Below are 221,880 nucleotides of genomic sequence, written 5' to 3'. Positions count from 1 at the left end.
GTTGCCGGGTTTTCACGCTCCCAGCCCTTTTGTCTGCCATATTCGGAAAACATTCTTGGGTTCGGGAAGTACCGCCAGCCGGTAATGCACTGGTTCATAATCTCGTTGATTTCCCGGATTTCCCATTGCTTCGGCTCGTCAAAGGTGTGGTTCAAGGCTTCCTTGTAAAGCTGCTTGGAACAGACCATGCTCCCGGTGTACTTATCAAGATACGCCTGTATCATTCCGGCTTTGGTGTCCTCCGGCATAAAATCCCGCTGGTGTTCTTTGAGATACCGCTGCATGGTGGGGCTGAAAGCCAGCTTGAACCTGCCGCTTCGGTAAATCTCCATAGCTTCTGCCCACATCTGCTCGATATAGGCTCTGGAAGCGGCTTCGTCCTCCAAAATGTGAACCTCCGCCTGCTCCGGGTACACCATGACCGGGATAAAGCGGCGGTTGCCGGAACGGTCAAGGGGCAGGAAGTCAAGGGCATTGGAAGTGCCGCCAAACACGCACTGACGGAGACGGTCTGCCGGGTGGGTTTCATAGGGTATCTTGTAAACCTCTTTCTGCCGGCTTAAAAACGACTTGATTTCCTCAATGCTCTTGGCGTTGGCGGTTGCCATCATTTCCGACATTTCAATAATCCAATGACCTTGCAGCTTGCGGTACACATTGTCATCGTCCAGCTTCCGCAAATCATCGGAGAACCACTCGTCCCGGACTGCCAGCAGACGGAAGAAAGTGGACTTGCCAGCCCCCTGACCGCCTACCAGACAGAGCATGATTTCAAACTTGCACCCCGGCTGAAAGGCTCGTGAGATAGCGCCCATCAGAAACAGCTTCAACGCTTCATAGGTGTAATCATCTGCGTCAGCCCCCAGAAAGTGCCGCAGGCAGAAGCGGATTCGTTCCTTTCCGTCCCACACAAGGGAACTTAAATAATCCCGGATGGGATGATACTTGTTTTCATTCGCCACAATTCCGATGGCGTTATCAATCTTTTTCTCATTGGTAAGCCCGTAGGTTTCTTCCAGATAGAGAAGCAGATACTTCATGTCCGTATCGTTTAAGGCGGTGCTTTCCCTGTGGAAGCCGATGGGCTTTATGATGTCCTTGCGGTCGGTCAGGATGTTGTATGCGATAGCTCCGGAAAGCAGCGGATCACGCTGGAATACGGTCAGGCAGTTCCGTATGCTCTGACGGACACCGCCTTTCTCGGTGGTTTCCAGCCCCGCCTTGATTTCCTCAACGCTCTGGGGCGGCTGCATGGCGTTCATGGTGTTTTTTAGTTCCTGCTGCGTCTGTGGCGGCAAGCTCTGCCATTCGCTGTTCAAGCTGTATCACATCCTTTCCGTAGTCCGTAATCAAAGCCGCTTTTTCCTCTGTTTCCCCGAACAGCAGCACATCCAGCTGATATTCCACATGGGCTTGCTTCTGTAAGGCTTCCACAAACCGGGGATGAAAGGCTTCCTCCGGGGAGTGTGGGGCGTAGTCCGTTCTCCATGCCATAAGCAAGTGGAGATAATCGGCAAGAATACGGAAGCAGCGGTTCTTTGCTTCCTGAAACTGTTCCTCCGGGGATTTCTGCCGGGGCTTGGGCTTTTTTACCTTTCCCGGCGGCTTCCAGTCCTCATAAGAAAGCCCGAAGTCATTTGCCAGTTGTACGGCGGCTTCTTTCTTTCCCAGCCCATACAGGGCGGCGACAAAATCAATCACATCCCCATCCGCACCGCAGCCGAAGCAGTGGTAACGCCGATCCAGCTTCATGCTTGGGGTTTTATCATTATGGAACGGGCAGCAAGCCATCCCGTTCCGACCTACATGGATTCCATAATGCTCCGCAGCCTGTCTTGTTGTGACGGACTGCTTCACAGCTTCAAATACATTCAAATCTATCCCTCCTTGAAAAAAAGAAAAGCACCTGACATTCTCTGATTGAAAATGGCAAGTGCCTGTTAAAGTTCCATATCCTGTTGTCTGTGTTTCGTCTGTGCCTGGGCTGTTCTTTGTGCTTTTTTCTCGTCTGCCTTATCCTGCAAGACTTCTTTGATGGGCTGCTTCTTGGGCGGCTCTTTGCTTTCCTCTGTGCCGGGTGTGGCTTTCCGTACCCAGTAGCGGATGTCCCGCAGCTTCTTCAAATCCTCCTGTACCTCGGTCAGTGGTACTTTCAGCTCTGCGATTTCGCTGAGAAGCGTTTCCTGCTCCTGTTGCAACTCATTTTTCGTTTTATCCTTATCGTCCGGGTGCTTGGCAAGGTAGTCAACGGCTTTCTCATACCGGGCAACCTCCGGGTGTTCCTGTTTGAATTTCTCCTTTGTTTTCTTAAAAAATATCTTCTGGTACTTCTCATAGACAGCCTTACATTCCTTGCAGTCTGTCCGGCTGGCAAGAATCCCGTCAATCACTTTGCTCCGGGCTTCCTTTGGCTTCATCTGATTGCGGTAATCTGCGGCTGATTTCCCGGAAGATTCCAGAAACGCTTCTAAGTCCTCCACAGTGGAAAGCCCCTTTTGCCGGAGATAGTACAGGGCTTCGCTGACTGCCTTTAAGTCTTTGGAAGTCCCCCGGTTCTGCCCAGCCCTCGTCCAGTCCTTCCGTTCTTCCTTTCGTATCTCCATATATTTCATCAGCAGATTGGGAAGAAGTGTCGCTTCCTCCGCCTCCTTTTGTGCAAGCAGTTCCTTCCGTTTTTCTCCCAGCTCGGTAATCCAGCCTTTGAGGTTGTGGATGAGCTGCCGGATGGACTGCATTAAACTGTTGGCGGCTTTGATTTCCCGGTTCAGGTTGCCGATATTCGTCTGGATTCCACGCTTTTCCATCTGCCGGACAGCAGCCCCCTCATGGACAGTGGGGACTATATCAAGCCCCTGTCTGGCATAGGAACGCAAGTCCACACGCTCCGGGCGGTTATTGGCTTCCAGATAGCGGTTCTGGATAACCTCCCATTCATGCCGCCAGATTTCACAATACTTCTGGTCGTTCCAGTCCACCGTATTCTCCTTATGGCTTTTCCACCTGCCGGACGGCAGCTTTATCCGTTCCCCGTTTTCATCAATGTCATAAACCTTGCGGCTCTTGGGAAGCCATTTCCCATGTTCGTCCATTGCCCGCATGGTCAGCAGGACATGGGCGTGGGGATTGTGTCCCGGCGGGTGGGGGTCATGGATGGCAAAGTCAACAATCATCCCTTTGGAAACAAACTGCTGTTCACAAAACTCCCGGACAAGGACAGCATACTGGTCGGGCGGTATCTCTTTGGGGATGGTAAGCACCCACCGCCTTGCAAGCTGGGAGTTCCATTGCTTCTCCACCGCTTCGGCGGCGTTCCATAGGGTATTGCGGTCTGCATACTCCGGTGGGGCATTTGCCGGAAACAGGATTTCATTGTGGACGATACCACGCTTTTCCGAGTAGTGCTTCACTTGCTGGTCGTATTCACAGAACAGCTTTTCGCCGCTTTGGTAAGCAGCGGCGGCAACCGCAGACTGCAGTTGGCTTCGCTGCACAATAGAAATTTCGTTGTGTGGACAGGGCATTTCGTGTCCCTCCTTTCCTTGATTTATGGATGGGATGGCGTTTTACCACCTCATTTTGGGCAGAAAAAAAGCAGGCAACCTTTTTCAGATTTCCTGCTTGGTGTGCCGCTTTGTGGGCGGCGGATATTTAGTTGTAAAAGTTCGGGAGCAAGTTGACCCGATGTGTGAGTGGCAAACTTGAAGTTGTCAGTCCTTCTTGTTCTTTTCAATAGCACTAATGGTGCAAGCAAAACCTGTAATCATTGAAAGTAGTATTGCTCCACCCATTGCTTCGTTCATTCCAGCACCAAAGAAAAAACCGACCACCGCCGCAATTACCATAAGAATGATTGAAATCATTACTCTCATAATATATACCTCCATAACTTAGAATTTTCTACTCTTATCAATAACCCCAAGTCATCAGATTCCATTCTCCACCTTCACTCCGTGCAAGCCACCATGACCAAGTGTATTCTTCGTTAGCCTCCCATGCACCGCCACCTTTTTTCGGCGAACGAAAACTGCTTTCAAATGCAATACATTGCGTAAAGGCTTCTTTATTATCATCCGTTCTTAAATCGTTCATCCATTCAATGTTATCTGCATTGTTGCATTCTTCATCCGGCATATAAGAAAGGCTATGCAATTCACAGCCCTCAAACGAAGCGAACTGCTTTTTTATAATCTCAATGGCAGAATCTATTTCTTCTTTTGAATAAACGGAAGATGCTCCATAATCAATTTCCACTTTTGATGTATCACCGTTCTTTCCGCATCCGGCAAAGAGAAGAACCAGCACAATGCAAAGCGTTACGGTTATAATCTTTTTCATAGTGAATACCTCCAACTTCCGATTTCTCATTGACTTCATTATACTTTATTCGACCCTCAAAGTACAGAGAGATTTTGTAAAACTTGTCGCCTGGGAACAGCTTGCAACGCAAGGTGTCCCCAGATGGCAAGTCCACAAAAGGGTAGCTGGTGGTAGCCAGCGCAGGGGAAGCGTAGCGTCCCCTGTATGATTTGGAGCAGACCATGACTGCGGAAAATCACAGCCCTCCGGCGAGGAGCCTTCGGAGAACGCAATGCACCAACTTCTGGGTGGTGTATAATTGCGCCCTTAGTAAACTAAGGGGTTTCCGGCTTCTCCCGTTCCAGCAGTTTTTTCAATAGTTCCTGCGTGTCCTGCCTGTGAAAAATGAGTTTCAACAACAGCATGACATCATCATCTGTCAGGCGTTCCGGCTCTTGCAGAAAACTTTCCAGCATACCGCCACGGGTACAGAGCCGGTGCGTTCGTTCCTTTCGGGTAAGCTGCTTTAACTGGTACTGCAATGCCTTTTCATCATTGATGGCTTTCCGCAGTTTCTTTTCGCTTTTCTCCAGCTCCCAGTTGAGTTTTTCCAGCTTTGAGGTCTCAGGCAAGGGCAGCGTCCTCCTTTCCCGGTATCAGCACATAAATCCGGTTTGGTTCTCCCACACCCTGACGCACCCGCATGATAAGCCCAGCGGTTTCCAGTTCATTCAGAGAACGCTTGACCGTCATGGAGCTGCGGGACAGGACTGCGGCAATGGCTGTGACAGGGAAGCAGACAAACAGGATTCCGTTTTCGTCCTCCTGCCCTTTGGATAGCATAGCGTCCAGCATCCGGCAGTACATGACCTTTGCGGTGCTGCTGACTGGAAATCCTGTCAACGCTATGGGAAATGGCATACACGGCGGCAATGGTGTGTCTATCGTCATAAATTCAAAATTCATTCGGTGTGTTCCTCCTTTTTCTTTGCTCGTTTGGATAAATAACGGGGGCAGTCAACCACAACCGCCCGGAAACTCTGCCTGCACCCATGCTGGCATTTCCGGCATAATTCGTTGTAAGTGACACGCCCCCGGTCATTGAGGTAAAAGGAAAGCTCATGCTTCCTCTTTTTGCTCATTCTCGGCATATTGCGCTTCCTCCCGTTTTTGTGTATGGTTTCGGGGCGATTTTCGGCAAAATTACGGTCATAGAGCCGCTTAAAATCTCCCGAAGTATCAGTGATAGGGTAGACTATCCCCCTATCAGATTGTCGTGTTTCGGTATCATTTCGGTGTCAGTTCGCCAGTTCTCCCCGGTGTCGTTCCTCCCCTGAATCTCACAGCGGCGTATCGCTCCCTTTGGTATGCTCGTTTCGGTCAGGGTTCCTCCACATCCCTGCCAAAAGTCATGGCACTACATCGCCGGGGAAGCATATCCCACACAGGCTGGTCATTCGATTGGAATAATCCATCGATGAACTACCTGTATCATAGAACATTTTTGTGCCCTATGCCGTATGTCCACAAAGTAGGAATTAGGGGTAAAAATCAGAAATTTCCACGATTGCGGAATTGATATGATATAATCAATTCAACGGTTATAAATGTTGTCAGAAGGGGGAACTGCTTCAATGAACGGAGCTACTACAATACAGGAACGGCTAAAAGATTTACGATTAAACAAAAGATTAAAACTGGAAGAACTGGCAGAGCAAACAGGTATTTCAAAATCAGCTCTTGGAAGTTATGAAAAAGATGACTATAAGGAAATCAATCATGGCAACCTTATCCTGCTGGCAGATTTTTATGGGGTGTCCCTCGATTATCTCTTTTGCCGGACAGAGAACATGGTTGAGATCAACACGCCATTAAGGGAACTGCATTTGAGTGATGAAATGGTGGCACTTCTGAAAAGCGGAAGGATTAACAACCGTCTGCTCTGCGAACTTGCCACCCATAAGGACTTTATCAAGTTTCTTGCGGATATTGAGATTTATGTGGATGGGATTGCCACCATGCAGATTCAGAATCTCAACGCCCTTGTCGATACCGTCCGGCATGAAATCATTGAACGGTATCGCCCCGGCGAAGATGACCCGCATTTGAAGGTGCTGCAAGCTGCCCATATCAGTGATGATGAATATTTCAGTCACATGGTACGGGATGACCTCAATCTCATTATCCGGGATATTCGGGAAGCTCACAAAAAGGACAGTGAAAGTGCGCCCCAGACCACCGTTGCCGATGAACTGAAAGAAAATCTGGAAGCGGTCGAAAATTTCAAGGGCAGCCGGGATGAAAAGCTCGTTGTACTTTACTGCAAACAGCTCGGCATCAACTATAAAAATCTGTCAGACGAAGAATTTCGCTGGCTGATTCGGATTCTCAAAAAGTCAAAGAAAATGGGAACGCCTATCAGCCAGAGGAAAAAACGATAAAGAAAAACCGCTGTTGCATGGTTTGTTAGCTTCCATGTAGCAGCGGTTTGTGCTGTGGTTATTCAGTTGATATTGTATAACTCCCTTTTCGGAAAAGTGTTCCCGCTGTTCATTTCCCAAATTTTAGTGTATATTCATACATTTTTTAATTTTTCGAGCAATTTGAGCAACTGTATCTTGGATTTTGCCTACTGAATATTGAGAAAATTTAGGCTGAGAATTGAAAAAGGCTATCCCTTTATTGAGACAGCCTTTTGAATTTAATTTAACTTATCTATCGTTTATTCTCTCATTCAGATTCTTCTCTGTATTCAAAGACGAACCACTTTTCATTCATATAAATTTCTATTGTATCGTCTGCTCCATACTGATAACCAAATCCACTTCCAAAATTAGACTGATTATCTTCTGTTGGTATTTCAGTTCCATCGACAGTTGATGTTATTTCTCCATCCATAGTGCCACAACGTGCATCCATGATGCTTTCTCTCCCTGTATCGTAGTATAATTTACCATCTATTCTTACCATAGGTATTCTATCCCACATGGCATTTGCTTCTGTCTGTTCTATCACGGTAATTTTATAAACCTCTCCTAATTGTGCAGGATATGATTCCATTATTTCTCCGTTATAGCTAATTTCTACGAAATCTCCAATTTGCAATTCAAGGTTCTCTTCGTTTGATATATAAAACTTATCTGCTGAATCAAGTTCCAAAGAACCATCTACCGGTTTTACTATTATTGAATCATGATTCGTTTCAATTACCGATGCCTGAAATGTTACCATTAGCGGTCTATTATCTGCCGAAGCAAGCATTTCAGTTATACAATTACCTAAAGCAGGCGTTGGTTTATAAATTCCTTGATATGGCTGTTCTACATATTCGATTCCTTTATCTACATAGTAAAAAAGAGTAGTTCCTGCCTCCCCATCACAATTTATATTGATCGTAATAGAATCTTTGTTGACCGGTGCATCATTGATTGATTGCTGACTGGTTGTTTCCATATCCATTAGCATAGATAAAAATTCATCAATAAACTCCGTAGCTTCACCTTCTGTGTTAGGTGATATAGCATATTTGTCACCGTCAGAGACACCAATCGATACAATATCCTCTCTGGCTGGCAATCTAATAGGATTCCCCTGTTCTTTTCTTCCACATGCACATAACATAATTGAAACAAAGTAGCAAAGACAAACCATACTGCATAATTTCTTTTTCATGGTCATAATCCTCCCCAAAATATATTTCGTATTATACGTTATCTAAGTGTATATTTCAATGTGTGGGAAATAGCCAGAACGTGTTTTTATGCATTGTGAATGCATGTTTATAGGCTCGTTTTCAGTGGGTACACAATTCCGAAAAGGGAGTTGTATAAAGCGATAAACTGTAAGCTATCAATCGCCACTTAGGCGTGTTTTCCCAATAACAATGTAAAACAACGGTATCATTATAATCATTGCTGCTATGATATGTACATATATGAAACTTTGTGTTCCTGTAACAAGAAACAAACTTGTTATTGTATAATTCCATAACCAATGAAATCCTGTGGGCATCCAAATACTCTTTGTAGTGTAAAACATTTCATTGGCAAATATTCCATATAGAAAAGGAAAAATAAACATTACCAGAACAGAAATATTATCGGTATTAAAAATATGTGGTAGTGTAAAAATAAGTGCAGCTATTACGCAACTCAAATACTTATTTTTACATTTTTGCAGCAACAGCCCAAAAATAATTCCTCTAAAAATAACTTCTTCAATAAAGGACACGAAAAAGTAAAATATGAATTTCCCTTTATGATTCATCAACAGTGATAAAAAATCAGTATCTTGAAGAATTATATTTGATTTGACTGATGAATAAACTATAAACAATACAATGATTGGCATTATAGCTCCAATTGCAAAATTCAGAAAATCTATTTTTCTAAAATATAACCCTATGCTTTTTAACATAACGCACCTTTTAACCTCTGATTTGTCATAATCCTGACACCATACTATTATGAATAAATTATCTCATGCAAAACAATTTCTTCTGCCCGATTGTGGATATTATTGCACCGCCGCACCCATTCCATTTGACGGGTACACTTTAATTCCTCGGTTACGCCCTCGGCAATTTTCATCTGCTCCATGATAGTGTCTAACCGTTCCTGTGCCTGTTCGTTCAGGTCTGCAAGATATGTCCACAATTCTCCGGTCAGTATCAATGTGTTCAATCTGGCTGGGTGGACTTCTCTTAAATATTCCCGGTGCATCCGTCCATACTTTCCGATGGGGCGGCGTTCTTCCGGCAGCTTCAAGTCTGGGATGTAGTAATCTCCAACAAGGATATAATCAATTCCGTTTTCCGTTATTCTTGGTTTCAATTCGCTCATGTTTTAATCTCCTCATTCTGGCTCATTTTTTTGCAAGTCTGGCTCTCCAGAAATATTGGTAAATCTTTGGTAAATTTGAGACTGAAGCACAAAAAACGCTTAAAAACGGGGCTTATGAGACGATATGAGACTTTTCATCATGCCCGGTAAATCCTGCCGTGGCAAATAAAAAGCACTTTTATCATAGTTTTATTTCTCCTTGTTCATCTTGCGTATTATCTTCCTCTATTATACAAATTTTATGAAAAGATCCAGGCATAGCTGCATTTTCTAAATATCAAACATATTTACCTGTTCCATTCTGAAATCTGACAGTACCAGTCTCTTTATCTCTTCTCCTTTCACATGTGCAGTCTCTACCCGCTGCACTCCATTCCGGATGCTGGATTCGAGAAGCTTCACCACATAAATATTATCAAACCGATTATAGATAGAATCTCCGCCAAGTCCGGAGAGACAAATCAACTGCGTATTTGTCTTCTTTGCCATCTCAATCAGCGGCTTCAAAAGATGCTCTGCATTCGTTTGGGCAAATGGATTGTCCATAATCAGCACCTTTCCATCTTCTCCCGATGTAAAGAGAGCTGTCTCATCCCGCCTCATATAACTGAGTAAACAGGTCAGAATAATAAATGCTGACAAAAATCCCTCTCCACCGGAATTGGCTGAAACCTCTGACCAGGAAATTGGAACTTCACGTTCTGCCTCGATCTTATAAAGCTTGATTTTTACGTTCTGAATACCAACAATTTCATCATACAGATTTCTGACTGTGATTATTTTTCCCAGATATTCTGTCAGATTTTCGTTCTTTTCAATAGTCGCAATTCCCATATTGATAACATTTTCAAAATAATCATGAAGCTTCAAACGGAAATGTGCTTTCTCAATTTCCCATTCAGGCACCTGAATCCGAAGCATTTTCAAATTTCTGCCTCGAACTGTAATAGTTGAATTTTTATCGATGATACTGATATTGGCATTGATCTGTTCTACATATTCTAAGAACATCATTTCCAGATTTTTCTGTTCATCAGCAATATGAGCAAGATCGATTTTCAATTTCTCCAGCTGATTTTCATATGCAAGTGAATTCATCTCAAACTGCTTCAAAAGACTTTCCGGTTGGTCAAGCTGAGACAGAAGGCTATCAAATGTCTTCCTAAAATAATCATCTGCATATTCTTTTCTGGAGGCAATTGTACGAATCAAATCCGACAAGCTTATCCTGTAATCTCTCAATATTTTGGAAAGTTCTGACATTCTTCTGTGCATATCCTTCTGATAGTTCTGAATAACCTCAAGTTCTCCATTTTGAATATCCACAGGAACCACTTTTTCTGACAGCGCTGCTTCATCTTCTGCGCTTATTGTTTCATCTGCATACTCAGCTACCGAAATAGCCTGTGCAGATAATTTTGCATTTCGATTCTGCAATTGCTCTAACTCCTTTTGGAGTACATGGAAATCATGATTTTTGAAATTCTGACGTTTTTCAAATTCCGTATCTACAATTGCTGTTTTCGCAATGGGCTGCTCAAACCCGGTCTGTTTTTTCAGATTATCTGTATGAAACAGAATACTGGTTTCACAGGAGCCAAGTTGCTTTTCCAGCTCTGCCTGTGTCTGATTAGCATGATTCCAGTTTTTTTCTGCCTGTTTCAGCTGACCCTTCCAATTATTATACTGTTCTTCGGAATAAACCAGGTTTTTGTATTCTTCTTCCGAAATCTGATCTCCATTGTTCCTCCGATTCAGATCATCCTTCTTCTTTTCAATCATCTCCTGAAGCCATTGCTGTTCATTTTTTAATTCCTGCATATTTTTTGAAATTTCTTCTGTCAATGCACGATATTGCGCTTCTAGCCTAGAGGCATCTATTTCTAAAAGGTGTTTAAAATTATCCGAAGGTGAAATTTTTTCATAGCTAGCATACTCTGCCGCCTTGCTTCTAAACTTCTTTATCTGTTCCTGATATTCCTTCATCTGATTCTTCAGTACTGCTTTCTGTTCACGCAGACTGCTCAGTAAAATGACCAACTGATTTTGCTTCTCCGTCAGTTCTTCCCGCTCCTTTTCCAGACGAATAAGACTTGCTTTATCAATCTCGTACGCTTCATACTTTTTATAAAATTTTTCAAACTGATGCTCTCTTGATTCCATCCGGGAAATTGTCTGCTTCACTGCCTCTAGCAGCTTTTCCAGCTGTTTTTTTCTTCCTCCAGGTGGCCCTGCTCCTGCCGAATTTCGGAGATCCGTTTTTCTACCTGCTGTTTTTCTTCTTTTTGTTCAGCAAGCTGTTCTTCTGCCTTTTGGTATCCTTCACTGCTGAATGTCTGCTGTGCAATACATGTTTTATATCCGCGGTAAATATTCAGATCCTGTTCTTTATCGCCCGCTGTTTTCTGTAAAGCATTGATATCTTCTTGAATTTTTTCCAATATTCGCTTCAATTCCTCACGATCAAGGAGGTGCTTATTGAACATCACATAAAAATGAACATTTCCATAAGTCGCAAACCTTCCATCTGTATGCTCCTGTATTGATTCCAGATCTTCTTTCACGATAATGGGAATGGGAAAGCTAGTGTAAAGCGCTTCCTCGTTTTTACAGAAGCATTCAAATACATTTCTTTCCATCAAAATTGCATAGGGTAAAAATGGATTCTTCTTGACAAGTGCCTCATTTTCCTGAGGGGTTCTTCCGTTTTTAGCGATCCATTCCATACCATATACGATATCAATTCCATTCTGCTTCATATAGGATCTGATATTTTCAGGAAGCTCTAAGGTTCTTCCTTCTTTTAGCTGACGGAGCAGTTTTTCCTGCGCAGATATCTCCTGAAGCAGTTTGCTCCTGCCAATATCCAGTTCCCGAATCTTGCCGTCCAGCTGAACCAGAAGCAGTTCCTTTTTGTCGATGCTATTTTCATCCATTTCAACATACTTCATAATCCTCAGGCGTTCATTCTTCTGATGCTCCAGATTAACAAGGACATCCTTCGTCCCCTTTATCTGATACATGATATCATGAATCCTCACATTCTTCTCGGAAAGCTCCTGCACAAGCTTTTTCAGTGACAGCTCCACATTATCAAGCTTCAGAGCGGATTTGGCAAGGTGATTTTTCTGTTCCTGCAGCTCTGCCGACATCTCTTTTTTCTGGACATCCAGGAAACCATCTTCATAGAATCCAAGAATATTTCTGCTTAAATGCGCATGAAAATCCTTATTAAAGCTTTCCTCTGTCTCATCAAAGCTTTCGACTTTGTTTTTTAATCGGCCAATCTTCTCAATCAAAAACCGTAATTGCTGTTCATTCTTTGTCTGCGCATCAAGATGTGCTCGTTCTTCATGAACAGCTGCTTCATACTTGCTTTCCTGCTCTGACCTTATAAGACTTAATTCCTTTACCTTCTCTGTGTAAAGAGTATTCAGCTGATGACCGAGAGCTTCAATCTTTTCTCTTGAAATCTCTGTCCTCTGCACAAGCTTCTTGATTTTCTCATCTACGCCTGCTTTTCTCTCCTCGAAATTCTGCAGCTCCTGATACAGGCGGTTCAGATCACAGGCGGTCAGCTTTTTTTGCAGACTTCTTTTTACCCCAAACAGGCGAATTACTTCCAGTTCCTGATCCTTGCGCTTCGTCAGCAGCTCTGCTCTTATATCTTCCTGCTGATAAATCAAATAAGACAGCTGTTCATAGATAATCTGATTCTGTTCTATTCTTATCTGCTCCAGCTTTTCCTGATCGGTTCGGATTTCCTCCTCCAGTCTCTTCACTTCGTTTTGGAGCGCCTTCGCATAAAGAATCATCTCCTGCCGAAGAGCTTCTGCCTCCTGATTCGTTTGAACGTACCTGTCGATGCCTAGCTTTAGTGGTTTCATTTCTTCAAAATATCGTTCAATCAATCCCTTTCGCTGAATTTTCGATTGGTTACTCCGATATTGCTCGATGAACTGAAGGGTTAGCTTTCTGAACTTATCAATCTTGTTTTCTTCCTGATTCAGTTTTTCCTCTATGGGACGCAAAAACCATTTTTCCACCAATCCTTTTTCATCTTTGGCATTCAGAAACAGCTCCGAAAGTCCGGATTCCTTCTGATTCACTTTGCGAATAATGCTCTCCCATTCTTTATTGTTGATTTGATACTGGCGAAGCGTTGTGAAATATTGTTGTCTTCCATACTGACTTGTCATATCATATAACCGGAAATCTCCCGCTTCCTTTTTACTGATATCCTGCAATAGATTTTTGCACTCACTGAAGCCTCTCAATATCTTTTTATTGCCGTCCTGTCTGATAATTGGAAGATTGTCAAGGTCATACTTACATGCTTCAGAATAGCTGCCGGTAAATGTATATATTTCTAGTTCCTCGGTATCATTGTCTTCTTTTTGATTTTTCCGAACCATCATCCCGGCTAAAAAACGCTCTGAACCATTGTCTAACTGCCACTCTGTCATAAGAAATGTCGGTCGATTCGTCGTGAAATAGCTTTTAAACGGTCGGTCTGCGAAATCGCGATACGTCCGATTGACAAAGAGACTGATAATCATCTGCACCAACACACTTTTCCCACCGCCGTTTCTGAGAGAGATAAGGGTATTCTGACCGCCCAAGTCAAAGGTTTCATCATCAATTTTAATGGTATTATTGTTATAATTCAGATTTAAAATGCGAATCCTTGATAGCTTACTCATTTGTTGCCCCCAGTGCCTCCATGATTCTTGTGTAATTTTCTTTATTAAGAATCTTATATTCCATAATGTTATCCAACTTCGCCGTCGTCTTGATCATCTCATCCTCCGGAATAAATAGGATTAGACCTTGCCGCTCCATAAAATTACAGATAATGCTTACATAACCCTCCTTTGTATATTTTGACCGACTGCTTGTCTCTGTGCTTCTCAGGGATTCGTATGCCTCGCTCATACTTTTATAATCCAGAATATTTTCATACATTTCACTGTGAAGAGTTGTATTTTCTATCTCCCGCTCCTGTTCCAAAGCAGAGCCTGCTTTCAACCGTTCCGATATAATATTCTGCAATTCTCCCAGCTTCAGAAATTCCCTTGATTTGCTGGTGCTTCCCTGACCGTCATAAAACTCTACCATCAGTGTAAGAATCACAAACTGTGCCAGATAATAATCTCTGTCTGTCGCACCGGATTTACACAATTCCTTCTTTAAATCTGCCTTGGTAAACCCCAGATATTTATTATCAATATCCGGCATCAGATAGATACATGTTCCATAACGTTCGATTCTGCAATCAGCAATCTCTGCCTGGTTCTTAACCAGATTCATAACATCTTCATGCTCTACATAAGCGCGATACAGCTCTTTTGCCCCTGTATCCAGATCGCTCAGCGCACCATGGCACAATAGGTAATAAAATATTTTTTGACTATATGTAATAGCTTCTGCTTCGTATGCCATTTCTTATCTCTCCTCGAATCGAAATCCAATATTTGAACATTTAAAATTTCTTTTATTCCCGGATTCACTCATTATATTTTGAAAAAGTACATGCTCACTGTCTTCCATTGGAAATATGCAGATTTTTCCGATTTTTCGGAATCTCTTATTTTCCATCAGACTGAGCAGCTTTTCATTTAACACAAATCCCTCGGAAGCATCCACTAAATAATTTGTCTGTTCTTTCTGAAGCTCCGAAATGTCAATCGTTCCTGCGGTCAAAAATTCAATGATTACTTCTCGGAAAATTTCTGCTGTTGGAAACAGCCTCTGCCAGGCTTCCTTGTCACAGCCCTCACTTAAATCCTGCAGCGTAAATGTACCATTTTCCAACAGATACTCTAGAAGTACACCTATACAGTCTTCATATTTCTTCATACGTTCCAGTCTGCGTTGTTCTTTTTCCCGGTTATACGCATCTTCATCAAAATCCAGCTCTACAGCTTCATCATCTACACTAAATTTTTGCAGCTTTTTTTGATATTCCAGCATTTTCTCTGGATTAAAAATCTTATGAACCCGACTAACAAACAACGGATTAAATACTCTGTCAATATTTTTCAACAAAGCTGCATCCTTCAAAATCACATCATAGATATCACTCCGGAACGGAAATCTCTGCACTAAAGTCATGTTGGAGTAATTTTCCAGCTCTTCATCATATAGTTTTTTCAGATCAAAATGCTGTCCAAGAATCCGTTGATGCTCATCCAATGTTCCGGTAAGATATCTCCCAATAGTACGAAGATTGTTGAGGTTGTCCTTTTCCTTTGCTGTAAATTCTTCCGCATTCATCTGTTTTTCGTCAAATTCGATAATCTTTTCGTCAATAAACTGGCGATGAAGACGAAATTTTTCTCTGGTTTCCATTACGGCGCTAATATTATCTTCCACTAGCTGCCCGTATTCCTCCACTGAATACGATAATGCATTTCTTCGCACAGACAGGATTGCGTCTTCAATTTTCTGGCTCTGCTTTCGCAGCTGCCCGAAAATATTTTTAATATCGTCCACTGCTCGGTTATAATCTGCTTTTTCCAGATGCAGCTTAAACAGCATCTCGTGAATGGAAAGCTTCAGATTATTTTCCAGCTCCATAGTGCCAAGCATCATATTGTACCCCTCGTCTGTCAAATGATAAGAAGTTCTCCGAACTCCATTTTCCAGATAAACGACCTTATTATCAATGTACCGGATATTGATATCTTTATATGTCCGGCTTTCATAATCAAATGCTTTGAAATACATAGATGAACCGCTATTTCCAAGAATATCCTCTACCATAAATCTGGCAAAGCTCGTGCTTTCTTCAAAGCTTAATCTTCGTGCATAATATTCGTAGCTGACATCCTCTACAAATGCCGCAATTTCGTTCATCGTACAGTTTTCTTCTCTGAGAGAGTACTCCATGATGAAAAGAAGCAGCGTAAATAGCATATTCATCTGTTCATCTCTATTCTCCACACCATAGTCTTTCCACAGCTTTTTGTCAAAGCTGTTGCTGCAAAGTACCGAATAGCGTCCAACGCATTTCATACGCTGCTCAAAATTTTTCAAAAAATCCTTTTCAATCATCCTTCATCACCAGTCATGCTCATTCAAAATTTCCTGTGGGATATATTTTCCCATTTTCAGGATTTTACAAATTTGATCTTTACGCATATCTTTAAACGCATCTAAGAATAAAGTTCCTATGTTGGCATTTTGCTTTTCCTTCATATTCGGAAGATTAGAGAGTCCGATCTGCATAGCTTTATCCAGCATAGCCGTATAGGCTTCTTCAAAAATATAAATGATTGCAGATGTGCTTTCAACCAGACGTTCGTAAATCAGAATTCCCTCATAATCAAGGTCGCCAAAATAGAATAGCTTATTATCGCCCATAAAATAAGTTTCTGCACCATTCATATAATCTGCAAATGTCTTCCAGATGCCTTTCCCGGCTCCATAGATTACGGTACCAAATTCTTTTCCGAGAATATGATTACATCCCGTGTTCATATATCGTCGAATATCAAAAAAGGTATCTTTATTCTCTATAATCAAAATGTTCTGGGGAGCTTGTTTGGAATAGGAATAATAAGAAAGCGGTTCCGATGTTTCGTAAAATGCCAGCTTATCTGCATCAATAGCGACGCGTTTGCAAAATTCAAGACCGCCTTCCCTCTGGAAATATTTTTCTCTATGGAAGATTTCAAAGCTACGCTCATTCATCGTTTCCTTAATTTTCAACAGATTTGAATGATTTTTCAAATAATTACTTAAAAGCTGTAGATTATGCTTATCTGCTTCATAGCGCTCCGGGTGCTTCCTGTAATAAGAAGTATTGATTAACGGATGATACTTGTATTTCAGCTCTTCATAAACATCTGTATAATCCGTTTCTTCTTCATACCTCCAAAAGCTAATCGGCAAAGCGGGCGTTCTTCCGTTGCTTTTCGCAGTTTTCATTGGTTCCAGCGCTTTATTTTTAATAAGTTCCATAACATAGGCATAAAGCTGCTGATACTCCATATCAGAATGTTGACTCATAATATCCTTCAGCTGTATCTTTTGTCTCTTCATCTATCTGCGTGCTCCTTTTATATAAAACATAATCAATCTGCCCACACGACCGTTGCCGTCCTGAAATGGATGAATCCGCTCAAATTTCACATGGAGGTCCAGAATATCCATCAGCGTAATCGGTGCCTCTTTTCTTTTATTGGTACGCCCCGGTTTTTCTGCGTTTTTCGGAATATTCCATGTCTTACCGGTAACTGAAAGATATCGCATCTATGCTCCTTCGCCATAAAATCCATCAAAAACCACGTTAATCTGTGATATAGTATACCATGTCATCGGTAAAAGTATCAACGTATTTCGGGTTTGGTTATTTTGTTTTTGCCGTCGCAGGAAATGCTGCTCGTTTTGTGCAGCTATTTGCGTTTATTTCTTAAAATTTAATAAATTTTACGCAAATCAGATGCAATTTGCTAAGATGTCTGATAAGATGAAGCTATCCGAAGGGAAGTTCGGGCAAGTAAAAGGAAAACGTATTGCGTAAGGAGGTATGACAGATGAAGAAAAAATTTGTTGTAGTTGGGGCAATGGCAGGCACGCTTATTTTCACACAAAGTGCCCTTGCGGCAGGGCTTGCGGTTACGCCGTCCAAAAACACGCTTTCCGTGCAGTCAGGAGAGGGCGTGCAGACGGTGGAGGCTGTCCCTGCGTATCTGTATCAGGATAATAATTATTTTATGCTGCGCGATTTGGGGAAAATCCTCGGCTATCGTGTCGATTGGAACGAAGCGAAAAAGCAGGCTTCTCTGACAAAGGAAAGTGCTGCGCAGGATTTGCAGCATCTGAGTGCGGCAAAGCAGGCAAAAGCCGTAAAGCAAAGCAAGCAGACCATTCTCGTTGGCGCAACGGAATACGAAAACATGAATTGCCTGAATATTGACGGTTATAATTATTTTAAGCTGCGCGATTTGGTCGAGATTATGGACTTCACCTGTGGATGGGACAGTGAAAAGAATCGGATTCAGCTTTCCACAGGCGAGCAGAATGACGAGGGAGTCAGCATATCCGTAAAGGATTTTCTGGTTGAAGGGGCGAAGCAGAAGGTGATTGAGGAGGATGTGCCTTATATCCCCGGCACAAAGGATTATGCAGCACTGGAGGCCTATATGCAGAAGAATGTAGATCAGGACTTCAAAGCATCTGATTTCATCATCACAGAAGCAGAGGAGGGCAGCAATACGCCTAATCTCATCACACTGGATATGCGTCTGAATGTAAATGGCGTTATGACAAAGAATTTCGGCTATCGGGTTCTCTGTATCAATAAAAAAGCAGCGCTGATTACCTTTATCGGGGAAAAGAATCCCGATTTTGATATCACAAAGGCAGGCGTGCAGAAGCTTTCCGATGCGGATGCAAAGCAGATGGCATTAGATATGGATAAAAACAGCTACAAGGCAGAGAAGCAGACGGTTTCCCGCTATTTCGATATGCAGGAGCTGAAGCAGAAATGCGAGGTAGAAACGACCTATATTGACAATGGGGGCGCAACCTTCGTAACGGCGCACGCCTTTGATGCAGAATAACAGCTGATACTTTTATTATAGAAGAAATACAAACAGGAACAGCAAAGCAGAATCAGCCTTGATGTTCCTGTTTTTCGTTGGCAATAAGATACAGATGTGCTATAATATTCACATTAAATGTAGCTTTTTGGGGGATTTTGAATACCTCAAGGGCAGAGAGGACGAAGCGAAAATGAAGGATGCACATGCTTCTGAGAGATTGCTGTTGCAGGGTCGGAAAAAACGATGTGAGGCTTTACAGCGTCAGGCAGAATTCGCGGCAGAGCTTGAGATACAAAAGACAGAACGACAGGAGAGGATCGCCTTATGAGACGAAGAAAGCTGCTGATTGCAGACGATTCTGAAATGAACCGCGCAATTCTTGCAAATGTACTGGATCAGGAATTTGAAGTTATTGAAGCAACAAATGGGCAGGAAGTCATCATTGCGTTGCAGAGCTATGGCACGCAGATTTCCGCATTGCTGCTGGATATTGTGATGCCTGAGATGGACGGATTTGAGGTTCTGGAGGAAATGAACCGCAGACATTGGATTGAGGATATCCCCACCATCATGATTTCCGCGGAAACCAGTAATACCTACATCGACCGTGCATTTGAACTGGGTGCATCGGACTATATCAGCCGTCCCTTTGTACCCGGCATCGTTCGCCGTCGTATCATCAATACAATCCTGCTGCATACCAAAAAGCATCAGCTGATGGATGTGGTTGCGGATTGGTTTTTCCGCAGAGAAAAAAGCAACGAGGTTATGATATCAATTCTGGGCTATGCCTTGGGGCTGCGCTGCGGAGAAAAGGGGATGCACATGTCCGGCGTAAGCCGTGTGACGGGGCTTTTGCTGCACTGTCTGATGAAGCGGACGAACCGCTATGCGCTGAATCCGGATGATATAGATGTGATTTGCATGGCGGCAAGCCTGCATGATATCGGGAAGCTGCTGATTCCGGAGGAAATTCTGACAAAGCCCGGCAAGCTGACCGCAGAGGAATTTGCCATTGTGAAACGGCATACGGTGATTGGTGCGGAGATTATTTCGGGAATGTCTGTGTATCAGAATGAAAAACTGGTGAAATACGCCACGATGATCTGTCGCTGGCACCATGAGCGTTGGGATGGCAAGGGCTATCCGGACGGGTTGGCAGGGGATAATATTCCCATTGCGGCACAGGTGGTTTCCGTTGCGGATGCTTATGATGCGCTGACGAATGAGCGCAGCTATAAAGAAGCCTTTTCGCATGATACGGCACTTGCTATGATGCATAACGGCGAATGTGGCAGTCTGAATCCGCTCCTGCTTGAATGTATGGATGAGCTTTCGGAGACCCTGCGGCATGGCGTGGAGAAAAAGCCTGTGGGACAGAGCGCGGAGCAGGTATATGAAACGGTGGAGGAGCTTTACAGTGGACAGGATGTCATTGCGGCGCGCATGACAAAGCAGCTGGAGGAGGCAAACACAAAAGCAGAATTTTTCGCAAATCTCAGCGAAGAGCTGTGGTTTGAATATACGGCACAGCCTTCCTCTCTGCATCTTTCCAAGGGTGCGGTAGAGCAGACGGGACTGCCGGATGTGATTGTTGACCCGATGGAAAATGAAGCCTTTCTTTCCGTTTTCGGGAAAAAGACGCTTGCGCTGCTTACCGAGAAATTACAGGAGCTGCCGACTGACCGGACACAGATGGAGTTTATGGCACAGATTACGCTAAACGGAAAGCCGAGTCAATGTCAGACTGCCATTCTGGTTTCGGGCAAGAAGGACAGCGAGGGACATTATAGCTCTCTGCTCGGAAAAATTGTAGATATTGATGAAAACTATAAGAGAATACAGATGTATGATGCCGAAGCAGCGAAGCCTGCTTTGCAGAAGCAGGTGCTGTTGCCCATTCTGGCGAGTGGAGAAAGTGTGATTCGGATTGCGGAGAAGCAGGTTGGCCCTGTGCTGCAGGGATATCGGACGATGTTTGAAACGGTTCGGCTGGTGGACCCTGAAATCTGTATGCAGGTTTCTACAACAAAGGAGAGTCATTCTGTGCAGAAGAATGAGGATTGCTTTGCCCTTTGGGGGAAATCGCGCCGCTGTGAGCGCTGCATTTCGCAGGATGCCATCCGTATGGGGAAGATACAGACGAAGGTGGAGCCGATTGGCAATGATGTCTATTATGTATTTGCAATGCCAATCGAGATAGACGGAATGTCCTATTCTCTGGAATGTGTGAACCCGATTCGCTCGGAGGATATCAACGGCATAGAAAGCGAGCACGTTCTGAATCAGCTGCTTGTGCGGAACAGGCAGGTTTATGTGGATTCTGCAACAAGAGTATATAATCGCCGGTATTACGATGAACGGGTGCGTAACCTGAGCGGAGAATATGCGCTGGCGATGATTGATATTGATAATTTCAAGAAAATCAATGATCGCTTCGGGCATACCGCGGGGGATGCGGCGTTGTATTATGTGGCGCAAACAATTCGTTCCATGCTGCGCAGCAACGATGCACTGATTCGCTACGGTGGAGATGAGTTTTTCCTGCTGTTTGATAATATGCCGGAGCAGATTCTGGAACGAAAGCTGGGGGAGCTCTGCCGAGCGGTGCGCAAGATTGAGGTTGCGCAGTATCCGGAGCTGAAGCTGACCATCAGTATTGGCGGTGCGTATGCTTCGGGGCGGATTTCGGATTTGATTCAGAAGGCAGATGCCGCCTTATATGAGGCGAAGAAAGAAAAGAATCGCGCGGTGATTTTTTAAGGAGGGGTATTTATGACGGTAAATGAATTTTATCAGAAGGTTGATGGAGACTATACAGATGCAATCAATCGCCTGCAAAGTGATGTGCTGATTCGGAAATTCCTGAAAATGCTGCCGGGTGACAACAGCATGACGCTTCTGGCAGAGGCAGTGGAAAAATCCGAGGTGGAGCAGGCATTTCGTGCGGTGCATACGCTGAAGGGAATGGCACTGAACCTAAGCCTTTCTGCTCTGGCGGAGGTTTGTTCCGCGATGACGGAGCTGCTGCGCGGCAAGGAGGCGCTTCCTGCGGAAACAGGGCAGTATTATGATGCCGTAAGAAGGGAATACGAAAGAGTACGCGAGGCGTTGGAAGAATTGGAGTAAGCGGCGGCGGTTTGAATGAAAAGAAAAGATGTGATTCTTTTGACTTCCTCCCGGAGACTGTGGTAAAATAAGATATTATGGATAGAACAAATTTTGTGCAAGGAGGAAGCGTATGTCTCAGGACAAACAGAAACACATTCGGAATTTTTGCATTGTGGCGCATATTGACCACGGCAAATCCACATTGGCAGACAGACTGATTCAGAAAACAGGTCTTTTAACAGATAGAGAAATGCAGGAGCAGGTTTTGGATAACATGGATCTGGAGCGTGAAAGAGGAATCACCATCAAATCGCAGGCGGTTCGTCTGATTTACCGCGCGCAGGATGGGGAGGAATATCAGTTTAACCTGATTGATACACCCGGACATGTCGATTTCAACTATGAGGTATCCCGTTCCCTTGCGGCGTGCGAGGGTGCGGTGCTGATTGTGGATGCGGCGCAGGGTATTGAAGCGCAGACACTGGCAAATGTTTATCTGGCGTTGGATAATAATCTGGAAATTCTTCCGGTTATCAATAAAATTGACCTGCCCAGCGCAAACCCGAAATGGGCAAAGCAGGAAATTGAGGATATCATCGGGATTCCTGCGGAGGATGCCCCTGAAATTTCTGCGAAAAACGGCATCAATATCGAGGAGGTTCTGGAACGCATTATTACAGATATTCCCGCGCCCGCGGGGGATGTCAATGCACCGCTGAAGGCATTGGTGTTCGACTCTGTATATGACCAGTACCGCGGCGTTATCGTTCTGATGCGTGTGTTTGACGGCTCGATTCGTAAGGGCAGCAGAGTCAAAATGATGGCAACAGGGAAGGAATTTGATGTTGTTGAGGTTGGCATTTTCGGCCCCGGGCGTTTCCTGCCTGTGGATGAGCTGAGTGCCGGCATGGTTGGCTATTTTACGGCAAGCATCAAAACGGTATCCGATACACGCGTGGGCGATACGGTTACATTGGCGGAAAACCCGACCGCAGAGGCACTGCCCGGCTATAAGAAGGTAAACCCGATGGTTTACTGCGGCATTTTCCCTGTGGATGGGGCAAAATATCCCGATTTGCGCGATGCACTGGAGAAGCTGCAGCTCAATGATGCGGCGCTGTTCTTTGAGCCGGAAACCTCTGTTGCGTTAGGCTTTGGGTTTCGCTGCGGCTTCCTTGGACTGCTGCATTTGGAAATTATTCAGGAAAGACTGGAAAGAGAATATAATCTGGACTTGGTAACAACTGCCCCCAGTGTTATTTATAAGGTATACCTGACGGATGGGACGAGCTTTGATTTATCCAACCCGAGCAATATGCCCGATCCTGCCAGAATCGAGAAGATGGAGGAGCCGATTGTGAAGGCGGAAATCATGCTCCCGAAGGATTATGTCGGCCCGATTATGGAGCTTTGCCAGCAGCGGCGCGGCGAATACATCAGTATGGAATATCTGGATTCCTCCCGTGTGATGCTGACATACCACATGCCGTTAAACGAAATTATTTACGATTTCTTCGATGTGCTGAAATCCAGAAGCCGCGGCTATGCGTCCTTCGATTACAGCCTGCTGGGCTATCAGGAAAGCGAGCTGGTGAAGCTGGATATTTTGGTAAACAGGGAGCCTGTGGATGCGCTGTCCTTTATTGTGCATAAGGATTCTGCAACGGAGCGTGGCAGAAAAATGTGTGAAAAGCTGAAAAAGGAAATTCCCAGACATCTGTTTGAAATTCCGATTCAGGCAGCAATCGGCAGCAAGATTATCGCCAGAGAAACCATCAGCGCAATGCGTAAGGATGTTCTGGCAAAATGCTATGGCGGTGATATTTCCCGTAAGAAAAAGCTGCTTGAAAAGCAGAAGGAAGGGAAAAAGCGTATGCGCCAGATTGGCAGCGTAGAGGTGCCGCAGAAGGCATTTATGTCTGTACTGAAGCTGGATGAAGAATAAAAGAAAAAGGGTGTGATAAATTTTATCACACCCTTTTTGCGTCCTATTTGAATTTCCATTGATATTTTTCCAAATCGACCCTTCCGTTGACTACCTCAATGCCATCCGCCTGCAAAAGCTTTTCCTGTGCAGCTTCTCCGCCGAAGGCAAAGGAACCGGAAAGCTCCCCCTTGGCATTGACAACACGATAGCAGGGGATATTTGCAGGGTCCGGGTTTTTATGCAGGGCATTGCCGACCGCGCGCGCCATGTTCGGGTCACCTGCCAGCGCCGCAATCATCCCATAGGTTGCGACACAGCCTTTGGGGATTTTTTTGACCGCCTCGTAGATGCGCTTGGTGGGGCTATCCGCAATCAAATCGTAGCTTTCGGCAATCATGCGTTTGATATCCTGCGTGGGAATGGTGCCGTCCAGAATAATCGTATTCCAGTGCATTTTGTTTTGATGATAGCCCGCAACCACGGCAGGATAGGTGTTCCGCCAGAAATCACGCCATTCGGGTGCTACCTTTACATTTAGATTGAGATATCCCCCTCGGTCGTAAATCCAGAGAAAGGTCTTTTTGCTTCCCTTGATGCGCACCAACTGCCAGTTTTGGTCGCGAAAGGGTCGTTCTGTGTATACATCCGCAAAGGATAGGGCATAGGCTAATACCTCCTCGCGTGCTGTCATGCAGCTTCACCTCCGATTGCTTTGCCTTTATTGTACTTCTGATAGTTTATTTAAAAGCGTTTTTCCAGCTTCATCAGCCGTCCACGGATATGAACATCCTCCATCTCCTTGCCGACGAAGATTTTCATTTCATACGCGGGGTTTTCAGGCTGGAGAACAATCGCATTTTCCTTTTTTATCACGCGCTTGAGGGTGGCATCGTCCCCATTGACGGAAACGACGGCGATATCACCGCTGTCCACGTTGCTTTGTTTGCGGATGAGCAGAAAATCTCCTTCGTGGATACCGATATTTGTCATACTATCCCCCTTGGCACGCAGCCAGAAATATTCCTCGCCGCTGTTTAAATCCTCCAAGGGTGTTTCGATATAGCCCTCAATATTATCCTCTGCCAGAAGGGGCATGCCGCAGTTGACCACGCCAACAATGGGTATTGGCTTTGTCGGACGAGGGGTATAGGGGATGGCGTCCTGCGGCAGATGGTTTCTGTCCTCCAGAAGGGCAGATTTTTCCACACCGAAATACGCCGCCATCCGCTCGATTTTATCAATGCGGGGATAGGTTTTTCCGTTTACCCAGTCGCTGAGGGTAGTGTATTTTACGCCAAGTGCTTCGCAAAGCTCGGTTCTTGTTTTTTGCTTCTGTTCCATGAGATAGCGGATATTTTTCGCCAGTATGGTTTTACTGTTGTCCATAAAATCACCTTCCTATTTTTATTATACGGTTAAATCGTAGAAATGCAATACATTTTGGAAAATTACGAAAAAACCGTTGACAGATACGGTGAAACCGTAGTATGATTGTGTCAGACAAAGGAGCAACTTATTTTTTTAAAGCATAATTACGAATAAACCGTAATGCGAAAGGGGTATGAGATGAAGGAAAGAAGAATGTGGAAAAATACATGGCTGAAGGAGCTTGCAGGTAAGTATGGATTGGAAAAGGGAAAGTCTATTATTGTTGAGGAGCGTTCTCTTTTGAAGGATTATACATATATTACACGGGAAATTCGTCATGGCGTGGTGCTGGAATTATATCCCCACCATTTTTACTGTCAGATGGAAAATGGCAGAAGGGAATCCTTCCGTTATAATGAATTTCTGGGGCATGAAGCAAGGCTTGTCCATCTGAAGGAGGAGCAACAAAAAAGCGTCCAAGCTTGGACGCTTTTTTTATTGCGGAAGGAATCGGGAAGCAAGGGCGCATTGCTTCGCTCTGTCCCAAGTGGAATCCTGAGTTTGCTTTAGTTAAAATAATGTATTTACATCCAGCTCTTTTTCAATCATGCCTGCCTGATACATAAAATCAGCGGTGCGCTGGAAGCCCTCCTTATCCGCAGCAGTAATCTCTGTGGAGAAGTCATAATACTGTGCCATTTCCTTTACGGCATCCACATCCAAATCCAGCTCCGCTGCTGCCATTTCGTAGGCTTCCTGTTCATGGTTCTGCATAAAGTCTGCGATTTCTGCCTGTGCGGATTGCAGCTTTTCGATGATTTCGGGGTGCGCTTCATAGAATTTATTTGTGACTGCTACTGCAATGATGGCGTTAATCAAGCCCTCGCCGTCGGTAATTAGGTGATAGCCCTGCTGCTGTGTCTGATATGCGGCTGCACCTGCCAGCAATGCCACATCCACACTGCCGCCTTCCAGACCTGCCTTTGCTTCGGGAATGCCCATATTCACGAAGTTTACATCATCCACTGTCATATCCGCGGTTGCAAGATATGCCGCCAAGAGTTCATGCAGATTTGTGCCGACAGGGCCTGCAATGGTTTTGCCGCGCAAATCCGCAGGGGAGCTGATGCTTTCATCCTTGGAATACATGCAGAATGCCTTGGGAGAGCGGCTATACATGTTCAGCACCTTGATATCTGCATCATTTGCGGCAGAAAGAATGACAGAGGTTGCGCCAACGGCATACAGCACCTGCACATCTCCGGCTGCCAGTGCCTGTGTCTGGTCTGCGCCGGAGGTGATTTCTGCATATTTCACTTCGATGCCGTCATCCGCAAAGGCTTTTGTGAAAATGCCTTCCTCCTTTTCCACGATAGAGGGCAGGTTCAGGGGAGAGGTGACATAGGTGAAGGTCAGCGAATCGAGAGAGGATGTATCCTCTGCGGTGCCGCAGCCTGTCAGCGCCGTCATAGCCAGAACGGCTGCCATTGCCATGCCAATCAATCTTTTTTTCATTTGTAATACCTCCTAAATTTTTAAATGATAAAATGCTTATTTTAACTGCCGAAAGACAGTTTTTTTATAAATGAAGCTGTGCGAGAATTTCCCGTTTCAGTTCAATCAGTTCCTTGGATAATAAATCGCGATTTTCGCAATCCGTATCCAAAAGGAATTCCTTTTTGATGCATCCATCCTCAATAAAGGCAATTTTATGCCCCAGAAGCAGGGCCTCATCAATGCTGTGGGTGACGAATAAAATTCCTGTATTTTGACTTTTTTGCAGGCGAATCAGCTCCTTCTGCAGCTGCGTGCGCGTGAAATGATCCAATGCGGCAAAGGGCTCATCCATCAGAAGGAAGGAGGGCGCATACGCCAAAGCACGCGCGATGGCGGTTCTTTGCTGCATTCCGCCCGAAAGCTGATGGGGATAGGCCATCTGAAAGCCATCCAGACCAACCGTTTCCAGCAGGGCTTGGATTTTTCCTGTATCATAGGAGTGCTTTTTCAGTCCGAAAATAGTATTATCCCACACAGTCAGCCAAGGCATGAGCCGCGGCTCCTGAAACACAAAGGCGGTTTTATGCGTGACCGCAAAGAGAATTTCTCCGCTGTTTGGCTTCTCTAAATCTCCCACTAAGCGGAGCAGGGTGGTTTTGCCGCAGCCGCTTTTCCCAAGAAGGACGGTGATGCTGTTTTCGGGAATCTGCAAGCAGATATCCTTTAAAACGGGGAACGTTCGCCCGTCCACGGTGTATGCCTTCTGTATATGCTTTAATTCAATTCCAGCCATTTTCACCATTCCCCTTAAATAATTTTTTCAGCAAAAAGCCGAAGCATTTATCGGTTGCCAGACCGACAAGCCCAACCACAAAAATGCCGACAATCACCTTATCGGTGCGGCTCAGCTGCTGCGCGAACAGAATCAAATGCCCGATACCGCTGGAGGCTGCAATCATTTCTGCCGCAATGATGGCACGCCAGCTATAGCCCATGCCGATGCGCATCCCAACGAGAATATCGGCGGAGGCGTAGGGCAGGAGGATATAGCGGAATTTTTCAAATTTTGTGTAGCCGAAGGCATCCCCAACCTCCAATAGCCTTTGGTCACAGCCCGTAAAGCCTTTTACGATGTTCAGATACATCGGAAAGAAGGAGGCCAGCACGATAATAACGGTTTTTGTGGTTTCCCCGATGCCGCACCAGAGAATCAGAAGCGGAATCAGACTCAGCGGCGGCACATTGCGGAAAAACTGCACGATGGCGTTATAATATTTTTCTGCGGCAGGCAGGAGCGCACGGAACATCCCCAGCAGAAACGCAAGCAGAAAAGCGATGCCGAAGCCCTTTAGAATACGGATAAAGGAAATCAGCACATCCCGAAGCAATTCTCCGGAGAAAAGCATGCGCAGAAAGCTGTCGAACACCTTTTGTGGTGGCGGCAGAAGGTAGGGGCTGAATACCTCTGCGCGGCAAAGCAGAAGCCAGACCGCAAGCAGAAGGAGGATGCCGAGAAACGGCGCAAATGCCGAATGTATTTTTTTCATATAATACTCCTATAAAAAATGAGTCTGCGCAAAAGCGCAGACTCATAAAAAGGAAAATCCCTTTGCTTTTATGATTTTTGTCTGAACGCCTTTTCATGCAGGTGTTGCCCTTTATGGTCAGTACGTTTTGGCGAAATTATTTATATTCGCCGGAAATTTTTGTGATATTTCCGTTTTTATCCAGTGTGAGAACAAGGTCGAGCTTGTCACCGGATTCCAGCCAGTCAATCAGCTTCGTAAGTGTTTTTACGCCGGAAGCATTGGTGATGCTTACCTTGATGTTATCTGTATCATCCTCATCAAAATCATAGCTGAAGGTATTATTGCTGTATTTGCCTTCAATTTTGATGTAGTTCTTGCCAAGCTTGGAAAGCTCCCCCTTTGCCTGTGTTACCTTACCTGTGATTTTTGTAACCTCATCATTTTTAACGGTAGCGGAAACATTCATGGTCTTTTTGTCCTTATAGGCATTATAGAAATCTTCCCATGTTTTAATCTTATCGGAGCCATCGGTGATGGAGATATCGACATCATCTACATCATCAATATCATAGGTCTTGCTGCCAATTTTTACCGTACCGGTGTCCTTGCTTTCCTTATAGGTAACGCTTGCAACATTGCCGTCCGCATCATCCTTGCTGTCACTGTCGGAGGTGGTTGCTGTAATTTTAGTAACGTAATCCTTTTTATTCAGTGTCAGTGTAACGGTAATGGTGCTATCCCCATCATCGTACAGATTATACAGATCTTTGTAGTCTTTTGTTTTGTTGTCAATCTTTACGGTAACATCATCTGTATCATCGATGTAATATTTTGTGGTTTTATTTTTCAGCTGAATATAGCCTGTTTTGTCGGACTTATCATAATTCACCTTAGAAACCTTGTCCTTTATGGAATCACTGCTGCTTTCCTTTGTGCTGCCTGTGATTTTTGTCAGATTTCCCTTGTTGTCAAGGGTAACCTCAACCTCAATGGTTGTTTTGTCATCCTCTGCCTTTGTGAATAGGTCGTACAATTCCTTCAGGCTATAGCTCTTTTTGTCGATACGGATATCTACATCGTCCTTGTCGGTAAAGGAGTAGGTGCTGTCCTTATCAATCGTGATAGAGCCTTCTTTATCCGTTTTATTATATCTCACCTTTGTCAGGCTGCCTTTGGTTTTTTTGGTTTCCTTATAGGTTGCCTCCAGCTTGGTGATGTGCAGGTTGCTGTCGAGCGTCAGGGTAACATCAATGGAGGTGCCTGCCTTATATAGCTTTACGACATCGCTCATGGTGGCAGAAGAACCGTTCAGTGTGATGGTTGTGCCGCCGGAGGCCAGCATGTAGTAGGCTGCGCTGTCCTTCAGATTAACATAGAAATTTGTCATGGTCGCAATCGTACCCTTCTGTGTGGAGGTGGTCGGGTTGGTGGGTGTTGTCGGAGTTGTGGGTGTGGTAGGTGTGGTTGCCTTTTCCAGTACACCGTACAGATTTGTGACCAGAACTGCGGTTTCTGTGCGGTTCAGTGTCTGCTTGGGGTTGAATTTATTGGAATCGTCCCCATTGACTACGCCTACCCTTTTCAGCAGGGCAACATAGGGCTTTGCTTCTGTGGAAATGCTGCTGTTGTCCTTGAAGGTAGTTGTGGTTTCGTTTGCTGTGTAGGAAGAAACCCCCTTTGTTAAGGCGCGCCCAAGGATGGTTGCTGCCTGTTCTCTTGTGGCAGGCAGATTAGAACCGTTTTTCATGAAGCCGCCCAGGTTAGAGGTAGCCAGAATCCCGTTTTCCAAGCAGTAGGAAACGGCAGGATATGCCCAGCTCTGGATGCCGTAAGCATTCATAATGGGAGTCCATTTCTGGGTTACGCTGTCATCCGCCTTTGCCTTGCCTGTCTGCATCAGCAGCTTATACGCCAGCTGGCAGGATTCGGACAGAGAAACAGAATCTCTGGGGCGGAAATAGGTTTTGCCGTTTCTGGTTTCCCCAACAACCAGACCCAGGCTTGCCGCCTTATTGATGGATGCTTCGGCACCCGCCCAAGGAACCTGATTCATATCGGCAAAGGTTGCCGCATAAACAGAAAGTGGTTGACATGCCAGCATTGCCGCCAGAGCCAAGGCTACAGTATGTTTTGTCTTTTTCATAGAGAATACCCTCCTTTTCTTTTCATCAATAGTAAGATTATAACAAATTTTTTCCTGCTATAGCAACAGTATACAACAAAATTACAGGCTTTTGTAAAAATCAGTCAAATTTAAAAAACTCTTAAGAATTTCGCCGTCTGCATACTTCAGAGGGGAAAAGCATAGAGTATCCATAAGAATATCTGGGAGGAATGGGCGGATGAAGAATTGGAAGGGAGTATTGACGATACTGCTGATGTCTGTGCTATCGCTTGGGTTCAGCCTGTCTGCTTTTGCGGCGGAAACGGATGCATTGCAGCTGAAAAGTAAAAGTGCGGTGCTGATGGACGCAGGCACGGGAACGGTTTTGTATGAAAAAAACAGTCACGAGGCAATGCCGCCTGCCAGCGTGACAAAGGTGATGACATTGCTGTTGATTTACGAAGCGGAGGCGGCAGGACAGTTTGGATGGGAGGAAACGGTGCAGGTGAGCGAGCATGCGGCGAGTATGGGTGGCTCGCAGGTTTTTCTGGAGCCGGGCGAAACGCAGACAGCCGCAGAGCTGACGAAATGTATCGCAATTGCATCTGCGAATGATGCGGCAGTTGCCATGGCGGAGTTTGTGGCAGGTAGTGAGGAGGCCTTTGTGGAGCGGATGAACAGGAAGGCAGAGGAATTGGGGATGCAGGAAACGCATTTTGTCAATGCCTGCGGACTGGATGTGGACGGACACGAAACCAGTGCGTATGATATTGCGCTGATGAGTCGGGAGCTGATGACGAAATTCCCGGAGGTGCAGAAATATACGACCACATGGCAGGATACCATCATACATAAAACGCGCAAGGGGGAGTCCGAATTTGGCTTAACGAATACGAATAAGCTGATCAAATGGTACGAGGGTGCAACGGGGCTGAAAACAGGCTCTACGGGCAAGGCACTTTATTGTCTTTCCGGGACGGCGGAGCGCAACGGGCTGCACCTGATTGGCGTTGTGATGGCGGCACCGGATTTCAAGCTGCGCTTTCAGGAAACCATGAAGCTTCTGGATTATGGCTTTGCCAATTATAGCGCGGAAAAGGGACTGCCCGCAGGGAAGGAAATGGGGCGTATTCCTGTGACAAAGGGCATGAAGGACAGCGTTTCGGCTGTGGTGCAGGAGGAGATTTCTATTCTTCTGAAAAAGGATATCGGCGGTGAATGGGAAACGAAAGCGGAGCTTTTGCCTGCTATGGATGCGCCGGTTGCGGCAGGGGAGAAGGTCGGTGAATTGATTTATTTGCTGCATGGGAAGGAGGTCGGCAGGACGGATTTGATTACGGCAGAGGCTGTTGAAAAAGCAAATATCAATACTATGCTGCAAAGAATGTTAAGACAATGGTTTTAGGGGCGGAAGGCGCAGAAAAGGAACTCCTGTCGGAGCAGAATTCGTATGATGCAACGTCGGGTTTTTCGTTGAAAATTAAAAAATTTCCCAATCAACGATTTCGGCAGTATTGTCGCCTCCTGTATGTTTCTGGTGCTTTTGGGCGGTATATCGCTTTTGGGTTTCGGAGAAAGTAAGGTTGGAACAAAAAATTGTTCCAAAAAATATGGTTGGGAGAGGAGAAGATGCAGCAGAAAATAAGAAAAATTTTTTTATCAGTATTGCCTTTTTTTGCGGTTTTCATTCCGATTCTGTTAGGCGTACCACAGTCTGCACAGGCGTTGGAGCGGCGGAGGCTGATTCCTGTCGGCAGAACGGTGGGCGTAACGATGGATACAGAAGGGCTTCTGGTTTTGGAAACAGGCAGCGTAGTCGGAGCGGATAACGAAAGCCATGAACCCAGCAAGGGACTTCTGAAAGCAGGAGACCGCATTTTGCAGGCAAACGGCGAGAAGCAGGAGAATAAGGAAGCATTTATGAAAACCATTCAGCAGAGTGAGGGGAAACCGATTTGTCTGCGTCTGGAGCGAAACGGCAGGCAGAAGGAGGTGAAGATTACACCGGTTCTAAGCAATACCGCGCAGACCTATCAGATTGGCGCATGGATTCGGGACAGCATCCAAGGCATCGGCACAGTGACGTATTATGACGCGGAAAACGGTACCTTCGGCGCATTGGGACATGGTGTGTATGATGTGGATACGGATGACCTGATGGTGATTCATGGCGGCTCTGTGGTAGATACCACCCTGACGGAAATTGTGAAGGGGGAAAAGGGTGCTGCCGGTGAATTGATTGGGCAGGTAGAGATGCAAGAGAAGCTTGCCGCAATCGAGAAAAATACGGAAACGGGCATTTATGGCAAGGCGGCGGCAGGCGTTTTTGCAGGTGAAAGCTATCCTGTTGCTACAAAGGCAGAGGTAAAAAAGGGCGCGGCTGTGCTGCTTTCCGATTTGGAGGGCAAGGACGTGCAGGCGTATGCCATAGAAATCGAAAGTCTGGAGAAGAATGGCGGAAGGCAGCATAAGGATATGAATATCCGCATTATGGATGAACGGCTGCTTGCGCTGACAGGCGGCATTGTGCAGGGCATGAGCGGTTCACCGATTTTGCAGGATGGAAAGCTTGTGGGAGCAGTGACGCATGTGACTTTGGCAGACCCGACGAAGGGCTACGGCATTTTCATGGAAAATATGGCAGCATAAATTCTGAGAGATACGCATGGCAGGAATGTCGTGCGTATTTTTCAATTTTTATTTACATATTCCCTTTTTGTGCTTTCTGCTTTATAATTAAAGAAAAAACGGATTTGTGTCTAATTGAAGGAAAGGGGTTTTTTCGATGAAGAATTTAAGAAGGATGTTGGCTTGCGGACTTCTGCTTTCACAGCTTTTCTGTGGGCAGGCATGGGCGGCGGAAGTGCATACACCCTGCTATCGGAACAGCGTGGATACGGAAAACAGTGATTTTGACAAGGGAGAATGGAAATATAGATTTACGGCGGATTCCGGGCAGGAGACTGTGCTGACGGATGGAGAAAAGCATACATTTCTCATCATCAATGGCGGTCTGTCTGCAGAGCATATCATCATTGAAAACGGACGTGCCTTCATGGAGCTTGGGGCGTTGTGCGATGCACTGGGTCTGCAAAGGGAAGAAGTGAAGGATACGGCACTTTCCGGCAAGACAATCTGCGTGGAAAACGAGATTTATGTTCCGGTGCGCGCTTTTGCGACACAGCTTGGTGCGACTGTAACCTATGGTATGCAGGAAGTGATGCCGATGGGGAATCCCTGCATCAATCTGGATAACTGCGCGCAGAAAATCACAAAGGAAGCAGCAGTGCAGAATGTAAAGGAAAAATTGCAGCTTTATGATCCGATGTTCCGGAAAAGCGAGAGCTATCAGAAGCTAACACCGTATGTGGGCGAAATGCAGACAGAATTTCAGAAGCTGCAATGCGTGGATGAAACCGCAAGCTTTTGGGTTATCAAAGGTGTGCGTCTGTTCCTTGTGGATAAAGCAACGGGAGAGATTTATTATAAGCTGGGAGAAAGCGGCACGGGAAGCGGCTCTTATATTGAAACAATTGGAAAATTAGAGGAAACGTATGAGAATCTGTTTGAAAATATGTTGCTTTGTGGCTAAGATTTACTTCTGTTGGTGGAAAGGCTGCTCTTACCTTAGGTTAAAATAAACTGAAGTAGAACATATAAATAAATTTAGTTTTATGTCTAAATGAAAAGTGAATAGAGAGTTGCTTCCATTTGGGATGGAGGTGAAGAGGATGTCCTTTCGACAGAAAAGATATATGTAGAGGAATTGGGTGTTTCATACCAAAAGACAGGTAGATTCGATTTATCGGGGTGCTCTATTTTAAAAAGTCAGACAGCCGCAAAGGATTTGAATTTAACTATAGAAAATGCATGGCAGAAGGTTGTAGATGTAATTTGTATTTCAAAAACTATGGGGACAACGGTAACAGAGAATTACTTTAGTGTTTCGCCTGCGTTAATGGAATTGTTGAGCATTCAAGTAACAATACAGAGTGAGAATGCACTCTTATTGGGTACGGAAAAAGTCAGTATTGAGTTGAAAAATGCAAATACGGTGCGTAATTTTGTACCTGTTTTTGCAAATAAAACGGATTTACAGCTTTATACACAAGATGGGAAATTGATTGAGGGTGAGGTATTTCCAGCCTTTTTGTGTATAGATAATCAGCTTTATATTAGTGCAGATGCATTAGCAAAAAGCATGAGTATGGAGCACACTTTAGATGGATATGGTTATGGGGATGGAGTTTTTAGAAAAAAATAGAATAAAACAAAAGCTTGTTGTAGGAGGAGGATTTTTCGAATTGCGGAATGGTGATTAGGATATCTATGAAAACAATCTAATAATATCATACAAGAACCAAGATGCAGTGGAGGCGTATACGAAAGCGAAAGCGGCGATTATGCAATTGCAGAAATGGGATGATATGTCTGCGGAAAGGGGGGGTATTTGTGAAAGCGTGATGGGATGTTTTTTTGATATTGTGAATTGGATGTTAATAGCAAGAGACACGGTTTATCCCGTGGGAAGAAATAGGAATTGAACTTAGGCGGACAGAAATGTCCGCTTTTTTCGTTATGCTCCCGTGGGTTATTGGTTGCTTTTGCCATACAAGTTTGAAATAGCCATAACTTGGGGTGAGACCTATCAGAAATGAACCGGTCAGCCGATGTCTTTGGCAGCCACCAAGAATCCTCCTGCTTTAGCTGTGTGGAGTGTCAAAGCTTGTAACAAAATATATACCGGCTACCGTTTGTGCGTTTTTGTACTGATTCGACTAACAAGAAAACAAGGACGTTCATCAAAAAGAAAGAGCGTCCTTGTATTTTTGTTTGCCGTTTTTCAGTTAATTTTATAAGTTTTTTTGCGTGTTACAGATATTTCATCATAACCCGAAGCAAAACATTCATATCGATAGGCTTAGCAACATGGTCATTCATGCCTGCCTCCAGTGCGGCCTGCCGATCCTCAGAAAAAGCATTCGCCGTCATTGCAAGAATGGGAATTTCCGCTTTTTTCCGATCTTCCATCTGTCTGATTTTTTTCGTTGTCTCATAGCCGTTTAGAATCGGCATTTGCACATCCATCAGAATCAAGTCATAATAGCCATCCTCTGCGTGACTGAGCATATCCACACACGCTTGGCCATTTGCGGCGTGCTCCACAAGAAAGCCTGCCCCCTTTAAAAGCTCTAATGCAATTTCCGCATTCAGTGCATTATCCTCGGCAAGCAAAATGCGGCGGGGCTTTTCTTTTGAGAGAGAGGGCTTCTTGGTTTCTTGCTTTCCATAAACATCCTTTTTTTCTGCAATATAAAAAGGAAGGGTTATTGTGATTTTTGTGCCGATGTTTTGCTTGCTTTCCACTTGAATCGTTCCTTCCATCAGCTCAATAATGGATTTTACGATAGGCAGCCCAAGCCCTGTACCCAGAACCTCATTTTTTGCAGAGGTTTCCTCTCTGGAAAATTCCTCAAAGATATGGGAAAGAAACTCCTCGCTCATGCCAATGCCTGTATCCGTGCAAGTGAAAACATACTGCGCCTGTTTATCATCGGATGCCGCCTCATTGAGCGATATATGGATGGTATGTCCGCTTGGCGTATATTTGATTGCGTTGCTCACGATGTTTAATTGGATTTCCTGCAATCTTGTTTTATCGCAAATGGCATACTTATGTCGGATATGGATTTCTTCGGAATAATGAAGTCCCTTCTTTTGAATATCCGATTCAAAAACAGTATACAAAGAGTGGAACAGTGCCTCCATATCCTCGGCCTCTAATCGCAGGGTGGCTGTTCCGCTTTCGATGCGGGCAATCTCCAAAACCTGATTGATGATTGTCATTAGGAGGTTACCGGAGGATTGCAGCTTTTTCAAATACACAGAGGCCTTTTTTTCATCCTGTAAATGCTTTTCCAAAAGGTCGGAAAAACCGATGATTGCATTCATTGGCGTGCGGATATCGTGGCTCATGTGAAAAAGAAATTTCGTTTTTGCCTCATTCGCAAGTCTTGCCTGTTCGGTTGCCTTTTGCAGCTCATCGATATACTGCTTTTCCCGATATTTTTTGCTGTAAAGCTGATAAAAAATAGTAGCAGTCATTATGGAGAGAATCAACGAAAAAATGCCTGCAATTACCCACCAGACAGTCGGAATCCATCCGGCAGTCGGGGCAATATTCACATACCAAGTATCATTGGGAATCCCACATTCAACGGTAAGGCAATTTTGGGGCATATCTTTTTGGCTCTGTGCCAAAGTGATTTTTTCGCCTGTTTGGCTGTTTTTTGCCCATATTTCATAGCAATAGGAGGCATCGCTTAAGCGCTCCAAGCCGATTTTATCAATAAACTCATCCCAGTCGATTACCATGATAACGAAGCCCCAGAAGGTGCGGTTGCCAGAAGCATCGGTTTGATAGACCGGATCGAAAAGCAATGCACCGTAGCCGCCCTGTTTTAATGCATAAGGGCCGCCGATGGTATACCCCTTGGTTTGCTTTGCCCGCTGTGCGTCATAATTTCGTTCATGCTCCGTCAGAATATTCATGCCCAGAACCGTTTCATTTTCCTGCTTGGGATAAATTTCCGTTATGATTCCCTGCGGTGCCAGCTCGTACGCTTTGATAATGTTGTTATGATTCGGAATCAGCTGCGCAAGCTTGGAAAAGGTATTTTCATTCAGCTCATAGCCTGAGTTAATCATGTTTTCCAAGAAATCGGAAAGAGCTACATATTGAACAAGGTGTGCGTTGATGCGTTTTACTGTGCTTTGTGCCGTATAGGTTGCACTCATTTTCATTTCTTTTTCCGTATAATTAAAAAAAGCTTGGCTGAGAAGGAGCGCAGTCAAGAAAGCAAAGATTCCGACAAACAGGCAGTATATTTTGGCTCTTTTTACGGCGGTGCTGCATTTATCCATTTCGGGGTACTCCTTTTAGAATAGTATTTTTACGAGATAAATAATCATATTTTCGATGATAGAAACTCATTTACCAAAATATACCATAACATAAATTTTATGAACACGTCAACAGATGGATAAATGAAAATGACACGGTAGAATACTGAAAAAATCTGTCGAAATGTGTCTGTGTTTGTCAAAAATAAATAATTGTTGTGAAAGGTTTGAATATGAATTTAGGAGCTTTTCAGGATTGTTCTAAATTGAGCTATATATTGTTAATGAAGATAATTTTAAAGATTGTATTTTGGAAGATTATTGGTATAATTTAAAATTGATTTGTATGCGGCTTTTAGGTGCTACGCACCCAAGCAGGCAACTTATACAAAGAATTTTTTCATGGTTTTATGGAAAGAGAGGTTTTAGAAAGTGAGGAAAAGAATAGTATCATGTGCAATGGCATTTCTGATGGTCTTTACACTTATGCCATGCTCTGCCTTTGCAGGGGAGGCTTCTGCGGAAGGACAGGCGGAAAGCCTTGAGGCAGAAAGACCTGCGGAGGATGACGCATTTGGAGAAGGCGGATTGGATGAGGCGTTTTTCGCCGAGGATGCGGATTCTCTGATTGGCACACTGGAGGCGGATGAAGAAAGTGCGGCATTTGCGGTTTCTGCTGTTACAGGGATTTACCTTGACCAGACGCATGGTAATGATGCAAATGATGGGCTGACAGAGTCTACGGCGGTAAGGACACTTGAGAAGGCAAATGAGCTTGCGAATGCAAATGGTACAAGGGATATCTTTCTTGCAAGTGTGTATCAGGTTACAGGAACAGAAAACTGGGACCTTGGCGGAAAAACAATCCATCGGTATAAACTTGGCGGCTATATGATTGAATTGAAGGATGCGTCTGCATCTTTGACACTCAAAGATGTTGTGATTGATGGTGCGGAGTATTCTGTGGCTGCTGAAAATGCTGCGGAAACCGATTCTATTATTAAGGCTGCAAGTGGTGGTACCATTGAGCTGAAAAGCGGAGCCATCTTGGAAAACAATAAAGCGGCTCAGTTTGGTTCCGGCATTTTGGCGATCAATGGTGTCGAGATAACAATGGAGGACGGAGCTGTCATTCGTAATAACACAAATAGGAACTATGAATTGGGCGGCGGCATTTTGCTTGGCAATGGCAGTACCTTTACCATGAACGGCGGCGAAATTAGCGGAAATACAGCAAATGGTGGCGGCGGCGTTGCAATCATTGGCTCAACTATGGTCATGAATGGTGGCAAAATTTCAAACAACAGTACCTATAAAACAACCGGACAAGGCAGCTATGGTGCAGGGGTTTATGTTGCCGACTATGCCAATGCAAGTGGCGGCGATATATTGTTTAAGCCTAAACCTGCTTCCTTTGAAATGAACGGCGGCAAAATTACCGGGAATAAGGCACTTGACTATGGCGGCGGTGTGCTTACCTTTCCACAGCAAAGCAAAAAAATTACAATCAATATTAAAAACGGCGAAATTTCCGAAAATCAGGTGACGGAAGGCAGTGGCGGTGCAATCGCAGCATTCTTCGGCGTAACCGAGCTGAACATTACCGGTGGCACGCTGAAAAAAAACAGTGCTAAGAATTACGGCGGCGGTGTTTTTCTGTATGACGCAACGAATGCAACAATTTCCAAGGGCATGATTTCTGAGAACAAGGCTTATAAGGGCGGCGGTGTATGCTTATACTATAACTCTGCTGCGAAACAGACCGGCGGTTCCATTGAAAACAATGTTGCAAATGCAGGCGGCGGTGTTTGTGGCGGCACCTATACCATGACAGGCGGTGTCATCAAGGATAATAACAATTCTCTGACCGAGGAAGCACGGCGTTCGACCAGAGGTGACGGTGTTTATGTAGGAACTGCCTTCAATCTGGGGGGTGCTGCAGAAATCAGCACGAATAACGATGTTTATTTAGAAAAAGGCGCAAGGGAAGCAAAAGAAGGGCGCTATATCAATGTGATTTCTCCTTATACAGGTGCAAGCACTGCGAAACCAATTCAAATCCACAGTGAAGATGTAACGGTGGAAGGAGCGGAAATCGGTACACAGCTTGTTCGGTATACAGCCGTTGCGGGCGGCGAAGCTGCGGCGGCACAGGCGGATGCAAACGGTATTTTCGTACCAAGCTGGAAAATGCAGAAGGGCTTGGTTATTGGGCAGAGCAAAGCGGCAGGAAAGACGGACTGGATGACCTATGTGCCATCTATCAGGATTCAGTATCAGTGGGTTAGCACAGATAACCCCTCTGATGTGACACCACCTGCGGATGATTATATCCGTACCGGTACAGCCTATACAGCAAAGGCACAGGAGGCAACCCATCAGGGATATAGCTTCAAAGGCTGGTTTACGGATGATGCATGCACACTTAGCTATACAGATGGTACTGTGTTGAGTACAGATACGATTCTTTACGGCAAGTGGGAAAAAATCGCAACACCGCCTTCTTCCGGTGGCGGCGGTTCTCATGTGACAAAATATTATATTTTGCATTATGAATCTAATGGCGGCACAAAATACGAGGATGAAAAATATAAAAAAAATACAGTTGTCATACTCGATAAGATTCCCAAAAGAGTTGGATATACCTTTACGGGTTGGTATGCGGATAAAGAGCTGACGGATAAAATCACAAGCGTAAAAATGACAAGTGATAAAACCGTTTATGCAGGCTGGCAGGCAACAGATGTTCCAAATTACTTAAATAATGAAAATCATTTTGCGTATATCGTTGGCTACGAGGATGGAACAGTCAGACCGAATGCGAATATCAGTAGGGCCGAGGTTGCGGCAATCTTCTTCCGTCTTTTGAAGGATGATGTGCGGGATGATAACCTCACAGCAAATAGCGTTTTTACAGATGTTGCGTTTGGAAAATGGTATAACAAATCTATTTCCACGATGGCGAAAATCGGCATTGTAAAGGGACGTACAGCAAATGCCTTTGCGCCGAATGCGCCCATCACAAGAGCGGAATTTGCGGCAATTTGTTCTCGTTTCGACCGAAGCAATGTCGAGATAAAGAGTGATTTTAACGATATCTCCGGACATTGGGCGGAAAAGGAAATCAGACGTGCGGCCTCTCTGGGCTGGATTAAGGGCTATGCAGACGGCTCCTTTAAGCCGGACCAAAACATCACAAGAGCCGAGGCGGCATCCATGATTAACCGTATGCTGCATAGATTGCCTGAAACGGCGGATGATTTGCTGGATGGCATGATTCAATGGCCGGATAATCAGCCGAGCGATTGGTATTACATCAATATGCAGGAGGCAACAAATAGCCATGACTTTAAGCAGAAAGGCGAAATCAATGAGTATTGGACAAAGCTGACAGAGAATCCGAATTGGGATAGATATAAATAATATTTCGACATAATAGCAAATAGCCAATCAGCAAACAAGGACGTTCAGTGAAAATGAGCTCCCTTTCGGGTTGAGAAGTGAAATGATAAAATCACTGGATACTTGGAAGGGAGCATTGTTACAATGCAAAATATCGAGGAGGTACAATAAATGGAAAAGCTACCGCTCATTGACTACTTAGCGCAGAAAGCCCGTTGCACTTATATTAGTGATTTACGAAAATTAAAAAGGACAACAAAATTTGATTTGATTGATGCAGTATAGCAGATACCGGAAGAAGTCTATTCTATGGATGATTGGAATGAGGCTTTGATGTATATGAGTAATCGTGAAGCACGGTATTCCTCATTCACTGCTAAAGAAGAAATTCTTGAATTTTTGAAATATGATGTAGAGACTGATTGAAAAACATATACCGACTCCCAATCGTTAGGCTTAAAAGAAAGATTGGGAAGTCGGTATTTTATTGTGCAAAAAACTTGGTTTTTCGGGTAAGAAGAAGCGTGCATCTTATTCACGCAATCAATAAATATTATGACGGATGTTGCAATATTTCGGTGTAAAAAATGTATACATAAAGACAATGTTCGTTGTAATTTTTGTAATATAGTGGTATACTATGTTAAAATTAGGATAACGGAGGTGTGTGTGATGTACCGAATTGCTATGGAAAAGCTATTAAAATGGAAACAAAGTAAACGTCGTAAGCCTTTGATTATTGAAGGGGCTCGTCAGGTTGGCAAGACATGGCTAATGAAAGAGTTTGGTAAGCAGGCTTATGCGGATACTGTATATATCAACTTTGATTCTAATTCAAGAATGGCAGAGCTATTTGCCTCCGATTTGGATACGAAACGCTTAATTATGGGGATAGAGTTGTATGTCGGACGAAAAATCAACTCAGAAAACTGTTTACTGATTTTTGATGAAGTGCAGGAGGTGCCAAGAGCGCTATCATCTCTTAAGTATTTTTATGAAAATGCACCACAGTATCATATTATATGTGCAGGCTCATTGCTCGGCATTGCCCTACATCAAGGCACATCGTTTCCTGTTGGCAAGGTTGATTTTTTAAAGCTCTATCCGCTTTCCTTCAAGGAGTTTTTAATGGCAACCGATAAAGAGCAATTTGCTGAATTGCTTGAGAATCTGGACTTTGAAATGATTACAAGCTTTAAGCAAACTTATATTGATGCATTGAAGCAGTATTATTTTATCGGCGGTATGCCAGAGGCGGTACAAAGCTTTGTAGAAAATAAGGACTTTAATGAGGTTCGATATATTCAAAAGAGAATTCTGGAGGCTTATGAACAGGATTTCTCAAAGCATGCTCCCAACGAAATTGTTCCGAGATTGCGTATGTTATGGAACAGCATCCCGTCTCAGCTGGCGAAAGAAAACAAAAAATTTATTTATGGGCTGGTACGAGAAGGGGCTCGTGCAAAGGAATATGAAACAGCAATGCTGTGGCTTAGCGACTGTGGTCTGATCCATAAGGTTAGCCGTGTCAATGCAGTGGGCATTCCTTTGCGTGCGTATGAGGATTTGAAGGCATTTAAACTCTTTGTAGTAGATGTAGGGCTTCTTAGCTGTATGGTTGGGCTTCGGCAGAAAACCTTACTGGATGGGAATGACCTTTTTGTAGAGTTCAAGGGAGCCCTTACAGAGCAATATGTTTGTCAGCAGCTTAAAAATATGGAGGATTTAGAGATTTGTTACTACACGAATGATAGGGGATCTTGTGAAGTTGACTTTGTTGTTGATACAGGCGAGCGGATTGTTCCTGTTGAAGTAAAGGCAGAGGTAAATCTTAGAGCCAAGAGCCTGAAAACGTATTATGAAAAGTTTTCACCGGAGGTTTCTGTGCGTACATCCATGGCGGACTATAAAAAAGAAGGGTGGCTTCTGAATTTGCCGCTATATGCGATAGATCAAATTGTGCGATTCTAAATCATAAGGTGTTAGGGTATTGTGATTAGCAGAAATATGATATATACTGCATTAGGAGTAAAATTCAATATATTCAGATTTTTCCCGGTGTCATTGAGAATGGCATCGGGATTTTTCTATTTCCGGATATTTCCAAAAGATTTTTCGGTGTTCGCCTTGTCAATAGCAGCTTGATATGCTATAACAAAAAGAGAACAAACATTCGTTATAGTAAAGAATATATGTTTGCTTTTGGGGGTGGGTGTATGGAAAGAACGTATTTATGCTGTGATTTAAAAAGCTACTATGCTTCTGTCGAGTGCATTGACCGAGGGCTTGATCCGATGGCAATCAATCTTGTGGTGGCTGATGCGGCACGCACGGATAAAACGATTTGCCTTGCGGTATCGCCTGCCTTAAAGTCCTTTGGCCTATCCGGCAGACCGAGGCTGTTTGAGGTCAAGCAGAGAGTGCGTGACATTAACTACGAAAGGCGGATGAGGCTTCCGTCAAAGGCGTTTTGGGATAAGTCCTGTGATTTGCGGGAGCTACAGAACGATCCAACCTTGGAGCTGGACTATATCATTGCTCCGCCCAGAATGAGACGGTACATGGAGGTGAGTGCGAAGATACACGGTATTTTTCTAAAGTATTTTTCGGCAGAGGATATTCATGTTTACAGCATTGACGAGGTCTTTGTCGATTTAACCGCATATCTTCCGTTTTATCGGCTTTCGGCGCACGCACTGGCGGAAAGGGTGGTAAATGCGGTGTTTCAAACAACAGGAATCACAGCCACAGTTGGCATTGGCACAAATCTGTATCTGGCGAAGATTGCTATGGATATTCTGGCGAAAAAAATGCCCGCAGATGAGAAGGGGATGCGGATTGCGGAGCTGGATGAAATGTCATACCGCTATGAAATGTGGGCGCATGAGCCAATTCAGGATTTTTGGCGTGTGGGCAGAGGCTACACGAAAAAGCTTCATGCCGCAGGCTTATACACCATGGGGGATATCGCAAGATATTCCCTCAGCAAAAGAGGAGAGGATAAGCTATATCAGCTTTTTGGCATCAATGCAGAGCTATTGATTGATCATGCGTGGGGCTGGGAGCCGTGTGCGATTGCGGATGTAAAGTCCTATCAGCCGAGGAGCAACAGCATAAGCTCCGGACAAGTGCTGCAATCTCCCTATACGGCAGAAAAAGCGAAAATCATTGTGCGGGAAATGGTGGATCGGCTTGTGCTTGATTTGGTAAATAAGGGGGTTGTCACAAATCAGTTTGTGCTGACGATTGGATATGATAAGGAAAGTCTGACGAACCCAGAGGTAAGATATACGGGAGAGGTGGTGCGGGATGCTTACGGCAGGGAAATACCGAAGCACGCACATGGCACAGCGAATCTGGAGGGATATAGCAGCTCTTCCAAGGAAATTGTAGAGGCGGTGCTGCAGCTATATGACCGCATTGTGAATCAAGAGCTTCTTGTGCGAAGGGTAACGATTGCGGCGTGTCATGTGATTGCTCAGGATGCAGTGAAGAAGGAGCCGAAGCAGCTGGATTTATTTACGGATGCCGAAGAATCGGAAAAACAGAGGAAAAAGGCGGAGGCACGCCGAAAAGAAAAGCAGCTGCAAAAAGCCATTTTGCAGATTCAAAAGAAATACGGAAAAAACGCAGTATTAAAAGGAACAAATCTCTTGGAAGGTGCAACCATGAAGGAACGGAACAACCAAGTGGGCGGCCATCAAGCATAATGGGAGGGGAAAAACAATGAATGACAATAGGTATGAGGACATTATCCATCTGCCGCATCATCAATCGGATTGCAGGCCGAAAATGTCGGTGCGAGATAGAGCGGCGCAGTTTGCACCCTTTGCGGCATTGGTCGGTTATGAGCAGATGGTACAGGAGACAGAGGGTGTTCTTTTGGCGGATAGACGGAGAATGCTGTCGGAGGATGAAAAGAGCGGTTTAGACCGAAAAATGCAGATATTGCAGGAACAGATAGGTGTTCATCCGGAAATAGAAGTAACCTATTTCACTGAAAATGAAATGGGCGGTGCTTATGCGGTCTATGCCGGTAGGGTAAGGCGGATTGAGGATGTTCCCACAGCCATTGTGTTTATGAATGGCAAGCGGATATGGGTAGGGGATATTGCTTGTATCGAGAGTGAGATTTTTGAGCGATATGAGCTTTGATTGGGATACGCAGTGTTTTATGATGTGTGGAGGCAACAAATAAGGTGTTATTTATTATGAATTGGGCAAGAATCAATAAGCGTTGACATAGTAAATTTCCTGTGATACTCTAAAGGAGAAAGATGATTAGGTATCGAGGCGTTTGACCGAGATAAATGGTTTAAGGATAGGAAAACGTTATTATTTTTGTGTCTAAAAGGCATAAATGTAATAGCGCTTTTTTTATTGTATTTTTTCATAGCAGGATGGACTTCAGATATTTCAAGAGCTGTGTATTTACGTTGGAAGGATTATGATTTCGCAGGAGAGTATCATTGATAAGAAAGGAGAGGGAAAAGGTAATGTATCGACATCCCTTATACCCCTTTACGCTGGCGGATGTGGATTATCTGCATCAGATGGAGCAGACAATGGCAGAGGATAGAACATTTGATACTGTTTGTGTAAATCCGGAGGATTTAAAATAGAACAAATGTTTGGAAATTTTCTGTGTTCGCTACACAACACCTTTAATTTGTGTTATAATTTCCGTGTAAAAGATATACAAGTGATACGGCTGTTTTGTATGTTATGATGTGGTATCTTGTATTATTTCGTTGTGAAAAAATGAGTGAGTGACCGAAATTCGAAGTTGCCTAAAATCAGAGCAAATTCGGAATATGTCACGGCTCAAGAATTCGAATTTTTTGTGTGGTATGATGCTATTTTCATGCTCATCGGGAGGAGGAAAAATGGAGAACAAATTTAAGGTGGTATCGAAATATAAACCGACCGGTGATCAGCCGCAGGCGATTGAAAAAATTGCGGAGGGCTTTCAGAAGGGCTTGAAATTCCAGACCTTGCTGGGGGTAACAGGCTCGGGCAAAACCTTTACGATGGCAAATATCATTGAGAAAATCCAGAAGCCGACCTTGGTCATTGCGCACAATAAAACCCTTGCGGCACAGCTTTATAACGAGCTGAAGGAGTTTTTCCCCGAAAATGCGGTAGAGTATTTCGTCAGCTATTATGATTATTATCAGCCCGAGGCGTATGTACCAAGTACGGATACCTATATCGAAAAGGATTCCTCTGTCAATGATGAAATTGATAAGCTGCGCCATTCCGCCACGGCGGCGCTGGTGGAGCGAGAGGATGTTATTGTTGTTGCCAGCGTTTCTTGTATTTATGGCTTGGGTGACCCTGAGGAATACTACGGCATGATGCTTTCCCTGCGCCCCGGCATGGAGAAGGACAGGGATGAAGTCCTGCGCGCTCTGGTGGAAATGCAGTATGACCGCAATGATCTGAATTTTGAACGAGGTACGTTTCGTGTCCGTGGGGATGTGGTCGAAATTTTCCCGATCGGCTCCTCGGAGCATGCCATTCGTGTGGAATTTTTCGGGGATGAAATCGACCGCATTACGGAAATAGATGTGCTGACAGGCGAAATCATCGGGACAAGAAACCATATCTCGATTTTCCCTGCCTCTCATTATGTCACCGCGCCCGAAAAAATGCAGTTGGCCATTCAGCGGATTGAAAAGGAGCTGGAGGAGCGCTTGGCGGAGCTCAAACGAGAGGACAAGCTTCTGGAAGCGCAGCGATTGGAGCAGCGCACGAATTATGATTTGGAAATGCTCAGAGAAATGGGCTTCTGTACGGGCATCGAAAACTATTCCCGTCATCTTTCTCTGCGCGAAGCAGGCAGCACGCCCTTTACGCTGATTGATTTCTTTCCGGAGGATTTTCTTATCATTGCGGATGAATCCCATGTTTCTATTCCGCAGATTCGAGCCATGTATGAGGGAGACCGTTCCCGAAAAACAACTTTGGTGGACTTTGGCTTCCGCCTGCCCTCCGCATTGGATAACCGTCCGCTCAAATTTGCGGAATTTGAAAGCAAAATCAATCAAATGCTATTCGTTTCCGCAACCCCCTCTGTTTATGAAAAGGAGCATTCTCAGCAGACGGCAGAGCAGATTATTCGTCCGACAGGCTTGTTGGACCCCGAAATTTCCGTTCGCCCGATTCATGGGCAGATTGATGATTTGCTTGCCGAGGTCAGAAGAACCACAGAGACAGGGGATAAGGTTCTTGTCACAACCCTGACGAAAAAAATGGCAGAACGCCTGACGGATTACCTGCGTGAAGCAGGGGTGCGCGTGCGCTATCTCCATTCGGATATTGATACATTGGAGCGTCTGGAAATCATTCGTGATCTGCGTATGGATGTGTTTGATGTGCTGGTCGGCATCAACCTTTTGCGTGAGGGTCTGGATATCCCCGAGGTCAGTCTGGTTGCCATTCTGGATGCAGATAAGGAGGGCTTCCTGCGTTCCGAAACCTCGCTGATTCAGACCATTGGGCGTGCGGCAAGAAATGCCAAGGGGCGCGTCATTATGTATGCCGATGTCATGACAGAAAGCATGGATAGGGCGATTACGGAAACCAACCGCCGCCGCTGCCTTCAGCAGGCGTATAATGAGGAGCATGGCATCATTCCGCAGACCATTCAGAAAAAGGTGCATGATGTCATCCAGATTACGAAGGCCGCAACGGAGAAGCAGAAATTCGGTCTGGAAAAGGACCCCGAATCCATGAGCGAAAAGGAATTGAAGCAGCTGATTGCAAAGCTGGATAAGGAAATGAAGCATGCCGCACTGGAATTGCAGTTTGAACGTGCGGCAGAGCTGAGAGATAAAATTTTGGAAATCAAGAAATTATTGTAAGAACTTGGGCAATCCTCTGAAAAGGGATATCCCAAGAAAAGGAGATGCTATGAAGGATAAGATTGTAATAAAGGGTGCGAGAGCGCATAATCTGAAAAATGTTGACCTCACCATCCCCAGAGATCGGCTGGTTGTCTTTACGGGGGTGAGCGGCAGCGGCAAAAGCTCTCTTGCTTTCGATACGATATATGCAGAGGGACAAAGACGCTATGTGGAGTCGCTCTCCTCCTATGCAAGGCAGTTTTTGGGGCAGATGGAAAAGCCGGATGTAGACCTCATCGAGGGGCTTTCTCCTGCCATCTCCATTGACCAGAAAACAACGAGCCATAACCCCCGTTCCACTGTCGGTACGGTAACGGAGATTTATGATTATCTGCGTCTGCTCTACGCAAGAATCGGGATTCCCCATTGCCCGAAATGCGGCAAGGAAATCAAAAAACAAACCATCGACCAGATTGTAGACCGCATTATGGAGCTGCCCGAGCGGACGAAGCTACAACTGCTGGCACCCGTGGTGCGCGGCAGAAAGGGCGAGCATGTCAAGCTGCTGGAGGATGCAAAAAAGAGCGGCTATGTGCGTGTGCGCGTGGATGGAATTTTGTATGACCTTTCCGAAAAAATCGAATTGGAAAAAAATAAAAAGCATAACATAGAAATCGTGGTAGACCGTCTGATGGTAAAGGAAGGCATGCAGATGCGTCTGACCGAATCCATCGAAACGGCATCGGCACTCAGCGGCGGTCTCCTGATTGTGGATGTAAATCAGGGAGAGGATGAGCTGCTGTTCAGCCAGAGCTTTTCCTGCCCCGACTGCGGCGTGGATTTGATGGAAATTGAACCGCGCATGTTCTCCTTCAATAATCCAAGCGGGGCCTGCCCGACCTGTACGGGTCTGGGGATGCAGATGAAGTTTGATGAACAGCTGATTGTGCCGAATGAGGAGCTCAGCATCATGCAGGGCGCAATTACCGCCCCCGGCTATAATTCCGTCAATGCGAAGGGGAGCATGAGTAAGGTTCTCTTTGATGCACTGGCGGCGAAATACGGCTTTTCTCTGGAAACGCCATTTAAGGATTTGCCTCGAAAAATCAAGGATATTATTTTCTATGGCGCGAAGGAAAAGCTGCGCATTACCTACAGCAATGTGCGTGGCACAGGCACCTATGATTATGCCTTTGAAGGGGTCATCAATACTCTCCGGCGCAGATATAACGAAACCTCCGAAGCCATGCGCGCGGAATTTGAGGAATATATGACGAATATCGAGTGTCCCGATTGCCATGGGAAACGCCTGCGTCCGGAGGTGCTTGCCATTACTGTCAACGGGAAGAATATTTCCGAGGTGACGGAGCTTTCTATTGGCAAAATGCAGGAATTCTTCCAAAGCCTGACGCTGACGGAACGGGAAAATATGATTGCGGAACGTATTCTGAAGGAAATCCACGCCAGAGTCGGCTTTTTGATTGATGTCGGTCTGGAATATCTGACGCTTTCCAGAACGGCAGGCACGCTTTCCGGTGGGGAATCGCAGCGTATCCGTCTGGCAACGCAGATTGGTTCCGGTCTGGTCGGCGTAGTTTATATTCTGGATGAACCGAGTATCGGTTTGCATCAGCGGGATAATGATAAGCTGCTTGCAACATTAAAGCACCTGCGTGATATCGGCAACTCTCTGATTGTGGTGGAGCATGACGAGGATACCATGCGCGCGGCGGATTTTGTTGTGGATATCGGCCCCGGTGCAGGGCGCGGCGGCGGTGAAATCGTTGCGGCAGGTAGTGTAGAGGAAATTATGGCAGTGGAGCGCTCCGTAACGGGTGCATATCTCAGCGGACGCAAAAAAATCGAAGTGCCAAAGGAACGCAGACCCTTCGTACAAGACCATAAATTAGTCATCAGGGGCGCGGCAGAAAATAATCTGAAAAACATCGATGTGGAAATTCCGCTTGGTGTGTTTACCTGCGTGACGGGTGTCAGCGGCAGCGGCAAAAGCTCTCTCATCAATGAAATTCTGTATAAGCGTCTGGCGAAGGAGCTGAACAGAGCCAAAACCAGAGCCGGCAGGCATGAGGAAATGCTTGGGCTGGAGAAGCTGGATAAGGTCATCAATATTGACCAGTCCCCCATCGGGCGCACACCCAGAAGCAACCCTGCAACCTATACCGGTCTGTTTGACATGATTCGGGATGTGTTCGCGCAGACAACAGAGGCGAAGGTCAGAGGGTATCAGAAGGGCAGATTCAGCTTTAATGTAAAAGGCGGCAGATGTGAAGCGTGCAGCGGGGATGGTATCGTCAAGATTGAAATGCACTTTCTGCCTGATATTTATGTGCCCTGTGAGGTCTGCCATGGCAAACGCTATAACCGCGAAACCCTAGAGGTAAAATATAAAGGGAAAACCATTTCCGATGTACTGGATATGACGGTCGAGGAAGCATTGCAGTTCTTTGAAAATATTCCCCGTATCAAAAATAAGCTGCAAACCTTATATGATGTCGGTCTTTCCTATGTGCAGCTGGGGCAGTCCTCCACAACGCTTTCTGGCGGTGAAGCGCAGCGCGTGAAGCTGGCAACGGAGCTGAGCCGCAAAAGCACAGGCAAAACGGTCTATATTTTGGATGAGCCCACAACGGGACTGCATACGGCGGATGTGCATAAGCTGGTACAGATTCTGCAAAGGCTGACCGAGGGCGGTAATACGGTTATCGTCATTGAGCATAATCTGGATGTGATTAAAACGGCGGATTATATCATCGACCTTGGCCCTGAGGGCGGCGATGGCGGCGGCACAATCGTTGCAGTCGGCACCCCCGAAGAAATCTGTCGGGTACCTGCTTCCTATACGGGAAAATATCTGAAGCCGCTGCTTGATGCAAAAGTCGAAACAAGCCGAAATCCTGATTTCGACTGAGCATAAGCATAAGCGTATATAGGTTCTTATTGACATTTTGTGAAAAACTAAGTACCATAAGAATAATGAGTATTATGTAATTTTTGGAGGAAGCTATGGCAAAAGAAAAAGGACCGGTAGCAGACTTTGTGCAGACGAGAAAGCGTATCAACGATTATTTCGGCTGCGAGGGGGATTTCTTCATTCATCCGCTGCTCGATTTTGAATGGGCAGTCAGAGAGGATGAGGATTTTACCTTCCTTTGCTATTGGACAACTGAGGGGAAAAAGATAGATGCCGTTGTAGTGAAAAAAAGCGGTACACCTATGATTTACAAAACGAAGGACTACACCATGGTAGTCGCCATCGACTGCGTGAAGATCGGCTTTATCTTCCGCAACGGAAAAAATCAGACACAGCAGTGAAAACGGGATGTGGATTTTTTGGCAGGTCTGAACGGCTGTCTATCTGCATAAACTGATTTATTGAAAGGATCATTGCTAAGGGAAAATCTTTGGCAAAGCAAAGGGGAGAAAGAGATGCAAATGGAAGGATTGCCGGAAAACAATACTGTTCTGATTGCCGGTAAGATCGTAAAAGGCTGTGTCTTTAGTCATGAGGTATATGGCGAAGGTTTCTATACATTTCAGATTTCTTCTGAACGCCTCAGTGATAAGGAGGATATCCTGCCTGTCACCGTTTCCGAACGGCTGATAGATATGAATTTATTGCAGGTAGGAACAAAAGTTGATATTATTGGACAGTTAAGGAGCTACAATAACTACAACAGTAAAAAAAATCGTCTGGTGCTGACCATCTTCGCGAGGGAGATTTCCCTGCCGGAGGAGGAAGAAGGAAAGAATATCAATCAGGTTTATCTGAATGGTTTTATCTGTAAGCCCCCGATTTACCGTAAAACGCCTTTTGGAAGAGAAATATCCGATATTCTGGTAGCGGTCAACCGTGCCTATAATAAATCGGATTATATTCCCTGCATTGCATGGGGCAGAAATGCCAGATATATCGCAAATCTGGAGGTGGGTGCCAATATCCATATCTGGGGCAGAATGCAAAGCAGAATCTATCAGAAACGCATTGGCGAGGAGGTAGAAGAAAGAGTCGCTTATGAAGTTTCTGTTGCAAAAATCGAGCTGCCGCATAAGGCGGAGCACGAAGCGGAAGAAAAAGGCGCGGACGAGATGGTCTGAAGCAAGAAAAACAGGAGTGAAGATAACGTGAGACAAGGTCAGATTTCAATTTATTATGGTATGGGGAAGGGGAAAACAGCCGTAGCCGTTGGGCGTGGCATGCGCGCCATCGGCGAGGAACAGCGTGTTGTTATGATTCAATTCTTGGATTATCATAACAGCAAGGAAATTGCACTGCTGAAGAAGCTGGAGCCTGATTTCCGTATTTTCCGCTTCGAGAAGGATCGTGCGGCAGAGGATGTGCAGGGGGCTGAAAATGATGAAGCACTGCACAAGGAAATATTCAACGAAATCCGCAATGCGTTTAATTTCGCAAAGAAAATCGTGGATACGGGTGAATGTGAAATGCTTCTGCTGGATGGAATTCTGGAATGTGTGGAAAAAGGATATCTACAGGAATCTGATTTGCATGAGATTATTGGAAAGCGCCCCGATTTTATGGATATCATCCTGACGGGGACGATTCTTCCTGCAGGCATTGCAGAGGAAGCAGAAAATATCTATCAGCTTGTAGCGGAAAAGGAAAAAGAATAAAAAAGAAAAAGAAAAAGAATAAAAAAGAAAATCCTCTGAGATTCTATCTCAGAGGATTTTTTGTGCTTATTGCAGAACTTCCTTCATAGTGTATAGACCGGCAGGCTTGCCTGCCAGGAATTTTGCCGCCTTCACTGCGCCAACGGCGAAAACCTCGCGAGAGGTTGCGCGATGGGTCAGCTCAATGACTTCATCTCTGCCGGCAAAAATGACATCATGCTCGCCGACGATATTGCCGCCGCGCACTGCATGAATCCCGATTTCGGTTTTTTCTCTTTTTTCACGCACCTGAGAACGATCATACACATAATGATACCGTTCCTCCATTGCCTGATTGATAGCATCTGCCAGAGCCATTGCGGTGCCGCTGGGGGCATCAATCTTTTGGTTATGGTGCTTTTCCACGATTTCAATATCGAAGCCGCTTTCTGCCAGAATGACTGCCGCACGCTGCACCAAATCCAGCAACAGATTTACGCCAACAGACATATTCGCGGATTTCAGAATCGCAACCTCCTTGCTTGTTTCCTGCATCAGCGCGGTGGTTTCCTCGGATAATGCTGTGGTGCAGAGCACAACAGGGATTTTTTTTGCCTTGGAAAATGCCAGAAGGGCAGGAACTGCCTTTGCTGTGGAGAAGTCAATGATGACATCCCCTGCAACATCGCAGGCTTCGCAGTTGGGGAATACAGGGAAATCCAACGCAGGGGTGGTGGGGTCTATGCCTGCCACAACCTGACAATCCGGTTCGTTTTTTACTAATTCGGCTACAACGTGACCCATTTTGCCACCGCAGCCATGAATGATTACATTTACCATTTTTTACACTCCTTTTTTTCGTGAGGCTCTGCCTCACACTCCGCCAAGGGACTCAAAGCATCTTTCCTTCGGGAAGACGGCTGTGCCGCCGCCTTGTTCTTGGCGGTGCTCATACCCCTTGACTCCCCTTCGCAACACCATGTATATGGTGTTGCAGTATCGGGTTCCAAGGGGATGATCCCCTTGGTGGGAGTTTGAGGGCAAAGCCCTCAAAAAACATCCCCTCAAGAAAAGTAAGTCCTTAAATCAGACCGTAGTTCTTCAGTGCGGTTCTCAATGTTTCCAGATTCTTGGGCTCCATCTCGCACAGAGGTGCTACACAAGGCCCAACCGCATAGCCCATTTCATTCAGCGCAGTCTTTACGGGGATGGGGTTTACTTCGCAGAACAGTGCGGAAATCAATTCAATCGCATCCAGCTGCAGCTTTGTAGCCGCCTTTGTATCCCCATTCAGATAATGCATAACCATGTCGTGTGTCTGCTTGGGTGCTACGTTGGACAGAACGGAGATAACGCCCTTGCCGCCCAGAGACAAAACAGGCAGAATCTGGTCATCATTGCCGCTGTAAATATCGAAATCGGGGCCAACCAGAGCCGCAATTTCAGCCACCTGAGACAGATTGCCGCTTGCTTCCTTCACTGCAACGATGTTCTTTACCTTTGCCAGCTCCGCAACTGTCTTGGGTGCAATGTTGCAACCGGTTCTGCCGGGTACATTGTAAAGAATGATGGGAATATTGATGCTGTTTGCAACTGCTGTGTAGTGCAGAATCAGCCCCTTCTGTGTTGCCTTGTTGTAGTAGGGGGTTACCAGCAGAACGGCATCAGCGCCTGCCTTTTCGCAGCCCTGTGCCAGTGCGATACAGTGTGCGGTATCATTGCTGCCTGCACCTGCGATAACGGGAACACGACCTGCTGCAGCCTCTTTTGCGAAGCGGATACATTCAATCTGTACCTCATCGGACATGGTAGATGCTTCCCCTGTTGTGCCACAGATAATCAGCGCGTCTGTATCATTTGCAATCTGAAATTCAATCAGTTCCTTCATTTTATCAAAGTTTACGCTGCCGTCAGCGTGCATGGGTGTTACGAGAGCTACGCCTGCGCCTGTGAAAATAGACATATGTATGGCCTCCTTCAAATATTGAACTCTTTTTTATATAATATGAATGACTTATTCGTTCATTGCCTTTATGATTTCTTCCGCAATCTGTACTGCATTTGTTGCCGCACCCTTACGAATGTTGTCAGCGACAACCCAAAGATTTACGCCGTTTTCTACGCTTTCATCGCGGCGGATACGTCCGATGAATACCTCGTCCTTGCCTGCTGCGGTAACAGCCATAGGGTATTCGTTGTGTGCGCTGTCATTCTGCACAACAACACCGGGTGCATTTTTCAGAACCTCAATCAGTTCATCCAGATCGAAGGGCTTTTCAAATTCCACGTTGATGGATTCGCTGTGAGAATCGAAAACAGGTACACGAACCGTTGTTGCCGTCACGCGCATAGCATCGTTATGCAGAATCTTTCTGGTTTCGTTTACCATTTTCATTTCTTCCTTTGTATAGCCGTTATCAAGGAAGGAATCAATGTGGGGCAGGCAGTTGCTTGCAATGGGGTGAGGAAATTTCTTGGGAGCCTTGCCCTTCATGCCGTTTTCCAAATCCTTCCAGCCTGCAACACCTGCGCCGGATACTGCCTGATAGGTGGAATAAACCACACGTTTGATTTTATACTTATCATCCAAGGGCTTCAGTGCAACCATTGCCTGAATGGTGGAGCAGTTGGGGTTGGCAATGATGTTTTTGTGCCAGCTGATATCCTCAGGGTTTACCTCGGGAACAATCAGGGGAACCGCGGGATCCATTCTCCACTGGGAGCTGTTGTCGATGACGATGCAGCCATGAGCGGCTGCGATGGGTGCGAATTTTTCGCTTGTGCCGCCGCCTGCGGAGAACAGTGCGATATCAATGGGCTTATCAAAGGAATGCTCATTCAGCTCTTCCACAACATAGTCCTTGCCATTGAATTTCAACGTGGAGCCTGCGGAACGGGCAGATGCCATAACATAGAAGTTTTCGATGGGCAGCTGTCTTTCCTCCAGAACCTTCAGGAAAGTTCTGCCTACCATGCCTGTTGCGCCGACTACGGCGAGATTGATTTTCTTCATTTTAAAATCCTTCTTTCTTTTGCGTTAATGTTTTCGATGATAAAAGGTCGATGGGCTGTGCTTTGGAATAGTTTTTCTTGCTATAAACAAAAACAGCCGACGCACGCGCCGACCTCCAAGGAAACTGTGGTATCCTTGAATGCCGCAGTTTGATTGTTCTTTGTAGCGCTCCATTGGGTTTTCCAATGACAGTCGTACAGATATTAGCTGCACAACCAGAAGGGGAAAGATAAGGCTTATCCCTTCTTCGGCGTTTTCCCCTTTCTGCGGGCTTCCTCTATCCCTTATGACATTTGCCCGGATACTCTTGAAAAACGCACCTCTACTTTAGAAAAATATGTATTTGTTTCATAGTCTAACACCAGATAGGTATTCTGTCAAATAAATTTACGAAAAAATATTGTATTTTTTAAAGAGTCATTCGTCTGCGCACAAAATACATGTTTTGGCGGAAAATGTGCATACTGAGTGGAAGGAAAAGGACAGAAAGGGTGATTTGATTGCGAAAAAAGAAGGAACTGACCGAGGCGGAAAAGCGTGATTTGGCGATGAAATACGAGGTTGCCGAGGAGCTGGGGCTTCTGGAGAAGGTGGAGCGGTGCGGTTGGAGGGGGCTGACATCGAGAGAAAGCGGACGCATCGGCGGCATTATGGGGACAAGAAAAACGGCGGAGCGAAAGCGGACAGAAGCGGACAAAGCGGACAGAGTGGACACCTAAAAGGACAGGCAGTGGACAGGGGAGCGGACAGGGGTATGGACAGCAGAAAGACATTTCCTGTCTATAAGGATTCCTGCTTGCATTTAAAAACGGATAGAGCTATAATATAAAGTTGTGAACGAATATCTCTCTGTAGAAGGGCATGGAGGAGGGCTTTATGAGCGCATACGAAACCTTTGCATCGGTATATGATCTTTTTATGGAACAAGTGGAATATGACGAATGGCTCGACCACATCCATGCGGTTTGGAAAAAATACGGCATCACGCCGAAAACGATTCTGGATTTAGGCTGCGGGACAGGCAGTATTCTGCTTCCTCTGGCGCAGGAGGGCTTCGATGTGATTGGCGTTGACCTTTCCCCCGAAATGCTGACAGAGGCAGACCACAAGGCGATGGAGGCGGGTGTTTCGGTGCGGCTTGCCTGTCAGGATATGACGGAGCTGGATCTGGGCGAGCAGGCAGATTGTATTCTGAGCCTTTGCGACTGCATGAATTATTTGATTGAAGACGGGCAGTTGGAGAGTGCCTTCCAAAGCATTGCCGCTCACATGAAAAAGGAGAGCCTCTTTTTATTTGATATGAATACGGAATATAAATTTCGAGAGGTGCTGGGGCAGAGGGCGTTTGGCTCGGCAGAGGAAGCAGCGGCGTATATCTGGGAGAATGATTACGACGAGGAAGAAAAAATCAATGAATATTATGTAAGCTTTTTTATTGAGCAGGAAAACGGATTATATGAGCGTGTGGAGGAATACCACTACGAAAGAGCCTATACAACAGAGGAAGTGGCACAGGCCTTGCAGGCGGCAGGGATGGAGCTGCTGGAGGTTACGGATGGCTATAGCTTTGCAAAGCCGCATGAGAAAAGTGAGCGCTTGCTGTTTGCGGCTCGATTGAAATAAAGAACAACCGGAGGAAAAAACATGAGTGATTATATTGTAAGAGCGACGGCGGGTAACGGCAGTATTCGTGCTTTTGCCGCAACAACGAGGGATTTGGTGCAGCATGCAAGAGAGATTCATCATACCTCTCCCGTTGCATCTGCGGCACTGGGCAGAATGTTGACGGCGGCAGCGATGATGGGCAGTATGCTGAAGGGCGAAAAGGATATTGTAACCCTGCAGATTCGCGGCGAGGGCCCCTTGCAGGGGCTTGTGGTAACGAGCGACAGCCATGCGAGAGTGAAGGGCTATGTATTCAACCCCAATGTGGAAATTCCGGATTTATATCCCGGCAAGCTGAATGTCGGCGGCGCAATCGGCAATGGCTACATGAGCGTGATTAAGGATATCGGCATGAGAGAGCCTTATGCCGGACGGATTGAGCTGGTGACAGGGGAAATCGCAGATGACCTGACCTATTATTTCGCACAGTCTGAGCAGACCCCCTCCGCGGTTGGTCTGGGGGTTCTGGTGGAAACGGATACCTCTATCCGCAGAGCCGGCGGCTTTATCATTCAGCTGCTTCCCGATGCAACGGATGAAATGATTGAGAAGCTGGAAAAGAAGCTGGCAACACTTCCTTATGTTTCGGATTTACTGGATATGGGGAAAACACCGGAGGATATTTTGCAGATGATTCTGGGAGATATGGAGCTGAAAATCATGGATACCGTTCCGACGGAATTTTACTGCAACTGCACACGAGAGCGTGTGGAAAAGGCACTCATCAGCATTGGCAGAGAGGAACTGGAAAAAATCATCAGAGAGGACAAGAAGGCAAACCTGCACTGTCATTTCTGCGGCAAGGAATACGATTTTACGGAAGAAGAACTGAAAAAGCTTCTGGAAGATGCGAAATGAGAGAGTAAGCAAGAACGAAAGAGCCAAAGGAGGCGTTCCTTTTGAAAAGGGATTTTGCGGTGGCTGTGAAGGCTGTCATTATAAAAGAGAATAAAGCACTGGTGCTTTGCCGTTCCAAGCATGAAATGGAGTGCAGCTATATGAACAGCCATCAGAAATGGGATCTGCCGGGAGGCGGACTGCATTTCTTTGAGAAGGCAGAGGAGGGACTGCGCAGAGAAATCCGCGAGGAAACGGACTTACATGTTTCCATCGGACCGCCGTTGTCCTTATTTGATGCCATCAAGCACCACATCCACCTTTGTATTTTTACATACGCCTGCACATGGACGGGGGGCGAGGTAAGGATCAGCCCTGAGCATGAGGCCTTCTTCTGGATGACAGAGGAGGAAATGGAAGAAAGCGAATTGCCCCACTGGATGAAGCGCGACATTCGTGTGGCATTTGCATCTCTGCGGAAAAAGCAGGAGGGATAAACCTTTCGGAGTACGGAATCTATTCAATTTATTGAATGGATTCTGTACTCTTTTTTAATTTGTTGAATTTGCATAAAGGAATGACTAAGGAGAGGAGAAAAACGCGTAAAAACAGGAAACAGCTGTTTCAAATGAATAATATTTCACTTAAAAAAGTTTTGTTCAGTGGAAAAAATATTTTCCTAATGGGAAACTGACAAAAATTAGCTGCAAAAAACTGTTTGTTTTATACAAAACATCAAGGGGAGGAGAGGGAAAAACAATCTGCAAAAATTGGAATACAAATAAATTGCATGCGAAAGACCGTTCGCAAACCTTGAAAAATAAAGAGATTTGCTTTTTCGACGAAAGGACTATGATGTATTTTTAACAAACATATCCGAGAAAGAAAAAGGTTTGAGAATTGGACAGAAAATGTAAGAGGATTGACAGATTCATAAAAATCCCGTATTATTTACGGTAAGGATGTGTTTCATATTTCATATATCCTTGGAATTTTCTTGAAAATTCATGAAAATTTCAACCATACCTTCGGAAACCGAAGGGGAAGGAACGAGTGGGACAGGGACGAATCTCTATTTAAATTAGAAAATAATACTGTTATATCTTTAACAAGAAAATTTTAACGGGAGTTTTAAAGTACCTGTGCAATTTGTTCAATAAAAAAATACAGCAAGTGAGGTGAGTATTGTGGCTTATGAGATCCTGAAAAGCATTGTAGAGGCGGAAGCGCGTGCTGTGGAAATCAAAAAGCAGGCTGTTGCACAGGCTGAAGAAAGGAAGGTCGATGCACTGAAGCAGCAGGAAATCCTGCTGGAGGAGGCAAAACTGCAAGGGGCAAAGGAAATGCACCAAGCCGTAGAAAACGCTGTAGCGGAGAGCCAGGAGGCAATCCAAAAGATTTTAAAGGAAGCGGAGGAGGCTTGTTCTCAGATCAGAGAGCAGGCAGCGCAAAGGAAGGAAGAAGCCGTTCTGGCGGTAATCGGAAAGGTTGTGGGAGAATATGGCAGTTGTTGAGATGCGAAAGCTTACTGTCATTGGTTTGAACAGCAGCCGGACACCCTTCATCCATGAGCTGATGCACCTTGGGGTTGTGGAAATCGACTCGAACGAGGGTGCAATTAACGATGAGGAATGGATGCCCGACATTTTCCGAACCAGTAACAGTGCCGATGTTTCGCGTCTGGAGGCGGATATCAGCCGTGTAAGCACTGCATTGGAGGCCATTGGGAAGTATGATACTGCAAAGAAGCCGCTGTTCCCCTCAAGAATAAAGCTGGACAGAGGCGATTTTGCGAAGCTGATGGATTCCATTAAAACGGAAACGGAGCTGAATGTGGATAAGGCTGTCGAGACCTATAAGGATATTGCCGACAGGCGGACAGAAATCAACCGGCTGCGTGGACTGATTGCAGGGCTGAAGCCTTGGGAAACGCTGGATATTCCGCTGGAAATGAATGAAACGGAGCATGCTCTGGTGCAGCTTGGCGCAGCACCCGTAAAGACCGATACGGTGCAGATGACGGCAGATGTGCAGGCGGCAGCGCCTTCTGTGATCGTACAGGAGGTCAGCAAGGATAAGCAGCAGAAGTATTATGCGTTCATTTGTTTGAAGGAAGAAAAGGAGCAGCTGCTTGAGGCACTGCGTCCATACAACTTCTCGGCAGTCACGCTGGCAGACCAGAAGGGGACTGCAACAGAAGCGATGCATCGCTATGAAAAAGAAATTGAAAAAAATGAAAAAAATATTGCGGAAGACGAAGAAATACTGAAAAAGCTAGTGGCTTACAGAGAGCATATCGAATTTCTGTATGACAGCCTGATGATGCGCAGAGACAGAGCAAGGGTTGTCGGGGATATGGTCAGCACGGAAATGGTATTCTATTTCGACGGCTGGATGCCGGCAAAGGCGCAGCCTGAGGTAGAAGCACTGTTAAAGGAATATGAATTCTACTATAATATTGAAGAGCCTGACCCCGATGATGAGAGCGTGCCTGTTCTGCTGCAGAACAATTCCATCGTGACCCCCTTTGAGGCGGTTACGGGGATGTACAGCCTGCCGGGGCGGCATGATATCGACCCTACGGCAATTCTGGCACCCTTCTATTTCCTGTTCTTCGGGCTGATGCTCAGTGATGCTGCCTATGGGCTCATCCTGACAACTCTATGTGCAATCATTCTAAAGAAATACAAGCCGGAGGGCACGACCCACCGCATGATTAAGATGTTTATGTTCTGTGGTTTGTCTACCTTTATGTGGGGCGCATTATTCGGCGGCTGGTTCGGAAACTTCTTTACCGTGGCGGCAAAGACCTTTTTCGGGAAGGAGTTTGTTATCAAGCCTTTGTGGTTTGACCCTCTGAGCGAGCCTATGCGGCTTTTGGTGGTGTCTCTGATTTTGGGGGCCATTCACCTGTTTGTCGGCATGGGGGTTCAGGCCTACATGGATATTAAGGATGGTCGTCCGTTGGATGCACTGTTTGATATCGGCTTATGGTATCTGCTGCTGATTGGCATTGTTCTGTTTGCATTCGGCGGAAAGCTGGGCGCAGGAGCAGTCGGCATCGGCAAGATTATGGCAATCATCGGTGCGGTTGGTATTCTGCTGACAGGCGGCAGAAAGAAAAAAGGCATTTTCGGCAAGCTGACAGGCGGACTTGGCAGCCTTTACGGCATCACAAGCTATCTGTCTGATGTGCTTTCCTATTCCAGATTGCTGGCGTTGGGGCTTGCAACAGGCGTTGTTGCACAGGTATTCAACACACTGGGCTCTCTGGCAGGCGGCGGCATCGCGGGCTCTATCCTGCTGATTGTGGTATTCGCCTTTGGTACGGTATTCAATATTGCAATTAACGCGCTGGGTGCTTTCGTTCATTCGTGCAGATTGCAGTATGTTGAATTTTTCGGTAAATTCTATACGGGCGGCGGAAGACCTTTCGCTCCATTTGAAAGAAAAACAAAATATATCAAGATTCTCAAGGAGGGTAATGACAATGTTAAATAATTTATTAAGCGGTGAATTTTTGGCATTAGGCGGCGCGGCTCTGGCATCTTTGTTTGCCGGCATCGGCAGCGCCAAGGGTGTTGGTATTGCCGGTGAAGCGGCGGCAGGGGTTGTTTCTGAGGACCCCAATAAATTCGGTCAGGTTCTGTTGCTGCAGGCTCTGCCCGGTACACAGGGTATCTATGGTCTGCTGATTGCCTTTATCGTAATGGTTAAGGTTGGACTTCTGGGTGGCGACGGCATGATGGAGCTGACAGTGGTGCAGGGTGCTGAAATTTTTGCGGCATGTCTGCCTATTGCATTCGTAGGTCTGATTTCCGGTATCTCTCAGGGTAAGGCAGCCGCAGCAGGCGTTATGCTGGTAGGGAAAAGACCCAGCGAGCTGGCAAAGGGTATGCTGTTTGCAGCGATGGTAGAAACATACGCCGTTCTGGCTCTGTTGGTTTCCTTCCTGATGCTCAACAGCATCCAGCTGTAATCAATAAAACGGAAAAGGAGGAGTAACTCCTATGAATGATGGTAAGATTATCATTGATAAAATCATTGCGGAGGCAGAAGAAGTAGCAAAGGCATCCCTCGCCAAGGGGCAGAAGGAGGCAGATGCTGTTCTGAAGGCCGCACAGGAAAAGGTGAATAAGGAGCTGGACGTATTCGACAGAAACGCACAGGCGGAGGCGGAAAAGGCTGCCGCAAAGGAGATTTCCGGCGCACAGATGCAGGCGAAAAAAGCCATTCTGGAAACGAAGCAGGAAATTCTTGCGGAAACGATTGCGGAGGCGGAAAAAAGACTGCTTTCTCTGGATGATGCGGCATATGCGAAGGTCATCGGCGGTATGCTGAAAAAGCTTGACCGTTCTCTGGGGACGGAAATTCTGGTTTCCAAGAAGGATGCGGCAAGACTGGCGGACGTTGTGAAGGAAAACGAATTTACCCTTTCCGCGCAGACGGCGGACATCAGCGGCGGTTTTATCGTGAAAAACGGAGATATTGAATATAACTATTCTTTTGAATCAATTATTACAGTAGAAAAAGAAGAAATCCAGCAAATCGCAGCAAAAATTTTGTTTTAAGGAGGGGTAGAAAATGGCAAAAGAACGAATTTACCCTTTCGCCGTAGCCAGCGTGCGCTCCATGGAAAATAAGCTGCTGACAAAGCAAAAGCTGCTGCAGATGGCAGAGGCTAAGGATGCAGAGGAAGCACTGCGCTTCTTGCAGGATAGTGATTACGGGAAAACGCAGATTGGGGATGTGCATGAATTTGAGACCATGATTCAGGCGAATCTGGAGGAAGCATATCAGGCAATGGGTAAGCTGATTCCCAATGAGGTTTTCATGGATATTTTCCGATTCAAAAACGATTATCACAATGTGAAGGTGCTCATCAAGGAGGAAATTTCCAAGGTAAACGGCAGGAAATTCCTGATTCAGGGCGGTTCGATTCCCGTAGAGGATTTACGGAAATTCTTCCGTGAAAGAAACTATATGGAAATGCCCTGCATTGATGAGAAGGCTGTGGAAGAAGCCATTGAGCTTTATGCAAAGACAAAGAACGGACGATACATCGATACGACTTTGGATCGAGCATGCTTTCGTGTGATGAGTGATGCGGCAGAAAAGCTTGGTATTCCTTATGTTGCAACCTATGTGCGAAAGCTGGCAGATATCACGAATCTGAAAACGCTGTACCGCATTTATACACTGAAGCGGACGGAGCAGGAGCTGACAGAAAGCCTGGTGCCCGGCGGCGAAATCAGCGCGGAAGCATTGCTGCATGCCTTTAAGAGCGACAACGCAGCGGCGGCATTGAAGGAAACGGGCTATGGCAGACTTTGCGACAGCATGGAGCTTGGCTTTACTGCCTTTGAAAAGGCCTGCGATGATTACCTGACGGAATATGTGAAGGAGGCAAAATATAAAACCTTGACACCCGAACCCGTTGCGGCTTATATCCTTGCGAAGGAAACAGAGGCAAAATGCGTGCGGATTATTATGACCTGCAAGCTGCATAATATTGATGCAGAAACAATTAAAGAAAGGGTGAGAGAAGCGTATGTCTAAGGTTGGTATCATTGGCGACAAAGACACCGTTATGGGCTTCCTTGCTCTTGGGATTGATATTTTCCCTGCCTATTCCGCGGAGGAAATCAAGAAAACAATCCATAAGCTGGCAGAAAAGGAATATGCGATTATTTACATCACAGAGGAAGCCAGCCTGAAGGCAAAGGAAAGCCTTGCAAAATATAAGGATATGGAATTGCCCGCTATTATTGTGATCCCCGGTATCGGCGGCAGCATGGGGCTGGGCATGAATGAGGTGCGTGAATCGGCAAAGCGTGCCATCGGCGCAGATATATTGTTTAGCGAATAATGAATGATTGTAGGTGAATGAAGATATGAAAACAGGCACGATCGTAAAGGTATCCGGTCCACTGGTCATTGCGGAGGGCATGAGAGATGCCAATATGTTTGACGTGGTTCGTGTATCTGATAAGCATTTGATTGGTGAAATCATCGAAATGCACGGAGATAAGGCCTCTATTCAGGTTTATGAGGAAACGGCAGGGCTTGGCCCCGGAGAAGAGGTTGTATCCGTTGGGATGCCTATGAGCGTAGAGCTTGGCCCCGGGCTGATTTCTACCATCTATGACGGTATCCAGCGTCCATTGGAAAAAATGTACGAGGTGGGCGGCACAAACATCCGCAGAGGTGTTGAGGTGCCCTCTTTGGACAGAGAAAAGAAATGGAAATTTGAACCCACAAAGCAGCCCGGCGATGCAGTGGTTGCAGGGGATGAAATCGGTTTTGTGCAGGAAACGGCTGTGGTGCAGTGTAAAATCATGGTTCCCTATGGTTTGAAGGGCGTTATTAAGGAAATCTTTATCGGCGATTTCACCATTGAGGAAACCGTTTGTATCATCACAGATGAAAAGGGCAACGACGTGAACGTAACCATGATGCAGAAATGGCCCGTACGTCGGGAAAGACCCTATAAGAAAAAGGAATCTCCCGATGCGCCTCTGATTACAGGGCAGCGTGTCATTGATACATTCTTCCCTATTACAAAGGGCGGCGTTGCGGCAATCCCCGGCCCCTTTGGTTCCGGTAAAACAGTAACACAGCATCAGCTTGCAAAATGGGCGGATGCGGATATTGTTGTTTACATCGGCTGCGGCGAGCGTGGAAATGAAATGACAGACGTACTGAACGAGTTCCCTGAGTTGAAGGACCCCCGTACAGGAGAATCTCTGATGCAGAGAACCGTTCTGATTGCAAATACTTCCGATATGCCCGTTGCGGCGCGTGAAGCATCTATTTATACAGGGATTACGATTGCGGAATTCTTCCGTGATATGGGCTACAGCGTTGCGCTGATGGCAGACTCCACCTCTCGTTGGGCAGAGGCGCTGCGTGAAATGTCCGGCCGTCTGGAGGAAATGCCCGGTGAAGAAGGCTACCCCGCTTATCTGGGTTCCCGTCTGGCACAGTTCTATGAACGTGCAGGGCGCGTAGTCTGCCTGGGCAATGATGACAGAATCGGCACACTGACGGCTATCGGTGCGGTATCTCCTCCCGGCGGTGATATTTCCGAGCCTGTATCACAGGCAACACTGCGTATTGTAAAGGTATTCTGGGGATTGGATTCCTCTCTGGCATATAAGCGTCACTTCCCTGCGATTAACTGGCTGACAAGCTACTCTCTGTATCAGGCAAAGGTTGACGCATGGGCGGATGAAAACGTAGAGCCGAACTTCTCTGCGCAGAGAACAGAGGCAATGCGTCTGTTGCAGACAGAGGCAGAGCTGAACGAAATCGTACAGCTGGTCGGCGTGGATGCACTGAGCCACGGGGACAGATTGATTCTGGAAACGGCACGCTCCATTCGTGAGGACTTCCTGCATCAGAACTCCTTCCATGAGGTGGATACCTACACCTCCCTGCATAAGCAGTATCGTATGATGAAGCTGATTCTGACCTTCTATAAAGAGGCAAATGAAGCAATTAAGCAGGGCGTTACGATTCAGAAGCTGACAAAAATGGATGTGATCGAGCGTATCGGCCGTGCAAAATATGTGGAAGAAATGAACGTAGATAAGAGCTACGATGAAATTGAAAGAGAAATCAAAACAGAGGTAGCAGAGCTGATCAGAAAGGGGGCAGATGAATTATGATAAAGGAATATCGTTCGATTCAGGAAGTAGCCGGCCCTCTGATGGTGGTTTCCGGTGTAGAAGGCGTTACCTATGATGAGCTGGGCGAAATCGAGCTGGCAAACGGCGAGATCAGAAAATGCAAGGTTCTGGAGGTAAACGGCGATACGGCTCTGGTACAGCTGTTTGAAAGTGCAACAGGTATCAACCTGGCGGAAAGCAAGGTTCGTTTCCTTGGCAAAAGCTTGGACTTTGGTGTTTCCCCTGATATTCTGGGGCGTGTATTTGATGGTATGGGCAACCCCATTGACGGTGGCCCGGCTATCATTCCCGAAAAAAGACTGGACATCAACGGTGCACCCATCAACCCTGCGGCGCGTGAATATCCTGCGGAATTTATCCAGACAGGTGTATCCGCGATTGACGGGCTGAATACACTGGTTCGTGGGCAGAAGCTGCCTATCTTCTCTGCATCCGGTTTGCCGCACGCAAATTTGGCGGTTCAGATTGCAAGACAGGCAAAGGTTCGTGGTACGGATTCTAAATTTGCGGTAGTTTTCGCGGCAATCGGTATCACCTTTGAGGATGCGGAGTTCTTTATCAATGACTTCAAGCAGACAGGTGCGATTGACCGTTCTGTTGTCTTTGTAAACCTTGCAAATGACCCTGCGGTAGAGCGTATCTGTACGCCTAAAATGGCACTGACCGCAGCGGAATATCTGGCATTTGAGCAGGATATGCACGTTCTGGTTATTCTGACGGATATTACAAACTATGCAGAGGCGCTGCGTGAGGTTTCTGCGGCGAAGAAGGAGGTTCCCGGTCGTCGTGGGTATCCCGGCTATCTGTATACAGACCTTGCGACGATGTATGAACGTGCAGGCAGAATGAAGGGGCATCCCGGCTCTATCACAATGATTCCCATTCTGACCATGCCGGAGGAGGATAAGACACACCCCATCCCCGACTTGACGGGCTATATTACAGAGGGACAGATTATTCTGAGCCGTGAGCTGGATAAAAAGGGCATTAAGCCTCCCATTAACGTACTGCCTTCCCTGTCCCGTCTGAAGGATAAAGGTATCGGTAAGGGCAAGACGAGAGAGGATCATGCGGATACGATGAACCAGCTGTTTGCGGCATATTCTCGTGGTAAAGATGCGAAGGAGCTGATGGCAATTCTGGGCGAATCCGCTTTGTCCGAGGTTGACCTGATTTATGCAAAATTTGCGGATGAATTTGAGAAGAGATATGTTTCTCAGGGCTTCCAGACAGACAGAACCATTGAGCAGACACTGGAAACAGGATGGGATTTGCTGCGTATGCTGCCGAGAAGTGAATTGAAGCGTATTCGTGACGAATATCTGGAAAAATATTTGAACAGCGGGGAGTGATGAAGTGTGGCTAGATTGAATGTCAACCCCACCCGTATGGAAATGACCCGTCTGAAGGGACAGCTGAAAACTGCAACCAGAGGGCATAAGCTGCTGAAGGATAAGCTGGATGAGCTGATGAAGCAGTTCATGGAAATTGTGCGGGAAAATAAGCGTTTGAGAGAGGAAGCAGAGACTGCACTGGAAAATGCTTATAAAAACTTCATCATTGCCAGAGCAGTTCTCAGTGAGGCGAGCTTAGGGGAAGCGCTGATGATTCCCCAGCAGTCTGTATCCGTAAAGGTTACGAAAAAAAATATTATGAGTGTAAACGTACCTGTGTTTGACTTCCAGAAGGAGGGCGGCGGTGACGGGAATATTTTCCCTTACGGCATGGCGTTTACCTCGGGTGAGCTGGATAGTGCGATGCTTTCCTTCTCCGATGCGATGGAGCCTTTGCTCCGTCTGGCGGAAAGCGAAAAAACGGCACAGCTTCTGGCACAGGAAATTGAACGTACCCGCCGCCGTGTAAATGCACTGGAAAATGTTATGATTCCAAATTATCAGGAAACAATTAAATATATCACAATGAAATTGGAAGAAAACGAACGTGCAAACACAACGCGGCTGATGAAGGTAAAGGATATGGTTGCGAAAAAAGCAATCGAAACAAAAAGAAAGCAGGAGGCAGCAGCCTTCGGAGAATAAGAAAAAAGGCATCCTAAAATTTGGGGTGCCTTTTTTGTATGCGGATTTGCACGCTCTTTTCTTTTTTGCATAAGCTGGCAGAAGGGAAAGGAGCGTGGCAGGATGAGAATGAGTCTTTGCATGATTGTGTGGCAGGAGGAAAAAGCACTGGCGCGGTGCTTGGAAGGCATAGCGGATGCGGTAGAGGAAATCGTCATTGTGGATATGGGTTCTACGGACAGAACAAAGGAGATTGCACGGCAATTTACGGATAAAATTTATGATTTTCCTTGGATGGATGATTTTGCGGCGGCAAGGAATTTTGCGTTTTCCAAGGGGACGGGAGAGTATCTGCTGTGGATGGATGCGGAGGATATTCTGCCATCAGGGGAGAAGGAAAAGCTGCTTGCTTTGAAGGCGGATTTGCGGGAAAATCCCTGTGATATGGTAATGATGCTTTTTGATAGGGGCGTTGACGAGGGCGGACGGACGAAATTTTCCTGCTACAGAGAGCGACTGGTGCGCCGTTGTCCGCAGGCGCGGTGGCAGGGGCGTGCAAATGAGAGGATTCCGCCCTTCGGAAGCGTGCGGTATGAGGAAATTCATTTTATGCGGCGGAAGGAAAAGCAGAAATATTCTGACTGCAGTCTGCGGATTTATAAAAAAATGCTTGCGGAGGGGGAGAAGCTGAGCGCGCGGGAATGGTTTTATTACGGACGGGAATTATTTGCACATGAAAAACAGGAGCAGGCGGCAGAGGTGCTTCGTGCGTTTCTGGAAAATCCGGAGGGAGGGGCGGAAAATAAAGCAGAGGCGGTGCAGATGCTGGCGCATTGTTTGCAGGCGGCGGGAAAAGAGGAGGAAGGAATTTCGTTGCTTTTGGAGGGTTTGCAATTTGCGCCGCCGACAGGGGAGCATTGCTGTGAAATCGGGGAATATTTTTATGAAAAAGGGCGGTGGGAGCAGGCAATTTTCTGGTATGAAAATGCGCTGCATGCAGAAAGACGCACGGAGCAGGGGGCGTTTGTGCAGGAGGAATGCTATGGATTTCTGCCCTGTATTCGGCTTTGTGTCTGCTATGGCAGGCTGGGGGAATGGGAGATGGCGAAGATGTATAATGAAATGGCAGGGGTATTCCGACCGGAGGATGCATCGGTGCGGCAGAATCGGGAGTATCTTGCGAAAAGAGCATAAAAAAAGCAGCCGCAAGGAAGATTACGACTGCAAGCATGTGAAAGTACCCGGAGGAAGAAGGAAGGAAATCTCATCATGAGCCGTATGGTGAGATTTGTATATGATGGAAGTTTTCTCTTTTAGGGTACAAGGTCATTGTAACACATCCAAAAAGAAATGTGAAATTGATAGATTTAAAGATTTCTATTAAAAAAAGTAATAAGGGGGCTTACTTTCAACCCAGATAATTTCACTTTTTGTAGTATTCCCGCAGGAGCTTATAAAAGGCGGACATCTGTGGGGTGACTGCTTTCTGCTCATGACGGAGCACCTGCAGCCATACGGTGAAATCCAGTTCCGGCACATTAAGGGTACACAACTCACCTTTTTTAACGGCATCCTCAACGAGATAAGAGGCGAGCAGGGCAATGCCGCAATCCAGCTTTGCCAGCTCCATGGCGGCGATGGGATTCCAGAGATCAAACCGCGGCTTGATGAGGTAGGCGAGGGTGTTTTTGGTGTACTCATTGGACATATCGGAGAAATAGAACTGCTGATTTGTGATAATCACATCATTTTCCGCGATTTCCGCCAGAGTGACTACGGGCTTTTTCGTCAGAGGGCGAGTGGGGGCAGCCACAAAGACATAATGCGCTTCTTTCAGGATGGTTTTGATGAAATTTTTTGTCCTTCGCTGATCATGGACAACGAAGGCAAGATCGACCTCATTCTGGGAAAGCATGCGCTCCGCGAAAAAAACATTATCGGCTGTTTTTACGATGATATCTACCTTGGGGTGCGCGCAGTGATATTCCCGCAGGATATCGGGGAGGACAGCGGTAAAGGGGGAATCGAGACAGGCAAGGCGCAGTGTTCCCTGCAGCTCCTGCTCCTCGCCGCCGATGGCAGCCGCCTGCTGGGTCAGAGCGATAATCTGCTGTGCATAGGCTTCCAGCTCATGCCCTTTTTCCGTGACGTAGATTTTTTTGCCGATGCGGTCGAACAGCTGCACGCCGATTTCTTCCTCCAGCTGCTGAATCTGTACGGTAACTGTGGACTGGGAATAGGTCAGCTGCTCCGCTGCCTTGGAAAAACTGCCTGTTTCAATGATTTTCAGAAATGTGATTAAATTTCGTACTTCCATAAAAATCCCTCTTTCTCTTTCGTATGTGAGGCTCCTTCAAAATTGGTTTTATGATAGCACAAAAATTTTTGGATGTAAATTAAAATCAGAGGAAGATTGGAAAAAAACAGGTATAAAAAACGACCGCGATTTCGCGGTCGTTTATAGATTTCGACTTAAATTTACAGCAGTGCAACACCTGCTGCCTTACAGGTATCAATGGTTTCCTGATCCCAGATGGAGGACTGCACCTCGCCGATATGCGCCTTGCCAAGAAGCAGCATGCACAGTCTGGATTGACCGATACCGCCGCCGATGGTGCAGGGCAGCTTGCCTTCCAGAAGCATTCTATGGTAGGGCAGGTTTCTGCGGTTATCACAGCCTGCCTTTCTCAGCTGTTCATCCAGAGCGGCTGCATCAACACGGATACCCATGGAGGAAATTTCCAGAGCGTTATCCAGAACAGCGTTATAGAACAGCAGGTCGCCGTTTAACTGCCAGTCATCATAATCCGGAGAACGGCTGTCATGGGGCTCGCCGGAACGCAGCTTATCGCCAATCTGCATGATGAATACGGTTTTATGCTCCTTGACAATGGCATTTTCTCTTTCCTTGGGGGTCAGGTCGGGGTATTTATCTTCCAGCTCCTGAGAGGTGATAAAGGTTACCTCGCGGCACAGCTCGGTTGTGATACGGGGGTATTTTTTCTTTACGACTTCGAGTGTATCACAGATTGCAAGAACGATGCCCTGCACAGTGAATTTCAGCTCTTCGACATTTCTCTTTTCGGGAGTGATAACTCTTTCCCAATCCCACTGGTCTACATAAATAGAGTGCAGGTTATCCAGGGTTTCATCTCTGCGGATGGCGTTCATATTGGTATACAGACCCTTGCCGGGGCGGAAATCATAACGATACAGTGCCATGCGTTTCCACTTTGCCAGAGAATGAACAACCTCTGCGGTTGTGCCTGTTGCGGGAATTTCAAAGCTTACGGGGCGTTCTACGCCGCTGAGATTATCGTTCAGACCTGTATGGGGGTCAACGAACAGAGGGGCGGAAACACGTTTCAGATTCAGTGTCTGTCCCAGATGTTCTTCAAAAGCGTGGTGGATCACGCCGATGGCATTCTGTGTTTCATATAAGGTTAGTTCGGAATGATAGCCTTCCGGAATATATGTTTTGCTCATGCAAGCACCTCTTTTCTGCTGTTTCTCATATTTTTTCATAAAATATCATTGATAAAAGCTTATCCATACCATTTAGGATAACACAGAAGCAGATTTTGTCAAGGGAAGTTTCCATCAGAAAAACGGATAGGGGGTATAGGAAAAGGCTTGACAAAGAACTCCTACAGTTGTATGATATAGAAAAAGCAAATCATACATTTGTAGGAGATTGGAGGGAGACACATGGCGGAGCTGATGCGATTGCCGGATACGGAGCTTGAAATTATGAAGGTGATTTGGGAAAACGGAGCAACGCTTTCTACCTCAGAAATAAAGGCGAGTCTGGAGGAACAACGCCCCTGGAATGTTTCTGCCTTGCAGACCTTGCTGAACCGTTTGATTGACCGTGGCTTTCTGGAAAGCTATAAGGAAGGGAAGAACCGATTTTATACCCCGCTGGTGGCGGAGAAGGAGTATCTGGCGGTGGAAAATAAGGCATTTCTGGAAAAGGTGAATAACCATTCTGTGACGAAGCTGGTGGCAAGCCTATATGACAGCCATTCCATTACCGAGGAGGATTTAGATGAACTGGCGGCATTCATTCGCTCGAAAACGGGAGGTGCATAAAAATGGAGAAAATTTTTCAGACAATCTGGGAAATGAGCCTGTTTGCCGTTCCTGTGATTCTGATTCTGGCAATTTGCTCAAATCTTCTGGGGAAACGCTATGGGGCAAGATGGCGGTATCTGGTGTGGCTTGTGGTGGCGATACGGCTTTGCGTGCCGATACAGCTGAGCCTGCCGGGGCGAATGGAGATAATGCAGGTACAGGTGCCTTCGGTGCAGAGCAGCACACGAGAGGTACTGGCGCAGAGAACACCGGATTATTTTGTGCAGAGGGATACGGCAGAGCCGACAGAGCCGGCAACGCCGATTGCCCCTGCGGAGCAGACACAGGAGGAAAGCGCGGAAAAGAGGGATGCCTTTGATTTCCTTCTTGCATATCCTTATGTGCTGTGGCTTGGCGGCGTGCTTGGGTTTTTGGCTTGGCAGGGATGGAAATATTATGATTTCCGGAGAATGTTGAAGCGGAGCAGGAGAAACATTTTGGATGCGTCTGTTCTGGATACCTATTACGGTCTTTGCAGAGAAATGGGACTGCAAAAACGACCTGCGATTTATTTCTGTGAGGCATTGCCCAGTCCGCTTTGTGTCGGGCTTTTCAGAACGGCGGTGTATCTGAATTCCGAGGAGAGAGAGCCTGCGGAAATGCGGCTGATTCTGAAGCATGAGCTGACGCACTGCAAGAGAAAAGACCTTTGGTTTAAGGGGATTTTGCTGTTGGCAAGGGCATTGCATTTTTTCAATCCCTTTGTGCATTGGATGGCACGCCTTGCGGAAAAGGATATGGAGCTTTCCTGCGACCTTGTGGTGATGGCGGACTGCGGCATGGCGGAGCGCGAGGCATACAGCATGGCAATCCTGCGGACAGTGCGCGAGGCGAAAAGCAAAAATATGCAGATGAGTACGGCTTTTTCGGGCGGAAAGGAGGAATTGAAGATGCGGTTTGAAAATATTTTCGATATGACGCAGAAAAAGCGCGGCATTGCTTTATTCCTTGCGGCAGCGTTGGTGGTCTGCGGCGGTACGGCGTTTGTCGGCTGTGCGGAAAGCGAAACGACGGAAAAGACACTTTCTGGTACGGTTTACGGAGACTACACAGAGGAAACAGTGCATGAGCTTTATGGCGCGAAGCTGCAATATATCGGCGACCATATCGGCGTTGGAAAAATTCTGGGGTTACTGCCACTGCCCGAAGGGGTGACGAATGACAGCGAGGGAATTGAACTTTATACAGACAAGGAGCCTTACGGCGTGAGAAGGCATCTGCAATGGCAAAGCAACGAGGAAACCGCGTATACCGTTGGCGGGGAAAGCTATACGGATGACCGCTGGATGCAGATTCAGGGGATGATTTTCCTTGTACTGGTGGAGAATGCGGGAGATTATAATCTTTCTCTGCACCATGCGGATGCGGCGGACGGACAGGTGGTAACCTCCTTTAGCTTTGACAGAGAGCAGGCGAAGAAATACTTCGGGGAGCAGGATTTGCGTGATTTTGCGAGCGACGAGGGAACCTTCCGTAATTTTGTGCTGACAATCAACCGGTATTTCTATGAAGGGATTTCGACACCCGAACAGATTCTTGCACTGTCTCAGATGGATGCTGCGGCGGCACAGGAACGGATGCAGGAGATGGCCTCCGGAGATTTTCTCGAAGAAACGAAGGAAGATCAAAGCCTATCCTATCAGATGATTCTGGCGGACAGTCTGGCAAGTGAGATTGCGGCGCAGAAGCTGACCTCCTCCAATCCTGCGGATTACCTGAAATGCACACAGTATGATGAGCTGGTCAAGCTGGGAGAGCCTGCGCTCAGAGCGTTTCTTTCCGAATTTGCGGAGGGAAGTATCAGGGATGACTTAGAGGGCTACATCAAGACGAGTGCATGTCAGGATATTCTGGGCGAGCACAGAGATAAGGATGTTCTGCCGACACCGACGGAATGGTATCGGAATTATACTGCAACGGATTCGACGTATTGTGCGTTCTTTACCTATGGCGATACGGATACAACGCTTTATACGGAGGATTTGGCGAAGAAATATTCCATGGGCGGCGCGGATCAATACAGCGTTGTGGCGGCAGGAAAGGATGAACGCCTGCGTGCGGTTTATACGGCGTTGAGTGACAGATTTAACAAATACAGCAACGCCGGATATACCACAACGATTTATGCACCGCTGATTGAGGGAATAAAGGAAAACGGAAATAGGATGCAGGTGTTTGCGGTGATTTTCGATTCCAGCTACACCATGAGCCGTACGAAGAAGGGCTATGCGCTCTTTGAGCGGGGCGGTTCTGTGGTGCCGAGCAGACTGGATTTTGAAAAGCGGAATGGCAAATGGATTCTGACGGACTGGACACAGGCGGAGGACGGCAGCTATTATGCGGATTCCATCAAGAAGATGTGCGACGGAGACAATGCACTGGCGAAAAAGATGATTTCCTATGATAGCGATGCCTGTCAGATGCTGCTGTGGCAGAATATGATTTATTATATGAAGGCAAATTATGGCGGAATGGAGCTGCCGATTTATTTCGATTCCTATATGGACGAGGAGAATATCAAAAAAATCAGTAAATTTATTGACATTACGCCAACCTATGACGAATAAAGAATTTTTGAACCCCTGCGAAGGCAGGGGTTTTAGGGTGTCGACTTTGTCGACACCCTAAGTCGAAATCAGGATTTCGACTTGCTAAGACAGAAGAATAAACAGACGAGTTCCATCAGCTTAAAAGCCTCGAAACTCGCTGTTTTCCTCGTCGGAAATGAATTCCGACTGCGGATTCCATTTGGGAAACGGATTTGTTTTCCAAGCCCTTCCGCTGCCTCAAAACTACTTTGTCTACAGTCTGGAACCCCTGCGAAAGCAGGGGTTTTTCGCTGTCTGCAAAAGAATTGGCATATTCCTGTTTGATTTTCCATAAATTGCATTGTATGGATACAGTTGCGAAAGAAACGGAGGAAAAGGCATGGAAACATTCAATATTTATCAGGACATTGCGGAGCGGACAGGCGGAGACATTTATATCGGTGTGGTGGGACCTGTGCGAACAGGGAAATCGACCTTTATCAAGCGGTTTATGGATTTGCTGGTGCTGCCGCACATTGCAAACACCTACACGAGGGAGCGGGCGAAGGACGAACTGCCGCAATCGGCAAGCGGAAGGACAATCATGACGACAGAGCCGAAATTTGTGCCGAATGAAGCGGTGGAAATTTCCTTGGGGGACAATGCGGATGTGCGCGTGCGGATGATTGACTGCGTGGGATATCTGGTGCCGGGGGCAGAGGGCGACATGGACGGGGACAGCCCCAGAATGGTACATACGCCATGGGCGGAGAATGCGATGCCCTTTCGCGAAGCGGCGGAGCTGGGGACGAAAAAGGTCATTACCGACCATTCCACCATAGGGATGGTGGTGACAACGGACGGGAGCGTGACCGAACTGCCGCGGGAAAATTATGAGGAGGCAGAGGAACGGGTGGTTGCGGAGTTGCAGGAATTGGGCAAGCCGTTTCTGATTCTGCTGAACACCGCCGCACCCTACAGCGACAGCACAGAGAGCCTGCGGAGCGAGCTGGAGAAAAAATACGGCGTGCCTGTGTTGGCGGTCAATGCGGCGCAGCTGAAGGCGGAGGACATTCGGAGGATTTTGGAGCGGATGCTGTATCAGTTCCCATTGCGCGAGCTGCGCTTCTTTTTCCCCGGATGGGTGGAAACGCTGGAGCAGGGACATTGGCTGAAGCAGGGCTTGACGGATGCGCTGAAGGGCGTGATGGCGCAGGTGGAGAAGCTTGCGGATGTGGAGCAGGCAATCGGGGCGCTTGGGGAAACGGATTTTCTGAAAAAGGCATATACCGACCGAATTTTGCCGGGAGAGGGCGCGGCGGAGATTGCGCTTAATTTTGCGGATGGGTTATTCTATCAGATTCTGAGCGAAACGGTGGAGAGGCCGATTGAAAATGACTATGCGCTTATTTCTACGATAAAAATGCTTTCGGAAACGAAGCAGGAATATGACAAGATTGCGACGGCGCTGAACGATGTGCGGCGGAAGGGCTACGGTGTGGTGACACCGGTGTTTGAGGAAATTACGCTGGAGAAGCCTGAGGTATTTAAGCAGGGAAGCCGCTATGGCATTAAGCTGCGCGCAAAGGGAGAATCCATTCATTTAATCAAGGCAGACGTAGAAACGGAGGTTTCGCCAATCATCGGGAACGAGGAGCAGTCGCGGGAGTTTATCGACCGACTGATTGCGGATTACGAATCGGAGCCGGAGAAAATCTGGGATTTGAACATTTTTGGGCGGACGCTGAGCTCTATGGTCAGTGACGGGATGCAGAATAAAATTTATCGGATGCCGGAGGATGCACAGATGAAGCTGCAGGAGACGCTGCAAAAGATTGTGAACGAGGGCAGCGGCGGATTGATTTGTATTATTTTGTAAAGAATAAGTCGAAATCAGGATTTCGACTTGTTTGGACAGAAGAATAAACAGACGAGTTCCATCGGCTAAAAAGCCTTGAAACTCGCTGTTTTCCTCGCCGGAAATGAATTCCGACTGCGGATACTATTCGGGAAAATACTTACCGCCCAAGAAGGGGCGGCAGGCGAAGCCTGCTTTGCGTAGCAAAGTAATGAACAGTTCGTTTCCCAAGCCCTTCCGCTGCCTCAAAATTACTTTGTCTACAGTCTGAAGCTGGAGAATTTTTCCTCAGCTTTTTGATTGTTTATAGAATTTTAAAGGTTGTTTCATCTTCCCGTATGGAATGGGGTTTATTTTCCATTTTTCTGATTTTGATGCGTTTGAGGGAATTCATGAATTTCAGCAGGAAGCGGATGCGGCTTTCAAAGCCCTGCACCTCTGCGATAACCTCCCCATTTTCGGCATTTTTTACCCAGCCGGTCAGCTCCAGTCTTTCTGCCATCTGCGCCAGCTCGATGCGAAAGCCGACCTTTTGTACACGTCCGTGGAAGGTGATATGGCGGCGGACAAAGCGGTTTTCTTCAAAATCGGGCAATCGGACGCGATTCACCTGATGGCAGATATAAGTATTTCTTGCGGATTTTAATGCTTCAATGGGTTTCATGCAATCACCACCTATTTGTTTTTCTGTTTATACATTATAACAAAGAAGGAACGCATTTGCCAGCCGTCTTTTGAAAAGATTTTTCTTAGAGTTCGATTAGGGAGGTTTACCTTTTCTTTTTTTTGTATTATAATCAAAATTACTTATGGTATTATGCCCGCAATATGGGGCGAGTGAAGAAAAGGAACAGGGGGATTCCCATGAAAAAAGGTTCCTCAGGGAATAGAAAAAAAAGAAGACCGCCCAGACCGGAGGCACCTGTGAACCGTTATCCCACAAGGGACAATGTCTACAATCTGCAAAGAGAACGGCAGAGACGACAGGCGCAGGCGGAGAGACAGGCACGCGAATGGCAGCAGGCGCAGATGGGCTATGCGCAGACACCGCATCCTGCAAAGAGGAAGAAGCACAGGCAGAGAAGAAGAGGCAGCCACATGATGATGCCTTTGCTTGTATTTGCAATCATTGCGCTGTATCTGGTGGGGCAGATTGGCAGCCTTGCGATAAAGGGCTCTGATATTGATGTGGAAACGGTGGCATACGGCACGATTGATACGCCTGAGGTTTATACGGGGCTGATCCTTCGGGAGGAATATGTGGTGGACAGCACCAGAGACGGACAGCCGTATTATCAGTATTCGCAGGGGGACTATGTGCCGAAGGGCGCAGTGGTCTGCACGGTAAAGGATACGGATTCAACGGATGCGCTGGAAAGCAAGCTGAACCAGATTGATAAGGATATTCTGAAAAGTCAGAAGGCAAGAACGGATTTATCTGCCTTTTCGGAGGATATTTCCCGTTTGGAGGATAACGTGAGCCGGACGGTGGATGCCTATGCAGGGCGTTCCATGCGGTCGAGCCTTTCCTATATGTATACGCTGAAAAGCCAAGTGACCTCCTTTATGGATCAGAGAAACGAAATCTGGCTGACAGAGAATGTGGACAGCCTTTCACAGCTGACAGAGGAAAGAAATGTGTACGAGCAGCAGCTGGCGCAGAACCAAAGTGCGCTGACGGCATCGGAGGCAGGTGTGCTTTGTCTGAGCTATGACGGGATGGAGAAAAAGCTGACACCCGACAAGGCGGAGCAGGTAACGGAAAAGCAGATCGGGGATGCAAAGACACAGTATATCTCCAAGGCGAAAAGCGTTGCCAAGGGCGATCCGCTCTTTAAGATTATTACGGATAACAAGTGGTATGTGGTTGCATATCTGCCGAACAACGCCGTAGCAGGCTGGGAGGCAGGCAAAACAAGCCGTACCCTGAATATGATGACGGAGGAAGAAACCTACAAAATCAGCGCAGATGTGGAAAGCCTCACCGCAGGAGATAAGCAGACAAAGGTTGTTTTCTCAAGCTATGAGCACATGGAGGACTTCATGGAAAGCCGCACGATTTCCTTCAGCTTAGAGGGGACTGTGACAGAGGGTCTGAAGATTCCCAATGATGCGATTGTGGAAAAATCCCTGCTGAAAATCCCCAGAAGCTGTCTGACGGAAAGCATGGGCAATACGGGTGTTTTGCTTGTGAAGGGAAGCAGCACGAAATTTACCGACATTACCGCTGTGACGAGCGATGAGGATGCGGTTTACATTGAATTGGAGGACAGCGGACTGAAAACAGGCGACGTTGTGCTGCAGGGTACAGGCGAGGATGCCGCACAGGTAACGCTTTCCGAGCTGCTGCCGCACGCAGGGGTTTATGTGGCAAACAGCTCCATCGCGAAGTTTGTTGTAATTGATGTTGTGGAACAGAATCAGGAATACGCCATCGTGCAGGCAGGCAGCACAACGGGGCTGCAGCCATACGATACGATTGTTTCCGATGCAAAAAATATCAAGGAGGGCGACAGCGTTTTTTAAGCGTCCGGATGGATAAAGAGATAGAAAGAAGGCAGAAATATGAGCGTAGTTGAAAATATTCAGAATGTGAGAGCAAAAATTGCGGCAGCCGCAGAAAAAAGCGGCAGAACGGCGGAGGACGTACTTCTGTTGGCAGTCAGCAAGACAAAGCCTGTGGAGCTGATTGGCGAGGCGGTGCAGGCAGGGTGTCTTTCTCTGGGCGAAAACAAGGTGCAGGAAATCATGGAAAAATATGAGCCGATGATGGAATATGCGCCGGAGGGAGAGAGAATCCACTGGCACTTAATTGGGCATTTGCAGACAAACAAGGTGAAATATATCATTGATAAGGTGGATATGATTCATTCTGTGGAAAGCCTGAAGCTGGCGGAGGAAATTGAAAAGCGCGCGGCACAGAAGGATATTGTGATGGATATTCTGATTGAGGTGAACATGGCAGCGGAGGAAAGCAAATTCGGCGTGAAGCCGGAGGATACCGAAGCGCTGCTCAGAGAGATTGCGAAAATGCAGCATATTCGCGTGCGTGGGCTGATGACGGTTGCGCCTTTTGTTGAAAATCAGGAGGAAAACAGAGAAGTTTTTCGTCAAATGAGAGAATTACTGGTTGACATGAACGGGAAAAAAATTGATAATATAAAGATGGATACCTTATCCATGGGGATGACGGGCGATTACGAGGTTGCCATCGAAGAGGGTGCGACCATTGTCCGCGTGGGCACAGGTATTTTCGGAGAAAGATATTATCCCAACAAAGGATGAGCAATAGAAACAGCTTAGGAGGAACGTATTGTGGCGAAGATTTTTGACAGAATGAAAGACTTAATGTTTGGCGAATATGAAGACGATGATGATTACTATGAGGATGATTACGATACAGCGGCACCTGCCCCTGCACCCGTAAGAGAGAATTATGGTCTGCGTGACGCAAGAGAGACGGAATACAGCGCACCTGCGCCCCGTAAGGCGGCTCCGAAGAACGCGGCAAATCCCCAGATTTACAGCGTGAACACAAGCGTACAGATGCAGGTAGTTATCATCAAGCCTGAATGTTACGAGGATGCACAGGAAATCTGTGACCAGATTAAAACCAAACGTCCTGTTGTAGTCAATCTGGAAAAGGTGGAATACCCCATTGCGCAGCGCATTATGGACTTTTTGAGCGGCACCTGCTATTCTCTGGAGGGCTCCATTCAGCGCGTAGCCAATAATATTTTTATTATTGCGCCAGAAAATGTGGATATTTCCGGTGATTTTAAAGAAGAATTAAAAACAAAAGGCGTTCTGCTCCCTTGGATGAATGGGACAAATGCCAGATAAAGGTGGTTTTGCGGATTGAATAGTATACAGGCATTGCTGATTAGTGCGATTGGTGTATTTTTCTATGTATTGGAAATTCTCATCTTCGTGCGTATCCTGTTTTCCTGGCTGCCCTTCGGCGTTGGCTATAACAGCAGCATTGGGCGTTTGCTGTATCAGCTGACAGAGCCGATTCTGGGGCCTGTGAGAAATATGGTAGATAAATCCCCGCTCGGCGGCGGCATGGGGCTTGATTTTTCCCCTATTTTTGCGTTAATCCTGATGAGATTGGTGCAGACCCTTCTGGTTGCAGCCATTCGGATGTTCTGATGCCATGGACAGACAGGCATTATTGAAAAGCGTACCGGAGGGCGAGGAGCGGCTGCTGTTTGCAAAGGCGCTGGATCAGGCGATTTTTGCGATGAAGCGCAGAGAGCCTGCGTTCACGGATTTCATGGATCGGGCAAAATGTGCAAGATTTCGGGAACGGCTGCAGGGACTTCGGGAGCTGGAGATTACGCTTTTCGGCGGAACGGAGGACTGCGAGCGGCAGATGATGGGCTTTTTTACAGAACCGCTTGCGGCAGAGGAATTCCCGATTAAAATTGTAAAAATCAGAAGAAAAAGTAAAAAATTCGGACAGACGGATCTGAGCCACAGAGATTATCTCGGCTCCCTCCTTGGGCTGGGCATTGACCGCGGCAAGGTGGGCGATATTCTGGTGGCGGAGGATACGGCGGTCTGCTTTGTGGCGGAGGAAATTTCGCCATACATAACGGCTGTGCTGGAGCAGGTTTCCAGAACCGCGGTAGTGGCGGAGGAAACGGAGCAGGCGGAGGACATTCCCCAAAGGCAGACGGAGGCAAGACGCTTAACGGTGGCATCCATGCGGCTAGATGCGGTGGCAAGTGAGGCATTTCATCTGGCAAGAGGGAAAACGCAGACGCTCATCCATGCGGAAAAGGCACAGGTGAACTGGAATATTGTAACAAGCACATCCCATCTGTTAAAGGAAGGGGATTTGGTGAGCCTGCGCGGCTTCGGGCGGTTTCGCGTGAAGGAAATCGGCGGCAGAACCAAAAAAGACAGAATCGGATTGGAAATTGAAAAATATGTATAAGGAGGTTTTTTCGTGATCACACCGAACGATATCGCAACCAAGGACTTTAAGAAGGTAGCTGTAGGCTATTCCCCCGAAGAAGTAGATACCTTTTTGGATGACATCTATGAGGACTATGAGAAGCTGTATAAGGAAAGCCAGAAGGAAAAATCAAAGACAGAGGCTGTGGCTGAGGATACCGACCGGTTGAAGCATCTCGAAAAATCCATTGAACGTACATTAAGCCTTGCGGAGGCGGCTGCGGAGGAAACAAAGGCGGCGGCAAAAGCAGATGGCGATGCCATCATCAACAGTGCGAAGCAGCAGGCAGAGGATATTCTGGCATCCGCAAGAACAAAGGCGTATGAGCTGGAACAGAAGATTTCCGGACTGGAAAGCCGTTACGAACTGATGAAAACAAGAATCAAGCTGCTGCTTTATGCAGAAATCGAGCTGCTGGACAAGGGCGAGGTTCTGGCAGAAAAAGAAGCAAAGGCACAGGAAACAAAATAAAAAACAGACAAGCTGCGGCGGGGTCTTCTTGCCGTGGCTCGTTTTGTATAATGCAAAAATCTTCCGAAAGGGTGATTGAATATGATACCGATTTTGATAACGATACTACTGATTTTATTAGACCAGGGGACAAAGCTCTGGGCATTGGGAAGCCTGAAGCCGATTCACAGCATGACGGTGGTGGACGGCTTTCTGGATTTGACGTTTGTGGAAAACAGAGGGGTTGCCTTCGGGATGCTCTCCGGGCAGAGGTGGCTGATTTTGGTGCTGACAGGCGTAATCGCCGGTGCGCTGATTTATTTTTACCGCACACTGCCGAAAAAGAAGGCATATCTTCCCCTGCGCGCGGCACTTTTATTGGTGCTTTCGGGCGCGGTCGGCAATATTATTGACCGCGTATGCCGCGGCTATGTGGTGGATTTTTTTGAATTCACCTTCTTTGACTGGCCTGTGTTTAATGTGGCAGATATTTATGTTGTCGCAGGGGTCATCCTGATGGTGCTTCTGATTGTATTTGTGCTGAAGGATGAGGATTTGGATTTGAAGAAGAAAAAGGATGAATGAAATGGAATATTTTACCTTTGGGGCGGAGCAGGAGGACGTTGGGACAAGAATTGACGTTTTTCTTGCGGATGCCATGGAAAATCTTTCGCGCAGCGGCGTGCAGAAGCTGATTGAGGAAGGACATATCACGCTGAACGGCGGAAGGACAAAAGCAAATTATAAGCTGCGGGAGAGGGACATCATTGATGTAGAGGTGCCTGAGGTGAAGGAGGTTGAAATTCTGCCGGAGGATATCCCGCTGGATATTTTATATGAGGATGCGGATGTCATCGTGGTGAATAAGCCACAGGGGATGGTGGTGCATCCGGCTCCCGGACATACGAGCGGCACATTGGTCAATGCGCTGATGTTTCACTGCGGAGACGAGCTGAGCGGCATTAACGGGGAGAAACGCCCCGGAATCGTGCATCGCATTGATAAGGATACCTCCGGGGTGCTGATGGTTGCGAAAAACGATATGGCGCATCAGTCTCTGGCGGCACAGCTTGCAGAGCACAGCATTACGAGAAAATATAATGCGGTGGTCTACAACGGCTTTACGGAGGACGAGGGGACGGTGGACGAGCCTATCGGCAGAAATCCACAGGACAGAAAGAAAATGGCGGTGACGCAGAAGCACAGCCGCCATGCGGTGACGCATTACCGCGTGATCGAAAGAATGGAGAAATTTACGCTGATTGAGGCGCAGCTGGAAACGGGACGGACACACCAGATTCGCGTACACATGACCTATATCGGGCATCCGCTTCTGGGTGACATGGTATACGGCCCGAAGAAGCAGCCGATTCACTTAGAGGGACAGGCACTGCATGCCCGTGTGCTGGGCTTTATTCACCCGCGCACAGGGGAATATCTGGAATTTGAGGCACCTTTGCCGCCTTATTTTGAAGCATTACTGGAACGACTGCGGAAATAAGTAGGAGGGAGTAACATGCCGCTGCATAAGAAGGATTTTTTCGGCTTACGGGGAATGTCTGCGGATGATATCCGCTATATTCTTGGGACTGCCGAAACGATGAAATATATTTTGAACCAGAAGGATAAGAAAACACCGCATTTGCAGGGAAAATCTGTTATCATGCTTTTTTATGAGCAGAGTGCCAGAGCGAAGCTGGCGTATGAGCTTGCGGCGCAGTACCTCAGCGCAAATGTGATTGATATGACAAATACGGTACATTCCATTGAGAAGGAAAGCTTGCAGGATATCGGACAGCTGATGGATCAGATGGGGGCGGATTTTATTATTCTGCGTCATTCCATGGCAGGCGCGCCGAGGCTGCTGGCAAGCTGTGTGGAGGCTTCTGTCATCAATGCGGGGGATGGCTTTAATGAAAACCCCGGACAGTCTCTGCTTGACCTTCTGACGATTCGGGAGCAAAAGGGCGGCTTTGAGGGGCTGAAGGTTGCCATCATTGGGGATTTGCTGCATAGCCGCGTTTCCAAAAGCAACATCTGGGGTCTGACGAAGCTGGGCGCGGAGGTCTGCGTTTCGGGGCCGCCGACGCTGATGCTGCCTGCCATCGAGAATTTCGGGGTGGAGGTATATTATGATGCCAGAGAGGCGGTCAATAATGCGGATGTTATCCTGACAACACGCATGCGGATGGAGAAGCAGGATAAGAAATCCCTGCCTTCGCTGGATGAATATAAACGCCTGTTCCGTATTGATGAAAATCTTTTGCGCTATGCAAAGAAGGATGCCATTGTGATGCATCCCGGCCCGATTCAGAGGGGGATTGAGATTTCCTCCGGAGTGATTGACAGCAAGCAGTGTATCATCAATGACCAAATCGGGAACTCTGTTGCGGTGCGTATGGCAATGTTCTATATCCTTTCTCAGGTGGGAGGTGCGTTCAGATGAAGACAGTTCTGAAAAATTGCAGAGTGCTTGGAACAACCCATGATAAGGATATGCTCCATGATATTTATGTGGAGAATGGGATCATTGAAAAAATCGGTCTGAATCTTGAGGTTGAGGGGGCGAAGCAGATTGATGTCGGCGGACATACGGTGATGTCCGGATTGATTGACATGCACTGCAACATCTGCGACCCCGGACATGAATATATCGAGGATATCGCAACGGCTTCCCGTGCGGCACTGCGCGGCGGCTTTACAACGATTACCTGCGAACCGAATACAGACCCTGTCATTGATAATAAAACGGTTGTGGAATATATTGTTTCCAAATCGAAGGAAAAATCTCTGGTAAATATTTATCCCTACGGCAGCATGTCTATCGGCTGTAAGGGACAGGAGATTGCGGAAATCGGGGAAATGTACGATGCAGGGATTGTCGGTATTTCCGATGGGGATGAATTTACGGATTCTGCCGCATTTCTGAGAAATGTGATGATTTATACGAAGATGTTTGATTTGCCCGTGCTGACACATTGCGAGGATCGGTCGCTTTCGGGCGTGGGTGTCATGAATGAGGGCTATACGGCGGCATGCCTTGGACTGACGGGGATGCCGCGAGAGGCGGAGGAAGTGATTGTTGCAAGAAATCTGAACCTTGCGGAGCGGACGGGCGTGCATCTGCATTTATCGCACATCAGCACGAAGGGCTCTGTGCAGCTGATTCGTGAGGCGAAGGGCAGAGGGGTTCCTGTGACCTGCGAAACATGCCCACATTATTTTATTCTGACGGAGGACGCCATCGGGGATTATGATACATTTGCGAAGGTGAATCCGCCGCTCAGGGCAAAGGAGGATGTTTACGCCATTATTGAGGGAATTATGGATGGGACGATTGATGTTATCGCATCGGGTCACAGCCCTACAAATATGACAGAAAAGGAACGGGAATTTGATGTTGCGGCGTATGGCATTTCTGCACTGGAAACGGCACTTTCTCTGAGCTATACGCATCTGGTGGAGACGGGATATATTACGGTGGAGCATCTGATTCGGCTGATGTCCGCGAAGCCGGCGGAGATTTTGAAATTATATAATAAGGGAAGCCTGGCAGAGGGAAAGGATGCCGATATTATCGTGGTAGATTTTCTGGAAACCCACCGCATTGACCCGGAGCATTTTGCATCCAAGGCGAAATTTTCTCCCTTTGCGGCGGAGGAGGTGCGCGGCAAGGTGCTTTATACCATGGTTGGCGGCAGACTGCTGACCTAAATGAATAAATGAGGTGTAAATGAATGTATTTGAAACGATTGGATTTACAGGGTTTCAAATCCTTTCCCGAAAAAGTGAAGCTGGAATTTAACCCGGGGGTGACGGCGGTTGTCGGCCCGAACGGGAGCGGCAAGAGCAATGTTTCCGATGCGGTGCGTTGGGTGCTTGGGGAGCAGAGAGCCAGAAGTCTGCGCGGCGATAAGATGGAGGATATTATATTCGCCGGAACGGAGAACAGAAAGCCCCTTGGCTTTGCTGAGGTTTCCATTCTGATTGATAATCAGGATGGCAGACTGCCTTTGGCATACAGCGAGGTGCAGGTGACGCGGCGTGTGTTTCGCTCGGGTGAGAGCGAATACCGCATTAACGGAACGGCGTGCCGCCTAAAGGATATTCAGGAATTATTTATGGATACGGGCGTGGGCCGAGAGGGCTATTCCATCATCGGACAGGGACGTATTGATGAAATTCTGAGTGCAAAGGGAGAGGAACGCCGCCGGATTTTTGAGGAAGCGGCAGGCATTGTAAAATATAAAACAAGGAAAAACGAAGCGGTCAATAAGCTGGAAAAGGAACAGCAGAATCTGCTGCGTGTGGATGATATCATCAGCGAATTAGAGGTGCAGGTGGAGCCGCTGGAGAAGCAGAGCGAGAAGGCGAGGGAATACCTTCGTCTGAAGGAGCGGCTGAAGCAGGCGGAAATGACTGCCTTTTGCAGGGATGCGGCGCGGATTGCAAAAGAAACGGAAATGCTTTTGCAGGCGGAGGAGACTGCGGCGGAGCAGCTTGCACAAAGCCTTGCCGAAAGCGACCGGGAAAAGACGCAGGCAGCTTCCTTCCGAGAGAAAAATGAGGAACTGGATGCCCTTTTGCAGCAGCAGAATGGCAAAATGACAGAGTTGCGCGCGGAACTGGAAAAGACAGAGGGCGAGATTCGCCTGCGCGAGGAGCAGCGTGCCAATGACGAGGCAAACCGCAGCCGTATTGCCGGAGAAATGGCGGAAAAGGCGAAAAAGCAGACGGAAAATGAAGCGGAGCAGGAGCTTTGCCGCAGCAAAATGGCAGGACTGAAGCTGGAAATGGACGCAAGACAGGAGGAACTGGATGCCTTGCAGGAAGAATATGCATCCCTGAGCACTGTGCTGAGTCAGGATGAAACGAAGGTGGAGTCCTTTAAGGATGAAATTTTTGAGCAGATTCGGATTGGCACCGAGGCGAAGGGGGAAATCTCCAAGCGGGAGGCCATGCAGGAGCAATTTCTTGCCAGAAAGGCACAGCTTCTGGGCGAAAAGGAGCATACGGAAAGCAGACTGCATCAATTTGCGGTGCATTTGCAGGCATTGGAGAAGCAGGAGAATGACCGAAAGGAGCAGATTCGCTATCTGGAGCAGGAGCTGACTGCCTTGGAGCAGGACAAAAGGCATGCGCTGCAGGAAAAGCAGAAGGCGGAGACAAGCCTTTCCGTACAGGAAAGACGCGGCTCTGAGCTGCAATCGAGATTAACACTGCTTTCTGAAATGGAACGGGAGCATGAGGGCTATTACAACAGCGTAAAAAGCCTGCTGAACTTGCCGGATGCGCAGGAAAGAGGCATCTGCGGCGCGGTCGGACAGCTTTTGAAGGTGGAGGAGACCTACGAAACTGCCATTGAAGCGGCGTTAGGCGGCGCATTACAGAACATCGTTACCGAAACAGAGGAGGATGCAAGGGATGCCATTGGCTATCTGAAAAGGCGGAATCTCGGCAGGGCAACCTTCCTGCCCGTGACCGCCATCAAGGGCAGACCACTTGAGGGCAGACAGGCGATTCTGGCGGAGGTTGGTGTGATTGGTACGGCGTATGAGCTGGTTTCGTTTGAGGAAAAATTCAGACAGCTTGCAATGTATCTCTTAGGGCGGATTCTGGTTGTGGAAAATCTGGACAAAGCGGTACAGCTGGCGAAAAAGTATCGCCATCAGTATAAGCTGGTTACGCTGGAAGGGGACATTTTGAACCCCGGCGGCGCAATGACGGGCGGCTCACAGCAGAAAAAGGCACTGCATGTTTTCGGCAGGAGCAGAGAAATCCGCAGCCTGCAGGAGGCTTTGCAGACGGCAAACCGAACCATTGCGGAGATGCGCGACAGGCTTGCGCTTGCAAATGAGGATTTGCAGGAGATTGAGCAGGAAACGGTTGAGAAAAAAATGGAGCTGCAAAGAGTTATGGTGACGCAAAGCAGTGACAGCGGCGAAAAGGAAAAAACACTGGCGGAGAAGCAGGAGGCTGCCGAAAAGCTTTCCCTTCTGGAGCTGGAGGAAAAGCAGCTGACGGAGCAGACGGAAAATGCCGAGAAGGAAATTGCGGCACTGCGCGAAAGGGCGGCTTCCTCGGAAACGGCAATGGAAGCGGCAAATGCACAGCTGACTGCCTTTCAGGACAGCCTGACGGGCGGCAAGGAAGAAAAGGACATGCTGATGGAGGAGATTACGCGGAAGAAAATTGCGCTTTCTTCCATCGGGCAGAATGTATACAGCATGGAGGAAAAGCTGCTGCGCTTGCAGGAGGAACAGAAAGCCCTCCGGACAGAGCAGAAAAAAGCAGAGGAGCAGGCGGCACTGTATGAAAAAAATACGGGTCTGCGGCTGGAGCAGCAGGAAACCCTGCAGCAGAGGGCGGCGGAGCTGGAGCAGCAGGCGGAGACCCTGCAAAGCCGACTGAATGAAACGGCGGCAGAGAAGCAGGAGACTGCGGAAAAAGCCGCAAAAGCCGAGGAAACGGCGGCAGAATGGAAGGAAACGGCAAACAAGCTGGAGAATGAGCAGCTGCGCATTTTGGCGAAAAAGGAAAAGCTGGAAGAGGAAAAGCAGCGCATTACCGCCCAGATGTGGGAGGAATACGAAATGACGCTGCGGATGGCGCAGGAATATACGGCAGGACTGCCACAGGAGCAGGAGCAGCTTTCCGTGAAGGAATGGAAAGGGAAAATCCGCGCACTGGGGGATGTGAATGTCGGTGCGATTGAGCAGTACAAGGAAGTGAAGGAGCGGTTTGAATTTCTGACGGCGCAGAGAGAGGATATTCTTGCGGCGGAGGAAAAGCTGCGGCAGATCATTGCGGAGCTTTCGATTTTGATGGAGCAGCAGTTCCGCGAGCAGTTCAAGGTGATTTCCGAGAATTTCAGCGAGGTATTCCGCGAAATGTTTGGCGGCGGCAGGGCACAGCTCAGACTGACCGATGCGGCGCATGTTCTGGAATCCCCGATTGAGATTGTGGCACAGCCGCCCGGGAAAAATTTGCAGAACATGCAGCTGCTTTCCGGCGGGGAGCGCGCATTGACCGCGATTGCAATTTTATTTTCCATTCTGAAAATGAAGCCCTCTCCCTTTTGTATTTTGGACGAGATTGAGGCGGCGTTGGACGATGCGAATGTCAGCAGATATGCACAGTATCTGAAAAAATTTGCAGAGGAAACGCAGTTTATTGTCATTACCCACAGAAAGGGCACGATGGAGCATGCAGATGTGCTTTATGGCGTGACGATGCAGGAGAAGGGCATTTCCAAATTGATTTCCGTTGACTTTTCGGAGGCGGAAAAAAGTATTACAGCGTAAGGATGAAAAGGAGACCGAATATGGGTTTATTTGATTTTTTTAAGAAGAAAGCCACGGAGGAGCAGCCGCAGACAGAGGAACAGCAGGAAGGCGTTCTGGAGCTGGATGGCGTGGAAGTGGAAACGGACGCGCAGGAGGCGGATATTGTTCTGGATGTGGAGGATGGTCAGGATATGAACCGGGCTGTCCATGCAGTGATGGATGAGGAGGAAATCCAGATTGACCGCGCAGGAGAGGATATTCTGTATCGGGAGGAGGCAGAAGAAGCGCCTGCGGAAGCGGAAATCGAGATTACCTTCGAGGACGCGGACGGAGAGGAAATCCTGACGGCAGAGGATGCGGCGGAGGCCGAAGCAGTTCTGGATGAGCTGACAGAGATTGCAGGAGAAATTCTTGCGGAAAAGCCCCTTGCGGAGGATGAGGTTATCGTTGCGACAGAGGACGGCGAGATTTTTACGGCGGACAATGATGCGGACGGCAGGGCCTTTGTAGAGGAGCTGGCGGACGAGGTTGCAGAAGAGCTGAATCAGGAGGAACCGACAGAGGAAGCACAGGAAACACCTGCGGAGGAAAGCGCGGAGGAGGAAAAGCCTGCGAAGATGGGCTTTTTTGCAAAGCTGAAGGCAGGTCTGGATAAGACAAGAAAGAACATCCTTGGCGGTGTGGATGGCGTTCTGGGCGCGTTTACGAAGATTGACGAGGATCTGTTTGAGGAACTGGAGGAAGCGCTCATCATGGCAGATATGGGCGTGCAGACGACAATGGATATCGTGGAAAACCTGCGAAAAAGGGTTAAGAGAGAGCATGCGACCGACCCTGCGGTAATCAAGGATATGCTGATTGATGAGATTACGGCGATTTTGCAGGAGGGTGCGCAGGAGGACGAAAATCTGCCCTCTCCTTCCGTTCTGCTGGTCATTGGTGTGAATGGTGTCGGCAAGACAACGACCATCGGCAAGCTGGCGCATAATTTCAAGGAGGACGGGAAATCCGTACTTCTGGCGGCGGCGGATACCTTCCGTGCGGCGGCAATCGACCAGCTGGAAATCTGGGGGGAACGTTCCGAGATTCCTGTGATCAAGCATGAGGAAAATTCTGACCCTGCGGCGGTGGTATATGACGCAGTGCATGAGGCAAGAAAGCAGAATACCGACCTTTTAATCTGCGATACGGCAGGGCGTTTGCACAACAAGAAAAATCTGATGGAGGAATTGAAGAAGATTGCGCGTGTCATCGAGAGAGAATACCCTGCGGCACACAGAGAGGTATATTTGGTGCTGGATGCCACAACGGGACAGAACGCACTGCAGCAGGCAAAGTTGTTTCAGGAAGTGACGGATATCACGGGAATTGTGCTGACAAAGCTGGACGGCACAGCCAAGGGCGGCATTGTGGTTGCAATTAAGAGCGAATTACAGATCCCTGTACGCTATATTGGGGTCGGGGAAGGGATTCACGATTTGCAGAAATTTGATGCGGCTGAATTTGCAGGCGCATTGTTCGGAAGGGAGGCATAAGAGATGGCGGAGGAAAAGAAAATCGAAAATGCCGTTTATGAATATGATGTATTAGAGGAAAGAACGGAACGCCGTCCGGCGGCAGTGACCCCCTATGAACGGGAAATCTGTCAGCACATGGAGGGGCTGTTTCCGCATCGTGTGACGAGAGTGTATCGGGAGATAGATTCCGAATTTCTGAGTGTGAATGTTTTCGTGATGAAAGCACCCACGAAGAAGGATTTTCATGTGCTGTATACCACAGGGATGAGCGCGATGCCGATGAAGCTGCCGCAGGAATTTCTGCCGAAATATAAGGATTTGGAGCGCGCGGAGCTGCTGCTTTTTCTGCCGGCGGAATGGGATATTCTGACAGGATACGAAACAGATGCGGATGTGCCTGACCGCCTTTGGTGGCCTGTACGGCTGATGAAATATCTGGCAAGATTTCCGCACGAATTCAAGACATGGCTGGGCTGGGGGCATACGCTGCCGAATTCAGCCGATTGTGTGCCGTATGACGAAAGTACGAAGCTTTGCGGCGCGATGCTCGGAGCATTGCAGGAAAATATCAGCATGTTCCGTACGGAGGATGATACGCAGATTAACATGTACTGCGTGATTCCGCTGTATAAAGAGGAAATGGAGTACCAGAAAACTGCGGGGACAGAGGCGTTGATGCAGAAGCTTTCTGCACTGAATGGGTATGGGATGATTGTATTTCCGGACAGACCGAATGTCTGTGCAGAGGAAGAATAAAAGAAAAAGGCGTATGGAAAGATTTGAACCGAGCTGTTTTGTGCTGTCTGCACAAAATGACTCGGTTCAAAGTTTCTGTACGCCTTTTAAATATAGACTGTTTTTATCACCGGTGTGATTTAGATGTCATTCTTTGCGGTATGCCACAGGCTTCTGTGCTGCCTTCTGGATGGTATTTTTTAATTCGTAATCCTCATATTTCAGGTCGGGAATTGCCTTCATGCGGTTTTGCCGTTCAACCAGAAATTCCATATACAGCAGTAAATCCGCCTTACTATCCTCTTCCAGCAGGGTGTAATATCGACGAAATTCGTTGAACGCAGCGGTTTCGTCATCAATCACATAGGGATAGCGGATATCATTGACACCCAAAAGATAATCCATAGAGACATTGAAGATGGAGGCAATTTTTTTTAAATCGGAAATAGAGGGTTGGTTTCGACCGGATTCATAGTTTGCAATCGCTGTATAGCCATAGTTGAGCATTTCGCCTAACTTGACCTGTGTCAGCTTTTTTTCTTTTCTCAATGCTTTCAAGCGGTCTTTAAATTCCATGTCATACACCTCTTCTTTTATTTGAATTTTTACAGACAAAGCCGAAAAAGTTTACGCTTTTGGTCGGTTTTGGAAATGTATAAAGTATCCCCCAAATAACAATATTTATTATACGGATAAATTTTCACGGGGAAAAGGCTGAACCACAGATGCAATGAAAATCTTGATAAAAATTTGCGATGCGTGAAGTTGAGTGTTTTTTATCAAAAAAGCAAAAAATTTTTATTTTTTTGGAAAAATGTGAAGAAATTTATTGACATATATCAGAAATGGTGCTATATTCAAATCACATAAAACATATAAAGATACTATGATATATAAAGAGATTGAGAGGAGTATTCTTATGCCGACAAAATATTATTTTGATAACGCAGCAACAACACCCGTAAGGGAGGAGGTATTGCAGGAGATTCTTCCTTACTTCAGAGAATATTACGGCAATGCATCCAGCATTTACAGCATTGCAAAGGAAAGTAAAAAGGCGCTGGAGGCAGCAAGGGCAAAGGTAGCGGCTGCGATTGGTGCGACACCCGATGAAATTTATTTCACAGCAGGCGGTTCTGAAAGCGACAATATGGCACTGCGTGGCGTGGTAAACGCAAGCAAGAAAGAGAAAAAACATATTATTACAACAAAAATTGAACATCATGCGATTCTGCATACCGCAGAATTTCTGGAAACAAAGGGTGTGGATGTGACTTATCTGAACGTAGACGAATTCGGGAAGATTTCTTTGGAGGAGCTGGAAAATGCCATCCGTCCCGAAACCGTTCTGATTTCCGTTATGTTTGCGAATAACGAAATCGGTACGATTCAGCCTATCGCAGAAATTGCTGAAATCGCGAAAAAGCACGGCGTTCTGTTCCACACAGATGCGGTACAGGCTGTTGGTCATGTGCCTATTGATGTAGAAAAGCTGCATGTTGATTTGCTGTCCATGAGTGGGCATAAGCTGGGCGCACCGAAGGGCATCGGCGCGATTTATATCCGCAAGGGGACAAGGATTTCTCCGCTGATTTTCGGCGGCGCACAGGAAAAGAAGCTGCGTGCGGGTACAGAAAATATTGCAGGTATCGTTGGTCTGGGCAAGGCTGCGGAGCTGGCAGTGGCTGAAATGGAGGAAACAACAAAGAAGCTGACTGCACTGCGGGATAAGCTGATTCATGGGATTCTGGAAAGCATTCCCGATAGCCGCCTGAACGGACATCCGACAGATCGTCTGCCCGGCAACTGCAACATTTCCTTCTCCTATATTGAAGGCGAATCTCTGCTGCTGCTGCTGGATGCACTGGGCATTGCGGCTTCCAGTGGTTCTGCGTGCACATCCGGCTCTCTGGACCCTTCTCATGTGCTGATGGCGATTGGTCTGCCTCATGAGATTGCACATGGCTCTCTGAGACTGACAATAGACAGAGAAAACACGGAGGAACAGGTAGACTTTATTCTGGAAAAGCTGCCCGGTCTGGTACAGCGGCTGAGAGATATGTCTCCCGTTTATCCTGGCAAAAAGGCTTGATAGAAGAAAAACAGACGTTTACTTTAGACATTCATATAAATTGGAACACCAAGGAGGAACTTTGAAATGGAATATAGCGAAAAGGTAATGGATCATTTTATGAACCCAAGAAATGTAGGCGAAATTGAAAACGCAAGCGGCGTTGGACAGGTCGGCAATATGAAATGCGGCGATATCATGAAGGTATATTTGCAAATTGAGGATGGCAAAATCGTTGATGCAAAATTCAAAACCTTTGGCTGTGGTGCCGCAGTTGCGACAAGCTCCATGGCGACAGAGCTGGTAAAGGGCAAGAGTATTCAGGAAGCATTGGAGGTAACCAATAAAGCAGTCATGGAAGCGTTGGACGGTCTGCCTCCCGTAAAGGTACACTGTTCCTGTCTGGCAGAGGAGGCGCTGCGTGCCGCTCTGTGGGATTATGCACAGAAGAACAATATTGTCATTGATGGACTGGAGCCTCCCGTAAATGACATTGACGAAAGACATCATCAGGCTGAATGATAGAAGCACCAAAGAAAAAGGAAACGAAACAGAACACAGAAGATAAAACTCATAAAAACTCAGAAATTTTCAAAAAACTCTCAAAAACTCATTTTATTACACCCCTCTAAACTAATAAAAAATCCCTTTCCGAAAGGAAGGGGATTTTTTATGCAGAAATTTTTTATTTCAAAAGGGATTCATAGCACTGCAGGACAGCTGAGAGACCTTCTTCAAAGGTGCCGTTATTTTCTGCGATGGCTTCTGCCGCCGCGGTATAAAGGGGCAGGCGTTCCTGATAAAGCTTCTGTGCCGCCGCCTGATCGGGGGCAAGGGGTCTGCCGTTGCCCGTCTGGAGCAGGTCTGCATCGCGTTTCAGCCAGATGAGTCTGCCGTTGCGCTTAAGGTATTCGACATTCAGGGGGTTTTTGATGATGCCGCCGCCTGTGGCAATGACGAGGTTATTCCGGGAAGAAACCTCATGGATGACCTTTGTTTCGATTTCGCGGAAGGCGGGCTCTCCTTCCTTTGCGAAGAATTCGGCAATGGGCATTTTGATGCGCTCGATAATCAAATCATCGGTATCGACAAAGCCTTTGCCCAGCTTTTCTGCCGCCCTTTTGCCAATCGTGCTTTTGCCGCCGCCGCTCATGCCAACCAGAACAAGATTGGAGCGTTCCTTTAAGAGGGGCGTATTGATTTCGGCAATGCGGGCATCCTCCAGATGGGTATCCAGAAAGATTTCTACGGCATATTTTGCCTGTGCAACGAGCATTTCCAGACCGCCTGCGGCACGAATCCCACGCTTTTCCGCCTCCAGAACAAGCTGGGTACGCAGGGGGTTATAGACAACATCCGCAACGCCTTCGAGCGCGGTGAAGCGGTCTAAATCAATGGGGCAGTCATCGGAGTTCGGATACATTCCGACAGGAGTGGTATTCACGATGATTTTTGCATCGGCATGATTTTTATAACATTCTGCATAGGTGACGGTTTCCGGATATTCCTTATAATATACGGTGATAATTTCGGATGCACCCAATTCTTCCAGAACGGCAATGACAGCCTTGGACGCGCCGCCCTTACCCAGAACCAATGCTTTTTTACCGGCAACATCAATACCGTTTTTCTGGAGCAGATAACGGAAACCGTAAAAATCCGTATTATAGCCGCAAAGCCTGCCGTTTCTGTTGACAACCGTATTGACTGCGCCGATTTTCTGCGCGCGGCTATCTACCTCATCCAGATAAGGGATAACCGTTTCCTTATAGGGAATGGTTACATTTAAGGCAGAAAACTGCTTTTCTCGCAGGAAAGCATCCAATTCATCTCTTGTTAAGGGAATCAGATCATAGGTATAATCCGCCAGCTGTTCATGAATGATTTTAGAAAAGCTGTGTCCCAGCTTTTCTCCGATTAGTCCGTATCTCATCAGAAAGTCACCTCGTATCTTTTGTATTTTCTATGGAACAATAGTTTCTCTCTATCTTAATGCAAATAAAGGATTTATGCAATCTCTTTTGCAAAAGAAAAGATTAAAGTTTTTGTAATATTTTTCATTGTATTTTTGTGGTACAATATAAAATAAAAACCAAATGGGAAAACAAAGGAATCAGGTGAAAAAATGAATCGATTTTTGAAAAAAATATGTACCGGCATTTTATGCGGTGTGCTTGGCGTGGTAAGCATCGGGGCGCAGGAGGCCTTTGCGGCAGATGCGAAGGAGATGCGTGCTGTCTGGATTTCAACGGTATACAGTGCGGACTATCCTTCTACAACGAATAATGCAGAAACGCAGAAGAATGAATTTATTCAGAAGCTGGAGCAGGCGCAGGCGTTGGGCTTGAATACGGTTGTGGTGCAGGTGCGCCCGAAGGGGGATGCGCTGTATCAGTCCGATCTGAATCCATGGAGCGCTGTGCTGACAGGAGCGCAGGGGACAAATCCCGGCTATGACCCGATGGCGTTCATGATTGCGGAAGCACACAAGCGCGGCATGGAATTTCACGCATGGATGAACCCTTATCGCATTACGACATCCGGAACGGATGTATCCGCACTTTCTGCGGACAACATGGCAAGAAAGCATCCGGACTGGATTCTGACCTACAACGGGGCAATGTATTATGACCCTGCGAATGAGGAGGTACAGCAGTATATCTGCGATACGGTAAAAGAGGTTGTGGAAAAATATGATGTGGATGCCATCCATTTTGATGATTATTTCTATCCTTCCAATTATCCCCTGCCTGAGGGCGAAACAAGGGAAGGCGCAGTGGCGCAGGAGCGCCGCGACAATGTGGATACGTTAATCAAAAAGGTATATCAGACGATTAAAAATACAAAAGCCTCTGTGGAATTCGGCATCAGCCCGATGGGAATCTGGAAAAACAGCACCTCTGACGAGGCGGGCTCCGCAACACGCGGCTCCGAAGGCTATTATACGGTTTACGGAGATGCGAAAAAATGGGTAGAAAAAGGCTGGGTAGATTACATTACACCGCAGATTTACTGGGAGCAGGGCAATGCCTATGCCGATTATGAGACACTGGTGAAATGGTGGAGCGACGTGGTCGAGGGGACTGACGTAAAGCTTTATATCGGACAGGGGATTTACAAGGATTCCGTTGCGAAGGAGATTGCACAGGAAATGCAGGTCAATGAAAAGTACAACGTGGACGGCAGTATGTTCTTCAGTCTGCGGGATTTGCTGAACAACAGACAGGGCTGTGCGGATGCGGTGAAGGCATATTATCAGACAGCGACAAAACCGACAGAGCCAACAACACCGACAGAACCGACCACCCCGACCGAACCGGAAGCACCTGTTACGATTGAAAAGAAATATGCCTACGCAGGCAGGGCAAAGGTAACGGTGAACGGCAAGGCGGTGGATTTCCAGACATACACGATTGACGATTATACCTATTTTAAGCTGCGCGATGTTGCAGGTGCGGTAAATGGGACAGCGAAGCAGTTTCAGACCTACTGGGACGAAAGCAAGCAGGCGATTGAGCTGTTCCGTGGTGTGCCGTATTCCTCCTCTGTGAGCGGCGCGGCAGGCAGATATGGCGATACCTATGGCACAACCTCTACTGCAAAGCTATACTGCGATGGGGAAAGAAAGAGTGTGAGTGCCTATACCATCAACGATTATACCTATTATAAGCTGCGCGATCTGGCGAAGCTGCTGGATATGGGCGTGACATGGGAGGAAAGCTCGGCTACCATCGGCATCAACACCGCAAAAAGCTATTAGTAAGCCAGTGACGGGTCGGAAGGAGAAAGAGATGTCCCTTTTTAAGAAATTGCAGGAAAAGAGAACGGCGGAGCGTGTGCGAAAATCCGAAAGGATGCAGGGCTTTACCATGCAGGCGGAATTGAGCGCGACCATCGTCAGTGTAAGGCTGTTGGACGGCACGGAAGCGGAAACGAGATTTCTAGTGGAATATGCCAACGGCGAGAAGAAGGAGGAAGCTGTTAAGAATGACAGTGAAAGATTTCAGGAGCTGAGCATGTATTTGGGCTAAAGGGAATTTCTTGCACGGCTTCGGAGCGCTGCGAGGGAATTTTCTGAAAAAGCCTTGCAAACAAAGGAAAGAAGTGGTATAGTAATACAAAGTAATGATTATAAACGTTGGTGAAAAGAGTGGGTAGAACAACCCGCTCTTTGTTATTGTAGGGGGAAAGCCCTAATCAGATTTTTGTAAGACGGAAAAAGAAAAACGAAAAAGAGGTGTAAAAATGGCGAAACCAAACAATACAGAAGCAAAGGTGCTGCCCATTCTGGAGCCGATTATTGCAGAAAAGGGGCTGGAACTGGTGGATTTGGAATTTGTAAAGGAAGGCGTAAACTGGTATCTGCGTGTTTATATTGATAAGGACAGCGGCGTAAATATTGATGACTGTGAAGCGGTCAGCCGTGCGCTTGAGGTGAAGCTGGATGAAAAAGATCCCATCGAGCAGGCCTATATTTTGGAGGTAAGCTCTCCCGGTATCGACAGACCGCTGAAAAAGGATGCGGATTTTGTGAAATATCAGGGAGAAATCATTGATGTGAAGCTGTATAAGGCGCAGGACGGCAGCAAGCAGTATCAGGGCAGGCTGCTGGGATTGGAAGACGGCGTGCTTTCCATCGAGGAGGAAAACGGAAACGTAGTGAAATTTGAGCAGAAGGATACCGCCAGCGTGAGATTGGCAGTTATTTTTTAAGCTAAGGGAGGAATTTGGAAAATGGACAGTAAAGAATTTTTGGATGCGCTGAATCTGGTTGCAAAGGAAAAGGGTATTGATAAGGAAGTTGTATTTGAGGCAATCGAGGCATCCCTGGTTTCTGCATGCAAGAAAAACTTCGGCACAAGCCAGAATATTAAGGTGGTTATCGACAGAGAATCCGGCAATGTTGCCTGCTATGCGCAGAAAACCGTTGCAAGCCCTGTGGAAGATCCGCAGCTGGAAATCTCTCTGGAAATGGCAAGAGTGCTGAACCCCAACTATGTGGTTGGCGATGTGGTGGATCTGGAGGTAACACCGAAGGACTTCGGCAGAATTTCCGCACAGACCGCAAAGCAGGTGGTGGTACAGAAATTCCGCGAGGCAGAAAGAGAAATTCTCTTTAACCAGTACATTACAAAGGAAAGAGAGGTTGTAACTGCCATCGTACAGAGAAAGGAACGCAGAAATGTTATCGTGCAGATGGGCAAGATTGATGCGATTCTTTCCGCAAACGAACAGATTCCCGGCGAACAGTATAACTTTATGGATCGCATTAAGGTGTATGTACTGGAGGTAAAGCAGACCACAAAGGGCCCTCAGATTTTTGTTTCCAGAACACATCCTGAGTTGGTAAAGCGTCTGTTTGAACAGGAGGTGCCCGAAGTACATGACGGTACAGTGGAAATCAAGAGCATTGCAAGAGAAGCCGGAAGCAGAACAAAGATTGCCGTTTATTCCAAGAATGAAAACGTGGATGCACTGGGTGCCTGTGTTGGGCAGAATGGCTACCGTGTCAATGTAATCGTAAGCGAGCTGGGCGGCGAAAAGATTGATGTGATCAACTGGAGCGAGGACCCCAAGGAATTTATTGCGGCGGCACTCAGCCCCTCTAAGGTTCTGGAGGTTGCGCTGAACGAAGCAGAGCAGAGCGCGAAAATCGTAGTGCCCGACCATCAGCTTTCTCTGGCAATCGGCAAGGAAGGGCAGAATGCAAGACTTTCCGCAAAGCTGACAGGCTGGAGAATCGATATCAAGAGTGAAACACAGGCAAGAGAAACAAACTTCTTAGCAGAAGACCCCGTAACGGAAGAAGCGGCGGAGGAAACAACGGCAGAAGAAACAGTAGATGAGGCTGTAGAAGAAGCAGCAGAGGAAGATGTAACAGCGACAGAGGAAACGGCAGAAGGCGAAGCAGAAGCGTAAGAGGGAGGAGAGTATATGAAGCAAAGAAAAGTACCTCTCAGAAAATGTACCGGCTGTCAGGAAATGAAAAATAAAAAGGAACTGATTCGCATTGTACGAAATGATGCAGGCGAATTTGCCTTAGACCGTACGGGAAAGCTGCCCGGACGCGGTGCATATATCTGTCCCAATGCGGAATGTCTGGCGAAGGCGCAGAAATCCAAGGGGCTGGAGCGCTCCTTTAAGGTGGCTGTGCCGAAGGAAGTGTATGAGCAGCTGCTTCAAGAATTGGAGAAACAGACCAATGAATAAATTTTTTTCCCTTCTGGGGCTTTGCAAGCGGGCGGGAAAGCTTGTTGCAGGCGAGGTGGCCGCAGAACAGGCGGTGCGCAAAAAACAGGCATTTCTGCTCATTTTAGCGCAGGATGCATCGAAGAATACAAAAAAGAAATTTACAAATTCCGCAGTGTATTATGAACTGCCCTTGGCAGAAATCGGAACCAAGGAAGAACTGGGCAGAGCCATTGGCGCAGAAATGCGCTCCATTATTGCGATTACAGAAAAGGGCTTTGCAAAAAAACTGAAAGAGCTTGCGGATGATAATATAGAGAATAGAACGAAGGTCGGTGAAGGCTGATTTTCGAGAAAGACGAGGTGTTGTGGAATGTCCAAAATCAGAATTTATGAACTGGCAAAGCAGCTTGGCGTTGCCAATAAAGACTTAGTAGCAAAAATCAACAGCATCGGCATTGAAGCAAAAAGCCACATGGCAATGCTGACAGAGGAAGAAGCCGCAAAGGTGACGGCGTTATATCAGCCGAAGAAGGAGGAACCCAAAAAGGATGCACCGAAAAAGGATGCACCCAAGCAGAACCAGCCCAAGCAGAATCAGCCGAAGCAGGATGGGCAGAAAAAGGAAAATGACCGCAGACAGGACGGCAACAGACCTGCACAGAAAAAGGACAACAGAAACGAAGGCAGAAGCAACGAAAACAGAAACGAAAGCAAGCAGGGAAAGGGCAATAATAATAACAATAATAATAATAACAAGCAGGGCGGTCAGAATAACAAGGGCGCACAGCAGCAGGGCAAGAAGGACAACAATAAAGGCAAGGACAAAAAAGACAAAAAGGGCAACAAGAACGGTCAGAAGGTAAGAGAAAACCCCATGGAGCGCAGAAGACGTGAAATGGAGGAGGAAGCAGCGCTGATGGCAGAGCTGGCGGCACTGGAGGCGGAGGAAGCAAACGCAGATCCCGTTATCAAATATATTCCCGAAAGCATTACCGTAAAGGATCTGGCTGAGGTTCTGGGCAAAAAAGGCTCCGATCTGGTTATGAATCTGATGAAAAAGGGCAAAATGCTTGCCATCAATGCAACATTGGATTTTGATACCGCGGCTTCCATCGCAGAGGAATACAACGTGATTCTGGAGCAGGAGGAAGAAAAGGATATCATGGAGGAAGCCTTTGGCGCAGAGGAGGAAGAGGATGAATCCAAGCTGGAGGAAAGACCGCCCGTTGTTGTTGTAATGGGGCATGTTGACCACGGCAAAACCTCTCTGCTGGATGCCATCCGTCATTCCAGCGTAACAAAGGGCGAAGCAGGCGGCATTACACAGCATATCGGTGCATATACCGTTCAGATTGACGGCAAGCCCATTACCTTCCTGGATACACCCGGTCACGAGGCATTTACGGCAATGCGTATGCGCGGCGCGCAGATTACAGATATCGCGATTCTGGTTGTTGCGGCGGATGACGGTGTAATGCCCCAGACAGTAGAAGCAATCAACCATGCGAAGGCAGCAGGCGTTGAAATTATCGTTGCCATCAACAAGATGGATAAGCCCTCCGCAAACCCCGACCGCGTAAAGCAGGAACTGACAGAATACGGTCTTCTGGCAGAGGACTGGGGCGGCACAACCGTTTGCGTTCCTGTATCTGCACACACGAAGGAAGGCATTGATAACCTGCTGGAAATGATTATTCTGACAGCAGAAATGAAGGAGCTGAAGGCAAACCCCAACAAGAAGGCAAGAGGTGCTATCATCGAAGCACAGCTGGATAAGGGGCGCGGCCCTGTTGCAACCGTACTGGTACAGAGCGGCACCCTGCGTGTGGGCGATCCTGTGGTTGCAGGCCCTGCATACGGGAGAATCAGAGCGATGACAGATGATAAGGGCAGACGCGTGAAATCCGCAGGCCCCTCCACTCCTGTTGAGATTCTGGGGCTTTCTGAGGTTCCTGCGGCAGGTGACAGCTTCTATGTAGCGGCAAACGAAAAGCAGGCAAGACAGCTTGCGGAAAGCGTTATCGCAAAGAACAGAGAAACACTGATTAGCCAGACACCCCAGAAGGTATCTCTGGATGACCTGTTCAACCAGATTCAGAGTGGTAACATGAAGGAGCTGGGGATTATTGTAAAGGCGGACGTACAGGGCTCTGTAGAGGCAGTGCGTCAGTCTTTGGAAAAGCTGACAAACGAGGAGGTACGCGTGCGCGTGATCCATGGCGGCGTTGGTGCGGTTACGGAAAGCGACGTGCTTCTGGCATCCGCATCCAATGCGATTATTATCGGCTTCAACGTGCGTCCTGAGCCTGCGGCAAAGGCATTTGCGGATGAGGAAAAGGTGGATATCCGTCTGTATCGTGTTATCTATAACGCAATCGAGGATATTCAGGCTGCCATGAAGGGTATGCTTGACCCCATTTACGAAGAAAAGGTTCTGGGTCATGCAGAGGTACGCCAGATCTTTAAGGCATCCGGCGTTGGTACGATTGCCGGCAGCTATGTAAAGGATGGTAAATTCGTGCGAAATTGTCAGGTTCGTATCGTGCGTGACGGTATCGTTGTGTATGAAGGCGATCTGGAAAGCCTGAGACGCTTCAAGGATGACGTAAAAGAGGTTGCAGCAGGCTATGAATGTGGTCTGGTGTTCAAGAAATTCAATGACGTGAAGGAGGGCGACTGGATCGAAGCCTTCACTATGGTAGAGGTACCTCGCTAATTTTGAAATAAAAGGTGAGAGATTATGAAAACAAATAACAGACTTTCTCGCATCAATGACGAGATTATGAAGGAGCTTTCCCAGATTATCCGGGCAGAGCTGAAGGACCCTCGCATTGGTGTGATGACAAGCGTGATCCGTGTGGAAACGACGCAGGATTTGAAATACTGCAAGGTTTATGTTTCTGTACTGGGTGACGAAAAGGATAAGGAAAATGTAATGAAGGGGCTGCAGAACGCAGGCGGCTTTATTCGCCGACTGATTGCGCAGAGAATTAACCTGCGCTATACCCCTGAGCTGCGCTTTAAGCTGGACGAATCCGCAGAATATGCCATCCACATGGATGAATTGTTCAGCAAAATTGATAAGGAACGCAAGGAAAGAGATGCAGAATGAAAAAAGCAAACAACTCTTTTGATGAAATCATGGAATGGGTTCTGTCGGCGGAAACGATTGCGCTGGCAGGACACACCAACCCCGATGGGGATGCCATCGGCGCATGTCTGGCACTCGGCGGCGCACTGGAAAAGGCAGGGAAGCAGGTGCAGGTCATTCTGGAAAAATATGCGGATAAATATCAGCTGATTCCGAATGGACATCTGGTCTGTGCGGCAGAGGATGCAAGGCTTCCTGAGCTGTTTCTCGTACTGGACTGCGGTGACGAGGGACGCTTGGGGGATGCGGCGGAAATTTTCCAAAAAGCAGCGAAGAAAATCAATATTGACCACCACGAAAGCAACACCTATTTCGCAGAGCTGAATTATGTGGCGGCGAAGGCCTCCTCGACCAGTGAGATTGTGTTTCAGCTTTTGGAAAACAGACTGCCCATGACGGCGGCAGAGGCGGCTGGGCTTTATGCCGGACTGATTTATGACACAGGCGGCTTCCGTCATTCCTCTACATCCCCTGAAACCATGCAGATTGCAGGGGCCCTAATGGGGTACGGGATTCCCTTTACGGAGATTTATAACCGCTTTTTCGACAGCCGCAGCTTTTCGGAATTAAAGCTGATGGGCAGAGCCCTGAGCAATGCAGAGCTGCTGTTTGGCGGCGATGTGGTCTGCTCTCAGATTACGGCGGCGGAGATTGCGGAGCTGGGCGGCAGCAGTAAGGAGCTGGATGCCATCATCAATTATCTGAAGGGCGTATTGGGCGCAAAGGTGGCCTGCTTCTTCTACGAAAAGACGGAAACGGATGTAAAGGGCAGTTTCCGCGGCAATGACGGCTATGATGTATGCGCATTGGCGCAGAAATTCGGTGGCGGCGGTCATGTGAAGGCGGCAGGCTGTACCATTTCCGCACCCATTGCCAAAGCCAAGGAAATGGTTCTGGCAGAGGTGGAAAAAATGCTGTAAAAAAGAATTTAAGGAGGTACTGTTTTTTGGACGGTATTTTCAATATTTACAAAGAAAAGGGATTCACCTCCCATGATGTGGTTGCGATTGTTCGCAGAACCATTCACATGAAAAAGGTGGGGCATACCGGCACGCTTGACCCCGATGCGGAGGGCGTTCTGCCGGTTTGCGTGGGCAAGGCAACCAAGCTTTCGGATGTCATTATGGATGGCAGAAAAAGCTACCGCGCCATGCTCCGCTTAGGCGTGACCACAACGACGGAGGACGCTTCGGGCGAGGTTCTGGAGACAAAGGCGGTTGTGTTTGATGAGGGAAAAATCCGCGCGGCTGTGGCAGCCTTTATCGGCAGACTGGAGCAGGTGCCGCCGATGTATTCCGCAGTGAAGGTGAATGGGAAAAAGCTGTATGAGCTTGCCAGAGAGGGCAAGGAGATTGCACGAAAGGCGCGCACCATTGAGGTGTATGATATTCGGATTCGCAGATTTCTGCCGCCAGACAGAGTGGAGATGGACATTGACTGTTCGAAGGGGACATATATCCGCACGCTTTGCGCCGATATCGGCAAGGCACTGGGCTGTGGCGGACACATGGCGGAATTGCTGCGGACAGCAACAGGCAGCTTTTCTCTGGAAAACGCCATAAAGCTGGATGATTTGAAGGCACTGGCGGAGCAGGAGAGAGCAGAGGAGGCACTGCTGACGATGCAGGAGGCGCTCAGAGACTTTCCTGTGATAAAAATTGCGGAAGGCTCAACCAAGCTGCTCTATAACGGCGGAAAAATACAGGAAAAATATTTTACAAAGCAGCCGAAGGCATTGCAGGAGGATGAAATCGCAGCGGTTTACGATTTTGAGAATCACCTTGTTGGACTGTATACGCTGAAAAAAGAAGAAACGAATTTTTACATCAAACCGTTTAAAATGCTGGTATAAAGCAAGGATTTTTATACTTGTAAAAGGAGTAAAAAAATGGAACATATTACTGACACGCGAATTGAGCAGAGCGAGCCGACGGCTGTGACTCTGGGGAACTTTGATGGTCTGCATCAGGGGCATCGTTCGCTGATCAATCTGACAAAACAATTTGCGGAGGAGGAGGGGCTGAAAAGCGTGGTATTTACCTTCTCTCCCCACCCGATGTTTGTCTTTCAAAGAAAAGAAGATTTTGCCTTAATCGTTGACCCTTCGGAAAAGAAATTCCAGATGGAGCAGATGGGCATTGATATTTATATTGAATATCCCTTTGATATGAACTTTGCGGCGATGGACCCTGAGGACTTTGCAGTGAAGCTGATTTTTGAAAAGCTGAAATGCCAGGTGCTGGTGGTCGGGGAGGATTACCGCTTTGGCAAGGGCGCGGCAGGCAATTATGAAATGCTGAAGCGCCTTGGTGCAGAACGCGGCATTAAGGTTATCGGTGTGCCGAAGGTGCTGCATGGGGATGAGAGAGTCAGCTCCTCCCGTATCCGCAGATGCCTTCTGGAAAAGAATCTGGAAGAAGCAAACCAGATGCTGACGGTGCCTTATTTTATCCTTGGTACAGTAAAGGAAGGGAAAAAGCTGGGCAGAACCATCGGCTTCCCTACGGTAAATATCGAGGCGCATCCGCTCAAGCTGTTCCCGCCCAATGGGGTCTATGCAACAAAAACCTTATATAAGGGGAAATATTATTACGGTGTGACAAATATCGGCAAAAACCCTACCGTAAACGGCACAGTGAAGATTGTGGAAACGTATTTACTGGATTTCAATGAAATGATTTACGGCGAACAGCTACAGACATTTTTCTATAAATTCCTGCGCAGTGAACAGAAATTTCCCAGTGTGGAGGAGCTGCAAAGGCAAATTGCGATCAATGCGGAGCAGGCGAGAGCCTATTTTCACTCTGCGGAGTATGCACATTGGAGAAGCGAGCAGGAAAAATAAAGGCGTGAAAATCGAAAAAAAGCCTGCTTTTCTTGGGAAACTTGCGTAATTTCCTTGAATTTTCCTTGCAAAGATGGGCTTCGTATGGTAAGATACTAATGTTGTAAAACCGAGACTCAGTTTCCGGACACTCCGACCATTACTTAGTCTTTGGGGATACAGAAATAAAAAAACATAAGGTTTTTAAGGAGGAAAACAACAATGGCAGCAACAATCAACAAACAGGAAATCATCGCAAAATATGGCAGAACACCTAACGACACAGGTTCTCCCGAAGTTCAGATCGCACTGCTGACAGCAAGAATCTCTCTGCTGACAGACCACCTGAAAATGCACAAGAAGGATCACCACTCCAGACGTGGTCTGCTGAAAATGGTTGGTCAGAGAAGAGGTCTGCTGAACTACCTGAAGGAAATCGATATCGAAAGATACCGTGCAATCATTGCAGAACTGGGTCTGAGAAAGTAATTTACAGATGACAGAAAAAGGGAGGAGCCAATCCTCCCTTTCTTTTTAAAAAGCAAGAAACGAGTAGGAGGCACTATAGATTTCCAACTTTTTTTGCAAGAAGGGACAGGCTTGCAGGCGAAGTTGAAGATCTATGGTGCGAAAAAACGACATTCAAGAAAAGGAGAATGATTATGTTTAGAAGCTATTCCATGGAACTGGCAGGCAGAACACTGACAGCTGAAATCGGCAGAGTGGCAGAGCAGGCAAACGGCGCATGCCTGATGCGTTACGGCGATACAACCGTTCTGGTAACGGCAACTGCATCCGATAAGCCCAGAGAAGGGATTGATTTCTTCCCTTTGAGCATTGATTACGAAGAAAGACTGTATTCCGTTGGTAAAATTCCCGGCGGCTTTATCAAAAGAGAGGGCAGACCCTCCGAAAAGGCGGTTCTGACAGCAAGATGTATCGACAGACCTCTGCGTCCGCTGTTCCCCAAGGATTACAGAAATGACGTTGCTATCGTTGCAACCGTTATGTCCGTAGATCAGGACTGCGCACCTGAGGTGCTGGCAATGATTGGTGCTTCTCTTGCGCTGAATATTTCTGATATTCCCTTTACAGATCCCGTATCCTCTGTGAATATCGGCTACTGTGACGGCGCACTGGTGGTAAATCCCACTGCGGCACAGAGAGAAACAACCAGACTGAATCTGACCGTTTCCTCCAAGGAGGATAAGGTTATGATGATTGAAGCAGGCGCGGATGAAATTCCCGACGCACTGATGATGGAGGCCATTCATCTGGCATTTGATACCAACCTGCAGGTTGTGAAATTCATTCAGGAAATCACAGCAAAAGAGGGTAAGGAAAAAGCGCCCTACACAGAATATGTAATTCCCGAAGACGCATATCAGCTGGTAACCGGCTTTATCACAGACGCAAGAATGGAGGATGCCGTTTTTGCGGAGCTGAAGCAGGACAGAGATGCAAAGATTAAGGCACTGACCGAGGAGGTTACAGAAACCCTGACAGAGCAGCTGACAGCAATGGTTGGCGAAGAAACGGATATCGACGCACTGATTGGCGATATTATTTATAAATTCCAGAAAATGACGGTAAGAAGAATGATTCTGAGAGACCACAAGCGCCCCGACGGTCGTGGCATTGAAGAAATCAGAAAGCTGTCCGCAGAGGTAGACGTTCTGCCTCGTGTGCATGGCTCCGCGCTGTTCTCCAGAGGACAGACACAGGCATTGACCGTAACCACATTGGGGGCAATCAGCGAAGGACAGAGATTGGATGGTCTGGATACAAACGAAACAGGCAAGAGATACATCCATCACTATAACTTCCCCGGCTTCTCCGTAGGCGAAGCAAAAACCTCCAGAGGTCCCGGCAGACGTGAAATCGGGCATGGCGCACTGGGCGAAAGAGCATTGCTGCCCGTTATCCCCAGTGAGGAGGAATTCCCTTATGCAATCCGTCTGGTTTCCGATATTTTAAGCTCCAACGGTTCTACCTCTCAGGCATCCATCTGCGGCTCTACACTGTCCCTGATGGCGGCAGGTGTTCCCATCAAACGCCCTGTTGCAGGTATTTCCGTAGGTCTGGTAACAGGCGAAAACGATGATGATTTCATCGAAATCACAGATATTCAGGGCGTTGAGGACTTCTTCGGCGATATGGACTTTAAGGTTGCGGGCACAAGCGAGGGTATCACAGCCATCCAGATGGATATGAAGATTCATGGCTTGACCTTCCCGATGATTGAGCAGGCATTTGCGCAGACAGGCAGAGCAAGAGATTACATTCTGAATGAGGTTATGCTGAAGGCAATCGCAGAGCCAAGAAAAGAGCTTTCTCCTTATGCACCGAAGATTGCACAGATGCAGATTGATGTGGAAAAAATTGCTGAGGTTATCGGCGCAAGAGGTAAGGTTATCAAGAAGATTGTGGAGGAATCCGGCTGTGAAATTGATACAGAGGATGACGGCACCATCTACATCAAGGGCATTGATCCCGCAGGCATCCAGATGGCAAAGGATATGATTACCGCAATCGTTTCTGATCCCGAACCCGGCACGATTTATCAGGGGACTATCACAAGACTGATGACCTTCGGCGCATTTGTTGAAATCGCACCCGGCAAGGAAGGGTTGATTCATATTTCCAAGATTTCCAACAAGCGTGTGGCAAAGGTTGAGGACGTTCTGGCTGTTGGCGATAAGGTTTCCGTGAAGCTGATGGAAATTGACAAGCAGGGCAGACTGAACTTCTCCATGAAGGATGCCATGGAAGCAGAAGAAAACAAATAAGATTTTGAAAATAAAATAGCAGTAAAACGCAGGCAGGGGCTGTTTGCAGGTGTAAGCCTGTAAACCTCCTGCCTTTTTGTCAGGCGCAGAGAGAAATTTTATCGGAAAGAGGATGGAAAAGACTGCATAAAAACAGAAATTTTTCTCATGATAGAAACAGAAAGCTGATTTAGGAGAGATGGTATGGTTACAATCAGAACACTGGACAACGGCATAAGGGTCGCACTGGAATCCATTTCCTATGTCCGCAGCATTTCCTTCGGGATTTGGGTGAAAAACGGCTCCCGAAATGAACTGCCGCAGGAAAACGGCGTGTCGCATTATATTGAGCATATGATGTTCAAGGGGACGAAAAGCCGCACGGCAAGGCAGATTGCGGAGGAAATGGATGCGCTCGGCGGGCAGATTAACGCATATACCACGAAGGAATATACCTGCTATCATACCCGTGTGCTGGATAAGCATATTGACCGCGCACTGGATGTGATGAGTGATATGCTGCTGCATCCCTTGATTGCACAGGAGGAGGTGCAGAAGGAGCGCAATGTCATTACAGAGGAAATTTATATGTACGACGATGCGCCGGAGGAGCTGGTGCATGATGCCTTGCAGGATGCCATCTGGCGTGATACCTCCCTGGGGATGCCGATTCTGGGGACGGAGGAAACAATTGCTGCCTTTGATGCGGATTTCATTCGGGCGTATTATGAACGGAATTATCATCAGGAAAATATCGTGCTTTCTGTGGCAGGAAATTTCGAGGAGAAGGAAATGCTTGGGAAGCTGAATGAAAAGCTGGGCGGATGGAAACGGGAAACGCCCTTTGTGCAGCATGATACCCATGCGGCGTATCAGATTTCCTGTGTGGAGAAGGAAAAGGATATTGAGCAGGTGCATGTCTGCCTTGCTTTTCCCGGACTGACCAGAGAGCATCCGCAGAAATATGCACTGGCAATTTTCAATACGCTTTTCGGCGGCGGCATGAGTTCGCGCCTGTTTCAGAAAATTCGAGAGGAAAACGGGCTGACCTATTCCATCTACAGCTATACGACTGCCTTTGCGGATACGGGTGTTTTCACGATTTGCGCGAGCATGAACCCTAATCAGACGGAGCGGGTGTTTGAGCTGATTGCAGAGGAGCTAAAGGAGGTGACAGCGGAAGCCTTCCCGGAACAGCTGATTGCGGTGACGAAGGAGCAGATGATTTCCAATTTTATCATCGGGACGGAAAGCACGCTGAACCGTATGACGGCGGCAGGGGCCTCTCTGCTTTTGCGCGGAGAGGTGCAGGAAACAGAGGAAGTGATTGCAAAAATCGAGGCAGTGACGGCGGCAGATGTGCTTGCGACGGCGAGAGCAGTGCTCGACACTGAGAAAATTAGCTATTCCGCAGTGGGCAACCTGAAGGGGAATGATTTCGGCGCACTGGTGGAAAAGTTTTTTAAATAAAAAAGGCACTCCTTAGAAATACTATAGATACGGATTTATCCCGAATTTTTTGTATTAAGGAGGAATTATCATGAAAGCAACAAATATGATTGCGCTGACCTTAGTGGTTATCGGTGCGCTGAACTGGGGATTGATTGGATTTTTCGGCTTCGATTTGGTGACAACCCTTTTCCACGGCGGTCTGTTTTGGGTGGCAAGAGTGATTTTTGCTCTGGTGGGGCTGGCAGGTCTGTGGTGCCTGACGCTGTATCATAATGTTGGGCAGGAGCCACAGATCAAAATGACAAAGCAATAAAAGCAACAAAGGAAAAAGCGGGCGTTTTTGCCCGCGTTACATACAAAAGGGAAAGAAGAAAAGGAGTGAAGGAATATGCGTTTTACAAAAATGCAGGGCTGCGGGAATGACTATATTTACATAAACTGTTTTGCAGAAAAGGTGGAGAATCCCGAAAAGCTGGCAATTGCCATGAGTGAGCGCCATTTTGGGGTTGGCTCGGACGGATTGGTTCTGATTATGCCTTCCGAGGCTGCGGATTTTCGCATGAGAATGTTTAATCTGGATGGCTCGGAGGGGAAAATGTGCGGCAACGCTTCTCGTTGTGTCGGCAAATATGTTTACGAAAGAGGACTGACGGAGAAAACAACGGTGGCACTGGAAACATTGGGCGGCATCAAGATTTTGCAGCTGCATGTAAAGGATGGCATTGTGGAAAGCGTAACTGTGGATATGGGTGAGCCTGTGCTGGAGGCGGCAGAAATTCCCGTTCTGAGTGACAAGCATCCTGTTATCGGTGAAACAGTGGAAATTCTGGATCGGAAATTTGATTTTACCTGCGTTTCCATGGGAAATCCTCATGCGGTTACCTTTGTGGAAAACGTAATGGAATACCCCATTGAGAAATACGGCAGAGTATCCGAATTCCATCCCATTTTCCCCGACAGGGTGAATACGGAATTTGTGGAAATCGTGGATGACAGCCATGTGAAAATGCGTGTCTGGGAGCGCGGCAGCGGCGAAACATGGGCATGCGGCACAGGGGCGAGCGCAACGGCGGTAGCCTGCGTGCTGAACGGCAAAACAGACAGAAAAGTAGATGTAGAATTGATTGGCGGCACATTGACCATTGAATGGAATGCAGAGGACAACCATGTTTATATGACGGGACCTGCGGAATTTTCCTTCGATGGGGAATGGCTGCGGGAGGTATAAGATGGCGAAGGAGTTACACGAGCTGAATGAGCTTGAGGAGAGAGTCATTCTGGTTGCGGTGGAGATGGACGAGAGAAGCAGCCGCTCTGCAATGGATACGGACGCGTGTCTGGATGAGCTGGAGGAGCTGGTAAAAACGGCAGGAGGGACGGCGGTGGCACGCTCTGTGCAGAAAAGGGAAAGGATTCACCCCGGACATTACCTTGGCACAGGGAAAATTGAGGAGCTGAAGGCGATGCTTTTGGCGTATGATGCAACAGGGATTGTCTGCGATGATGAGCTTTCTCCCGCACAGCTGCGGAATCTGGAGCAGATGCTCGGTACAAAGGTGATGGACAGAACGATTGTGATTCTGGATATTTTTGCGGCAAGAGCCTTATCTGGCGAAGGGAAGATTCAGGTGGAGCTGGCACAGCTGAAATATCGCCTTTCCCGACTGACAGGAATGGGTGCATCCATGTCCCGTCTGGGCGGCGGCATTGGGACAAGGGGCCCCGGGGAAAAGAAGCTGGAAACAGACAGACGCTACATCAAGGAGCGAATTGCAGAGCTGAATAAGGATGCGCAGGAAATCCGCACACACAGAGAGCTGCTTCGCGCGCAGAGAAGCAAAAAGGGGACACCTGTGATTTCTCTGGTGGGCTATACTAACGCGGGGAAATCCACGATTCTGAACCGACTTTCCGATGCAGGCGTTCTGGCGGAGGATAAGCTTTTTGCAACATTGGATACAACCACAAGAAAAATTGAACTGCCGGGCGGCTCGGAGGTTTTTCTGACGGATACGGTAGGCTTTATCCAGAAGCTGCCGCATCATCTGGTGCAGGCGTTCCGTGCAACACTGGAGGAATTGCAGTATGCAGATATTCTGCTGCATGTTGTAGATGCTTCGGATGCAAACCGGGCGGAGCATATCGAGGTGGTATATGATACGCTGCGGTCGCTTGGGTGTGAGGATACTCCTGTGATTACGGTCTTTAATAAGATGGACAGAGAGGTGGAGCTGCCCTTGCCGATGGATACCATGGCGAGAGATATCGTGCAGGTTTCTGCACAGAATGGGGACGGCATGGATGTGCTTTTGGAGCGGGTGGAAAAGCTGCTGCAAAGCTTCCGCAAATCCATTACGGCGCTTGTGCCTTACACAGAGGGCAGCTTAATCGGGTGGATTCACGGCAGATGCGAAATTATCCGCGAGGAACACACAGGCGAGGGTGTTCTGCTGGAGGTTTATGTGGATGAGGAATCTGCCAACAGACTGGAAAAATTTAAAGTGAATGAATAATAGAAACGGCTCCGTACAAAATGTACGGAGTTTTTTCTTTTTTTAGAATAGATTAAGAAAATTGTAAGAAAAGGGGTATTTTTTTGTAACAACTCTATGGTACTATAAATTTATATTAAAATTCGATTAAAAGGATAGGAAAATCCTTTGAGAGGGGAGGAATGTCCGTGACGGAAAACATCATTCGTATCCGAAATGTGACGAAGGTATTTCAGATGGGGAGTGAGTCCATTCATGCGGTGGATAATGTATCGCTGAATATCCATAAGGAGGAGGTCTGCTGTCTGTTCGGGAAATCCGGTTCGGGCAAATCAACACTGCTGAACTTGATTGCAGGGCTGGAAAAGCCGACAGAAGGAAGGATTTTGTTTCACAATAAGCACATCGAACGGATGAATGAGGATCAGCTTGCTGATTTCCGCAGACAGTATGTCGGGTTTGTGTTTCAGTCCTATCATTTACTGCCGACATTGACAGCACTGGAAAATGTGACTTTGCCTCTGATTTTCAAGGGTGTTTCCGTAAAGGAGCGAAATGAGCAGGCAATGGAGATGCTTGAGGCGGTCGGTCTGGCGGACAGAGCAAATCACAAGCCGTTTGAGATGAGCGGCGGTCAGCAGCAGCGCGTCAGCATTGCAAGAGCATTTGTTAACCGCCCGCCTGTGGTGTTTGCGGATGAGCCGACAGGCAATCTGGATACAAAAACAACCTATGAGATGATGGATTTGATTACGGGTATGGCACAGAAAAACCATCAGACACTTGTCATTGTTACCCACGATCAGGAGCTGGCAGAATATGCAGATCGCATCGTGGTGCTACAGGATGGAAAGATTGAGAAGATTCAGAAACGGATACGGGAAAAAAAGGAGAATGTGTATGAATAAGAAATGGCTGCGACGCATACTGGCAATGGCAATGGTGTTTTCTCTTGCAGCAGGCTCGTGGGTAACGGGCTATGCGGATGACGGGGAAGGGAATATCGTCATCAGTGGTGACGGTGTATATGAAGTAGAGGCAGGAAAAACAACGAAAATCGAATTACAGGTGAAAAACAAAGGAACGGGGACGGCGGAAAATGTGAACCTTCAGCCGAGAGTGTCTTCGGGCGTTGCGCCGTTTCGCGTAAAGATGCAGGGCAACGGCGACCTTGGCGACATGGGCGCAAATGCCTATAAAAAGGTGACATTGCAGGTAACGGTGGATGGGGATGTGCAGGAGCGCAGCTACAGCCTGCCCATCGAATATACCTACAGCAGCCGCGGCGGCAGTGCAAGAAGCGGCTCTATGACGATTTATTTGAAAATGAAGGGCTTTGATTTAGAGCCGGGGTTTGCGTTCCGGGATATGAAGCTTTCCCCTGAGGATATGAGTCCGGGCAGCAGTGCAAGACTGAGCGGACGGCTGATGAATACGGGCGGACAGGATATGTATCAGGTGGAGCTTTCTCTGGATAACCTGACAACCGAAGGCATCAGCCTGACGGGTGGCTTTAACAGCAAGATGGTTTCCAAGATTCCCATTGGCGGCAGCACTGCCTTTCAGTTCCCTCTGGTTGCGGCGGCGGATATGGCGGCAGGGAATTATCCCGTTGCGATTAAGCTGAAATATCGCGACCAGTTCGGTAAAAATTACGAAAAGACGAATCAGTTTTATGTGAATGTCGGCGGTGTGGCAGGCAGAAAGGCGATTCTGGAAATTCGGAACATGCAGGAGCCGGGTGGTACTTACGGCGTGAATCAGAACTTCACGGTTTCCTTTGATCTGAAGAATACAGGTGCGGTTGCGGCGAAGGATATCGTGGTAACAGCGGAGGGCGTGGACAGCGCAGCGGTAGTTCCGAAATCCGCAAGCATGAAGAATATTCAGTCTTTGGCTCCGGGAAGCAGCGCAAGTCTGAGCTTTACTTTTGCGGGTACATCGCAGTCTGCGACACAGAATCAGGCGATTCAGTTTACGGTGGAATACACTTCCGGCGGTACGGCAAAAACAACCTTCAAGCAGTACGCAGGGGTAAATATCAGCAATCCCAGCAAGGAGGGCGAGGAAAACACCAGTAAGCCGAAAATCATCGTAAGCAATTATAGCTGCGATCCGCTGATTGTGATGGCAGGGCAGGAATTTGATTTGAATTTGACCTTGATGAATACGCATAAGCAAAAGGCGGTCAAGAATATCAAAATGTATTTGACCTTGGCAGAGGAAACATCTTCCGAGACGCAAAAATCGGGGAATATCTTTACCCCTGTGAACAGCAGCAATACCTTCTATTTTGATTCCATTCGCCCGAAGGGAACCGTCAATAAGGCACTGCGGCTGTATGTTGTGCCGGAGGCACAGCCGAAAACCTATACCCTGACGGTCAATTTTGAATATGAGGATGCCAAGGGGACGGAATATACCGCAACAGAGCTTTTGGGTATCAATGTGAAGCAGGTTACAGAGCTGCAGATTGACGATTTTACCATTCCCGAAACAGTGGAGCAGGGGATGCCCGTAACGGTTGGCTTCAACTACTACAACACAGGGAAGGTTACCCTGAACAACGTGATGATTAAGGTTGAGGGGGATGTGGACTGCCAGAATAAGAATACTTACGTTGGCAACATGGAATCCGGCAGCAGTGATTATTTTGAAACGACATTTACGCCTTACGAGACGGGCGAGGTGCCTGTCAGCATTGTGATTACATACGAGGACCCGAGCGGCGAGACAGTCGAACAGCGCAGGGATATGATTATGCAGGTGACAGAGCCTGCAATGCCAGATGATACGGAAAATCCGGATGCAAGTGCGCCCATGGATAAGAAGCATATTGCGATTGGGCTTGGGCTTCTGGTGATTCTGGCAGGGGCATTGGCGTTCTTTGTGAAAAATCAGAAGGAGCCGCCGAAAAGCACAGCTGAAAGCGTGAGCAGTGCAGAGGATTTGGAGGATGATTTCGAGGAGGACGATTTTGTAGAGGAAGTGACAGAGGTAATCCACGAGGACGATAAAGAGGGGATGTCCTTATGAACAGACGAGACATGATTGATATGGCACTGCGCAACCTCTGGAAGCGAAGGCTGCGGACGGCGCTGACGGTGCTTGGCGTTGTAATCGGGACGGCTTCTATCGTGGTTATGGTTTCTATTGGTATCGGCATGAATAAGGGCTTTGCCAGTCAACTGGAAAACTGGGGCAGCCTGCAGGTGATTGATGTTTATCCCAGTGGCGGTATGGAATATGACAAAGAAACAGATTCCATGAAGCAGACAAAAAAGCAGGATGAGCTGAACGCAAAGGCGGTTGAGAACTTTCGGCAGATGGAGCATGTGCAGGCGGTTTCGCCCGTGCTTGAGGATTATCTTTACCTGACAGCAGGAAAATACATGGCGGATGCAAGCTTTATCGGCATTGAGCCGGGGGCAATGACCGCCTTGGGCTATCAGGTAGAGGATGGACGTGCCTTATCGGAGGAGGACAGCAAGGCCATTGTGATTGGCGGCGGGGTGGAATTTTATAACCCGAAGCTGAGCTGGGAAATGCGCAATGCCTCCGAGCCGCCGCAGGTGGATGTGCTGAATGAAAAGCTTGGTGTGACATGGGATTGGAGTTACGGCACACGGGACGCAGACAAAACCATTAAGCCTGTGAAGGTGGATGCGGTTGGGAAGATGTCTGCCGACGGGAATAACGGCTGGACGGTCATCATGCCGATTCGAGAGCTGGAGAAGATACAGAAGGAAAAGCAGGCATGGGAGCAAAAGCAAAATGGCGGAAGCAGCAACGGCAATCGCCAAAAGTCCAAGGAATATCAGCGTGTGATGGTAAAGGTGGACGAAATGGAGCATGTGCAGCAGGTGCAGCAGAAAATCAAGGACATGGGCTTTCGTGCCACCAGCCTGACGGATGAATTGGAGGCCATGAAGGAAACCACCCGTATGCTGCGCTTGGTTCTTGGGGCAATCGGCGCGATTTCCATGGTGGTTGCGGCAATCAGCATTACGAATACCATGGTTATGGCAATTTATGAACGCACGAAGGAAATCGGTATCATGAAGGTTATCGGGGCATCTTTGAAGGATATCAAGGGACTCTTCCTGACCGAGGCGGCTTTTATCGGCTTTTCGGGCGGTATTATTGGGATTATCGTCAGCTATGGAGCTTCGTTTCTGGTCAATTTCGTTGCACAGCGACAGGGAAGCACCATGCAGTCGGCAATTCCCATCTGGCTTGCTTTGGGCGGCGTTGCCTTTTCTACGGCGGTAGGCGTAATTGCCGGATATCTGCCTGCGAAGCGTGCAATGAAGCTGAGTGCATTGATGGCAATTAAAACAGAATAAAAAACCTTTTTGGCTGACCTTTCGGATATACCTAAGGTCAGCCTTTTGCTTTTGGCAGAAACTTTTCTGATAGTTTCCCTTTTTCTGCGAAAGCTAAGAGAAATCGGGCAGAAAGGAGAAGCGGAATGCTTGTGGAGCTGGCGAGTACACCTGTTGCGGCAGGGTTATTTTTCCTTTATATCAAGGATAAATATGAAAAGGAGCCTTGGAAAATGCTGTTTCTGGGTGTTCTATTCGGGCTGTATACAGCGGCGGTGGTATATGCCCTCGGCAGCTTTTTAGAGGAACGGTTTCCGCATGAGGAAACACCGTTTTACACGGCTTTTTTCAGCTCGGCGGGGGTGGAGGAGGCTGTGAAGTTTCTGTTTCTGTTTTTTCTCATCTGGGGCAACCGCAACTTCAATGAGCCGCTTGACGGGATTGTATACGGCGTATTTGTTTCGCTCGGCTTTGCCTGGGCGGAGAATGTGATTTATGTGACGCACCCGATTCTTGGCGGCTATGAAACGGCACTTGAGAGGGCGCTGCTTTCCGTGCCCGGACATGGGCTGTTCGGTGTCCGGATGGGATATTATTTTGCGCTGGGGAAATACCGCAATCGGAAAAGATATCTGCCGCTTGCCTTTTTCAGTCCTTATCTTGCCCATGCATTGTATAATTATTTTCTGCTGAAAAGGGAACCTGTCTTTTGGTTATTTTTTTCGGTTTTAGAGGTGCGGCTCTGGGTTTTCGGGTTAAAAAGAATCAAAGAGCTGCAAAATTGCTCGCCGTTTCGGGAAAAAGTATCAAAAGAGTCTTAGCGGAGGGAGAGAATCTTTTGGAAATACCTTGAAAAAGGATAAAAAACAGGATATACTATAACCAGTGCAAAAACTGAATAGGCGGGAGGAAAAACGATGATAGAAGCAGTCAGCTGCGGTGGCGTTGTGATATACAAGTGGAAGATCCTTCTGCTGTATAAAAATCAGAATGGCAGATATATGGGCTGGGTTCTTCCCAAGGGAACTGTGGAGGAAGGCGAAACCTATCGGCAGACGGCTTTGCGCGAGGTAAAGGAAGAAAGCGGGGCAAATGGCGAGATTATCAAATATGTCGGCAAGACCCAATATACCTTTAAGGGCAGTGAGGATACTGTAAATAAAACGGTACATTGGTATTTGATGAGTGCCAATTCCTTTTACTGCAAACCGCAGAGTGAGGAATATTTTGCCGATGCCGGTTTCTATAAATTCCATGAGGCTTATCATCTGCTGAAGTTTAACGATGAACGCCAGATCTTGAAAAAAGCGTACTATGAATATAGTGAAATGCGCAAAAACAAAGAGTTTCTGAGAAGAAAATTCGGTGAAAGCAAATCATAAAAGGCAAAAGGAGAGATGCGATTATGAAAAAATATTTTGAAGCTACACCCAACCTTGACGGTTTGAAGGAAAAAATTATCGTTCTGAAAGACGGAGAGGATAGAAAGACACTCATTGCTGTAATCGCACTGGTAGCAGCTGTGCTGATTGCGGTAACGGCAGGTGTGGTTTATCTTCTGAAAACAAGAATGGATGACGAATACGAAGAAGATTGGGATTATGACTGGGATGATCTGGATGATGAATTCTGTGAGGATGACGAATGCTGCTGCACAGATAAGGATGTAGATGATTCCGTAAAAGTAGAACAGGCGTAAGAAAATCAAGAGGGTATGGTAAAATTTTGCTGTCACCCTCTTTTTTTGAGGCAAATGGGACATAAAATGAACTTGTGGGATAAAAGATAGCCAAATAAGGTGTGTGAAGAAAAATGGAACATAAATTGCAACTGATTAAAAAAATCGCGCCGGATTTGACAGAGGAAATGATCAAGCGGTATCGTGTTCTGAAAACGGTCAGACTGCTGCAGCCCTGCGGCAGGCGGCTTGTGGTGCTTTCTCTTGGCATGACGGAGCGGACGGTGCGCAGCGAGATTGAACGGTTGAGTGCGCAGGCACTGGTTCATATTTCTAAAATCGGCATGAGCCTGACGGAAGAGGGCATGGAGGTTCTGGAGGGACTGGAGACGATTTTTTCTGCCTTGACGGGGCTTTCCATTCTGGAGGAACGGTTGACGGATGCCCTTGGGGCGCAGAAGGTCTTTATTGCGCAGGGAGACAGCGACAGCAGCGAGCGTGCCAAGAAGGAAATGGGGCAGCTTGCGGCGCGCGTGCTTTCTGAAAATACAACAGAGGATTTGCGGATTGCCATTGCAGGCGGCTCTGCCATGGCGGAGCTGGTGCAGGCGGCACCGGAATCCGCTGTGCCGATGGCGAAGATGGTACTGCCGGCGCGTGGGAGCATCGGGCGCAGATTGGAGCTGCAGGCGGATACCCTTGCGGCAAGACTGGCGGAAAAGCTGCAGGCGGATTATCGTTTGCTGCACCTGCCGGATAATTTAAGCCCAAGAGTGCTGGAGGAAATGAAAAAGGACCCTGATATTTCCGAAACCATTGCGGAAATGGAGCAGGCGAATATCCTGCTTCTGGGCGTAGGGAATGCTTTGGAGCTTGCGGAAAAACGCCGCTTGGATGAAGCTGTTCGCAAACAGCTGGAAAAGGACAATGCCGTTGCCGAGGCGTGCGGCTATTATTTTGACGGCGCAGGCAAGGTGGTCTATGAAACCCGTTCAATCGGGATTGATTTTAATGATATTGATAAAATGGACTGCATTATCTTAGTGGCAGGCGGCAAAAAGAAGGCAGAAAGCCTGCTTGCAGTCAGCCATAGCATCCCTAACGGCATTTTTGTGACGGATGAAGGTGCAGCTTTGGAAATGTTAAGGCTTGCGGGAAAGTAAATCTTATCGTATAATAGCTTTTGAGGGACGTTTTTTGTCCCAATTAAAGAGCAATTACTTTCATAATAGAGGGAAGATTCGGGAAAACTGAATAAGCAGTTTTGTCGGCAGAAGCACCGACAGCCGTATCGGATAAAGAAAGGAGCAGGACAGATGCTGAATAAGAAAACAGTGGATGATCTTAAGGTAACAGGAAAACGCGTATTGGTAAGATGTGACTTTAACGTACCCCTTAAGGACGGCGTGATTACGGACGAAAACAGAATTACAGCGGCTTTGCCGACCATCAAAAAGCTGATTGACGAGGGCGCAAGGGTAATTCTCTGCTCACACATGGGCAAGCCTAAGGGCGAGGTAAAGCCTGAACTTTCTTTGGCTCCCGTAGCAAAAAGACTTTCCGAATTACTGGGCAAGGAGGTTGTTTTCGCAAAGGATGACAATGTAGTCGGTGAAAATGCAAAGGCGGCGGTTGCAGCAATGCAGAACGGCGATGTTGTGCTTCTGGAAAACACCCGTTACAGAAAGGAAGAAACAAAGAACGAAGAAAATTTCAGCAAGGAGCTGGCTTCTCTGGCAGATGTTTTTGTAAATGATGCCTTTGGCACAAGCCACAGAGCGCACTGCTCCACAGTTGGCGTAACCAAATTCGTGCAGGAATCCGCAGTGGGCTATCTGATGGAAAAGGAAATCGCATTCCTCGGCAATGCCGTAAATAACCCCGAAAGACCCTTTGTGGCAATTCTGGGCGGCTCCAAGGTTTCCGATAAAATCAACGTAATCAATAACCTTCTGGAAAAGGTAGATACACTGATTATCGGCGGCGGCATGGCATATACCTTCGCGGCGGCAAAGGGCGGCAAGGTTGGTAATTCCCTGCTGGAGGAGGATAAGATTCCCTATGCACTGGAAATGATGAAAAAGGCAGAGGAAAAGGGCGTGAAATTCTTAACTCCCGTGGATACGGTGATTGCAAAGGAATTTAAGAATGACACAGAATATAAAACCGTACCGACAGGAGAAATTCCTGATGGATGGATGGGTCTGGATATCGGTGAGGAAACCAGAAAGCAGTTTGCGGATGCCATCAAGGGCGCAAAAACCGTTGTATGGAACGGGCCTATGGGCGTATTTGAATTTGAAAATTTTGCAAAGGGCACAAAGGCAGTTGCAGAAGCAATGGCCTCTATCGATGCAACCACAATCATCGGCGGCGGTGATTCTGCGGCGGCAGTTAATCAGCTGGGCTATGGCGATAAAATGACACATATTTCCACAGGTGGCGGTGCATCTCTGGAATTTTTGGAGGGCAAGGAGCTGCCCGGCGTTGTTGCGGTGGATGATAAATAAGAATTTGTAATAGAATTTGTAAGAAGTAAGAGAGTGTAAGGAAAATGAAGAGAAGAAAAGCAATCGCGGCTGTGCTTGCGGCAGTGCTTTCGCTTGTTTCGGCTTCTGCGGCGTATGCAGAGGAGCTTTCGGAGCAGGAAGCGGCGGAGGTTTTGGAGCAGGAACCGACAGAGCAGGAGACAGCAGAGCCTCCGCAGGAGGATGCAGCAGAACAGCTATCTTATGGAAAGGTTGTTGATGCGGCGGAGGATGCAGAGTCGCTGGAGGGGGAATATATCCCCGTCCTGATGTATCACCACTTTGCAATTCGCAATATGGGAGTTGGCAACGGCGTTGTGACAACCACAAAGGAATTGGAGGATCATCTGCACTATTTCCAATCGCAGGGCTATAGAATCATTTCCTTAGAGGAACTGGACAGCCTGCTTACGGCAACGGAAAGGGATACCCATGCGGAAGGTCTTGGACTTGATTTGGGAAAGAAATATCTCTGTATTACCATGGATGACGGCTATTTCAGCAATTATGATCTGGCATATCCGCTGTTCAAAAAATATCGTGTGCCTGCGTCTGTGTTTGCAGTGACGGATTATGTGACGAATCGGATTGGTATCCAGAAATTCACATGGAATCAGGCGGCAACAATGGAAAAATCGGGTTATATGAAGGTTTACAGCCATACGGCAGACCATCAGCCTGTTGTGGCAGGGGAGGAAGAGGCGTTCCTTGATTCCATGCGCAGAAGCGAGGAAACGCTGACCGAAAACCTCGGCACAAAGCATGTGAAGGCAATGGCTTACCCCAATGGGCGTTATACAGAGGCGGCACAGCAGCTTCTGGATGAGGATGGCTATGTGCTGCAGTTTACCGTGGAAAACAGCGTGATTACAAGAAAGACCAAAAGAGATGCAATTCCGCGTATCACGATTGAATCCGGCATGAGCGGTGAGGACGTGGTGCGGAAGATTGAATTAACTGCAGAAAATACATTTGCTGCGGAAGGAGAAGGAAACGAGACATGAGGAAAAAAATCGTTGCAGGCAACTGGAAAATGAATAAAACACCGAAGGAAGCGGCAGAGTTCTGTAAGCTGATGAAGGAAAAGGTCGTTTCCGATGCGGTTGAGGTTGTATTCTGTGTGCCTTTTGTGGATTTATATCCCGTTCTGGAGGAATTGAAGGGTACAGGCATCGGCGTTGGTGCGGAAAATATGCACTTTGCGGAAAGCGGCGCATATACCGGCGAGGTTTCTGCACAAATGCTGAAGGAAATGGGCGTTGGCTATGTCATTCTGGGACATTCCGAGCGCAGACAGTATTTCGGCGAAACAGATGAAATGGTCAATCAGAAGGTGAAAAAAGCTCTGGAAACAGGTATTGTGCCGATTCTTTGCTGCGGCGAAACATTGGAGCAGAGAGAAGCAGGCATTACGATTGAATGGGTACGCATCCAGATAAAGTGCGCTTTGGCAGGCGTTTCTGCCGAGGATGCAAAGAAGGTTGTTGTTGCCTATGAGCCTATTTGGGCAATCGGCACGGGCAAAACCGCAACCTCTGCACAGGCACAGGAGGTCTGCCATGCAATTCGTACCGTTCTGGCAGAGCTGTACGGCAAGGAAGTTGCGGACGAAATTCGTATCCAGTACGGCGGCAGTGTCAACAGCAAAAATGCGGCAGAGCTGTTCGCAATGGAGGATATTGACGGCGGTCTGGTCGGCGGCGCAAGCCTGAAAGAGGAATTTGTTTCTATCGTACACTATTAAAGCATTTCCTGTGCAAGCAGGCTCACCATCATACCCCTTGGGGTTCGGGGAAAGGATTCCTCGAAGAATGGAGGAAAAAATGGAGAAAAAAACAACAGTTTTGATGATTTTGGATGGCTTCGGTCTGAATGATAAAGCAGAGGGCAATGCCGTAAAGCAGGCAAAGACCCCTGTTCTGGACGGATTGATGCAGAAATATCCCTTCGTTGAGGGCTATGCCAGCGGCTTAGATGTTGGTCTGCCCGCAGGGCAGATGGGCAATTCTGAGGTCGGGCATCTGAATATGGGCGCGGGGCGTGTCGTTTATCAGGAGCTGACACGCATCACAAAGGCGATTGAGGACGGCGATTTCTTTGAAAATCCCACACTGTTGGAGGCGGTGGAGCATTGTAAGAAAAACAATTCCGCACTGCATCTGTATGGTTTACTTTCCGACGGCGGTGTGCATAGCCACAATACCCACCTGTACGCTTTGCTGCAGCTGGCAAAAAGAAACGATTTGGAGAAGGTTTATGTGCATGTTTTTCTGGACGGCAGAGATACCCCTCCGACCTCCGGTGCGGAATATGCCGCACAGCTGGAGGAAAAAATGCGCGAAATCGGCGTAGGCAAAATTGCAACCGTAATGGGCAGATATTATGCCATGGACAGAGATAAACGCTGGGAGCGTGTGCAGGAGGCATATAACGCCATGGTGCTTGGCAGAGGAACCACTGCGACCGATGCGGTGCAGGCAATCAGGGATTCCTATGAAGCAGGCAAGACGGATGAATTTGTTCTGCCTACGGTAATTGTAAAAGAGGATGGCATGGCAACAGCGAAAATCAGTGACCATGATGCGGTGATTTTCTATAACTTCCGTCCGGACAGGGCGAGAGAAATCACACGCTCTCTCTGTGATCCCGATTTTGACGGATTCCAAAGAGAAAGTGTGCCGCAGGATTTGAAATATATCTGCTTTACGGAATATGATGTGACGATTCCCAATAAGGAGGTTGCATTCAAGCCGCAGAAGCTGAAAAATACATTAGGGGAATATATTTCCTCTCTGGGGCTGAAGCAGCTCAGAACGGCGGAAACAGAAAAATATGCACACGTTACGTTTTTCTTCAACGGCGGCGTGGAGGAACCCAATCCCAATGAGGATCGTTGGCTGGTACCCTCTCCCAAGGTTGCAACCTATGATTTGCAGCCGGAAATGAGCGCAGTTGCCGTAACCGATGGTCTGGTAAAGGCGATTCGCTCCGGAGAATATGATTTAATTATTGTAAACTATGCAAACTCTGATATGGTAGGGCATACAGGCGTGCTTTCTGCCGCAATTAAGGCGGTGGAAACGGTGGATGCCTGTGTAGGCAGAGTGGTGGATGCACTGCTTGCGGTGAATGGGCAGATGTTTATCTGCGCCGACCATGGCAACAGTGACCAGATGATTGATTATGAAACCGGACAGCCCTTTACAGCACATACCACAAACCCCGTTCCCTTCATTCTGGTGAATTATACCGACGGCGTGGGATTGCGCGAGGGCGGCAAGCTGGCGGATATTGCGCCGACCTTATTGGAAATGATGGGATTGCCCAAGCCTGCGGAAATGACAGGCACAAGCCTTTTGACAGGCAAATAAAATTCTGGTAAGTAAATTTTGGACAACAGTATTTGTCAAAAATTAAGGAGGATAAACGAAATGAAAGGTTATTACGAAATTACAGATGTATACGCAAGAGAAATTCTGGACTCCAGAGGCAACCCTACAGTTGAGGTAGAGGTTATCCTGGATGACTGCATTCTGGGCCGTGCGGCTGTTCCCAGCGGCGCATCTACAGGTGCATTTGAAGCAGTGGAGCTGCGTGACGGCGGCGACAGATACAACGGCGTTGGCGTGCAGGATGCTGTAGATAATGTAAACGACATTATCGCAGATGCTATCATCGGCATGAATGCACTGGATCAGGTTGCAATCGATAAGGCGATGATTGCACTGGACGGCACACCCAATAAGGGCAAGCTGGGCGCAAACGCAATTCTGGGTGTTTCCATGGCAGTTGCAAAGGCAGCGGCAGAAGCACTGGATTTGCCTCTGTATCAGTATCTGGGCGGCTTTAATGCAAAGACAATGCCCGTTCCCATGATGAATATTATGAACGGCGGTAAGCACGCAGATAATACCGTAGACGTACAGGAATTCATGATTATGCCTGTTGGTGCATCCTCCTTCAAGGAAGCACTGAGAATGTGCGCAGAAATTTATCATAAGCTGAAAAAGGTGCTGAAGGATAAGGGCCTTTCTACAGCAGTTGGTGACGAAGGCGGCTTCGCACCCGACCTGCCGACAGCAGACGCTGTGATTGACTTGATTCAGGAAGCAGTTGTAGCCGCAGGCTATAAATGGGGTGAGGACATCAAGATTGCACTGGATGCTGCTGCAACAGAGCTGTATGATGAAAAGGACGGCAAATATCACTTCCCCGGCGAAAGCAAGATGCTTGGCAAGGAAATCGTAAGAACCTCCGAAGAAATGGTTGATTTCTGGAAGGCTTTGGTTGCAAAATATCCTCTGGTTTCTCTGGAGGATGGTCTGGCTGAGGAGGACTGGGCAGGCTGGCAGCTTCTGACAAAAGAACTGGGCGATCAGATTCAGCTGGTTGGCGATGACCTGTTCGTTACAAATACAGAAAGACTGCAGAAGGGCATTGACCTGAAGGCAGGCAACTCCATTCTGATTAAGGTAAACCAGATTGGTACATTGACAGAAACCTTCAATGCAATCCAACTGGCAAACAGAAACAAGATGACAGCAGTTGTTTCTCACAGAAGTGGCGAAACAGAGGATGCAACGATTGCAGATATTGTTGTTGCTGTAAATGCAGGGCAGATTAAAACAGGCGCACCTGCAAGAACAGACCGTGTGGCAAAATATAACCAGCTGCTTAGAATTGAAGAGGAACTGGATGATGCAGCAGAATATCTGGGCGTTGATGCATTCTTCAATCTGAAATAATTAAAAATCGACATAAAGAAAACCGCTACCTATTTTCCGAGGAAAGTAGGCGGCGGTTTTTGTTATCATTCGTAGGTTTCCTCTGCGGGGGCACCCTTTCTGCCTGTCGGGGTGGTGCCGAAGCGTTTGGCGTATGCGCGCGTGAAGGAAGAATAGCTGCCGAAGCCCGAAAGGAAGCAGCTTTCCGTAGCGGAAATGCCCTGCCGAATCAGCTCTCTGGCGTGAAGCAGACGACGTTCCTGTAAATAGCCATGGATAGAATAGCCTGTTTCCTGCCGAAAAAGGCGCATCATGTGATATTTGCTGATGAAAAATTCCTCTGCCAGACGTTCAATCGGAATGTCCTCGGTCAGGTGTGCATCTATATAGTGCAGGATATCCAGAATACGGCTGTTGGTCGGCACGATGGGCTTTGCAAAGGCAGCATCGGGGTTCTGCATCCGGCGCGCAAGTGCAATCAGAAGGCGCAGAAGAAGGCCATTGCTGAGAATGACTCTGCCGTAGGCGTTGCCCTCCAATTCTTGCTCTAAGCTATCTGCCAGTGTCCAGATGGCTTCGGGATTTTCCATATGCAGAACGGCACCTTTTTTGCCATTGAAGATTTCCTCCAGCTGACAATCGGGCGTAGATTGCTGCTGCAAGAACTGCGGCGAGATATAGATAATCACACGCTCATACAGCACTCCCGGCTCAAATTCCGGACGATGGACACATTGACTGCCGATTAAAACCGCATCGCCTGTTTTTAAATCATACCGCTGTCCGTCTACGGTATAGCCGCCATAGCCGCTACGCAGGAGCAGCAGCTTGCAAAATTCGTGATAATGATAGTCGATATTTGTTCCGTTTTTATCCTTCAAATGAAATAAACGGAAGTCATCCAAAAGATAGCCCCGTTTTTCATAATTCGTTTCCATATTATTTCTCCTCTGGTCGCACTTTTTGCAATAATCATAGCATAAAATGTATTTTATTTGCAAGTTGTGCTTCGTAAAATAATAGTAAAGAAACAGAGGTTGATAGAAAGGGGAATCGGCTATGTTAATCGTAAAAAAATTCGGCGGCACCTCCGTAGCAAACAGAGAGCGTATTTTGCATGTGGCAAAAAGATGCAAAAAGGAATATGAAAAGGGCAACGATGTGGTTGTTGTGCTTTCTGCTATGGGCGATGTGACAGACCGGCTGATTGACAAGGCGAAGGAAATCAACGAAACCCCCTCCGAGAGAGAAATGGATATGCTCTTTACGATTGGTGAGCAGATGTCCGTTGCATTGATGGCAATGGCGTTGGAAGGTCTTGGCGTGCCTGCGGTTTCTCTTAATGCGTTTCAGGCGAAAATCCACACCACTTCTGTGCATGGGGATGCAAAAATTACCCATATCGAAACAGAACGAATTCGGGAGGAGCTGGCGCAGAAAAAAATTGTTATTGTGACAGGCTTTCAGGGCATTGATGAAAATGATGATTATACCACACTTGGCAGAGGCGGTTCTGATACAACGGCAGTTGCTTTGGCGGCGGCATTGCAGGCAGATGCCTGTGAAATTTATACAGATGTCGATGGTGTGTATACCGCTGACCCCAGAAAGGTACCGACAGCAAAAAAGCTGGACGAAATCTCCTATGATGATATGCTGCACATGGCGTTAAATGGCGCGCAGGTGCTGCACAGCCGTTGCGTAGAACTGGCAAAAAAATTTGAAATCCCCTTGGTGGTGCGCTCCAGCATGAATGAGAGAGAAGGAACAGTGGTCAGAGAAAAAACAGTTTGCCCTTGCAGATAAAAAGCCGATAGAATTTTATGTATGAAAAAAAGCCCTTTTGCAGAGAATATCCGCAAAGGGGCTTTTTGTGTCAGGCTTTCCAAATCAAGTCATTTCAGAAGAAATCAGCCCTGATTTTTTTCAGCCATCATCTGTTCCTGCTTTTCAATCATCTTTTTTACCATATAGCCGCCTACATAGCCATTCTGTGCAGATGTCAGGTCGCCGTTGTAGCCCTTTTTCAGGGGTACGCCGATTTCGTTTGCTACTTCAAATTTGAACTGCTCCATTGCCGCCCTTGCTTCTGGCACGTTGATTTTGTTGCTGTTTGTATTGTTGTTGCTCATGTTTATAACCTCCTTGTTGTTTGCTGATTTTTGTGTTTTGTATTGCTTGGTGTTGCAAGGTTAGTATGTGCGGCAGGCGGCGGTTTATGTTAGGAACATCCTGCCATGAAAATTGGCGAAAATCAGGAAGAAGCCGCAGAAAAAGGAAAACCCGTTTTTATGGATATTTTTTTGTCGAAAACGTGATTGACAGAAGGATTTTTGAGGCATATCATAGATAGGAATGACAATTTTAGGAGGAAAAGAAAAATGAATGTTTTAAGCCATCTGGGTTGCGATAAAGTTTTTGATTATTTTGAAAAAATCTGCGATATCCCCCATGGAAGCTTTCACGAAAAAGCTCTGAGTGATTATATTGTTTCTTTTGCAAAGGAAAGAGGGCTTTACTGCCGTCAGGATAATAAAATGAATGTTCTGATTAAAAAGGGCGGCACAGCAGGCTATGAAAGCTCTCCTGCATTGATTATGCAGGGGCATATTGATATGGTCTGTGATAAAAACGAGGATACAGAGCATGATTTTCTGACAGAGCCCCTTGAAATTTATATTGACGGGGACGATATTAAGGCGAGAGGGACAACTCTTGGTGCGGATAATGGCATTGCGGCGGCGTATATGTTGGCACTTCTGGATGCGGAGGATATCGCACATCCGCCACTGGAATGTATCTTTACCGTCGAGGAAGAAATCGGTATGGGCGGTGCAACAGATTTTGATGCCTTTGATTTGGAAGGCAAACGCTTTTTAAATATGGATACCGAGGAGGAAGGGCATCTGATGGTAAGCTGCTGCGGCGGCAGACGGATGCGTGTGTATCTGCCGATTGAAAAAGAGAAAAAGCAGGCAGGCACAACCCTTTCCGTTCATATTCGCGGCTTGAAGGGCGGTCATTCCGGTTCGGATATTCATTTGCAGCGGGCAAGTGCGAATGTGCTTCTGGGCAGATTTCTTTTTGAGCTGCGTGAAAGAGTAGATTTTGCACTGGTAAGCGCAAATGGCGGCAATATGGATAATGCCATCTGTCGGGAAGCAGAGGCGGTTGTTGTAGTTGCGCCGGAACAGGTGCAGACCGTAGCGGCTGTGATTGAGGAAGCAGAAGCTATGTTCCGAGAGGAATATAAAGACCGCGAAAGCGATATACTGATGACAGCGGAGCAGATGCCGGAAGCAGCCGAGGTGCTGACGACAGAAACGAGAGATTATGTAATTGCATTGCTGCGGCTTCTGCCCTATGGTGTACAGACAATGGATACCAATATGGATGGATTGGTGGAAACCTCCAGTAATATCGGGATTCTGAAAACAAATGAGGATCATATTTTCATTGATAATGCAGTGCGCGGCTCTATGGAAAGCAGAAAGGATGCTATCTGCAAAAAGATTGAGGTTCTGGGCAGTCTTTGCGGTGCAAAGGTGGTCGGCGTGCATGATTACCCCGGCTGGCAGTATAACCCCAATTCTGAGATGCTGCGCATCTTCAAGGAGGTCTGGGTGGAAAAATTCGGCGAGGAACCCAAGGTGGTTGCCATCCATGCAGGTCTGGAATGTGGGCTGTTTGCGAAAAAAATCCCCGGTCTGGATCTGATTTCTCTGGGACCCAATATGTACGATGTGCATACACCCGATGAAAGACTCAGTATTTCCTCTACCATCCGTATCTGGGAATATCTGAAGCTGGTTCTGGCAAGGCTGAAATAAGAAAATCAAAAAAATTCGTGCGAAAGAGGGCGGCGTATGCGGCTTCCGTGGAATAGAAAATACATGGAAATCGGTTTTCACGTCATTCTTACCGTTTTGCTTCTGGTGGGGATGATTGCACTGCTGTTGCGGCTCTCTGTGGCGAAAAATGTCATATTACAGACGGCGGGGACATTCCTCGCCGTTTTTGCGCCCGTTTTCTGGGCGTTTTTCTTTACACTGCTGCTTGAACCGCTGACTGCATTCTGGCAGAGGTTTTATGAAAAGCGGTGTACATTATATCACCGCAGCCGCATCCGAAACCGCAAGGCAGGCGCAACGCTGACATATCTTTCCATCGGGCTGATTCTCTTTCTGATAGGCGGTTTTCTGGCAAGGAAAATCGGACAAACGAATCTGTCTGCCCTGACGGAGCAGATTGGTGACTATATTCGGCAGGCAGGAGACATGCTTGTGCTTCTGAATTTGAAGCTGGCGGAAATGGGGATTCTCCGGAATGCGGAGTGGATTTTTTCTCGGTGGATAGAGCAGGCGACGCGTTGGATGCAGGAGAGGATGCTATGGCTGGCGGATGTGATTCCGAATATCGGCGGCAGTCTGCTGGACGTTCTGCTTGGGGCAGTGGTAGCGTTTTATCTCCTGATGGAGAAGGAAAAAATTCGTGGGATTGCGGGCGAATTGAGCAGGGTTCTTCTGGGAGAAAAAATCACGAAACACGCAAAAAATCTTTTTCATGAGGTGTATACGGTTTTTGCGGGCTACCTCAGTGGGCAGCTTCTGGATGCGTCTGTTATGGCGGTGTTGTTTTCGGCGGCGTTTACGATTGTCGGTCTGCCGCATGGAATTCTGATTGGTCTGGTTTCCGGCTTTTCTAATCTGATTCCGTATTTTGGGGCGGTGATGGCGTTTTTCCTGGCGGTGCTTGCAGGACTTTTCAGCGGCGTGCCCATGAAGGCGGTTTATGCGTCTGTGCTGATTCTGCTCTTACAGCAGGTGGACAGCATTTTCATTGTGCCGAAGGCAGTCGGGCAGAAATTGGAGCTGCATCCCGTTCTGGTTCTGCTTTCTCTGGCGGCTTTTGGGCGGATGTTTGGTTTCTGGGGGCTGGTGTTTGCGGTTCCCTTGGGTGCGCTTTGCAAAAATTTTGTGCTTTGGTGCTATCGCAGAAAAAAATCTGACATTTGTCAATAATTCCGTGGAAAACCACTTTTTTTTATGACGATTTTGTTGTATAATGCGATAAGGTTAGAAAAGTAATAAAATGAGTTTTGAGCATATACTGTGCCCTGCCTTCAGCAAAAGCGGGATGCAGGGAAAGAGATAGAAAGGTGGTTACGCGTATGAGAGGTATCGTACATGAAGTAAAAGGCGATCTGGCAATGGTAAAAATTCAGAGAAAAGAAGCCTGCGGGGAATGCAGAGCTTGCTTTTCCGGCATGATGAAAACGGAAATGGATATCGAAGCAAAAAATCTCTGCGATGCAGAGGAAGGCGATTGGGTGGAGCTGGAGCTGCAGGAAAACGCATTTTTTAATGCAGTAATCGTGATGTATGGACTGCCCTTTATCGGCTTTATCGTAGGCATTGTGCTGGGGTATTTTGGTGTGCCGAAGCTGATTCCGAATATTTCTCCTGTTTTGCCTTCTCTGGTTCTGGGCGTGCTGGGTATTGTTCTTGCAATGCTTTGGATTCACAGCCAGAATCACCGTTGGGAAAGCGGCAAATATCGCCCTCTGGCAACAAAGATTGTGGAGGAAGATGAGCCAGAAATGTGCGGCGCATAAACACGAGAAAAAGAGATGCTCTATTAGGTGTGTCCCAATAAGAAAACATGAAGAAAATGAAATAGCTGAAAGACTGCGGGTACAAGAAAGTTTCCCGCAGGCATCCTTTGACTTAGGCTGTCAAGGGGAACTGACGCAGTAGCCGTAGCTTTCAGCATTTCAGAATTTATGGTTTCTTATCTGGGCGCACCTTTCAGGGCATCTTTTTTTATGTCTTGTGGCTTTACAGTCACACTTTGTCCCGTTTTTCATAATATATAGAAAAAAGGGGGCGAGGGGAATGCTGAAGGAACGCATCCGCACAGATTGCGGCAACGGGGATAACTGCTCACAGGTGATTCTGCGCGCAGTGGCAGAGGAATATGGCATTTCCCTGTCGGAGGAGCTGTTCTGCGCCTGCCGCGGCATCCATGGCGGCTTTGGCATCAATGGGATGTGCAGTGGGATTGTTGCAGGGGTGATGGCGCTTGGGCTTTTGTGCGAGGAGGAGGAGGTGAAGCTGAAACGGATTCTGTTTCTTCTTCGGGTACAGAATCGATTCGGCAGTCTGGATTGCTGCACGCTTTCGGCTCTGGGCGCGGATTGCAGCGGCGTTTTGGAGGAAATCGGGGGAATTTTACAGGAGGTGATAGAAGAATAAAGGGCAGAAAGCAAAGTCAGCTTCTTCCTGGTTTCTTATTGGAACACATGCAAGGATAGTATTGCTTTTTATTCTTTACACAGAGGCGAAAGCCTATATTTTTTTGCAGATGCAATCGTATTTTTGAAGCTTCTGTGTTACAATGATTCTCACGGAGGGATTACCATGAAACTGATTGCACCTGAGTATTATACAAAATTTCACTGTATTGCCGATAAATGCAGGCACAGCTGCTGTGTCGGCTGGGAGATTGAGATAGATCCCGATAAGCTTGTGTATTATCGCAGTATTGAGGGAGAGTTTGGCGCTCGCCTGCAAAAGGGCATTGCGGAAGCGGATGATGCGGCGCAGTTTATCTTAGATGATGAGGAGCGCTGTCCCTTTCTGAACCGAACAGGCTTATGCGATATGATTACGGCCTTGGGGGAGGATGCGCTTTGCCAGATTTGCCGCGACCATCCCCGTTTTCGTAATTTTTACGCCGACCGAACGGAAATCGGCTTGGGGCTTTGCTGTGAAGCAGCAGGAGAACTGATTTTGTCGCAGCAGGAGAAGCTGACGCTTATCACACTTGAGGATGACGGCGCGGCAGATTTGCCGGATATTGCAGACGAATCCCTGCTTGCGTGGCGGGAGGAGCTCTTTGCTCTTGCGCAGGACAGAAGCAAGCCAATCGAACTGCGCGCCGCGGAAATTTTGCAGACGGCGGGGCGGACGCTTTCCCATCATTCGTGGGCAGAATGGGCGGAGATTTATCTGGAGTTGGAGCGTTTGGAGCCAAGCTGGACAGACCGCCTTCTGGAGCTGAAGGAAACCGATTTGACGGGGATTTCCCTGCCGGATGCGATGGTGTGGGAGCCTGCGTTGGAGCAGCTTCTGGTGTATTTTCTCTATCGGCAGATGCCCCTTGCGCTGGATGATGGAGAATATGAGGGAAGAGCCGCCTTTGCTGTGCTGAGTTTTGCCATGATTCGCAGGCTTTTATTGGTGCATTTTGCATTGCACGGCAGCGTTGTTTTGGCGGATTTGATTGAAATTGCAAGGCAATATTCCGCAGAAATCGAATATTCGGATGAAAATGTTGAAATTTTGTTATACAGAATACAGGAAGTATTGTAAAGAAAGTCGCCTTTTGGCGGCTTTTTTGCGTTCTCGATGTACAGATGTAGAGAATTGTCGGGTTTTGTTTGCAGGACGAGGACTTTTCATGCTATAATATTACCTATTATACTTTATTAAAGATGCGCTTTATTTTGTGATTTTGTAAAGTGATTCTCGAAACGGAAAAAGAGGAGGAAAGGAAAGAAAAATGAGTTCCAAAGACTGTAGCGTAAACAACATTTATCAATTAGAGGGCAGGGTGCCTTTGCTGAAAGCCATTCCCTTTGGCTTACAGCATATTCTGGCAATGTTCGTTGCCAATCTGACCCCGATTACTATTATTGCGGCGGCAGGAGGGCTTTCTCAGGCGGAGATTGCAGTGCTTCTGCAAAATGCAATGTTTATTGCCGGGATTGCAACGCTGATTCAGCTGTATCCCGTCTGGAAGGTCGGATCGGGTCTGCCAATCGTTATGGGGGTCAGCTTCACCTTTGTAACGGTTTTATGTACGGTTGCGTCTAATTATGGGTATCCCTCGGTTGTCGGGGCGGTGCTTGTCGGCGGTCTTTTTGAAGGCACACTGGGGCTTCTGGCAAAATATTGGAGAAAGCTGATTGCACCTGTGGTTGCGGCATCTGTTGTTATTGCAATCGGGATGTCCCTGTTTTCTGTTGGTGCAAGATCCTTTGGCGGCGGTTATGCAGAGGATTTTGGCTCTGCGCAGAATCTTCTGTTGGGGACAATTACGCTTGTGGTCTGTCTTGGCTGGAACTGCTTTGCAAAGGGTTATCTGAAGCAGCTTTCCGTTCTGGTGGGACTGCTTGTGGGCTATGTAGTGGCAATCCTTATGGGGAAGGTGGATTTGTCCGTTATTTTTGCAGGCGGCTTCGTCTCCCTGCCAAAGCTGATGCCCTATAAGCCGGAATTCCATGCGGGTGCGATTCTTTCTGTCTGTATTATTTTTCTGGTTTCCGCAGCGGAAACGATTGGGGATACCACAGCCATGGTTGCGACAGGGCTGAACAGAGAAATCGAGAGCAAGGAAATTTCCGGCTCTCTGGCGTGTGATGGCTATGCGTCCTCGTTGTCCTCTTTGGTTGGCTGCCCTCCTGTGACATCCTTTTCCCAGAACGTCGGGCTGCTGGCAATGACGAAGGTAGTCAATAAATTTACGATTATGACAGGTGCAGGCTGCATGATTCTGGCAGGGCTTCTGCCGCCTGTCGGGAACTTTTTCGCATCTCTGCCCGAATCTGTTCTGGGTGGCTGCACCATCATGATGTTTGGTACGATTATGACAAGTGGGATGCAGATGCTTGCAAAGGCAGGCTTTAATCAGAGAAACGTGACCATTGCCGCATTGTCTTTGGCAGTCGGCGTTGGCTTTACGGCTGCAAGCGAAATTGATTTGTGGCATATTTTCCCCGAAATTGTGCAGTCTGTATTTTCCGCAAACGTGGTAGCGGTGGCATTTGTAGTGTCTATCATTCTGAATCTGGTTTTGCCGAAAAATATGGATGTGGATAAAATTTCGGAATAAACAATCAAACAACAACATCGATGGAGGATGGAGCATCGGTGATAAAAAAGAGAAGGAATTTAGAGAACAAGAGGAAGAAGAAAGAAAAAGGAGGAGCTTATGAGTCGTTTATCTATTGAAACGCCAGGACGCGCCCAAAATGTCTTAGATGGTCTGCATCGGGATATGGAGCGCCGCATTGGTGCCAGTGCCTACGGACTGTGTCCGGTGGATATGTCTTTGAATTACCTGCGGCTGTGCCATGCGCAGACCTGTGGGAAATGTGTGCCCTGCCGCATTGGTCTGGGACAGTTGGAGGTGCTGATCGAGCAGGTGCTTGACCGTACCGCAACCATGGAAACCATTAACATAATTGAGCGTACCGCAAAGGTGATTGCCGATTCCGCAGGCTGTGCGATTGGCTATGAAGCGGCACACATGGTTTTGAAGGGGATTCGCGGCTTCCGCGAGGATTATGAGGAGCATGTGCAGCATGGACGCTGTATCTCTGTGCTGAGCTATCCCGTTCCCTGTGTTTCCGCCTGTCCTGCGCATGTGGATGTACCCGGCTATGTGGCGCTGGTGAATGAGGGCAGATATGAAGAAGCAGTGAAGCTGATTCGGAAGGACAACCCCTTCCCATCCGCCTGTGCGTATGTCTGCGAGCATCCCTGTGAAGCACACTGTCGCCGCGCGATGGTGGATGATGCTATCAATATCTGTGGTCTGAAACGCTTTGCAGTGGATCATGCAAAGGCAGAGCCTGCGAAAATCCTGTATGAGAAAACAGGCAAAACCGTCGGCATTATCGGCGGTGGCCCCGGCGGACTGACGGCGGCGTATTATCTGGCACAGATGGGGCATCAGGTAACTGTATATGAGCAGCGTCCTAAGCTGGGCGGTATGCTTCGCTATGGTATCCCCGATTATCGTCTGCCGCAGGAGGTTCTGGAGCGCGATATCGAGCATATTCTGACAACAGGCATTAACGTGATTACGGATGTTTCCATCGGCAGAGATGTGACAATGGAGGATATCCAGAAAAGCTATGATGCAGTTTATATTTCCATTGGCGCGCATAATGATAAAAAGATTGGCATTGAGGGCGAGGACGCAGAAAATGTTGTCAGTGCGGTTAGCCTGCTGCGCCGCATTGATGAAGGCAATGCGCCCGATTTCACGGGTAAGAGAATCTGCGTTATCGGCGGCGGCAATGTTTCTATGGATGCCACCAGAACGGCAAAACGTCTGGGAGCGGAAAGCGTCACCTGTGTATACCGTCGCCGTGTGGATGATATGACCGCGCTGGCGGAGGAAATCGAAGAAGCAATGGCAGAGGACTGTCAGATTTTACCCCTGCAGGCACCTGCACGCATCGAAAAGGATGCAGAGGGTAAGGTTGCAGCGCTGTGGACAGTTCCGCAGATTATCGGGCCTTACGGCAAGGATGGCAGACCCAAGCCCATTCCTGCGGATGTACCCGAATTCCGTATCGCATGTGATTATGTGATTGTTGCCATCGGGCAGGCGATAGACGCGCGTCCCTTTGAAGCCATCGGCATTAAGACCTTTAAGGGCATGATTCAGGCGGAGGATACCAGCTCTGTTGCGGATGTGGATAACGTATTCGCCGGCGGTGACGCGGTTTCCGGCCCTGCTACGGTCATTCGTGCCGTTGCGGCAGGGAAGGTTGCGGCAGCGAATATTGATGCCTACCTTGGCTTTGAGCATAAGATTAAGACGGACGTTGTGGTTCCTCCGGCGCATCTGACAAATGCACCTCCCTGTGGGCGTGTAAACTTGAAAAGCCACTGCACACCGGACTGCAAGGGCAACTTTGATCTGGTTGTGGAAGGCATGAGCAGAAAAGAGGCGGATCAGGAATCCGAACGCTGCCTGCGTTGTGATTACTTCGGCTTTGGCAGCTTCAGAGGAGGGAGGACAGGAGAATGGTAAGAATAACGATTGATGGACAGCTTGCGCAGGTGCCGGCAGGAACGACGATTATGGAGGCGGCGAAGGCGGTCAATGTAAAAATCCCTCATCTTTGCTACCTGAAGGGAATCAATGAAATTTCCGCCTGCCGTATCTGCTGTGTGGAAATTGAGGGCGAGCGCGCGATGGTTGCGGCCTGCAGTAACCCTGTAAAGGATGGCATGGTGGTGTATACGAATTCCCCTCGTGCCAGAATGACACGCCGCACAAATGTAGAACTGATTTTGTCTCAGCATGACTGCAAATGTGCGACCTGTGTACGCAGCGGCAACTGTCAGCTGCAGGAGGTTGCGAATGATCTGGGTATCCTTGAGCTTCCCTTTGAAACACAGCTGCAGAAGGGGCTGCGCAGTGCGTGGACAAAAACATTTCCGCTCTATCGGGATGTGAATAAATGTATCAAATGTATGCGCTGCATCCAGATTTGCGATAAGGTGCAGACGCTGAATATCTGGGATTTGGCAGGGACAGGCAGCCGCACAACGGTGGATGTTTCGGGCAACCGTGTCATCAAGGATTCCGATTGTGCGCTTTGCGGTCAGTGCATCACGCATTGCCCGACAGGCGGCTTAAGAGAAAGAGATGACACCGCAAAGGCAAGAGCGGCTCTGGCAGATAAAGAAAAAATTACGGTCGTACAGGTTGCGCCTGCGGTGCGTACCGCTTGGGGCGAGTATTTTGGGCTGAAACGGGAAGAAGCGACCATGGAGCGCATGGCAGGCGCACTGCACCGCCTTGGATTCGATTATGTATATGATACAAACTTTGCGGCAGACCTGACGATTATGGAGGAAGGCAATGAATTTCTGCATCGGCTGAAAAGCGGCGCATTGGTACGTTGGCCCATGTTCACAAGCTGCTGTCCCGGTTGGGTGCGTTTCCTGAAAGGGCAGTATCCTGAATTGACAAATCAGCTTTCTACGGCAAAATCTCCCCAGCAGATGTTCGGCGCGGTTGCGAAAACATGGCTGGCGAAGAAGCTGGATGTGGCACCCGAAAAAATCTGCTGTGTTTCCATCATGCCCTGCGTAGCGAAGAAAGCGGAAGCAGATTTGCCGACCATGCGTGCCGAAAGCGGTGCGGATGTGGATATCGTGCTGACAACAAGGGAGCTGGTGCGTATGATGCGTGCAGACCATCTGGACCCGCATTTCATCGAGGAGGAAGCACTGGATTCCCCTATGGGAACACATACCGGTGCAGGCGTGATCTTCGGTGCAACCGGCGGCGTTATGGAAGCGGCTCTGCGTACTGCGGCGTATGTGCTGACGGGCGAAAATCCGAATCCGGATGCCTTCAGTGAGGTGCGGACAGGCCCCGGACTGAGAGAGGCAACCTATACCGTTGCGGGAATTCCTGTGCGCTGTGCGGTTGTCAGTGGTCTGGGCAATGCGCGTAAGCTGATTGAACGGCTGAAGGAGGGCAAGGTGCAGTATGATTTTGTAGAGGTCATGGCTTGTCCCGGCGGCTGTGTCGGCGGCGGCGGTCAGCCTATCTCCGCAGAGGATGAGGAGCTTTACGGCGTGAGAGGGGAACGGCTTTATACCCTTGATGCGGAAAATCCGATGCGTTTCTCTCATGAAAATCCTGAGGTACAGGCATTGTATCATGAATATCTGGGCGAACCCTTGGGAGAGACAGCACACCATCTGCTGCATACGGATCATAAGGCATGGAATATGCCCATGCAGGAATAAACGAATAGAAAATACAAAGACTGCTGTACTTTATTGTACAGCAGTCTTTTTTGCGCTGAAATGCAAAAAAATGCTGAACAGAGAAAAATTTCTGTTCAGCAAAAGAATCAGATTTAGGAATATAGCCTGCGGACGGAAACCCGACTTAGCTTTTTGATGATATCCGCCCAGAAGGCTGTCCCGAACAGGAAGGTCAGCAGAAGGGAAACAACCATAATCTCCAGAACGGCAAGATAGCCATTTGCACTGAGCAGCTCATAAAAGCCGCCGTAAATGAGGAAATCCTTAAACAGGCGGTGCAGGATATAAATACCGATGGTATTTTTCCCGAATTGGCAGAGAAAGGTTTCCTTTTTCGGGCAAAGGATAAACAGACCAAAGAGCATCAGCACAACCGCCGCCATCCAGAGGATACAGATGAGCGGTGCAAAGGGAAACAGCTGACTTTTCAGCTGTGCATAGGGGGCAATCCCGAAGAAGAATACCCCCAGATATTTCTGTACCCCTCGTCCATAGGGAATCAGCACGCAGGCGGAAAGCAGCAGAACGGCAGGCAATGCTTTTCTGCATTTCGCATTGTTGATGACTGCCTGAAACTGCTCCTTCTTGATGTAATACCCCATGAGGAAGAAGGGCAGAAAGTGAATGGTGCGGGAAAGGCTTAAAAATTTCCCGACCGGCTCCTGATAATGGATGACTGCCGCCAGAAGGACTGCTCCAATGAGGACATATTTCGGTTTCATATTTTTTGTCACGTAAAGAAAAATATGCCACCAGATTAAAGAAAGCAGATACCACGGTGCTGCCCCAACTGTCAGCATATTGATTTTCAGAAGAGAGAAAATCAGAACGCCAAGAATAAATGCTTTTCGGAACAGCGCGGATTTACTGTACGCAAAAGAGAGCAGCCAAATGCCGCCGCAAAACAGCAGAACAATGAGAGTCCAGACGGCAGGGTGGTGTGCCGTTTCAAAATATGGTCGCTCAAAGATGAAATGTACCAGCTCGATGGCATCCTTGAACAGAAGATAGAGCCATGCGAAGGAGAGCAGCTTTTCCGCCTTATATTCCTTTGTGAGAAAGCCCTTTGCCAGATAGCCCGACATGAAGATAAACCCCGGCATGTGGAAAAAATAGATAAAGGTTCTCACGCCTGTGGCAAAGGCAGAATGGGTTTCCTGCAAATAGCCAAGCATGTGTCCCAGAACCACCAGAAAAATCAGAACACCCTTGATATTGTCGATATGAAAATCTCTTGCTGTCTGCTGCTTCATGATGAATGACTCCTGTTTCATTTCTGTTTGATGTTTTCTTCCCAAAGAGTATGATAAAGCGCAGGCTTTCTGTCCGCCTTGACGGGAAAGCTTTTGCGGTATGCGTCTGCCTCGTTCAGGTCGATATCCACAATCGTCAGCCCGTTGCCGCCCTCTACATGCGCCAGCACTTCGCCTGTCGGGGAAACTGCCATGCTGTCACCGATATAGGAAAGACCGCCGCCCTCGCCGCTGCGGTTCACACCGAGGATGAAGCACTGGTTTTCGATGGCGCGTGCCTTTAGGAGTGTCATCCAATGCTCTCTGCGTGCCGTGGGCCAGCTTGCGATAACGGGAATTACCTTTGCCTGCTCGGATACAATCTGAAAGATTTCGGGGAAACGTAAATCATAGCAGATTAACGGTGCAACAGGTACACCCTTTACCTCGCAAAGCTGCAGCGCATTACCGCCGGTATAATGCTTTGCCTCTGCGCCGAAGGAGAAGGGATGAATTTTTGCATAATCTGCAAGCTGATTCCCGTTCTCGTCCAGAATGATGCAGTGATTTGTGGCAACTCCGTTTTCATATACGGGCAGGCCATAGCAGATGGCAACATGGTTTTTCTTTGCTTCTTCGCGGAAAAACGCCATGGAGGGGCTGTTTTTTCTGTCCTCGCCGTAGGTTTCGGGGTTCAGCGTAAAGCCTGTCAGCGTCATTTCGGGGAAAATGACAAAATCCACCTGTTTTTCCTTTGCCTCTGCAAGCAGCCTGCTGCAAAGTGTCATGGTCTTTTCCTTTTCTTCAAAGCCCATATCAATCTGTCCCAATGCGATTCTCATAGGATTTTCCTCCTTTTATTCTTAAATGTTATTCTCAAATGCAAAACTGATTTTTTATTCCCAATCCTTCCAGATATCGGGGCAATAGCCCAGTGTAAACGCTTTACCGTTGCGTACAATCGGTGTGGCGAACAGCTCCGGATTTTCAAACAGCGTCTGCTCGCGCTTTGCCTCGTCGATATAATCCATGTAAAGCCTAGTGTATGCCTTTGCCTTGCGGTCAATCATATCCTCAACGGGAATACATTTTTTCGCTGCTTCAAAGACTGCCTTTGCCATGCCGAATTGGTGCAAATCAATATATTGATATTTTATTTTTCTCTCTTTAAAATAACGTTCCGCTTTTTTGGTATCAAAGCTTTTCTTGGAGCCGTAAATTTGGATATTCATGCGAAAACCATCCTTTCTTTGATACCTCATTTTATAATATTTTTTCCGTGGGGGCAAGACAATAGAGAATGATTCTGTTATACTTATGTTATTTTCAAGCGAAGGAGGCAGAAAAATGAGATTCATTTCATGGAATGTAAACGGCTTACGCGCCGCAGTAGGCAAAGGCTTTTCGGAATATTTCAAGGAAGCTGATGCGGATATATTTTCCTTGCAGGAAACAAAGCTACAGGCAGGGCAGATTGATTTAGAAACAGAGGGCTATCATCAATACTGGAATTATGCCGAAAAGAAGGGCTATTCCGGCGTAGCGGTGTTCACGAAGCAGGAGCCGCTTTCTGTTGCCTATGGTATTGGCGTGGAGGAGCATGACCACGAGGGGCGTGTGATTACGCTGGAATTTCCCGAATTTTACCATGTGACGGTATATACCCCCAATTCGCAGCAGGAAAACGCCCGTCTGGCATACCGCATGGAATGGGAGGATGCGTTCCGCGCGTATGTAAGCGGTCTGGATGCGAAAAAGCCTGTTGTTATCTGCGGGGATTTGAATGTAGCACATAATGAAATCGATCTGAAAAATCCCAAAACAAACCGCAGAAGTGCCGGCTTTACGGACGAGGAGCGCGGCAAATTCACGGAGCTTCTGGGTGCCGGCTTTGTGGATACCTTCCGCTATTTTTATCCGGAGCAGGAAGGCATTTATTCCTGGTGGAGCTATCGCTTTAAGGCAAGAGAGAAGAATGCAGGGTGGCGGATTGATTATTATGTGGTTTCCGCACGCTTGCAGGACAAGCTGATGGATGCGAAGATCCATACAGAGGTGCTTGGCTCTGACCATTGTCCTGTGGAACTGGAAATCAATCTGTAAAAGAGGAGAAATATGGAACCGTATTATTATCAAACCTTATCCAAGGCGGAGCAGAGCAGCTATCAGGCGATGCGGGCAGGACTGCAGGCGTTTGCGCCCTCCTTTCCTGTACCGCTTCTGGAAAACAGAGCGTTGACGGATGTTTTCATGAAGCTGCGTCTGGATTGTCCGCAGCTGTTTTATGCAGGGACATTTCAATATCGCTATTATCCCGATTCCAGAAATGCAGAATTGATTCCTGCGTATCTTTTTGAAAAGGGAAAGCTGAAGGAGCATCAGAAGGCGCTGCAGGCAAGGGTGGAAAAGCTGGTTCGCCCTGTGGCAAAGTGCGGCGATGAGGAAAAGCTACTGTATATCCACGATTTTATCTGCAAAAATGTACGCTACGATAAACTGAAAAAGCAATATTCCCATGAAATCATCGGCGTTCTGGGGCATGGCGTTGGCGTTTGTGAGGGCATTGCAAAGGCAGTCAAGATCCTCTGTGATGCACTGCAAATCCAGTGCATCATTGCCTTGGCGGAAAATAATCCCGAAAAGGGCGTGAAGTATCGCCATGCGTGGAACGTGGTGCGGCTGGATAAAAAATATTACCATCTGGACTGTACCTTTGATCTTTCCTTAGGGAATCCTGAGGAAATCCGCTATGATTATTTTCTGCTGAGTGATAAGCAGATTTTTCGCGATCATGAGAGACTGGTATGGCGTGTGCCTGCCTGTGAGGATGCAGACAGATTTTATTATAAGAAAAAGAAGCTCTCCTTCACGAAGACGGAGGAGGTGCAAAAGCGCGCGGCGCAGGCGGTGAAAAAGGGAAAACCACTGCTGTTTCATTGGCGCGGCGGCTATATGACAAGGGAAATCGTGCAGGAATTTCTGCGGATTTTCAAGGAAGAAGCGGCGAAGAAAGAAAAATTCGCGCAGGTTTCGCTGAATTGGGCGCAGGCGATTGTGAAGGTACGCTTTATCGAACAATTACCGACACAGGAATTGACCATGGAAGAAGCCAATGAAGGCGAAAAAGAGGAATAAATCAAGAAAAGAAAATCAAGAAAAGAAAAACCCGGGGACAAAAAGCATCCTCGGGTTTTTATATAATAAGGGGTAGTGAGTTATCAAGGGTTTTTGGAAATTTATGCTTCAAAGGCAGTCAGTTTTTCCAGAAGAAGATTGCTTCTGTCGATGAAGGCAGTCATTTCCTCGGAGGTCAGCGGACGATGGCTCATCAGTGCCAGATCATACAGCTGATGGCACAGAAGGGTTGCATCCTCCTTCTTTTCCTCCTTGCCTGCCATGGAAAGCAGTGCTTTTACCAGTTTATTATTTTTATTCAGCACCAGAGTTTCATCGGGCTTCATATTGGCAAACATTGCCTTAAATTCTTCGTTGTTGGCGTAAGCCTCCATCATTTCCATCATACGTCTGGATTCCTCGGAAAGCAGAATCATAGCGGAAACCTTTTCAGCCTTCAGCGCTTCCAGCTTTACATGCAGCTTTTCATTTGCAACCGCCGCGCGGAACAGCTCCTGCATCTGATTTGCTTCAAATTCGTCTGCCTGCTTTTTCGCTTCGGAAATTTCGGCATCCTCTTTTTCCTGCAAGGAATCAATATCCGCATCGACACGCTGTACTTTCAGCTTGATATCCTGATTTTTGTATTCCAAGAAGGAAACGAAGGGCTTATCCACAGGCGTATCCATGATGGCAGCCTCCAGACCCTGCTCCTTGAACAGGCGGATATACTGCGCCTGCTGATTGGTGTCGGTTGCAAAATAAATCACGTTTTCGTGCTTTTCCTTATTCTTTTCCAGATATTCGGCAACGGTTTCATAAACGCCGTCTGTTGTTTTCAGCAGCAGGATATCCTTTACCTTATCATACAGCTTTTCTTCCTTCATGCAGCCGTATTTGATGAAGATATTGATATCATCCCAGAAGCCCTCAAAGGCAGAACGGTCGGTTTTGAACAGCTGGTTCAGCTTGTCCGCAACCTTCTTGGTAATGTAGGCATTCATTTTTTCCACATAGCCGTCATTCTGCAATGCACTTCTGGAAACATTCAGAGGCATATCGGGGCAGTCCAAAATCCCCTTCAAGAGCAGCAGGAATTCGGGGACAACCTCTTTTACGTTATCCGCAATATAAACCTGATTGCAGTACAGCTTTACCTCGCCGTCCATCATGTCCATCTGCTCCACCAGCTTCGGGAAATAGAGAATCCCTTTCAGACGGAAGGGGTAATCCATATTCAGATGAATCCAGAACAGAGGGTCATTCAAATCATTGAATACCTGATGATAAAAGGCTTTGTAGTCCTCATCCGTACATTCGGAGGGCTTTCTCTGCCAGAGGGGGTTGGTGTCATTCAGCGGCTTGGGCTCCTCTGCCTTTGCTTCTTCTGCGGCATCCTGCTGCTCCTGCAATAAATCCATGGCACCTTCGGTGGTCAGCTTTGCGGCTTCCTCGGGGGAAACATGAACGGTGTTTTCTGCTTTCTTTGCGGCTGCCTTTTCCTCCTCTGTTTCTTCCTTCAGCACATCCACAAAGATGGGAACGGGCATGAAGGCGCAGTATTTTCTCATAGCGGCGTAAAGCGTTGCCTCATTCAGAAATTCCTCGCCGTCTGCGCCGATAAAGAGGGTGATGGTTGTGCCGCGTTCGGTTCTTTCACCGGCCTCCATTTCATAATCAATGCCGCCGTTGCAGCGCCATTTTGCAGGCTCTGCACCCTTCTGATAGGAAAGGGAATCAATCTCGACCGTATCGGCTACCATAAAAGCAGAATAGAACCCCAGACCGAAATGTCCGATAATCTCACTGCCTTCGTCCTCGGTTTTTCCTTCAAATTTGGAAAGGAAATCGGTTGCACCGGAGAATGCAATCTGGTTGATGTATTTCTTGATTTCATCTGCCGTCATGCCGATACCGTTATCAATAATCTGCAATGTTTTCTTGTCCTGATCCAGAACAACATGAATTTCGTATGCTTCCTCTGCGGGAATATCCGCTTCCCCCATCATGGAAAGCTTCTGCAGCTTTGTCACCGCATCACACGCATTGGATACCAGTTCACGAATGAAGATGTCCTTATCTGTATAGAGCCATTTTTTGATAATTGGCATAAAATTTTCACTGTTAATAGAAAGATTGCCTTTTTCCTGCATACTGCATACCTCCTAAAATTTTTTTACAGAGCCAATGTGTTTGGCTCTCATCACTCTATATTGTAGCACCTGAAACGGAAAAGTCAAGAAAAAATTAGCACTCAATAAAAATGAGTGCTAACAAATTCAGAGGAAAAAAGAAGGAGATTAACTCTCCTGCTTCCGGATGCCAATGGCGTTTTTTTTGAAAAACTTTAAAATATAGTCCTCCCAGAGCCGCTCGGAGGATTTATCCAGAGAAAAGGCTTCCTGTGAAATGGCGGTGGTGCAGAGGATGGTATGCTCCTTAAAGAGAATATTCAGAAATGCCGCCTTGGTATTGGGGAGATTGGCAAGCTTTTCCTCCGCAAGGGAGAACACAAGCTTGATGCTTTTCGGCAGCTTATTCCCTTTGATTGCCTGAAATACAAAGGGACGCATTTCCTCCCAATGCACATAACGGGAAAGCCCTGCCTCCTGCTCCTCGGCAGTATAAAAATCCATATTGCGCTTGCCCTCAATGATAAAAGAAGCGAAGGTGGTCAGCTCCCCCTGACGGAACGAAAACGCATCAAAGGTATCCCCCTTCAAAAGCAGATTCATAAATGATTTTGTATCATTGACGGTAAAAGCAAGCATAAAAAATCCTCCCAAAACAATTCTGTCCTTCTATTTTACATGCTTTGAGAGGATTTTTCAATTTGTTTCTCATTTAAAAGAGATGGTCAGCTTTCCGTCAGCCCATTGAATAAACTTGGAATCCGAAAAAATCGGATGCGGAGCAGTGTCCCGATAAACCTCACCCGTGCGGAATACAGAAAGCAGTACGCCTGCCAATGCCATATTGATGTGCAAAGCCGTTGCCCCATAGGAAAGGAAGGGCAGGGCAATCGGTGCGATGAGCCATATACCCAGATTTGCCGGAATATAAAGCAGGATTTCCGCTGTGAAGGTGCAGAGAATCGTCAGAGAAACCATCTGCCCGAAAATGCTTTTCTGTTTCAGCGCTTTGCGGAAGCCAAGCCCGAGAAAGACTGCCAACAGCAGAACCACAATGCCCGAGGCAACCCAGCCATAATGATAGGTCAGATAGGCCAGAAGATAATCGGAGCGAAGCATAGAGGCATCTGTCAGCAGATAGGCTTGTGTTTCCGAAAGGGCTGCACCTTCGCCCAGAAGAACGCAGTGGGAAAGGATGGTTTTCAACTGTGTCGAAAGGTAGCCGCTGCCCATAGGGTCACCGGAAGGGACGAAAATCGTATACAGGCGTTCCCAGCCATACCGATACCGAAACGGTGCATAAAACATCAGCAGGACAATCAGGCAGACCACCGCTAACAGAAAAAGCAACAGCAGAATTGTCTGATTTTTCTTGCCGAACCATTCCTTTTTTGCGGCAATGAGCATGAGAATCCCTGCGGAGAACACAAATGTCACAACGCCGCTGAAGGTGTGACAGTATGACAGAAACAGGCAGAAAACCACCGCCAGAACGCCGCTGATAAGATAGCCCCTTCTGCCCTGACTTCTGAGCCGATAAAACAGACCGCAGAAGGCAAGGGGAAACAGCAGAGAGAGTGCAAGCGGACTGAGGGCAAAGGAGCCGAGAGTGAACCATCTTTTTCCACAATAGGATACCCCGAACAGCTGTGCCGCAAGGTCAACCATCAATAAGCCGAGCGGCAGTACATAGGGATGCTTTCCGAAAAAGGAAAAATCCAGAAAATACATCCCGACAAACGTCGCTAAGCTAAGTGGCAGAAAGACGAAAAGCACCTGTGCGGAGTGCGTCGCTAACGCATCATTTCCTACGGGTATCGTTTTCAGCAGCAGCACCTGAATGATGCCTCCCAGCACAAACAGCAGCAGTACCAGCCCGATTATCCCCCATTGGGGCGCAGGCTTATGTGTCTGGTCTAACGCCGCACCGACGGATACAGGGTCACCCATCTGCAGCAGTGCCTTTTCTTCGGCAATGCTTTCGGAATCTCCTGCGGCAAGGTAGGCGTTTTTCTGGTCTGTCAGATGATCCTCAATTTCCTGTGCAACGGCAGGATGCGCCTTTTTCCAGCGAATCTGCTCACAGACCTTTTCGGCATAACGATGAAACGCATCAGAAACATTCACAGCAAAGACCTCCTTCCAGAATTTTGCTGACGGCGGAGGAATATTCCTTCCATTCGTCTGTTTTTTCCTGTAAAAATTTTTTTCCCTTTTGTGTCAGACGGTAATATTTGCGAACGCGTGCGGAATCCGCGTGTTCCTCATAGGATTCCAGAAGTCCCTTCTTTTCCAAGCCGTGCAAAAGGGGATAAAGCGTGCCTGCCTTCATCTGAAAGACGTTGTTGGAACGGCATGCCAGCTCCTCAATAATCTGATAGCCGTACATATCACGTCCGTCCAGAAGCTTAAGCACAAGAGTGGCAGAGCTGCCTGCCAGCAGGGTTTTATCCAGTGCCATGCGATGCACCTCCTTATATATCGAGTATCTATATATCTGCATTATATATCGATGGTCTATCTATGTCCAATCAGAAAAACGAATGGCATTTTATATATAGATAATCTATATATATACGCAAAAAAAGTTTACGCATTTCTTGCCATCAAAGTCTCAATGTATTATAATAAAATATCATACTGCATTTATGAAAAAATCTGAAAAGAATGAAAATACAGGAGGGCGACCAATGGCTGAAGAAAAAAACATAGAAAACAACAGCGGTCTGGGTGCAACGGGTAATTTTATCCACAGTTATATCCAGGAGGACTTAAAGGGAGAGCTGAATAAAATCCACACCAGATTTCCGCCCGAACCAAATGGCTACCTGCATATCGGTCATGCAAAATCCATCTGCCTGAACTTTGGCTTGGCAAATCTGTACGGCGGCAAATGCAACCTGCGTTTTGATGATACCAACCCCACAAAAGAGGATGTGGAGTATGTAGAATCCATTCAGGAGGATGTAAAATGGCTTGGCTTCGATTGGGAGGACAGACTTTTTTATGCGTCCAGCTATTTTGATAAATATTATGAGGTTGCGCTGAAGCTGATTAAGGAAGGCAAAGCTTTCGTGGATGAGCTTAGCGCAGAGGAAATGAGAGAATACCGCGGCACCCTTTCCACACCCGGGAAGGAAAGCCCTTATCGCAACAGAAGCGTGGAGGAAAATCTGGATTTGTTTGAAAGAATGAAGGCAGGCGAATTCCCCGACGGCTCTAAAACACTGCGTGCGAAGATTGATATGGCTTCTCCCAATATCAACATGAGAGACCCTGTGCTTTACCGTATCTCCCATTCTACCCACCATACCACAGGAGATAAATGGTGCATCTACCCGATGTATGACTTTGCACATCCCTTGGAGGATGCGATTGAGGGCATCACCCATTCTATCTGTACGATGGAATTTGAGGATCACAGACCTCTGTATGATTGGGTAGTCAGAGAGGCAGGCTATACCGAAAATCCGCCCAGACAGATTGAATTTGCCCGTCTGGGGATGACAAATACTGTGATGAGCAAAAGAAAGCTGCGTGCTTTGGTGGAAAACGGTCTGGTTGACGGCTGGGATGACCCCCGTATGCCGACCATCAGCGGTCTGCGCCGCCGTGGCTATACCCCTGCATCCATTCGTGATTTCTGTGAACGCATTGGTGTTTCTAAGGCAAACAGCATGGTAGACAGCGGCTTGCTGGATTACTGTATTCGTGATGATTTGAAGGCAAAGGCGAAGGTGGTTATGGCTGTGCTTGATCCCTTGAAGCTGGTTATCACCAATTATCCTGAGGATCAGGTGGAAATGATGGAGCTGGAAAACAACCCCGAAACACCTGAGCTGGGCAGCCGTTTGGCACCCTTCACCAGAGAGCTTTATATCGAAAGAGAGGACTTCATGGAAGAACCCGTGAAGAAGTTCTTCCGTCTGGCTCCGGGGAAGGAAGTGCGCCTGAAGGGGGCATATTTCGTAACCTGCACCGATTTTGTAAAGGATGAAAACGGCATTGTGACAGAGGTTCACTGCACCTACGACCCCGAAACCAGAAGCGGCAGCGGCTTTGAGGGCAGAAAGGTAAAGGGCACCCTGCATTGGGTAAGCGCAAAGGATAACGTACAGGCAACGGCAAGACTGTATGACTATATGATGCTAGATAACCCCGAAGACCCTAACGGCGAAATGATCATGAACCCCAATTCTCTGGAGGTAAAGGAATGCTTCATCGAGCCTTCCGTTAAGGATGCAAAGAAGGGCGATAGATTCCAGTTTATGAGAAACGGCTATTATATTGTGGATACAAAGGATACAACAGACGAACATCTGGTATTTAACCGCATTGTTCCGCTGAAAAGCTCCTTTAAGCTGAAATAAAGAACAGATAGAAAGAAGGTAAGTCTTTGGATTTGCCTTCCTTTTTTGTTGGCGCATTTATGCGTGGAAATAAACCCCCAGTTCTACTGGGGGAAGAAAAAAACTTTAGTATATAAAAACCTCCTTGTTGTAAAATAGCAGTGGTTTGGCGACCGCATTGCTATAAAAAACAAGGAGGCTTTTTGTCTATTGTCTACTTTTTACGGACCTGTTCATATTTTAATGCTTATGTATTTTCTTTTTCTTTTGGTGCAGGATTCACGAAGGAAAGCAGCAGCACCGCCGCAACGATGAAAACAAAACCGATATAATCAATAAATTCCAGATGTACCTTAAGCCACACAACGGAAACAACGGTAGATGCCAGCGGCTCTGCGGAGGCGTAAAGGCTGCTCTTGGTAGGCCCGATGTATTTTACGCCGTTGAGGAACATCAGATAGGGGATGGTTGTGCCGAAGATGACGATGAAAACCATTGCCAGCACGGTGGAGGTGTTCCAGTTGCCTGCGTAGTCCCACGAGGGATGCACAAAGTGCATCACGAAGCTCAGAACCAGTATCGACCACCCAATCAGGAGCATTGCATCATATTTTGCCAGAAGGCGCACAGGATAAACCGTATAAAACGCAAGCGCAAGGGAGGAAAGCGCCCCCCAGAATAATGCCTGCGGCGAAAGGCTCAGGCTTTTCAGATTGCCATGCGTTGCCAGAAGAATTGTCCCGACCAGACAGCCGAAAACGGCGATACATTCCAGCTTTGTCGGCAGTTTTTTCTCCCGAAATGCCAGATAGACCACAATCAGCACCGGCGCGGTATATTGCAGAACGGTTGCGGTTGCGGCATTGGAATGGGCAATGGCGGCAAAATAGCCATACTGCATGAAAAGCATGCCGCCCAGCGCAAAGATGATGATGCCGATTCTATCCTGCCTATCCATCCAGATGGAAAAAACACCGCCGTGCTTCACCTGATAAAACACCAGAAGCAGCAGCCCTGTCAACAGACAGCGCGCAGAAACGAGCCATTCCGGCGAAATGCCTGCCTGATTGAAAAGATATTGCCCAACGGCACCCGAAACGCCCCAAAGACAGGCACTCAGAATACAGAAAACAGACCCAATCCATACTTTGCTTTTGATTCTCATGCAATCACCCTATAAAAAATTACTACATTATATTTACCGGAAATTTCCACTTGAAATTGTATTTTTTCGGAAACTGATTTCATACTATCATGTTCATTTTTAAAAGTCAATGTTCCTAAAATTGCAAATAAAAAAAGATTTCGATTGAAAAAATTGATTGCAGATTTTGCATAGATTTAACAAAAGTATGATTTTTCATTTAACCTTTCTGCCCTATACTCTTAACTGTAAACGAAAGGAAAACAGGAAAAAAGGAGAGAAATGAATATGAAAAAGGTATTTGCAGTTGCTTTGGCAATGACAGTAGCAGTCGGAATGTTAGCAGGCTGCGGCAGCAACGACAGCGCACAGGGCGGCGCGGCAGACGGCACGATTACGGTTGTTTCCCGTGAGGATGGCTCCGGCACAAGAGGCGCATTTATCGAGCTGTTCGGCATTGAAGAAAAAAACGACGCAGGTGAAAAAATCGACAACACCACAGACACAGCGGAAATCACAAACAGCACAGCCGTTATGATGACAACCGTAGCAGGCAATGATAACGCCATCGGCTATGTTTCCCTCGGCTCCTTGAATGATTCCGTAAAGGCACTTTCCATTGATGGGGTCGAAGCATCTGCTGATAATATTAAAAACGGCACCTACGCAGTCGCAAGACCCTTCAATATTGCAACAGGCAAGGAGGTCAGCGAGGTGACCAAGGATTTCATCAGCTTCATTCTGAGCGAGGATGGGCAGGCAGTTGTTGAGGAAAACGGATACATCAGTCAGGGCAATACGGGTGCATTCAAAAGCACCGAAGCAGAAGGCAAAATCGTTGTGGCAGGTTCTTCTTCCGTAACCCCTGTGATGGAAAAGCTGAAGGAGGCATACCTTGCCATCAACCCCAATGCAACGATTGAGGTACAGCAGTCCGATTCCACAACAGGCATGACCTCTGCAATGGAGGGCATGTGCGACATTGGCATGGCATCCAGAGAGCTTAAGGACAGTGAACTGGCGGCAGGACTGACCCCGACAGTGATTGCGATGGATGGTATCGCAGTTGTGGTAAACCACAACAACACAGTTGACAATCTGACAAGCGAACAGGTGAAGGAAATCTTCACAGGCAAGCTGACAGATTGGTCCGCTGCCCAGTAACAAGGTTCCCAAGTATGAAGGGGGAAATGAAATGAAGGAAACTGTAATGAAATGGGTGTTCATGGCTGCTGCGGCAGTATCCATTCTCGCAGTTGGATTGATTTGTATATTCCTGTTTGCCAATGGCGTGCCTGCCATTGGCAAAATTGGCGTAGCGGATTTTCTTCTGGGGAAAACATGGAAGCCCGGAAATAATATATATGGCATCTTCCCGATGATTGTCGGCAGTGTGTATGTCACCGCAGGGGCAATTATCGTTGGTGTGCCGCTTGGCATTCTCTGTGCGGTTTTTCTGGTGTGGTTCTGCCCGAAGCGGCTGTATAAAATCATCAAACCTGCGGTAGAGCTTCTGGCAGGGATTCCCTCCATCGTCTATGGTTTTTTTGGTCTGATGGTGCTTGTGCCCATCATGCAGAGCCTCTTTGGCGGTGGCGGCAAGGGGATTCTGACCGCATCCATTTTGCTGGGGATTATGATTCTGCCGACTATCATCGGTGTTTCGGAAAGCAATATCCGCGCCGTTCCCATGAGCTATTACGAAGGCTCCTTAGGGCTGGGGGCAACGCATGAAAGAAGCGTATTCTTCGCTGTGCTGCCTGCGGCAAAGCAGGGGATTCTGGCAGGGGTTGTGCTTGGCATCGGGCGTGCCGTCGGGGAAACCATGGCGGTTGTCATGATTGCAGGGAATCAGCCTATTCTGCCCGACAGCATTTTCAGCGGTGTCCGCACCATGACGGCGAATATCGTTATGGAAATGGGCTATGCAACGGATTTGCACAGAGAAGCCCTGCTTGGTACGGCGGTGGTGCTGTTCGTATTCATCCTGATTATCAATCTGAGCTTCTCGCTTTTGAAAAGGAGGGCTGACTGATGCAGGCAATCAATCAACAAAGCAGGAGAGAAAGGCTGGCTGCCTATCGCAGAAACCCGTTTTCGCTTTTTCTGGCGGCACTGGTAACGCTTTCTGCGGTGATTACACTGGCAGTGCTGATTTCTCTGATTATCTATATTTTATATAAGGGGATTCCGAATTTAAAGCCATCCCTGTTTGCATGGAATTACAATACCGAAAATGTTTCCATGATGCCCGCGATTATCAATACACTGAGCATTACGGCAATGACGCTGCTGTTCTCGGTGCCTGCCGGTATCTTCGCCGCGATTTATCTGGTGGAATATGCAAAGCGCGGCAACAAATTTGTTTCCGTCGTGCGCATGACAACAGAAACGCTTGCAGGGATTCCCTCTATCGTGTTTGGTTTGTTCGGGTATCTGTTTTTTAATATCTATCTGAAATGGGGCTACTCCATTCTGGGCGGCGCGCTGACGCTTTCCATCATGGTGCTGCCGCTGATTTTAAGAACAACGGAGGAGGCACTTCGTTCCGTTTCGGATACCTACCGCGAGGGCAGCTTCGGGCTTGGCGCAGGGAAGCTGAGAACCGTATTTCGTATTGTACTGCCTTCCGCAGTGCCGGGGATTCTGGCAGGGGTCATTCTTGCCATCGGGCGTATCGTCGGGGAAACGGCGGCTTTGCTCTATCCCGCAGGCACAGCGCCGCAGGTGGCAGATGGGCTGTTTTCCTCGGGGCGCACGCTGGCGGTACACATGTATGCCCTCTTGAATGAAGGGCTTTATACGGAGCAGGCGTATGCCACAGCAGTTGTGCTGCTGGTTCTGGTGGTCTGCATCAACGCATTGTCCTCCTTTGCTGCAAAGAAAGCCGGTGTGAAAGAGAAATGACGGAAGTGAAAAGAGAAATGAAAGAAAAGGAAAAAAGTATGAATCAGACAAAGCTATCTGTATCCAATCTGGATTTATATTATGGTAATTTTCATGCGCTGAAAAACATCAATCTGGAGCTGCCGGAAAAGGAAATTACGGCATTCATCGGGCCCTCCGGCTGCGGCAAATCCACTCTGCTCAAAAGCCTGAACCGTATGAATGATTTGATTGAGGGCTGCCGCATCACAGGGCAGGTGCTTCTGGACGGCGAGGATATCTATAAGGGCATGGATGTGAATTTGCTGCGGCGCAGAGTCGGCATGGTGTTCCAGAAGCCGAACCCGTTTCCGATGAGCATTTATGATAACATTGCCTATGGCCCCAGAACGCATGGCATCCGTTCCAAGGTAAAGCTGGATGAGATTGTGGAAAAGGCACTGCGCGATGCCGCCATCTGGGATGAGGTGAAGGACAGACTGAAAAAGAACGCCCTCGGCATGAGCGGCGGGCAGCAGCAGCGGCTTTGCATTGCCAGAGCCTTGGCGGTGCAGCCGGAGGTGCTTCTGATGGATGAGCCGACCTCCGCCCTTGACCCTATTTCCACCTCTCGTATTGAGGAGCTGGCGTTGAAGCTTAAGGAGGATTATACCATTATTATGGTAACGCATAATATGCAGCAGGCAACCCGTATTTCGGATAACACCGCCTTCTTCCTGCTGGGCGAGGTTGTGGAGTATGATAATACGGAGCGGCTGTTCTCCATTCCGAGAGACAAAAGAACAGAGGACTATATTACGGGGAGGTTTGGTTAAGCTATGGTACGCAGTCGTTTTGATGCTCAGCTGGAGCAATTAAATGTAGAGCTGATTAAAATGGGGGCATTATGCGAGGAAGCAATTACGGCTTCTGTTTCTGCCCTGATGAAATATGACCGCACGGTGGTGCAGATGGTCTTTGAAAAGGATAACGAGATTGACCACATGGAGCGTGATATTGAAACCTTCTGCATGCGCCTGCTTTTGCAGCAGCAGCCGGTAGCAAGGGATTTGCGGACGATTTCCTCCGCCTTGAAAATGATTTCCGATATGGAGCGTATCGGTGATCAGGCAGGGGATATTGCGGAAATCATGCTAACGCTCGGCGCACAGGATACGCAGAGCAAGCTGCATATTCAGGAAATGGCACGCGCAACGGTAAAGATGGTAACGGATGCAGTGGAATCCTTTGTGAAAAAGGACTTGACACTGGCGCGTTCTGTTATGCAGTATGATGATGTGGTGGATGGTCTGTTTGATAAGGTGAAGGAGGAGCTGATTCGGCTGATTCTCGAAAATCGGGAAAACGGCGAATTCTGCATTGACCTTCTGATGATTGCAAAATATCTGGAAAGAATCGGTGACCATGCAACAAATATTGCAGAGTGGGTAGAATTCTCCATCACGGGGCAGCATGTTATCGCGGAGGAGGAACGTGCATGATTACCTATGAGGAAATACGAAAAAATGAGGACATCCGCACCTATATCCAAAGTGCGGATGAAGCCCTTGCGGCGCTTGGCTTTACGGAACATTCCTTTGCGCATGTGACGAAGGTAGCGGAATCGGTGAAATATATTCTGGAAACGCTTGGGTTTTCCGCGCATGCGGTGGAGCTGGGCATGATTGCGGCATATCTGCACGATATCGGCAATCTGGTCAACCGCGCGGAGCATTCGCAGAGCGGCGCAGTGATGGCGTTCCGTATTCTGGACAGGATGGATATGCCTGCGGCGGATATTGCGACGATTGTAGCCGCCATCGGCAACCATGATGAAGGGACGGGTGTGCCTGTCAACGCCATTGCGGCAGCACTGATTCTGGCGGATAAAAGCGACGTGCGCCGCAGCCGTGTGCGCAATCCTGAGAAAAAAACCTTTGACATCCATGACAGAGTCAATTACTCTGTAGAAAAGTCCCTTTTGAAAATCAACCGTGAGCATAGCCTGATTAAGCTGAAATTATCGGTTGATACGCATTATGGCTCTGTGATGGATTATTTTGAAATCTTTCTGGAACGAATGGTGCTGTGCCGTAAGGCGGCAGAAAAGCTGGGACTGCAATTTAAGCTGATGATTAACGAACAATCTTTGATTTGAGGTGGAGGAGATCCCATGCTGATTTATTTGGTAGAAGATGACAACAGTATCCGTGAGCTGGTGGCGTATACGCTGCACAGCGCGGGATTTGAGGCGGAAGGCTTTGAGAGACCTTCTGCTTTTTGGCGCGCCTGTGCCGAAAGACGACCGGATTTGGTTTTGCTTGACCTGATGCTGCCGGAGGAGGACGGCATCAGTATCTTGAAGAAGCTGAGACAGGCACCGGAGACCGCAAGGCTGCCGATTTTGCTTCTGACGGCAAAAAGCAGTGAATATGATAAGGTGCTGGGACTGGACAGCGGCGCGGATGATTATGTGGCGAAGCCCTTCGGCATGATGGAGCTTCTGGCAAGGGTGAAGGCACTTTTGCGCCGCACGGAGCAGGCAGAGAGCGAGGAGGTCTATCGCCTTGGCGCGCTTTCCGTGAATAAAACAAGGCACGAGGTATATGCGGCAGGGCAGGAGGTCACGCTGACGCTCAAGGAATTTGATTTGCTTTGTCTGCTTCTGGAAAACAAGGGACGCGTGCTGACGAGAGACCAGCTTTTAAACCGCATCTGGGGCTATGGCTTTGACGGAGAAAGCCGTACGGTAGATGTGCATATTCGTACCCTGCGGCAGAAGCTGGGGGAATGTGGCGAATATATCGAAACGGTGCGCGGGGTAGGCTATAAAGTAGGTGGAAATATATGACGAATCGTATTTTTCGGGCAATTTTTCTGGTGGCGGCGGCAGTTATGCTTGCCGTTTCCCTGCTGACCATGGGGATGATGTATCAGTTTTCCGCGGAGGAAACGACGGAAAAGCTGCAAAGGGAGACAGAATATATTGCCTGTGGCATTGAAACGGACGGCGTGCGGTATCTGGAGAAAATCAAGGACGCAGAAACGAGAATTACTTGGGTTGATGCAGATGGGACAGTGCTGTATGATTCCTCCGCGGATGCATCCAAAATGGAGAATCACAGCGACCGTGAGGAAATAAAGGAGGCCATGCAAAGCGGCGAGGGCAACAGCAAGCGCATTTCCGCAACGCTTTCCGGACAGACGCTTTACCATGCGGAACGGCTGACAGATGGGACGATTCTGCGGCTTTCCGTGGAAACGATGAGCGTGGTTGCGGTATTTCTGACGATGGCATTTCCGTTGGTGCTGATTCTGGCAATGATGATGGCGGTTTCCGTTTTTCTTGCCTTCCGCACGGCAAAAAATATCACAAGCCCCATCAATGAGATTGATTTAGAGCATCCCGAACAGGCTGAGGTTTATGAGGAACTGACACCGCTTTTGCGGCGAATTGCTGTGCAGAATCGGGAAATCCACCGCCAGATGGCAGAGCTGAAGCGCAGAAAAGAGGAATTCGATACGATTACCTCGAATATGCAGGAGGGTCTGCTTGTGATGGATGGCGAGGGGGATATTCTTTCCTATAACGCCGCGGCGAAAACGCTTCTGGGTGTGGATGCCGTAACGGAGGGCGAAAATATTTTTTCTCTGAACCGCAGTGCCGCTGTGCGCCGCAGTGTGGAGGGCGCGCTGGCAGGGGAGCACCGAGAGGAGCGGCTGGAGGCAAACGGCAGAATCTGCCAGATTTTCGCAAACCCCGTTTTTCGGGAGGAGGAGGTTGCCGGCATGATTCTGGTGCTTCTGGATGCAACGGAAAAGGAGGAGCGCGAGCAGCTTCGGCGCGAATTTACCGCCAATGTTTCCCATGAGCTGAAAACACCGCTGACCTCGATTTCCGGCTTTGCGGAGATTATGAAAAACGGCATGGTGCCGCCTGCGGATATGGGAAAATTCGCAGAAAAGATTTATAACGAGGCGCAGCGGCTGATTGCGCTTGTGCAGGATATCATCAAGCTTTCCAAGCTGGACGAAAAGGACACGAGCCTCTGCGAGGAGGAGGTCGAACTGGATGCACTGGTGCAGGAGGCATGCGAACGCTTACAGCCTGCAGCGGAAAGGAAGCGCGTAACCCTTTCGGCGGAGACCGAACCGATTCTGTTTCGCGGCGTGAAACAGGTGCTTTCCGAAATGATATACAATCTCTGCGATAATGCCATTCGCTATAACAAGGAGGGCGGCGCGGTTTTTGTCACCCTGAAGCAGAAGGCGGACAGGATTTCCCTTACCGTAAGGGATACGGGCATCGGCATTGCGAAGGAGGAGCAGGGGCGGATTTTCGAGAGATTCTACCGTGTGGACGCAAGCCGCTCTGCGGAAAACGGCGGCACAGGCTTAGGGCTTTCTATTGTCAAACATGGTGCGGCACTGCATAACGGAAAAATTTTTATCGAGAGTGAAATCGGAAATGGGACAAGCATTGAGATTTCCATGCCATATTCAATAAATTGAATATACGAAAAACATACTGAAAACCCCTTCTCTGTTTTCCTCAGGAGAGGGGTTTTTTTCGTGGAGTGAAAACGCATGGGGAGGGGGTTCTGTCTCCGGTGAAAAAATGGGCGAATTAGACAAAGTAACCGGCGTGCCGACCCATCGGAAAAGCATAAAAAACAGGGGAAGGGAGGTGGAAATCTTTGGTTGGTTTTCTGTATACATTATCTTGCATGCGAAATAAGGTTGTGCTAGAATGATAGCGAGAGTGAGAATATGAGGAGCAATTTTAGGGGAAATGAGCGTATGGTTCCGCATATCAGGGTACACCTTTTGGACGTGCGCTTTTGTTGGGTAGTATATTAGAAAAAAAGGTGAAGGTTATGAGCAAGTTTGAAAGTAATGTACAGTACATCAAATATCTGGTAAACAGGGAATGCGCGAGCCGCTTCTTCAATGGGGAGCTGGATAAGGAAATCAATATGGAAAAGGAGATTGCGGAAGCGATCATTCCGGGGCCAAAGGCATCCTTCCGCTGCTGTATTTATAAGGAGCGCCATATTATTGAGGACCGTGTGCGTCTGGTTCTGGAGCCGACAGAGGGCGACCGTGTAATCAACGTGCTGGATTCCGCCTGTGACGAATGTCCGATTGACCGTTTCGTGGTCAGCGATTCCTGCCGCGGCTGTCTGGGGCATAAATGTCAGGAGAATTGTCCGAGGCACGCCATTTCCATTGTAAACCACAGAGCATACATCAATCAGGAAATGTGTATCGAATGTGGACGCTGCAAGCAGGTCTGTCCCTTTGGTGCCATCAGTGAGGTCATGCGTCCGTGCATGCGTGCCTGCTCCGTCAATGCGGTCAAGATGGATGAAAACAGAAAAGCGATGATTGACCATGATAAATGTATTTCCTGCGGTGCCTGCGTGCAGCAGTGCCCCTTCGGTGCGATTGTGGATAAATCCTTTGTTATGAACGTGCTGAATCTTCTGCGCGATTCCTGGAACAACACAAGCTACCACGTTTATGCCGTGGTTGCGCCTGCGGTTGCCAGCCAGTATACGGGCATCAAGGTTGGGCAGGTGTTTGCCGGCATTAAGGAGCTTGGCTTCTATGATGTGGTTGAGGCGGCGATTGCCGGTGATATGGTTTCCGTTGAGGAAGCAAAGGAATTTGTGGAAACCATCGAGGAAAAGAAATGGAAAACAACCTCCTGCTGTCCTGCCTTTGTGGAATATGTAAGAAAAAATCACCCCGAATATATGGATCATGTATCCACCGTGGTTTCTCCCATGATTGCCATGGCAAGAGCCATCCGCGCGAAGGATAGAAAGGCGCGTATCGTCTTTATCGGGCCCTGCACGGCGAAAAAGGTCGAAATCAAGCAGGATGACGTAAAGGGCGCAGTGGATTATGTGCTGACGTTTGAGGAGCTGCGTGCCATCCTTGACGCAAGAGGATTGGAGCTGGCGGAAATGCCGGAGATTACCGCAGGGGAGCCCTCCTCCTACGGACGGATTTTTGCAAGAACGGGCGGCGTGGCGGAAAGCGTGCGCCGTGTGGCAAAGCTGGAGGGAATTGAAACGGAAATCAACCCCATCCGCTGCAGCGGCATTGAGGAATGTATCAAAACCATGAAGCTGGCATCCTTCGGCAGATTGGAGGAAAACCTCATTGAAGGCATGGCGTGCAAGGGTGGCTGCACAAACGGCGCAGCGTCCATCTTTCATGACCAGAGAGGGATTCAGCGAGTGAACGATTTCAGCCGCCTTGCGCTGACGGATAACCCAATGGAAGGGATTCGCGGCTATGATATGGCAGGCGTGAATATGGAACGTGAATTTCCTGAGCTGGAAAAAATGAAGGAGGTTACCGCAGGCGAGAAAAAAGCCAAGAAGCAGGCGACCGCAAAAGCGAAAAAGGAAGCGATTGCGAAGGGCGAGATGGAATAACCCCTTTGTATACAGCATAAAAATAACCCCGAATTTCAAGCAGAACGCTTGGGTTCGGGGATTTTTTGCATAAAAGGAAAATAAAAAAGACCGAAGCGAAAACCTCGGTCTGAAATGAGTCATCCGGGACTCGAACCCGGGACACCTGGATTAAAAGTCCAGTGCTCTACCAACTGAGCTAATGACCCGCAACAAAAATTAGTATATCGCAGGAGACGGGTTTTGTCAACAGCTTTTTTGGGAAAAGCGGAAGTTTTTTTATTTGTGCAAATTCTGCGCGGCCTTGGGGCGTATTTTTTCCGAACCTTAAAGAAATCGTAAGAGAAAGCAGTTTTTTTTGTCGGAAAAACGTGATATGCTATAAAAAATGTGTAAAGGAGACATAGGAAATGGAAGAATTTAACATTCTGGTTTGTGATGATGACCACAGTATTGTGGATGCGATAGAAATATATCTGAAGCAGGACGGCTATCGTGTCATCAAGGCGTATAACGGCTTGGAGGCATTGAAGGCGTTGGAGGAAAACGAAATTCATCTGATTATACTGGATATTATGATGCCGCAGCTGGATGGGCTGCAAGCAACGGTGAAAATCAGGGAAATCTGCAATATTCCCATTCTGATGCTTTCCGCAAAATCAGAGGATACGGATAAGGTGCTGGGGCTGAATTTCGGCGCGGATGATTATATTACCAAGCCGTTTAACCCGTTGGAGCTTCTGGCGCGCGTGAAAAGCATGATGCGCCGCTATACCTCCTTGGGCAGCATTGCCGAGAAGAATAACGTGATTCGTATCGGGGATGTGGAGCTGGATAAGGACGCGAAGGAGGTGCGCGTAAATGGCAAGCTGGTGAAGATGACGGCGACGGAATACGGCATTTTGCAGCTTCTGATGGAAAACGCAGGGAAGGTATTTTCGATTGATGAGATTTACGAAAGGGTCTGGAATGAATCCTCCTTTTCGCCGGAAAATACCGTTTCCGTACATATTCGGCGGATTCGGGAGAAAATCGAAATTAACCCGAAGGAACCAAGATATCTGAAGGTGGTGTGGGGGATTGGCTACAAAATCGAAAAAATCTAAGCTGTATTGACTGAGATATAAGGGAATTGCGGTGTTTCTGTTTTTCACCTTTGCGGTGTCGATTTTCTTCTGCGGTATTGTGGGCGTGAATATTTCCAGAAACTGGAGCTGGGATGTCATCAATGCGGATACGGTCTATGATACGGAGGAATTCCGCGAGGCCTTCAGCCGTACGCTTGACCGAGCGGTGCAGGCGGATATTTATTATCAGAGTGAAGACCGCGTTTCCAAGGGCGCAGCGGTTGACCGCAATGACCTGCTGAACGGCTTCAAGCGCTATTACGGCATTATCGACGGCATTATTACAGGCAATACGGAAATCAATGCCGCCTATGACGGGCTGCTTCTGCATGGAGAGATTCCCGAAAGCCTGCAAGGAAATTTGGAGGAATATCGGAATCTGGTGGAAAGCCGTCTGCCTGCTTATTATAAAATGTATATCCAGAGACAGCTGGATGAATATAAAAACTGCATCCGCTATCTGGCAGGGGTCAGAAACTTCCTATATTATGTAGAGGATGAAAACGGCAATGTTGTCGGCGGCAATGCCGCGAAGGGCGAAATCAGCCAGGAGGCGCGCACGCTTGTGCTTTCCGCAGGCTTCAGCAGTGACCATCTGGGCGAAAATCCGTATTATTTTGATACCTACGAGAATCCTGTTCTGGAAAAAAGCAATTTCAAATTTTACGGCGCGATTCGTGACCCCCTGCTGCCGGGGGATGAATTTTATGACCTGTGGCAGGGCTTCGGCTTCGCAAAAAAGAGCATCCCGATTCTTTCCTGTGTTTCGGCGGTTTCCCTTCTGGGGATGCTGCTTTCCGTCATCTATCTGGTGCGGGTGACAGGGCAGACGGAGCGGCGCGGCAAAATTCAGCTTGGCATGGTAGACCGTCTGTATAACGAGGTGCATTTCCTTCTGGTGGCATTTTTTGGCTGTATTGCAGGCTTTACGGCGCATACCCTTGTGGATACCATAAGGCAGGGAGCGGTGCTGTTCTGGAATTACGTTTTCGCGACCATTCTGGGCGTGCTGTATCTGGTGACGGCGGCAATTCTGCTGAATTATCTGCTTTCCGTTGCAAGGCAGCTGAAAAATAAAAGCTTTTTCCGCAATACATGGATTTCCGTTTCCATCCGCAGGATGAGCGAGCTTTTCACAGGCAGCACCTTCCGCGGCTGGATGGTGATTGTCATGCTCTGCTATGCGCTGGGCAACTGCGTCATCATGGGCGTAATGGTGATGGCACCGTATTACGGCTACGCGGAGCTGGCGGTTCTGGCAGGCGTGGTGCTTGTGTGCTTCAATGGGCTTTGCATGTATTGGTTTGTGCGCGCACTGCGTTCCTTGAAGGAGATTATGATTTCCGTGAAGGAAAGCGCAAAGGGGAACTTTTCCTATCAATTAGATTTGAATAAGATTTCGCCCTCGTTCCTAAATTTTGCGGAGGATGTGGCGAATATTCAGGAGGGCTTCAAAAATGCCGTGGATGATGCCGTGAAGGGCGAGCGGATGAAGGCGGAGCTGATTACGAATGTTTCGCATGATTTGAAAACGCCGCTGACCTCCATCATTTCCTATGTGGAGCTTTTGAAGCACGAAGACCTCAAAAACGAGCGTGCGAAGGGCTTTATTGCCGTGCTGTATGAAAAATCCTACCGATTAAAGCACCTGATTGAGGATTTGATTGAGGCGAGCAAGGCCTCCAGCGGCAATCTGGCCGTTGCGAAAATGCGCGTGGATTATAAGCAGCTGACCCTACAGGCGATGGGCGAGCTGGAGGATAAAACAAATGCGGCAGGGCTGACGTTTAAGCTCAGCTGTGACGATCCTGTCTTTATTGATGCGGACGGCGGACACATGTGGCGGATTCTGAAAAATCTGCTGTCCAATGTGATAAAATACGCCATGCGCAATTCCCGTATCTATGTGGATATTTTCAAAATGGACGGCTACGGCGTGCTGGTTATGAAAAACATTTCCGCAACGCCGATTGATTTTGACGAAACCAGACTGACGGAGCGCTTTGTGCGCAGCGATGCCTCCCGCACCACGGAGGGGAGCGGTCTGGGGCTTTCCATCACGCAGAGCCTTGCGGAAATACAGGGCGGCACCTTCGGGATTCAGGTGGATGGCGATTTATTCAAGGCAATCGTAAGTATTCCTCTGTGGGAGGAGGACGAGGAGGAAGAAAATGAGGTGGATACGCTGTGATTAACGCGTTTTATAAAAAATATCAGAAGCATTTTGATGTGAGCGAAAACAATTTTGCGCATTTCGTGATGTGGAGCTGCGGCGGCATCTGCATCGGCTTTGTGATTGGGCTGGTGGGGATTGCGTTCCACCTTGCACTGGAATGGGCAACGGAATTTCGCACCGCGCACCCGATGCTGCTCTGGCTGCTGCCCTTCGGCGGTCTGGCGATTGTGCTTGCCTACCGTCTGGCAGGGCAGGAGAAGGACAGAGGGACGAATTTTATTCTGGTTGCGGTGCGTGCAAATGAAGCCGTGACGCTAAGAACTGCACCGCTGATTTTTTTCAGCACCGTTGTGACGCATCTTTTAGGCGGCTCGGCAGGCAGAGAGGGCGCGGCACTCCAGCTGGGCGGCAGCATTGCCTCCAGCTTCGGGCGGATATTTCAGCTGAATGAGCGGGAGGGGCGCATCATGACGATGTGCGGCATGGCGGCAGGCTTTGCGGCACTTTTCGGCACACCGCTGACCTCTGTTATCTTCGCGATGGAGGTTATCACCGTTGGGGTCATGCACTATTCCGCCATTGTGCCGTGCATCATTTCGGCACTCGTTGCGGCAGGGCTTTCGCAGGCTGTCGGGATTGCGCCGACTACCTTTTCCATCGCACATATTCCGACAGCTGTCGGCTTGGAAAACTGCTTTCGGGCGGCGGTGCTTGGCGTACTCTGCGCGGTGCTGAGTGTGCTGTTCTGCATTGTGATGGAGCATGTCGGGGGTGCATATCGCAGGATATTCAAAAATCCCTTTGTGCGTGTGTTCTGCGGCGGCTGCATCGTCATTGCGGCGACCTATCTGGTCGGGTGCAGGGATTACAACGGCGCAGGCATGAATATCATCACACAGGCATTGCAGGGGGACGCGAAGGCGGAGGCATTCCTGCTCAAGATTCTTTTTACCGCGCTGACCTTAGGCGCAGGCTTTAAGGGCGGCGAAATTGTGCCCTCCTTCTTCATCGGGGCAACCTTCGGCTGTGTGGCAGGGCCATTGCTTGGGCTTTCCGCGCCGTTTGCGGCTTCGCTCGGCATGGCGGCGGTATTCTGCGGCGTAACGAATTGCCCGCTTGCGTCCATCATGCTCTGCATTGAGGTGTTCGGCTTTCATGGAATGGCATATTATGCACTCTGCTGTGCGGTCAGCTACATGCTTTCCGGCTATTACGGGCTGTATACCGAGCAGAAGATTATGTATTCCAAGGTAGAGCCGGAGTTTATCAATAAGAATGTGCATTAAAATGTGCATTGAATAAAAATGAATAAAATGATTTTATACAGTATTTTATACATTTTTTATATTGTATTTTGTATTGCATCCTGCAAAAACCGCAGGCGAAAGCGGTTGTTTCTCTTGAAAATATCGCGGTTCTGTATAAATTTTATAAAAAGAAAAGAGAAAAAAATAATTTATTGTGAAAAATGATTATTGTATTTTATGCACTTAAATAGTATAATTCCAATATCAAATATTACAGAAGAAAATCATTTTTAGGAGGAAGAGGACAATGAAGAAATTTATGAAGGGCCTTCTGGCTACAACAATGGTATTTGCAATGATGACTTCTCTGGCAGGCTGCGGCGGCGATGCGGCAACAGATGACAGCGCAGATGCAAAGAAGGAAACACTGGTTATGGCAACAAACGCAACATTCCCTCCGTATGAATATTACGAAGGTCAGGATATTGTCGGTATCGATGCGGAAATCGGTCAGGCACTGGCAGATAAGCTGGGCATGGATTTCAAAATCGAGGATATGGAATTTGATTCCATCATTCCTGCGGTAACAAGCGGCAAGGCAAGCATGGGTATGGCTGGCATGACAGTTACACCGGATCGTCTGAAAAGCGTAGACTTCTCCGATACCTACGCAACAGGCGTACAGGCAATCATCGTAAAGGAAGGCTCCGATATCACATCTGTGGATGATCTGTTCGCAGAGGGTGCTTCTCATAAAATCGGCGTACAGACAGGTACAACCGGTGACCTGTATACAACAGATGACATCGAAGGCGCAGGTCTGGGTACGGTAGAACGCTTCCAGAAGGGCGCAGACGCAGTTCTGGCGCTGACACAGGGCAAAATCGACTGCGTTGTTATCGATAACAACCCTGCAAAATCCTTCGTTGCGGCAAATGAAGGTCTGAAAATTCTGGATACAGAATATGCAGTAGAGGATTATGCAATCTGCCTGCCGAAGAACAGCCCTCTGACAGAAAAAATCAACACAGCACTGGCTGAGCTGACAGCAGACGGCACGATTCAGAAAATCATTGATAAATACATCAGCGCTGAATAATTTCAAGGTGAAAGGCTTTCAGGGGTGACAAAAAAACGTCACCCCTGTTTTATGGTTACAGGAAATGCAAGGGAGGAATTTTTGGAATGAGCCTGAAAGAGAAATTCATATTCAACTTTATTGATGACGGGCGTTGGCACTACATTGTGGACGGGCTCAAGGTTACGCTTGAGGTAACCTTTTTTGCGGTGCTTCTGGGCATTGCGCTTGGCGTGATTATCGCAATCGTTCGCTCTACATACGATAAAAACAAAAGCTCGATGCGCGGCTTCAGTAAATTTATTGTGGTTCTGCTGAATTTCATCTGTAAGATTTATCTGACCGTCATCCGTGGGACACCTGTGGTGGTACAGCTGATGATTATGTATTTCATCGTTCTGGTATCCTCCAATAATAAGGTGCTGGTTGCGGTGCTGGCGTTCGGCTTCAACTCCGCGGCGTATGTTGCGGAAATCTTCCGCAGCGGCATTATGTCCATTGATGAGGGACAGTTTGAGGCAGGGCGCAGCCTTGGCTTCAATTATGTGCAGACCATGCGCTATATCATCATTCCGCAGGCGTTCAAAAACGTACTGCCTGCACTGGCAAATGAATTTATTGTGCTGCTGAAGGAAACCTCTGTTGCCGGCTACGTTGGTCTGGTAGACCTGACAAAGGGCGGCGATATCATCCGCAGCCGTACCTTCCAGGCATTCATGCCGCTGATTGGCGTTGCGGTGATTTATCTGGTGATGGTAATGTTCTTCACATGGCTGGTTGGGATTCTGGAAAGGAGGCTGAGAGACAGTGAGCGCTAAGGAAACACTGATTAAGGTTGAAAATTTACAGAAATATTATAAGGGCGGTGCGATTAAGGCACTGGACGGTATCAATACGGAAATCAAAAAGGGCGAGGTTGTTGTTGTCATCGGGCCCTCCGGCTCCGGCAAATCCACCTTCCTGCGCTGTCTGAACCTTCTGGAGGTGCCGACAGGCGGACATATCCTCTTTGAGGGGACGGATATTACGGATGAAAAAACAAACATCAATATCCACAGGCAGAAAATGGGGATGGTGTTCCAGCATTTTAACCTTTTCCCCCACATGACGATTCTGAAAAACATGACGATTGCACCCATGAAGCTGCTGAAAAAGAGCGAGGCAGAGGCAACGGAAAAGGCTATGGAGCTGCTCAAGCGTGTCGGCTTGGAGGACAGAGCGAATGCGTATCCCTCTCAGCTTTCGGGCGGACAGAAGCAGCGTATCGCCATTGTGCGTGCGCTTTGCATGGAGCCTGAGGTGATGCTGTTTGACGAGCCCACCTCCGCGCTTGACCCCGAAATGGTCGGCGAGGTGCTGGATGTTATGAAGCAGCTGGCGAATGATAGCATGACGATGGTTGTGGTAACGCATGAAATGGGCTTCGCGAAGGAGGTCGGCACACGCGTGATGTTCATGGCGGACGGCAAGCAGGTCGAGGAGGGCAGCCCCAAGGATATTTTTGAAAATCCCAAAAGTGAACGTCTGCAGCAGTTCTTGGCAAAGGTGCTGTAAGCATAAAAAAAGAAACAAAAAAGCGAAGGAGTATTCCCCAAAAAGGGAGCTTCCTTCGCTTCTTTTTATATGTTTTCGATTTCCTCTGCGGATTTCAGCGGAATCCCTGCATCCGCAAGGGCTTGGGCAAACAGCCCCTTGCCGGGTATCTTTTTTCCGGAAAAGGAGCCGTCGTAAATCTCTCTGCATCCGCAGGAGGGACTGCGCGGCTGTAGGATGGCAAGGTCGATTTCCTCACCGGAAAGACGCGCCATGGTCTGCTCCACGCCGCGGCGGAAATATGCGGTCACATCCTCGCCGTTTTTGTTGACAGCACACCCGTTTTGCAGCTCCACAGGCACACGGGGCACAGGCAGACCGCCCGTCACCTCCGGACAGACGGGAATAACCACATGCCCCTTGAGGAAATCCAGAACCGCCTGACTGCGGTTGTTGCCGCCGTTATATTTGCAATTTCGCCCCAAAAGACAGGCACTCACTGCGATTTTCATAAATATCCCTCCCTCTTAAAAGCAATTCAGACGATATTGCAGGGTATTGAAGAACAGGGAAAGATGGTAGCCGTCCATGCAGGCGTGGCTGATGGTGAGCGTGAGGGGGAGGGTAAATGCGCCGTCCGCCTCGGTATATTTCCCGAAGGTGAGAAGCGGGAAAAGATTGGGCGCGCCGCCGTAATTAACGGGGCAATACGCCGTATAATCGAGCCAAGGCACGCAGGAGATGCAGAAGAAATTCGCAGGCTGTCCCTCCTTCACCTTGATGCCCTTTTTATCCTGATACTGCTCTGCATCTGCGACAAGATTCTGATAAAAGGTGTCAAAATCCGCATCATATTCGCTCCAGACATCCGAAAAGGTCTTGTCATCCTCGTGGAAGATGGTGAAATTCGGGTTGAGGTAGGAATAATAGCCGGGGGTGCCGTTCTCGTCCACAGCGGTACACATTTCGGGGATGGACGCAATGACCTGTCCTGTCAGAGCGGCAAAGGCAGGGAAAAATTTCAGATTGCGCCGCTTCACCTCCGCCAGAAAATGCGTCACATCCATCCGCACGGTCATGCTGTTGACGGATTTGACAAAGCCCTTGGTGTAATATTGAAAATGACTGCTCCTTGCCCAATCGGCAGGGAAGGGGGTAAAGGTTGCCTGTTTCATAATATCTCCTTAATATCTCAGTGTAACGGTTTTTGTTGTGCTGTTCCAGTCAAGCTGTGTGCCTTCGATTTCCATTATGCTCATCCAATCTCTGAGGGAAACGAACAATCTGCCGTCCTTCATTTCCGCAGGGGTGGAAAGCTGGATGGTTTCGGTGCCTTTTTTATACGTTGCTGCATTGGGGGTAAGCATCGTCAGCTTATCATTCACGAAGGTATAGGCTGCGTTTTCCGTTGCGCTCCATTTTACCTCCTGTGCAGGATTGGAAACCGCAAGCAGTGCGCGCAGGGGCAGCATGGTGTAGCCGTTTTTGATATAGGGGGCAACGTCTGCGGTATGGGAAACTGCGCCGTTTTTCAGAATATCCGCCTTGCCGATGGTTAGCTGATAGGTATTTGTGGTTTTGGTTTCGTCCGTTTTGGTTTCGTCTGTTTTGGTTTCGTCCTTTTTCTCGTCTGTTTTATCGTCCTTCTTCACCTTATTCTTTGCGACCAGCTCAATGGTATCATCAAATTCGTCATAGGCTTCGGCATAATCGAACCAGTTTTCCCCCTGCTTGGTGGAAGAATTTTTGGTTACGAGAATACTGTTTTTATTGGCGTTGTCCTTCGGGAAAGTCACTTTAGCATCATCCTGTACGCTGATGATGGGGTTTTTGCCCTTCGCCTTTTCGATATAAATGACATGCCCATCGGGGTCTGCCGCAATTTCTACGCTGTCATAGAAGGTAACAGGGCCCTGCTTTGCATAAATCGCACTGGCGGAATAGCTGTCCGTCACGATTTTCAGCTTTCCCTTGCCCTCGAAGGTCAGCTCACCCTCGCAGTAAATCCCGTCGCAATGATAGGAAAGGGTGTTCAGACTGTTATTGCTGCCCTTGACACGCACCGTGCTTTCATCGGGCAGATAAATCGCCGCGCGCTCCTCCAGCTTCCCCTGCGGAACGGTGAGGGAAAGGTTTTCAACGGTCAGCGTCTGGCTGCTTGCATCCCAAGCCCAGCCTGCGTCCGTATCCGCTGCATCCTCTGTCATGCTGCGGAAATCAAGGGGATTTTCCAAATCTGCCGCGAAAACGGCGGTAGGGCATGTGCCCATCAGAACTGCGGCGGAAACCACACCGCAAAGATATTTCTTCGTCATAGAGATTCCTCCTTTTTTTGCTTATTTTCTTCTAGTTTACCATGCCTGACGGAAAAAACCAAGACGGCAAGGCTTAATTTTATCTAAATGTTTGACGTTCAAACGGTTTTATTTGTTCCGCGGAGGGGATAAAAAATGCTGCTTTGTCGGAAAAGTTGAAAAAAACAAATGGTACATTCGGTAAAAGTATAGTATAATGAAGGGTAATCTAAAATGGGTGATTTATGTAAATTTGCGTGCCGCAAGGATAGAAACGGAGGATTGGCATGAAATATATCAAGGAACTGAGAGAGGGCGAAAATGTCATTGAGCATTACCTTTGTAAATCCAGAGCAAGCATGAAATCCCGCAACGGAAAGACCTATCTTTCCTTAAAATTGCAGGATAAAACAGGCATTGTGGATGCGAAGGTCTGGGATATGAATAAGGATATCCAGAGCTTTCAGGAAAATGATTTTATCAAGGTGGATGCGTTTGTAACGACATTTAACAACGAATTGCAGTTAAACGTCAAGCGGATTCGCCGCAGCCGCGAGGGTGAATATGACCCTGCGGATTTTATCCCCAGTACGGATAAAAATATTGACGAAATGTATACACAGCTGCTGGCGTATATCAAAACCATTCAAAGCCCCTATATCAAGAAGCTGCTGGAGGAAATTTTCCTCAGACACCCTGTCATCAGCAAGGATTTTAAATATCATTCCGCGGCAAAAACCATGCACCACAGCTTCCGCGGCGGTCTGGTGGAGCATACGCTTTCCGTAACGCAAATCTGCGATTTTATGGCACCGCGCTATGAATTTGTGGATAGAGATATTCTCGTTGCCTGCGCCATGCTGCATGATGTCGGGAAGATTATGGAGCTTTCCGATTTCCCCGAAAACGATTATACCGACGAGGGGCAGCTTTTGGGACATATCTTCATCGGGGCGGAGCTGATTCGGGATACCGCGGCGAAAATCGAGGGCTTTCCGCAAAAGCTTGTCATGCTGCTGATGCACTGCATCCTTTCCCACCACGGCGAGCTGGAATATGGCTCTCCCAAGGTGCCCGAAACCATCGAGGCCTTTATTTTGCACTGCGCCGACAACATGGATGCAAAAACGAAGATGTTCGAGGAAATGCTTGCCGCAGACAACACACAGGGCAGCTGGGCAGGGTATCACCGTATGCTTGCCAGAAATATTCGTAAGAGTGATTATAAATGATAGAAAGAGAAACCATATCCGCACACGAAATCAATAAATATGACTACTGCCCGTATCAGTGGTATTATGAACGGCTCTACGGCAGGGCGGAGCTGCGGCGGCTTTATGCAGAGAGAAACGCACGCCTGCATTTAGAGGATAGCATGAGTGCCAACTTCCGTAAGGGCGAGGGCTATCATCAGAGGAGCTATTTTCTGCTGCGTCTGCGGCGGATGGCTTGGAAGCTCGCCGTTCTGCTGTTTGCGGCGGCGGCCTTCGGCGGATATGTATGGGTGAAATACAGTGGAATGGGTTAAAACAATCGGAAACGGCTTCGGCACGGCGGATTTGGTGCTGCTCTGCGTGGCAGTGCTGTTGGCGGTGCTTTTGTGCATCAGGTATGGCAGACCTGCGTTAAAAAAGCTGACCGCAAGGGATGATATCCCCGGCTATGCGCTTCTGTATGCCGACCGAAAGCAGGATAAAAACGAGGATTTCGGCAGGCTTCTGTATTCCGCGAAATACGATTTGCAGGGCAGACCCGATTATGTCTTTTGCAGTCGGCTTTTGGGGCGTATCGTTCCCGTGGAGCTGAAAAGCGGCTGCATCGGTGAGGCGGAGGAGCCACACCACGGCGATTTTTTGCAGCTTGCGGCGTATTTCCTGATCTTGGAGGATGTCTATGGCAAAAGACCTGCATACGGGCGGCTCGTGTATCGGGATTATATGTTTGAAATCAAGAATACGGCGCGCGTCCGTAGGGAGGTGCTGAAGACTGTGCAGGAAATGCGGCAGATGCTTCGGGATGGAATTGCAGAGCCGAAGCCGAGCTTTGCCCATTGCCGCCCCTGCGTCTGCAACGGAACGGTCTGTCAGTTTTCGGAAACAGAAATAGAAGGAGTAAATGATGATTCCTGTAGAGAAGAATAAAACGTATGAAATCAAAATAGCGGCACTGGGCAGTAATGGCGAGGGCATCGGGCGGATAGAGGGCTATACCGTCTTTGTAGAGGGGGCATTGCCGCCAGAGACCTGCCTTGTGCTGATTGTAAAGACAAGAAAGCATTTCGGCTATGGCAAGCTGCTGGAAATCCTGACCCCCTCGCCCGACCGCAGAGAGCCCTGCTGTCCTGTTGCGAAGCAGTGCGGCGGATGCCAGCTGCAGCACCTTTCCTATGCGGCGCAGCTTGCGTATAAAACAAAGGAGGTGCAGGACGACCTCGAACGCATCGGCGGCATTACGGATGTGACCGTAAGACCTGCCATCGGCATGGAGGAGCCCTGGCGCTACCGCAATAAGGCGCAGTTCCCCGTGGGGCAGGGCAAGGAAGGCTGTGCTGTCGGCTTTTACGCCAAACGCAGCCACCGCATTGTGGATACCAAGCAGTGCCTCCTGCAAAATGAACGGAACGATGCTATCGTTGCCCTTGTGCGCGATTTTCTGAATGAATTTCAGATTCCCTTGTATGATGAGGAAACACACACAGGGCTTGTCCGCCATATCCTGACACGCATCGGCAGAAGCAGCGGCGAGGTGATGGTCTGCATCGTACTCAACGGGAAAAGACTGCCGCACAGCGAGGTACTGGTGGAACGCCTGCAAAGGATAGAGGGCATGGTTTCCATTGTGCTGAACGTGAATCGGGAGAAAACAAACGTCATCCTCGGCAGAAAAATCATCACCCTTTGGGGGAAGGATACGATTACCGATTCGCTTGACGGCATCGAATTTGAGATTTCGCCGCTTTCGTTCTATCAGGTGAACCCCGTGCAGACAGAGGTACTGTATGAAAAGGCTGTGGAGCTGGCGGATTTAAAGGGGGACGAAACGGTGCTGGATTTATACTGCGGCATCGGGACGATTTCTCTTTTCTTCGCAAGGAAGGCAAGGCAGGTGTTCGGGGTGGAGATTGTGCCCGAAGCCATTGCGGACGCGAGGAAAAACGCGGAGCGAAACAACATCACCAACGCAACCTTTGCCGTCGGCGCGGCGGAGGAGGTCATCCCCAGACTGTATCGGGAGGAGGGCATTGCGGCAGATGTGGTTGTGGTTGACCCGCCCAGAAAGGGCTGTGATGCACGCCTGCTGGAAACGATTCTCCAAATTGCACCCGAAAAGGTCGTGTATGTTTCCTGTAACCCTGCGACACTCGCACGGGATTTGGCTGTGCTTGCGGCGGGCGGCTACCATGTGCGCGAGGTGCAGCCCGTAGACCAGTTCCCTCATACAAATCATGTGGAGACTGTGGTGTTGCTACAAAGGAAGAATATGTAGAAATCCTTGAATTTACGCACTTTGTGGAGTTTTTCAGTTTCAAAAAAATAGGCGAAAATCACAAAGAAAAGAGCCTTGTGAAGAAAGTAACCGTTGTTGTTGCGTTAGACCTCGGTACGGGGAACACAAAGAATTCTGAATATGAAAATGAATAGAGAGCTATCAAATAATTGATAGATTATAGGGATACTTGTTAAAAGCGGGTGTCCCTATTTTTTATAGGGCATTCCAGAAATGGGGTGTCTTTTTTATTAAAATTTAGGAGGAAAACAGAAATGACAAACACAGCGTTAAGAGCAGAGAATAGCAATTCTCGCACAATTACTTTCAAGAGCAAGGAACACGAAAAATTTTATATGGAATATCTGAAAAAATGCAGATATCAGGATGTTTATCATAAGGCTTTGGTTTATTGCCTGGGTATCGACAGAGACACAAGAGAAAATGTGAATAAAATTTATAATTTTAAGACTGGATATGTAAAAACGGAATGCCTGCAGGAAGGCTGGCAGACCAGTGGAAGTTTACGGATCGTCCGCATGGCATTTAATCTTTACTGCAATGGGACACCAAGTGTCGGAGACTATAAAGCGGAGGAAGATCAGTTAAAAGAGTGTCAGTATTATACCGTAGAAGATCTGTTTTGTTGCGGATATGCCCGGTATTTTTGGGAAGCCATTAAAATCCGTTATCCAGAGTATTGTTTTTACAAAGACTGGGAGGACATGTATGCTGAAAATTAGATTACAGGGTACTTTAAAGGATATTCAATGGTTCCGCCATATTTTAGAAAAGCATAAGGAATTGGATGTTCTGGAAGTATCAGAGGCTTATGCGAACAAAGGAACAAGCAAATATTTTCGTGTTTATGTTGAAGTAGAAGAAAAAGAGTAAATCGGAGGAAAGTATATGTGTAAAGTAATTGCTATTGCAAATCAGAAAGGCGGAGTAGCCAAAACAACGACAACAATCAATTTGGGAGCCGGACTGGTGAAGTCAGGGAAAAAGGTAGTTCTGGTAGACGCAGATCCGCAGGGGCATTTGACAATGGGATTGGGATTTCCAAAGAATCTCAAAGTAACATTAAAGAGCATGATGGAAAATATCATCATGGGGCTGGAATTTGATCCGAAAGAAGCAATTCTCCACCATGAAGAAGGTGTTGACCTGATCCCATCCAATAAATTGCTTGCTGGGATGGATATGTCCTTATTTACGGTGGAGGACAGAGAAAAGGTGTTGAAAGAGTATCTGGAACTGCTGAAGGATGAGTATGATTATATTCTGATTGACTGTATGCCATCCCTGGGGATGCTGACGATCAATGCTTTGAGTGCAGCGGACAGTGTTCTGATTCCGGTACAGCCACAATATTATGCGGCAGATGGACTCATGGAATTACTCAAAGTGGTAAAGGGAATTCATCAGAGGTTCAATCCAGACTTACAGATAGAAGGCATTTTATTCACAATGGATAATTGCCGTTACAATAATGCAAAGAGAAATAAACAGGCAATTAAAACCACATACGGAAGTGACATTAAGATTTTTGAGCAGACGATTCCGAGAACAGAAAGCCTTGCAGAAACAGCATCAGAGGGTGTAAGTATCTTTGCCTATGATGAAAAAAGCAAGGGGGCAGATAGCTATCTGGAACTGGTTCAGGAGGTGTTGAAACATGCGTAGACCGAAAAAAGATATTCAGCTTACCTCTTATGATGAATTACTGGGATTAGAGGAAACATCGGAAAAGAGTATGAACCAGGTTGTAGAAATAGAACTGGAAAAGCTCTATCCCTTTAAAAATCATCCGTTCCATGTAAACGATGATGAAAAAATGGCAGAAACCGTAGAAAGCATTAAAACATACGGTGTTTTGACTCCTGCACTGGTAAGACCTCGACCAGATGGCGGATATGAGATGATTTCCGGGCATAGAAGAAAAAGAGGCTGTGAACTGTGTGGAAAGACTACATTGCCAGCTCTTGTCCGAAATTATACGGATGATGAAGCGGTCATTATTATGGTCGATTCCAACATTCAGCGTGAAAACCTACTGCCAAGTGAGAAAGCTCATGCCTATAAGATGAAATATGATGCAATGAAGCATCAAGGAAGCAAGGGTGAGAAATATACAGCAGATATGGTTGGTGAAGCCGCAGGGGACAGTGGACGAACTGTGCAGAGATATATCCGTCTGGCGGCATTATCAGATGCTTTGCTGGATTATGTGGACAATAATAAAATTCCTATGATTGTGGGAGAAAAGCTGTCTTATCTGAAACCAGAGGAACAGGAGTGGCTTCTGGAAGTGATTACCAACAGCAGCATTTTTCCGACAAAGCAACAGGCAGAACAGTTAAAAGAATGCAGTGCAAATGGAAAATTAAACCAGAGTTATATCTATGCTGTTTTATTAAAAAAGGAAAGCAGTAAGATCAATGTGACGATCCCGGCAAAGAAAATCGGCAATTATTTTCCGGAGACATATTCTAAAGAACAGATAGAAGAAGTCATTTTTATGCTTTTAGATAAATGGAAAGAAAACAAAGAAGGAGTAGCAAATGCAGAAGATACAGTTTGATTATTTTACGGGGGTGGAAGCGGAACAATACAGCTTTTATCGTGTCCCTAAAGTGCTGTTTACAGAATCCTGCTTTAAAACTCTTTCTTGTGAAGCAAAGGTATTATACGGTCTGATGCTGGACCGTATGAGCCTGAGCATTAAGAACAGATGGCTGGATTCAGAGGACAGAGTATACATTATTTTCACTGTGGAAGAAATTGCAGAGCTGATGAACTGCGGAACCCAAAAGGCAGTGAAACTGGTAAAAGAGCTGGACAGCAGTAATGGGATCGGGCTGATCGAGAAGAAACGCCTGGGACTGGGAAAACCAAATGTTATTTATGTGAAAAATTTTATGATCAGAGAGGTTCCAGATCAAAAGCCGACAGGTAGCTGTGCAGATCTGCAAGCTGAGCATGAAGAGCATAAAAAAATTGCAGATTTGCAATCAAAAGAGAAAACACATAAGGAATGTGCAGATTTGCAATCAAGACAGAAAAGATATAAAGAATGTGCAGATTTGCAACAAGAAGCAGAAAACAAGGGAAAAACAGGCATTTCTCTGAATTGTGAAAATCATCATTCAGGAGTAGTGAAAACCACAATTCAGGATTATGGGGAATCACAATTCCAGAATAATGAAAATCACAATTCAAGAATGGTGGAAACCACAAATCCAGAATTTCCAGAATCACAATTCCAAAATAGTGAAAATCATCATTCCGGAATAGTGGAAATCACAAATCCAGAATACCCGAAATCACAATCTAATAATACTGATATTAACAAGACTGATATTAGTGAAACTGAGATAAATCAATCTTATCCAATCATATCAGGTAATGCCCAAAAGAAAAAAGATGTGATGGAGAAGATGAGAGCATATCGTGAGGTGATTCATGAAAACATAGATTATCAATATCATGCCAAGGAAGATGTAGATGAACTGGTGGAGTTGATGATCGAAGTTATGATGATGCCGGAGGACAGTATGATTCGCATTGCGGGAGTAGAAAAACCAGTTGCTTTGGTAAAAAACAGGTTTATGAAATTGAACTATTCGCATATCGAATATGTGCTGTTCTGTCTGAATCGGAATACGACCAAGATTGGGAATATTAAAGCGTATCTTCTGACCGCCCTGTATAATGCTCCGGCAACGATAAACAGTTATTATCAGGCAGAAGTTAATCACGATATGTATGGAGGATAAAGGAACATGAAGAAGATGATTAAAAAAGTGATAGCACCAGTGCTGGTGATTACAGTATTGTTTGCAGTATTAAGACCGTTTTGTATCCAGGATGGGAAGTGCAATTATTTCTTGCTGTTACTTCTGATGGGGATACCGTTTGGAATCGGAAAAATGTGTGTCTGGATGGTTCCAAAAGGTTTTGACCTCGGAGGAACGCTAGCAGTCTGGACAATGAATCTTCTGATCGGAGGATTGATCGGAAGCATCGTTCTTCTGGCAATGATTGGACAGGCGATCATTTATCTCTGCGTTTTTCTGATTACAGTTCTTACAGGGATACATAAAATACCGAGAATAAAATGAAATAGATTTTTTGAAAAGCAGCTAAGACAAAAATTAGCTGCTTTTTTTCGGGGAACTTTGCGACACAATGGCGTAAAGTTGGGACAAATTGCAGGAAAGGAGACACCGTATTGAGCAATCGTGCAATTTCCACAGAACTTATTGAATTGGGAGAACGGATCAGAAAACGCAGACAGGAAATGAAGTTGTCACAGGAATCTTTTGCGGAAAAAGCGGGTATCAGTGTCAATACGGTCAGCAGGATTGAAGGCGGGCAAACTGCAATGTCTGTTGAGATTTTCAGGAAGATGATTGAGATATTGGAAATAGATGCTAATATCCTGCTGGGGAAAGAGGAAGGTGATACAGAAAAGCAGGACTCATTTCAGGAAGTGCTTTACCGTATTCAGAAGATGGAATGGAAAGAGCAGAAAATTATCATGCAGACCATAGATTCTCTGATAGACAGTTTTAATGAATACAGGTGAAATTTCACCATATATGGGGTGCAAAATGAAAAAACTCCTCATATATGCTAAGGATAATAGAATCCTGTATTGTTAAAATGGAAAACAGAGAGAAAAAGACAGAAACAAAGAAGGGAGATAGGATGGATGACCAGAGAAGAAAATTTGCTTTATCGGAGGCAGTGTCCCTATGACGCAATGGGAGACTATTCTGTTTTGATGGAAAATGAAAAGAACATAAAAGCAGAAAGAAATGCCAAGAAGTCTGATCCTGGCATCAGACGGAAAATAAAGTAGAGAATATTGTAACTATTAGAAAGGGCAGTAAGAAAGTTTCAGGCTCTCGTTAAAAAAAACGGGTGTACCGGAAGCTGTTTTTTACTGCCCTTTTGTCATTTGATCAGTAAGAATCTTATCCTTTCTGCCGATGGGCATCTGTTGCCAGCAGGCAGAAAGGTGGTAATTATGCTTACATTGCAGGAATTGAAACAGGTTGTAAGTAACAGGGAAGAAAGAAGAAAGGTTCCGTCCGCTAAATATTTAAGAGAAAATGAGGTAGCAGTTGCGAAGCAAAGGTTGATGGATTGTGCGGAAATTATCGCATATCAGACCGGATATGTTCTCTATTGTGTGGGGGACTATGCAACAGTTTTTCCGTTATTTACCTGTCGAGATTATGTGTATGAAGCAGAAAGAAAAATAGCAGTTGTTGAGGAGGATTTTTTCGATGATCAACCCTGGTATGTAAGGCTGATATTAGAAGGCGAAGACCGGCTGTGGAGAAACAGGGAAACACGAGAACATAATAATTGTGTTTCATATAGCTGTATTTCTGAAGAATGGTGCGAGTTGGCAGATAAAGGACAATGTCTGCTTGAAAAAATCATTGCAGAGGAAACAGTCAGAGAGCTGATGGATTTGCTGACAGAGCGACAGAGACAGATGATCCAGCGTATTTATTTTCAGCAGAAGACACAAAAAGAAGTTTCGCATGAACTGGGTATTACAGTTCCGGCAGTATCAAAGTGTATTTCACAGGCAATGCAGAAAATGCGGAATAATTCGGATGACTCTGCCAGAGCATTGGAAAAAGGAGACTGGAAGTATGCCTGGTAAAAAGCCAAAAGAAAGACAACGCTATATGCTGCGTGTGAATGACACGCTTGTGGAAGTTACCAGAGCAGTATATCTGGCCTGGTATCAGGCTGGAAGAAAAGAGCGATACCAGGTTGAAAAAATGCAGAGGCATGGAGTATGCAGCATGGAGGAATTACAGGAAAAAGGCTACGACTGCTCTTTTTCGGTATTATCACCGGAAGAAATCGTTATCAGGATGTCAGAGATACAGGAACTCGAAGAAGCTATGAGATGTTTAGCTAAAGAAGAGGCAGAACTGATAACGCTATTGTTTTTTGAAGAATTTACAGTAAAAGAAACAGCACAGTATTTTGGGTGTTGCCCAAAGACAATCAGAAACCGGAGAAAGAAGGTATTGGAGAAATTAAAAGAACAACTCGAAAAGCTATAAAAACATATTGGAATAAAAAGTTCTAAAAATTTTTTCAAACAGGTTAATTTTTGCCCTTTCACACATGCGGTTAGTGAAGGGGCAAATGTCTATTTTCAATTCGAGATAATAACTCCCCTAAAAATTGAACCTTGACAATTTCATACCAGCAGCGAGAGGATACCCGGAATTTTTCAGCTACGCATTCTTGCGGCGGGAATCCGGTGAGAACGTGAAGGGATACAGATGGGAGGCACCCTTTATAGGAAAGATTACGAATTATCTCTTGCGGCTTAATGCTTAATCCTGAATTTTATCCAAGTGTCATTTCTGCTTTGCAGAATGACAGTAATGAGAGGTGGGTGGTGGTTCAAATGATTGAACAATGCAGGTGTGAGCCTGCGTGACAACAGAACAGATAATAGAAGAAAGAGAGGATTCGATCAAAATGAAAATGAGATTCAAAAGATTCTTATCCGGTTTTATGGCAGTTGCAACATTGGCTTCTACCATTATTCAACCAGTAACAGTTTCAGCTTCCGAATTAGAACCAGAAAAAATACCATTTGAACAGCAGTATGCAGAATTAAAAGATGTTCAGGATTCCCTTGATCCGAATGAAATCGTAAAGGCAAATGACATTGAACTTTCTTATGGGCAGGAATTTGATGTAGAAGTTGATCTGTCTGGAATCGAAGGTGTAGATGAAAGTAAGATCAAGATTTTATTCCATGAAGCAAAGAATGAAGCTGGCACAGATTTTGATACACATACACCAGATACTTACAAAGCTGTCTATGCAGTAGAACCAGTCAGCGGTCATCCTGCTTATAGAGTCAGCAGAAATATTACAGTGAAAGAACCGAAAACAGAAGCTATAACAACGTCAAATAGTTCTGAGAATACTACGGGTGAAGGTAATGCCGGAGAAACGGAGGATATTGGAACTGCAGATGATGAAGAGACGGACAGGCAGACAGAAACAGAAGTAGTGACTGATCTCACAGAAGAATCAGAAACAACGACAGACGAAGAAACTGGACTGACAGTTTCTGATGTGATGGAACAGGCTGACGAGGAAGGGATTGACCTTTATTCCTTAGATGAAGGGGAATCAGTTACTTTTATGGCAAGGGTAGCATCTACGACAAGCACCAAGAAAGTAACAGTGACAAGAGGAGCCTGCTATCAGTATTCTGATTATGGTTACGGAAGTTATCTGACTTATCAGTATACTGTAAAGTTTGGAAGTGTTTCTGCTACTGCTTACTGTATTCAACCGGAAAAATCCAGTCCAGGAAGTGGAACTTATGATATTATCAAGCTGAGTGATGGTAAGAAACTTGCGAAAGTCTGCTATTACGGAACAAAGGCATCCGGTGATGATGGATTTTTTACAGAAGAGAATGGCTATGGAAATCTGAGCACAGGAGCAAGATTTATCCTGGTGCATCTGGCAGCATCTTATGCCAACAGCGGAGATTCTGCTTTTTCCGGTGCAAGCAGCAAAGCAAAAACACTTGCTATGAAACTGTACAATTACTGTATTTCGCAGCCAAATATTCCAGATGTTGAGATGAGCTTTTCAGATGCGAATGTAACTGCCTATGTGGATGGCAGCAGCCAGAGAACAAAGGAGATTACTTTTAAGGCAGATGAACTGCAGAGTATCACAATGAAACTTCCAAGTGGAGTAAAGCTTCATAATGTGACAACAGGAAAGACAAGCAAGGCAGGAGAATCCGTAGTGATCAGTGGCGGAACAAAGTTCTATCTGTCTGCACCGCTTACTCAGGTAAGTGATGTAGCAGGAAGCTGGTCCGCTACAATGAAGGGAAATATCACAAAAGATTATTCTGCTTATAAGATCAGTACCGGTTCTGGTTCACAGGATCTGGCATTGGTGTTTGGTGAGGGTGTCGATGATGAAAAGTATGTGGATTTTAAAGTGACATGGGTACAGTATGCCAGTGTGAAAGTCATTAAAAAGGATTCCAAAGCAAATGCAAAACTGTCCGGAGCTGTATTTGGCTTATACAGTGATGCAGACTGTAAGAACCTGATTACAAAACTGCCTGCAACGGATGCGAATGGAGAAGCATCTGCACAGATCGTTAAGACACAGGATACCGTTTATCTGAAAGAGATTACTGCACCAAGCGGTTATCGTATTAATGCTACAGCCTACAATGTGAAGCTGGAAGTCAGCAAGACGACTACGGTAACTGTTCCGGATGAAGAACAGCTTGGACAGCTTACTGTATATAAAGAGGGTGAAGTTCTCGCAGGTGCAGAGGTGACAGAAAACGGAACAACATTCCGATATGAAAAACGCCGACAGAAAGGTGCTGTTTATAATGTTTATGCCGGAGCGGATATTACAACTGCTTATGGTACAAAAGTTTACAGTAAAGGTGATCTGGTAAAGGAGAATCTGACAACAGATTCCAATGGTGCTGTAATTCTTAAAAATCTGCATTTTGGTACATATGTTGTAAAGGAAGTACAGGCTCCGTCCGGTTTTTATAATGCAGGGGAAGAAAAGACAGTAAAACTTGCTTATGCAGGACAGAATGTAGAAGTGGTATTTTCTGAAACAACTTTTACGAATGACAGACAGAAAGCAGAAGTTATTGTGACAAAGCAGGATAAGGATACAGAAAATCCTCTGAACGGAGGTGTTTTTGGAATTTATGTTGCCAGTGACATTACAAATGTGGATGGTACTGTAGTTGTAAAGAAAGGCACACTGATTGAAAAGGCAACCACTGGAACAGATGGAAAAGCAAAATTCAGTGCAGATCTTCCGCTTGGATTTTCCTATGAAGTTAAGGAAGAACAGGCTCCAACAGGATATGTGAGAAATACAGAAGATGTTTACCAGTTTGCTTTTTCGTATACAAACGATAAGGAAGCAAAGGTGACATTTCACCATACTTTTAAAAATGAACGTGTGACAGCAAAGATCTCTTTACAGAAGCTGGATGCAGAAACAAAGAAAGCAGTTCCGCAGGGAGATGCGACTCTGGAAAAAGCAGTTTATGGACTGTATGCCAGAGAGAACATTGTCTATCCGGATGGTGCAACCGGTGTGATGTATAAAGCAAGAGATCAGGTGGCAACACTTACTACGGATGAAAATGGACAGGCTTCCGTCAGCGGGCTGTATCTTGGAAGTTATTATGTGAAAGAGATTACACCACCAACCGGTTATCTGGCAGATGAGAATGAATATGACCTTTCCTGTGATTATGAGGGTGATATGACTGCTGAGGTGAAGCGTGAGTGTACTTCGCTGGAACAGGTAATGAAACAGCCATTTCAGATCATCAAAGCAGCCAATAATGGAAAGACCGATGCGGATTTACTGAAAGGGGCAGGATTTAGTGCTTATCTGGTATCTTCTTTGAAGGTGAAAGAGGATGGCAGTTATGATTTTGATTCTGCAAAACCAGTAGTGATCGGAGACAATGGTGCAACGGAAATCTTTACAGATGAAAAAGGATATGCCTGCAGTATTGCAATCCCATATGGAACATATGTAGTGCGTGAAACAACAACACCGCATAATTATACTCCGGTAGATGATTTTACAGTCAGCATTACAGAAAATAATCCAAACACACCGCAGACATGGCGTGTGCTTTTAGATGATGAATTTGAAGCCAAACTGAAAATTATCAAAAAGGATGATGAAACAAAGAAAGCGGTACTCCAGAAAAATACAGAGTTCAAAATCTATAACATGGACACTGGAAAATATGTGGAGCAGGTAACGACTTATCCGACTACTGTGAAGCATAAGTCTTATTTTACAGATGAGGATGGATATTTGATCCTTCCACAAAATCTGAAAATCGGGCATTACCGCATTGAGGAAGTAAATGCACCTTATGGATATACGCTCAATGAGAATTACTATGAGGTTGATGTAGATTCCAATACAGCATATCAGATGGACGGTACTTCCGGGGATGTGATCATCGAGGTTTCCTATGAGAACCATCCGGTAAAGGGTGAACTGAATATTGTGAAAAAAGGTGAAGTTCTTGATGGTTTTAAAGATGATTTTACTTACCAGAGTGAGAATCTGGAAGGCGCAGTCTTTGAGGTTTATGCGGCAGAAGATATTTATACTGCGGATTTCCAGAAAGATGACAATGGAAACCGTATCTTAGAGTATGCTGCCGGAACACTGGTAGGAACGGTTACAACTGATAAAGATGGAAAGGCACAGATTGCGGATCTTCCTCTTGGAACTTATAAAGCTGTCGAAAAGACAGCACCAGATGGTTTTGTGTTAAATGAGGAAGCACAGACAGTTACTTTCTCTTATAAAGACCAGGATACAGCAGTGATCGAGCAGACAGCAGCCTTTGACAATGACCGTCAGAAGGTAGAAGTATCTGTTGTAAAAAAAGATGCAGAAACGGATGCGGTTGTTGCTGGTGCAGAGTTTGGTCTGTATGCGAAAGAGGATATTCTGGCACATGAAAATGTGCTTGTGAAAGCAGATACACTTCTTGGAAAAGCAGTAACCGATGAAGATGGCAATGCAGTCTTTGACCTTGACCTGCCATTTGGCAAATATTATATCAGAGAACTTGCAGCACCGGCAGGTTATGTATCTTCGGATGAAACACTGGATGTCACTGCGGCTTATCAGGGACAGGATGTGAAAGTAATAAAACTTGCATCTGAATTTAAAAATCAGCCGACCAAAATCACAGTGAAAAAATCTGACATTACAACAGGAGTTGAACTTTCCGGAGCAACACTGACAGTTCTCGATAAGGATAAAAATGTAATAGATACATGGAAATCTGTAAAGGGTGAGGAACATCTGATTGAGCGGCTGACTGTGGGTGAAACATATACTCTTCGTGAAGAAATGGCTCCTTATGGTTATCTGAAAGCGGAGGAGATTACCTTTACTGTAGAGGATACTGCTGAAATCCAGAAAGTGGAAATGAAAGATGATGTGCCGACTGGAACTCTGATTATCAATAAGAAGGGTGAATTTCTGGAAAAAGTATCTGCACTTGATTCCGTAGGTGGATGGATCAGCCATTTATTTGAATATATTTCCGGTTCCCTGAAAGAAGTTACTTTTGAGGTTTATGCACTGGAAGATATTAAAGCTGCGGATGGTGAGAGTGAAGATTATTACAAGAAAGATGATCTGATAGCAACGATTACGACAGATGAAACAGGAGTAGCAAAACTGACAGATATTCCGCTTGGAAAATATTATGTCAAAGAAAAGGAAACGGCAAACGGCTATGTACTGGATAGTACAGCTCGTGAGATTGACCTGACATACCGGGATCAGGATACTGCCGAGGTAACTTATTCTTCCGACTGGCAGAATAATCGTCAGAAAGCGGAAGTAAAGGTGCTGAAAAAAGAAAAGGATTCTGACAGGGTACTGGAAGGTGCAGTATTCGCTCTTTGCAATAAAGAGGACATTGTAAATGCAAATGGTGATGTCATTCTGAAAGCAGATACCGTTATTGAGGAGCAGGCTACGGACAAAGAGGGAAAACTGACATTTACGGCAGATCTTCCGATTGGTTACACTTACTATGTCAAAGAAACATCCCCGGCACCGGGATTCGCAACAACGGATCAGGTACAGGAGTTTACTTTTGAATATGATGGTGCAGATAAGGAAACACTGTCTTATGAGTTTACCTTTGAAGATGAACCAACAGTTGTGGAGATTACAAAAACTTCTTTGACTGATGGAAAGGAACTGGAAGGGGCGAAACTGGAAGTGACGGATGAAGATGGCAAGGTAGTAGATTCATGGACTTCCGGGAAAGAGGCTCATATCATTAAAGAACTTGTTGCAGGAAAGAAGTACACTCTGACGGAGACAAAACCGGCAGATGGCTATGTAACTGCGGAGAGTATTACTTTTACAGTAGAAGATTCTTCTAAAGCACAAAAAATCGAGATGAAGGATGATGTGACGAAAGTGCAGATTTCCAAAACGGATATTTCTGGGAAGGAACTTCCGGGAGCGAAGCTGACCATTCTTGACAAAGACGGAAAGGTCGTAGAAAGTTGGACTTCTGAAGAGAAAGCACACTATATCGAGATGCTTCCAATCGGAGCGTATACGCTTCGTGAAGAAACAGCACCGGACGGTTATCTGGTGGCAGAGGATGTGAAGTTCACTGTAAAAGATACCGGAGAAATTCAGAAAGTTGTGATGAAGGATGAAGCCAAGCCGACGGAAACGCCAACGGAGACACCAACAGAAACTCCTTCTGAGACACCGGAAACAACGGATACTCCATCCGGTACAATATCTACTGATGCACCAAAAACAGGTGATGACACACCTGTGATGTTCTGGATTCTACTTGCAGGATTAGGAATAATCGGATTTGGAACATCTGCGGTATATTTACGTAAAAAAAGAAAAAAATAAGTAACTGTAAGGTTTGAAACAGGATAGGGCATTTATGGGCAAAACAGTTCATAAATGCCCTTTTTGGGACAATGGATAATCTGTAGAAAACTGCCAGTGGCAGATTCGTAGAAAAGTAGGAACAGGAGGAATCAATAAGATGAAAACATTATTAATCGTTGCAGCCATCATTGTATTTCTGGTACATGGATTTGTCATGTACTGCTGTATTAAAGTAGGGGCAGAATCAGAAAAGAATTATGATGAACTTGCAAAAGGTGTTAGAAAGGAGAAGGGAAGTAAAAAAACGTTGGAAACTATGTAATGAAGATAAACTTAACATAAAGGAGCAGACGAAAATGAAAGAAAAGGATAAAGTGCTTCAGGCATTATGTGATGGTCTAGGCGAAAATTATAAACTTATGGAGATTGACCTGGAACTTTGTATTTACAGGGACTTTGGGAACCGTTTTGAAGTAGAAGTCAGTGGAGTACATACAGCCAAGCAGAATAAAAAAGCAACAATCTACCTGTGGTGCATGGATGCAACAGGTGCCCATGGATACGTCATTAAAAAAGTTGGTGAAGTTCCAAGAAACAAAATTGGTAAAACGGTGGAGGAACTGTATGAATACAGTGAGAACCTGATCAGCCAGGGATATGACTGTTATGAGAAAGTACAGGCTTATCTGAAAGAACTGGTAAAGAAAGAACAGATTAAGAAAGAAGAGGACAACGGTGCAAGATGAAGTAAATGAAAAAACGGTATCCCTGTGTATCCGGGGTGGAAAGATAACTGCCCAGTTGCTAAAAGCTGCCATGAGAAAAGCTCTTGCCCAGATGGAACAGGAGAAAGCAAAACAGAAGCAGCAGAGCAAAGTACAAAAACAGCAGGATGACAAGGCGAAGGATAAATCTTATCGTGGAAAACAAACCATGGAGAAGCTGATGCGGCAGAATGTACAGCTTTCCAATATTGAAATTACTGATGGGAATATCAAATCTTTTGAACGGGTGGCGAAAAAGTACAGTATTGATTTCAGTCTGAAAAAAGATACGACAGCAAAGCCGCCGAGATATTTTGTTTTCTTCAAAGCAAGGGATGCAGATGTCATGACCGCAGCATTTAAGGAATACACTGGTAAATCTCTCAATAAGACAAAGAAACCGTCTGTAAGGGCAAAACTGAAGGATGCGATCACACAGGCGAAGGATAAGAACCGAGAACGGGAGAAAACGAAGCAGAAAGAAAAGGAGCCGACACTATGAACCGATTTCAGAAGATGCGTAAAGTATGCAAGGGGTATCTGGAGAGAATCCCACCACTGCTTATACAAAGCTTTCAATGGGGAGCTGACTGGCTGAGAGAAAAAATCTTAGATTTAGGGGAATATCTGAAAAGAAATTCCCTGCGGATACTGGCATTGAATACTCCTTATGTCATAATCTTTTATCTGGTAGACAAAGAAGCATGGTTGTATCAATATTGTCAGGGAGATTCATCGGTGGAACGGCTGATGGTGTTGCTTTTGAATTTTCAAATGGCATTTACTTCTGTTCTGCCAAGTATAGAAAAGATGCCACTTCTGGCAGGTTTTACCGGAGCCTTGGCTGTAAAACTTCTGGTTATGATGAAGATGAAAAATGCCAAAAAGTTCCGGCAGGGAGTGGAGTATGGTTCGGCTAGATGGAGTGCATAATTTTAAGTGTAAATGACACATACATGGACGCACAGGAGGTTATGCACATGACTGATTATAGCAAAATTACAGCCCTTTACTCCCGCCTTTCCGTGGGCGACGAGGACAGGGACGGCGGCGAGAGCAACAGCATACAGAACCAAAAAATATTTTTGGAGAACTATGCCAGAGGGCAGCACCTAACCAATATCCGGCACTACATTGACGACGACGAAAGCGGCAGGTTTTTTGACCGTTCCGCCTACTCCCGCATGATGGACGATGTGGAAAACGGGAAAATCGGTGTCTGCATTATGAAAGACCTTACCCGCTGGGGGCGCGACTATCTCCAAGTAGGCAACGCGATGGAGATATTCAGACGGAACAATGTGCGTTTTATCGCGGTCAACAACGGGATAGACAGTGAGAAGCCCGACACATTGGAGTTTGCGCCCTTTATCAATATCATGTCGGAGTGGTACGCAAAGGACATCAGCAAGAAAGTGAAAACGGGCATTAAGACCAAAGGCATGAGTGGAAAGCCGATTGTCACCGAAGCCCCTTACGGCTATGTCAAAGACCCGGACAACAAGGATTTTTGGATAATCGACGAGGAAGCCGCCGAGGTTGTCCGTTTGATTTTCCGTCTGTTTATCGGCGGGAAGAACCGAAACCAAATCGCCGTATATCTGGCACAGGAGCAAATCCCAACCCCCACTTTCTACATGAAAGACCGAGGGCGGGGAACCTGTAAAAATAAGACGCTCAACGAGGATAACCGCTGCAAGTGGAACAAAGCCACCTTGACCAATATCCTCACACGGCAGGAGTATTGCGGAGATGTGGTCAACTTCAAGACTACAAAGCATTTCCGGGATAAGCATAACCACTATGTAGACCGGAGCCAGTGGCACATCACAGAAAATGTGCATGAGCCGATTATCAGCCGCAGCGATTTTGAAACCGTACAGCGGATTTTGGAAAACGCACCCGTCAGACGCCCCAACGGGGACGGGGAAATCCACCCTCTGTCCGGCTTACTTTTCTGTAAGGACTGCGGCGCAAAAATGCACATTCGTATAGATTACCGGAACGGCGGCAAGCGGCACGTTGCTTTTTGCAGCGAGTACCACAAGGGAAAAGCCAAAAATCCCAAGTGCAGCTCCCCGCACATCATGGACGCGGATCTGCTTATGCAGACCGTCGCAGATGTGCTGAAAAAAATCGCGGAATACTCTATCAGCAACCGGGCAGAGTTTGAAGCCTTAGTGAAAAAGAGCCTTGCCATGCAGCAGACCGACAAGACAAAGAAACAGCAGAAGCGTATCCCGCAAATCACGACGCGCCTTGAACAGATTGACAAGGTGCTGAATAAACTTTATGAGGACAACGCGCTGGGTACTATCCCACAAGACCGCTATGAGCAGATGTCGCAGAAGTATTCCGAAGAATACTACTCACTGAAAGCCGAGCTTGAACAGCTTAGGGAACAGCTATCCGCTTTTGAGAACGCGGGAGGACGGGCGCAGAAGTTTGTAAAGCTGATAGACCGTTACGCTGACTTTACCGACCTTACCCCGACTATCCTCAACGAGTTTATCAGCCGGATTGAAGTGCATGAGCGTGACAAGAAAAGGGCGAAACAGGCTATTCAGCATATCGGGATATATTTTAACCATATCGGCAGATTTGAAAATGAACTGACACAGCTTGCAGAGCCGACAGAGCAGGAAATCCGGCAAATGCGTGAGGAAATCGAAGAAGCAAGAAAGGAAAAGAGCCGCGCCTACCACCGCAACTATTCAAGAGAATACCGGGCGAGAAATCTTGAAAAGAGGCGGGAGTACGACCGTATCAAAGCGCGGGAATATCGGGCGAAGAAAAAGGCGCAGGCTGCCGCCGCACTGTCCGCACCATAAAACAGAATAGCAACATCATAGAGGGATTTTCCGAACTACGGGAAGTCCCTTTTTTACGCCCGGAGAAAGGAGTAACCTATTGACAGAAAAGAAAGGAACACCCACCCCGCCGACCAAACCGGACGGAGTTATCACGACACAGAGAAACGGGCAGACCATTGTTGCGGAGCTGTTTTTTAACCACAACGCCACAGAAACATTCTCCGACAAGCTGCTGAAAACGATACTTGCCGACAGTCTGCGTTTTTCTGCGTCTGACGGTCAAGAGCCGGAAAAAACAGAAATCTTGCGATAACAGCCGCCCCGACGATACATTCCCCGTTTGGGCGGTTTTTATCGTCAAAAACGCAGTTTTCCCCAAGTCAAGAGCCGAGGAAAACACCCGAAAAACACCCCTATTGCGTAACAGGGACGCAGAAAGGAGCTTGCATGAGAACAGGGCTTACCAAACAGGAAAAGACCACCGATATATGGTTTGACGAGAAAGACCCCCTTATCCATATCCGCACCCACAACACCAACCTCAAAAAGCGGCTTGCCGCTTATGCCGAGCAGTACCCCGACGAGTGCTACCAGACCGACACAGACCACGAAACAGGCTGCATGGAGTTTGATATTGCAAAGGGGCGTTTCTCTTTCCGTCTGACCGCCCCATACAATGAGCAACGCCGGAGAGCCGCCAGCGAAGCGGCGAAAGCTAACGCAAGCAATCTCACGCGAAGTGTGGTATAATTTTTTGAAAAAGTTTGAGATTTGATGTAGTATTCGTCGTTAAAACCGTAGTATATAGGTGAAGCCGGAGAGGAGGCAGTGCAATGATAGAGGATGAAAAAATCATAGAAATGTTTTTTGAACGTTCAGAACAAGGCATACGGGAGTTGGATATAAAATACGGAACAGTCTGCCACAATCTTTCCTATCATATCGTAGGAAGTAGGCAGAACGCAGAGGAATGTGTAAACGACGCTTATTTAGGTGTATGGAACACTATTCCCCCTGCACGACCTAACCCACTTTTATCCTATGTTCTGAAAATCGTTCGGAACATTTCAATCAAAATTTATTGGAGAAAGGAAGCAGCCAAACGAAGCAGCCATTACACGATTGCTTTGGAGGAAATTGAAACCTATGTAGCAGATACTCACACAGTAGAAGCAGAAATTGAAGCTAAAGAATTAGCCCGTATCATTGAAAGTTTTTTAGATACGCTGACTACTGAAAACCGCGTTATTTTCATGCGCCGCTATTGGTTTTCTGACAGCTACAAAGACATAGCCGAGGTTGTGGGGCTTTCAGAGAAAAATGTCTCTGTCCGGCTGACCCGTATCCGCGAAAAGATGAAACAATATTTAATTGAAAGAGAGGTCTTTATATGAACGCAAAGAAGTTTTCCGACGCTATGAGCGAGCTTGACAACAAATACATTGACGAAGCCCTTAACTATAAGAAAAAGGTCAAGAAGCCCATTTGGATTAAATGGGGAGCTATGGTAGCCAGTTTGCTCCTTGTTTTTACCATGTCTGTTCCAGCATTAGCGGCAGCAGATTTTGGACCAGCTTATAATCTACTCTACAAGGTATCTCCGGCAATTGCCCAAAAGTTAAAGCCTGTTAGTATGTCCTGCGAGGATAATGGGATTAAGTTTGAAGTAATTTCGGCTTATGTTGAGGGTAGCGAAGCAAAGATTTTTATTTCCGTACAAGATATTGACGGAGATAGAATTGATGAAACGACAGATTTGTTTGATAGCTTTAGTATCAATACACCTTTTGATTGTAGCAGTTCGTGTGAAAATATAAGCTATGACACCGAAACAAAAACCGCCACTTTCCTAATTTCTATATCACAATGGAATGAAAAAGACATTATTGGTGAGAAAATTACTTTTTGTGTCCGAGAAATGCTGAGCAATAAGCAGGAATATGATGCGATATTGACAGATTTGGATTTGACCCAAATTAGTGCTACACCAAAAACAATTACCCCGACTCAAATTTGGGGTGGTGGGGGAACAAACTACAATGAAATGGAAAACAATTTTCAGGCATTGAAAACAACAGGTATTCTGTGTTCCCCTATTGCTGAGGTAGATATTACAGCCATGGGATATGTGGATGGGAAATTGCATATACAAGTCAAGTACGAGGATAGTTTAGAAACGGATAATCATGGCTATATCTATTTCAAAAATGACAAAGGAGAGGAAATCCACTGTATCGCAAATATTGCATTTTCTACTGATAGTGAACATCAAGAACGGTATGTGGAATATGTTTATGATTTGTCAGATGTTGATTTAACCCAATATAAAGTATATGGATATTTTGTTACGAGCGATACACATATCGAAGGAAATTGGAGTGTTACTTTCCCTTTAGAAAGCATAAGTCAATAAGTTTTCGTAGTTACCGATATAAATACAAACCAAATAATTCAATGAGAGCAGCCTTTTTCACACAAAAACGGCTGCTCTTTTCTATGCTATGAGCAGAAAGGAGCGATCAACCATGACAAAGCCAAGAGAGAAAACCCGCGAGGAACTGCAAGCCGAAATCGAGGACGGAAAAAAGAAAATCCGGCAGTTTGAGAACCGGGAAAAGGTGCTGCGGCAAAAGCTGTCGCAAGAGGAACGCCGGACACGCAGCCACCGCCTTATTGTCCGAGGCGCAGTCTTTGAAAGCATTGTGCCGGAAGCAAAGAACATGAGCGACGAGGAAGCCGCAGCACTTCTTAGGTTTGCACTGACGAGTGAGCTGGTACGGGAATATCTGAAAAAACGAGCCGAGAACGGGAACGCTGAATAAATCCCTTAGACACTAAGGGCGCACTTATACACCCTAACGGGCGTGTGCGCTCTGCCGAGGGCTTTATCTTAAGCACAGGGATTTTACCCCGCGCTACGATTGGCGGCTTTGCCGCAGACAGGGGACGCTACACTTCCCCTGCGACAGCTTGCGCTGTCTACCCTTTTGTGTACTTGCGGAAACCGAACACCTTGCTACGCAAGCTATTCATTTTCCACAAGTTTTATATCCGCTATACTGGAGGTGATACCCATAGCCATTTACCATTGTAACATCAGCATAGTCAGTCGGGGCAAAGGCAAATCAGCAGTTGCCGCAGCCGCCTACCGAAGCGGCGAAAAGCTGACAAACGAGTGGGACGGAATGACCCACGACTACACCCGCAAAGGCGGCGTTGTCCATACCGAAATCATGCTGCCGCCCCATGCCCCGCCCTCTTTCTCTGACCGTTCTACCCTATGGAACAGCGTGGAACTTTATGAGAAAGCCGGGAACGCCCAGCTTGCGCGTGAGATTGACGCAGCACTCCCCATAGAATTATCACGAGAGGAACAGATACGGCTTGTCCGGGAATACTGTTCCTCTCAATTTGTTTCTAAAGGAATGTGCGTGGATTTTGCTATCCATGACACCGACAGCGGCAACCCCCATTGTCATATCATGCTGACCATGCGACCACTTGACGAGCGCGGCGCGTGGGCGGCGAAGTCTAAAAAGGAATATGACCTTGATGAAAACGGGGAGCGCATACGCTTGCCGAATGGCAGATACAAGACCCACAAGGTTGACCTCACAGGCTGGAACGACAAAGGCAACGCCCTCTTGTGGCGCAAAGCGTGGGCTGATATTTCAAACAGCTATCTTGAACGCGCCGGAAGCACAGAGCGTATCGACCACCGCAGCAACGCCGAGAGAGGAATTGACGAGATACCTACTGTCCACATGGGCGTAGCCGCCTGTCAAATGGAGAAGAAAGGCATAGCCACCGAGAAAGGCGAACTGAACCGGGCTATCCGCAAATCAAACAGACTGATAAAGGAAATCCGGGCGCAGATCGGCAACCTCAAAGAATGGATTGCCGGACTGCTTGCGGCGTGGGAAACTTCCCCAAGAAAACAACAACCGCCAAAATCTCCGAACCTTGCAAATCTTCTGATGAAGTATTTGGGCGTTCAGAGGGAAAAGAGCCGGAAGTATTCGCAGAGCTGGCAGCACCAACACGCAGCCGACGAACTGAAAACCATATCACAGGCAGCCAATTATCTTGCGGAGCATGGTATCTCTACACTTGACGAGTTGGACGCTTCTCTTTCCTCTGTCAGTGATAGAGCCTATTCAATCCGGGCAGGAATGAAAACCGCCGAGGAACGCATGAAGAAGCTACAAAAGCTAATTGAATACGGGAACAACTACACAGAGTACAAGCCCATTCACGATGAACTGAAAAAGCTGCAAAACGGCTGGACAAACAAGCGCGACAAGTACGAGGAAGCCCACCGCGCCGAGCTGACCCTATGGGACGCGGCAAACCGCTATCTCCATGCAAATCTGCCGAAAGGAACAAAGACCTTGCCTATTGCGGAATGGGAACAGGAATATGCTGACCTCAAAGCGCAGAGAGATACCGACTACGCCAAACTGAAAGCTACCCGCGCCGAGGTTGCCGAGCTTCAAAAAATCCGCAAATGCGTGGATATTGCACTCCGCGCCGACCAGCCGGAGCAGACGCAGAGCCGCACCAAACGGCATGAACAGGAGCGATAAAGGAAAGGACGGGCAAGCGGTTTTGCCTGTCCGTCCTAAATGTTTTCCGATAAAATGGACGCTATTGATTCCTAATATTAAAACCAACTTGCTCTTTCGTCCCTAAATTCGGGCAGGTCACTATGCTCATAAGGATTATAATTATTCAAATTGCAGCCAAACTCTTTCAATGATTTTATTTTATTATCCTTTGTCCATTCAACCAGGGAAATTCCATCAAATTCCTCTATGCTCCCATTGTTCATTTCATTTTTGAAATACCACTCCACAATCGTCTGATTTCCTTTGTGGAAAAATTGTTTGATTTCCCAAGCAACGACTTTGCCACGAGTATTCCATTCCTGAAACCAGTGTTTTACGATTTGACGGTTATTATATTTTGGACCCCAACTTTCAGTATAAATTACATCTTCTGCAAAAATATTATCAATACCTAAATCCTGTTTTGTAAGCCACATTTCAAACCATAAGTGAATATTTTTTTCTCTTTCATTCACAATCCAGCACCTCACTAACTTCCGATTTTTCGGTTTCATTCTACATCAAAACTATGAACAATTCAACCACAGAAAGAGAGGTATCAGTCATGTACTACACCCAAGAACAGATAGACCACGCCAACCAAGCCGACCTTGTTTCTTTCCTGCAATCACAGGGCGAGCAGCTTACCCGCGCCGGGAACGAGTACCGCTGGAAACGGCACGACAGCTTGACCGTCCGGGGAAACAAATGGTACAGGCACAGCCAGAGCAAGGGCGGCGGCCCCGTTGACTTCCTCATGGAGTTTTTCGGAAAGAGCTTTACCGAAGCCGTTGAACTTCTCACAGGAGAGAAAGGCGCAGCCCCACCGCCGGACAGCCCCGCGCCCCTCTCCGATTTCCGATTGCCGCCCCGCAGCCCCACCGCCGAACAAGTGAAAAGGTATCTTACCGAAGCCCGCCGCATTGATGAAGATGTGACGGGCTTTTTCATTTCCAGCGGCGATATTTACGAGGAAGCCGCCCATCACAACGCCGTATTCGTCGGCAGAGATGAAAGCGGCATACCGAGATACGCCCACCAGCGCGGCACAGCCGGGAGCTTCCGGCTTGATGTGAAAGGCAGCGACAAAGCCTTTAACTTCTGCTACCGGGGCGAGGGCGAAAGGCTGTTTGTCTTTGAAGCACCGATTGACCTTTTATCTTTCCTCTGCCTGTTCAAAAAGGAATGGCAGAAACAAAGCTACCTTGCACTGGGCGGCGTGGGAGAAAAAGCCCTGCTGCGTTTCCTCTCTGACCGTCCGAACATCAAGACCGTTTACCTCTGCCTTGACAGCGACCAAGCCGGAAACGACGCTTGCAGCCGCCTTGTGGAGCTTATGCCGGAGGGCTTGACCGTCCACCGTCTTATTCCCCTTTTCAAAGATTGGAACGAGGTGCAGACGCGCCGGGGAGAAATCGCGGACGGGAAGTATATCCGGGAAGCGATTTACGGCTTGAAAGAGCCGCCGCAGGAAGAAACCGTTGAGATTATCCGTATGAGCGAGGTGGACACACAGACCGTTGAATGGCTATGGGAGCCGTATATTCCCTTTGGGAAAGTAACCATTGTGCAAGGCAATCCCGGCGAGGGCAAGACCACCTTTGCCCTACGCCTTGCCGCCGCCTGCACCACCGGGCGGGAGCTTCCGAACATGAAGCCCCTGCCGCCGTTCAATGTGATTTACCAGACCGCCGAGGACGGGCTGGGCGATACCGTCAAGCCCCGCTTGATGGAAGCAGAAGCCGACCTTGACCGCGTACTTGTGATCGATGAAGCCAAGCGGGAGCTTACCCTCTCCGACGAGCGCATAGAAAAGGCAATCACGCAGAACGGGGCGCGTCTGATTATCCTTGACCCCATACAGGCGTACATGGGCGAAAAGACCGACATGAACCGGGCAAACGAAGTGCGCCCCATGTTCCGCCGCCTTGCCGATGTTGCCGAGCGTACCGGGTGCGCCGTTATCCTTATCGGACATCTCAACAAAGCTGCCGGAGGGCAGAGCGCATACCGGGGCTTAGGGTCTATCGACTTCCGCGCCGCAGCAAGGAGCGTCCTGCTGATCGGGCGCGTGAAGCGAGAACCGAATGTGCGCGTTATCGTCCATGACAAATCTTCCCTTGCGCCGGAGGGCAAGCCCGTTGCCTTTTGCCTTGACCCGGAAACGGGCTTTTCGTGGATAGGCGAATACGACATCACCGCCGACGAACTGCTGTCCGGCGCGGGCGGCAACAACGCCACCAAAACCGAGCAAGCCGAAAGGCTGATACTTGACCTGCTTGCAGACGGGAAAGAGCTTGCCAGCGAGGACATTGTAAAAGCCGCAGCCGAAGCCGGAATATCCGAGAGGACGGTACAGAACGCCAAGCGCAACATGGGCGGCATTTTAGGCGCAAGGCGTGTCGGCGGTCAATGGTACAACTTCATCAAGAAGAAGCAGCCACCCGAACCCGCAAGCTGAAAGTGCAAAACGCAGACCCTTTGCACTTTGCACTTTCGCACTTTCACGATAATTTGCGTCAATAACTCAAAAAAGCACTTGACAAAACGCTTCATGGGGGACAGCAAAAGACATTGCACCCTTTATCGACCCAATATTTGAGAACAATATTCTCCTTACCATGACCGAACGGCTGACTATGAACGGCAGACCCAAGAATCCGAAATTTGCAAGGAACAAGAACGTGATTGTAATTGGCGGATCTGGTTCCGGAAAGACCCGGTTTTATGTAAAACCAAATCTGATGCAGATGGGAAAATATATCAGTTATGTGGTCACGGACCCCAAGGGAACGATCATCATTGAGTGCGGAAAGATGCTGGTACGGCATGGATATAAAGTGAAAGTATTGAATACGATCAATTTTTCCAAGAGTATGCATTATAACCCGTTCCACTATATCCATTCAGAAAAAGATATTCTGAAACTGGTGAATACTATCATGGTAAACACCAAAGGGGAAGGGGAGAAGTCCAGTGAGGATTTCTGGACGAAGGCAGAAAGGCTTCTGTACTGTGCATTGATTGGCTATATCTGGTATGAAGCACCGGAGGAGGAACAGAACTTTGCAACGCTGCTTGAATTTATCAACGCATCGGAAACAAGGGAAGATGATGAGACATTCAAAAATGCAGTAGATATGCTGTTTGAGGAACTGGAGAAAGAAGAACCGGAACACTTTGCAGTACGTCAGTATAAGAAATATAAATTAGCCGCCGGTGTAGTAAGTTTGAAGAGACTTCTTAATCAATCAAATTTAAAGAGTTGGAGCTCCAAAATGATTAAAAAGTCTCTTGAGGCTTATTTTTTTACCTTAAAGAACAAAATTGTATTTTGTAAAAAACAATTTCAAAACATGTCCGTATTTTGTTTCGTCAGTACAGAGATTGTGTAAGGAACTTTAAAAAGATGACACGAAATCAAAAAAGATGCAGTAAGGGGGCTGTAAAAAGACCTCTGAGCATTTCGTTTAGTGTAAGAATCTTTTTTACTTCTTACACGAACCTTGAAAACGAAACAGCCTGCCCGTAGTGATACCAGAACTGAATAGGCATTCAGCGTGTCTTTTTTGGTTAATACGTCCCGGAAACATCAGAACCCGGTACAGGAACGGATATGGGATGAGAACAGGCAATTAATAAACAAAGGAAGGAGGACATCTGACTATGACAGAGAAACAGGGATTCATGACAGCGTTGTATGAACGTCTTAGTCGTGATGATGAATTAAACGGGGAATCCAACAGTATTTCAAACCAGAAGAAACTGCTGGAACAATATGCAAAAGAACATGGATTTACCAATCTTGTTCATTTTACTGATGATGGTATCTCCGGTACAAGATTTGATCGCCCAGGCTTTCTTGCCATGATGAAAGAAGTAGAGTCGGGGAAAGTCGGAACGATTCTGATTAAAGATATGAGCCGAATGGGAAGAGATTATCTGAAAGTCGGACAATATATGGAATTGCTGCGACAGAAGAATGTCCGCCTGATTGCAGTCAACGAGAATGTAGACAGCTTCCGGGAGGACGATGATTTTACTCCATTCCGAAATATCATGAATGAATGGTATGCAAGGGATACCAGTAAAAAGATAAAATCCACTTTCAAGGCGAAAGGAAAATCCGGCAAGCATGTGGCAAGTACAACACCATATGGGTATCTGAAAGACAAGGATGACCCGAATGTATGGATTGTTGATGAAGAAGCAGCTGTAGTTGTACGGAGAATCTTTCACATGACAATGGATGGGTACGGACCATATCAGATTGCCAAGGCACTGAAAGAGGATAAGGTTGAGATACCAGCGGTTCATATGGCAAAGAAAGATGCCGGATTATGGAAAGGCAGAGTAGAAGAAATCAAAGATCCTTATGGCTGGGGCTCTTCTACTGTTGCAGGCATTCTGAAGAAAAGAGAGTATCTTGGTCATACAGTGAACTTCAAGACCAGAAAACATTTCAAGGATAAGAAAAGCCATTACGTATCTGAAGATAATTGGACGGTGTTTGAGAACACGCAGGAAGCCATTATAGATCAGGAAACTTTTGACAATGTACAGAGAATCCGAAGCAATGTGAGAAGATATCCAGATGGATGGGGAGAAGCCCACCCCTTGACAGGTCTGATGTATTGTGCAGACTGTGGTTCCAAAATGTATGTCCATCGAGTAAATAATGGCAAGCGAGTACCACAATATACTTGTTCTGCATATTCTAAAGTTCCGGTTGGAACACTCTGCCAGACACAGCACAGAATTAATGCTGATGTGGTTATGGAGCTGATTAAGGAACTTTTAAAGGCTGTTGCGGAGTATTCACAGTTGAATCGTGAAGAATTTTTGGAGACAGTAAAAAAGGCACAGACTTCACAGCAGTCCAGTGAGATCACAAGATTGAAAAGCAGATTGGCAGAGGCAAAAAAGCGTGTGCAGGAACTGGAAAAACTGATCTGCAGAATTTATGAGGACAATATTCTTGGCAAGCTGCCAGATGAACGCTATGCGATTCTTGATGGACAGTATTCTAAAGAACAGAAAGATTTGTCGGCAGAAATTGCAGATATGGAAGCTGAATTATCAGGCTATGAAGAAGGTCGCAGATCAGCGGAGAAGTTTATTGCTCTGGTTGATAAATACCAAAATTTTGAGGAATTGACCACTTACATGCTGAATGAATTTGTAGAAAAGATTGTGGTGCATGAGCGTGACCGGAAAGGAAGCGTTGAGACGACACAGGAAGTGGAAATCTATTTTAACTTCATCGGCAGATATTTACCGCCACATTTCGGTGAGGTGAAAATGACACCGGAAGAAATTGAAGAAATGGAAAAACGGGAAGCCAGAAAAGACAGGCTTCACCAGAATTACCTGAGAAGAAAAGCAAATGGAAAGCAGCAGGAATACTATGAACGGACAAAGGCAAAAAAGAAAGCCGAACTGGATGCAAAAAAAGAAGAGATCCGGCAGGAAGATATTGCAAAAGGTGTGTTCATTCCGCTATCACTGCTTCCCCCAGCAGAACCGAAGAAAGGAGTTGCATCAGCATGAGCAAATTAGAAAGAATCATTCACGATAACAGTAATGGTCTGGATTATATCCTTGTCGGGGAAATCTATCTGCCACTGATCGCAGTACCCGAAGAGAAAAGAGAGATTGGTTTTTATGGAAGTCTTCACAGAAACTATCTGAAAGATTACAAGAGTGGCTTGTATTCCTATCTGACATTGAGTGGTAAGCTCTGGACGTATCTCGCAGATCTGAATGAGCAGTGTTTGGAACGCAGGGATTTCCTCATGGAACAGATTATGGAGCAGGAAGGCATTACGGAAGAATTGAAAAGCAGAGATCAGATGGAATGGGTTCGCCGGGCAAACAATGCAAGAAGCCGGGTAGATGAAATTATTTTAAATGAACTGGTGTATGTGTAGGAGGGACTTATGAGATACTGGATTGAATATGCAGACGGAAGATGTTGTAATTTTGCAAACAGCAGAAAAGATTTACTGGACTGGCTGAAACTTTTGAAAGATGAAAAAATCGTTGATATCCGAAAGATTTACAAAAGCGGTGTGACAGATTCTGTGATAGACAGCTATCGTAGTTATCTGAAACAGTGAAAGGGGTGGACAGTCATGGTTGTTGTAAGAATTATTGTGAAAATCGTATTACTGCCAGTGCGTATATGCCTGACAATGATACAACTGGTGGTTATGTTCTTCACATGGCTGTCGGCAACGGTATTTCATATCCTGTCGGGGATCATCTGCATTACAGCAGTTTTAGGGTATGGATTCGGACAGGAGACAGGCACAGAAGCGGTCAGGATGCTTGTGGCAGGTTTTATACTTTATATCCTGCTGTGCTTTCTGGCTGGGCAGTGGTGTGGCTGGAAACAATCAAAATCAGATTGATGAAGTAGACCACTGGAGAAAGGAATAGGATTCTTAAATGAAGATTACAAAAGAGATTGAAGAATTTATCAACCTGACCATAACGGAGCATATGGGAAAAGAGTATGCAGACTGGAAACTGAGCCAGCCGTCTGTGACAGAACCAGATGAAGTTGAGGAAGAATATAAAAAAGTGATTGCCACACTTCCACAGAAACAGGAAGAGGCCATTACAAAATATTGCGACCAGATATTTAACAGTGGAGCAGAGACAGAAGAATTTTTCTACCGGTTGGGACTGAGGGACGGAATGAAACTTAGGAAGAATGTTAAAATGGTTCTGAAGCAATTATCAGAATGATACATACAGGAATTATCTGAAAAGTGAATGAGTAAAGGAAAGGGCATTAACCGTAAAAAGTTAGTGCCCTTTGTTTTACCCATTTTTATATTTTCACAAAATCCGATGCAGAGGATTTTTGAAAAACAGACGGAACGGAGATCCTGCTGAAGGGACAGCGGCAGGAGTTACGTTTTGTCTGCTGGGAGTACAGAGGGCTGGAAGTCCTTTGTGCCCAGATTGCAAAGAGCGGCAGCATCTTGCTGGGGTTAAGGGGCAAAGCCCTTAGCAGGTTAAGGGCGGCAGCCATTGCCCAGTGATATGGCGTTTCGCCATATGGTACTGGGTACTGTCTGTAACGGGGACAGAGACTTTTGGAAGCTTCGCTGCAATCCCCTCCGGGGAAACAACTTGAAAAAAGGAGAGATGTGAATTGAAAGGCACAAGGCATAACGGCAGATCTGGGAAAGACGGTGTTTACAATCCGCTTCACAATGACCGGAGATTTGACCCGGAACACAGTGAGCATATTGACAATGAACGTGTCCGTCAGAATATTTACTGGGACTGCTATCAGGGATATACCACAATGGCAGACCGGGGAAAAGAGGATAATTTTTCTTTTAACCAGATTGAGATGGCATACTATGTGGATCATTACAGCGATTATGTGATTAACCAGAATAAACGTCATGAGAAAGCAAGACACCCCGACAGATGTAAAGGGGTGGAAGATGTTCTGAAAAATAAAAAGACCTGTCCGGAAGAAAGTATCTATCAGCTTGGGACGATAGATGAACACGCTTCTGTGGAAACGCTGGTTTTGGTTTTTGATGAATTCAAGAAAGAGTTCGATGAGCGGTTTGGTTCTAATGTGCATATCATTGACTGGTCACTGCACATGGACGAAGCGACTCCGCATATTCATGAGCGTCATGTATTCGATGCTACGAACCGGTATGGGGAGATTGAACCGAAACAGGAAGCGGCACTGGAAGAACTTGGCTTTGAACTTCCGAATCCGGAAAAGAAAAGATCAAAGACAAATAACCGTAAGGTTGTTTTTGATTCTGCCTGCCGGACAATGTTCCTGGATATCTGTAAACGTCATGGACTGGAAATTGACGAAGAACCGTCCTATGGAGGAAGGCAGTATCTGGAGAAACAGGACTATATCCGAATGAAGCAGAAAGAAGAGATTGCGGTTCAGCAGGAAATGCTCAATCAGCAGAGGGATAAGGTCAATGCGAATCATCTGGAACTTGCAAGGCAGTCAAACCATGTCAGGGCAAATGAAAAGGTTATCCAGTCACAGAAAGAAAAAATAGAACAGCAGGAAAAAGAATTTAAAGAAAATTTCATTTCCAATTCTGACCGGATTCTAAGTCAGGGCGAGCTGATTGAAGAACAGAGAGAGGAACTGCAACAGCTTACCCTCCGTATTGAAGATGTGGAAACCTTGCTTGACGAAGTATCCAGTGAAGCCTATGACAAGGCTGTGGATAAAGTCGCAGAGGAAACAATGCGGGCTACCAGAAAAGATGACATTCGTCTTGCGGAAGATTCTAAGAGATGGATTCAGAGTCCGGAACGTAAGGCATCACGAAAAGAAAAGGAATATGCGATAAACAGGCTGGACGGTCTGATTAAAAAAATCGAATATGCGATGGAAAAAGCTGTTGTGAGGGTTGTCCGTCAGTTAAAACAGCCAGAGAAGAAAAAAGCCGTTGTAGAAGAAATCAAAAAAGAAGTGAAGCCGTCAATCAGAGAAAAACTTGCATTGAACGTAGCAAAGATTCAAAGAGAAGAGGCAGAGAGAAAACAACTGAATAAAGGAAGATCACATTCCAGTGATCTGGAACTATAAGGGCATTTTGTTGATTCCGTAAGGACAGGACAAAGTGCTTTTTTGTTTTTTGTGAAAACTTGCTTCCCAGATTTGGGAAGCAGATTTAAGAAAGAGAGGAAACGAATTGGGATTATTTGATGAAGTAAAACAGAATGTGACCGTCCGGCAGGCTGCGGAGAGGTATGGGTTAAAGCCCAACAGGAGCGGACTGATCCGCTGCATTTTCCATAATGACAAATCACCCAGCATGAAAGTTGACCGGAGATATTATTGTTTCGGGTGTGGCTGTACAGGAGATGCCATTGATTTTACGGCACAACTGTTTGACATTGGATTGAAAGATGCAGCCATGAAGCTGGCAGATGATTTTGGGATTCCTTATTCCGGCAGGGACAGGGGATCACCGCAGAACAGGAGAAGCGTTTCAGCAAAAAAGCCAGAGCCGACACCAGAAGAACTTTGGCAGAAAAAACATCTGAGATGCCTGAGAGCCTATCTGGATTATCTGAGCCTGCTTCTGGAATGGAAAGAACAGTATGCACCAAAAACACGGACAGAAGAATGGCATGAAAAGTTTATGACTGCTCTCAGGGAGTTGTCAGTTGTTGAGTATTATCTGGATATCCTGCTCTTTGGGGACAGGGCAGATAAGGAAGCACTTGTAAAAGAAAAATGGAAGGAGGTGGAGCGGATTGAGCAATGCGAAAGAGAAGATAAAGGAGATCGCCACAAAAGAACAGAAAGATGCCATGAAAGAAATGTTCCGGATGGTAGATAAAAGCAAAGTCGATGAAGTGAAACAGATGCTGGAATATACACAGAAAGGAACTGCGAAAGCAACGGTTGGAAATTATATGGTTGTGCTGAGAAATGATCCGCTTGTGCGTGAGAGTATGAAATACAACAAGCTGACAGGCAGGATTGATATTGTAAAAAAACTCTGGTGGAATGAGGAAGTCTGCAAGCTGGATGATGATGGCAGGACTTATTTCTACTATTTCTTTGAACGCTATTACAAACTCACAAGTGAAAAATGTATGGATAAGGCACTTCGCATAGAAGCCAACAGCCGGGCATACCACCCGATCTGTGAGTATCTGGAACAACTGGAGTGGGACGGGCAGGAGAGAATCCGTTATGTTCTGCAACGGTATATGGGGGCAGATGCTTCGGATTTTGTCTATGAGGTTGTGAAGCACTTCCTGATGGAAGCATTAAGCAGAATCTACCGCCCCGGTTGTAAAGCAGATGAAATGCTTTGTCTGGTAGGTCAGCAGGGAGCCGGAAAATCCACATTTTTCCGTTTTCTTGCATTGAACGATGACTGGTTTTCTGATGATCTGAAGCAGTTGAATGACAGTAAGATATACGAGCATCTCCGGGGACACTGGATTATGGAAATGTCGGAGATGATTGCTGCAATCAGTGCAAAGAGCAATGAGGAAATCAAGTCATTCCTGACCAGACAGAAAGACACTTACCGGAACCCTTATGATAAATATGAGGAAGACCGGAAGCGTCAGTGTATCTTTGCAGGTTCAACGAACACAAGGCAGTTCATTCCTTTTGACCGTACCGGGGCAAGACGGTTCCTGCCGATTGCTATAGACAGCAGTAAGGCAGAGAAGCATATCCTCGATGATGAAAAAGAAGCCAGATCCTATTTTGACCAGTTGTGGGCAGAAGTAATGGAAATCTACTGGTCAACGGAGAATAAGAGCAGCCTGTTGAAGTTCTCAAAGGAAATGGAGCAGGAGATCAGTGAATACCGAAAACAGTTCACACAGGAAGATACGATGGCAGGAATGATACAAGGCTGGCTGGACGCTTATAAAGGTAGTCATGTATGTTCCGTCCAGATCTGGAAAGAAGCCTTTGACCATTTTGACCGGGAGCCGAAAAAATTCGAGACAAATGAGATCTGTTCCATTATGGATACGCAGATCACTGGCTGGAAGAGAGCCGGAGTCCACAGATTTTCAAAGGAAGGATATGGCAGACAGAGAAGCTGGATCAGGGAAGGAGCAGAAGAAGAGGGTGGCAACGAACCGGATAAAGATGGATTTACAAAGCTGACGAAAGCAGAACAGTTGGAGCTGCCATTTGATCTGCCCGACAGAGAGAAAGGCTGATTTTGATGCCGAAAGGCTACTGATTACCCGGAAATTTACTGCTTGTTGACATTTTTGTTGACACCAAAATCCTTTGTATTTACCGGTGTTTCAGCTACTTTTTAACAGGTGTCAACAAGAACATTCAAAAAACTTTTCAATAGTATTTTGGAAAACAGAAATAACTACCCGAAAAAAGTTTCAAACCCTATGTTGACACTTGCGTTGTCAGCGTGCCGATAAACTCCCGGCAGGGACAGAAGCAAACCTCTCTCTGTCGGGCACAGGAAAGAAAGGAAATAGATGATTATGGAAAAAATGATGAATAAAAAAACAGAGGGAAACACATTTACAAAGAAAATCGGGCAGACAGTATATGTTGTCCGCTATCATTTCAATGAAGATGCAAAGGAAACCATGCAAGAAAAGATTAACCGGATGCTGGTTACAGAAGCAAGCCGAAAGGCAATGCAATAGATGGGGGCAGAGACAATTGGAATTGAGATATGTTTGAAAATGTGATATGATTTGAGCAACAAATTAGAAGTTATAAAGGAGAAACACTATGGGATTATTTGGTAAAAGCAAAAAAGAGCGAGAAAAAGAGTATATGAACAGATTAGATGTTCCATTATGTTTAAAAGAAGACTTTGAATTGATTATTGATGATGTATTTACAATTATGGGGGGTGGAACAGTTGTCACAGGAAACATATCAACAGGAATGTGTAGAGAAGGAGAAAATGCGTGTGTTTATAAAACAAATGGAGGTGTATTAGAGACTATAATTACTAACATCGATATACATACAAAAGAACGAAAATCAAATGGTTGTGGATATAAAACAGAACATGTTGGACTTGGGTTAAGAGGAGTTTCTAAGGAACAATTAGAAAAAGGAGATAGAGTGATTGTAAAGAATGCCAATATGTATGGAATGTAATTACAAATTCAAGTTTGCAGAATCAAGAAAACTGGAATTTGAGGTGATGAAACTATGACAGAAATACAAATTGCATGGTTAGAATTGATGACAGTTGGAGGTCTTGGTGTAATATTGGTTTTACTAGGAGTTACTTTCAATATCATTGTAAAAAGACAGAATCAATTGTGTACAAAGCAGACAGACGGTATTGTTAAACAATATGGGTTTCCGGGAAATGGAAGGGTGTATCCAATCGTGGAGTACTTTGTGAATGGAACTTGTTATAAAACAAAGAAAATATTTTGTGGAATTAAAACAACGCAAATATCTGGAGTACCCGTACCGGTGAAATCAGAAGTCTATGAAGATGAAAAAGGCTGGCTACATGTAAAAACTGGATCCATTGCAAATTTGCGTCAACTTGCAGAGCAGTTGTGGCCTATCAACAGTAAGATGACAGTTTATTATAATCCAAACAATCCTAAAAAGTGCTATGTTGATAGACCAATTTCAAAAAGTTTTACTTCCATGATGTTTATCATAATGGGAATAGTAACGATACTCTTGAGTGTATTGGTATTCTTTTTGATGCAGCTATAAATTACAAAAGATAATTGGTAATCAGACAAAATTCAAGTTTGTAGAATTATAAAGGAATAATATTATTTTAAATGAGCTGTTCGGATTAAATGCGTTGCCCTCTAACGGGTCAAGGATGAACCATGATACAATCAAACTTGAGTATGGTATTAAACATCAAAATATTCGTAATTTCCTTTTAGTTAAGAAACAAATATAGTAAGAGCAAAATATCGCTCTTTTTTCATTCAAAAATAAGTTATACTAGAAACAGAGGTGATATCCATGATTAACAATAAAGAGAAAAAAATGATTCAAAGATATTGTATATATCCAAAGATTGCAGTGGTTGCACTCATCTTTTCATTTGTACAATGTGCATTAATAGTACCATTAGAGATGATAGATGATTTAGTATTCCAAAACAAAGGTTTTCAGCCTACAGGGATGTTTACTGCATTAGGATTTGTCATTATATATGTTATTATATTCTGTTTCTGTGCACTTGCCCCTAAGTTTGGAATGAACGGTAAGAAATGGAAATCTCTTATAGGTAGATTAAATGTGAAACAGTCAGAAACAGATTATTCTAAAGAGGTATCTGCTGCTTTGGCGTCACAAGCTGTTGGTCGATTCCTTAAAGAAAGTGATAATGATACTGCAAAGAATATAGGAAGTGCTATGCAGGTGGCTGGTGCAGTAAGTACAGTCTCTACATCTATAGATATGTTATCTGAAGCAGGAAGTAATGCCGAGAACATGGCACATGCTTATAGAATCCCTATTCCTGATATAAAAAAACAACTCATTGCCTTTGCAGTTATCCCAATACTTATTGTAGTCGGTACTTATATACCTCAATATATAAAAGGAAAGCAGGCAATGGATCAAAGAATTGCAGCTTCTGCAAAACAAGTAGAAATAGTAAAAAAGGCATTAGAACCTGTATGTGTAAGAGTACATGCAGACAATCCAAATGAATCACGTAGTAGATCAAGTTATACTGTTATGGGATATTTAAGAGATTCAGGTGCTACTGATTGTTATGTTCATGTTCAAGTCAATAATAGTGGTACTATCATCAATATCTCATATGTAGAAGGTGTGGATATTAATAAGAGTTTAGAAGAGAATTTAATGCAGACAGAAAAAGATTTTGCGACATTACAAAAGTCTTTTGAGAATTTAAATGTATCCGTATCTAATCCTGAGATATTATCTTATCAGGCTATTCCACAACAATTTAAAGATGAATTTCTAAATGGGACATTTTATAAGAGTTTCCGTTTCTATGATCAGGATGCGCCTATCAGTTTGTCTTGTTCATTTGATACAGAGACAGAAGATCAGTTTGATGAATATACAAGACCTAAAATTCATTTCTTCTTAGGATCAAAATAGACACCTTATGAATAATAAATTTGATGAACAAAATGATACAGTCAAATTTCAGTTGTTAAACTTATTAATATTTTATCACAGGCACACCTGAAATTCTATTTAAATTCATTTGCTTTGAGGATGCAGAATGATTTAAATATCCCAACATAGGCATACTTCTTATTGGACACGGAATCTTTCTTGTAAGAAAATTGGCAGTTGTATATAATAGTTACAGACCACAGAAAAAGTGGAATAAGCAGAGGAAAATGGATGATTATGAATTACGAAGGTATTTTAGAGTTTAAAGGAACATGGAGAAGGTATCAGGCAAGGGTTTTGGAACACGCAGACAGGTACATGGCAGATGGAAAAATACATATTGTAGCGGCACCCGGATCCGGGAAAACGACATTGGGAATTGAACTGATCCGCAGGATGAACGGAAAAGCACTGATTTTGGCACCATCCATTACGATCCGGGAGCAGTGGATCGCAAGGATTGAGGAAGCTTTTTTATGTGAGGGCATACAGGGGGAAGATTATCTTTCACAGAATTTAAAACAGCCAAAGGCGATCACGGTTGCAACCTATCAGGCATTACACAGTGCCATGACAAGATTTCAGGGAATACAGGAAGATGCAGGTGAGGATAGTGGCACAGGCACAGACGAGTGCCCGGCGAAAACAGAGACAAAGGAAGTAGATTACAGCGGTTTTGATCTGGTTGGGACGATGAAAGAGGCTGGGATCGAAGTACTCTGTCTGGATGAATGCCACCACTTGCGAAGTGAATGGTGGAAAGCATTAGAAGAATTCAAAAAACAGGTGAATAACCTTAAAATCATCGCTTTGACAGCAACACCACCATATGATTCCACACCGGCTATGTGGACGCGGTACATGAATATGTGTGGAGAGATCGATGAAGAGATTACGATACCGGAGCTCGTAAAAGAGGGAAGCCTCTGTCCGCATCAGGATTATGTTTACTTCAACTATCCAACAAAAGAAGAAGAGAAGGAAGTCAGACGTTTTGAAGAACGCAGTAAAGCAATGACAGAAAAAATCATGCGGGATACTCAGTTCCTTACGTACGTAAGAAGCCATAAGGGGTTCAGTGGACAGCTCTCAGATGATCTGCTTCTGGATAATCCGGCATATCTGGCATCACTGTTGATTTATTTACAGAGCAAAAATATTGCAATTCCGTCCAGATTACAGAGGCTTTTGGGGGCAAAAAAATTACCGGACATGAATGTGCAATGGATGGAGCGTCTGTTACAGGGATTCTTGTATGATGATGTGGATTCATACCTGTGTGACAAGACATATCGTGAATTGCTAATTGCTGATTTAAAATCCGACGGTCTGATAGAAAAGAAAAAAGTCGTCATGACGAAAAGTGCGGCAGTGGAAAAAATGCTCACAAATTCCCTTGGAAAATGTAACAGCATCCGTGATATTGTGTTCCATGAATATGAGGCATCCGGTCAGGATTTGAGGCTGCTTGTTTTGACAGATTACATCCGGAAAGAATATGAAAAAGCAATTGGAAATACAGAATATGATGTTAACTCACTTGGAGTGCTTCCGTTTTTTGAGATGCTCCGTCGTGACAATGAAAAGAAAAACGAACAAATCCGTTTTGGGGTGCTTTGTGGAACGATTGTGATCATTCCGGCAGAGGCAAGAGAAGCATTAGAGCAGGCGATCGGAATGAGCGGAAAAGTTACATTCAGCAGGATCGGAAATCTTTCTGAAACAGATTATCTTAAAGTGACAGCGGTTGGAAATGCACATTTTCTCACAGGGGCGGTAACAGATATTTTCTCAAAAGGCTATATGCAGGTGCTGATCGGTACAAAATCGCTGTTAGGGGAAGGATGGGATTCTCCTTGTATCAATTCCCTGATCCTTGCAAGCTTTGTAGGCTCATTTATGTTAAGCAACCAGATGAGAGGGCGTGCCATCCGTGTGATGAAAGAACATCCGGAAAAAACAAGTAACATCTGGCATTTAGTCTGTTTAAGACCGTGGAACGAAGTGCTAAAGGCAGATGACAATCAGATCAGTGAAGATTACAGTATGCTGGAGCGAAGGATGGAACATTTTCTCGGTCTGCATTATACAGAAAATACGATTGAAAATGGAATGAAACGGTTGTCAGTTATTAAAACGCCATTTAATAAAACGAATATTGACAGGATTAACAGACAAATGCTGAAAATGTCGGGGCAGCGCGATACGTTAAAAGAACGTTGGAACAGTGCACTTGCAGTCTATGACAAAATGGATATTGTGGATGAGACAGAAGTAAAAGACAAATTTGTCACAAGTGTTGTTTTCTGGGATGCGATTCTTACAATGATCCTGTCAGGAATTCTGTGTCTGATCGGGGCAATTGGGGCAGGTATTGTTGCTGCAGCGTCCCAAAATGGTATCCTGGCCGGAACCTGTTACTTCTTCATTGCTGCCGGACTGGCTGGAATTATGATACGTTTCCCGAAAATTTTCATGTTGGGAAGTCCGCTAAAAAGATTAAAGGCATTTGGAAATGGAATCCGCAAAGCATTAGAGGAGCAACAGCTTCTGGAAGAAACACACTGTAAAGTTGAGACAGAATCAAACGGACCGGATAACCATATTATTTATCTGTCCGGTGGAAGCGGCAGGGATAAAGCGTTGTTCGCACAGTGTGTCAATGAATTTTTTGATGTGATCGACAACCAGCGTTACATACTTGTGAAAAAGAAGGGACACAAAGGACTGAATGGTTTCTATGCCATTCCAAATTGTTTTTCGAAAAAGAAGGAGGATGCGGAACGTTTTGCAAAATGCATGCATCCGTATATCGGAAATTATGACTGTGTGTATACAAGAAATGAAAAAGGAAGGGAACTTCTGTTAGAAGGCAGGGTGAAGGCACTTGCCAATCGGGAGGAGCGGTGCATTTCCCACAAAAAAGTAAAAGGGGCGTTAGAGTAGAAAACATATTGACAACGAAATATAAAAAATTTGTAGAATTCAAAATTTAATATGAAATGTGAGATAGAGCGTATGGAAATAAACTATACGTTCTATTTTTTTGCCTTTTTGAGAAAAATGATTAAAAAACTATTGACATTTTGTTACTGGATATTGGAGGTGATGACTATATCACAAAACCGTTCAAACTGGGGGTTCTCGTTTCAAGGATTAACGCCTTACTTCGACGTGCAAATTCTTTTCAAGCAGCAGACACGGAATTGCAGTCGAATGGCATCAAGGTTCTTTTACTGCAAGGACAGGTTTTCAAAAATGGGGAACTGTTGGATTTGACTGCCGCGGAATACAAGCTACTGTGCTTGTTTATGCGAAACCCAAGCATGGTGCTGACAAAGGGACAAATTTTAGATAAGCTATGGGACTGCGATGGGAATTATATCGACAGTAGTACCCTTACGGTCTATATGCGTCGGCTTCGTATGAAGATCGAGGATAATCCGAGCGAACCGCAAATGCTCCTGACTGTTCGAGGTATGGGCTACAAATGGAATGTAATCAAATGAGGTGGCCTATGAAAATATTTGCAAACAAAGAAATAAAAAAATTGTTTCTTGCTGTATCCGTTATTTGGGTAGTCTCCCTTCTGCTGACACAAGGTTTTTTATGGTTGTGCTATCAGCAGTTTTCGCTGTTTTTATTGCTTGTTTCCGTATTGGCTGGAACGTCCATGTTGGCAGTATGCTGTTCCTATTTCAGAAAACAAAATAAGATCATGGAGCAGGCAGTGTCGCAGATCAATGCGTATCTTGATGGGAATCTTGACGCTCGTATTGAATGTGATTACGAGGGTGAACTATATCGGCTATTTCATGCTGTCAATTCTCTGGCGGCTGTCTTAAACGCTCATGCAGATAATGAACTCCGGGAAAAGGAATTTTTGAAAAATACGATCTCTGATATTTCCCATCAACTGAAAACACCGCTGGCAGCACTCAATATTTATAACGGACTCCTTCAAGACGAGGATATAGAAGTGTCCTCCGTGAAAGAATTTGCGGGTTTGTCTGAACAGGAACTTGACCGTATCGAAACACTGGTGCAAAGTCTGCTCAAGATTACAAGATTGGATGCCGGAGCCATTGTCTTGGAAAAGAACGCAGAAAATGTTGCAGATATGATGCGGGATATTGAACTGCATTTTGCATATAGAGCCAGACAGGAAAAGAAAGAAATCATTCTGTCTGGCTCGGATCATCTTTCTCTTTTTTGTGATCGTGATTGGTTGAATGAGGCAATCGACAATATTGTGAAAAATGCGTTTGACCATACAGAAAGTGGTGCAACAATTCGTGTTGCGTGGAAGGAGTTGCCGTCTGGTGTCCAAATTGTGATAATGGATAATGGATGCGGCATCCACCCAGAGGATATACATCACATCTTCAAACGGTTTTATCGCAGTCGTTTTTCTAAGGACAAGCAAGGGATTGGACTGGGATTACCTTTGGCAAAGGCAATCATTGAAGCACATAACGGCACCATTGAGGTTGACAGCGAATTAGGTATCGGGACAACTTTCACAATGAATTTTCTGATTCCTACAAAATTGTAGGCTGGCTGTAGGCTTACAGTAAGATTCAGGTGCTATTCTCTCACACATAGGCAGGACAAACAAAGACAGCCTGCCTATATCGCAAAATCATTCAGAAAGAGGTGTTTACACTATGAACTTATTAGAAGTCAAAAATATCAGTAAGACCTATGGCAACGGAGAAACCGCTGTCAAGGCATTAAAGGATGTCAGCTTTTCTGTTCCAAAGGGCGAGTATGTGGCAATCGTTGGGGAATCCGGTTCTGGTAAAAGTACACTGCTGAATATGATCGGTGCTTTGGACACGCCAACATCTGGCAAGGTTCTGATTGACGGCAAGGACGTTTTTGCCATGAACGATCGAAAGCTGACCGTTTTCCGCCGGAGGAATATCGGCTTTATCTTTCAGGCGTTTAACCTTATCCCGGAGTTGACGGTGGAACAAAATATTATTTTTCCGCTGTTGTTGGATTATCAAAAGCCGGATAAGAGATATTTGGAGGAACTGCTGACGGTTTTGAATTTGAAAGATCGTCGTAATCATTTACCCAGTCAGCTTTCCGGCGGTCAACAGCAGAGAGTGGCGATTGGCCGCGCATTGATTACCCGTCCTTCTCTGATTCTGGCAGATGAACCAACAGGAAATTTGGACTCACAAAACAGCAGTGAGGTCATAGCATTGCTCAAAGAAACATCGAAAAAATACGAGCAGACCATCATTATGATTACCCACAACCGCAGTATTGCGCAAACGGCAGACCGGGTATTACAGGTATCGGATGGTACTTTGACTGATTTTGGGAGGTGCCGTGAATGAAAAGCTATCTTAGTCTTATTCCCATCTCCGCTAAAGTTCACCGCCGACAAAATCGTATGACGCTGCTTTGCATTGTATTTGCTGTGTTTATGGTAACAGCAGTATTCAGTATGGCAGAAATGGGTTTTCGGATGGAACAGGCCCGATTGGTTGGTAAGCATGGAAGTTTCTCTATTGGAGACTTGCTCGGCAGTTCCATGGGGCAAACCCTTCTTTCTGTTGCGGTTGTTCTGTTCCTGCTGATTTTGATTGCAGGCGTTTTGATGATTTCCAGCAGCATGAACAGCAGCGTTGCACAGAGAACCCAATTTTTCGGAATGATGCGATGCATTGGTATGAGTAAGCAGCAGACCATCCGCTTTGTCCGTTTAGAGGCATTGAACTGGTGCAAAACAGCTATCCCTATCGGTCTTGTTTTAGGGGTTGTTACTACATGGGGACTTTGCGCGGTACTGCGTTTTGTAGTCAAAGAAGAATTTTCTGATATTCCTCTCTTTGGCATTAGTATTTTTGGCATTGCTTGCGGTATCTTTGTGGGACTGATTACTGTACTGATTGCCGCAAATGCTCCGGCAAAACATGCTGCAAAGGTATCTCCTATCACAGCGGTGTCTGGAAATGCAGGCCACGAAAAAACAATGCGCCATTCGCCGTATGCAGGCTTCGGAAAAATTGAATCCCTTCTTGGTGTCAGCCATGCAATCTCCGGGAAGAAAAATTTATTCCTGATGACAGGTTCTTTTGCACTTAGCATCATCCTGTTTTTGAGCTTTTCTATTATGGTCGATTTTGTGGATTACCTGATTCCTCAGTCGGCTGCCACATCAGATATAGATATTGCAAGTGCTGACGGTAATACGATTCCTTGGGAACTGCTTACAACCATCCGCGAAATGGATGGAGTGAAGGAAGTTTACGGGCGTCGTAGTGTATTTGATGTTTCTGCCAAACTAAACGACGACACCAACTTTTCTGGCACAGTCGATTTGATTTCTTATGACGATTTTGATTTACAATGTCTGAAAAAAGACAGTGCTTTGAAAAGGGGGAGTGATCTGTCCAAAGTTTTTGGGGACAGCAATTTTGTTTTGGCAACATCCGATCAGGACAGCACATGGAAAATCGGTGACACTGTTCAGATTGGGGATGAAACCCTTACCATAGCCGGACTGTTAAAAAACGACCCATTTAGTGAGAATGGATTGACAAATGGAAAGCTCACATTGATTACCTCTGATGAAACATTTGTCCATTTGACAGGAGAGGAAGGTTATTCTCTTGTGCTGATACAAACAACGGGAGATGTTACGGACGAAAATGTTCAGGCAATCCAGAATTCCGTAGATCAAACATATAGCTTTCGAGATAAACGCGACGAGCGCACTACGGGAACTTATATGGCTTTTGTTTTCTGTGTTTATGCGTTTTTGGCAATTATTGCACTGGTAACGGTAATGAACATTGTCAATAGCATTTCCATGAGTGTGTCTGCCAGAATGAAGCAATATGGAGCTATGCGGGCAGTAGGAATGGATGAACGGCAAATGACGAAAATGATTGCTTGTGAAGCATTCACCTATGCTGTTTTGGGGTGCGTTGTTGGTTGTGCTATTGGCTTGCCGCTTAGCAAATCGCTGTATGATTTCCTTATTGCAGGGCATTTTCCATCTGCTGTGTGGCAGTTCCCAATTATCTCTTTGGGCGTTATTCTTCTGTTTGTCTCGATTGCGGCAATCGCAGCTGTATATGCTCCGGCAAAACGAATTCGCAATATGTCGATTACTGCAACCATCAATGAATTATAGTTTCATATGTTAATCTGCCGGACGACGGCAAAAGAAAAAAAGCCGTCGTAGAGCAGACAATTTGACACGCCCATTTGAAACGGCGGCTTTGATTTTCAGAGCCGCCGTTTCTTTGCGTTTGCACAAACCTATGACGACTTGCAGGGATACGGTAGCCGATTGGAGGTTAATTTACCGTGTCCTTCTTTTTATTTCGCAGTATCCATGATCTGCACCAGCTAAAAAAAGCCTGTTCCCAGCAGCGGAGCAATGCGGTCAGAAGTATGCACTATACCATGTAACTAAACAGCAAAATATACTCTATTACGCTCGTATGGCTTTATGCCGTCCGGGCGCTTTTTTGTCCCTATGGAGCCGAAACATCGGGCCAGCATGGCCCGAACCCTGGCCCCAGTGCCGTTCTCCGCCGCCCCATTCAGATTTACCAAAAAAATCTGAATGGAGGAAAGGCAGATGGAAGTTACCATCAATTATAACGGACAAGCTGTGGCCGTGGAGGTTACGCTGGAAGTCTATGAATTTCTTGACCGGGCCGATCACAAAACGGAGAACCTGTTCCATGAACAGCGGCGGCATTGGGATGGTCGGGAGTTTGACGAGTACATCATTACCACCGAGGGCGTAGGGGGCTACGGCGAAACGCCGGAGGAATACCTTTGCCGCATGGAAACGCTGCATGAGCTGATGGCTGTTCTGGACACCTGTACCGAGGCCCAGCGCCGCCGGTTCCTGCTCTATGCGCTTGACGGGCTGAGCCTTGCAGAGATCGGTGTGCTGTGCGGCTGCTCCAAAGTGGCTGTTTATCAAAGTGTGGAAGCGGTCAGAAAAAAATTTATAAATTTCTTTGAGAACAGGATTAACGAATGACCTGTTTTCTGGCTACCAAGTGAAAGGGATCATTTCCCTTATCTCAGCGAGGGGCGGACAGCGGACGAGCTGCCCGCCTCTCCAATTTTCAGGAGGTAAGCCTATGAAAACAATCAATCTGCGGTGGATGTATCCCCACTACCGGCATGACGAGTTTGTGGATGTTACGGACAAGGTATGGGCAGCGATGTATCAGGCCCAGCGGGAGATGGAGAACTATGAGCGTCGGAAAGTCTACCACCGCGCCTACTACTCTCTGGACGCATACAGCTGGCTGGAAAATTACGCACTGGAACACAGCAGATCGCCGGAAGATATTTTGCTGGAACGAGAAGAAATGACCACCCGCCTGCACCTGATTGCAGCTCTGCCTGCGGCTCTGGCTCATGCCACTCCGACACAGGCCCGCCGTGTTCACGCCTACTACATTGCCGGTATCAAGCAGCCGGAAATCGCCCGGAGAGAGGGTATCCATAGCAGTAAGGTCAGCGTTGCCATCCACCGGGGGCTGCGGAATATGCGCCGCTGCTATGATGACCTTTTTCAAACAGAGTGAGGGCGTGCCTATGCAGACCATCAATCTCAAACAATATTATCCATTTTGCAAAGAGGACATTTTTGTGGAGGTGTCCGATGAGATCGTCGAAGCGTTTCTTCTGGATAAGAGGGCCGAGGCCGCCAGAGATCGCAAGATGTTCCGGTATAAGGCGTTTTATTCCCTTGATTGTAACGATGGAATCGAAAATGCCGCCATCGGCTGGGCGCAGCCATCGCCGGAGGACTACCTGATAGAAAAAGAAGAATTAGCCGAATACGAAGAACTGATACGGCGATTGTACGAAGCCATTTCTTCCCTGCCGCCTATGCAGGCTCGCCGTGTCCACGCCCGCTATATGCTGGGTATGAAAGTGAAAGATATTGCCGCAATGGAGGGTATCACACCATCACAGGCGGGAAAATCCATCCACGCTGCACTGCGGAGGCTGCGCCGGTACTTTGCGCGTCAGAAATGGACGGTCAATCTATGAGTATTTCCAAAGAAAAGAGGTGCCTGACATGAACGAAAAAATTACAGCCCACCCCCAAAAAGAAGAACGGGAGAAAGTCCTGAAGGAGATCCGGCAGCTTGAAAACCGCAAGAAGATTTTAGAGAACAAGCAGCGGAATGAAGAACGCAGGGGTCGTACCCGCCGCCTGATTGAGCGCGGAGCCGTTTTGGAGGGGATTTTCCCGCTGGCTCCCGACCTTTCCGGCGCGGAGGTCAAAACATTTCTGATTGCCCTGTCCCATCTTCCGGGGGCTGCGGAATTGACTGCAAACCTGCCAAAATCCGGGGACACGCCATAAGTCCCTTGTTTACAAGGGCACGCCATAAGTCCCTTGTTTACAAGGGCGCACTTATACACCGTTGCCGGTGCTGTGCGCCCTGCCGGGGGCATTGCGTACTTCGTCCGCGATGGGAAGCTACGCTCCCCAAACCCCTTGTGCGCTCTGCACAGCCAAACACCCGCTTTGCGTTTGTCCGGCTCCACAGAGCCTGTTATGCCCTCACTGAAAGGAGGTGTTCCCCATAGATTTCTGTCATATCCCCGTCAGTATCATCAAGCGCAGCGCAGGCCGTTCTGCTGTTGCCGCAGCTGCTTACCGCAGCGGAACCAAGCTGACAAATGAATGGGATGGAATGACCCACGACTACACCCGGAAAGGCGGCATTGTCCATGCGGAGATCATACTGCCTGCCCACGCCCCGCCGGAATTTGCAGACCGATCTATCCTCTGGAACAGCGTGGAGCAAATCGAGAAAGCAAGGGACAGCCAGCTTGCCCGCGAGATTGAAGCAGCCCTGCCCCGTGAACTGTCCGGCGAACAACAGCTCGCCCTTGTGCGTGCCTATGTGAAGGACAACTTTGTAGACAAAGGAATGTGTGCCGACTTTGCTATCCATGATAAGGGAACCGGCAACCCCCATGTTCATATCATGCTGACCGTCCGGCCCCTGAAAGAAAATGGCGCATGGGGCGCAAAGTGCCGCAAGGCATACGACCTGGACGAAAACGGCCAGCGTATCCCGGACGGGAAAGGCGGCTGGAAGAACCACCGGGAGGACACCACCGACTGGAACGACAAAGGGAATGTGGAGATTTGGCGGGCGGCATGGGCGGCCTGCACCAACCGGGCGTTGGAATCTGCCGGCAGACCGGAGCGCATTGACCATCGCAGCTACAGGAGGCAGGGCATTGATAAAATCCCCTCTGTCCATCTGGGGCCAGCTGCCAGCCAAATGGAAAAGCGCGGCATCCGCACCGACAAGGGAGAAGTAAACCGGCAGATCGCCGCCGACAACAAGCTGCTGAAAGAAATCAAAGCCCGCATTACCCGTCTTTATCGCTGGTCGAAAGCCGAAACGGAAAAACCACAAACACAGCAAAGCAGCTTGACCGCCTTGTGGGAGGCCCAGCAGCAGTTGGACGCTCCCCGCACCCGCACCGGCAAAATCCGGGCTTTGCAAGAAAGCGCTGCACTATTCAGCTTTTTGCAGGCAAACGGCATCCAGTCTATGCAGCAGCTTCATGAAAAAATCACTGATATGAACAGCCGTTACTATGACCTGCGCGGAAAGATCGTCAAGGCCGAGCGCCGGATCACTACCCTTACCGAGCGCAGGGAGATGTGGGAACAGTACAACCAGTACAAGTCCATCCACAAGCAGCTTGCCAAAGTAAAGCCGGAAAAGCGGGAACAGTTTGAGCAGCGCCACAGCCGGGAACTGATTCTGTATGACGCAGCGACCCGGTATCTGAAAGACTTGAAAGACAACGGCGAGGCAATCACCCCGAAGACATGGCAGCTGGAAATTGACCAGCTGGCCGCTGGAAAGCAGACGGACACGCTTGCCATGAAATCCATGCGGGAGGATTTGAAAGCAGTGGAACGGCTCCGCAAAACCGCCGAGCAGCTGTCCAGACAGGAACGGGACAAGTCTCACGACCGGGAGCCGGAGCGGTAAGGGCTACCGCGTTTCACGACATACTTTTGCACACAGAAAAACCGCCGTACAGGTTTCCCCATACGGCGGCAGACTGTTTATTTGCCGAACAAGTCGCTGTGTGTGCCGGTGCGGGCCAGCGTCAGCACCAGAACATCATCTTCTATGCGGTAGACAAGCAGCCAGTCCGGGAGAATATGACATTCTCGATGGCCTGCCCAATCGCCGGACAAATCGTGATCGCGGTTTTTATCCGGCAGCGGTTCGCCCATCGACAGCAGCGCCACGACCTGTTCCAGCAATTCGATTTTCAGGCCGCGCTTGATTGCCCGCTTGTAGTCCTTTTTGAAAGCGGTCGTGTACTTGACGGTGTACTTTGTTTTCCTCATTTTTTCAGGTCGGCAAACAACTCGTCAAGGTCATTGTATCCCTTTACAGACGGGTCTTTTGCAATCCTTTCCGCTTCCAGCATGGCAGCAATCGTTTCCTTGTTCGGCTGTTCCAGCCTTACTTCAAAGGGAATGCCGCCTTCACGAAGCGACTGGCGCACAAAGATGTTAAACGCCGTAGTCAGGTTCATGCCAAGCTCAGTAAACAGTGCGTCCGCCTGCGCTTTCAAATCTGCGTCCATGCGGATACTGATGTTTGTGGTATTTCCAGCCATACGATCAACCCCTTTCTGCTGGCAATTATAGTATATGCCATTTGCACGAAGAAAACAATACTTTGCACGAATATTTAACAATAAATTCATTCAAGGAGGTTACCGGCTTTATGAAAGAAATCATTTATGAAGAACAATAAGTCTGAACCTATCCCAGTCATGGATTACCGCCAGTACCGCAGAGTGCGGAGGCTGGTGCATGAGTGCTGTAACTACATCGACGGAAACTGTATCGCCCTGGACGATGGGGAGAAATGTGTCTGTGTCCAGTCCATTTCCTATTCCCTGTTGTGCAGGTGGTTTCGGGCGGCGGTATTGCCGCAGGATAAGGAACTGGAAACGGCGCTGTTCCACCGGCTGAATGCTAAGAAATGCTCCGTATGTGGGGCGCTGTTTACCCCCGGTTCCAACCGAGCCAAATACTGCCCGGAATGTGCCGCACGCATGAAGCGGATCAATGCCGCAAAGCGCAAGCGGAAACAACGGGAGAAATGTCACGCTTTAGGGGCTGAAAAACCTTTGTAAATCAAGGCTTTTTTCGAGGGTGTCAAAGGCAGGCTGATAGATTTATCCTCTGACCCATAAAACGGCCTTAAAATGCGTGCAGAATCCCAAGAGAAACCCCAAGGAGGAACCCTATGTCAGACAACCGAAAATATTATTACCTGAAACTCAAAGAAAACTATTTTGACGATGATTCCATCGTGCTGCTGGAAAGTATGCAGGATGGTGTGCTGTATTCCAACATTCTGCTCAAGCTGTATCTGAAATCGCTGAAACATGGCGGACGGCTTCAACTTGACGAGGACATTCCTTACACGGCGCAGATGATCGCCACCATTACCCGCCAGCAGATCGGCACTGTGGAGAGAGCCTTGCAGATCTTTTTGAAGCTGGGTCTTGTGGAGGTGCTGGACAGCGGCACATTCTACATGAGCAACATCGAACTTTTAATCGGCCAGTCCTCTACCGAGGCCGAGCGAAAGCGTGCGGCGAGGCTCCAAAACAAGGCTCTTTCCGCGCCCCGGACAAACGGCGGACATTTGTCCGACATTCGTCCACCAGAGATAGAGATAGAGTTAGAGAAAGAGATAGAGATAAAGAGAGAGATAGAGAAGGGACGCTCCGCCCGCGCCTATGGCCGTTACCAGAATGTTTTCCTGACGGACGAGGAACTGGCAGACTTGCAGGCCAGTTTTCCCACTGTATGGGGCCAGTACATCGAAAAGCTGTCCGAATACATGGCCTCTACCGGTAAGCGGTATCAGAGCCATGCCGCCACCATCCGGCGCTGGGCCGGTGAGGACGCGAAAAAGGCGGCCCCGCCCACCCGCAACCGTGATTACAGCGTAAAGGAGGATGAAACCGTATGATGGAGATTACCGCAGAAATCCGGGCGCTGATCGACAAGGCAGCCGCCGGTATGGAACTGGCCGGGGACGAGTACATAGACCCGGCAGACGGCCTCATTCACTGTAAAAAGTGCGGCGGTCAGAGGCAGACCGTTGTGCCATGCTTTGGGAAATCCGGCTACTTTATGCCGCGCTGCATCTGCCAGTGCCAGCAGGAGGCTGAGGAGCAGCGCAAGGCTGCTGAAGAACGGCAGCGCCGCATGGAGCGTATCAAACGCCGAAAGGCACAGGGCTTGCAAGACCGTTATCTGTATGACTACACATTTTCCAATGATAACGGGCAAAACCCATTGATGGACAAGGCTCATGCCTATGTGGAGAACTGGAAAGAAGCATATAAGAGCAATATCGGGCTTTTGCTGTTTGGAGATGTGGGAACCGGCAAATCTTTTTTCGCCGGATGTATCGCCAATGCTCTACTTGACCGGGATGTGCCTGTGCTGATGACGAACTTTCCCACCATCCTGAACCGCCTGACAGGGATGTTCTCCGAAGACAGGGCCGACTTTATCGCCAGCTTTGACGAATACGACCTGCTTATCATTGACGATTTGGGTGTGGAGCGCAGTACCGAGTATGCGATGGAGCAGATGTTTTTCGTCATTGACAGCCGATACCGCAGCCGCAGGCCCATGATCATCACCACCAACCTGAAACTGGCCGAACTCAAGAACCCGCCTGACCTGGCCCACGCCCGTATCTATGACCGTATTCTGGAACGGTGTGCGCCGATTCTTTTTGACGGGAAGAATTTCCGGGAAGAAAATGCCGGTGCTACCCGACAGACAGCAAAAGACATTGTAAACAGTAAGCAAGACTGATTTTTTACCGGGCGGCACAGACCCGCCCGGAGAAAGGAGCGCCATGAGCGAAGAAACCCGTACCATGCAGGTGGCAGACGCCGCTACTGCGTCCGGAGCGCCGGAAAACACGCCAGCGATGGTAAAGAAAATCGGTAAGACAACCTACAAGGTTCATGTCCATTTCAGCAATACCAGCACAGAAACCATGAGCGATAAAATCAAGCGTATGCTCAAAAATGAAATTCAGCAGATGTGACAGACTGATAAACGAAGCCGCCTTGTGCTAAACTGATGATGGTACGCACCAAAATTTTTGTCAAGGAGGATACGAAAATGCTTTACACAGAAAAAGAAAAACATGAAATTGAGCGAGTAAAGGAGGTCTTTGCGGAACATCTGCGGCAAAGCCCTGATTTTGAACTGCTCTGGTCGGACAAGGTAGGCTATGTCTGGCTGACGATTGGTGTAAATCCAGTCTATGTGGATACCGGTATCAGGATAGAATCTGCCGCCAATCTCTGCTGTAAGTGTTTGGATGATGTTGCTATGGATGTTTTGTATATGACGGGCAACGATCATGCACTGGAAGCAGCCGACCCGCTGGAATTGGCGGAAATCAAGCGGCGATGGGAGCCATATATCAACCAGCTGCCAGACTATGCGTATCTCTGCAAAGACCTGCTGAACGGAAAAATGTAATCTATCAAACGAGGTGTCAGGAGCCATACGGTGCTTCTGGCACCTTTTTTGTAGATTTTTGTGAATTTGATTAAAAAGTCCTTGACAATTTGTCTCTGGCAAAACAGCGAAGTCGATTCTGATTAGCTGTGGAGCCAGACTTGCTCCATTTGATATTGCGGAGCTTCGTGAGATCATGAGCTATGATGAAATGGAACTGGATATGGTAGGAGATCAGAGGACAGCATTGTTTATCATTATTTCAGATACCGATGATACGTTTAACTTTGTTGTGGCAATGATGTACAGCCAGTTATTTAACCTGTTATGTGACAGGGCAGACGATGTACACCATGGACGATTACCATATCATGTCAGAATATTAGCTGATGAATTTGCAAATATCGGACAAATCCCGAAATTTGACAAGCTGATCGCAACTATTCGTAGCCGTGAGATTTCAGCATCCATTATCCTCCAGTCGCAGTCACAGCTCAAGACCATCTATAAAGATGCTGCTGAAACTATTTTAGGTAACTGCGATACGATGTTGTTCCTTGGCGGCAAGGAAAGTTCTACATTAAAGGAGATTTCCGAGACACTGGGAAAGGAAACGATTGATTTATACAACACTTCTGATACCCGTGGACAGAGCCGTTCTTATGGGATGAATTATCAGAAAACAGGAAAGGAATTGATGAGCCGGGACGAGCTTGCGGTTATGGATGGCAGTAAATGTATCCTGCAGCTTCGAGGTGTCAGACCGTTTTTCAGTGACAAGTTTGATATTACCAAGCATAAACGATACAAGGAATTGTCGGACTATGATAAGAAAAATGAATTTGATGTGGAGGCGTATATGCGGCATCGGATGGAAGTGAAGCTGACAAGGACACAGGAGTTTGACCTGTATGCCTTTTCAGAGGAAAGTCTGGCAGAAGAATTAAATACAGAAAACAAGGAAGCAGGGCATGTGAAAGATTTGGACACATAGCTCTTTTTCTTTGCCCTTATAGGGAGGTGATGGATTTGAGAGATCATGAAAGGCCGCCCATAAGGGCAGAGCCGGAAGAGACTTCTTAAAACATAGATAGAAACTGATAAAAAGCAATGATTTGGAAGGAGACAACGACTATGGCGTTTTTTAATCAGGCAATTAATATTTTACAGACTCTTGTAGTAGCGATCGGAGCTGGTCTTGCAGTATGGGGTGTTATCAACCTGCTGGAAGGTTACGGAAACGATAATCCGGGTGCGAAATCCCAGGGGATTAAGCAGTTCATGGCTAATTAAAGGGAACAAAAAGAAAGGAAAAG

The 221,880-nt window shown here is 46.9% G+C and carries 208 protein-coding genes, 1 tRNA gene, 6 pseudogenes and 1 riboswitch; of the genes and pseudogenes, 166 read left to right on the top strand and 49 right to left on the bottom strand.

The genetic code is table 11. The annotated features are described in order from the left end of the window. The 8 genes from GPK49_RS10560 to GPK49_RS10525 all read right to left on the bottom strand — a co-directional run. The coding region (locus tag GPK49_RS10560; RefSeq protein ID WP_444876956.1) for a VapE domain-containing protein at nucleotides 1-1,253 on the bottom strand (1,253 nt) is incomplete at its 3' end. Continuing rightward, entirely contained in the window at nucleotides 1,231-1,875 is a 645-nt protein-coding gene (locus GPK49_RS10555; RefSeq protein ID WP_215677777.1) for a CHC2 zinc finger domain-containing protein, read from the bottom strand. The genes GPK49_RS10555 and GPK49_RS10560, both read right to left, overlap by 23 nt. Nucleotides 1,876-1,940: 65 nt before the next feature. Continuing rightward, on the bottom strand, nucleotides 1,941-3,521 hold the full coding sequence (gene mobQ, locus GPK49_RS10550) for a MobQ family relaxase (RefSeq protein WP_215677775.1): 1,581 nt from the start codon (nucleotides 3,519-3,521) through the stop codon (nucleotides 1,941-1,943). Nucleotides 3,522-3,707: 186 nt separating this feature from the next. After that, nucleotides 3,708-3,869 carry a hypothetical protein gene (locus tag GPK49_RS10545; RefSeq protein WP_172754431.1) on the bottom strand — a complete coding sequence of 54 codons (162 nt, stop codon included), beginning with the start codon at nucleotides 3,867-3,869 and terminating at the stop codon, nucleotides 3,708-3,710. Nucleotides 3,870-3,906: 37 nt separating this feature from the next. Then, nucleotides 3,907-4,335, bottom strand: coding sequence for a hypothetical protein (locus GPK49_RS10540; protein WP_024739829.1), 429 nt, complete (start codon nucleotides 4,333-4,335; stop codon nucleotides 3,907-3,909). Between the two features lie 296 nt (nucleotides 4,336-4,631). Beyond that, nucleotides 4,632-4,928, bottom strand: a complete 297-nt coding sequence (locus tag GPK49_RS10535; RefSeq protein ID WP_002592121.1) for a DUF3847 domain-containing protein — start codon at nucleotides 4,926-4,928, stop codon at nucleotides 4,632-4,634. Further along, nucleotides 4,921-5,262 carry a DeoR family transcriptional regulator gene (locus tag GPK49_RS10530; protein ID WP_002592122.1) on the bottom strand — a complete coding sequence of 114 codons (342 nt, stop codon included), beginning with the start codon at nucleotides 5,260-5,262 and terminating at the stop codon, nucleotides 4,921-4,923. The genes GPK49_RS10535 and GPK49_RS10530 overlap by 8 nt, the downstream gene beginning before the upstream one ends. Next, nucleotides 5,259-5,447: a hypothetical protein gene (locus GPK49_RS10525; RefSeq protein WP_002592123.1), complete on the bottom strand. Its 189-nt coding sequence runs from the start codon at nucleotides 5,445-5,447 to the stop codon at nucleotides 5,259-5,261. The genes GPK49_RS10530 and GPK49_RS10525 overlap by 4 nt, the downstream gene beginning before the upstream one ends. Before the next feature lie 483 nt (nucleotides 5,448-5,930). Between GPK49_RS10525 and GPK49_RS10520 the strand changes: the two genes are divergently transcribed. Beyond that, nucleotides 5,931-6,737, top strand: coding sequence for a helix-turn-helix domain-containing protein (locus GPK49_RS10520; RefSeq protein WP_118670461.1), 807 nt, complete (start codon nucleotides 5,931-5,933; stop codon nucleotides 6,735-6,737). A gap of 289 nt (nucleotides 6,738-7,026) precedes the next feature. On the opposite strand, the gene GPK49_RS10510 is transcribed toward GPK49_RS10520, so the two are convergent. From GPK49_RS10510 to GPK49_RS10470, 9 genes and pseudogenes are all read right to left on the bottom strand, one after another. Beyond that, nucleotides 7,027-7,968 (bottom strand): DUF5301 domain-containing protein, encoded by a 942-nt coding sequence (locus tag GPK49_RS10510; RefSeq protein ID WP_020994023.1) that lies wholly within the window; start codon nucleotides 7,966-7,968, stop codon nucleotides 7,027-7,029. 177 nt (nucleotides 7,969-8,145) lie between these two features. Then, nucleotides 8,146-8,712: a CPBP family intramembrane glutamic endopeptidase gene (locus GPK49_RS10505; RefSeq protein WP_044952171.1), complete on the bottom strand. Its 567-nt coding sequence runs from the start codon at nucleotides 8,710-8,712 to the stop codon at nucleotides 8,146-8,148. Between the two features lie 47 nt (nucleotides 8,713-8,759). Then, the gene (locus GPK49_RS10500) at nucleotides 8,760-9,137 is read right to left on the bottom strand and encodes a TnpV protein (protein ID WP_118632984.1); all 378 of its coding nucleotides are present in this window, start codon (nucleotides 9,135-9,137) and stop codon (nucleotides 8,760-8,762) included. A 270-nt stretch (nucleotides 9,138-9,407) separates the two neighbouring features. Then, nucleotides 9,408-11,321: a hypothetical protein gene (locus tag GPK49_RS10495; RefSeq protein WP_215677773.1), complete on the bottom strand. Its 1,914-nt coding sequence runs from the start codon at nucleotides 11,319-11,321 to the stop codon at nucleotides 9,408-9,410. A 5-nt stretch (nucleotides 11,322-11,326) separates the two neighbouring features. Further along, nucleotides 11,327-13,840: a hypothetical protein gene (locus tag GPK49_RS10490; RefSeq protein ID WP_215677771.1), complete on the bottom strand. Its 2,514-nt coding sequence runs from the start codon at nucleotides 13,838-13,840 to the stop codon at nucleotides 11,327-11,329. Next, complete coding sequence (locus tag GPK49_RS10485) at nucleotides 13,833-14,579, bottom strand: DUF6063 family protein (protein ID WP_215677769.1); 747 nt, start codon at nucleotides 14,577-14,579, stop codon at nucleotides 13,833-13,835. The genes GPK49_RS10490 and GPK49_RS10485 overlap by 8 nt, the downstream gene beginning before the upstream one ends. 3 nt (nucleotides 14,580-14,582) lie before the next feature. Then, nucleotides 14,583-16,193 (bottom strand): hypothetical protein, encoded by a 1,611-nt coding sequence (locus tag GPK49_RS10480; RefSeq protein ID WP_215677767.1) that lies wholly within the window; start codon nucleotides 16,191-16,193, stop codon nucleotides 14,583-14,585. Between the two features lie 6 nt (nucleotides 16,194-16,199). Further along, nucleotides 16,200-17,183, bottom strand: a complete 984-nt coding sequence (locus tag GPK49_RS10475) for a Wadjet anti-phage system protein JetD domain-containing protein (RefSeq protein ID WP_215677765.1) — start codon at nucleotides 17,181-17,183, stop codon at nucleotides 16,200-16,202. 24 nt (nucleotides 17,184-17,207) lie between these two features. Further along, nucleotides 17,208-17,303: pseudogene (locus GPK49_RS10470) on the bottom strand (Fic family protein); the annotation flags it as partial. Nucleotides 17,304-17,677: 374 nt separating this feature from the next. Here GPK49_RS10470 and GPK49_RS10460 point away from each other — a divergent pair. From GPK49_RS10460 to lepA, 5 genes are all read left to right on the top strand, one after another. Next, a complete protein-coding gene (locus tag GPK49_RS10460) occupies nucleotides 17,678-18,706 on the top strand; it encodes a stalk domain-containing protein (protein ID WP_215677763.1) in 1,029 nt (342 codons plus the stop codon). Nucleotides 18,707-18,767: 61 nt separating this feature from the next. Next, on the top strand, nucleotides 18,768-19,016 hold the full coding sequence (locus GPK49_RS10455) for a hypothetical protein (RefSeq protein ID WP_215677761.1): 249 nt from the start codon (nucleotides 18,768-18,770) through the stop codon (nucleotides 19,014-19,016). Next, nucleotides 19,013-21,451, top strand: a complete 2,439-nt coding sequence (locus GPK49_RS10450; RefSeq protein WP_215677759.1) for a diguanylate cyclase — start codon at nucleotides 19,013-19,015, stop codon at nucleotides 21,449-21,451. Before GPK49_RS10455 ends, GPK49_RS10450 begins: the two co-directional genes overlap by 4 nt. A 12-nt stretch (nucleotides 21,452-21,463) precedes the next feature. Next, entirely contained in the window at nucleotides 21,464-21,817 is a 354-nt protein-coding gene (locus tag GPK49_RS10445) for an Hpt domain-containing protein (protein WP_016407118.1), read from the top strand. Between the two features lie 112 nt (nucleotides 21,818-21,929). Beyond that, complete coding sequence (lepA, locus tag GPK49_RS10440) at nucleotides 21,930-23,744, top strand: translation elongation factor 4 (protein WP_016407117.1); 1,815 nt, start codon at nucleotides 21,930-21,932, stop codon at nucleotides 23,742-23,744. A 43-nt stretch (nucleotides 23,745-23,787) separates the two neighbouring features. Here the strand turns inward: lepA and GPK49_RS10435 are convergent, their stop codons facing one another. Both GPK49_RS10435 and GPK49_RS10430 read right to left on the bottom strand, forming a co-directional pair. Next, entirely contained in the window at nucleotides 23,788-24,417 is a 630-nt protein-coding gene (locus tag GPK49_RS10435; RefSeq protein ID WP_016407116.1) for a methylated-DNA--[protein]-cysteine S-methyltransferase, read from the bottom strand. 50 nt (nucleotides 24,418-24,467) lie between these two features. After that, nucleotides 24,468-25,112, bottom strand: a complete 645-nt coding sequence (locus GPK49_RS10430) for a LexA family protein (protein ID WP_016407115.1) — start codon at nucleotides 25,110-25,112, stop codon at nucleotides 24,468-24,470. A gap of 180 nt (nucleotides 25,113-25,292) precedes the next feature. Between GPK49_RS10430 and GPK49_RS10425 the strand changes: the two genes are divergently transcribed. Beyond that, nucleotides 25,293-25,664: a hypothetical protein gene (locus tag GPK49_RS10425; RefSeq protein ID WP_215677757.1), complete on the top strand. Its 372-nt coding sequence runs from the start codon at nucleotides 25,293-25,295 to the stop codon at nucleotides 25,662-25,664. Here the strand turns inward: GPK49_RS10425 and GPK49_RS10420 are convergent, their stop codons facing one another. The 4 genes from GPK49_RS10420 to GPK49_RS10405 form a co-directional block, all read right to left on the bottom strand. Then, complete coding sequence (locus GPK49_RS10420) at nucleotides 25,665-26,609, bottom strand: NrtA/SsuA/CpmA family ABC transporter substrate-binding protein (RefSeq protein WP_215677755.1); 945 nt, start codon at nucleotides 26,607-26,609, stop codon at nucleotides 25,665-25,667. Between the two features lie 64 nt (nucleotides 26,610-26,673). After that, nucleotides 26,674-27,384: an ATP-binding cassette domain-containing protein gene (locus tag GPK49_RS10415; RefSeq protein ID WP_215677752.1), complete on the bottom strand. Its 711-nt coding sequence runs from the start codon at nucleotides 27,382-27,384 to the stop codon at nucleotides 26,674-26,676. Further along, nucleotides 27,371-28,138 (bottom strand): ABC transporter permease, encoded by a 768-nt coding sequence (locus tag GPK49_RS10410; protein ID WP_215677750.1) that lies wholly within the window; start codon nucleotides 28,136-28,138, stop codon nucleotides 27,371-27,373. Before GPK49_RS10410 ends, GPK49_RS10415 begins: the two co-directional genes overlap by 14 nt. A 136-nt stretch (nucleotides 28,139-28,274) precedes the next feature. Next, nucleotides 28,275-30,263 carry an S-layer homology domain-containing protein gene (locus GPK49_RS10405; protein WP_215677748.1) on the bottom strand — a complete coding sequence of 663 codons (1,989 nt, stop codon included), beginning with the start codon at nucleotides 30,261-30,263 and terminating at the stop codon, nucleotides 28,275-28,277. A 199-nt stretch (nucleotides 30,264-30,462) separates the two neighbouring features. On the opposite strand from GPK49_RS10405, the gene GPK49_RS10400 reads away from it, so the two are divergent. From GPK49_RS10400 to GPK49_RS10385, 4 genes are all read left to right on the top strand, one after another. After that, complete coding sequence (locus GPK49_RS10400) at nucleotides 30,463-31,629, top strand: D-alanyl-D-alanine carboxypeptidase family protein (protein ID WP_215677746.1); 1,167 nt, start codon at nucleotides 30,463-30,465, stop codon at nucleotides 31,627-31,629. Nucleotides 31,630-31,853: 224 nt separating this feature from the next. Next, complete coding sequence (gene spoIVB, locus GPK49_RS10395; RefSeq protein ID WP_215677744.1) at nucleotides 31,854-32,873, top strand: SpoIVB peptidase; 1,020 nt, start codon at nucleotides 31,854-31,856, stop codon at nucleotides 32,871-32,873. Nucleotides 32,874-33,009: 136 nt separating this feature from the next. Next, nucleotides 33,010-33,816 (top strand): hypothetical protein, encoded by an 807-nt coding sequence (locus GPK49_RS10390; RefSeq protein ID WP_215677742.1) that lies wholly within the window; start codon nucleotides 33,010-33,012, stop codon nucleotides 33,814-33,816. Between the two features lie 174 nt (nucleotides 33,817-33,990). Further along, on the top strand, nucleotides 33,991-34,488 hold the full coding sequence (locus tag GPK49_RS10385) for a hypothetical protein (protein ID WP_215677741.1): 498 nt from the start codon (nucleotides 33,991-33,993) through the stop codon (nucleotides 34,486-34,488). A 608-nt stretch (nucleotides 34,489-35,096) separates the two neighbouring features. On the opposite strand, the gene GPK49_RS10380 is transcribed toward GPK49_RS10385, so the two are convergent. Further along, a complete protein-coding gene (locus tag GPK49_RS10380) occupies nucleotides 35,097-37,022 on the bottom strand; it encodes an ATP-binding protein (RefSeq protein ID WP_318283902.1) in 1,926 nt (641 codons plus the stop codon). Nucleotides 37,023-37,559: 537 nt separating this feature from the next. Here GPK49_RS10380 and GPK49_RS10375 point away from each other — a divergent pair. From GPK49_RS10375 to GPK49_RS10330, 10 genes are all read left to right on the top strand, one after another. Beyond that, the gene (locus tag GPK49_RS10375) at nucleotides 37,560-40,550 is read left to right on the top strand and encodes an S-layer homology domain-containing protein (protein ID WP_215677737.1); all 2,991 of its coding nucleotides are present in this window, start codon (nucleotides 37,560-37,562) and stop codon (nucleotides 40,548-40,550) included. A gap of 651 nt (nucleotides 40,551-41,201) precedes the next feature. After that, nucleotides 41,202-42,500 carry an ATP-binding protein gene (locus GPK49_RS10370; protein WP_215677735.1) on the top strand — a complete coding sequence of 433 codons (1,299 nt, stop codon included), beginning with the start codon at nucleotides 41,202-41,204 and terminating at the stop codon, nucleotides 42,498-42,500. A 245-nt stretch (nucleotides 42,501-42,745) separates the two neighbouring features. Next, complete coding sequence (locus tag GPK49_RS10365) at nucleotides 42,746-44,239, top strand: Y-family DNA polymerase (RefSeq protein WP_215677733.1); 1,494 nt, start codon at nucleotides 42,746-42,748, stop codon at nucleotides 44,237-44,239. 16 nt (nucleotides 44,240-44,255) lie between these two features. After that, nucleotides 44,256-44,684 (top strand): hypothetical protein, encoded by a 429-nt coding sequence (locus GPK49_RS10360; protein WP_215677731.1) that lies wholly within the window; start codon nucleotides 44,256-44,258, stop codon nucleotides 44,682-44,684. Nucleotides 44,685-44,998: 314 nt separating this feature from the next. Then, complete coding sequence (locus tag GPK49_RS10355) at nucleotides 44,999-45,151, top strand: hypothetical protein (protein WP_215677729.1); 153 nt, start codon at nucleotides 44,999-45,001, stop codon at nucleotides 45,149-45,151. A 264-nt stretch (nucleotides 45,152-45,415) separates the two neighbouring features. Next, on the top strand, nucleotides 45,416-47,395 hold the full coding sequence (gene uvrB / locus GPK49_RS10350) for an excinuclease ABC subunit UvrB (protein ID WP_016407651.1): 1,980 nt from the start codon (nucleotides 45,416-45,418) through the stop codon (nucleotides 47,393-47,395). 49 nt (nucleotides 47,396-47,444) lie between these two features. Further along, nucleotides 47,445-50,306 carry an excinuclease ABC subunit UvrA gene (gene uvrA, locus GPK49_RS10345; protein ID WP_215677727.1) on the top strand — a complete coding sequence of 954 codons (2,862 nt, stop codon included), beginning with the start codon at nucleotides 47,445-47,447 and terminating at the stop codon, nucleotides 50,304-50,306. Between the two features lie 95 nt (nucleotides 50,307-50,401). Beyond that, nucleotides 50,402-50,710, top strand: coding sequence for a hypothetical protein (locus GPK49_RS10340; protein WP_118581980.1), 309 nt, complete (start codon nucleotides 50,402-50,404; stop codon nucleotides 50,708-50,710). Between the two features lie 114 nt (nucleotides 50,711-50,824). Beyond that, a complete protein-coding gene (locus GPK49_RS10335) occupies nucleotides 50,825-51,493 on the top strand; it encodes a single-stranded DNA-binding protein (RefSeq protein ID WP_215677725.1) in 669 nt (222 codons plus the stop codon). 27 nt (nucleotides 51,494-51,520) lie between these two features. After that, nucleotides 51,521-52,027 carry a cob(I)yrinic acid a,c-diamide adenosyltransferase gene (locus GPK49_RS10330; RefSeq protein WP_215677723.1) on the top strand — a complete coding sequence of 169 codons (507 nt, stop codon included), beginning with the start codon at nucleotides 51,521-51,523 and terminating at the stop codon, nucleotides 52,025-52,027. A gap of 66 nt (nucleotides 52,028-52,093) precedes the next feature. Here the strand turns inward: GPK49_RS10330 and dapB are convergent, their stop codons facing one another. From dapB to GPK49_RS10315, 3 genes are all read right to left on the bottom strand, one after another. After that, nucleotides 52,094-52,846: a 4-hydroxy-tetrahydrodipicolinate reductase gene (gene dapB / locus GPK49_RS10325; protein ID WP_215677721.1), complete on the bottom strand. Its 753-nt coding sequence runs from the start codon at nucleotides 52,844-52,846 to the stop codon at nucleotides 52,094-52,096. Between the two features lie 241 nt (nucleotides 52,847-53,087). After that, the gene (gene dapA / locus GPK49_RS10320; RefSeq protein ID WP_118581968.1) at nucleotides 53,088-53,969 is read right to left on the bottom strand and encodes a 4-hydroxy-tetrahydrodipicolinate synthase; all 882 of its coding nucleotides are present in this window, start codon (nucleotides 53,967-53,969) and stop codon (nucleotides 53,088-53,090) included. A 51-nt stretch (nucleotides 53,970-54,020) separates the two neighbouring features. Then, nucleotides 54,021-55,019 carry an aspartate-semialdehyde dehydrogenase gene (locus GPK49_RS10315; RefSeq protein ID WP_215677719.1) on the bottom strand — a complete coding sequence of 333 codons (999 nt, stop codon included), beginning with the start codon at nucleotides 55,017-55,019 and terminating at the stop codon, nucleotides 54,021-54,023. A 155-nt stretch (nucleotides 55,020-55,174) separates the two neighbouring features. Beyond that, nucleotides 55,175-55,352, bottom strand: a riboswitch (Lysine riboswitch). Between the two features lie 167 nt (nucleotides 55,353-55,519). Here GPK49_RS10315 and GPK49_RS10310 point away from each other — a divergent pair. The 14 genes from GPK49_RS10310 to GPK49_RS10245 all read left to right on the top strand — a co-directional run bounded on the left by GPK49_RS10310 (nucleotide 55,520) and on the right by GPK49_RS10245 (nucleotide 68,424). Further along, nucleotides 55,520-55,738 (top strand): small, acid-soluble spore protein, alpha/beta type, encoded by a 219-nt coding sequence (locus GPK49_RS10310; RefSeq protein WP_318283901.1) that lies wholly within the window; start codon nucleotides 55,520-55,522, stop codon nucleotides 55,736-55,738. 157 nt (nucleotides 55,739-55,895) lie between these two features. Next, the gene (locus GPK49_RS10305; RefSeq protein ID WP_215677710.1) at nucleotides 55,896-56,642 is read left to right on the top strand and encodes a class I SAM-dependent DNA methyltransferase; all 747 of its coding nucleotides are present in this window, start codon (nucleotides 55,896-55,898) and stop codon (nucleotides 56,640-56,642) included. Nucleotides 56,643-56,663: 21 nt separating this feature from the next. After that, complete coding sequence (hslO, locus tag GPK49_RS10300; RefSeq protein ID WP_016407661.1) at nucleotides 56,664-57,542, top strand: Hsp33 family molecular chaperone HslO; 879 nt, start codon at nucleotides 56,664-56,666, stop codon at nucleotides 57,540-57,542. Between the two features lie 41 nt (nucleotides 57,543-57,583). Continuing rightward, complete coding sequence (locus tag GPK49_RS10295; RefSeq protein ID WP_215677708.1) at nucleotides 57,584-58,018, top strand: NUDIX domain-containing protein; 435 nt, start codon at nucleotides 57,584-57,586, stop codon at nucleotides 58,016-58,018. Between the two features lie 690 nt (nucleotides 58,019-58,708). Further along, nucleotides 58,709-59,035, top strand: coding sequence for a hypothetical protein (locus GPK49_RS10290; protein WP_215677706.1), 327 nt, complete (start codon nucleotides 58,709-58,711; stop codon nucleotides 59,033-59,035). After that, the gene (locus tag GPK49_RS10285; RefSeq protein ID WP_215677704.1) at nucleotides 59,022-61,022 is read left to right on the top strand and encodes a V-type ATP synthase subunit I; all 2,001 of its coding nucleotides are present in this window, start codon (nucleotides 59,022-59,024) and stop codon (nucleotides 61,020-61,022) included. The genes GPK49_RS10290 and GPK49_RS10285 overlap by 14 nt, the downstream gene beginning before the upstream one ends. Beyond that, a complete protein-coding gene (locus GPK49_RS10280; RefSeq protein ID WP_118581951.1) occupies nucleotides 61,006-61,500 on the top strand; it encodes a V-type ATP synthase subunit K in 495 nt (164 codons plus the stop codon). Before GPK49_RS10285 ends, GPK49_RS10280 begins: the two co-directional genes overlap by 17 nt. A gap of 31 nt (nucleotides 61,501-61,531) precedes the next feature. Then, nucleotides 61,532-62,092 (top strand): V-type ATP synthase subunit E, encoded by a 561-nt coding sequence (locus GPK49_RS10275; protein ID WP_124984195.1) that lies wholly within the window; start codon nucleotides 61,532-61,534, stop codon nucleotides 62,090-62,092. Between the two features lie 13 nt (nucleotides 62,093-62,105). Beyond that, nucleotides 62,106-63,080, top strand: a complete 975-nt coding sequence (locus GPK49_RS10270) for a V-type ATP synthase subunit C (protein WP_016407667.1) — start codon at nucleotides 62,106-62,108, stop codon at nucleotides 63,078-63,080. Then, entirely contained in the window at nucleotides 63,073-63,390 is a 318-nt protein-coding gene (locus GPK49_RS10265) for a V-type ATP synthase subunit F (protein WP_016407668.1), read from the top strand. Before GPK49_RS10270 ends, GPK49_RS10265 begins: the two co-directional genes overlap by 8 nt. A 25-nt stretch (nucleotides 63,391-63,415) precedes the next feature. Beyond that, nucleotides 63,416-65,191: a V-type ATP synthase subunit A gene (locus GPK49_RS10260; protein WP_016407669.1), complete on the top strand. Its 1,776-nt coding sequence runs from the start codon at nucleotides 63,416-63,418 to the stop codon at nucleotides 65,189-65,191. Continuing rightward, nucleotides 65,188-66,564: a V-type ATP synthase subunit B gene (locus GPK49_RS10255; RefSeq protein ID WP_215677702.1), complete on the top strand. Its 1,377-nt coding sequence runs from the start codon at nucleotides 65,188-65,190 to the stop codon at nucleotides 66,562-66,564. The genes GPK49_RS10260 and GPK49_RS10255 overlap by 4 nt, the downstream gene beginning before the upstream one ends. Nucleotides 66,565-66,570: 6 nt before the next feature. Further along, the gene (locus GPK49_RS10250; protein WP_016407671.1) at nucleotides 66,571-67,251 is read left to right on the top strand and encodes a V-type ATP synthase subunit D; all 681 of its coding nucleotides are present in this window, start codon (nucleotides 66,571-66,573) and stop codon (nucleotides 67,249-67,251) included. A 102-nt stretch (nucleotides 67,252-67,353) separates the two neighbouring features. Next, complete coding sequence (locus GPK49_RS10245) at nucleotides 67,354-68,424, top strand: glycosyltransferase family 2 protein (protein WP_215677700.1); 1,071 nt, start codon at nucleotides 67,354-67,356, stop codon at nucleotides 68,422-68,424. A gap of 229 nt (nucleotides 68,425-68,653) precedes the next feature. Here GPK49_RS10245 and GPK49_RS10240 read toward each other — a convergent pair whose 3' ends face one another. Together GPK49_RS10240 and asnA are read right to left on the bottom strand one after the other, a co-directional pair. Further along, a complete protein-coding gene (locus tag GPK49_RS10240) occupies nucleotides 68,654-69,547 on the bottom strand; it encodes a LysR family transcriptional regulator (protein ID WP_016407673.1) in 894 nt (297 codons plus the stop codon). A gap of 161 nt (nucleotides 69,548-69,708) precedes the next feature. Further along, nucleotides 69,709-70,716, bottom strand: a complete 1,008-nt coding sequence (gene asnA / locus GPK49_RS10235; protein ID WP_215677698.1) for an aspartate--ammonia ligase — start codon at nucleotides 70,714-70,716, stop codon at nucleotides 69,709-69,711. A 222-nt stretch (nucleotides 70,717-70,938) separates the two neighbouring features. On the opposite strand from asnA, the gene GPK49_RS10230 reads away from it, so the two are divergent. The 3 genes from GPK49_RS10230 to spoIVA all read left to right on the top strand — a co-directional run bounded on the left by GPK49_RS10230 (nucleotide 70,939) and on the right by spoIVA (nucleotide 75,771). Beyond that, a complete protein-coding gene (locus tag GPK49_RS10230; RefSeq protein ID WP_016407676.1) occupies nucleotides 70,939-71,322 on the top strand; it encodes a BlaI/MecI/CopY family transcriptional regulator in 384 nt (127 codons plus the stop codon). 2 nt (nucleotides 71,323-71,324) lie between these two features. Beyond that, nucleotides 71,325-73,931 (top strand): M56 family metallopeptidase, encoded by a 2,607-nt coding sequence (locus tag GPK49_RS10225; protein WP_215677696.1) that lies wholly within the window; start codon nucleotides 71,325-71,327, stop codon nucleotides 73,929-73,931. A 361-nt stretch (nucleotides 73,932-74,292) separates the two neighbouring features. After that, the gene (gene spoIVA, locus GPK49_RS10220) at nucleotides 74,293-75,771 is read left to right on the top strand and encodes a stage IV sporulation protein A (RefSeq protein WP_215677694.1); all 1,479 of its coding nucleotides are present in this window, start codon (nucleotides 74,293-74,295) and stop codon (nucleotides 75,769-75,771) included. Between the two features lie 283 nt (nucleotides 75,772-76,054). Here spoIVA and GPK49_RS10215 read toward each other — a convergent pair whose 3' ends face one another. After that, entirely contained in the window at nucleotides 76,055-76,414 is a 360-nt protein-coding gene (locus GPK49_RS10215; protein WP_016407679.1) for an acylphosphatase, read from the bottom strand. A gap of 200 nt (nucleotides 76,415-76,614) precedes the next feature. Here GPK49_RS10215 and GPK49_RS10210 point away from each other — a divergent pair, with 200 nt between their 5' ends. The 13 genes from GPK49_RS10210 (at nucleotide 76,615) to GPK49_RS10150 (ending at nucleotide 90,722) form a co-directional block, all read left to right on the top strand. Then, the gene (locus GPK49_RS10210; protein WP_016407680.1) at nucleotides 76,615-78,276 is read left to right on the top strand and encodes an HlyD family efflux transporter periplasmic adaptor subunit; all 1,662 of its coding nucleotides are present in this window, start codon (nucleotides 76,615-76,617) and stop codon (nucleotides 78,274-78,276) included. A 39-nt stretch (nucleotides 78,277-78,315) separates the two neighbouring features. Continuing rightward, nucleotides 78,316-79,035, top strand: a complete 720-nt coding sequence (locus GPK49_RS10205) for a YggS family pyridoxal phosphate-dependent enzyme (protein ID WP_016407681.1) — start codon at nucleotides 78,316-78,318, stop codon at nucleotides 79,033-79,035. A 30-nt stretch (nucleotides 79,036-79,065) separates the two neighbouring features. Then, complete coding sequence (locus tag GPK49_RS10200) at nucleotides 79,066-79,593, top strand: cell division protein SepF (protein WP_016407682.1); 528 nt, start codon at nucleotides 79,066-79,068, stop codon at nucleotides 79,591-79,593. Nucleotides 79,594-79,608: 15 nt separating this feature from the next. Beyond that, entirely contained in the window at nucleotides 79,609-79,902 is a 294-nt protein-coding gene (locus GPK49_RS10195; RefSeq protein ID WP_016407683.1) for a YggT family protein, read from the top strand. 4 nt (nucleotides 79,903-79,906) lie between these two features. Next, nucleotides 79,907-80,692, top strand: coding sequence for a YlmH family RNA-binding protein (locus tag GPK49_RS10190; protein WP_118581931.1), 786 nt, complete (start codon nucleotides 79,907-79,909; stop codon nucleotides 80,690-80,692). 12 nt (nucleotides 80,693-80,704) lie between these two features. Then, the gene (locus GPK49_RS10185; protein ID WP_016407685.1) at nucleotides 80,705-81,184 is read left to right on the top strand and encodes a DivIVA domain-containing protein; all 480 of its coding nucleotides are present in this window, start codon (nucleotides 80,705-80,707) and stop codon (nucleotides 81,182-81,184) included. Nucleotides 81,185-81,265: 81 nt separating this feature from the next. Further along, nucleotides 81,266-81,748 (top strand): signal peptidase II, encoded by a 483-nt coding sequence (gene lspA / locus GPK49_RS10180; RefSeq protein ID WP_016407686.1) that lies wholly within the window; start codon nucleotides 81,266-81,268, stop codon nucleotides 81,746-81,748. A 1-nt stretch (nucleotide 81,749) separates the two neighbouring features. After that, entirely contained in the window at nucleotides 81,750-82,664 is a 915-nt protein-coding gene (locus GPK49_RS10175; RefSeq protein ID WP_118582056.1) for an RluA family pseudouridine synthase, read from the top strand. A gap of 15 nt (nucleotides 82,665-82,679) precedes the next feature. Next, nucleotides 82,680-83,609 carry an aspartate carbamoyltransferase catalytic subunit gene (locus GPK49_RS10170; RefSeq protein WP_016407688.1) on the top strand — a complete coding sequence of 310 codons (930 nt, stop codon included), beginning with the start codon at nucleotides 82,680-82,682 and terminating at the stop codon, nucleotides 83,607-83,609. Further along, nucleotides 83,606-84,877 carry a dihydroorotase gene (locus GPK49_RS10165; protein WP_118581928.1) on the top strand — a complete coding sequence of 424 codons (1,272 nt, stop codon included), beginning with the start codon at nucleotides 83,606-83,608 and terminating at the stop codon, nucleotides 84,875-84,877. Before GPK49_RS10170 ends, GPK49_RS10165 begins: the two co-directional genes overlap by 4 nt. 23 nt (nucleotides 84,878-84,900) lie before the next feature. Then, nucleotides 84,901-88,467, top strand: coding sequence for a chromosome segregation protein SMC (gene smc / locus GPK49_RS10160; protein ID WP_215677692.1), 3,567 nt, complete (start codon nucleotides 84,901-84,903; stop codon nucleotides 88,465-88,467). Between the two features lie 599 nt (nucleotides 88,468-89,066). Next, the gene (ftsY, locus tag GPK49_RS13225) at nucleotides 89,067-89,984 is read left to right on the top strand and encodes a signal recognition particle-docking protein FtsY (protein ID WP_215677885.1); all 918 of its coding nucleotides are present in this window, start codon (nucleotides 89,067-89,069) and stop codon (nucleotides 89,982-89,984) included. A gap of 3 nt (nucleotides 89,985-89,987) precedes the next feature. Next, on the top strand, nucleotides 89,988-90,722 hold the full coding sequence (locus GPK49_RS10150) for a suppressor of fused domain protein (protein WP_215677690.1): 735 nt from the start codon (nucleotides 89,988-89,990) through the stop codon (nucleotides 90,720-90,722). 126 nt (nucleotides 90,723-90,848) lie between these two features. Here GPK49_RS10150 and GPK49_RS10145 read toward each other — a convergent pair whose 3' ends face one another. Next, nucleotides 90,849-91,277, bottom strand: a complete 429-nt coding sequence (locus GPK49_RS10145) for a helix-turn-helix domain-containing protein (RefSeq protein WP_016407693.1) — start codon at nucleotides 91,275-91,277, stop codon at nucleotides 90,849-90,851. 343 nt (nucleotides 91,278-91,620) lie between these two features. Between GPK49_RS10145 and nifS the strand changes: the two genes are divergently transcribed. Continuing rightward, complete coding sequence (nifS, locus tag GPK49_RS10140; protein WP_215677687.1) at nucleotides 91,621-92,793, top strand: cysteine desulfurase NifS; 1,173 nt, start codon at nucleotides 91,621-91,623, stop codon at nucleotides 92,791-92,793. A 66-nt stretch (nucleotides 92,794-92,859) separates the two neighbouring features. After that, on the top strand, nucleotides 92,860-93,294 hold the full coding sequence (gene nifU, locus GPK49_RS10135) for a Fe-S cluster assembly scaffold protein NifU (RefSeq protein WP_016407695.1): 435 nt from the start codon (nucleotides 92,860-92,862) through the stop codon (nucleotides 93,292-93,294). A gap of 163 nt (nucleotides 93,295-93,457) precedes the next feature. Here nifU and GPK49_RS10130 read toward each other — a convergent pair whose 3' ends face one another. Continuing rightward, nucleotides 93,458-94,705, bottom strand: coding sequence for a shikimate kinase (locus tag GPK49_RS10130; protein ID WP_215677685.1), 1,248 nt, complete (start codon nucleotides 94,703-94,705; stop codon nucleotides 93,458-93,460). Nucleotides 94,706-94,897: 192 nt separating this feature from the next. On the opposite strand from GPK49_RS10130, the gene GPK49_RS10125 reads away from it, so the two are divergent. The 29 genes from GPK49_RS10125 (at nucleotide 94,898) to eno (ending at nucleotide 124,927) form a co-directional block, all read left to right on the top strand. After that, nucleotides 94,898-96,532 (top strand): family 10 glycosylhydrolase, encoded by a 1,635-nt coding sequence (locus tag GPK49_RS10125; protein WP_215677683.1) that lies wholly within the window; start codon nucleotides 94,898-94,900, stop codon nucleotides 96,530-96,532. Between the two features lie 31 nt (nucleotides 96,533-96,563). Further along, the gene (locus GPK49_RS10120; RefSeq protein WP_215677681.1) at nucleotides 96,564-96,803 is read left to right on the top strand and encodes a hypothetical protein; all 240 of its coding nucleotides are present in this window, start codon (nucleotides 96,564-96,566) and stop codon (nucleotides 96,801-96,803) included. 214 nt (nucleotides 96,804-97,017) lie between these two features. Beyond that, nucleotides 97,018-97,485 (top strand): ribosome maturation factor RimP, encoded by a 468-nt coding sequence (gene rimP, locus GPK49_RS10115; protein WP_215677679.1) that lies wholly within the window; start codon nucleotides 97,018-97,020, stop codon nucleotides 97,483-97,485. 21 nt (nucleotides 97,486-97,506) lie between these two features. Continuing rightward, nucleotides 97,507-98,691, top strand: coding sequence for a transcription termination factor NusA (nusA, locus tag GPK49_RS10110; protein WP_016407700.1), 1,185 nt, complete (start codon nucleotides 97,507-97,509; stop codon nucleotides 98,689-98,691). A 15-nt stretch (nucleotides 98,692-98,706) separates the two neighbouring features. Next, complete coding sequence (gene rnpM, locus GPK49_RS10105) at nucleotides 98,707-98,982, top strand: RNase P modulator RnpM (RefSeq protein WP_016407701.1); 276 nt, start codon at nucleotides 98,707-98,709, stop codon at nucleotides 98,980-98,982. Beyond that, nucleotides 98,975-99,307 carry a L7Ae/L30e/S12e/Gadd45 family ribosomal protein gene (locus GPK49_RS10100; RefSeq protein WP_215677677.1) on the top strand — a complete coding sequence of 111 codons (333 nt, stop codon included), beginning with the start codon at nucleotides 98,975-98,977 and terminating at the stop codon, nucleotides 99,305-99,307. Before rnpM ends, GPK49_RS10100 begins: the two co-directional genes overlap by 8 nt. 27 nt (nucleotides 99,308-99,334) lie before the next feature. Continuing rightward, a complete protein-coding gene (gene infB / locus GPK49_RS10095) occupies nucleotides 99,335-101,680 on the top strand; it encodes a translation initiation factor IF-2 (RefSeq protein ID WP_118581895.1) in 2,346 nt (781 codons plus the stop codon). Between the two features lie 24 nt (nucleotides 101,681-101,704). After that, nucleotides 101,705-102,076 carry a 30S ribosome-binding factor RbfA gene (rbfA, locus tag GPK49_RS10090; protein WP_016407704.1) on the top strand — a complete coding sequence of 124 codons (372 nt, stop codon included), beginning with the start codon at nucleotides 101,705-101,707 and terminating at the stop codon, nucleotides 102,074-102,076. Next, on the top strand, nucleotides 102,073-103,035 hold the full coding sequence (locus GPK49_RS10085; protein WP_118581878.1) for a DHH family phosphoesterase: 963 nt from the start codon (nucleotides 102,073-102,075) through the stop codon (nucleotides 103,033-103,035). Before rbfA ends, GPK49_RS10085 begins: the two co-directional genes overlap by 4 nt. A gap of 26 nt (nucleotides 103,036-103,061) precedes the next feature. Further along, nucleotides 103,062-103,967, top strand: coding sequence for a tRNA pseudouridine(55) synthase TruB (truB, locus tag GPK49_RS10080; RefSeq protein ID WP_215677675.1), 906 nt, complete (start codon nucleotides 103,062-103,064; stop codon nucleotides 103,965-103,967). Between the two features lie 36 nt (nucleotides 103,968-104,003). Next, nucleotides 104,004-104,960 carry a bifunctional riboflavin kinase/FAD synthetase gene (locus GPK49_RS10075; protein WP_118581872.1) on the top strand — a complete coding sequence of 319 codons (957 nt, stop codon included), beginning with the start codon at nucleotides 104,004-104,006 and terminating at the stop codon, nucleotides 104,958-104,960. A 201-nt stretch (nucleotides 104,961-105,161) separates the two neighbouring features. Beyond that, on the top strand, nucleotides 105,162-105,428 hold the full coding sequence (rpsO, locus tag GPK49_RS10070; RefSeq protein WP_016407708.1) for a 30S ribosomal protein S15: 267 nt from the start codon (nucleotides 105,162-105,164) through the stop codon (nucleotides 105,426-105,428). A 173-nt stretch (nucleotides 105,429-105,601) separates the two neighbouring features. After that, a complete protein-coding gene (locus GPK49_RS10065) occupies nucleotides 105,602-107,728 on the top strand; it encodes a polyribonucleotide nucleotidyltransferase (RefSeq protein ID WP_016407709.1) in 2,127 nt (708 codons plus the stop codon). A 183-nt stretch (nucleotides 107,729-107,911) separates the two neighbouring features. Continuing rightward, on the top strand, nucleotides 107,912-109,177 hold the full coding sequence (locus GPK49_RS10060) for a M16 family metallopeptidase (protein WP_215677673.1): 1,266 nt from the start codon (nucleotides 107,912-107,914) through the stop codon (nucleotides 109,175-109,177). A 70-nt stretch (nucleotides 109,178-109,247) separates the two neighbouring features. Next, complete coding sequence (locus GPK49_RS10055; RefSeq protein ID WP_215677671.1) at nucleotides 109,248-109,472, top strand: DUF378 domain-containing protein; 225 nt, start codon at nucleotides 109,248-109,250, stop codon at nucleotides 109,470-109,472. 75 nt (nucleotides 109,473-109,547) lie between these two features. Further along, complete coding sequence (dapF, locus tag GPK49_RS10050) at nucleotides 109,548-110,387, top strand: diaminopimelate epimerase (protein ID WP_016407712.1); 840 nt, start codon at nucleotides 109,548-109,550, stop codon at nucleotides 110,385-110,387. A 1-nt stretch (nucleotide 110,388) separates the two neighbouring features. Beyond that, nucleotides 110,389-111,672 (top strand): GTPase HflX, encoded by a 1,284-nt coding sequence (hflX, locus tag GPK49_RS10045; RefSeq protein WP_215677669.1) that lies wholly within the window; start codon nucleotides 110,389-110,391, stop codon nucleotides 111,670-111,672. A 161-nt stretch (nucleotides 111,673-111,833) separates the two neighbouring features. Beyond that, nucleotides 111,834-112,559: an ABC transporter ATP-binding protein gene (locus GPK49_RS10040; protein ID WP_016407714.1), complete on the top strand. Its 726-nt coding sequence runs from the start codon at nucleotides 111,834-111,836 to the stop codon at nucleotides 112,557-112,559. Then, a complete protein-coding gene (locus GPK49_RS10035) occupies nucleotides 112,552-114,687 on the top strand; it encodes a hypothetical protein (protein ID WP_215677667.1) in 2,136 nt (711 codons plus the stop codon). Before GPK49_RS10040 ends, GPK49_RS10035 begins: the two co-directional genes overlap by 8 nt. Further along, nucleotides 114,684-115,997: an ABC transporter permease gene (locus GPK49_RS10030; protein ID WP_215677665.1), complete on the top strand. Its 1,314-nt coding sequence runs from the start codon at nucleotides 114,684-114,686 to the stop codon at nucleotides 115,995-115,997. Before GPK49_RS10035 ends, GPK49_RS10030 begins: the two co-directional genes overlap by 4 nt. Nucleotides 115,998-116,122: 125 nt before the next feature. Further along, the gene (locus GPK49_RS10025; protein WP_215677663.1) at nucleotides 116,123-116,797 is read left to right on the top strand and encodes a PrsW family intramembrane metalloprotease; all 675 of its coding nucleotides are present in this window, start codon (nucleotides 116,123-116,125) and stop codon (nucleotides 116,795-116,797) included. A gap of 96 nt (nucleotides 116,798-116,893) precedes the next feature. Next, nucleotides 116,894-117,358: an NUDIX hydrolase gene (locus GPK49_RS10020; RefSeq protein ID WP_016407718.1), complete on the top strand. Its 465-nt coding sequence runs from the start codon at nucleotides 116,894-116,896 to the stop codon at nucleotides 117,356-117,358. 23 nt (nucleotides 117,359-117,381) lie between these two features. Continuing rightward, nucleotides 117,382-117,675 carry a hypothetical protein gene (locus tag GPK49_RS10015; protein ID WP_016407719.1) on the top strand — a complete coding sequence of 98 codons (294 nt, stop codon included), beginning with the start codon at nucleotides 117,382-117,384 and terminating at the stop codon, nucleotides 117,673-117,675. Between the two features lie 113 nt (nucleotides 117,676-117,788). Further along, nucleotides 117,789-118,817: a sugar-binding transcriptional regulator gene (locus GPK49_RS10010; protein ID WP_016407720.1), complete on the top strand. Its 1,029-nt coding sequence runs from the start codon at nucleotides 117,789-117,791 to the stop codon at nucleotides 118,815-118,817. A gap of 153 nt (nucleotides 118,818-118,970) precedes the next feature. After that, nucleotides 118,971-120,164 carry a phosphoglycerate kinase gene (locus GPK49_RS10005; protein ID WP_016407721.1) on the top strand — a complete coding sequence of 398 codons (1,194 nt, stop codon included), beginning with the start codon at nucleotides 118,971-118,973 and terminating at the stop codon, nucleotides 120,162-120,164. Nucleotides 120,165-120,208: 44 nt separating this feature from the next. Beyond that, the gene (locus GPK49_RS10000; RefSeq protein ID WP_215677661.1) at nucleotides 120,209-121,186 is read left to right on the top strand and encodes a polysaccharide deacetylase family protein; all 978 of its coding nucleotides are present in this window, start codon (nucleotides 120,209-120,211) and stop codon (nucleotides 121,184-121,186) included. Then, a complete protein-coding gene (tpiA, locus tag GPK49_RS09995; protein WP_215677660.1) occupies nucleotides 121,183-121,926 on the top strand; it encodes a triose-phosphate isomerase in 744 nt (247 codons plus the stop codon). Before GPK49_RS10000 ends, tpiA begins: the two co-directional genes overlap by 4 nt. A 79-nt stretch (nucleotides 121,927-122,005) precedes the next feature. Continuing rightward, nucleotides 122,006-123,553, top strand: coding sequence for a 2,3-bisphosphoglycerate-independent phosphoglycerate mutase (gene gpmI, locus GPK49_RS09990; RefSeq protein WP_215677658.1), 1,548 nt, complete (start codon nucleotides 122,006-122,008; stop codon nucleotides 123,551-123,553). 60 nt (nucleotides 123,554-123,613) lie between these two features. Further along, nucleotides 123,614-124,927, top strand: a complete 1,314-nt coding sequence (eno, locus tag GPK49_RS09985; protein ID WP_016407725.1) for a phosphopyruvate hydratase — start codon at nucleotides 123,614-123,616, stop codon at nucleotides 124,925-124,927. A gap of 65 nt (nucleotides 124,928-124,992) precedes the next feature. Here eno and GPK49_RS09980 read toward each other — a convergent pair whose 3' ends face one another. Beyond that, on the bottom strand, nucleotides 124,993-125,844 hold the full coding sequence (locus tag GPK49_RS09980) for an AraC family transcriptional regulator (RefSeq protein ID WP_215677656.1): 852 nt from the start codon (nucleotides 125,842-125,844) through the stop codon (nucleotides 124,993-124,995). Nucleotides 125,845-125,965: 121 nt separating this feature from the next. Between GPK49_RS09980 and GPK49_RS09975 the strand changes: the two are divergent. Continuing rightward, nucleotides 125,966-126,691, top strand: a pseudogene (locus GPK49_RS09975) (aspartate kinase); the annotation flags it as partial. Nucleotides 126,692-126,816: 125 nt separating this feature from the next. Here GPK49_RS09975 and GPK49_RS09970 read toward each other — a convergent pair. Then, the gene (locus GPK49_RS09970; RefSeq protein ID WP_016407728.1) at nucleotides 126,817-127,038 is read right to left on the bottom strand and encodes an alpha/beta-type small acid-soluble spore protein; all 222 of its coding nucleotides are present in this window, start codon (nucleotides 127,036-127,038) and stop codon (nucleotides 126,817-126,819) included. Between the two features lie 249 nt (nucleotides 127,039-127,287). On the opposite strand from GPK49_RS09970, the gene GPK49_RS09965 reads away from it, so the two are divergent. The 8 genes from GPK49_RS09965 to GPK49_RS09930 all read left to right on the top strand — a co-directional run bounded on the left by GPK49_RS09965 (nucleotide 127,288) and on the right by GPK49_RS09930 (nucleotide 137,472). After that, nucleotides 127,288-128,736 (top strand): aminoacyl-histidine dipeptidase, encoded by a 1,449-nt coding sequence (locus tag GPK49_RS09965; RefSeq protein ID WP_215677652.1) that lies wholly within the window; start codon nucleotides 127,288-127,290, stop codon nucleotides 128,734-128,736. A gap of 36 nt (nucleotides 128,737-128,772) precedes the next feature. Further along, complete coding sequence (locus GPK49_RS09960) at nucleotides 128,773-129,927, top strand: AI-2E family transporter (protein WP_215677650.1); 1,155 nt, start codon at nucleotides 128,773-128,775, stop codon at nucleotides 129,925-129,927. Nucleotides 129,928-130,076: 149 nt separating this feature from the next. Then, the gene (locus tag GPK49_RS09955) at nucleotides 130,077-130,520 is read left to right on the top strand and encodes a SoxR reducing system RseC family protein (RefSeq protein ID WP_016407731.1); all 444 of its coding nucleotides are present in this window, start codon (nucleotides 130,077-130,079) and stop codon (nucleotides 130,518-130,520) included. A 280-nt stretch (nucleotides 130,521-130,800) separates the two neighbouring features. Further along, nucleotides 130,801-131,160 carry a C-GCAxxG-C-C family (seleno)protein gene (locus tag GPK49_RS09950; RefSeq protein ID WP_215677648.1) on the top strand — a complete coding sequence of 120 codons (360 nt, stop codon included), beginning with the start codon at nucleotides 130,801-130,803 and terminating at the stop codon, nucleotides 131,158-131,160. 165 nt (nucleotides 131,161-131,325) lie between these two features. Then, nucleotides 131,326-132,279: a flagellin lysine-N-methylase gene (gene fliB, locus GPK49_RS09945; RefSeq protein WP_215677646.1), complete on the top strand. Its 954-nt coding sequence runs from the start codon at nucleotides 131,326-131,328 to the stop codon at nucleotides 132,277-132,279. 190 nt (nucleotides 132,280-132,469) lie between these two features. Next, on the top strand, nucleotides 132,470-133,801 hold the full coding sequence (locus GPK49_RS09940) for a uracil-xanthine permease family protein (protein WP_215677644.1): 1,332 nt from the start codon (nucleotides 132,470-132,472) through the stop codon (nucleotides 133,799-133,801). Nucleotides 133,802-133,900: 99 nt separating this feature from the next. Then, nucleotides 133,901-135,736, top strand: a complete 1,836-nt coding sequence (locus GPK49_RS09935) for an NAD(P)-binding protein (RefSeq protein WP_215677643.1) — start codon at nucleotides 133,901-133,903, stop codon at nucleotides 135,734-135,736. Continuing rightward, nucleotides 135,730-137,472 carry a [FeFe] hydrogenase, group A gene (locus GPK49_RS09930; protein WP_215677641.1) on the top strand — a complete coding sequence of 581 codons (1,743 nt, stop codon included), beginning with the start codon at nucleotides 135,730-135,732 and terminating at the stop codon, nucleotides 137,470-137,472. The genes GPK49_RS09935 and GPK49_RS09930 overlap by 7 nt, the downstream gene beginning before the upstream one ends. Before the next feature lie 113 nt (nucleotides 137,473-137,585). Here the strand turns inward: GPK49_RS09930 and GPK49_RS09925 are convergent, their stop codons facing one another. From GPK49_RS09925 to GPK49_RS09915, 3 genes are read right to left on the bottom strand one after another with little or no spacing between them, the layout of a single operon-like run. Continuing rightward, nucleotides 137,586-138,746, bottom strand: coding sequence for an acyltransferase family protein (locus GPK49_RS09925; RefSeq protein ID WP_215677640.1), 1,161 nt, complete (start codon nucleotides 138,744-138,746; stop codon nucleotides 137,586-137,588). Between the two features lie 17 nt (nucleotides 138,747-138,763). Then, entirely contained in the window at nucleotides 138,764-139,567 is an 804-nt protein-coding gene (locus GPK49_RS09920) for a nitrilase-related carbon-nitrogen hydrolase (RefSeq protein WP_215677638.1), read from the bottom strand. Nucleotides 139,568-139,621: 54 nt separating this feature from the next. Further along, nucleotides 139,622-139,957: an arsenate reductase family protein gene (locus tag GPK49_RS09915; RefSeq protein ID WP_016407739.1), complete on the bottom strand. Its 336-nt coding sequence runs from the start codon at nucleotides 139,955-139,957 to the stop codon at nucleotides 139,622-139,624. 115 nt (nucleotides 139,958-140,072) lie between these two features. On the opposite strand from GPK49_RS09915, the gene GPK49_RS09910 reads away from it, so the two are divergent. Then, complete coding sequence (locus tag GPK49_RS09910; RefSeq protein ID WP_215677636.1) at nucleotides 140,073-140,828, top strand: exodeoxyribonuclease III; 756 nt, start codon at nucleotides 140,073-140,075, stop codon at nucleotides 140,826-140,828. Nucleotides 140,829-140,840: 12 nt separating this feature from the next. Then, a complete protein-coding gene (locus GPK49_RS09905; RefSeq protein ID WP_215677634.1) occupies nucleotides 140,841-141,860 on the top strand; it encodes a transglutaminase domain-containing protein in 1,020 nt (339 codons plus the stop codon). A gap of 101 nt (nucleotides 141,861-141,961) precedes the next feature. Here GPK49_RS09905 and htpG read toward each other — a convergent pair whose 3' ends face one another. The 4 genes from htpG to GPK49_RS09885 form a co-directional block, all read right to left on the bottom strand. Further along, nucleotides 141,962-143,992 (bottom strand): molecular chaperone HtpG, encoded by a 2,031-nt coding sequence (htpG, locus tag GPK49_RS09900; protein ID WP_215677632.1) that lies wholly within the window; start codon nucleotides 143,990-143,992, stop codon nucleotides 141,962-141,964. Nucleotides 143,993-144,139: 147 nt separating this feature from the next. Continuing rightward, on the bottom strand, nucleotides 144,140-144,610 hold the full coding sequence (locus GPK49_RS09895; RefSeq protein ID WP_215677630.1) for a DUF5721 family protein: 471 nt from the start codon (nucleotides 144,608-144,610) through the stop codon (nucleotides 144,140-144,142). 69 nt (nucleotides 144,611-144,679) lie between these two features. Then, nucleotides 144,680-146,098 carry an FtsW/RodA/SpoVE family cell cycle protein gene (locus GPK49_RS09890; protein WP_215677628.1) on the bottom strand — a complete coding sequence of 473 codons (1,419 nt, stop codon included), beginning with the start codon at nucleotides 146,096-146,098 and terminating at the stop codon, nucleotides 144,680-144,682. Next, complete coding sequence (locus GPK49_RS09885; RefSeq protein WP_016406793.1) at nucleotides 146,085-146,432, bottom strand: PadR family transcriptional regulator; 348 nt, start codon at nucleotides 146,430-146,432, stop codon at nucleotides 146,085-146,087. Before GPK49_RS09885 ends, GPK49_RS09890 begins: the two co-directional genes overlap by 14 nt. Nucleotides 146,433-146,661: 229 nt before the next feature. On the opposite strand from GPK49_RS09885, the gene GPK49_RS09880 reads away from it, so the two are divergent. Then, nucleotides 146,662-148,341 carry a glutamine--tRNA ligase/YqeY domain fusion protein gene (locus GPK49_RS09880; protein ID WP_215677626.1) on the top strand — a complete coding sequence of 560 codons (1,680 nt, stop codon included), beginning with the start codon at nucleotides 146,662-146,664 and terminating at the stop codon, nucleotides 148,339-148,341. 226 nt (nucleotides 148,342-148,567) lie between these two features. Here the strand turns inward: GPK49_RS09880 and GPK49_RS09875 are convergent, their stop codons facing one another. After that, on the bottom strand, nucleotides 148,568-149,485 hold the full coding sequence (locus GPK49_RS09875; protein ID WP_215677624.1) for a DMT family transporter: 918 nt from the start codon (nucleotides 149,483-149,485) through the stop codon (nucleotides 148,568-148,570). A 267-nt stretch (nucleotides 149,486-149,752) separates the two neighbouring features. Here GPK49_RS09875 and GPK49_RS09870 point away from each other — a divergent pair, with 267 nt between their 5' ends. The 9 genes from GPK49_RS09870 (at nucleotide 149,753) to GPK49_RS09830 (ending at nucleotide 158,778) form a co-directional block, all read left to right on the top strand. Beyond that, complete coding sequence (locus tag GPK49_RS09870; protein WP_330648182.1) at nucleotides 149,753-150,628, top strand: substrate-binding domain-containing protein; 876 nt, start codon at nucleotides 149,753-149,755, stop codon at nucleotides 150,626-150,628. 31 nt (nucleotides 150,629-150,659) lie between these two features. Continuing rightward, complete coding sequence (gene pstC, locus GPK49_RS09865; RefSeq protein ID WP_215677620.1) at nucleotides 150,660-151,499, top strand: phosphate ABC transporter permease subunit PstC; 840 nt, start codon at nucleotides 150,660-150,662, stop codon at nucleotides 151,497-151,499. Next, the gene (gene pstA / locus GPK49_RS09860) at nucleotides 151,499-152,371 is read left to right on the top strand and encodes a phosphate ABC transporter permease PstA (protein WP_016407928.1); all 873 of its coding nucleotides are present in this window, start codon (nucleotides 151,499-151,501) and stop codon (nucleotides 152,369-152,371) included. Before pstC ends, pstA begins: the two co-directional genes overlap by 1 nt. Before the next feature lie 38 nt (nucleotides 152,372-152,409). Next, on the top strand, nucleotides 152,410-153,165 hold the full coding sequence (gene pstB / locus GPK49_RS09855; RefSeq protein WP_277118252.1) for a phosphate ABC transporter ATP-binding protein PstB: 756 nt from the start codon (nucleotides 152,410-152,412) through the stop codon (nucleotides 153,163-153,165). Between the two features lie 3 nt (nucleotides 153,166-153,168). After that, nucleotides 153,169-153,831, top strand: a complete 663-nt coding sequence (phoU, locus tag GPK49_RS09850) for a phosphate signaling complex protein PhoU (protein WP_118579080.1) — start codon at nucleotides 153,169-153,171, stop codon at nucleotides 153,829-153,831. After that, nucleotides 153,828-154,487 (top strand): HD domain-containing protein, encoded by a 660-nt coding sequence (locus GPK49_RS09845; protein WP_016407925.1) that lies wholly within the window; start codon nucleotides 153,828-153,830, stop codon nucleotides 154,485-154,487. The genes phoU and GPK49_RS09845 overlap by 4 nt, the downstream gene beginning before the upstream one ends. 18 nt (nucleotides 154,488-154,505) lie before the next feature. Further along, the gene (locus GPK49_RS09840; RefSeq protein ID WP_215677877.1) at nucleotides 154,506-155,180 is read left to right on the top strand and encodes a response regulator transcription factor; all 675 of its coding nucleotides are present in this window, start codon (nucleotides 154,506-154,508) and stop codon (nucleotides 155,178-155,180) included. Then, a complete protein-coding gene (locus GPK49_RS09835) occupies nucleotides 155,177-156,841 on the top strand; it encodes an ATP-binding protein (RefSeq protein ID WP_215677618.1) in 1,665 nt (554 codons plus the stop codon). The genes GPK49_RS09840 and GPK49_RS09835 overlap by 4 nt, the downstream gene beginning before the upstream one ends. 365 nt (nucleotides 156,842-157,206) lie before the next feature. Then, nucleotides 157,207-158,778, top strand: a complete 1,572-nt coding sequence (locus GPK49_RS09830; protein ID WP_118579074.1) for a 4Fe-4S dicluster domain-containing protein — start codon at nucleotides 157,207-157,209, stop codon at nucleotides 158,776-158,778. Nucleotides 158,779-158,893: 115 nt separating this feature from the next. Here GPK49_RS09830 and GPK49_RS09825 read toward each other — a convergent pair. Further along, nucleotides 158,894-158,966: transfer RNA gene (locus GPK49_RS09825), tRNA-Lys, on the bottom strand. Nucleotides 158,967-159,167: 201 nt separating this feature from the next. Between GPK49_RS09825 and GPK49_RS09820 the strand changes: the two genes are divergently transcribed. From GPK49_RS09820 to GPK49_RS09795, 6 genes are all read left to right on the top strand, one after another. Beyond that, the gene (locus tag GPK49_RS09820) at nucleotides 159,168-159,863 is read left to right on the top strand and encodes a response regulator transcription factor (RefSeq protein WP_118579071.1); all 696 of its coding nucleotides are present in this window, start codon (nucleotides 159,168-159,170) and stop codon (nucleotides 159,861-159,863) included. A gap of 31 nt (nucleotides 159,864-159,894) precedes the next feature. Beyond that, the gene (locus tag GPK49_RS09815; RefSeq protein ID WP_215677616.1) at nucleotides 159,895-162,075 is read left to right on the top strand and encodes a sensor histidine kinase; all 2,181 of its coding nucleotides are present in this window, start codon (nucleotides 159,895-159,897) and stop codon (nucleotides 162,073-162,075) included. Next, a complete protein-coding gene (locus tag GPK49_RS09810) occupies nucleotides 162,072-163,346 on the top strand; it encodes a chloride channel protein (RefSeq protein WP_318283898.1) in 1,275 nt (424 codons plus the stop codon). Before GPK49_RS09815 ends, GPK49_RS09810 begins: the two co-directional genes overlap by 4 nt. A gap of 268 nt (nucleotides 163,347-163,614) precedes the next feature. After that, nucleotides 163,615-164,406: a transporter substrate-binding domain-containing protein gene (locus GPK49_RS09805; RefSeq protein WP_016407918.1), complete on the top strand. Its 792-nt coding sequence runs from the start codon at nucleotides 163,615-163,617 to the stop codon at nucleotides 164,404-164,406. Between the two features lie 86 nt (nucleotides 164,407-164,492). Continuing rightward, entirely contained in the window at nucleotides 164,493-165,203 is a 711-nt protein-coding gene (locus tag GPK49_RS09800) for an amino acid ABC transporter permease (RefSeq protein ID WP_118579062.1), read from the top strand. Nucleotides 165,204-165,210: 7 nt separating this feature from the next. Next, entirely contained in the window at nucleotides 165,211-165,939 is a 729-nt protein-coding gene (locus GPK49_RS09795) for an amino acid ABC transporter ATP-binding protein (RefSeq protein ID WP_215677873.1), read from the top strand. A gap of 65 nt (nucleotides 165,940-166,004) precedes the next feature. Here GPK49_RS09795 and GPK49_RS09790 read toward each other — a convergent pair whose 3' ends face one another. From GPK49_RS09790 to GPK49_RS09780, 3 genes are read right to left on the bottom strand one after another with little or no spacing between them, the layout of a single operon-like run. Further along, nucleotides 166,005-166,430: a DUF523 domain-containing protein gene (locus GPK49_RS09790; RefSeq protein WP_215677614.1), complete on the bottom strand. Its 426-nt coding sequence runs from the start codon at nucleotides 166,428-166,430 to the stop codon at nucleotides 166,005-166,007. Nucleotides 166,431-166,445: 15 nt separating this feature from the next. After that, nucleotides 166,446-167,093, bottom strand: coding sequence for a CatA-like O-acetyltransferase (locus GPK49_RS09785; RefSeq protein ID WP_215677611.1), 648 nt, complete (start codon nucleotides 167,091-167,093; stop codon nucleotides 166,446-166,448). 9 nt (nucleotides 167,094-167,102) lie between these two features. Then, nucleotides 167,103-168,233: a stalk domain-containing protein gene (locus GPK49_RS09780; RefSeq protein ID WP_215677610.1), complete on the bottom strand. Its 1,131-nt coding sequence runs from the start codon at nucleotides 168,231-168,233 to the stop codon at nucleotides 167,103-167,105. Between the two features lie 266 nt (nucleotides 168,234-168,499). Here GPK49_RS09780 and GPK49_RS09775 point away from each other — a divergent pair, with 266 nt between their 5' ends. The 26 genes from GPK49_RS09775 to mobQ (GPK49_RS09650) all read left to right on the top strand — a co-directional run bounded on the left by GPK49_RS09775 (nucleotide 168,500) and on the right by mobQ (GPK49_RS09650) (nucleotide 192,359). After that, a complete protein-coding gene (locus GPK49_RS09775; RefSeq protein WP_016407912.1) occupies nucleotides 168,500-169,444 on the top strand; it encodes a 3'-5' exoribonuclease YhaM family protein in 945 nt (314 codons plus the stop codon). Beyond that, nucleotides 169,441-169,740, top strand: coding sequence for a hypothetical protein (locus GPK49_RS09770; protein WP_215677608.1), 300 nt, complete (start codon nucleotides 169,441-169,443; stop codon nucleotides 169,738-169,740). Before GPK49_RS09775 ends, GPK49_RS09770 begins: the two co-directional genes overlap by 4 nt. After that, complete coding sequence (locus GPK49_RS09765; protein WP_215677606.1) at nucleotides 169,727-170,353, top strand: hypothetical protein; 627 nt, start codon at nucleotides 169,727-169,729, stop codon at nucleotides 170,351-170,353. Before GPK49_RS09770 ends, GPK49_RS09765 begins: the two co-directional genes overlap by 14 nt. After that, nucleotides 170,331-171,698, top strand: coding sequence for a 23S rRNA (uracil(1939)-C(5))-methyltransferase RlmD (rlmD, locus tag GPK49_RS09760; RefSeq protein WP_215677871.1), 1,368 nt, complete (start codon nucleotides 170,331-170,333; stop codon nucleotides 171,696-171,698). Before GPK49_RS09765 ends, rlmD begins: the two co-directional genes overlap by 23 nt. A gap of 275 nt (nucleotides 171,699-171,973) precedes the next feature. Next, on the top strand, nucleotides 171,974-172,441 hold the full coding sequence (locus GPK49_RS09755; protein ID WP_209290650.1) for a DUF6075 family protein: 468 nt from the start codon (nucleotides 171,974-171,976) through the stop codon (nucleotides 172,439-172,441). Next, nucleotides 172,428-172,592, top strand: a complete 165-nt coding sequence (locus GPK49_RS09750; protein ID WP_209290653.1) for a hypothetical protein — start codon at nucleotides 172,428-172,430, stop codon at nucleotides 172,590-172,592. Before GPK49_RS09755 ends, GPK49_RS09750 begins: the two co-directional genes overlap by 14 nt. Nucleotides 172,593-172,607: 15 nt before the next feature. Continuing rightward, nucleotides 172,608-173,384, top strand: a complete 777-nt coding sequence (locus GPK49_RS09745; RefSeq protein ID WP_209290655.1) for a ParA family protein — start codon at nucleotides 172,608-172,610, stop codon at nucleotides 173,382-173,384. Next, entirely contained in the window at nucleotides 173,377-174,282 is a 906-nt protein-coding gene (locus tag GPK49_RS09740; protein ID WP_209290657.1) for a ParB/RepB/Spo0J family partition protein, read from the top strand. Before GPK49_RS09745 ends, GPK49_RS09740 begins: the two co-directional genes overlap by 8 nt. After that, the gene (locus GPK49_RS09735; protein ID WP_209290659.1) at nucleotides 174,263-175,477 is read left to right on the top strand and encodes a DUF6017 domain-containing protein; all 1,215 of its coding nucleotides are present in this window, start codon (nucleotides 174,263-174,265) and stop codon (nucleotides 175,475-175,477) included. Before GPK49_RS09740 ends, GPK49_RS09735 begins: the two co-directional genes overlap by 20 nt. Nucleotides 175,478-175,483: 6 nt before the next feature. Further along, nucleotides 175,484-175,822, top strand: coding sequence for a DUF6050 family protein (locus GPK49_RS09730; protein WP_118040676.1), 339 nt, complete (start codon nucleotides 175,484-175,486; stop codon nucleotides 175,820-175,822). A gap of 110 nt (nucleotides 175,823-175,932) precedes the next feature. Beyond that, nucleotides 175,933-176,289, top strand: a complete 357-nt coding sequence (locus GPK49_RS09725) for a helix-turn-helix domain-containing protein (protein WP_209290660.1) — start codon at nucleotides 175,933-175,935, stop codon at nucleotides 176,287-176,289. Between the two features lie 126 nt (nucleotides 176,290-176,415). Continuing rightward, nucleotides 176,416-176,565 (top strand): hypothetical protein, encoded by a 150-nt coding sequence (locus tag GPK49_RS09720; protein ID WP_015543441.1) that lies wholly within the window; start codon nucleotides 176,416-176,418, stop codon nucleotides 176,563-176,565. A 168-nt stretch (nucleotides 176,566-176,733) separates the two neighbouring features. Next, on the top strand, nucleotides 176,734-177,384 hold the full coding sequence (locus tag GPK49_RS09715) for a sigma factor-like helix-turn-helix DNA-binding protein (RefSeq protein ID WP_118511725.1): 651 nt from the start codon (nucleotides 176,734-176,736) through the stop codon (nucleotides 177,382-177,384). Then, nucleotides 177,374-177,796, top strand: coding sequence for an RNA polymerase sigma factor (locus GPK49_RS09710; RefSeq protein WP_055214051.1), 423 nt, complete (start codon nucleotides 177,374-177,376; stop codon nucleotides 177,794-177,796). Before GPK49_RS09715 ends, GPK49_RS09710 begins: the two co-directional genes overlap by 11 nt. A gap of 427 nt (nucleotides 177,797-178,223) precedes the next feature. Beyond that, nucleotides 178,224-184,214: an LPXTG cell wall anchor domain-containing protein gene (locus GPK49_RS09705; RefSeq protein ID WP_209290662.1), complete on the top strand. Its 5,991-nt coding sequence runs from the start codon at nucleotides 178,224-178,226 to the stop codon at nucleotides 184,212-184,214. 139 nt (nucleotides 184,215-184,353) lie between these two features. After that, a complete protein-coding gene (locus GPK49_RS09700) occupies nucleotides 184,354-184,518 on the top strand; it encodes a hypothetical protein (RefSeq protein WP_172679451.1) in 165 nt (54 codons plus the stop codon). Nucleotides 184,519-184,552: 34 nt separating this feature from the next. Next, nucleotides 184,553-184,942, top strand: a complete 390-nt coding sequence (locus GPK49_RS09695) for a hypothetical protein (protein ID WP_055214053.1) — start codon at nucleotides 184,553-184,555, stop codon at nucleotides 184,940-184,942. Beyond that, a complete protein-coding gene (locus tag GPK49_RS09690; RefSeq protein WP_055214055.1) occupies nucleotides 184,932-185,462 on the top strand; it encodes a PcfB family protein in 531 nt (176 codons plus the stop codon). The genes GPK49_RS09695 and GPK49_RS09690 overlap by 11 nt, the downstream gene beginning before the upstream one ends. Continuing rightward, nucleotides 185,459-185,893: a conjugal transfer protein TraG gene (locus GPK49_RS09685; protein ID WP_215677604.1), complete on the top strand. Its 435-nt coding sequence runs from the start codon at nucleotides 185,459-185,461 to the stop codon at nucleotides 185,891-185,893. The genes GPK49_RS09690 and GPK49_RS09685 overlap by 4 nt, the downstream gene beginning before the upstream one ends. 23 nt (nucleotides 185,894-185,916) lie before the next feature. Next, on the top strand, nucleotides 185,917-187,791 hold the full coding sequence (locus GPK49_RS09680) for a recombinase family protein (RefSeq protein ID WP_215677602.1): 1,875 nt from the start codon (nucleotides 185,917-185,919) through the stop codon (nucleotides 187,789-187,791). A gap of 79 nt (nucleotides 187,792-187,870) precedes the next feature. Continuing rightward, on the top strand, nucleotides 187,871-188,086 hold the full coding sequence (locus GPK49_RS09675; RefSeq protein WP_055304251.1) for a transposon-encoded TnpW family protein: 216 nt from the start codon (nucleotides 187,871-187,873) through the stop codon (nucleotides 188,084-188,086). Nucleotides 188,087-188,220: 134 nt separating this feature from the next. Further along, nucleotides 188,221-188,523, top strand: coding sequence for a hypothetical protein (locus GPK49_RS09670; RefSeq protein WP_055304253.1), 303 nt, complete (start codon nucleotides 188,221-188,223; stop codon nucleotides 188,521-188,523). A gap of 83 nt (nucleotides 188,524-188,606) precedes the next feature. Further along, on the top strand, nucleotides 188,607-189,167 hold the full coding sequence (locus GPK49_RS09665) for an RNA polymerase sigma factor (RefSeq protein ID WP_055304255.1): 561 nt from the start codon (nucleotides 188,607-188,609) through the stop codon (nucleotides 189,165-189,167). Continuing rightward, the gene (locus GPK49_RS09660; protein WP_055304257.1) at nucleotides 189,164-190,186 is read left to right on the top strand and encodes a DUF4179 domain-containing protein; all 1,023 of its coding nucleotides are present in this window, start codon (nucleotides 189,164-189,166) and stop codon (nucleotides 190,184-190,186) included. The genes GPK49_RS09665 and GPK49_RS09660 overlap by 4 nt, the downstream gene beginning before the upstream one ends. A 112-nt stretch (nucleotides 190,187-190,298) precedes the next feature. Next, complete coding sequence (locus tag GPK49_RS09655) at nucleotides 190,299-190,595, top strand: DUF3847 domain-containing protein (protein WP_117628576.1); 297 nt, start codon at nucleotides 190,299-190,301, stop codon at nucleotides 190,593-190,595. 243 nt (nucleotides 190,596-190,838) lie between these two features. Continuing rightward, on the top strand, nucleotides 190,839-192,359 hold the full coding sequence (mobQ, locus tag GPK49_RS09650; protein ID WP_215677869.1) for a MobQ family relaxase: 1,521 nt from the start codon (nucleotides 190,839-190,841) through the stop codon (nucleotides 192,357-192,359). Between the two features lie 77 nt (nucleotides 192,360-192,436). On the opposite strand, the gene GPK49_RS09645 is transcribed toward mobQ (GPK49_RS09650), so the two are convergent. Then, entirely contained in the window at nucleotides 192,437-192,856 is a 420-nt protein-coding gene (locus GPK49_RS09645; RefSeq protein WP_055059684.1) for a nuclear transport factor 2 family protein, read from the bottom strand. Between the two features lie 89 nt (nucleotides 192,857-192,945). Here GPK49_RS09645 and GPK49_RS09640 point away from each other — a divergent pair, with 89 nt between their 5' ends. From GPK49_RS09640 to mobQ (GPK49_RS09525), 24 genes and pseudogenes are all read left to right on the top strand, one after another. Further along, nucleotides 192,946-194,841 (top strand): AAA family ATPase, encoded by a 1,896-nt coding sequence (locus GPK49_RS09640; protein WP_215677600.1) that lies wholly within the window; start codon nucleotides 192,946-192,948, stop codon nucleotides 194,839-194,841. Nucleotides 194,842-194,926: 85 nt separating this feature from the next. Next, a pseudogene (locus tag GPK49_RS09635) lies at nucleotides 194,927-195,775 on the top strand (type IV secretory system conjugative DNA transfer family protein); the annotation flags it as partial. 271 nt (nucleotides 195,776-196,046) lie between these two features. Further along, nucleotides 196,047-197,930, top strand: a complete 1,884-nt coding sequence (locus GPK49_RS09630; RefSeq protein ID WP_021738891.1) for a recombinase family protein — start codon at nucleotides 196,047-196,049, stop codon at nucleotides 197,928-197,930. Continuing rightward, entirely contained in the window at nucleotides 197,927-198,310 is a 384-nt protein-coding gene (locus GPK49_RS09625; protein WP_021738890.1) for a TnpV protein, read from the top strand. Before GPK49_RS09630 ends, GPK49_RS09625 begins: the two co-directional genes overlap by 4 nt. A 9-nt stretch (nucleotides 198,311-198,319) precedes the next feature. Next, nucleotides 198,320-198,499, top strand: a complete 180-nt coding sequence (locus GPK49_RS09620) for a hypothetical protein (protein WP_021738889.1) — start codon at nucleotides 198,320-198,322, stop codon at nucleotides 198,497-198,499. A 15-nt stretch (nucleotides 198,500-198,514) separates the two neighbouring features. Beyond that, nucleotides 198,515-198,793, top strand: coding sequence for a hypothetical protein (locus GPK49_RS09615; RefSeq protein ID WP_044963260.1), 279 nt, complete (start codon nucleotides 198,515-198,517; stop codon nucleotides 198,791-198,793). A gap of 37 nt (nucleotides 198,794-198,830) precedes the next feature. After that, complete coding sequence (locus GPK49_RS09610) at nucleotides 198,831-199,133, top strand: hypothetical protein (protein ID WP_021738887.1); 303 nt, start codon at nucleotides 198,831-198,833, stop codon at nucleotides 199,131-199,133. Between the two features lie 412 nt (nucleotides 199,134-199,545). Next, nucleotides 199,546-200,979: a hypothetical protein gene (locus tag GPK49_RS09605; RefSeq protein WP_021738885.1), complete on the top strand. Its 1,434-nt coding sequence runs from the start codon at nucleotides 199,546-199,548 to the stop codon at nucleotides 200,977-200,979. 106 nt (nucleotides 200,980-201,085) lie between these two features. Continuing rightward, on the top strand, nucleotides 201,086-201,739 hold the full coding sequence (locus GPK49_RS09600; RefSeq protein WP_021738884.1) for a CHC2 zinc finger domain-containing protein: 654 nt from the start codon (nucleotides 201,086-201,088) through the stop codon (nucleotides 201,737-201,739). Next, nucleotides 201,654-203,093: a virulence-associated E family protein gene (locus GPK49_RS09595; protein ID WP_227097757.1), complete on the top strand. Its 1,440-nt coding sequence runs from the start codon at nucleotides 201,654-201,656 to the stop codon at nucleotides 203,091-203,093. Before GPK49_RS09600 ends, GPK49_RS09595 begins: the two co-directional genes overlap by 86 nt. A gap of 288 nt (nucleotides 203,094-203,381) precedes the next feature. Further along, a complete protein-coding gene (locus GPK49_RS09590) occupies nucleotides 203,382-203,549 on the top strand; it encodes a transposon-encoded TnpW family protein (protein ID WP_081695227.1) in 168 nt (55 codons plus the stop codon). Nucleotides 203,550-203,637: 88 nt separating this feature from the next. Continuing rightward, entirely contained in the window at nucleotides 203,638-204,015 is a 378-nt protein-coding gene (locus GPK49_RS09585; RefSeq protein ID WP_021738881.1) for a translation elongation factor Tu domain protein, read from the top strand. A gap of 54 nt (nucleotides 204,016-204,069) precedes the next feature. Then, complete coding sequence (locus GPK49_RS09580) at nucleotides 204,070-204,597, top strand: DUF3592 domain-containing protein (RefSeq protein ID WP_021738880.1); 528 nt, start codon at nucleotides 204,070-204,072, stop codon at nucleotides 204,595-204,597. A gap of 264 nt (nucleotides 204,598-204,861) precedes the next feature. After that, nucleotides 204,862-205,977, top strand: coding sequence for a hypothetical protein (locus tag GPK49_RS09575; RefSeq protein WP_021738879.1), 1,116 nt, complete (start codon nucleotides 204,862-204,864; stop codon nucleotides 205,975-205,977). A gap of 252 nt (nucleotides 205,978-206,229) precedes the next feature. Further along, complete coding sequence (locus GPK49_RS09570) at nucleotides 206,230-208,944, top strand: DEAD/DEAH box helicase family protein (RefSeq protein WP_021738878.1); 2,715 nt, start codon at nucleotides 206,230-206,232, stop codon at nucleotides 208,942-208,944. Nucleotides 208,945-209,081: 137 nt separating this feature from the next. After that, a pseudogene (locus GPK49_RS09565) lies at nucleotides 209,082-209,507 on the top strand (response regulator transcription factor); the annotation flags it as partial. Nucleotides 209,508-209,515: 8 nt separating this feature from the next. Beyond that, the gene (locus tag GPK49_RS09560) at nucleotides 209,516-210,553 is read left to right on the top strand and encodes a HAMP domain-containing sensor histidine kinase (RefSeq protein WP_215677598.1); all 1,038 of its coding nucleotides are present in this window, start codon (nucleotides 209,516-209,518) and stop codon (nucleotides 210,551-210,553) included. 112 nt (nucleotides 210,554-210,665) lie between these two features. Then, entirely contained in the window at nucleotides 210,666-211,349 is a 684-nt protein-coding gene (locus GPK49_RS09555) for an ABC transporter ATP-binding protein (protein ID WP_177306823.1), read from the top strand. Then, nucleotides 211,346-213,154: an ABC transporter permease gene (locus GPK49_RS09550; RefSeq protein WP_215634022.1), complete on the top strand. Its 1,809-nt coding sequence runs from the start codon at nucleotides 211,346-211,348 to the stop codon at nucleotides 213,152-213,154. Before GPK49_RS09555 ends, GPK49_RS09550 begins: the two co-directional genes overlap by 4 nt. 453 nt (nucleotides 213,155-213,607) lie before the next feature. Beyond that, complete coding sequence (locus GPK49_RS09545; protein WP_215677597.1) at nucleotides 213,608-214,021, top strand: RNA polymerase sigma factor; 414 nt, start codon at nucleotides 213,608-213,610, stop codon at nucleotides 214,019-214,021. Nucleotides 214,022-214,124: 103 nt separating this feature from the next. Continuing rightward, a complete protein-coding gene (locus GPK49_RS09540) occupies nucleotides 214,125-214,577 on the top strand; it encodes a hypothetical protein (protein WP_014081145.1) in 453 nt (150 codons plus the stop codon). A gap of 10 nt (nucleotides 214,578-214,587) precedes the next feature. After that, the gene (locus GPK49_RS09535; RefSeq protein WP_009296689.1) at nucleotides 214,588-215,049 is read left to right on the top strand and encodes an RNA polymerase sigma factor; all 462 of its coding nucleotides are present in this window, start codon (nucleotides 214,588-214,590) and stop codon (nucleotides 215,047-215,049) included. A gap of 28 nt (nucleotides 215,050-215,077) precedes the next feature. Then, nucleotides 215,078-215,368 (top strand): DUF3847 domain-containing protein, encoded by a 291-nt coding sequence (locus GPK49_RS09530; RefSeq protein ID WP_014081144.1) that lies wholly within the window; start codon nucleotides 215,078-215,080, stop codon nucleotides 215,366-215,368. 214 nt (nucleotides 215,369-215,582) lie between these two features. Then, nucleotides 215,583-217,028, top strand: coding sequence for a MobQ family relaxase (gene mobQ, locus GPK49_RS09525; protein WP_014081143.1), 1,446 nt, complete (start codon nucleotides 215,583-215,585; stop codon nucleotides 217,026-217,028). 77 nt (nucleotides 217,029-217,105) lie between these two features. On the opposite strand, the gene GPK49_RS09520 is transcribed toward mobQ (GPK49_RS09525), so the two are convergent. Both GPK49_RS09520 and GPK49_RS09515 read right to left on the bottom strand, forming a co-directional pair. Continuing rightward, nucleotides 217,106-217,396: a type II toxin-antitoxin system YafQ family toxin gene (locus tag GPK49_RS09520; protein ID WP_021651024.1), complete on the bottom strand. Its 291-nt coding sequence runs from the start codon at nucleotides 217,394-217,396 to the stop codon at nucleotides 217,106-217,108. Beyond that, a complete protein-coding gene (locus GPK49_RS09515) occupies nucleotides 217,393-217,671 on the bottom strand; it encodes a type II toxin-antitoxin system RelB/DinJ family antitoxin (protein ID WP_014081141.1) in 279 nt (92 codons plus the stop codon). Before GPK49_RS09515 ends, GPK49_RS09520 begins: the two co-directional genes overlap by 4 nt. A gap of 126 nt (nucleotides 217,672-217,797) precedes the next feature. Here GPK49_RS09515 and GPK49_RS09510 point away from each other — a divergent pair, with 126 nt between their 5' ends. The 7 genes and pseudogenes from GPK49_RS09510 to GPK49_RS09480 all read left to right on the top strand — a co-directional run. Next, a complete protein-coding gene (locus GPK49_RS09510) occupies nucleotides 217,798-218,196 on the top strand; it encodes a cysteine-rich VLP domain-containing protein (protein ID WP_014081140.1) in 399 nt (132 codons plus the stop codon). Between the two features lie 113 nt (nucleotides 218,197-218,309). Further along, nucleotides 218,310-219,044 (top strand): phage replisome organizer N-terminal domain-containing protein, encoded by a 735-nt coding sequence (locus GPK49_RS09505; RefSeq protein WP_014081139.1) that lies wholly within the window; start codon nucleotides 218,310-218,312, stop codon nucleotides 219,042-219,044. Next, nucleotides 219,041-219,904: an ATP-binding protein gene (locus GPK49_RS09500; protein WP_215677595.1), complete on the top strand. Its 864-nt coding sequence runs from the start codon at nucleotides 219,041-219,043 to the stop codon at nucleotides 219,902-219,904. The genes GPK49_RS09505 and GPK49_RS09500 overlap by 4 nt, the downstream gene beginning before the upstream one ends. Nucleotides 219,905-219,968: 64 nt before the next feature. Next, entirely contained in the window at nucleotides 219,969-220,142 is a 174-nt protein-coding gene (locus GPK49_RS09495; RefSeq protein ID WP_444876955.1) for a transposon-encoded TnpW family protein, read from the top strand. A gap of 77 nt (nucleotides 220,143-220,219) precedes the next feature. Next, entirely contained in the window at nucleotides 220,220-220,585 is a 366-nt protein-coding gene (locus GPK49_RS09490; RefSeq protein ID WP_215677591.1) for a hypothetical protein, read from the top strand. 85 nt (nucleotides 220,586-220,670) lie between these two features. Further along, nucleotides 220,671-221,558, top strand: a pseudogene (locus GPK49_RS09485) (VirD4-like conjugal transfer protein, CD1115 family); the annotation flags it as partial. Nucleotides 221,559-221,698: 140 nt separating this feature from the next. After that, a pseudogene (locus tag GPK49_RS09480) lies at nucleotides 221,699-221,851 on the top strand (Maff2 family mobile element protein); the annotation flags it as partial. Between the last annotated feature and the right edge of the window lie 29 nt (nucleotides 221,852-221,880).

The organism is Clostridium sp. MCC345, assembly GCF_018785345.1.
In the GTDB taxonomy this organism is placed as follows: Bacteria; Bacillota; Clostridia; order Lachnospirales; family Anaerotignaceae; genus Anaerotignum_A; species Anaerotignum_A faecicola.
Note: the sequence above shows the minus strand (reverse complement) of the source record. Positions and strands in the feature narration are given on the sequence as shown.

Excerpts from the sequence above, each read along its gene's own strand:
- GPK49_RS10145 (WP_016407693.1), bottom strand. The coding sequence starts at position 91,277 with ATGGAATTTAAAGACCGCTTGAAAGCATTGAGAAAAGAAAAAAAGCTG.
- GPK49_RS10015 (WP_016407719.1), top strand. The coding sequence starts at position 117,382 with ATGAAAAAATATTTTGAAGCTACACCCAACCTTGACGGTTTGAAGGAA.
- GPK49_RS09870 (WP_330648182.1), top strand. The coding sequence starts at position 149,753 with ATGAAAAAGGTATTTGCAGTTGCTTTGGCAATGACAGTAGCAGTCGGA.
- GPK49_RS09505 (WP_014081139.1), top strand. The coding sequence starts at position 218,310 with ATGTCAGACAACCGAAAATATTATTACCTGAAACTCAAAGAAAACTAT.
- GPK49_RS10400 (WP_215677746.1), top strand. The coding sequence starts at position 30,463 with ATGAAGAATTGGAAGGGAGTATTGACGATACTGCTGATGTCTGTGCTA.
- GPK49_RS09535 (WP_009296689.1), top strand. The coding sequence starts at position 214,588 with ATGCAGACCATCAATCTCAAACAATATTATCCATTTTGCAAAGAGGAC.
- GPK49_RS09640 (WP_215677600.1), top strand. The coding sequence starts at position 192,946 with ATGTACTACACCCAAGAACAGATAGACCACGCCAACCAAGCCGACCTT.
- GPK49_RS09655 (WP_117628576.1), top strand. The coding sequence starts at position 190,299 with ATGACAAAGCCAAGAGAGAAAACCCGCGAGGAACTGCAAGCCGAAATC.
- GPK49_RS09680 (WP_215677602.1), top strand. The coding sequence starts at position 185,917 with ATGGACGCACAGGAGGTTATGCACATGACTGATTATAGCAAAATTACA.
- rimP (WP_215677679.1), top strand. The coding sequence starts at position 97,018 with ATGGCGAAACCAAACAATACAGAAGCAAAGGTGCTGCCCATTCTGGAG.
- GPK49_RS09495 (WP_444876955.1), top strand. The coding sequence starts at position 219,969 with ATGCAGGTGGCAGACGCCGCTACTGCGTCCGGAGCGCCGGAAAACACG.
- GPK49_RS09585 (WP_021738881.1), top strand. The coding sequence starts at position 203,638 with ATGGGATTATTTGGTAAAAGCAAAAAAGAGCGAGAAAAAGAGTATATG.
- GPK49_RS09520 (WP_021651024.1), bottom strand. The coding sequence starts at position 217,396 with ATGAGGAAAACAAAGTACACCGTCAAGTACACGACCGCTTTCAAAAAG.
- GPK49_RS10445 (WP_016407118.1), top strand. The coding sequence starts at position 21,464 with ATGACGGTAAATGAATTTTATCAGAAGGTTGATGGAGACTATACAGAT.
- GPK49_RS10190 (WP_118581931.1), top strand. The coding sequence starts at position 79,907 with ATGGACAGACAGGCATTATTGAAAAGCGTACCGGAGGGCGAGGAGCGG.
- GPK49_RS09735 (WP_209290659.1), top strand. The coding sequence starts at position 174,263 with ATGCAGAAGATACAGTTTGATTATTTTACGGGGGTGGAAGCGGAACAA.
- mobQ (WP_215677775.1), bottom strand. The coding sequence starts at position 3,521 with ATGCCCTGTCCACACAACGAAATTTCTATTGTGCAGCGAAGCCAACTG.
- spoIVB (WP_215677744.1), top strand. The coding sequence starts at position 31,854 with ATGCAGCAGAAAATAAGAAAAATTTTTTTATCAGTATTGCCTTTTTTT.
- GPK49_RS09575 (WP_021738879.1), top strand. The coding sequence starts at position 204,862 with ATGATTAACAATAAAGAGAAAAAAATGATTCAAAGATATTGTATATAT.
- GPK49_RS10510 (WP_020994023.1), bottom strand. The coding sequence starts at position 7,968 with ATGAAAAAGAAATTATGCAGTATGGTTTGTCTTTGCTACTTTGTTTCA.
- dapF (WP_016407712.1), top strand. The coding sequence starts at position 109,548 with ATGCGTTTTACAAAAATGCAGGGCTGCGGGAATGACTATATTTACATA.
- GPK49_RS09685 (WP_215677604.1), top strand. The coding sequence starts at position 185,459 with ATGAACCGATTTCAGAAGATGCGTAAAGTATGCAAGGGGTATCTGGAG.
- spoIVA (WP_215677694.1), top strand. The coding sequence starts at position 74,293 with ATGGAAACATTCAATATTTATCAGGACATTGCGGAGCGGACAGGCGGA.
- GPK49_RS09545 (WP_215677597.1), top strand. The coding sequence starts at position 213,608 with ATGGAAGTTACCATCAATTATAACGGACAAGCTGTGGCCGTGGAGGTT.
- GPK49_RS10150 (WP_215677690.1), top strand. The coding sequence starts at position 89,988 with ATGGCGGAGGAAAAGAAAATCGAAAATGCCGTTTATGAATATGATGTA.
- nusA (WP_016407700.1), top strand. The coding sequence starts at position 97,507 with ATGGACAGTAAAGAATTTTTGGATGCGCTGAATCTGGTTGCAAAGGAA.
- GPK49_RS09785 (WP_215677611.1), bottom strand. The coding sequence starts at position 167,093 with ATGAAACAGGCAACCTTTACCCCCTTCCCTGCCGATTGGGCAAGGAGC.
- GPK49_RS10480 (WP_215677767.1), bottom strand. The coding sequence starts at position 16,193 with ATGATTGAAAAGGATTTTTTGAAAAATTTTGAGCAGCGTATGAAATGC.
- GPK49_RS10380 (WP_318283902.1), bottom strand. The coding sequence starts at position 37,022 with ATGAGTGCAACCTATACGGCACAAAGCACAGTAAAACGCATCAACGCA.
- GPK49_RS10265 (WP_016407668.1), top strand. The coding sequence starts at position 63,073 with ATGTCTAAGGTTGGTATCATTGGCGACAAAGACACCGTTATGGGCTTC.
- GPK49_RS10005 (WP_016407721.1), top strand. The coding sequence starts at position 118,971 with ATGCTGAATAAGAAAACAGTGGATGATCTTAAGGTAACAGGAAAACGC.
- GPK49_RS10435 (WP_016407116.1), bottom strand. The coding sequence starts at position 24,417 with ATGACAGCACGCGAGGAGGTATTAGCCTATGCCCTATCCTTTGCGGAT.
- GPK49_RS10130 (WP_215677685.1), bottom strand. The coding sequence starts at position 94,705 with ATGAGATACGGACTAATCGGAGAAAAGCTGGGACACAGCTTTTCTAAA.
- GPK49_RS09750 (WP_209290653.1), top strand. The coding sequence starts at position 172,428 with ATGCTGAAAATTAGATTACAGGGTACTTTAAAGGATATTCAATGGTTC.
- GPK49_RS10230 (WP_016407676.1), top strand. The coding sequence starts at position 70,939 with ATGGCGGAGCTGATGCGATTGCCGGATACGGAGCTTGAAATTATGAAG.
- GPK49_RS10490 (WP_215677771.1), bottom strand. The coding sequence starts at position 13,840 with ATGAGTAAGCTATCAAGGATTCGCATTTTAAATCTGAATTATAACAAT.
- GPK49_RS09935 (WP_215677643.1), top strand. The coding sequence starts at position 133,901 with ATGAGTCGTTTATCTATTGAAACGCCAGGACGCGCCCAAAATGTCTTA.
- GPK49_RS09610 (WP_021738887.1), top strand. The coding sequence starts at position 198,831 with ATGAAGATTACAAAAGAGATTGAAGAATTTATCAACCTGACCATAACG.
- GPK49_RS10055 (WP_215677671.1), top strand. The coding sequence starts at position 109,248 with ATGAAAGCAACAAATATGATTGCGCTGACCTTAGTGGTTATCGGTGCG.
- GPK49_RS10455 (WP_215677761.1), top strand. The coding sequence starts at position 18,768 with ATGTTCCTGTTTTTCGTTGGCAATAAGATACAGATGTGCTATAATATT.
- GPK49_RS10020 (WP_016407718.1), top strand. The coding sequence starts at position 116,894 with ATGATAGAAGCAGTCAGCTGCGGTGGCGTTGTGATATACAAGTGGAAG.
- GPK49_RS09775 (WP_016407912.1), top strand. The coding sequence starts at position 168,500 with ATGAAATATATCAAGGAACTGAGAGAGGGCGAAAATGTCATTGAGCAT.
- GPK49_RS10225 (WP_215677696.1), top strand. The coding sequence starts at position 71,325 with ATGGAGAAAATTTTTCAGACAATCTGGGAAATGAGCCTGTTTGCCGTT.
- GPK49_RS10505 (WP_044952171.1), bottom strand. The coding sequence starts at position 8,712 with ATGTTAAAAAGCATAGGGTTATATTTTAGAAAAATAGATTTTCTGAAT.
- tpiA (WP_215677660.1), top strand. The coding sequence starts at position 121,183 with ATGAGGAAAAAAATCGTTGCAGGCAACTGGAAAATGAATAAAACACCG.
- GPK49_RS09940 (WP_215677644.1), top strand. The coding sequence starts at position 132,470 with ATGAGTTCCAAAGACTGTAGCGTAAACAACATTTATCAATTAGAGGGC.
- GPK49_RS09515 (WP_014081141.1), bottom strand. The coding sequence starts at position 217,671 with ATGGCTGGAAATACCACAAACATCAGTATCCGCATGGACGCAGATTTG.
- rbfA (WP_016407704.1), top strand. The coding sequence starts at position 101,705 with ATGAAAACAAATAACAGACTTTCTCGCATCAATGACGAGATTATGAAG.
- GPK49_RS10075 (WP_118581872.1), top strand. The coding sequence starts at position 104,004 with ATGGAACATATTACTGACACGCGAATTGAGCAGAGCGAGCCGACGGCT.
- GPK49_RS09950 (WP_215677648.1), top strand. The coding sequence starts at position 130,801 with ATGCTGAAGGAACGCATCCGCACAGATTGCGGCAACGGGGATAACTGC.
- htpG (WP_215677632.1), bottom strand. The coding sequence starts at position 143,992 with ATGCAGGAAAAAGGCAATCTTTCTATTAACAGTGAAAATTTTATGCCA.
- GPK49_RS09875 (WP_215677624.1), bottom strand. The coding sequence starts at position 149,485 with ATGAGAATCAAAAGCAAAGTATGGATTGGGTCTGTTTTCTGTATTCTG.
- GPK49_RS09660 (WP_055304257.1), top strand. The coding sequence starts at position 189,164 with ATGAACGCAAAGAAGTTTTCCGACGCTATGAGCGAGCTTGACAACAAA.
- smc (WP_215677692.1), top strand. The coding sequence starts at position 84,901 with ATGTATTTGAAACGATTGGATTTACAGGGTTTCAAATCCTTTCCCGAA.
- GPK49_RS10410 (WP_215677750.1), bottom strand. The coding sequence starts at position 28,138 with ATGAAAAAAATACATTCGGCATTTGCGCCGTTTCTCGGCATCCTCCTT.
- GPK49_RS10215 (WP_016407679.1), bottom strand. The coding sequence starts at position 76,414 with ATGAAACCCATTGAAGCATTAAAATCCGCAAGAAATACTTATATCTGC.
- GPK49_RS10425 (WP_215677757.1), top strand. The coding sequence starts at position 25,293 with ATGAAGGAAAGAAGAATGTGGAAAAATACATGGCTGAAGGAGCTTGCA.
- rlmD (WP_215677871.1), top strand. The coding sequence starts at position 170,331 with ATGATTCCTGTAGAGAAGAATAAAACGTATGAAATCAAAATAGCGGCA.
- GPK49_RS10210 (WP_016407680.1), top strand. The coding sequence starts at position 76,615 with ATGAAAAAAGGTTCCTCAGGGAATAGAAAAAAAAGAAGACCGCCCAGA.
- fliB (WP_215677646.1), top strand. The coding sequence starts at position 131,326 with ATGAAACTGATTGCACCTGAGTATTATACAAAATTTCACTGTATTGCC.
- GPK49_RS09570 (WP_021738878.1), top strand. The coding sequence starts at position 206,230 with ATGATTATGAATTACGAAGGTATTTTAGAGTTTAAAGGAACATGGAGA.
- GPK49_RS10205 (WP_016407681.1), top strand. The coding sequence starts at position 78,316 with ATGAGCGTAGTTGAAAATATTCAGAATGTGAGAGCAAAAATTGCGGCA.
- hflX (WP_215677669.1), top strand. The coding sequence starts at position 110,389 with ATGGCGAAGGAGTTACACGAGCTGAATGAGCTTGAGGAGAGAGTCATT.
- GPK49_RS09580 (WP_021738880.1), top strand. The coding sequence starts at position 204,070 with ATGACAGAAATACAAATTGCATGGTTAGAATTGATGACAGTTGGAGGT.
- GPK49_RS10315 (WP_215677719.1), bottom strand. The coding sequence starts at position 55,019 with ATGAAGAAAATCAATCTCGCCGTAGTCGGCGCAACAGGCATGGTAGGC.
- GPK49_RS10450 (WP_215677759.1), top strand. The coding sequence starts at position 19,013 with ATGAGACGAAGAAAGCTGCTGATTGCAGACGATTCTGAAATGAACCGC.
- GPK49_RS10245 (WP_215677700.1), top strand. The coding sequence starts at position 67,354 with ATGAGAATGAGTCTTTGCATGATTGTGTGGCAGGAGGAAAAAGCACTG.
- GPK49_RS09630 (WP_021738891.1), top strand. The coding sequence starts at position 196,047 with ATGACAGAGAAACAGGGATTCATGACAGCGTTGTATGAACGTCTTAGT.
- GPK49_RS09530 (WP_014081144.1), top strand. The coding sequence starts at position 215,078 with ATGAACGAAAAAATTACAGCCCACCCCCAAAAAGAAGAACGGGAGAAA.
- GPK49_RS09550 (WP_215634022.1), top strand. The coding sequence starts at position 211,346 with ATGAAAAGCTATCTTAGTCTTATTCCCATCTCCGCTAAAGTTCACCGC.
- GPK49_RS09880 (WP_215677626.1), top strand. The coding sequence starts at position 146,662 with ATGGCTGAAGAAAAAAACATAGAAAACAACAGCGGTCTGGGTGCAACG.
- GPK49_RS10485 (WP_215677769.1), bottom strand. The coding sequence starts at position 14,579 with ATGGCATACGAAGCAGAAGCTATTACATATAGTCAAAAAATATTTTAT.
- phoU (WP_118579080.1), top strand. The coding sequence starts at position 153,169 with ATGGTACGCAGTCGTTTTGATGCTCAGCTGGAGCAATTAAATGTAGAG.
- GPK49_RS10260 (WP_016407669.1), top strand. The coding sequence starts at position 63,416 with ATGAAAACAGGCACGATCGTAAAGGTATCCGGTCCACTGGTCATTGCG.
- GPK49_RS09885 (WP_016406793.1), bottom strand. The coding sequence starts at position 146,432 with ATGGCACTGGATAAAACCCTGCTGGCAGGCAGCTCTGCCACTCTTGTG.
- GPK49_RS10270 (WP_016407667.1), top strand. The coding sequence starts at position 62,106 with ATGGCAAAAGAACGAATTTACCCTTTCGCCGTAGCCAGCGTGCGCTCC.
- GPK49_RS09895 (WP_215677630.1), bottom strand. The coding sequence starts at position 144,610 with ATGCTTGCTTTTACCGTCAATGATACAAAATCATTTATGAATCTGCTT.
- ftsY (WP_215677885.1), top strand. The coding sequence starts at position 89,067 with ATGGGCTTTTTTGCAAAGCTGAAGGCAGGTCTGGATAAGACAAGAAAG.
- GPK49_RS09500 (WP_215677595.1), top strand. The coding sequence starts at position 219,041 with ATGATGGAGATTACCGCAGAAATCCGGGCGCTGATCGACAAGGCAGCC.
- dapB (WP_215677721.1), bottom strand. The coding sequence starts at position 52,846 with ATGGTAAATGTAATCATTCATGGCTGCGGTGGCAAAATGGGTCACGTT.
- GPK49_RS10280 (WP_118581951.1), top strand. The coding sequence starts at position 61,006 with ATGACAATGTTAAATAATTTATTAAGCGGTGAATTTTTGGCATTAGGC.
- GPK49_RS10525 (WP_002592123.1), bottom strand. The coding sequence starts at position 5,447 with ATGCCGAGAATGAGCAAAAAGAGGAAGCATGAGCTTTCCTTTTACCTC.
- GPK49_RS10170 (WP_016407688.1), top strand. The coding sequence starts at position 82,680 with ATGCCGCTGCATAAGAAGGATTTTTTCGGCTTACGGGGAATGTCTGCG.
- GPK49_RS10500 (WP_118632984.1), bottom strand. The coding sequence starts at position 9,137 with ATGAGCGAATTGAAACCAAGAATAACGGAAAACGGAATTGATTATATC.
- GPK49_RS10475 (WP_215677765.1), bottom strand. The coding sequence starts at position 17,183 with ATGAAGAGACAAAAGATACAGCTGAAGGATATTATGAGTCAACATTCT.
- GPK49_RS09730 (WP_118040676.1), top strand. The coding sequence starts at position 175,484 with ATGAAGAAGATGATTAAAAAAGTGATAGCACCAGTGCTGGTGATTACA.
- GPK49_RS09590 (WP_081695227.1), top strand. The coding sequence starts at position 203,382 with ATGGAAAAAATGATGAATAAAAAAACAGAGGGAAACACATTTACAAAG.
- GPK49_RS10370 (WP_215677735.1), top strand. The coding sequence starts at position 41,202 with ATGTACCGAATTGCTATGGAAAAGCTATTAAAATGGAAACAAAGTAAA.
- GPK49_RS10165 (WP_118581928.1), top strand. The coding sequence starts at position 83,606 with ATGAAGACAGTTCTGAAAAATTGCAGAGTGCTTGGAACAACCCATGAT.
- GPK49_RS10460 (WP_215677763.1), top strand. The coding sequence starts at position 17,678 with ATGAAGAAAAAATTTGTTGTAGTTGGGGCAATGGCAGGCACGCTTATT.
- GPK49_RS09615 (WP_044963260.1), top strand. The coding sequence starts at position 198,515 with ATGGTTGTTGTAAGAATTATTGTGAAAATCGTATTACTGCCAGTGCGT.
- pstC (WP_215677620.1), top strand. The coding sequence starts at position 150,660 with ATGAAGGAAACTGTAATGAAATGGGTGTTCATGGCTGCTGCGGCAGTA.
- GPK49_RS09700 (WP_172679451.1), top strand. The coding sequence starts at position 184,354 with ATGAAAACATTATTAATCGTTGCAGCCATCATTGTATTTCTGGTACAT.
- GPK49_RS09830 (WP_118579074.1), top strand. The coding sequence starts at position 157,207 with ATGAGCAAGTTTGAAAGTAATGTACAGTACATCAAATATCTGGTAAAC.
- GPK49_RS09955 (WP_016407731.1), top strand. The coding sequence starts at position 130,077 with ATGAGAGGTATCGTACATGAAGTAAAAGGCGATCTGGCAATGGTAAAA.
- uvrB (WP_016407651.1), top strand. The coding sequence starts at position 45,416 with ATGGAGAACAAATTTAAGGTGGTATCGAAATATAAACCGACCGGTGAT.
- GPK49_RS10305 (WP_215677710.1), top strand. The coding sequence starts at position 55,896 with ATGAGCGCATACGAAACCTTTGCATCGGTATATGATCTTTTTATGGAA.
- GPK49_RS09695 (WP_055214053.1), top strand. The coding sequence starts at position 184,553 with ATGAAAGAAAAGGATAAAGTGCTTCAGGCATTATGTGATGGTCTAGGC.
- GPK49_RS09770 (WP_215677608.1), top strand. The coding sequence starts at position 169,441 with ATGATAGAAAGAGAAACCATATCCGCACACGAAATCAATAAATATGAC.
- GPK49_RS10545 (WP_172754431.1), bottom strand. The coding sequence starts at position 3,869 with ATGAGAGTAATGATTTCAATCATTCTTATGGTAATTGCGGCGGTGGTC.
- GPK49_RS10175 (WP_118582056.1), top strand. The coding sequence starts at position 81,750 with ATGGAATATTTTACCTTTGGGGCGGAGCAGGAGGACGTTGGGACAAGA.
- GPK49_RS09625 (WP_021738890.1), top strand. The coding sequence starts at position 197,927 with ATGAGCAAATTAGAAAGAATCATTCACGATAACAGTAATGGTCTGGAT.
- GPK49_RS09820 (WP_118579071.1), top strand. The coding sequence starts at position 159,168 with ATGGAAGAATTTAACATTCTGGTTTGTGATGATGACCACAGTATTGTG.
- dapA (WP_118581968.1), bottom strand. The coding sequence starts at position 53,969 with ATGTCTATTTTCACAGGCGCAGGCGTAGCTCTCGTAACACCCATGCAC.
- GPK49_RS10120 (WP_215677681.1), top strand. The coding sequence starts at position 96,564 with ATGTCCCTTTTTAAGAAATTGCAGGAAAAGAGAACGGCGGAGCGTGTG.
- GPK49_RS09965 (WP_215677652.1), top strand. The coding sequence starts at position 127,288 with ATGAATGTTTTAAGCCATCTGGGTTGCGATAAAGTTTTTGATTATTTT.
- GPK49_RS10060 (WP_215677673.1), top strand. The coding sequence starts at position 107,912 with ATGGTTACAATCAGAACACTGGACAACGGCATAAGGGTCGCACTGGAA.
- GPK49_RS09800 (WP_118579062.1), top strand. The coding sequence starts at position 164,493 with ATGAGCCTGAAAGAGAAATTCATATTCAACTTTATTGATGACGGGCGT.
- GPK49_RS10365 (WP_215677733.1), top strand. The coding sequence starts at position 42,746 with ATGGAAAGAACGTATTTATGCTGTGATTTAAAAAGCTACTATGCTTCT.
- pstB (WP_277118252.1), top strand. The coding sequence starts at position 152,410 with ATGAATCAGACAAAGCTATCTGTATCCAATCTGGATTTATATTATGGT.
- GPK49_RS10540 (WP_024739829.1), bottom strand. The coding sequence starts at position 4,335 with ATGAAAAAGATTATAACCGTAACGCTTTGCATTGTGCTGGTTCTTCTC.
- GPK49_RS09780 (WP_215677610.1), bottom strand. The coding sequence starts at position 168,233 with ATGACGAAGAAATATCTTTGCGGTGTGGTTTCCGCCGCAGTTCTGATG.
- eno (WP_016407725.1), top strand. The coding sequence starts at position 123,614 with ATGAAAGGTTATTACGAAATTACAGATGTATACGCAAGAGAAATTCTG.
- GPK49_RS09705 (WP_209290662.1), top strand. The coding sequence starts at position 178,224 with ATGAAAATGAGATTCAAAAGATTCTTATCCGGTTTTATGGCAGTTGCA.
- infB (WP_118581895.1), top strand. The coding sequence starts at position 99,335 with ATGTCCAAAATCAGAATTTATGAACTGGCAAAGCAGCTTGGCGTTGCC.
- GPK49_RS10255 (WP_215677702.1), top strand. The coding sequence starts at position 65,188 with ATGATAAAGGAATATCGTTCGATTCAGGAAGTAGCCGGCCCTCTGATG.
- GPK49_RS09715 (WP_118511725.1), top strand. The coding sequence starts at position 176,734 with ATGCTTACATTGCAGGAATTGAAACAGGTTGTAAGTAACAGGGAAGAA.
- GPK49_RS10335 (WP_215677725.1), top strand. The coding sequence starts at position 50,825 with ATGCAAATGGAAGGATTGCCGGAAAACAATACTGTTCTGATTGCCGGT.
- GPK49_RS09665 (WP_055304255.1), top strand. The coding sequence starts at position 188,607 with ATGATAGAGGATGAAAAAATCATAGAAATGTTTTTTGAACGTTCAGAA.
- GPK49_RS09960 (WP_215677650.1), top strand. The coding sequence starts at position 128,773 with ATGCGGCTTCCGTGGAATAGAAAATACATGGAAATCGGTTTTCACGTC.
- GPK49_RS10520 (WP_118670461.1), top strand. The coding sequence starts at position 5,931 with ATGAACGGAGCTACTACAATACAGGAACGGCTAAAAGATTTACGATTA.
- GPK49_RS09980 (WP_215677656.1), bottom strand. The coding sequence starts at position 125,844 with ATGGAAACGAATTATGAAAAACGGGGCTATCTTTTGGATGACTTCCGT.
- GPK49_RS09490 (WP_215677591.1), top strand. The coding sequence starts at position 220,220 with ATGCTTTACACAGAAAAAGAAAAACATGAAATTGAGCGAGTAAAGGAG.
- GPK49_RS09845 (WP_016407925.1), top strand. The coding sequence starts at position 153,828 with ATGATTACCTATGAGGAAATACGAAAAAATGAGGACATCCGCACCTAT.
- rpsO (WP_016407708.1), top strand. The coding sequence starts at position 105,162 with ATGGCAGCAACAATCAACAAACAGGAAATCATCGCAAAATATGGCAGA.
- GPK49_RS09930 (WP_215677641.1), top strand. The coding sequence starts at position 135,730 with ATGGTAAGAATAACGATTGATGGACAGCTTGCGCAGGTGCCGGCAGGA.
- GPK49_RS09745 (WP_209290655.1), top strand. The coding sequence starts at position 172,608 with ATGTGTAAAGTAATTGCTATTGCAAATCAGAAAGGCGGAGTAGCCAAA.
- GPK49_RS09910 (WP_215677636.1), top strand. The coding sequence starts at position 140,073 with ATGAGATTCATTTCATGGAATGTAAACGGCTTACGCGCCGCAGTAGGC.
- nifS (WP_215677687.1), top strand. The coding sequence starts at position 91,621 with ATGCCGACAAAATATTATTTTGATAACGCAGCAACAACACCCGTAAGG.
- GPK49_RS09720 (WP_015543441.1), top strand. The coding sequence starts at position 176,416 with ATGACCAGAGAAGAAAATTTGCTTTATCGGAGGCAGTGTCCCTATGAC.
- hslO (WP_016407661.1), top strand. The coding sequence starts at position 56,664 with ATGAGTGATTATATTGTAAGAGCGACGGCGGGTAACGGCAGTATTCGT.
- GPK49_RS10430 (WP_016407115.1), bottom strand. The coding sequence starts at position 25,112 with ATGGACAACAGTAAAACCATACTGGCGAAAAATATCCGCTATCTCATG.
- GPK49_RS10275 (WP_124984195.1), top strand. The coding sequence starts at position 61,532 with ATGAATGATGGTAAGATTATCATTGATAAAATCATTGCGGAGGCAGAA.
- GPK49_RS09740 (WP_209290657.1), top strand. The coding sequence starts at position 173,377 with ATGCGTAGACCGAAAAAAGATATTCAGCTTACCTCTTATGATGAATTA.
- GPK49_RS10415 (WP_215677752.1), bottom strand. The coding sequence starts at position 27,384 with ATGGCTGGAATTGAATTAAAGCATATACAGAAGGCATACACCGTGGAC.
- GPK49_RS09970 (WP_016407728.1), bottom strand. The coding sequence starts at position 127,038 with ATGAGCAACAACAATACAAACAGCAACAAAATCAACGTGCCAGAAGCA.
- GPK49_RS09920 (WP_215677638.1), bottom strand. The coding sequence starts at position 139,567 with ATGAGAATCGCATTGGGACAGATTGATATGGGCTTTGAAGAAAAGGAA.
- GPK49_RS09755 (WP_209290650.1), top strand. The coding sequence starts at position 171,974 with ATGACAAACACAGCGTTAAGAGCAGAGAATAGCAATTCTCGCACAATT.
- GPK49_RS10405 (WP_215677748.1), bottom strand. The coding sequence starts at position 30,263 with ATGAAAAAGACAAAACATACTGTAGCCTTGGCTCTGGCGGCAATGCTG.
- GPK49_RS10040 (WP_016407714.1), top strand. The coding sequence starts at position 111,834 with ATGTCCGTGACGGAAAACATCATTCGTATCCGAAATGTGACGAAGGTA.
- GPK49_RS09560 (WP_215677598.1), top strand. The coding sequence starts at position 209,516 with ATGAAAATATTTGCAAACAAAGAAATAAAAAAATTGTTTCTTGCTGTA.
- GPK49_RS10420 (WP_215677755.1), bottom strand. The coding sequence starts at position 26,609 with ATGAAAAAAAGATTGATTGGCATGGCAATGGCAGCCGTTCTGGCTATG.
- GPK49_RS09905 (WP_215677634.1), top strand. The coding sequence starts at position 140,841 with ATGGAACCGTATTATTATCAAACCTTATCCAAGGCGGAGCAGAGCAGC.
- GPK49_RS10390 (WP_215677742.1), top strand. The coding sequence starts at position 33,010 with ATGAAGAATTTAAGAAGGATGTTGGCTTGCGGACTTCTGCTTTCACAG.
- gpmI (WP_215677658.1), top strand. The coding sequence starts at position 122,006 with ATGGAGAAAAAAACAACAGTTTTGATGATTTTGGATGGCTTCGGTCTG.
- lepA (WP_016407117.1), top strand. The coding sequence starts at position 21,930 with ATGTCTCAGGACAAACAGAAACACATTCGGAATTTTTGCATTGTGGCG.
- GPK49_RS09670 (WP_055304253.1), top strand. The coding sequence starts at position 188,221 with ATGAGAACAGGGCTTACCAAACAGGAAAAGACCACCGATATATGGTTT.
- GPK49_RS10000 (WP_215677661.1), top strand. The coding sequence starts at position 120,209 with ATGAAGAGAAGAAAAGCAATCGCGGCTGTGCTTGCGGCAGTGCTTTCG.
- GPK49_RS10240 (WP_016407673.1), bottom strand. The coding sequence starts at position 69,547 with ATGGAAGTACGAAATTTAATCACATTTCTGAAAATCATTGAAACAGGC.
- GPK49_RS10085 (WP_118581878.1), top strand. The coding sequence starts at position 102,073 with ATGAAAAAAGCAAACAACTCTTTTGATGAAATCATGGAATGGGTTCTG.
- GPK49_RS10360 (WP_215677731.1), top strand. The coding sequence starts at position 44,256 with ATGAATGACAATAGGTATGAGGACATTATCCATCTGCCGCATCATCAA.
- GPK49_RS09915 (WP_016407739.1), bottom strand. The coding sequence starts at position 139,957 with ATGAATATCCAAATTTACGGCTCCAAGAAAAGCTTTGATACCAAAAAA.
- GPK49_RS10530 (WP_002592122.1), bottom strand. The coding sequence starts at position 5,262 with ATGAATTTTGAATTTATGACGATAGACACACCATTGCCGCCGTGTATG.
- asnA (WP_215677698.1), bottom strand. The coding sequence starts at position 70,716 with ATGAGCAAAACATATATTCCGGAAGGCTATCATTCCGAACTAACCTTA.
- GPK49_RS10065 (WP_016407709.1), top strand. The coding sequence starts at position 105,602 with ATGTTTAGAAGCTATTCCATGGAACTGGCAGGCAGAACACTGACAGCT.
- GPK49_RS10125 (WP_215677683.1), top strand. The coding sequence starts at position 94,898 with ATGAATCGATTTTTGAAAAAAATATGTACCGGCATTTTATGCGGTGTG.
- GPK49_RS10025 (WP_215677663.1), top strand. The coding sequence starts at position 116,123 with ATGCTTGTGGAGCTGGCGAGTACACCTGTTGCGGCAGGGTTATTTTTC.
- GPK49_RS09925 (WP_215677640.1), bottom strand. The coding sequence starts at position 138,746 with ATGAAGCAGCAGACAGCAAGAGATTTTCATATCGACAATATCAAGGGT.
- GPK49_RS09790 (WP_215677614.1), bottom strand. The coding sequence starts at position 166,430 with ATGAAAATCGCAGTGAGTGCCTGTCTTTTGGGGCGAAATTGCAAATAT.
- GPK49_RS09805 (WP_016407918.1), top strand. The coding sequence starts at position 163,615 with ATGAAGAAATTTATGAAGGGCCTTCTGGCTACAACAATGGTATTTGCA.
- GPK49_RS09620 (WP_021738889.1), top strand. The coding sequence starts at position 198,320 with ATGAGATACTGGATTGAATATGCAGACGGAAGATGTTGTAATTTTGCA.
- GPK49_RS10285 (WP_215677704.1), top strand. The coding sequence starts at position 59,022 with ATGGCAGTTGTTGAGATGCGAAAGCTTACTGTCATTGGTTTGAACAGC.
- GPK49_RS10030 (WP_215677665.1), top strand. The coding sequence starts at position 114,684 with ATGAACAGACGAGACATGATTGATATGGCACTGCGCAACCTCTGGAAG.
- GPK49_RS10035 (WP_215677667.1), top strand. The coding sequence starts at position 112,552 with ATGAATAAGAAATGGCTGCGACGCATACTGGCAATGGCAATGGTGTTT.
- uvrA (WP_215677727.1), top strand. The coding sequence starts at position 47,445 with ATGAAGGATAAGATTGTAATAAAGGGTGCGAGAGCGCATAATCTGAAA.
- GPK49_RS09510 (WP_014081140.1), top strand. The coding sequence starts at position 217,798 with ATGAAGAACAATAAGTCTGAACCTATCCCAGTCATGGATTACCGCCAG.
- GPK49_RS09710 (WP_055214051.1), top strand. The coding sequence starts at position 177,374 with ATGCCTGGTAAAAAGCCAAAAGAAAGACAACGCTATATGCTGCGTGTG.
- GPK49_RS09555 (WP_177306823.1), top strand. The coding sequence starts at position 210,666 with ATGAACTTATTAGAAGTCAAAAATATCAGTAAGACCTATGGCAACGGA.
- GPK49_RS10100 (WP_215677677.1), top strand. The coding sequence starts at position 98,975 with ATGAATAAATTTTTTTCCCTTCTGGGGCTTTGCAAGCGGGCGGGAAAG.
- lspA (WP_016407686.1), top strand. The coding sequence starts at position 81,266 with ATGATACCGATTTTGATAACGATACTACTGATTTTATTAGACCAGGGG.
- nifU (WP_016407695.1), top strand. The coding sequence starts at position 92,860 with ATGGAATATAGCGAAAAGGTAATGGATCATTTTATGAACCCAAGAAAT.
- pstA (WP_016407928.1), top strand. The coding sequence starts at position 151,499 with ATGCAGGCAATCAATCAACAAAGCAGGAGAGAAAGGCTGGCTGCCTAT.
- rnpM (WP_016407701.1), top strand. The coding sequence starts at position 98,707 with ATGAAGCAAAGAAAAGTACCTCTCAGAAAATGTACCGGCTGTCAGGAA.
- GPK49_RS09835 (WP_215677618.1), top strand. The coding sequence starts at position 155,177 with ATGACGAATCGTATTTTTCGGGCAATTTTTCTGGTGGCGGCGGCAGTT.
- GPK49_RS09540 (WP_014081145.1), top strand. The coding sequence starts at position 214,125 with ATGAAAACAATCAATCTGCGGTGGATGTATCCCCACTACCGGCATGAC.
- GPK49_RS10010 (WP_016407720.1), top strand. The coding sequence starts at position 117,789 with ATGGAACATAAATTGCAACTGATTAAAAAAATCGCGCCGGATTTGACA.
- GPK49_RS10340 (WP_118581980.1), top strand. The coding sequence starts at position 50,402 with ATGGCAAAAGAAAAAGGACCGGTAGCAGACTTTGTGCAGACGAGAAAG.